The following is a 226899-nucleotide window of genomic DNA, read 5'->3' on the forward strand; positions in this document are numbered from 1 at the left end:
GTCGGCGCCGCGATCGCCGCGATCCTGTTCCGCGTGCTCAGCGCCGGCGACAAGAAGGCCGCTGCCTGAGTCGTCCCTCCCGGATCGCCCCGCGCTCGCTCGAGCGCGGGGCGATCTGCTTTGCGGCGTCGGGCCTGAACGCCGCTCAGCGCGCGCGGAGGCCGTCGAAGATCACCCGGGTGACGTCGTCGACCAGCTCCTCGGGGGTCAGCGACGTGTGCGAGGGGCGGTACCACTCGATGATCGAGTTGATCATGCCGAACATGAGCCTCGTCGTCACCGAGGGGCGGATGTCGCGGCGCAGGGCCCCCTCCTGCTGCGCCTGCCCGACCAGGTGCGCGACGCGCTGGTCGAAGATGCGGCGGCGCTCCAGGGCGGCGCGCTCGATCTCGCTGTTGCCATGCACGCGCAGCAGCAGCGTGACCTGCGGCAGCTTGCCGGTGAGCACGCGCACGGCGCCCGCGATCACGGTCACCAGTCGCGTGGCGGCCGTGCCCTCGTCGGCCAGCGCTCCGTCGAGCACCGATTCCAGTGCGCCGAGCGCATCGTCGAGGGCGATCTCGAGGATCTGCTCCTTCGATGCGAAGTGGTGGTACAGCGCCGCCTTGCTGAGGCCGAGCTCCGAAGCGAGGGACGAGACGCTCGTGCCGTCGTAGCCCTGTTCGTTGAAGAGCCGCACCGCGATCTCGAGCACCTGCGCGCGGTCGTATCCGGGGCGTCCGCGGCGCGCGCGGGGCGTCGGCTCGTCGACGGGGGCCTCCTCGGGGGCCTCGGCGACGCTTGCCGCCTCGCCGGCGGGCGCGGATCCGGTGCTCATCCGCATCATTCTCCCTCATCCGACTTCCGGGCGGACTTGCCCGGCTGGGATCCGTCTGTCATCCTTTTACTGAACGATCGGTCGGGAAACAGTTTCGCGTCCCGGATCGACGCACCCCGTCGACGAAGACCCCGGGAGGACGAGCATGTCGGAGGCCTACCTCATCGGCGGTGCGCGCACGCCGGTCGGACGATACGGCGGTGCCCTCGCCGCCGTCCGCCCCGACGATCTGGCCGCGCTCGTCATCCGGGAGGCCGCGCAGCGCGCGGGCGTTCCCGACGACGCCTTCGACGAGGTGATCCTCGGATCCGCGAACCAGGCGGGGGAGGACAACCGCAACGTCGCCCGCATGGCGGTGCTGCTCGCCGGCTTCCCCGATGCGCTGCCCGCACTGACCGTCAATCGGCTCTGCGCCTCGGGTATGTCCGCCGTCGCGCTCGCCGCGCAGGCGATCCGTGCGGGCGATGCCGACGTGATGATCGCGGGCGGCGTCGAGTCGATGACGCGCGCCCCCTGGGTGCAGGCGAAGCCCGAGCGCGCATGGGCGAAACCGGGCGAGGCGTTCGACACGTCGATCGGCTGGCGGTTCACGAATCCGCGCCTCGCCGCCCGAGACAAGGCCACGTTCTCGATGCCGGAGACCGCCGAGGAGGTCGCGCGCCTCGACGGCATCACGCGCGAGGACGCCGACGCGTTCGCCCTGCGCAGCCACGAGCGGGCCATCGCCGCGATCGACGCGGGCCGTCTCGCCCCCGAGATCGTGGCCGTGCCGACCCCGCGCGGCGGGCTCGTCGACACCGACGAGGGCCCGCGCCGCGACACCACGCTCGAGGTCCTCGCGGGGTTGCGCCCCGTGGTCACGGGCGGCGGTGTCGTCACCGCGGGCAACGCCTCCTCCCTCAACGACGGCGCCTCGGCAATCGTCGTCGCCGGATCCGCCGCGGTCGAACGGCACGGGCTGACGCCCCGGGCGCGCATCGTCGCCTCCGCCTCGGCCGCGCTCGCGCCTGAGATCATGGGGCTGGGGCCGGTGCCTGCGACGGAGAAGGCGCTCGCGAAGGCGGGGCTCACCGTGGCAGACATCGGCGCGGTCGAGCTGAACGAGGCGTTCGCGACGCAGTCGCTCGCCTCGATGCGACGGCTCGGGCTCGACCCCGACATGGTGAACGCGGACGGGGGCGCCATCGCGCTCGGCCATCCCCTGGGCTCGAGCGGCAGCCGGATCCTGATCACCCTGCTCGGCCGGATGGAGCGCGAGGGCGCCCGCTACGGCCTGGCGACCATGTGCGTCGGCGTCGGTCAGGGCACCGCGATGATCGTGGAGCGGGTGTGATGGCCGACGCATCCACGGCCCGGCGCCTGCGGATCGAGCGCGGGGAGGACAGGGTCACCGCGACCCTGGACCGGCCTGAGACCCGCAACGCGATCGACCAGGCCATGATCGACGAGCTGCACGCGCTGTGCGCCGAGCTTGAGGAGGATCCGCGGATCCTGATCCTGATCGGATCCGGCGGGATCTTCGCCTCCGGCGCGGACATCGCCCAGCTGCGCGACCGCCGGGCGCAGGACGCGAGGGCGGGCATCAACACGACGGCGTTCCGGCGCATCCGCCGGTTGCCCATGCCCGTGATCGCGGCCGTCGACGGGTTCGCCCTCGGCGGCGGGGCCGAGCTCGCCTACGCCGCCGACATCCGCATCGGCACACCTGATACGCGCATCGGCAACCCGGAGACCGGGCTCGGCATCATCGCCGCGGCCGGGGCGACCTGGCGCCTCCCGCAGATCGTCGGGGAGGCGCGGGCGGCCGAACTCCTGCTGACCGGACGCCGGCTGAGCGCGACGGAGGCGCTCGCCTGGGGCCTGCTGTCCTCGCTGCACGAGCCGGACGACCTGCTCGCCGCGGCGCACGCGATCGCCGATCGCATCGCCGCGAACGATCCGCTCGCCACCCGGCACACCAAGACGGCCCTCCTCGCCCCGCCCGACCGGCATCCCGAGATCGAACTCGAGCTGCAGGCGGAGCTGTTCGAGAGCACCGAGAAGCACCGGCGGATGACCGCCTTCCTGGAACGGAGGAGCCGTCGATGAGCGCATCCCGGTCGTCGAGCGAACCGCAGACGAGACGAGACGCGGCGTCCGCGGCGCCGGAACGCGTCGGCGTGCTCGGCGGCGGACGCATGGGGGCGGGCATCGCGCACGCGTTCCTCCTCGCCGGATCCCAGGTCGTCGTGGTCGAGCGGGACGAGGTCGCGGCCGCGGCGGCGGGGGAGCGGATCCGTACGAGCCTGCTGCGCTCGGTCGAGCGCGGCAGCACCGCCCGTACGATTGCGGCGCTTGAGGGCGCGCTCGAGACGAGCACCGATGCCGAAGTGTTCGCGGACGCCGGGCTGGTCGTCGAGGCCGTGCCGGAGGACCGGGTGCTCAAGGCCGAGAGCCTGCGCCGGATCGAGGCGGTGGTCGCCAGGGGCACCGCGATCGCCTCGAACACGTCCTCGATCTCGATCGATGACCTCGGCGCGGAGCTCGCGCACCCCGAGCGCTTCCTCGGCCTGCACTTCTTCAACCCGGTGCCCGCCTCGGCGCTCGTCGAGGTGGTCGTGGGCGCCTCCACCAACCAGGAGCTCGTCGACGACGCCCGCGGCTGGGTCGCGGCCCTCGGGAAGACGGCGGTCGTGGTCGCCGACGCGCCGGGCTTCGCGTCGAGCCGGCTCGGCGTCGCGATCGCCCTCGAGGCGATCCGGATGCTGGAGGAGGGCGTCGCGACCGCCGCCGACATCGACGCGGCGATGGAGCTCGGCTACCGGCATCCGACCGGTCCGCTGCGCACGACCGACATCGTCGGGCTCGACGTGCGCCTCGGGATCGCCGAGGAGCTGGAGGCCGAACTCGGCGCGCGGTTCGCGCCGCCGCAGCTGCTACGCGACCTGGTCGCGGACGGACACCTGGGCCGCAAGACCGGCCGCGGATTCTACGAATGGAGCGAAGGATGATGACCGAGCTGCTGCCCAGCTACCTGCAGGGAGCCTGGTGGACCTCCCCCTCCGAGGGCGGGACCGTCGTGCGCGACGCGTCGACGGGCGAGGAGATCGTCCGGGTCGACTCCGCGGGCATCGACCTCGCCGGCGCCGTCGGGTATGCCCGCACGGTCGGCCAGCAGAGCCTCGGCGCGCTCACCTTCCACCAGCGGGCGATGCTGCTCAAGCAGATGGCCGTGGTGCTCACGGCGCACAAGGAGGAGCTGTACGAGCTCTCCAAGCGCAGCGGATCCACGGTCCGCGACTCCTACGCCGACGTCGACGGCGGCATCGGCGTCCTGTTCACGTACTCGTCCAAGGGCCGTCGTGAACTGCCGAACGCGAAGGTCCTCCTGGACGGACCGGTCGAGCCGCTCTCGAAGGACGGATCCTTCCTCGGTCGGCACGTCTATACGCGCCTGCCGGGCGTCGCCGTGCAGATCAACGCCTTCAACTTCCCGATGTGGGGTGCGCTGGAGAAGTTCGCCCCGGCATTCCTCGCCGGCGTGCCCTCGATCGTGAAGCCCGCGACTCCGACGGGCTACATCGCGGAGGCATGGGTGCGCATCCTGGTCGACTCGGGTCTGCTGCCGGACGGATCCCTGCAGCTGGTCAGCGGATCGCTCCCCGGGATCTTCGACCTGCTCCGCCTCGGCGACCTCGTCGCGTTCACCGGCAGCGCCTCGACTGCCGCGGGACTGCGCGCGCAGACCGCCGACGGTGTTCGCTTCACGAGCGAGACCGACTCGATCAACGCCTCCGTGCTCGGCCCCGACGCGACGCCGGACACTCCGGAGTTCGAGGCCTACGTGAAGCAGCTCATGATCGAGCTCACCACGAAGGCGGGGCAGAAGTGCACGGCGATCCGTCGCGCGATCGTCCCCACGGCGCTCGTGGACCCGCTCGTCGACGCGCTTCGGGCGAAGATCGCCGAGCGCGTCGTGATCGGCGATCCGCATGCGGCGTCCGTCACGATGGGACCGCTCGTCTCGATCGCGCAGCGCGACGAGGTGCTGCGCCAGGTCGCGGCGCTCCGCGAGGCCGGGGGCGAACTGCTCCTGGGATCCGTCGACGCGCCGGAGGTCGTCCGCGCCGACGGCACGACGGGTCCCGCGCCGGAAGGCGCCTTCGTCGCGCCGATGCTCGTCGGCTTCGCGGACACGACCTCGCCCGCCGTGCACGAGATCGAGGCGTTCGGCCCGGTCTCGAGCGTGCTCGGGTATTCGACTGTGGCGGAGGCCGCGGAACTCGTCGGGCTCGGCGGGGGATCCCTGGTGACGAGCGTCGCCACGAAGGATATCGAGGTCGCGACCGAGCTGCTCACGCGCATCGCCGCCTACAACGGCCGCGTGCTGTTCCTGAACCGCGACGACGCGAAGACGTCGACCGGCCACGGTTCCCCGGTGCCGCACCTCGTGCACGGAGGTCCCGGTCGTGCGGGCGGCGGCGAAGAGCTCGGCGGGATCCGCGCGGTCATGCACTTCATGCAGCGCACCGCGATCCAGGGCACTCCGGAGATCCTCACCGCGATCACGGGCGTCTGGCATACCGGCGCCGGCACCGACCGCGCGGTGCACCCGTTCCGCAAGTCGCTCGCGGAACTGCGCCTGGGGGACCAGGTGGAGTCCGGTCTGCGCGAGCTGTCGCTCAAGGACATCGAGGCCTTCGCGTACTCCACGGGCGACACCTTCTACGCGCACATGGACGAGGAGGCCGCCGAGGCGAACCCGTTCTTCGGCGGGAGGGTCGCGCACGGCTACCTGCTGGTGTCGTGGGCGGCCGGGCTGTTCGTCTCGCCGGAGCCGGGGCCGGTGCTCGCCAACTACGGGCTGGAGAATCTGCGGTTCGTCACTCCGGTGAAGCCCGGCGACGCGATCCGCGTGACCCTCACGGCCAAGCAGATCATCCCGCGCGAGACCGATGAGTACGGCGAGGTGCGCTGGGACGCGGTGATCCACAACCAGCGCGACGAGATCGTGGCGACCTACGACGTGCTGACGCTCGTGGAGAAGGAACTCGCCCCGGCCTGAGTGCCGCGGCGTTCCGAACTCAGTCGATCTCGCACTCCTTCGCCGACATGAGGGCGAAACGGCATCGGATCGACTGAGTTCGGAACACCCGCCACCCTCAGCGCAGGTCGTACAGGCGCTTGTACTTGCCCTCGCTCCGGGGGAGGGATCCCGGTTCCTCGACCTGCACGTCCACCGACGTCCCGATCGACGTCTTGATCCGCAGCTTCAGCACCTCGGCCGCGGCGAGGGCGCTCGCCGCGGCGATGTCGGGGTGCCGCTCGATCCGTACCTTGAGCGCGTCGAGGTGGCCCTGCCGGGTGAGCTCCAGGACGAAGTGCGGGGTGAGCGTCTCGATGCCGAGCGCGATCTCCTCGATCTGCGTCGGGAACAGGTTCACGCCGCGCAAGATGATCATGTCGTCGTCGCGGCCGGTGATCTTCTCCATCCGCCGCATCGCCGGATAGGCGGATCCGGGCAGCAGCCGGGTGAGATCCCTGGTGCGGTAGCGGACCACGGGGAACGCCTGCTTCGTGAGCGAGGTGAACACGAGCTCGCCCGGCTCGCCGTCAGGAACGGGCTCTCCCGTGGAGGGGTCGATGATCTCGGGCAGGAAGTGGTCCTCCCAGATGTGCGGGCCGTCCTTCGTGGCCACGGCCTCCATCGCGACACCGGGTCCCATGACCTCGCTGAGCCCGTAGATGTCGACGGCGTCGATGTTCAGCCGCTGCTCGATCTGATGACGCATCTCGTTCGTCCACGGCTCGGCGCCGAGGATCCCGACCTTGAGCGAGGTGGAGCGGGGGTCGATCCCGGCCTGCTCGAGCGCGTCGGCGATCGTCAGGAGGTACGTCGGGGTGCACATGATCGCGTCGGGCTGGAAGTCGTGGATCAGCTGGACCTGCTTGGCCGTCTGCCCGCCCGACATCGGGATCACGGTCGCACCGAGACGTTCGATGCCCGCATGCGCGCCCAGGCCGCCGGTGAACAGGCCGTAGCCGTAGGCGTTGTGCACCTTCCAGCCCGGCTGCACCCCGGCGGCGCGCAGCGAGCGCGCGATCAGGTCGGCCCAGTTGTCGAGGTCGGTCTGGGTGTAGCCCACCACGGTCGGGCGACCGGTCGTGCCCGAGGACGCGTGGATGCGGCGGACATCCGCCATCGGCACCGCGAACATGCCGAACGGGTAGTACTCGCGCAGGTCGTCCTTGGTCGTGAACGGCAGGCGCGCGACGTCGGCGAGGGTGCGGATGTCGTCGGGGTGGATCCCCGCCCGCTGGAATGCGAGGCGGTAGAACGGCACGTTCTCGTACGCGTGATGCGCCGACCACTGCAGGCGCTCGAGCTGCAGGGCGCGCAGCTCCTCCGGGGCCAGGGCGGTGGCCGTGTCGTCATGCGCGGCGCCGACGGCGGTGTCGGTCATGAGTTCTCCTCGGGGAAGGGGCGATTCGTGGTGATCGAGCGGCCCCGGAACTCGGCGACGATGTCTCCGGTCTCGTCCGTCACCGTCACGTCGTAGAGGCCGGTGCGGCCGTTGCGCGCGCGGCGCGCCCCCGCAGCCGTGAGCACCTGCCCCGCACGCGTCGACTTCAGGAAGGTGATGTCGGCGCCCGCGGCGACCGTGACCTTCTCGTCCTCGTTGCAGACGATCGCGAAGGTCGTGTCGGCGAGGGCGAAGACCAGCCCGCCGTGCGTGATGTCGAAGCCGTTCAGCATGTCCTCGCGCACGGTCATCGAGACCACGGCGCGGCCGGGCTCGTCCACCTCCACGCGCATGCCGAGGGCGGATGCGGCACGGTCGCGGCGCATCATCGGACGCAGGTCGGCGACGGGGTCGGTCATCTGTTCTCCTTCGAACGGGGCGGCGCGGATCCGGTGCGGTGCCGGTTCGGGAAGGTCCTCCTTCTGCGAACGATACGAGTGTGCCATAATTACTGTACGAACGGTAGGTAATTCACTCAGGAGTCGACGATGACTGTTTCCCCCGTGGCCTTGACCGAGGATCTGGACGCCCAGACGGTGTTCGACGAACTCGTCGAGAACGAGCAGCGCATCGAGCCGCGCGACTGGATGCCGGAGGCGTACCGCAAGACGCTCATCCGGCAGATCTCCCAGCACGCCCACTCCGAGATCATCGGCATGCAGCCGGAGGGCAACTGGATCACCCGCGCTCCGAGCCTCAAGCGCAAGGCGATCCTGATGGCGAAGGTGCAGGACGAGGCGGGGCACGGGCTCTACCTCTACTCCGCCGCGCAGACGCTCGGCATCACGCGCGACGAGATGATGCAGCAGCTCATCGACGGCAAGGCCAAGTACTCCTCGATCTTCAACTACCCGACGCCGACCTGGGCGGATATGGGCGCGATCGGGTGGCTCGTCGACGGCGCCGCGATCTGCAACCAGGTGCCGCTGTGCCGCGCCTCGTACGGTCCGTACGGACGCGCGATGGTGCGCATCTGCAAGGAGGAGTCGTTCCACCAGCGCCAGGGCTTCGAGATCCTGCTGACCCTCATGCAGGGCTCCGAGGAGCAGCGCGCGATGGCGCAGGACGCCGTGAACCGCTGGTACTGGCCCGCGCTCGCGATGTTCGGCCCGCCGGATGACCAGTCGCCGAACTCTGCGCAGTCGATGCAGTGGAAGATCAAGCGCTTCTCCAACGACGACCTGCGCCAGCGTTTCGTCGCCATGCTCGTGCCGCAGGCCGAGATCCTCGGCGTGACGCTGCCGGATCCGGAACTCCGCTTCGACGAGGAGACCGGGCAGTACACGATGGGCGAGATCGACTGGGACGACTTCTTCGAGGTCGTCCGCGGCAACGGCCCGTGCAACGCCGAGCGGCTGCAGCGCCGTCGCGACGCGCACGCCGAGGGCGCCTGGGTGCGGGAGGCCGCCGCGGAGTACGCCCGCAAGCAGGCGGCTCGCGCCCTGAACGGAGAGGCGGCGGCGTGATGACCACCCCCGGAGCGTCGCCCGAGGAGAGCTGGCCCATGTTCGAGGTGTTCGTGCGCGCGAACCGCGGCCTGAGCCACGTGCACGTCGGATCCCTGCACGCCCCCGACGCCGACATGGCGCTGCGCAACGCGCGCGACCTGTACACCAGGCGCAACGAGGGCACGTCGGTGTGGGTCGTGCCCGCCGACGCGATCACCACGAGCGACCCGGACGACAAGGGCGCGTTCTTCGAGAGCCCCGCGGGCAAGAACTACCGCCACGCCGTGTACTACACGGCCTCCGAGGGGGTGCCGCACCTGTGAGCGCCCTTCGACAGGCTCAGGGACCGGATCACGACGGCTTCGACCCGCACGGCGATGTCTCCGTCGACGAACTCGCGCTCGCCGCGGAGCTCGCGGGCTCCGGCGAGCGCGCGGCCTCCGCCGACATCGCCGAGTACGCCCTCTGGCTCGGCGACGACGCCCTGATCCTCTCCCAACAGCTCGGTGCCTGGATCACTTACGCCCCCGAGCTCGAGGAGGACGTCGCCCTCGGCAACATCGCCCTCGACCTGCTCGGGCATGCGCGCTCGTTCCTGCGCTACGCCGGATCCTGGGACGGACGCAGCGAGGACGACCTCGCGTACTTCCGCGACGAGGCCGAGTTCCGCAGCTCCTGGCTCGTAGAGCAGCCCAACGGCGACTTCGCGCAGACGATCGCGCGCCAGCTCCTCGTCAGCACGTACATGCTCGAGCTGTACTCGGCGCTCCGGGGCAGCACCGACGTGACCTTCGCCGCGATCGCGGAGAAGGCCGTCAAGGAGGTCGACTACCACCGCGACCACGCCGTGCAGTGGGTGCTGCGTCTCGCCGGAGGCACCGAGGAGTCGCGCGCCAGGATCATCCGCGCCTTCGCGGACGTCTGGCCGTACGCCGCCGAGCTGTTCCGCGACGACGACCTGATCGACCGCCTCGGCGACGCCGCAGTGCGCCCCTCCTCGCTGCGGGCGGGATTCGATGCCGTGGTCGCTGCCGTGTTCGCCGAGGCGGAGCTGGACGTCCCCGCCGGATCCGCCTCCGCCGGCGGCGGACGGCACGGATCCCACGCCACCGGACTCGGTCACCTGCTGTCCGAGATGCAGGTGCTCGCCCGTCGTCACCCGGGAGCGACATGGTGACCGGGCTGCGCGAGCGCGCCTGGGCGGCGGCGGCCGCGGTCAAGGATCCGGAGGTCCCGGTGCTGACGATCGAGGACCTCGGGGTGCTGCGCGACGTCGCCGTCGACGGCGACCGGATCCGCGTCGACATCACCCCGACCTACAGCGGATGCCCCGCGATGGACACGATCCGCGACGACGTCGAGCTCGCGCTCACCCGGGCCGGCTTCGGCGACGTCGAGGTGCGTCTCGTGCTCGCGCCCGCCTGGACCACGGACTGGATGAGCGAGGAGGGCAAGCGCAAGCTCACCGAGTACGGCATCGCCCCGCCCAGCGGCCACGCGGCCCTGCGACGGGCCCAGGGACCGGTGCGCGTCTCGCTCGGCGTGCGCTGCCCGCGCTGCGGGTCCCTGGACACCCGCGAGCTCTCCCGCTTCGGCTCCACGTCGTGCAAGGCGCTCTACGAGTGCCGCGCGTGCCTCGAGCCCTTCGACCACTTCAAGGCGATCTGATGACGCTCTGGCACCTGGGCGCCGCCGCGCACACCGCCGCCCCCGAGGAGGCCGCCACCGAGCGCGTCGCCGGGGCGCTCCTCAACAGCGTGGTCGGCGGCCCTTCGTCCGGCTCGGGGACCGCGGGGTCGCCGCGCCGGCGCACCCGCTTCCACACCCTCGCCGTGCAGGAGGTGCGCCCGCTCACCGACGAGGCGATCGAGGTCACCTTCGCGGTGCCGGAGGACCTCTCGGGGGAGTTCGACTATCTCGCCGGGCAGCACGTGGCCCTCCGCGCCGAGCTCGACGGCCACGAGGTCCGACGCTCCTACTCCCTCTGCCGGCCGCCGGCGCGAGACGCTTCGACGGGCTCGGGGACCATCAGCGTCGCGATCAAGCGCGACCGCGGGGGCCGTTTCTCCACCTGGGCGCAGAGCGAGCTGCACGCGGGCGACCGCATCGACGTGATGAGTCCGCAGGGCACCTTCACCTCGGCGCTCGCCGCCCTCGACGAGGCGCACGTCGTCGGCATCGCCGCGGGGTCGGGCATCACGCCGCTCATGGCGCTCGCTGCGACGGTGCTCGCGCGCTCCGACACCAGCCGCTTCACCCTCGTCTACACGAACCGCCGGGCGACCGACGTGATGTTCCTGGACGACCTCGCCGACCTCAAGGACCGCTATCCGGCGCGCTTCGCGGTGCACCACGTGCTCACCCGCGAGCAGCGCTCGGCTCCGCTGCTGTCGGGCCGCATCGACGAGGAGCGCCTGCGCGGCATCCTCGACGCGCTCGTGCTGCCGGCGACCGTCGACGAGTGGTTCCTGTGCGGGCCGTTCGATCTCGTCCAGCTCTGCCGCGACACCCTCGCCGACATCGGCGTCGAGTCCGCGCACCTGCGCTACGAGCTGTTCACCACCGGCGAACCGGGGCAGGAGCGCCCGGAGGCCGGGCGCCCGATCGAGGTGCGCGAGGACGAGCCCGTGCGCACGATCGAGTTCACCCTCGACGGCCAGTCCGGATCCGTGGACACCCCGGTGTCGGCGAACGAGTCGATCCTGAACGCCGCGCTCCGCGTGCGTCCCGACGTGCCGTTCGCGTGCGCGGGCGGCGTGTGCGGCACGTGCCGGGCGCGCCTCGTCGACGGATCCGTCACGATGACCGAGAACTACGCGCTCGAGCAGGACGAGCTCGACCGCGGCTACGTGCTCACCTGCCAGTCGCACCCCACGACGGAGCGCGTCGTCGTCGACTACGACGTCTGAACGCCGCCGTCCGGAGCGAACCCTCGACAAGCTCAGCACCAAGGAGGAATCATGATCGGCCTCGCGATCGACGGCGCCGTCGCGCACATCACGCTGAACAACCCCGACAAGCTCAACGCCCTCGACGAACAGGCCGTGCGCGACCTCGGAGACGCCTACGCCGAGGCGGAGCGCGCCGGGGTGCGCTCCCTCGTGCTGACGGGCGAGGGCAGGGCGTTCTGCGCAGGGCGCGACATCTCCGGCGTCGACCCGCGCGACGACGACGTGATGGGCTACCTCGACGGGATCGTCACGCCCGTGCTGCAGCGCATGTCGTCGTTCCCGGCGCCGACCTTCGCCGCCGCGCAGGGCGCCTGCCTCGGGGTGGGCCTCGGCCTGCTCATCGCGACGGACGTCGTCTACGTCGCCGACACCGCGAAGATCGGATCCCCGTTCGCCGCCCTCGGCGCGACGCTCGACTCGGGCGGGCACGCGCTGTTCGTGGAGCGGCTCGGCGCCCACCGCGCGCTCGACCTCATCTACTCCGGCCGCCTCATGAGCGGATCCGAGGCGGTCACGGCGGGGCTGTTCTCGCAGGCGATGCTCCCCGAGATGGTGCACGAGGCCACGCTCGAGGCCGCCGCGCGTGCGGCGCGGGGCTCGACCGCGGCATTCGTCGCGAGCAAGCGCCTCGTCGCCGCCCTCCGCGACGAGCGGCTGGGGCTCTGGGACTCGATGCGTCAGGAGAACACGGCCCAGGCGGCGCTCTGCGACACGGACGACTACCGCGAGGGCTTCGCCGCGTTCCAGGAGAAGCGCCCGCCGCTCTTCGAGGGGCACTGAGCCGGCCCGACTACGCTGGACGGTGCTGCTCCGCCAGGAACGGCGGACGGGAGCGAGCGTGGTCGAGGGGGCCGTCGAGCGGATGCGGGGGACGCGCGCCTACGCGTCCTTCATCGGGATCGGGCTCGCCGCGGGCCTCCTCTCCGGCCTTTTCGGCGTCGGCGGCGGCACGGTCATCGTCCCGCTGCTCGTGCTGCTGCTCGCGTTCGACCAGCGTCTGGGCGCGGGCACGTCGCTCGCCGCGATCGTGCCGACCGCGCTCGTGGGCGTCGTCTCGTACGCCGTCCACGACTCGGTGGCGTGGATCCCGGCGCTGATCCTCGCGGTCGGATCCGTCGTCGGCGCGCAGATCGGCACCCGCCTGCTGCCGCGGATCTCTCAGACCGCGCTGCGCTGGTGCTTCGTCGGCTTCCTCGTGATCGTGATCGTGAGCCTGTTCCTGGTCATCCCCTCGCGAGGCGCGGTGCTCGAACTGACCTGGGTGACCGGCCCGCTGCTGCTCGTGCTGGGCCTGTTCACGGGCGTGCTCGCGGGCCTGATCGGGGTCGGCGGCGGGATCGTGGTCGTCCCTGCGCTCATGCTGGCGTTCGGCACGAGCGACCTCGTCGCGAAGGGCACCTCGCTGCTCATGATGATCCCGACCGCGATCTCCGGCACGATCGGCAACCTGCGCAATCACAACGTGGATCTGGTCGCCGCGGCCTTCATCGGCCTCTCCGCCTGCACGACCACGGCGCTCGGCGCCTGGCTCGCGACCCTCATCGACCCGTTCGTGGGCAACGTCCTGTTCGCGGTGTACCTGGCCTTCATCGCGGTGCAGATGGCGATGAAGGCGATCCGCGGGCGGAGTGCCCGCACCGCCTGAGCGACCGCTCGGCGGGGGATCGGCGCCGCTCGATAGGATCGAGGGGTGCCCGTGAATCCTGAACTGGTCGGCCGGGAGTTCCCGCCGACGGCCCCGTACCTCGTCGGCCGCGAGAAGGTGCGCGAGTTCGCGCGCGCCGTGTTCGCCGACGCCCCGCAGCACACCGACGTCGCGGCGGCCCAGGCGCTCGGCTTCGCCGACGTCGTTGCCCCGCCCACCTTCGCGATGGTGATCCAGGACCTCACGCTGCAGCAGCTGCTGGGGCTGGAGGACTCCGGGATCGTGCTGTCCCGCACGATCCACGCCGAGCAGCGCTTCTCCTACACGCGCCCGATCGTGGCCGGCGACGAGCTCACCGCGCAGCTGACCGTGACCGGGATCCGCGCGATGGGCCCTGCCGTGATGATCACGAGCGATGCCGAGATCCGCGACGCCGCCGGCGCGCACGTCGTGACCGCCACGTCGGTGCTGCTCGTGAGCGACGCCCCGGCCGAGAACGAGGAGGCTGCCGCGTGAACGTCGGAGACATCATCGCCGAGCGCACCGTGCACCTCACGCGCGAGTCGCTCGTGCGCTACGCCGGCGCGTCCGGCGATTTCAACCCGATCCACTACCGCGACGACGTCGCCGCCGAGGTCGGCCTTCCCGGCGTGCTCGCGCACGGCATGCTCACGATGGGCGTCGCCTCGTCGGTCGCGGTCGCAGCCCTTCCCGGCACGGCGCGGATCCTCGACTACGGCGTGCGCTTCGCGCGGCCGATCGTGGTCGACCCGCAGGCCGGCGCCGACGTCGCGATCACCGCCAAGGTGGGCGCGATGGACGAGACCGCGGTGCGGATCGACCTGACCGTCCGGTTCGCGGAGACCACGGTGCTCGTCAAGGCCCAGCTGCGCGTTGCGGCGGACTCGCTCTGACATGGCGGAGATCGATCCGATCCGCCTCGCCGCGCTGACCACGCTGCAGACCGGCGCCGCGCCCGCGCGCATGATCGATGTCTCGACCGAGGACGAGCTCGTCTCCGCCCTCCGCGCGGTATGGGCGACCCGTGACGAATGGTTCGTGCTGGGCGGAGGATCGAACCTCTTCGCGGGCGACGCGCCCTTCGACGGCACGGTGATCCGCATCCGGACGAACGGCATCGAGGAGCTCCCGTCCCCGCATCCCGGCCGGGTCCGGCTGCGCGCGCAGGCCGGACACGACTGGGACGCGCTCGTCGCGTACGCGGTCGAGCGCGGCTATGCGGGCATCGAGGCGATGTCGGGGATCCCCGGCACGGTCGGCGCCGCCCCCGTGCAGAACATCGGCGCCTACGGGCAGGAGATCCAGGAGACCCTCGTCGAGGTCGAGCTGCTCGACGAGCACTCGGGCGAGGTCGTCGTCACGCCGGCGTCCGAGCTCGGTCTCGGCTTCCGCACGTCGGTGCTCAAGCACCACTACGGCTCGGTCGCAGAGCGCCGTGCCGTGATCCTCTCCGTCACGCTGGACCTGGCTGTCACCGGCGACGCGGGACGGGTGGTGCGCGGAGAGCAGCTGCGCCGCGCCCTGCAGCTCACGAGCGACGACCCGGTGCCCCTGGCCTGGGTGCGGGAGCGGATCCTGGCCACCCGCGCCGCGAAGGGCATGCTCTTCGATCCGGCCGATCCGGACACGCACGGCGCTGGATCCTTCTTCCAGAACGCGATCGTCTCCGAGGCCGTGGCGCGCACGCTGCCGCCGGAGTGCCCGCGCTGGCCGGTGACGCCCGACCTCGACACGGTCACGGTGATCCCGCTCGACTCCTACTACGGCCTGTCGCCGAGGCCCGAGGCGCCCCCGAGCGATGTGAAGGTGAGCGCCGCCTGGCTGATCGAGCACGCCGGCATCGGCAAGGGCTTCTCGCTGCCGCGTTCGCGCGCCGGCGTCTCCACGAAGCACGCTCTCGCGCTCACGAACCGCGGTGGTGCGACGGCGGGGGAGATCGCCGAACTCGCCCGGTTCATCCAGAGCAGGGTGCATTCCGAGTTCGGCCTGCTGCTGCAGCCGGAGCCCGTGCTCATCGACGTCGAGCTCTAGGCGCAGCGACGCGGAACGCCGACCACGCCGTAGGCTCGAAGGGTGCTCGCGACCCTCACCGGATTCGCCGTCGTCGGCCTTGCGATCTTCGTCGGCTACGTGATCGGTCGCATCGATCTGCTCGGCACGCATGCGCGCGAGGTCCTGAGCCGTCTGACGTTCTTCGTGCTGTCGCCGTTCCTGCTGTTCTCGGTGCTCGCCAAGGCAGACGCGCATGTGCTGTTCTCCGCCCTGCTGCCGGTGTCCGCGATCGCGGCGGTGGTCGTGATCGCCGTGTATGCACTCGTCGCCAGGATCGTCTGGAGGCGCAGCGTGGGCGAGACCATGATCGGCGCGCTCTCGGCGGGGCAGGTGAACTCGAACAACATCGGCATCCCGCTGTCGCTCTACCTGCTCGGCAGCGCCGCGTATCCGGCACCGGTGATCCTCATGCAGCTCCTGGTGTTCACGCCGATCTCGCTGACCATCCTGGACACCGTGACCGCCGGCCGCACGTCGGTGTGGCGCACGGTGCTGCGCACCGCGACCAACCCGATCATCCTGGCATCAGCGCTCGGCACGCTGGTCTCGGTGCTGGGCATCGAGCTGCCCCCGATCGTCATCGAGCCGGTCACCCTGATCGCGAACGCCTGTGTCCCTGTGCTGCTGATCAGCTACGGCATCTCGTTGCACGGGCAGCGCGTGCTCGGCGCGGCGGGGCACCGCAGGGACGTGCTGCTGGCGAGCGCGCTGAAGCTGCTCGTCATGCCGGCGATCGCATGGCTGCTGGCGCAGTTCGTGTTCGGGCTGTCCGCGCATGCCGTGCTGATCGTGGTTGTGCTGGCGGCGCTGCCGACTGCGCAGAACGTGTTCAACTACTCCCAGCGCTACGGCGTCGGGGAGGCGGTGTCGCGCGACACGGTGTTCCTCACGACGATCGGGTGCGTGCCGGTGCTCCTCGGAGCCGTCCTGCTGCTCGGCTGAGGTCGGAGCCGGGGCGTACGCTCGCAACATGACCGGACTCGTGCCCTACATCCTGTTCCCGGGCACCGCCGTCGATGCGCTGGCGTTCTACCAGGCGATCTTCGGCGGCGAGGTGGTGATGCACACCTATGCCGAGTTCGGGCGGGCGGACGGCCCTGGCGATGCGATCGCGCACGGCGAGCTCGTCCGCGGTCCTGTTCAGCTCGCGGCGGCCGATGCCGCGGCGGACGAGGACGCCGTGCACATGAACGGCCTGTTCTTCTCGCTCCTCGGGACGGCGGATCCGGAGACTCTGACGCGCTGGTTCGCGCAGCTCGGCGACGGCGGCCGCGTGATCGACTCGCTGCAGGAGCGGCCGTGGGGCGCGCACGACGGCACGCTCGCCGACCGTTTCGGCGTGCACTGGCTCATCGGTTACGAGGACTGACGCGCGGCGGTCACAGCACTTCGACGACGACGCTCGAGGCGACGAGCAGCAGCAGACCCGTGATCCGCAGCGGGGTGAGCGGGCGGCGGGGGAGCCCGAACGCGCCGCGCGCGTCGATCACGGCGGACGCCAGCTGTTGCCCGGTGACGGTGAGCACGACCGTGGTCGACGCGCCGATCTCCGGGATGAGCAGGAAGGTCCCCGTCACGTACAGCACGGCGGCGAACCCGCCGAGCCAGGCCCACCAGGGCGCGGTCCGAAGTTCGCGCAGCCGGGGAAGCGGAGTCGTCCCGCGCGCCCGGCGGATCGCGAGGACGACCGTGATGGCGAGGGCGGCGACGACGAAGCTCGTGGTGGCGACCGCGAGCGGATCGCCGAGGCGCGTGCGGAGCTGCGCGTTGATCGCGCCCTGGAACGGGAGCACGGCCCCCGCTGCAAGGCCCAGGGCGACCCATCCGGGACCGATCCGGCGCGCGATCGGTGCGCCCGGCGCCGGGACCGGCGGGAGCGCGGGTGCCGCTCCGGTGGTCGCCCCCACGGCGGGCAGCGCCGGGACCGGTGCCTGAGCGCGCACGATGATCGCGATCCCGATCAGGGCGAGCGCGGATCCCGCGACCAGGCCGATCGTGAGAGGCCGGTGCGGCACGCCCAGCAGGCCGAAGCCGTCGATCACCGTGGAGCCGAGGATCTGGCCCGCGACGAACAGCCCGGCGGCGGTGAGCGCCCCCACCCGGGGCAGGAGCAGGATGCCGCTCGTGATGTACATGGGCGATGCGAGGCCGCCGAGCAGCATCCACCCCGGCACGTCGGTGAGGCGCTGCAGCGCCCCCAGTGAGGAGGTCGCCGCCGCCGTGCCGACGAGCAGGGCGACCGCGACCCAGAGCTGGAGCGTCGCGCCTCCGTAGGGGTTGCCCGCGGCCTTGGCGAGTCTCGGGTTCACCGAGGCCTGCACGGCGAGCAGGATGCCGATCACGGCGGCGGCCGCGAGCATGATCTCCTTCATTGCTTCTCCTCTCATATCCGGACAGCATGTCCGGTTAACGTGACGGATGCAACCGGTCGCGTCGTCCGTTTATTGCCGATCCGTCGAACCGCGGGGGATAATCGCCGTGGACGAGGAGGCGCATGCCGGAAGAGGGAAGCGGCCCGCCGCTGCTCGCGCCGGCGGCGCGGGGCGAGCGGGCCGATGCCGCGCGCAACCGTGAGAAGGTGCTCGCCGCCGCCGCGACTCTGCTGGCCGCCGCGGAGCCGTCCCAAGTCTCGATGGGGCAGATCGCACGGGCGGCCGGCGTGGGGCGGGCGACGCTGTACCGCCGCTATCCGGACGTGCACTCGATCGCGGTCGCCCTCCTGGACGAGCACGAGCGCGACCTGCAGCGGCGCATGATGGAGGGTCCGCCGCCGCTCGGCCCCGGCGCCTCGCCGGGGGAGCGGCTGACGGCGTTCTTCGCCGCGATGGTCGATCTGCTCGAGCGCTTCGGGCCCCTGCTCCTGGCCGCGGAGAGCGGCGCGGGTCGCTTCGAGACAGGGGCGTACGGATTCTGGCGCACTCATGTCTCCGCGCTGCTCGCGCAGTCCGGGGTGGCGGACGCCTCGGCGCGGGCGGACCTGCTCCTCGCCGCCGTGGATCCGGAGCTGCATCGGTTCCAGCGCCGGTCGATGAGCGCGGAGCAGCGCGTCCGGCAGCTGAGCTGGCTTGCGCGCTCCGTGCTCGACGAGGGGTGACCGCAGCGCCGGGGTGCGCGGGGATGCGTCGACGCCCCCTCTGGGCACCGACGCCCCCTCTGAATCGCGTTGCTCAGGAGGGGTGTGGGCAACCCGAGGGGGCCTCGGCGTGGAAGAGCGGGCGCTCGCGATGCCTCGTTCGGGTCAGGCGAGCGCTGCTCTGATCTCCGCACGGGAGAAGCTCGCGGTGGGCAGTGCGCTCGTGCGGCGGGCCAGCACGCGCTGGGCGGGATCCAGCACGAAGGTGCCGCTGTGCTGCAGCGTCAGGAAGCGTCCGAGGCCCACGGCGCTGTGCGCATCGGTGGATGCGACCGTCTGCAGCGTCGTGATGCGCTGCACGGCGCGTGCGTCGGCGGGTGCGCCGGGCACCACGATGACGACGTGCGCGTCTCCGAGCTCCCCGGCCTCCGCCATCCGCTGCAGGGCGCGTAGGTGCGCACGGCAGATGGGGCAGCGGCTCGTGCGCATGAAGAAGACCACGGCGGCGCGGTCGGCCGGAAGGATCGTGCGGAGCGAGACGACGGCGCCGTCGGACGTGGCCACTGACATCTCGGGGAACGGGGTGCCGACGGCGGGCGCAAAGAGGGCATCGGGAGTGGGCATGGGTCCTCGGATCTGGGATGATGACGGATAGGTAATGGGGTTGCGTTAATGGTCAACCGGGTTGCCTATCTTTGTCAAGGGGGTTGCGTATGTACGGCGAGACACTGCGGGAGTTCGCCGCGGCTGCCCAGGATGACCTCGGGCAGCTCATCGCCGCCGCCTCCGCACGGCTCATGAAGGACGCGTTCGAGCGCTTGTCCGCGCTCGGATATCCCGAGGTCCATCCCGCGCACATCGCCGTCTTCACGGGTCTCGATCCGGAGGGGACCCGCGTCTCGGTACTCGCCGAGCGCGCGGGGATCAGTCGTCAGGCGATGAGCGTCCTGGTCCGCGGCCTCGAGCAGTCCGGGTATCTCTCGACGCAGGCGGATCCCTCGGATCAGCGCGCGACCCTGGTGCGTCTCGACGCGCGGGGCGCGGCGTTCTGCGACGCGGCGATCGCGATCGCCCGGGAACTCGACGGCGAGATCGCGAAACGCCTCGCACCGGGGCGGATGCAGCTGCTCAAGGAGACCCTGCGCTCCCTCGGAGAGTGAGCGTCCGCCGCCGCGAATGCGCCGACGCCCCCTCTGGGCGCCGGGACCCCCTCTGAATTGCGGAATTCAGGAGGGGCGCGGATCGCCAGAGGGGGCGTCGACGTGGAGAGCGGTGCGCGTCAGGACGCGAACAGGCGCTGCAGACGCTGCACGCCCTCGAGCAGCTGGTCGTCGCCGAGTGCGTACGACATACGGATGTAGCCGGAGGGGCCGAACGCCTCGCCGGGGACCACGGCCACCTCGGCCTGGTCGAGGATCAGATCGGCGAGCTCGAGCGAGGTCGTCGGGGTCACGCCGCCCCAGGTGCGGCCGAGCAGACCCTGCACGTCGGGGTAGACGTAGAACGCGCCGGTCGGGTTCGGCACCACGAGGCCGTCGATCTTGGACAGCTCGGAGACGATCAGCTTGCGGCGGCGGTCGAACGCCTCGCGGAACTGCTCGGCCTCGGTCTGCGGGCCGTTGAGGGCGGCGATCGCGGCGCGTTGCGCGACGTTGTTCACGTTGCTGGTGAGGTGCGACTGCAGGTTGCCCGCGATCTTGATCGCGTCGGCGGGGCCGACCATCCAGCCCACCCGCCAGCCGGTCATCGCATAGGTCTTCGCGACGCCGTTGACCAGGATCGTCTGACCGGCGACCTCGGGGAGCGCCTCGACCACGGAGGTCGCCTTCACCCCCTCGTACGTGAGGTTCTGGTAGATCTCGTCGGAGATGATCCAGATCCCGTGCTCGAGCGCCCACGCGGCGATCGCGGCGGTCTCCTCGGGGGAGTAGACGGATCCGGTCGGGTTGGACGGCGAGACGAACACGAGCACCGTGGTGCGCTCGGTGCGCGCGGCCTCGAGCTGGTCGACCGTGACCTTGTACTCCTGGTCGGCGCCCGCGAAGACCTCCACCGGGACGCCGTCAGCGAGACGGATCGCCTCGGGGTACGTGGTCCAGTACGGCGCCGGCAGGAGCACCTCGTCGCCCGGGTTCACCACGGCCTGGAACGCCTGGTAGACCGACTGCTTGCCGCCGTTCGTGACGATGACCTGGCTCGGCGAGACCTCGAGGCCGGAGTCGCGCAGCGTCTTCGCGGCGATCGCCTCGCGCAGCTCGGGCAGGCCCGCCGCAGGCGTGTAGCGGTAGTTCGCCGGGTTCGCGAGCGCCTCGGCGGCCGCGTCCACGATGAACTGCGGCGTGGCGAAGTCGGGCTCGCCCGCGGCGTAGGAGACGACGGGCTTGCCCTCGGCCTTGAGGGCTTTGGCCTTGGCATCCACCTTCAGCGTGGCGGACTCGGCGATGGCGGAGAGTTTGCGGGAGAGAGGCGCGCGTTCGGTCACGCCACCAGCGTACTCGCGCGCCTGGCGTGCGAAATGGCCGTGACGTACAAAGCGCAGGCGCCGTTCTCCGTCATGGCGAACAGGTCCGGACGCGGGGATCCGGCACCAGATCGTGCCGGGAGCGGCGGGATCCGGCGCCTCCTCAGGTCAGGAACGACGGCGGAACGGCGCAGTAGTCGGCGAGGCGGCGCGTCGGCGCCTCCGGATCCGTCACGTCGACCAGCGTGGTCGCGGCGGTGTGCGGAACCTCGTCGCCGTCGATGAGCCACACGGAGAAGTGCCATAGTCCGCGGGTGCGCTCGGCGAGCAGGGCGGTCGAGCCGGACACGATCTCGACGGCGTCCCCGCCCGCGGCGCGGAACGGCGTCACGATCTCGGCACGCAGGCGCGCCTCGTCGCGATCGCCCGCCGCGGCGACGGAGACCGCGACGCCCCGGGCGCGCAGGGCGGCGGCGAGGCCGCCCGCGAACGCGGCCGACCGGTCTGCCGAGGGGCTGGCGACTGCGAGCAGTCGCGCCCCGCGCGGGTAGTCGCGCAGGAACTCGTCGACGAGGTCTTCGAGGAGCACGCGCGCTGCGGTCGGGGCGGTCATGCCTTCAGCGTAGGCGGACGCGTGGGAGGGCCGGTGCGATCCCGTCGGATGCGGCGCGGCCCTGGCCGGCTTGGGCCCCTGGCCGGCTTGGGCCCCTGGCCGGCCTCGCGCCGGGCCGGCGCTCAGGTGACGGCGTCGCGCTCCTGGAACTCGGGTGCACGCCACAGCTCCTCGTCGAGCACGCGGCGCAGGGTCTCCACGGCGTCCCAGACGTCGGCGTGGCCGAGGTACATCGGGGTGATCCCGAATCGCAGCACCTCGGGCTCGCGGTAGTCGCCGATCACGCCGTTCGCGATGAGCGCCTTCATCACGGCGTAGCCCTCGGGGTGGCGGAACGACACGTGGCTGCCGCGCTGCGCATCCTCGCGCGGCGTGATCAGGGTGAGCGGATGGCTCGAGAGTCGCGTCTCGACGAGGCGGATGAACAGCGTCGTCAGCGCGAGCGACTTGCGGCGCAGCGCCTCCTGGTCGACCTCGAGGTGCATGTCGAGGCCGACCTCCATGGTCGCCATCGACAGGATCGGCTGGGTGCCCACGAGGAAGCGCCGCCCGCCGGGCGCGGGAGCGTACGCGTCGGTCATCGCGAACGGGCGGTCGTGCCCCCACCAGCCGGTCAGCGGCGTCTCGACCCGGTCGAGATGGCGTTCGGCGACCCAGAAGAAGGCAGGGGACCCCGGGCCGCCGTTGAGGTACTTGTACGTGCAGCCGACGGCGAAGTCGGCGCCGGCGTCGGCCACGGCCACGGGCACCGCGCCGACCGAGTGGCAGAGGTCCCAGACCGCCAGGGCGCCCGCGACGTGGATCCGCCCCGTCGCCTCTGCCATGTCCCAGAGGTGGCCGGTGCGGTAGTTCACCTGGGTGAGCAGCACGACGGCGACGTCCTCGCCGAGGGCCGCGTCGAGGTCCTCCGGAGCGTCGATCAGTCGCAGCGAATAGCCGCGATCGAGCAGCGCGATCAGACCCTCGACGATGTAGAGGTCGGTGGGGAAGTTCTCCCGCTCCGAGACGATGACCCGGCGCTCGGGGGCATCCTGCTGCTGGAGCCGGATCGCGGCCGAGACGGCCTTGAAGACGTTCACCGAGGTGGTGTCCGTGGCGACGCACTCGCCCGCGCCGCCGCCGATGAGCCGGCCGATCTTCTCACCGATCCGGAGGGGCAGGGCGAACCAGTGGTTCTTGTTCCAGCTGCCGATGAGGTCGGCGCCCCACTCCCGGCTCACCACGTCGGCCGCCCGGGCGACGGCGTCACGGGGGAGCGCGCCGAGCGAGTTGCCGTCGAGGTAGACGATGCCCTCCGGGAGGGCGAAGCGCTCGCGGAGTCCGGCGAGCGGATCGTTCCGATCGGCCTCTTCGCACTGCTCGCGGGTGATCGGGGCGGCGGCGTCCGTCATCGTGGAGTCCTCCTGGGTCGTGGATCCGGCTCGGCCGGGGATACGGAGATCAGGATCCATGATGACGAATCGTCGGAAGAACGCCTAGGATTCCGACAAATATCCGAAATTGACGATGTATCACGGTGGATCACCGGATCGATGACGCTCCAGGAGGCACAATGGCGGACGGAATCCGGCTCACCCCGACGGATCGGCGGATCCTGGACGAGCTGACCATCGACGGCCGCCTGTCGAACAAGGAGCTCGCCGCGCGGGTCGGCCTTCCCCGCTCGACCTGCCATGGGCGGGTGCGCGCACTCGAGGAGGCCGGCGTGATCCGCGGCTATCACGCGGAGCTCGACCCCGTCGCGGCCGGTGCAGGGGTCGAGGCGCTCATCATGGTCGCCGTCAAGGAGGACGCCCGCGACCAGGTGCCCGCCATCACGGCTCGGCTGCGCACGATCCCCGGCGTGCAACGGGTCTACCTGATCGGCGGCGTGCACGATCTCGTCATCCACGTCGCATGCGCGAGCGTTCCGGGGCTTCGGGACTTCCTGCGCACGCACCTCGGATCCGTCCCCGCACTCGGGCAGACCCAGACCCAGATCATCTTCGAGCAGCATCCGGGGGCGGCGGTCATCCCCGCCTGAGCGCGGATGCGGCGCACGCCGGGTCAGCGTTCGACGAGCACGCCGTCCTCGTCCGCGTAGAGCACGGCGCCGGGGCAGAACTCCACGTCGCCGAAGCGCAGCATCACATCGACCTGGCCCGTCCCGGCCTTGGCGCTCTTACGCGGATTGGTGCCGAGGGCCTTGACGCCGAGAGGGAGGCGGCCGATCGCCGCACTGTCGCGGATCGCACCGTGGACGACGACGCCGGCCCAGCCGTTCGCGACCGCGCTCGCCGCGATCAGGTCGCCCATGAGCGCGGTGCCGAGGGATCCGGATCCGTCGATCACGAGCACTGCTCCGTCGCCGGGAGTGGCGAGGAGGTCCTTCACGAGCTGATTGTCCTGGAAGCAGCGCACCGTGCGGATCGGGCCCTCGAAGGCGAGGCGCCCGCCGAAGTCGCGGAGCTGCAGGGCGAGCGACTGCAAGGCGTCGCCGTGCTCGTCGTAGAGGTCTGCGGTGGAGGTCATGCGGTGGATCCTTTCCTGCTTCTGCGGGGCCTTCGAGAGAGGACGGAGCGCCCTTCGTCTCGTCGCTGCGCTCCTCGCTCAGGGACCGGGTGGGCTCGTCGCTGCGCTCCTCGCTCAGGGACCGGGTGGGCTCGTCGCTGCGCTCCTCGCTCAGGGACCGGGTGGGCCGGTCCCTGAGCGAGCGCAGCGAGACGAAGGGCGCTCGACGACCCCGTCGGGGTGTCAGCTGAACTGGTTCATCGTGTTGTGCTGACCGCCGGCCTTGAGGGCCGCGTCGCCGGCGAAGTACTCCTTGTGGTTGTCGCCGAGGTCGGATCCGGCCATGTTCTGGTGCTTGACCGTGGCGATCCCGCCACGGATCTCGCGGCGCTGCACGCCCTTGACGTACGCGAGCATGCCCTCGTCGCCGAAGTAGCCCTTCGCGAGGTCATCCGTCGACAGCGCGGCGGTGTGGTAGGTCGGCAGCGTGATGAGGTGGTGGAAGATCCCGGCGCGGGCGGATCCGTCGCGCTGGAAGGTGCGGATCTTCTCGTCGGCGAGACGCGCCAGCTCGGTGTCGTCGTACTCGACGCTCATGAGCGCGCTGCGGTCGTAGCCGGAGACGTCCTCGCCCTGCTCCGCCAGGAGGTCGTACACCTGCTGACGGAAGTTCAGCGTCCAGTTGAACGACGGGCTGTTGTTGTAGACCAGCTTCGCGTTCGGGATCTCGGCGCGGATCGCGTCGACCATGCCGGCGATCTGCTCGACGTGCGGCTTCTCGGTCTCGATCCACAGCAGGTCGGCGCCGTTGCGCAGCGACGTGATGCAGTCCAGCACGACGCGCTCCTCGCCGGTCCCCGGACGGAACTGGTAGAGGTTGCTCGCGAGACGACGGGGCCGCAGCAGCCGGCCGTCGCGCTTGATGATCACGTCGCCGTTGCCGAGCTCGGCCTCGGAGATCTCCTCGACGTCGAGGAACGCGTTGTACTGGTCGCCCAGATCGCCCGGCTCGTGGGTGACGGCGAGCTTCTGGGTGAGCCCTGCGCCCAGCGAGTCGGTGCGGGCGACGATGATCCCGTTGTCGATCCCGAGTTCGAGGAAGGCGTAGCGGACTGCGTTGAGCTTCGCGATGAAGTCCTCGTGCGGCACGGTGACCTTGCCGTCCTGGTGGCCGCACTGCTTCTCGTCCGAGACCTGGTTCTCGATCTGGATCGCGCATGCGCCCGCCTCGATCATCTTCTTGGCGAGGAGGTAGGTCGCCTCCGGGTTGCCGAAGCCGGCGTCGATGTCGGCGATGATCGGGACGACGTGGGTCTCGTAGTCGTCGATCTGGGACTGGATGAACTCGGCCGCGGTCTCGTCGCCGGCCGCGCGCGCCGCGTCGAGCTGGGTGAAGAGCAGGTCGAGCTCGCGGGCATCGGCCTGGCGCAGGAACGTGTAGAGCTCCTCGATCAGCGCGGGCACTGCCGTCTTCTCATGCATCGACTGGTCGGGGAGCGGCCCGAACTCGGAGCGGAGGGCGGCGACCATCCAGCCGGAGAGGTAGAGGTAGCGCTTGTTCGTCGTCTTCAGGTGCTTCTTGATCGAGATGAGCTTCTGCTGCCCGATGAAGCCGTGCCAGACGCCGAGCGACTGGGTGTAGAGCGACGAGTCGGCGTCGTACTCCTCCATGTCGCGGCGCATGATGTCGGCCGTGTACTGCGCGATCTCGAGGCCGGTGCGGAAGCGGTTCTGCGCCCGCATGCGGGCGGCGGACTCGGGGTCGATGGCGTTCCATCCGGATCCGGCCGCCGCCTTGAGGGCCTGGATGGCGTCGATGTCGTCCTGGTAGCGGGTCATGGTCATGTCCTTCGTTCGTGGGCGAATGGTCGGGGCGTCGAGGGTCAGGCGGTCTCGACGAGGAAGCGGGAGTAAGCGGGCAGCGTCAGGAACGCCGGGAACTCGGGCTGCAGTGCCACCTCGCGGAACACCGCGGCGGCGTCCTCGAAGCGGTCGTTCTCGTTCCGGAGCGTCTCGGCGAGCACCTCGGCGATCAGGCCCTCGACGTACTCGGCCGTGATGAGGGTGCCGTCCTGGGTGGACTGTCCCTGGTGGATCCACTGCCACACCTGCGAGCGGCTGATCTCGGCGGTCGCCGCATCCTCCATGAGGTTGTCGATCGCCACGGCGCCGATCCCGCGCAGCCAGGCCTCGAGGTAGCGGATCGCCACCGAGACGTTGTCGCGCACGCCGTCGGCCGTGATCGGGCGCCCGATGTGCACGTCCAGCAGATCCTCGGCGCGCACCTGCACGTCGTCCCGCTGCCGGTCGAGCTGGTGGGGGCGCTCGCCGAGCACGGCGTCGAACTCGGCCTGCGCGGTCGGGATCAGGTCGGGGTGCGCCACCCAGGTGCCGTCGAAGCCGTCGCCGGCCTCGCGCTTCTTGTCCGCCGCGACCTTCTCGACGGCCCGGGCGGTCACCTCGGGGTCGCGGCGGTTCGGGATGAAGGCGCTCATGCCGCCGATCGCGAAGGCGCCGCGCTTGTGGCAGGTCTTCACGAGCAGCTCGGTGTAGGCCCGCATGAACGGCACCGTCATCGTGACCTCGCTGCGGTCGGGGAGCACGAAGCGCGCGCCGCGACCGCGGTAGTTCTTGATGATCGAGAAGATGTAGTCCCAGCGCCCGGCGTTCAGGCCCGCGCAGTGCTCGCGCAGCTCGAACAGGATCTCCTCCATCTCGAACGCGGCGGGCAGCGTCTCGATCAGCACGGTCGCGCGGATCGTGCCGCGGGGGATCCCGAAGTACTCCTCGCTGAACGTGAACACGTCGTTCCAGAGCTTCGCCTCCTCGCTCGACTCGAGCTTGGCGATGTAGAAGTACGGCCCGCGGCCGGCCTCGATGAGGGCCTGCGCGTTGTGGAAGAAGTAGAGGCCGAAGTCCACCAGCGAGCCCGAGGCGTCCATGCGGCGACCGGTGCGGTCGGTGAACTCGAGGTGCTTCTCCACGAGGTGCCACCCGCGGGGGCGCATCACGATCGTGGGGGTCTGCTCGGCGGTGACGCGGTACTCCTTGCCGTCCTCGCTCGTGTGGGTCAGGCGTCCGCGGATCGCGTCGCGCAGCGACAGCTGCCCGCCGATCACGTTGCGCCAGGTCGGGCTCGTCGCATCCTCCTGGTCGGCCAGCCAGACCTTGGCGCCGGAGTTCAGCGCGTTGATGGTCATCTTCGGGTCCGTCGGTCCGGTGATCTCCACGCGGCGGTCCTCGAGGCCGGGGCCCGCACCGGCGACGCGCCAGTCGGCGTCCTCGCGGATGTGGCGGGTGTCGTCGCGGAAGCGCGGGTCGTGCCCGTTGCCGATCTCGAAGCGACGGCGCATGCGGTCGGCGAGACGGTCATGACGGCGTCCGCCGAAGCGGTGGTGCAGCTCGGTGAGGAAGGCCACGGCGGCGGGTGTGAGGATCTCGCCGAAGCGTTCGTGCATCGGGCCGGTGATGCGGATCGCGGGGCCCTCGGTGCCGGAGACGGCGGTGCCGACGGTCCGGATCGGGGCGGTCGGCGACGCGGTGGGAATGGTCATGATCTGTCTCCTCCGTGAGTGGATCCGGTCCGGCTTCTGCACCGGGGTGGCTTGAGACCACTCTGAGTGAAGATCCGGAGTCGGTCGGACCAAATCAGTGGAGAAGTTTGCTCAGATTTCTGTTTTCGTGACAGAATCGGCGCCATGGTCACCGCAGACACGGCAGAAGAGGTCGACGCGCTCACGATCGGGCGGCGCATCCGGCAGCTCCGCACGGTGGCGGGGCTGACGCTCGAGCAGCTCGCGACGGCGATCGAGCGGGCGCCGAGCCAGGTGTCCATGATCGAGACCGGCAAGCGCGAGCCGAAGCTCACCCAGCTGCAGCTGATCGCCCGCGCGCTGGACACGACGATTGACCAGATCCTCGCCGAGCAGCCCCTCGACGAGCGTGCCGCGATGGAGATCGCGGTCGAGCGCGCGATGAAGGGGCAGACGTTCCAAGCGCTCGGGATCGCTCCGTTCCGGATCTCGAAGACCGTGCCCGACGAGGCGCTGCGGGCGCTGCTCGCCCTGCACGGCGAGATCGACAAGCTCCGCGACGAGCGCGCGGCGACTCCCGAGGAGGCCCGCCGTGCGAACGTGGAGCTGCGCCACCTCATGCGCCGTCAGGACAACCACTTCGCCGACCTGGAGAAGAAGGCGGCGGAGATCCTCGCCGCCGTGCACCACCCTGGTGGCCCGCTGACGCAGCGCAGCGCGAGCGATATCGCCGCCCACCTCGGTTTCACGCTGCACTACGCGCCCGACCTGCCGCAGTCCACGCGCAGCGTCGCCGACCTCGCGCACGGGCGGCTGTACCTCTCCAGCCGCGTGCCGGGCAAGGGCGACGCCCGTACGGCCGTGCTACAGGCGCTCTCGAGCCGCATCCTCGGGCATTCCGAGCCGCGCAGCTACGCCGAGTTCCTCCGGCAGAGAGTCGAGACCAACTACCTCACGGGTGCACTGCTCATGCCGGAGGAGCACCTCGTGCCCGTGCTGAAGGATGCGAAGGAGCGCCGCGCGATCTCGATCGAGGACCTCCGCGACGCCTATTCCGTGTCCTACGAGACCGCGGCGCACCGGTTCACGAACCTCGCCACCCGGCACCTGGACATCCCGGTGCACTTCCTCAAGGTGCACGAATCGGGCACCATCACGAAGGCGTACGAGAACGACGACGTGAACTTCCCGACCGACCGGCTCGGATCCATCGAGGGGCAGATGTGCTGCCGCAAGTGGACCAGTCGGGTCGTGTTCGAGGAGGAGGACCGGTTCAACCCGTACTACCAGTACACCGACACCGGCAACGGGACGTACTGGTGCACCGCGCGCGTGGAGCCGTCGAGCGAGGGCCTGCACTCGGTGAGCGTGGGTGTGCGCTTCGACGACACGAAGTGGTTCATCGGGCGGGACACCCCGAACCGCGGCGTCTCGAAGCACTCGGTCGAGGTGTGCTGCCGGCGCGCTCCGGCCGATCTCGAGAAGCGCTGGCGCGAGCAGTCCTGGCCGAACGTGCGCACCCCGCGCACCCTGCTCGCGACGCTGCCGACCGGAGCGTTCCCCGGCGTCGACACGACGGACGTGTACGAGTTCCTCGAGGCTCACGCCCCCGCCTGAGCCCGCCCCACTACCGCGTCGTCCCCACCAGCGGAGCCCATGGGGTGCGCTGACGGGGACGACTCGGAGATTGGAGGGTCTTACTTCCGCGTCGTCCCCACCAGCGGAGCCCATGGGGTGCGCTGACAGGGACGACTCGGAGGTGGAGGGTGTTGCTAGGCGCGGCGGGCGCGGGTGCGGGCGCGGGCCAGCAGAAGGCCTGCGGCGATCAGAGCGAGCGCGACGAGGGCCGCGGCGCCGACCGTGCCACCGGTGAGCGCCAGGCCGCCGCCGCCGCTGCCGTCGCTCGGCGGTAGCGCCACGGCCGGGGCGGTCGGGCTCGGCGACGCCGTCGGCGTGGTGGGCGCCCCCTCGGCGACCGTGAAGGTGGCGGTCAGGGCCTTGCCGGTCTGCTCGCCGGTCAGGGCGACGGTGTACTCGCCCGGCTCGGTCGGGGCGGTCAGCGCCAGCGCGACGCCGCCGTCGATGACGTCGGTGCGCCCGATCGCGTCGGCCGCGGCGCGCGCCGCCGCAGTCGCCGCCGAGACCGAGCCGTTGACCTGCCGGTCGCCGTTCAGCCCCGAGGCCGTGAGGGTGAGCGTGCCGCCGGGGGCGACCTTCTCGGGCACGGTGAGGGTGGCGCCGGCCGACAGCGCGGGCAGGCCGCGGTTCAGCTGCAGGGCGCCCGCGATGGTGAAGAAGTTGTCGGTCTGGTCCGTGAGGCCCACGACGTTCGCGGCCCCGGGGCCGTAGCCGGCGATGCGCACCTGGCTTCCGGTGTGCTGCTGCGAGCCGCCGGCCCCCGCGGTGCCGTAGGACACCTTCATGGTGGAGCCCTCGGTGGTCTTCAGCGCGATCGAGAGCGAGGTTGGCGGGGTGCTGTCCACGATCTGCGAGGTGTGCGCGTGGTCGGCGGTGACGATCACGAGGGTGTCGCCGTCGGCCTTGGCGAAGTCGAGCGCGACCTGAACGGCCTCGTCGAGGTCGATGGTTTCACCGATCTGTCCGCACGCGTTGGCGGCGTGGTCCTGCTTGTCGATGGATGCGCCCTCGACCTGCAGGAAGAAGCCCTTGTCGCCCTTGAGCAGGTCGATCGACTTCTGGGTGAGTGCCGCGAGCGAGAGCGACGAGTCCAGGCGGTCGGCGCTCTCCGTGCACGAGACGGGCGCCGCGTCGGCGCCGCCGACGGTGGCGGTGGTCTCTGCGAAACGCGTCGGGAAGTTCCCCGGCGTGAAAGCGCCCAGCACCGGACCCGCCTGGTCCGCGCCGCTGATCGCGGCGAGGTCGGCGGCGGTGCGGGCGACCTGGTAGCCGCGGGTCGCGGCCTGCTGGAACAGCGTGGCCCCAGGCCATGCGCCGGCCTTGGCCGTCTGCTCGAAAGACTCGGACCCGCCGCCGAGCGTGACGTCGGCGCGGGTGTCCAGGATCTGCTCGCTGATCGAGCCCCTGCCGCCGTTCTCGAGCAGGTCTGCCCCGCACTGTTTGACCGAATCGGGGCCGTAGCACTTGCGGCCGGCGACGTGCGCGGCCTGCACGGCCGGGGTCGCATCCTGCAGCTCCGCGGTGGAGACGTTGCCGGTCTTGCGCCCGTTCGCCTTGGCCAGCTCGAGCAGCGTGTCGTGGCCCTGGCCTGCGATGTCGACGGAGATCGCGCCGTCGTAGGTCTTGGTGCCGGTCGCCCAGGCGGATCCGGTCGCGGCCGAATCCGGCACGTAGTCGGCCGAGCCGTCCTTGTTCAGCGAGTACGTCGTGTACGAGCCGGTCAGGGGCAGCGCGTCGATGCCGGGGAGGCGTCCGCCCGCGCCGTACTGGTAGTCGCGGGCGACCGTGATCTCGGAGTCGCCCATGCCGTCTCCGATGAGCAGGATCACGTTCTTCGCGGGACCGTCGACGATCGCGTCGCGCAGGGCCGCGGTCTGGTCGCCGTCGTTGCGGGTGGCGCCGCCGGGGGCGGACGGGTCAGACGGTGCGGCCGCATACGCGGCGGGTGCGGCCAGTGCGGCGCCGGCGACGAGGGCGAGCGCGATCGCGGAGCGCGCGAACGTGTTTCTGGCGTTCATGGGTGTCTTCCTCTGGGGGGACTGGGGAGGCCCGGCGCCTCACGTGCATGCACGCCGGGCCCGGGCACGTCCAGCCCACCAGCGGCAGGGGTACGGCGGGTGACGCCCCGGTGACGAATCGATGAATCCGCTGAATGACGGCTATGGCGAGGCTGGATCCGGTCTGGATCCGGATCGGATCCGGCGGCATCGTCCCCGCCAGCGGAGCCCATGGGGTGCGGTGGCGGGGACGACCCGAAATGTGGGTACTGTCCATCTCCGCGTCGTCCCCCTCAGCGGAGCCCATAGGGTGCGCTGAGGGGGACGACGCGGAAGTGGAGGGGTCAGGCGGCGTTCCAGCGCAGGCGCGATGCGGCCTCGTCGAGGTCGCGGCGGACCGTCTCGGCCTGCGTCACGGGGAGGAGTGCGACCAGGAGCGGCGACGTGCCGGGCGCCGGCGCCACCGCGTAGGCGAGAGCGCGGGATCCGTCGTGCTCGTGACTCAGCACGGCCCGGGTGGCTCTGCCCTCGGCGAGCGAGTACCAGGAAAACTCCCCGCCAGAGGCGAGCAGCACGGCGGCGGCCTCCGTGGCGCGGTCGAGCAGGGTGCGGGATCCCTCCCGCGGGGCGAAGTGTGCAGGGTCGAGGCCCAGCCCCGCCGCGAGGTCCGCATCGAGCCAGCGCTCGCGGTTCCGGTCGGCGGCGGCCGCGGGCGCCAGCAGCGATCCGTAGGTCTGCAGCAGTCCGGCGTTGCCGATCGGCCAGGTCGCCTCAAGCCCCGCCCGCTCGTGCAGCGCCTCGAAGAGCGCCTGCGGGAGAAGCGCTTCGCCGGTGCGCGCGTCGATCGCGGTGGCGAGGCCCCAGCGACCGAAGAGCCCGGCCGCGCGATCCGCATCGATCGCCGTCACGAGTCCGTCGATCGCCTCGAGGGCCGCGGCTCCCGCGCCGGGGGTGGAGGCCGCGGTGGCGGCCGCCCGGTCCGGATCCTCGATGCCTCCCATGCGCCCACACTACGCCGGTGGACCGACCGCGGGCAGGGTGTCCGGAGCCGCCGGGGGAGTGTTCAGCCGCGCGCCGTGAGCGCCCCCACGAGCGTGCTCAGGCCGAACTCGAACGCCTCGTCCACGTCGCCGCCGAGCTGGAACGCGCCCGCCTGCTCCATGGTGCAGAAGCCGTGCGCCCATGCCGTCAGGGTGCGGGCGGCGGGGAGCGGATCGCCCGGCGTCGTGGCCTGCACGGCGCTCAGCAGGGTGCGCGTGAGCGCGATCATGCCCTCGGACTGCGGCTCCGCGCCCAGTGCGGCGCCCGAGAACAACAGTGAGGACGCGCGGGGGGAGCGGGCGCTGAACGCCCGGAACGCGCGCGCGATCGCCGTGAGCGCGGCAGCAGCATCGGCCGTGGATCCGGCCAGGGCGGCGACGTCCTCGTCGAGCTCGCGCGCGGCGTCGTCGGCGATGAGCCGCAGCAGGTCGTGCCGGTGGTCGACGTGCTTGTACAGGCTGGGCGGGCGCACCCCGACGGCGGCGGCGACGGCGCTGATCGTGACGGCGTCGATGCCCTCGCCCTCGGCGATGGTGCGTGCGGCGGCGGTGAGCGCCGTGCGGGTGACGCGTTGCGGTGCGGGCATCGGGACCTCCTCTGCGCCGGCCGCGCGGGCGGTCGTCGCATCTCGATCATATGGCTATTGACAGTAGCCATCATAGCTATATAGCGTAGCCATCATGAACGCAGAGCTCATCCGGATCGGCGACGACATCGTCGCCATGCACGCCGTCGTCACCGACGAGGGCATCACGCTCATCGACGCGGGCCTGCCGGGCGACCGGCGGATCCTGCAGCAGGCGCTCGCCGCCGCGGGCCGACGCCCCGAGGACATCCGCGGCATCGTGCTCACCCACGGCGACAGCGATCACATCGGCATCGCCGAGTGGCTGCGCACCGAGTACGACGTGCCGACCTTCGTGCACGAGGCGGATGCGGGCCGCGCGCAGGGGGAGAAGACGCCTGGTGCGTCGGGCGGCGCGATGCGGCTCGGCCCGGCGCTGCAGTTCTTCGCCGCGGCACTGCGTCGCGGCGGGCTGCGCACGAAGCACCTCGGCGCGGTGCGCACGATGCGGGACGGGGATGTGCTGGATCTGCCGGGGGCGCCCGAGATCATCGGCCTCCCCGGGCACTCGCCCGGATCCGTCGCCATCCGCGTCCCCGCGGTCGATGCGATCTTCGTCGGCGACGCGCTCACCACCCGGCATGTGCTGAACGGTTCCACCGACGTGCAGCTCGGCCCGTTCAGCGACGCCCCCGAGCAGACGCCGGAGAGCCTCGAGCGTCTGCGCGACCTGCCGGAGGGCTCGATCGTGGTCGGGCACGGCCCGATCTTCCACGGCACCGCGGCCGAGATGATCGCCGCGCGCAAGCGCTGACCGTGCTCGTTCAGGTCGCAGTTCTCCCGTTCGGGTCGCGATTTCGGCTGCTGTGATGCCGTTTTAGGAGCAGTTTCTGCGACCTGAGCGGGAGCGGGCGCCCTCGGCAGGGTGGGCGGTGGGTGCCCGGGGTCAGTCGGCCCCGGGTCAGTCGGCCCCGGGGTCAGTCGCCGGCGGTCCGCAGGGCCGCCCAGAGCTCCGCGCGCGCCGGGAAGGATCCGAGGTCCGCGCCGAGGATCGACGACGCCTGCGCGATACGGGTGCGCAGCGTGTGCCGGTGCACACCGAGCGCGGCGGCGGCGGGCTCCAGGCGAGTGTCGTGCTCCAGCCACATCCGCAGCGACCGCTCCAGCTCCGCGCCTTCCCGTGCATCGTGCTGGCGGAGGGGGGCCAGCAGGGACTCGGCGATCAGCCGCGCCTCGTCCGTCGCGAAAGCGGCGAGCACGCTCGACTCCGCGCTGTCCGCGTAGCGCGTGACGGCCTCGCCCGCGCGGCGCAGTGCGGTGAGGGCCTGCGCGTGCGCCCGGGAGAAGCCGCTGTACTCCTCGGGCGCCGAGACGCCGATCCGCACTTCGGCGCGGGCGGCGACCTCGTCCAGGATCCCGGCGTCGGCGACGCTCAGACACATCACGAGCCCGTCCTCCGACTCCGCGAGGAACACGGCCAGTGCGGCGTCGCCGTGCTGCCGCTCCCACCATTCGACGACCGCGCCCCGGCGCGGCCCCGCGGCGACGGCGACCACCACGGGCGCCGGAGGCAGGGCGCCGAGGACCCGCCGGGCCAGGGTCGGGTCATCGGCGAGCAGCGAGGCGAGCAGCTGACTGTGCAGTCGTCGCCGACTGCGGGCCAGCTGTTCGCTCTGCTCGAGCGAGAGCCCTGCCATCGCGATGACAGAGGTCACCACGGCGCGGGTCTCCGGATCCAGAGCGCCGCTCGCGATCGCGACGACCCCGCGCAGGTGCCCCGCGCGCCCCACGGTCAGCAGCGTGTGCGCGGCGTCGCCGTCCTGCACGACGCGGTTGGCGGAGCCGCCGCGGGCGAGCAGATCCGCCGCTGCGGCGGCGACGACCGGGGAGGCCCCGCCTGACGGGTGTTCGTGCACGAGCTGGCCCGAGGCGTCGTACATGCCCACCCGGCAGCCGAGCCGGCGGGACAGCTCGGTGAGAGTCGACTCCAGACCGTGCGGGCGGAGCGCGGCGACCGACAGGGCGCGCTGGGTCTCCAGCGCCCAGGTGCGCCTGGCGTAGGCCTGCGCCGCGATCGCCTCTGAATGCGCCCGCGCGACGGCGATGAACGGAGTGCCGTAGGGCACCTCGAACAGCGGCAGCCCGGTCTGCGCGCAGGCGGCGGCGAGGTCGGCGGGGATCCCGCTGCGGTGCACCTCGGTGCCGAAGCCCAGCCCGACCACGCCTCTGCCGACGAGGCGCTGCACGTAGGCGCGGGTGCCCGCGGGGTCGTCGTCGGCGAACTGCGTGCCCGTCGTGAGCAGGGCGAGATCCTCGGCGAGGAAGGGCGTGGGATCCGTGAGGTCGGAGTTGTGCACCCAGCGCAGCGGGAGGTCCAGGGATCCGTCGGGAAGCGCCGCCTCGGATCCGACCAGCCGCAGATGCAGATCGCGGCGGCCGAGCAGGGTGCGCAGCGTGGGCTGCTGGTCCATGGGCGAGGCTCCTTCGCAGCCGATCGGGGTGTGGCCGGATCGGCGAAATCGTGATCCAGATTGTACGCCACGGCGAATGCTCTCGGGCGGGGACCTCCGTAGTCTCGACGCCATGAGCACCATCGACGCGCAGGCAGACACGCTTCCCCTCGGCGGCCCCTCCCTCCCCCAGGAGCGCCGCCTCGTCACCGAGCTCCCCGGCCCGCGCTCGGCCGAGATCCTCGCCCGCAAGGCTTCGGCCGTTCCCGCCGGCGTGGGGCACACCGTGCCCGTCGCCGCGGTCGCCGCGGGCGGCGGCGTCGTCGTCGACGCCGACGGCAACTCGCTCATCGACCTGGGATCCGGCATCGCCGTGACCACGGTCGGCAGCGCGCACCCGAAGGTCGCCGCGGCCATCGCCGCGCAGGCCGCGCAGTTCACGCACACCTGCTTCATGATCTCCCCGTACGAGTCGTACGTGGAGGTGGCCGAGGCTCTCAACCGCCTCACCCCCGGCGACTTCGCCAAGAAGAGCGCCCTGTTCAACTCGGGTGCGGAGGCGGTCGAGAATGCGATCAAGATCGCCCGCAAGCACACCGGCCGTCAGGCCGTCGTGGCCTTCGACCACGGCTACCACGGCCGCACCAACCTGACCATGGCGCTCACCGCCAAGGCCATGCCCTACAAGAGCGGCTTCGGCCCGTTCGCCCCCGAGGTGTACCGCGCGCAGGCCTCCTACCCGTTCCGCGACGGCCTGTCCGGCGCCGAGGCTGCCGCCCGCACGATCCTCCAGCTGGAGAAGCAGATCGGCGCCGACAACCTGGCCGCCGTCATCATCGAGCCCATCCAGGGCGAGGGCGGCTTCATCGTCCCCGCCGACGGCTACCTGCCCGCGATCGTGGAGTGGTGCCGCGCGAACGGCGTCGTCTTCATCGCCGACGAGGTGCAGACCGGCTTCGGCCGCACCGGCGCGATGTTCGCGAGCGAGATCTTCGGCATCGAGCCCGACCTCATCACCACGGCCAAGGGCATCGCCGGCGGCATGCCGCTGGCCGCCGTCACCGGTCGTGCCGAGATCATGGACGCGTCGCACTCGGGCGGCCTCGGCGGCACCTATGGCGGCAACCCGGTGGCTTGCGCCGCCGCGCTCGCTGCGATCGACGCCTACGAGACCGAGGGCCTGCTGGAGCGGGCCACGGAGATCGGCGCGCTGCTCAAGGACCGCCTCGCCGCGATCCAGGCCGCCGACCCGCGCGTGGGCGACATCCGCGGCCACGGCGCCATGATCGCCGCCGAGTTCGTGGATCCCGCCACCGGCGCCCCGGACGCGGCGCTCACCGGCGCGGTCGCGAAGGCCGCGATCGCCCAGGGCGTCATCGTCCTCACCTGCGGCACGTTCGGCAACGTGATCCGCTTCCTCCCGCCGCTGACGATCGGCGACGACCTCCTCAACGAGGGTCTCGACGTCATCGCCGCCGCCCTCGCGGCCCACTGAGACGTCCGGGCGCGATCGGGATCGGGGGATGCTGGATCGCGCCCGGCAACTTTTCTGAACACGCAAGACAACAAGACGCAGCACCGCCTGCACCGCGCACCACCGCGCATCCGATGAAGGAGTCGAAATTGGCCGATATCACCCGTGACGTGCTTATCGTAGGAGCGGGCGCCGCAGGCACCACCGCCGCGAACGAACTGCGCAAGGCGGGTTTGTCGGTCGTGGTGCTCGAGGCCCGCGACCGTGTCGGCGGGCGGCTGTGGACCGACGTCATCGACGGCGCCATGCTCGAGATCGGCGGCCAGTGGGTCTCGCCCGACCAGGACGCGCTGATCGAGACGATCGACGAGCTGGGGCTCGAGACCTACAGCCGCTACCGCGAGGGCGACAGCGTCTACGTCGGCCCCGACGGCGCACTGCACCGCTTCACGGGTGAGATGTTCCCGGTCTCCGCAGAGACCGAGAAGGTCATCGCCGAGATCACCGAACGCCTCGACGCCATGGTCGCCGAGATCGACCCGGACCGCCCGTACGCGCACCCGAAGGCCGCCGAGTGGGACTCCATCACCTGGGACGCCTGGCTGCGCGAACAGAGCGATGACGACGAGGCCGTGCGCAACCTCGCGTTCGCGACCGGATCCGCGATGCTCACCAAGCCGACGCACGCGTTCTCGCTGCTCCAGTCGCTGCTGATGGCGGCGTCCGCGGGCTCGTACTCGAACCTCGTCGACGCCGACTTCATCCTCGACAAGCGCGTCGTGGGCGGCCTGCAGCAGGTTCCGCTGCTGCTCGCGGAGCGCCTCGGCGACGACGTGCTGCTCAACCAGCCCGTCCGCACGCTCGAGTGGGGCGAGAACGGTGTCACTGCGACCACCGACGCCCTCACGGTCCGCGCCCGCTACGCGATCCTCGCCCACGCGCCGGTGCTCTACGACCGGATCTCGTTCGTGCCGTCGCTGCCGCGCCGCCAGCACCAGATGCACCAGCACCTCTCGATGGGCTTCGTGATCAAGGTGCACGCCGTCTACGACCGCCCGTTCTGGCGCGAGCAGGGCCTGTCCGGCACCGCGTTCAGCCCCTACGAGCTCTCGCACGAGGCGTACGACAACACCAACCACGGCGACGAGCGCGGTACCCTGGTCGGCTTCGTGAGCGACCAGAACGCCGACGACGTGTTCGAGCTGAGCGCCGAGGAGCGCAAGGAGCGCATCCTCGAGTCCCTCTCGCACTACTACGGTCCCGAGGCGAAGAACCCCGTCGTGTACTACGAGAGCGACTGGGGCACCGAGGAGTGGACCCGCGGCGCGTACGCCGCGAGCTTCGACATGGGCGGCCTGCACCGCTATGGCAAGGACCTCCGCGCCTCGGTGGGCCCGATCCACTTCGCGTGCTCCGACCTGGCCGGCGCCGGCTACCAGCACGTCGACGGTGCGATCCGCATGGGCCGCCTCGCCGCGTCCCAGATCCTCGACGCGGACCGCTCCGCCGTCGCCGACGAGTTGCGCGAGCCCGCCCTGGATGGCGCATGACGCGAGCCATCGTCGTCGGCTTCCGCCCGACGAACTCCGGATCCGACGCCCTCGCGCTGGGCGTGCGGCTCGCGCGCAGCGCCGGAGCGCACCTGCACGTCGTGACGGTGCTGCCCCGTGAGGGTGCGCTGTCGGCCGCGGTGCCCCCGGAGCGCTCCTACGAGACGCACATCCAGAAGCAGGCGCGCGCGTGGCTGCGCGACGCCGCAGGGCGCATTCCGGCCGGCGTCTCGCACTCCGGCCACGTGCGCCTGGGGGAGTCCTTCGCCGAGGGCCTCGTCGAGGCCGCGGAGGAGTTCGGGGCGGGGCTGATCGTGGTCGGCGCCGCCAACGGCGGGCTGTTCGGCTACCACCGGATCGGGAGCGTCGCGAGCGAGCTGCTGCACTCCTCGCCGGTGCCCGTGGCGCTCGCCCCCGCAGGGCTCGCCCGCGGGATCGACGCCGACACCGACGTATCCAGGGTGACGGCGGCGATCGGAACCAGGCCCGGCGCCGACGTGCTGCTGGACGCGGCCGTGCGGCTCGCCGCCATGACCGACAGCGGACTCCGGCTCATCTCGCTCGTGCCGTTCGACGTTCCGGCGGGCCTCGGCACCGGCGCCATGCGCCTGGTCGACGACGCGCTCGGCGAGGACGTGCTCGCCCGCGCCTCCGCCGCGCTCCCCGAGGGCGTCGACGCCGAGCTCGAGCACGCGCCGGGCGCGACAGTCGAAGAGGCCGTGGCGCGCCTGGCATGGAAGCCCGGCGAGATGCTCGTCGTGGGATCCAGCAGGCTCGCGCAGCCGCGCCGGCTCTTCCTGGGCTCGACCGCGGCGAAGATGCTGCACGTGCTGCCCGTGCCCATGATCGTCGTGCCGCGCACGAGTCATGACCCGCTGGCCGACACACCCGAGACCGCGAAGGGAGCCGACGCATGACCGCCACCGACGAGCGGACCGCCGCGCGGGCCGACGCGCCCTCCGACTCGGTGACCGGCGGCATCTCCCGCAAGGGTCTGAGCGTCGGCACGGTCGGCCTCCTCGGCGCGATCGTGATGGGCATCTCCTGCATCGCCCCCGCCTACACCTTCACGGCGGGCGTCGGCCCGACCGCCTCCGCCGTGGGCACCCAGGTGCCCGCCGTGCTGCTGGTCGGCTTCATCCCGATGCTGCTCGTGGCGTTCGGGTACCGCGAGCTGAATCGCGAGATGCCCGACTCCGGGACGTCCTTCACGTGGGCGACGCGCGCCTTCGGCCCCTGGATCGGCTGGATGGCCGGCTGGGGTCTCATCGCGGCGACCATCCTGGTGCTGTCGAACCTCGCCGGCATCGCAGTCGACTTCCTCTTCCTGCTGATCTCGCAGATCGCGCAGAACCCTTCGGTCGCGGATCTGGCCTCCAAGCCGTTCATCAACGTGGGCGTGTGCTTGCTGTTCATGCTCGGCGCGACCTGGATCTCGTACCGCGACATGCAGACCTCGCAGAAGCTGCAATACGTGCTGGTCGGCTTCCAGCTCGCCGTGCTGCTGGTGTTCGCGGTGGTCGCGATCGTGCGCGGCGCGACCGGTGACGCCTTCGACCCGACGCGCTTCGACATCCAGTGGTTCGATCCGTTCGCGATCTCCTCGATCGGCGCGCTCGTGACCGGCCTCTCGCTGTCGATCTTCATGTTCTGGGGCTGGGACGTCACGCTCACCATGAACGAGGAGACGAAGGATCCCGAGCGCACCCCGGGTCGTGCCGCGACCACGACGGTGATCACGATCATCTCGGTCTACCTGCTGCTGACGATCGGCATGATCATGTTCGCGGGCGTCGGGACCGGCGCCCTGGGCCTCGGCAACGAGGGCATCCAGGAGAACGTGTTCTTCGCGCTGTCGGGCCCGATCATGGGGCCGTTCGCGTTCCTCGTGTCGCTCGCCGTGCTGACCTCCTCGGCATCGTCGCTGCAGTCCACGTTCGTCAGCCCGGCCCGCACGCTGCTCGCGATGGGGCACTACGGGGCGCTGCCGCCGAAATTCGCCACGGTGAGCCCGCGGTTCTTCACCCCGGGCTACGCGACCGTGGTCGCCGCGATCGTGGCGAGCGCGTTCTACGCGATCATGCGCCTGGTGAGCGACACCGTGCTCTGGGACACAATCGCCGCCCTCGGGATCATGATCTGCTTCTACTACGGGATCACGGCGTTCGCCTGCGTGTGGTACTTCCGCAAGCAGTGGTTCGACTCGGCGCGGAACGTGTTCTTCACGTTCCTGTTCCCCCTCATCGGGGGGATCATCCTCCTCGGCATCTTCGTGCTGTCCCTCGTGGAGAGCTGGACGCCGGGGGCGACCGGAAGCGGATCGCAGATCGGAGGCGTCGGGCTGGTGTTCATCCTGGGCGTCTCGGTCATCCTGCTGGGCGTCGTGGTGATGATCGTCCAGTACGTCCGATCGCCGGGCTTCTTCCGCGGGGAGACGCTCACCATGGCCGCACCGGAGAGCCTGCGCCGCCGCTGAGGCGCTGCGCGGATCCGCAACAGATATCGAGAAAGAAGGAGCACTCATGACCGATCAGGAGAAGACGCTGCTGGACAGCGTCCCCACCGGGCTCTACATCGCGGGCGAGTGGGTCGCCGCGGAGGGCGATAAGACCTTCGACGTGCGCGACCCCGCCACCAACGACGTCGTGCGCACGATCGCCGACGCCTCGCCGGCCGACGGCATGCGGGCGCTCGACGCGGCCGTCGCCGCACAGGACTCCTGGGCTGCGACCCCGCCGCGCACCCGCAGCGACATCCTCCGTCGCGCGTTCGACCTCGTGCAGGCGCACAAGGAGGACCTCGCGCTGCTGATGACCATCGAGATGGGCAAGCCGCTGGCCGAAGCCCGTGGCGAGGTCGGCTACGGCGGCGAGTTCCTGCGCTGGTTCAGCGAGGAGGCGGTGCGCATCTCCGGCCGCTACGGCCTGAACCCCGAGGGCACCGGCCGCATGGTCGTCTCGCAGCGTCCGGTGGGTCCGTCGTTCTTCGTGACCCCGTGGAACTTCCCGTTCGCGATGGCGACCCGCAAGATCGCGCCCGCGCTCGCGGCCGGCTGCACCGTCGTCATCAAGCCCCCGGCACTGACCCCGCTCACCACGATGTACTTCGTGAAGCTGCTCGAGGAGGCAGGGCTCCCCGCCGGCGTCGTGAACGTCGTGCAGACCTCGCGTTCCTCCGCGCTGTCGGCTCCGATCATCGCCGACCCGCGGCTGCGCAAGCTGTCCTTCACCGGCTCGACCGAGGTCGGCCGCAAGCTCATCGCCCAGGCGGCGGAGGGCGTGCTGCGCGTGTCGATGGAGCTCGGCGGCAACGCCCCGTTCGTGGTCTTCGAGGACGCGGATCTGGACAAGGCCGTGGAGGGCGCCCTCGCGGCGAAGTTCCGCAACATCGGCCAGGCGTGCACCGCGGCCAACCGGTTCATCGTGCACCAGGACGTCGCGGACGAGTTCGCCCGCCGCATCACCGAGCGCGTGGACGCGATGAAGATCGGCCGCGGCACCGAGGACGGCGTCTCGATCGGCCCGCTGATCGACCACGACGCGGTCGCCAAGGCGCAGGAGCTCGTCGGCGACGCCGTCGAGCGCGGGGCGACGCTGCTGTCCGGCGGCAAGGCGCTCGAGGGCGTCGGATCCTTCTACGAGCCGACCGTGCTCGCGAACGTACAGGCCGGCAGCGAGATCCTCCGCGAGGAGATCTTCGGCCCGGTGCTCGCGATCGCGACCTTCGCCGACGAGGCCGAGGCGGTGCGCCTCGCGAACGACACCGAGTACGGCCTGGTGTCCTACGTGTTCACGCAGGACCTCGCCCGCGGCCACCGGATGATCGACGCGCTCGAGACCGGCATGATGGGTCTGAACGTGGGCGTCGTCTCCAACGCGGCCGCTCCCTTCGGCGGCGTCAAGCAATCCGGCGTCGGCCGCGAGGGCGGCTTCGAGGGCATCCACGAGTACCTGTCCACCAAGTACACGCTGATCCCGGTCGACTGAGACACCAGGACGGGACGCGGTGATCCTGCGGATGCCGCGTTCCGTCCCCTCCTGCCACCACGATCTGACCAACCGAAAGGAACCGGAATGACCGACTACGCCGTCGTCAACCCGGCCACGGGCGAGACCCTGGCCACCTACGAGACCTTCACCGACGCGCAGATCGAGGACGCCGTCGCGCGCGCCCACGCCGCGGCCGCGGTGTGGGCGGCCACGCCCGTCGCCGAGCGCGCCGCGGTCGTGCGGAAGATCGCCGAGGGGCACCGCGCCCGTCGCGACGAGTTCGCCGCGATCATGGTCCGCGAGATGGGCAAGCCCCTCGCCGCCGCCGTCGGCGAGGTGGACTTCGCCGCCGACATCATCGAGTTCTACGCCGACAACGCGGAGAAGATCACCGCGGACCAGCCGCTGGACATCCTCGGCGAGGGCACCGCGGTCATCCGCAAGGCGCCTCTGGGCGTGCTGTTCGGCATCATGCCGTGGAACTTCCCGGCCTACCAGGTCGCCCGGTTCGCCGGCCCGAACCTGGCGATCGGCAACACGATCATCCTCAAGCACGCCCCGCAGTGCCCCGAGTCGGCGGCGCTCCTCGAGGAGATCTACCGCGACGCGGGCCTGCCCGACGGCGCCTACGTGAACGTGTACGCCACGAACGAGCAGTCCGCGACGATCGTCGCCGACCCGCGCGTGCAGGGTGTCTCGGTGACCGGATCCGAGCGCGCCGGTGCGGCCGTCGCCGAGGTGGCAGGCCGCAACCTGAAGAAGGTCGCGCTCGAGCTCGGCGGATCCGACCCGTTCATCCTGCTGTCCACCGACGACCTGGACGCCACGGTGCAGGCCGCGGTCGACGCGCGCCTGGACAACAACGGACAGGCCTGCAACGGCGCCAAGCGCTTCATCGTCGTCGACGGCCTCTACGACGCGTTCGTGGAGAAGGCCGTCGCCGCGATGTCCGCTGTGACGCCGGCCGACCCGACGCAGGAGGACACCGTGCTCGGCCCGCTGGTCTCGGAGGCCGCCGCGATCAACCTGCAGAAGCAGGTCGACGACGCCGTGGCGCAGGGCGCGACCCTGCTCACCGGGGGCACCCGCGACGGCGCGTTCTACGCGCCGACGCTGCTCGCCGACGTCACGCCTGCGATGGACGTGTACCGCGAGGAGCTGTTCGGTCCGGCGGCCGTGGTCTACCGCGTCGCCGACGAGGCTGCGGCGGTCGCGCTCGCGAACGACACCTCGTTCGGGCTCGGCTCCTACGTGTTCACCACGGATGAGGCGCAGGCCGAGCGCGTGGCGAACAGCATCGAAGCCGGCATGGTCTATGTCAACGTCGTGCTCGCCGACAGCCCAGAGCTGCCCTTCGGCGGCGTGAAGCGCAGCGGTACCTCGCGGGAGCTGGGGCTGCTCGCCGCTGACGAATTCGTGAACAAGAAGCTCATCCGCGTGGCCTGATCCCGGGTATGGGATCTCCTCCCGCCACCCCTGCTCGATCGAGGGACGTGCCGGAGGGAAGGGGCGGGCGTCGCATATCCAGCGGCGCCCGCCCCTTCGCCGTTCCCGGTCTGCGACGGGTTCGGGCTTCGCCGTCTGCCGCCCGCCGCGGCGGATCCGGGCTCAGCCGGCCTCGTCTACCAGCCCTGGGAGCACCGCGTCCATGATCCCGGCGGCGATGCGGTCGGCGTCGGGCACCGCGTCGAGGCCCTCGAAAGCGGCGAGGAAGCCCTGATGGAACGCCGCTCCGACGAGCACGCGCGCGGCGGAGGCGGTGTCGGCGTCCGCACGGATCCGCCCGGCGTCCTGCTCCGCGACGAGGCGGGCGCGGACGCCGTCGATCACGGTCGCGGGACCGCCGCCGTACGAGGCGACGCCGTCGCGGTGCTCGGCCAGCAGCGTCGGAGAGCCGAAGATCGAGGCCGCGATCGGGAACGTGCGGGTGAAGAACGCCATGAGGTCGGAGACCAGCGCGGCGAGTCCGGCGGGGAGACTCTCACCGTCGGCGTCCCCCTCGAAGCGGGCGCGGGGGCTGCGCTCCCGCAGCACGCTGAGGAACAGCTGCTGCTTGTCGGCGAAGTGCTTGTACAGCATCGCCTCGGATAGGCCCGCCTGGGCGGCGATGAGCTTCGTCGTGGTGTTCGCGAGTCCCCGTTCGCGCATCACGAGGAGCGCGGCATCGAGGATCCGCTCGCGGGATGAGGGGGCGGGAGGTGATGCGGCCATGATCCGAGTATAGTGAGTGAGTAATCACTCACCACTGGGGAAGAGAAGGAGAAACGGATGCGCATCGCCATCGTGGGAGCAGCGGGTCGATCGGGCGGGGCTGCGGTCGCGCACGCCCTCGCCGCCGGTCACGAGGTCGTCTCGGTCGTGCGCAGGCCCGAGTCGGCGCCGGAGGGGACGATCGTCGCCACCGCCGACGCGCGGGACGTCGCCGCTCTCACCGCCGCTCTGCGCGGCGCCGATGCGGTGATCTCCACGATCGGGCACGTCCGCGCGGACGACGATGTCGTGCTGCTCCAGGAGGGCATGGCGGCGCTCCTCGCCGCGATGGACGCCGCCGGGGTGTCCCGCGTGATCGCCGTCTCCGCGGCGGGGGCGTACGTGGCGCACGACGATCCGCTGTCCCGGTTCGTCGCGAAGCCCATCCTCGAGCGCGTGTTGACCGCGAACAACACCGACACCAGGGCCATGGATGCGGCCCTCGCCGCCAGCACGGCGGAGTGGACGAGTCTGCGCCCTTCCCGCCTCATCCCCGGCACGGGCGCCGCCGACTACCGGGTGGGCGTCGACCGCACCGTGCGCTGGCACTACAGCACCCGCTTCGACACGGTGGGGCGCGCCGCGGTGGAGGCCCTGTCGCGCCCGGAGTGGATCCGGCACGCCGTCTACATCACGGAGTAGCGAGCGGCCCCACCCCCGGCCTGCGGGCGTAGCCTCGGAGTGTCCTGTTTGCTTTCACGAGAGGCCGCCATGACCACCGTCGCCGAGAACATCGTCAGCACCCTCCGCGCGAACGGGGTGAAGCGCGTGTACGGGATCCCCGGGGACTCCCTGAACGGCTTCACCGACGCCCTGCGCAAGGACGGCGCGCTCCGCTGGGTGCACGTGCGCCATGAGGAGACCGCCGCCTTCGCCGCGGCCGCGGAGGCCGCGCTGACGGGGGAGCTCGCGGTCGTCGCCGGATCCTGCGGGCCGGGCAACCTGCACCTCATCAACGGCCTCTACGACGCCAACCGCTCGCGGGTGCCCGTGCTGGCGATCGCCGCGCACATCCCGACCAGCGAGATCGGCACGCAGTACTTCCAGGAGACCCATCCGCAGGAGCTGTTCCGCGAGTGCAGCGTCTACGTCGAGTACGTGTCGGATCCGGTGCAGATGCCGCGGCTGCTGCAGATCGCGATGCGTCAGGCGATCGAGAAGCGCGGCGTGGCCGTGCTCGTCATCCCCGGCGACATCGCGCTCGCGCAGACCGAGGACGATCGCGTGACCGTGATCGAGCGCAGCAGGCCCGTGGTGGTGCCCAGCGGCGCCGAGCTGGAGCGCGCGGCGACCCTGCTGAACGCCGCATCGAAAGTGACGATCCTGGCCGGCGCCGGTGCGGAGGGGGCGCATGACGAGATCGTGGCTCTCGCGGACCGTCTCGCCGCGCCCGTCGTGCATGCCCTGCGCGGCAAGGAGTTCGTGGAGTACGACAACCCCTTCGACGTGGGCATGACCGGCCTTCTCGGCTTCGCCTCGGGCTACCGGGCGATGGACGGCGCCGACGCCCTGCTGATCCTCGGATCCGACTTCCCCTATCCGCAGTTCTACCCGGCGACCGCGACGACGATCCAGGTCGACATCCGCGGAGAGAACCTCGGCCGGCGCCATCCTCTGGACCTGGGCCTCGTCGGCGATGTCGGCGCGACCGCGGCGGCGCTGCTGCCGCGGCTCAAGGCCGACCGTCGGCGTGCGCACCTCGACGATGCCACGGCGCACTACCGCAAGACGAGGGCCAAGCTCGACGAGCTCGCGGTGCCCTCCCGCGGCAAGGCACCGATCCACCCGCAGTACCTGGCCCGGCTGCTCGACGAGGCCGCAGCGGACGACGCGGTCTTCACCGCCGATGTGGGCTCGCCCACGGTCTGGGCCGCCCGCTACCTGCACATGAACGGCAGGCGCCGGCTCATCGGATCCTTCAACCACGGATCCATGGCGAACGCCCTGCTGCACGGCATCGGCGCGCAGGCGACCGAGCCGGACCGTCAGGTCGTGGCGCTCGCGGGCGACGGCGGGCTCACGATGATGCTCGGCGAGCTCATCTCGCTCACGCAGAACCGGCTGCCGGTCAAGACGATCGTGGTGAACAACTCCTCGCTCAACTTCGTGGAGCTGGAGATGAAGGCCGCGGGCTTCGTGAACTACGGCACCGATCTGCACAACCCCGACTTCGCCGCCGTCGCGGAGGCCATGGGCATCTTCGGGCGCCGCGTGGAGCGCAGCGAAGATCTTCCCGGCGCGCTCGCCGAGGTGCTCGCGCATGACGGGCCGGCGCTCCTGGACGTCGTGACCGAGCGGCAGGAGCTGTCGATGCCGCCGGCCGTGAACGCCGAGCAGGTCAAGGGCTTCGCGCTGTATGCGATCCGCACCGTGCTCTCCGGGCGGGGTGACGAACTCCTCGACCTGGCGAAGGCCAACTGGCGCCAGTTGTTCTGAGGGGCGGATCCGATCCCGTGGGCCTTCGTCCGGGATCGGATCCGATCCGCCTCAGTCCTCGACGAGCCGGCGCACCTCGGCGGCTTCCGCGTCGCGGCCGAGGCCCTGCAGCACGTCGCCGAGTTCGAGGGCGGCGATCTGGCGCAGCGGCGGGATGGCCGCCGCCTGGTCGAGCACCGCGCGGTAGGCGGCGACGGCGTCGGCCGAGCGCCCTCCGCCGTTCAGGGCGCGGGCGGCGAGCAGCGCGGATCCGCCCGCGGACTGCGCGTCGCCGACGGCGGCGAAGGCGTCAGAGGCCGTGAGCGCCGCGGCCACGCCCTCGTCCACCCGCTCGGCGGTCAGCAGCGCCCGTGCGCGGGAGTCGGTGACGTCGGCGAGGACCCAGTCCGCGTCGTTCGCCCGCGCGACGGCCTCGACCTCGTCGAAAAGCGCGAAGGCACGAGGATCCTGCTGCGCACCGTACGACTGGCCGAGGTTGTGCAGCACCTCGACCACGGCCGCCGGAGCGTCCTCGGCCGTGCGGACGATCGCCGCGGCCTCCTCGAGGGTCTCGATCGCCTGGTCCCGCTCGTCGTACTGGGCGAGGATCTGGGCGCGGTTCATCAGCGCGAGCGCCTGATCGGCGGGGTTCCCGGCCTCGCCGAACAGCTCGGCCGCATAGCCGAACGCGCCGTACGCCTGCCCGCCCTCGCCGGCTGCACGGAGAGAGCGCGCGAGCATGATCGCGGTCATCGCCCTGCTGCCCGCGGGGACCTCGTCGGCCTCCTCGAGCTGCAGCACCTCGCCGAAGAGCTCCGCCGCCTCCTCCACGGCTCCGGAGTTCAGCATGCTGCGCGCCACCCGGTACTTCGCCCCGGCGACGTCGCCGCCGTGCTGCTCCAGCAGTCGCGCGCCAACGCGGTAGCGCGCGAGCGCCTGCTCCGGCTCCTCCGCGTCCTCCCAGAGGGCGCCGGCGAGCATCTGCGCGCCCGCGAGGCGGGACATGCTGCCGAGCTCCGCCAGGATGCGGCCGGCCTCGTCGGCGTCGGCCGCCCCCTCGGTGAACGCGCCGCGCCCGCCGTGGACGCGGGCGCGCATCTCGAGCATCCGCGCGCGCACGCCACGGGTGATCGCGGGGTCCGCCAGCAGCGCATCGATCCGCGCGTGCGCCTCGTCGACCCGCTCGGCGCGCAGCAGCGCCATCGCCGCGGCGATCTCGGCGCCGTGCCCGAGGCGCGCGTCCCCCGCCTCGGCGAACAGGGCCGCCGCCTGCTCGGAGAACTCGAGCGCCGCGGCCGGGTCCTCGTCGCCGAGCTCAAACGCCAGGGTGAGCGCGATGTCGCCCCGCGCCGCCGGAGGCAGGGCCGCGGGGTCGGAGGGATCCGCGGATGCCGCGAAGAGCTCGGCGAGGGCGGCGTTGTCGGCCTCGGTCGCGGTGCCGAACAGGGCCAGCCCGAACCGCTCCTCGACGTCGGCCTGCGCGTCGAGGCCGGCGGCGCGCAGAGACCGGATCCGGTCGGGCAGGAGCTCGGTCGCCTCGTCGATGCGCTCCAGGTTCACCAGTGCAGCGAGCCGCTGACCCGTGAGCACCGCGTGGCGCTCGTCGTCGACCCGGTCGATCACGTGCGCCAGCGCGTCCAGCGTGTCCGCGGCCGCGCCGTATCCGGCGAGGTCGAGCACGCGACGGTACCAGCCCTCGTCATCGGTCGGGGTCGCATCCGCCACGGGCGCCGCGAACACGTCGCTGCGGATCGGAACGTCGTAGCGCTCTCCGGCGGTCTTCCGCGCGAACTGCAGCCGCCGCGCGTGATTGTCGGTGCCGTCGCGCTCGTCGAACCGCACGCCGATCCGCTCCGCTGCGGACCACGCGACCGCCGCGAGCTCGGCGGCGGACCACGCGGCGCCGTCCGTGCCGCCATGCACGCCGAAGAAGCGCTCCAGGTCGGGCGAGTCGGCCCCGCGCACGGGTGTCGTGCCGTGACCCGCGGCCGCGACCGCGTCGAGGGCGGTCCCGATCGCGGTGAGCATGCGGAAATGGCCCTGCGCGTTCAGAGCATCGTGGGCGAGCCAGGGGAGGTGCCGCTCGATGAGGGTGAGGGCGCGCGCCTCGTTGCCGGTCAGCGCGCAGAACCGGATGCTGTTCGCGATCGCGGTGAGCAGATCCGGGTTGTCCTTCGCGAGCCGGTAGCTGCGCAGATGCGCCGCACGGGCCTGCTCGCCGCGGCCGAGGCGCAGGTACGGCAGCAGCGACACCGAGAGGGCGTGCTCGGGCTCCTCGCCGCAGGAGAAGCCGCCCTCGAGCATCTCCTCGACGAGGCGGATCGCGTCCTCGTCGCGGTCCGTGTCGGCGAAGAACCCGGCGACCTGGCTCCTGCCGCAGGCGTCGCAGTGGCTGTGCGAGTCGCGCGGCGTCGCCTCCAGCTGCACGCGCAGTCGCTCCGCGTCGTCCATCCGCCCGGCTGCGTGCGCATCCTCGAAGCGCGCCATCAGCACGCCACTCATGCCGAGTCCCGCGGTGCGGTAGTGCGCCTCCATGTCGTCCAGTACCGCAGTGATCTGCTCCGGCGAGAACGCGGGCGAGCTGCGCAGCGAGGACGCCATCCACTTGAACTGCCACATCAGGTCGGCCGCCCCGTTGTCGATGTCGGCGGGGAACCGGGCCGGATCCGCGTCGTGGTGCGCGAGGCACCAGGCGAACGAGCTCAGCATCAGGTCGGTCAGCCCGCCCATGTTCGCCGAGGCGGTCTGCCGCATCCTGGCCTGGTATTCGAGCTGCTCGTCGCCGATCTCCTGCGCGAGTGCGACCGCCTCGGCGACGAGGGCCTGCTCCTGGGGGCCCCAGGGCGTGCGGTCGATCTCTTCGAGGAGCCGGTCCAGCTGCGTCTTCTGTCCTGCCATGAGTTCCTCCGGATGTGCGGACCCGCCGTGGGCGGGTGAAGTGCGGTCCCGCGGGTGGCGGGGAGGGGCGCCCGCCGTCAGGACGGGGTGAGGAGATCGGGGTCTTCGGCCAGCGGCGGCAGCTCGAGGCCGGTCACCCCGGCCGAGAGTGCGACGAGGTCGGACAGTGCGCCGGTCATGAGCGCCCGGTCGGCGTCGCCGAGCGGACGGTGCCCGGCGAGCAGTGCCTGGATGTAGAGCAGCTGCACGGTGCGCGCGAACACCGCGTCGTCGGCGACCGCGGCCAGCGAGCGCACCACGCGGTTGCCCCAGTTCAGGCACAGCCGGGCCGCGAGGTCGTCGTCCCGGTCCGCGCCCACCGCGCCGTCGATGCGATCCAGCACGCCGCCCCAGAGCGCGCCCGTGATGCCCTTGGTCCTGGTGCGATCGATGCGGCGCAGCACGGTGGGATCCGCGACGTACAGCGACGGCAGCTCCGGCTGGTCGATCGTGCGCACCACGACGGCGCAGCCGACCTCGGCCAGCACCCGGGCGGCACGATCCTCCAGCGCGATCGCCGCGGCCCTGTCGTCGAGCGGCGGAGGATCCAGCCGGTCCAGCTCGCCCACGACATCGACCCGCTCGACCGTCACGGCCGGATACAGCTCCGGGAGGCGGCGGATCAGATCCGCGTCGTACAGGTAGCCGCCGTTCACCAGGATCTGCTCGGCGCGGCTGATGCCGGCGACCTGGCGGAACTCGTCGACGGTCTCGGCGTAGCGGATCCGCTCATAGCGCTCGACGAGATCCCCGACGCTCATCGTCCCGTGCGTGGTCTCGACGGTCAGCCAGCGCGTGATGAAGCGGGCGAGCTCGTCGTCGTGCCGGATGAGGGACTTCAGTCCCACCTCGTGCACCGCGACGAACTGGGCGAGCCGGTGCGGCGCGCTCAGCCCCAGCTCGAGCACCCAGCGCCGGAGGGCGGCGCCGAGCTGTTGCCGCACGAGTGCGAGCGCCTCGTCGTCGACAAGCGACTCCCTGCTCGCGGTGGGGTTGAGGCCGGTCGAGTCGATCACCGCGCGCACGAAGAACGCCCACTCCGGCAACACGTCGTCGGCGCGCTCGGAGAGCAGCATGCGGCCGAGATACATCCGCGTCGCCTGGCGGGCTCCCGGCGGGGGAGCGAAGGGCAGCACGTAGGCGACGCCGCGCGTGCCGGTCGCGGGCTCGGCGAGCTCGATGACGTCGAGCGGCGCGGATCCGATCAGCTCTCGGCCGTACGCGGCCGTCGCGGCCGGATCCTGCCGCGCGTCGAGGAACGGTGCGTCATGGGTGATCTGCACGTCACCGCCGGGCAGCTCCAGCAGCACGGTCGTGGGCAGGAACTCGGCGAAGGTCGTGGCGAGCTCGCGCACGGCGTCCGCGCGGAGGAGGTCTCCGGCGTCGAAGCGCGGCACGAGGTGCACGCTCGTGCCGATGGGCAGGTCGTCGTCGAGTTCGCGCACCCGGAAGGTGCCGTCCGCGGATCCGACCCACTCGACTCCGCGCCCGCCGCGGGCGCTGCGGGAGCGGATCACGATCTCGTCGGCCACCATGAAACAGCTGAGCAGGCCGATGCCGAACTGGCCGAGATAGTCGCTGCGGGGGAGGTCGAAGATGTCGCGCTTGGAGCTGCGCCCGACCGTGGCGAGCAGCTCGGCGACCTCGTCCGCGGTGAGGCCCACGCCGTCATCGCTCAGCACGAATGCGCCGCCCTCGGCGGGGAGCGGGCGGATCCGGATGGTGCCGCCGAGCCCGTCGACCTCCCGCCGCGCGGCGATGGCGTCGCGGGCGTTCTGCAGCAGCTCGCGCAGGTACACGCGGGGCCCGGAGTAGATGTGCCGGCTGAGCAGGTCGACGACGCCGCGCAGGTCCACCTGGAACTGCTGTGATTCCGCGCGTGCCGGATCCTCCGCCGCCATCGATTCTCCCTCCGCGGCCGCAACGTCCATGAGGGATGCGCGGCCGTACGGCGAGCCTAACAACCATGCGCCTGAGGCCGCCGTGCGGTGAAGGCGCGGAGGCCCCGGGAACCGACGTGCCGCGCCCGGGATGCGGCCCCGGTTCGGAGGGCCGGTGCGGATGCCGTACACTGGACGAGCAGTTGTTGTCTGCATTCTTTCGCCGTGCCCCGGGTCTCCCGGAACGCGGAGAGGATGCGGGCAGAGATCTCCGGATCTCTAGGGCGGTAGCTCAATTGGCAGAGCAGCGGTCTCCAAAACCGCAGGTTGCAGGTTCGATTCCTGTCCGCCCTGCGCGTCGGCGCGCAGCCGGCACACGAAAGGTACTCGAGGATGGTTCAGGACGCATCGGGCGCTGTGGTTCCCACGGCGAACGGCGGCGCGGGCCGCGATAAGAAGCTCGGCTTCTTCGGTCGCATCGCGCTGTTCTTCCGTCAGGTGATCGCCGAGCTCCGCAAGGTGGTCACCCCCACGCGCAAGGAGCTCGTCAAGTACACGCTGGTCGTGCTGGGCTTCGTGATCGTGATGATGGCGCTCGTGTACGGACTCGACATGGCCTTCTCGTGGCTGACGACGCAAGTCTTCGGGGTTCCCGGGAAAACCGCGTGATCCCGCGGCCCGGTGGCATCTGACCCCGGGCCGAACCTGAAGGAGAGTAGAACCAGTGTCCGAACGCGAACGATACCTCGGGGACGACGTCGACTGGGCGACCGCCGCCGAGCAGTCCAGCGAGGACGACGAGGCCCAGGAGGGCGACGTCCTCGCCTTCGAGGAGCGCGCCGTCACGCCCGCCGAGCAGGTCGCCCTGCACATCGAGGGCGATGAGGACGACGACGTGGACGAAGAAGACATCGACATCGAGGAAGACCCGGAGGCAGACGCGATCGTGAACGACGCCCTCAACCTGGACGAGGCAGCCGAGTCCGAGGCTGCTGCAGAGGTTCTCAACGACTCCGTGGCCGAGGAAGCCGCTGATCGTGAGGCCGCGGCCGCCGACGAGGTGGCCCCCTACGACGGTCCCGACGTGAACGGCGACGAGGACCCGTCCGACGACGAGGCCGCGGAGGAGGACCCGTACGAGGCCTTCCGCCTGGACCTGCGCATGCTCCCCGGCAAGTGGTACGTCATCCACTCCTACGCCGGCTTCGAGCGCAAGGTGAAGGCCAACATCGAGCAGCGCAAGTCGACGCTCGAGGTCGAGGACGACATCTACCAGATCGAGGTCCCGATGGAGGACGTCGTCGAGATCAAGAACGGTCAGCGCAAGATGGTCACGCGCGTCCGTATTCCCGGCTACGTGCTCGTGCGCATGGAGCTCAACGAGGACACGTGGTCCGTCGTGCGGCACACGCCCGGCGTCACCGGCTTCGTCGGCAACGCGCACAACCCGACCCCGCTCCGCTTCGAAGAGGCCTTCACCATGCTGAAGTCCCTCGTCGAGGTCAAGGACGTCCCGACCGCCAAGGCCGTCACGGCCAAGGGCGGCCTCGCCGTGGCCCGCCCGCTCGCGGCCGAGGTCGACTTCGAGATCGGCGAGACCATCACGATCAAGGAGGGCTCGTTCGCGGGTCTTCCCGGTTCGATCTCCGAGATCAAGCCGGAGAGCGGCAAGCTCACCGTGCTCGTCTCGCTGTTCGAGCGAGAGACCCCGGTCGAGCTGTCGTTCGACCAGGTCACCAAGATGATCTGACGCTTCCCCGGAAGCGCACTGCGGAACGGCCGTCCCTTCGGGGCGGCCGTTCTCGTGTTCGTCCTGGCGTGCCCGCGCACCTTGCAGGTGTCCCGGCTCGGAGGCGTTCCTGTGCGCGGACGCGCCCGGGATCCGGTAGACTTCTATGGTTTGTGCGCGGTCCCCGAGCTTGTCGAGGGTCGGCGCGCGAACGCCACCGCTTTCCGGAGATGCCGGATCTGCGGGAGAGAACTCGGCCCCTGAGCTCGTCGAAGGGTCCGATCCGCTCGAGAAAGGAACAACTATGGCACCGAAGAAGAAGGTGACCGGCCTGATCAAGCTTCAGATCAACGCCGGTGCAGCCAACCCGGCGCCGCCGATCGGCCCCGCGCTCGGTCAGCATGGCGTCAACATCATGGAGTTCTGCAAGGCGTACAACGCCGCGACCGAGTCGCAGCGTGGCAACGTCATCCCCGTGGAGATCACCGTCTACGAGGACCGCAGCTTCACGTTCATCCTGAAGACCCCGCCGGCCGCCGAGCTGATCAAGAAGGCAGCGGGCGTGCAGAAGGGCTCCGCTACTCCGCACACCGTCAAGGTCGCGAAGATCAGTGCCGAGCAGGTCCGTCAGATCGCCGAGCAGAAGCAGGCCGACCTGAACGCGAACGACATCGACGCCGCGTCCAAGATCATCGCCGGAACCGCCCGTTCCATGGGCATCACGGTCGAGGGCTGAGGGAGATAACAATGGCTAAGTCCAAGGCTTACAACGCCGCTGTCGCGAAGATCGAGGCGGATCGTTTCTACACCCCGACCGAGGCTGTCGCCCTCGCGAAGGAGACCGGCTCCGCGAAGTTCGACTCCACGGTCGAGGTCGCGCTGAAGCTCTCGGTCGACCCCCGCAAGGCCGACCAGATGGTGCGCGGCACCGTCATCCTCCCGCACGGCACCGGCAAGACCGCCCGCGTCATCGTGTTCGCGACGGGTCCGGCCGCTGAGGCCGCGATCGCCGCGGGTGCGGACGAGGTCGGCGGCGCCGAGCTCATCGAGAAGGTCGCCGGCGGCTGGACCGCGTTCGACGCGGCCGTCTCCACCCCGGAGCTCATGGGCCAGGTCGGCCGTCTCGGCAAGGTGCTGGGCCCGCGTGGTCTGATGCCGAACCCGAAGACCGGCACCGTCACTCCGAACCCGGCCAAGGCCGTCGAGGAGATCAAGGGCGGAAAGATCGAGTTCCGCGTCGACAAGCACGCCAACGTGCACTTCGTCGTGGGCAAGGCCTCGTTCTCGGCCGAGCAGCTCGACGAGAACATGAAGACCGCGCTCGAGGAGATCGTTCGCCTCAAGCCGTCCAGCTCCAAGGGCCGCTACATCCAGAAGGGTGCGGTGTCGACCACGTTCGGCCCCGGCATCCCGCTGGACGTCAACGCCATCTGAGCCCTTCGACAGGCTCAGGAGACGCTCTTCGGAAGACCCTCGCCCTTCGGGCGGGGGTCTTCTGCGCGTGCGGGGCTCGATGCCAGGATGAGCTCATGGGCGCGGTGGACGAGTATCTGGCGGGCGTCGAGGATCCGGAGGACCGGCGCGCGCTCTCGCGCGTGTACGCGGTCGCGCTCGAGCTCGCACCCGATGCGGTGCAGGGGACCGGCTACCGCATGCCCGCCCTCAAGCACCACGGCAAGGTGCTCATCTCGGCCATCCGGACGGCGAAGCACCTCGGGGTCTATCCGTTCAGCGCTGCCGCGGTGGCCGCGGTCGCCGGACGCGTGAACGGTCTCGACGGCGCGGGGGCCAGCACCGGGGCGATCCGCTTCGCGCCCGGATCCGAGATCCCCGACGATCTGATCCGGGATCTCGTCGCGTTCCGGATCGCGGAGATCGACGGGCGCTGACCTGCTTCCTCGATCCGCGCGTCCGTCCCTCAGCGCACGACCGGCGTCACGCCTCGGGGGCGTCGCGTCGTGGCGTCACGGGTTCCGCGACCTCAGCCGAAGAAGACCGGCAGCACCAGGCTGATCCCCATCACGACCAGCAGCGCGGCGATCACGGTGTCAAGGATCCGCCAGGCGCGCGGCGTGCGCAGCCAGCGGCCGAGGTGGCGTGCGCCGAACCCGAGGGCGAAGAACCAGGTGACGCTCGCGATCATGGCGCCGGCGGCGAACAGCCAGCGGCCGTCGCCGTGCGTGGCCGCGACCCCGCCGATGAGCAGCACCGTGTCGAGATACACGTTCGGGTTCAGCCAGGTGAAGGCGAGCGTCGCCAGGATCACGGGCGCGAGAGGAGCGGTCCGGGTCAGCGTCGCGGCGCCGCCGGCTCCGCCGCCCGTCGAGCTCTCGGCCGCGGCGCCCGGATCGGCGAGCAGTGCCTCGCCGCCGGCCTTCCACGCGCGGCGGGCCGCCAGGATGCCGTAGACGACGAGTGAGATCGCGCCCGCCCAGCGCGCCACCACGATGAGCCAGGGCAGCGTCTTCACGAGGTAGCCGAGTCCCGCGGTGCCTGCGAGTACGAGCGCGGCATCGGAGGCGGCGCAGATCAGGACGACGGGCAGTACGTGCTCGCGGCGCAGTCCCTGGCGCAGCACGTACACGTTCTGCGCACCGACGGCGATGATGAGCGAGAACATGAGGCCGAGGCCGGAGAGGAGGATGAGCACGGATCGAGAATAGGGCCGGAGTTCAATTCAGTTCCAGCGAAGATTCCTTACGCCAGATTAGAATCGCTCATGTGCAGGTGGATCCGGAATCCGCGCGGACCGTGGCCGCGGTGCTCGACGAGGGGAGCTTCGACGCGGCCGCCCGCCGGCTGATGCTGACTCCGTCCGCGGTGAGCCAGCGGATCAAGACCCTGGAGCAGCAGCTCGGCCGGATCCTGCTGGTGCGCAGCAAGCCCGCGAGAGCGACCGAGGCGGGGGAGGCCGTCGCCCGGTTCGGCCGCCAGATCGCCCTCCTGGAACGCGATGCGATCGCCGGGTTCGGCCTGTCCGCGGAGGGCGAGGGCGCGCGCATCAGGATCCCTCTCGCGGTCAACGCGGACTCGATGGCGACCTGGTTCCTGGCGCCGCTGGCCCGCCTCTCCGAGCAGTTCGACGTCGAATTCGACCTGCATCGCGACGATCAGAACTTCACCGCGCGGCTGCTCGAGTCCGGCACCGTGATGGCGGCGGTGACGAGCGAGTCGGAGCCGGTCGGCGGGTGCAGGGTCGAGGCGCTCGGCGCGCTGCACTACGTGGCCGCGGCGTCTCCGGGCTTCGCGCAGCGCTGGTTCTCCGACGGGGTGACGCCCCAGGCGCTGGCGCGGGCGCCGTTCGTGGACTTCGACCGTCGGGATCTGCTGCAGCAGGACTGGCTGCGCGAGCGCGGCGTGGATCCCTGGCCCGTGCCGCGGCATCACGTGCCCGCCTCGGCCGACTTCTCGGTCGCCGTGGAGCTGGGCCTGGGGTGGGCGCTGCTCCCGGTCCCGCATGCGCAGGAGGGCCTCGCCGACGGGCGCCTCGTGCGGCTCGATGACGCGGACTTCTCCTCGCCGCTGTTCTGGCAGCAGTGGAATCTGCGCTCCGAGCTGCTGGACGCGATCGCGGCGGAGATCCGCGCCGAAGCCGAGCGCGTGCTGCGCTGACGGCGAGCTGCCCACGGGGTCGCGCTCCCGCGAGAAACCAGATCCGGCATGAGACCTATCTGCCGAGGTGCAGTCTCATGCTGAAAGCGGTTTCTCGCGACCGGGGAGACCAGAGCGTTCGCGCTGGCGCCGCGTCCGTGCCGCGCTCTAGGGTCAAGTCATGGCATCCGAGCGCATCACGCTGACCGTCCCCGGCCCCGACGGCGACCGTTCGCTGGACATCTCCAGCCCGAACCGCGCGGTCTGGCCGGAGGCGGAGGGCGGCCCGATCACCAAGGCCGAGCTCGCCGAATACGTGCAGACCGTGTCGACGCCGTTCCTCACCTCGACGGGCGACAGGCCCGTCTCGCTCGAGCGCTACCGTGACGGGATCGACGGCGAGAGCTTCTTCTCGAAGAACCCGCCCAAGGGGACCCCCGGCTTCGTGCAGAGCGTGATGTGCACGTACAACAGCGGCCGCACGCATCCGCAGATCGTGCTCACCGAGACGGCGGCGATCGTCTGGGCCGTGCAGATGAACACGGTCGTGTTCCATCCCTGGGCCTCGCTCGCCTCGGACACCGACAACCCGGTGGAGCTGCGCATCGACCTCGATCCGCAGCCCGGCACGGGCATCGCCGAAGCAGTCCCCGCGGCGCACGAGCTGCGCGCCGTGCTCCGCGAGGCGGGGCTCGAGGCGTTCATCAAGACCAGTGGCAACCGTGGGCTGCACGTGTTCTGCCCGATCGTGCCGGAGTGGGAGTTCCTGACCGTGCGGCATGCCGTGATCGCAGCGGGACGCGAGCTGGAGCGGCGGATGCCCGACCGCGTCACCACGGCGTGGTGGAAGGAGGAGCGCGGCGAGCGCATCTTCGTCGACTTCAACCAGGCCAACCGCGACCGCACGATGGCAGGCGCCTACAGCCCGCGCGCGTTGCCCGCCGCGACCGTGTCGACCCCGATCTCGTGGGACGAGCTGGACGACGTGGATCCGAAGCGCTTCACCGTCCGCACCGTGCCGCAGCGCCTGGCCGACCTCGGTGATCCGTGGGCGCGCATGCAGGAGGACCCAGGGCGCATCGACACGCTGCTGAGCTGGTGGGACCGAGACGTGGAGAACGGGCTCGGCGAGATGCCGTTCCCGCCCGAGTTCCCGAAGATGCCCGGCGAGCCCCCGCGCGTGCAGCCCTCGAAGAAGGTCGCCGCGAACTGGGACGAGAACGGCGAGCCCATCCCCGGTCGCTGAGCCGGCGGGCGCGAGCCCGCCTCGCGCTTCGGCGTGGCTCAGTCGATGACGTCGGCGAGGTCGTAGCCGTCGACCGTCTCCAGCTGCTCGTACGTGCAGGAGTGGGGGTCCCGGTCGTCGCGCCAGCGCTCGAACTGCACGGTGTGCCGGAAGCGCCAGCCCTCGAGCTGGTCGTAGCGCACCTCGAGCGCGCGCTCCGGGCGCAGCCGCACGAACGAGGTGCCCCTGGCCGCACTGAACCGCGAGCGCTCGCCGTCGCCTGTGACGGCGGCGCCCGACTCGTCCCGCTCCACGAGCGGCGCGAGATCCTCGACGAGCTGCTGGCGCATCGCATCGCTCCATGCCGCGACGCCGCCCACCTGGCGCAGCACGCCGTCCTCCCCGTACAGGCCGACGAGGAGGGATCCCACCCCGGATCCGCTCTTGTGGACGCGGTAGCCGAGCGCGACGACGTCGGCGGTGCGGGCGTGCTTGACCTTGAACAGGGTGCGCTTGTTGGGCGCGTACGGCTGGTCCAATGGCTTGGCGACGATGCCGTCGAGGCCCGCGCCCTCGAACTCGGCGAGCCAGCGCCGTGCGGTGTCCTGATCCGTCGTCGTGCGGGTGAGGTGCAGAGGGTGCGGGACATCGGCGAGCAGCCCCTCGAGCCGCGCGCGGCGCTCGCCGAAGGGCAGAGGCTGCAGGTCGTCCTCGCCCGCCGCGAGCAGGTCGAACGCGATGAACATGGCCGGGGTCTCGACGGAGAGCCGCTGCACCCGGGAGGCGGCGGGGTGGATGCGCTGGCTCAGCGCCTCCCAGTCCAGCCGCTGCGAGCCCTCGGGACCCGTGGCGACGACGATCTCGCCGTCGAGCAGGCACGGACCGGGCAGCAGCCGGGGGATCGCCTCGACGAGCTCGGGGAAGTACCGGGTGAGCGGTTTGGCTCCGCGGGAGCCGATCTCGACGGTCTCGCCGTCCCAGGACACGAGTCCGCGGAAGCCGTCCCACTTCGGCTCGTACAGCAGGCCGTCGGGGAACTTCGCCGGATCCGGCACGGTCGTGGCGGCCTTCGCGAGCATCGGTGCGGGGATCTCGTAGCGCATGGACCCCATCCTGCCGTCCCGATCAGGATCCGAACAGGTCCGCGAGGCCGACACGCTCTCCGGCGTCGGCCAGTGCGGTGCGCGCCGCGTGCCAGCCGGCCATGAAGTTCACTCCGGGGCCGGGTGGCGTCGCCGCCGAGGCGAGGTAGACGCCGGGCATCGGGGTGCGCCACGGCGCGGCGGAGAGCACCGGCCGCACCACGGCCTGGCGCATCGTGAACGCGCCGCCGAAGATGTCGCCGCCGATCTCGGCCGGATTGAGATGCGCGCGCTGGCGCGGAGTGACCGCATGGCTTGCGAGGATGCGGTCGCGGAATCCCGGGGCGTATCGCTCGATCTGCCGGATGACGAGCTCGGTCGCGTCGACGTCGGAGTTCGCAGGGGCGTGGATGTAGGTCCACAGCGCCTGCTTCCCCGCGGGCGCCCGGCTGCCGTCGAGCACGGACGGCTGCGCCACGAGCACGTACGGGCGCTCCGACACCCGCCCCTGGGCGACGGCGTTCTCGCTCGCCCACACCTCGGCGCGCGTGCCGCCCACGTGCACGGTCGGCGCGAGGGCGACGTCGGGATTCGTCCAGGGCACCGGCCCGTCCAGCGCGAAATCCACCTTCGCGGCCGCCGCGCCGTAGCGGTATGCGCGGATCGCCTGCGCGTAGTGCGGGGGCACGTCGCGCAGCGTGAGAGCGAGCCGTGGGGAGGTGTTGAGCAGCAGCAGGTCGCCGCGACGCGGATCCCCCCAGTCCAGCGCGGAGAGGTCGACCACGCGTGTGCCGGTGCGGATCGTGCCGCCGTGCGCGCGCAGGTCCTCGGCGAGCACGTCCGCGATCCGCTGGGCGCCACCGCGGGGGTACGCCCAGCCGCCCGCGTGCGCCTGAGCCATGAGCAGCAGGCCCGCAGCGGCCCCGCTCAGCGCGGGCAGGGCGGTGTTCGCGTGAGCGACCACGCCCGCCACGAGCCCGGCGGCCTCCGGCGTGCGGAAGGTGCGCTTCGCCATCGCGGAGCCCTGCTCGAGCGCGCGCAGTCCGTAGCGCACCGCGGTGACCGGGGTGCGGGGGATCCGCAGGAGGGATCCGCCGGTGAAGTCCAGCAGGCCGTCGATGTGCGAGCTCAGCGGCCGCAGCAGCGCGCGCCAGGCGCGGGCGTCGGGACCGAGCGCATCGGCCGTGCGCTCGAGGTCGTGCCAGGCGATCCCGGCCCGCCCGCCGTCGAGCGGATGCGCATATGCCGTTTCGGGAATGATCCAGTCGATCCGGTCGCGGCCGAAGGCGCGGAGGAAGGGGGAGGAGTAGGCGGCGGGGTGCACGGCCGAGCACACGTCGTGCACGAATCCGGGGAGCGTGACCGCGGCGCTGCGCACTCCGCCGCCGATCGTGTCACCCGCTTCGAGTACCTCGACGGCGTAGCCGGCACGCGCGAGCGAGACGGCAGCGGCGAGCCCGTTCGGCCCGCTTCCGATGACGGTGGCACGGGGCATGCCGTCAGTCTTTCACGCACGCAGGACGCGCCGAGCAGAACGTGGGATCCTTGAAGCAATATGAACGAAGTTCAGGGTCCCACCCCCACCGGAAGCTCCCGTCCCTACAAGTCGCTCGCCGAGGCACTGCGCGGCCAGCGCATCGATCCGGTCAACCACGACTTCATCCGTGCGATCGTCGAGGCCGTCGACATCAGCACCTTCATCGACCGCGGCCGCTACATCGAGGCGGTCCGCCGCGGCGAGGGCGCGGCCCTGCACATCGGGCGCACCTACACCAACGGCTTCGCCGAGGACGAGCAGGTCCTCGTGGCCGGGCGCGCACTGCCGCTCGCGCCGAGCGAGGGCAGGGCGCCGTACTTCTACGTCACCCACCCCAGCGAGCTGCTCGCAGTACCGGCCGGCGCCCCGCGTCCCGCGCGCACCGTCGGCACCCGCGCTCCCGCGAAGGCGAAGCCCGAGCCGCGTGTCCCGAAAGCGACTCCCGTCGCGGACCGCGACTACGGCATCTGCGACGTGTGCTTCATGGTGAAGACGCCATCGGGAGGCTGCGGCTGCGACTGAGTCGCCGCGCGGGCCGTCCGTCTGGGACGAACGGCCCGCCCCTCAGACGAAGGCGCTCATCCCGGTGATGTCGCGGCCGATCAGCAGCGCCTGCACGCTCTCCGTGCCCTCGTAGGTGTGGATCGCCTCGATGTCGGCCATGTGCTGCATGACGCCGTTCTCGAGCAGGATCCCGTTGCCGCCGAGCAGATCGCGGGCGATCTGGGCGACCCTCCGGGCGGCGCGGGTGTTGTGGAACTTCGCGAGCGACGCCTGCGTCGGGCGGAGCGTGCCGGCCTCGTCCATGTCGGCCATGCGGCGGCAGTACAGCTGCATCGCGGTGAGCTCCTCGAGCATGTGCGCGAGCCGTTCCTGGACCATCTGGAACTTCGCGAGCGGCTTGCCGAACTGCACGCGCGTCTCGGCGTACGCGAGGGCCGCCTCGTAGCAGGCGGTCGCGTGCCCGAGAGCCGACCAGGCGACACCGGAACGCGTGGCGTACAGCACGGTCGAGGCGTCCTTGAAGCTGCGCGTGCCCGGCAGCACCGCGTCGAGCGGCACCCGCACGTCGTCGAGGCGGATGTGCGCCTGGTGTATTCCGCGCAGCGACACCTTCCCGGTGATGACGGAGCCCTGGTAGCCGGGGCGCTCCTGCTCGACCAGGAAGCAGCGCACGGTGCCGTGCTCGGCGGCGCCCTCGTCGTCGACGCGCGCCCAGACGAAGGTGATGCCGCCAGAGGCGCCGTTGCCGATCCACTTCTTCGCCCCGCGCAGCACCCACTCCTCGCCGTCGCGCCGCGCCACGGTCTCGAGCGAGACGGAGTCGGATCCGTGATCCGGTTCGGTGAGCGCGAAGGATCCGAGCACCGAGCCGTCGGCGAGCGGGACGAGCCAGCGGTCCTGCTGCTCCGTGCTGCCGAACAGCGCGAGCGTGCGCAGGGCGAGCCCGCCCTGCACGGCGAGGACGGTGCCGAGGGAGCCGTCTCCGCGCGAGATCTCCATGTTCACGAGGCCCGCCGCGAGCGGGCTCATCCGGGTGAGAGCGGGGTGGACGATGCCGTCCACGACGAGGTCCATCTCGCCCATGCGGTGCGCGACCGCGAGCGGGTACTCCGCGCGGTCCCACGCATCCCGCATCTGCGGGCCGACCTCATCGACGTAGGCCTGCGCCCGCTCCCAGTGCGCGCGGTCGGCGGCGGGGATGTCGGAGAAGACCTCGTAGTAGTCGGTGCCGCCGCGTCCTGTCACGTCGTAGGAGGTGACGGCTTCGCCGGGGAAGAGGGCGTCGTTGCTCATGGGGTCTCCATCCGGGGAGTGAGACTCAGTCTCAAGATTCATGAGACAGCGTACCGCCAATCGCCCGAATCCCGCACACGACGGAGGGCACGACGAAGGGCACGCCGACGACACCCGGCGCCGCGGGGGACGGGCGGACGGGCTGCGGGGTCAGTCCAGTTCGTCGCGGAGGCGGCGGGTGATCTCCGCCATGGGCATCGAGCGCGGGAACACCGCGACGACGACCGCGTCCTCGCCCGGATCCGCCACGGTGTCGGGATGCACGCCGTAGCGGCGCAGCACGTCGTCGAGGGCGCGGCGCAGGGCGGCCGCCGACGTCCGGGATCCGCGCAGCAGCCGGCGCAGCACGTGGTTGTGCACGGCCGTCACGAGCGCGGCGAAACCGACCGCGTCGAGCGGATCCAGGTCCGGCATCGAGCGGCGCAGGTACTCGTCGAACAGGCGCTCGTAGCGGAACACGGTCACGATCTCGCGGTCGCGCAGCGTCGGCACCTCGCGCACCACCTGGTAGCGCAGCCGCGCCATCTCCGGGTCGGCGGCGAAGGAGCGGAACACCATCAGCGATCCGTCGCACACGGCCGTCCACGGGTTCGCGTGCGGGCGCCCGAGGTAGCGGCGCAGCCCGTCGAGGAGCTCCTCATGATCTGCGAAGACGACATCGTCCTTGCCGCCGAACTGGCGGAAGAACGTGGAGCGCGAGATGCCTGCGGCCTTGGCGATCTGCTCGACCGAGGTCGAGTCGAAGCCCTGGGCGGAGAACAGCTCGAGCGCAGCGCGCACCACGGCGGTGCGAGCGGGGGACACGTCGGCGTGCTCGGTCATAGGAGGAGCCTAGTTGTCCGGATCCTGCGCGGGGGTCTGGAGTCATCCGACGTCTCGGGGGCCAGACGGGCGGCGGTACGCGCGGTCAGGAAGCGTGATTCCGCGGTAGTAGGCTGGCCTATCGGGTCGACTCACATCGACACCCGACAGAATTCCTGTCGCGTCCCATTCGTCGCAACCAGCGAAGGACTGCACGTGGACCTCTACGAGTACCAGGCACGAGACCTTTTCGAGAAGTACGGAGTGCCGGTCCTCGCCGGCATCGTCGCTGACACCCCCGAGGAGGTGAAGGCAGCGGCGGAGAAGCTCGGCGGAGTGGTCGTCGTCAAGGCGCAGGTCAAGACCGGCGGCCGCGGCAAGGCCGGCGGCGTGAAGGTCGCCAAGAACCCCGACGAGGCATACGAGGCGGCCAAGGCGATCCTCGGCCTCGACATCAAGGGCCACGTCGTCAAGCGCGTCATGGTCGCCGCAGGCGCCCGCATCGCCCGCGAATTCTACTTCTCCGTGCTCCTGGACCGCTCCAACCGCTCCTACCTGAGCCTCGCCTCGGTCGAGGGCGGCATGGAGATCGAGCAGCTCGCCGTCGAGAAGCCCGAGGCTCTCGCCCGCGTCGAGGTCAACCCGCTCGAGGGGATCACCCCCGAGAAGGCGCTCGAGATCGCCAAGGCCGGCAACTTCGAGCCGGGTCTGGCCGAGAAGGTCGCCGACGTCTTCGTGAAGCTGTACGAGGTGTACAAGGGCGAGGACGCGACCCTGGTCGAGGTCAACCCGCTCGTGCAGACCGAGGAGGGCGACATCATCGCCCTGGACGGCAAGGTCACGCTCGACGACAACGCCTCCGAGGTGCGCCACCCCGAGCACGAGGAGCTCGCCGACAAGGCGACCGAGAACCCGCTCGAGGCCAAGGCCAAGGAGTCGGGCCTGAACTACGTCAAGCTCGACGGCCAGGTCGGCATCATCGGCAACGGCGCGGGTCTGGTCATGTCGACCCTCGACGTCGTCGCCTACGCGGGCGAGAACCACGGCGGCGTGAAGCCGGCGAACTTCCTCGACATCGGCGGCGGCGCGAACGCGCAGGTCATGGCCTCGGGCCTCGACGTGATCCTCGGCGACGAGCAGGTCAAGAGCGTCTTCGTCAACGTCTTCGGCGGCATCACCAGCTGCGTGGCCGTCGCGGAGGGCATCGTCAAGGCCCTCGAGATCCTCGGCGACACGGCCACCAAGCCGCTGGTCGTGCGCCTCGACGGCAACCAGGTCGAGGAGGGCCGCGCGATCCTCCAGGCCGCCGCCCACCCGCTCGTCACGCTCGCCGCCACCATGGACGAGGGCGCCGACAAGGCCGCCGAGCTGGCGAACGCCTGACCCTCTGACGAGACAAGGACAAGGAACATGTCGATCTACCTCAACAAGGACTCCAAGGTCATCGTCCAGGGCATCACCGGCGGCGAGGGCACCAAGCACACCGCCCTCATGCTGAAGGCGGGCACGAACGTCGTCGGCGGCGTGAACGCGCGCAAGGCCGGCACCACGGTCTCGCACATCGACAAGGACGGCAACGCCGTCGAGTTGCCGGTGTTCGGATCCGTCGCCGAGGCCATCGAGAAGACCGGCGCCGACGTCTCGGTCGCCTTCGTGCCGCCGGCGTTCACGAAGGACGCCATGGTCGAGGCCATCGACAGCGAGATCCCGCTGCTCGTGGTCATCACCGAGGGCGTGCCGGTCGGCGACTCCGCCGAGGCGTGGGCGTACGCGGTCGAGAAGGGCGGGAAGACCCGCATCATCGGCCCGAACTGCCCCGGCATCATCACCCCGGGCGAGGCGCTCGCGGGCATCACCCCGGCGAACATCACCGGCAAGGGCCCGATCGGCCTCGTCTCGAAGTCGGGCACCCTGACCTACCAGATGATGTTCGAGCTGCGCGATCTGGGCTTCTCCACTGCCATCGGCATCGGCGGCGACCCGGTCATCGGCACGACGCACATCGACGCGCTCGCCGCGTTCGAGGCCGACCCCGAGACCAGGGCGATCGTCATGATCGGCGAGATCGGCGGCGACGCCGAGGAGCGTGCGGCGGAGTTCATCAAGGCCAACGTCACCAAGCCGGTCGTCGGCTACGTCGCGGGCTTCACGGCCCCCGAGGGCAAGACCATGGGTCACGCGGGCGCCATCGTCTCCGGCTCCGCGGGCACCGCGCAGGCGAAGAAGGAGGCACTCGAGGCCGCCGGCGTCAAGGTCGGCAAGACGCCGTCCGAGACCGCCGCCCTGCTCCGCGAGGTCTACGCCGCCCTCTAAGGCACCGCATCACCCGAGTCGTCCCCATCAGTGCACCCCAGAGCGTGCGCTGATGGGGACGACTCCGTTATGAGGGGTCCCTGAACGCCCTGCGGTGCGCGCCGGGGGTCGTGCCGTAGCGCGCGCGGAAGTGGTGGCGCAGGGTCACGGCGCTGCCGAAGCCCGTGCGGTGGGCGACGGCGTCGACGGGCAGGCCGGACGTCTCGAGCAGGCGGCGCGCCTCGTCCAGGCGCCGCTGCAGCAGCCAGTCCCCGGGACTCGTGCCGGTGCGGTCGCGGAAGCGCCGGGTGAACGTGCGGCGGGAGAGGTGCACGGCACCGGCCCAGTCATCGATCGGCGTGGACTCGGAGAGCCTTCCCAGAGCCCAGGCGATCGCCTGGTCGATCTCGTCGCCGTTCCGGTCGGCGGCGAGCGGACGGGAGAGGAACTGCGCCTGCGAGCCCTCGCGATGCGGGGCCATCACGAGCGAGCGCGCGAGGTCGGCGGCGACCGCGCTGCCCAGCTCGGTGCGGACGATGTGCAGGCAGCAGTCCAGGGCCGCGGCCACTCCCGCCGACGTGACCACGTCGCCGAGATCCGTCCACAGCGCCTCGCAGCGCACCGTGACCTCGGGATGCCGCGCGGCGAGCTGCGGCCCTGCGGACCAGTGCGTGGAGACCTCCCTGCCGTCGGCGATGCCGCTCGCGACCACGACGAAGGCGCCGAGGCACAGGCCCAGGATCCGGGCGCCGCGGGCGTGCGCCGAGCGTACGGCGTCGAGGAGCGCGGCGCTGGGCGCGACCTCGGGATCCCAGCTGGGGATCACGACCAGGTCCGCGGTCGCGAGGGCGTCGAGCCCTTCGGCCACGATGAGGTCCAGGCCGGCGGCGGTGCGCACCGGCCCCGGAACCTCCGCGACCGTGACGGTGCGGTAGGTGGCCTCGACCGAGCGCACTCCGACGCCGCCGAAGACCATGAGCGGCACGGACAGGTGGAAGGGGCTGATGCCGGGGAAGGCGAGGACGGCGGCGGTGCGCATGGCCCGATCTTATCGAAAGGTGTCACTGGGGCCACTCTCGCGAGGAGAACGATCACGCCACGATGGATCCATGACCGAGAACTCCGTGACCCTGACCCTCATCGGCGGACCGACCGCGATCATCGAGTACGCGGGCCTGCGCCTGCTGACGGATCCGACGTTCGACGCGCCGCGCACGTACGAAGGCGGCATCGCGCTGCACAAGCTGACCGGACCCGCACTTGGCGCGGACCGGGTGGGCGCGATCGATGTCGTGCTGCTGTCGCACGACCAGCACCCCGACAACCTCGACGAGGCGGGACGGGCCTTCCTGCCCCGCGCCGGCGCCGTGCTGTCGACGCCCGAGGCGGCCGGACGGGTCGAAGGGGTGACCGGACTCGCCCCGTGGCAGACGCATCGCCTCGGCGATGTCGAGGTGACCGCGGTGCCCGCACTGCACGGGCCCGAGGGCGCGGAGGAGCTCTCCGGCACCGTGACCGGCTTCGTGCTGAGCGCGCCGGCGGAGCCCGTGCTCTACGTCTCGGGGGACAACGCCTCGGTCGAGGTCGTCACCGCCATCGCGGAGCGGATCGGGCGGATCGACGTCGCGGTGCTGTTCGCCGGAGCGGCCAACGTCGGGCGCTTCGGCGACGCCGATCTCACGCTCAACGCACGCACCGCCGTCGCGGCTGCGCGCGAGCTCGGCGACGCGGTGATCGTGCCCGTGCACGCGGAGGGCTGGCACCACTTCTCCGAGACCCGCGAGCGCCTCGTCCGCGAGTTCGGCTACGCGGGCCTCGCGGACCGGCTGCGCGTGCCGGAGGCCGGGGTGCCGCTCGCGCTCTGACGGCGTGAGCGCGTGAGCGCACGAGCGCGCGACGGCGCACGGGCACCCGCACGTCGGTGCCCCCTCTGAGCATCGAAGCCCCCTCCCAGGAGTGTTCCCGGGAGGGGGCCTCGACGCGGTGAGGGGGCCTCGACGGATCCTGGCGGATCAGGCGCCGAGCAGCGCCTCGAGGGGGCCGCGGGCGAAGAACAGCACGAACCCGGCGCCGACCACCCAGAGCAGCGGGTGGATCGTCCTGGCCCGGCCGGTGAGCGCGTTCACGACGATCCAGCTGACGAAGCCGGCGCCGATGCCGTTGGCGATCGAGTAGGTCATCGGCATGACGGTGACCGTGAGGAAGACCGGCAGGAGGACGCGGAAGTCGCTGAGATCGATGTTCTTGATCTGCGAGAGCATCATCGCGCCGACGAGCACGAGCGCCGCGGCGGCCACGGCGCTCGGCACGAGGGCGGTGAGCGGGGTGAAGAACATCGCGAGCAGGAAGAGCGCTCCTGTGATCGTCGTCGCGAGACCCGTGCGCGCTCCTTCGCCGATGCCGGCGCCCGACTCCACGAACACGGTCGCGGAGGAGGACGACGTGCCGCCGCCGACGATCGCGCCGACGCCCTCGACGACGAGCGCCGACTTGATGCGAGGGAAGTCGCCCTTCTCATCGGCGAGGTCGGCCTCCTTCGCGAGGCCGGTCATCGTGCCCATCGCGTCGAAGAAGTTCGAGAACAGCAGGGTGAAGATGAACATCACCAGGGTCACGCCGCCGACCTTCGCGAGGTCGAAGCCGAAGTCGACCCGGCCGATCAGGCTCAGGTCGGGGAGGCTCACGATGCTGCCGGTGAAGCCGAAGTTCTGACCGAACGGCCAGATCAGGTTGAGGATCGCGGCGAGCACGGTGCCGCCCACGAGGGCGATGAGGATCGCACCCTTGAGACGCAGGGCGATGAGAACACCGCCGATCAGCAGGGTGATCACGAACAGCAGGGTCGGGATCGAGGCGACGGATCCGCCGATGCCGAGATCGACCGGAGGGGAGGGTTGCTTCGTCGACGTCACGAAGCCGGCGTTCACGAATCCGATGAAGGCGATGAACAGGCCGATGCCGACCGTGATGGCGAGCTTGAGCTGCACGGGGACCGCGTCGAAGATGAGCTTGCGCAGGCCGGTCGCGGCGAGCAGGACGATGATGACGCCGTTGATCATGACGAGCGCCATCGCCTCGGCCCAGGTGACCGAGCCGACCACGGTGAAGGCGAGGAACGCGTTGATGCCGAGGCCGGCGGCGAACGCGAACGGCAGCCGGGTGATCAGTCCGAACAGGATCGTCATGACGCCGGCGGTCAGTGCCGTGGCCGCGGCGACGGCACCGCCCGGCAGCGTGTGCCCTGCGACGTCCGGGGTGGACAGGATGATCGGGTTGAGGATCACGATGTACGCCATCGTCACGAACGTGACGATGCCGCCGCGGACCTCGGTGCCGAGGGTGGATCCGCGCTTGCTGATCTCGAAGAAGCGATCGACCGCGTTCTTGGGCTGGGCGGTGACGGGGTCGGACACGGGCGGGGGGACTGTTGTCATGGGGGACCTCCGCGGAAAACCGTATCGCCTGGACGGCTCCTCCGTGCGGTCGGCGCCACGGTCCGCGCGCCCGCAGGGGAGCGGGAGGCGGAGCACGTAGGCTCGAAACCGTCATGCAACGCCTCCTCATCGTGCTCCTGGCCGCGGTCGATGCGATCGTCGCGGCGGCCATCGGCCTCGCCGTGCTGCTCGCTCCCCTCGCCGTGATCTGGGCGGTCGCGTTCGGCACGAACGCGGACTGGGGCGCCCTCTGGCCGAGCGCCGCGACGCTCTGGCAGTTCGGCCACGGCGTCCCGCTCTCCGTCGCCCTTCCGGATGCGCTGGTGCGGTCGATCGGCCTGGATCCGTCCGCGGCGTCCTTCGCCCTCTCGGTGCCTCCGTTGCTCTTCCTCGGCTTCACCGCGATCTTCGCGGCGCGTTCGGGGCGCAGGGCCGCGCTTGCCGGATCCTGGATCGTGGGCGTCCTGAGCGGAACGGCGACCTTCGCGGTGATCTCCGCGCTCGCGGCGCTGACCGGCGGCCTCGGGGCGCTGAAGGCGCCGCTGTGGCTCGCGATCCTGTTCCCGCCGCTGGTGTTCCTGTGCGGTGCTCTCGCCGGGGCCATCGCGACGGCATGGAGCGAGGGCGACGGCGGCGTCGTCGACCGGGTGCAGGACGCGCTGGATCGCTGGCCGGACTGGGCCCACGTGCCCGGCGACGTGGTGCGAGGAGCCGCGGCTGCCGTGGCCGGCGTCCTCGGGGCCGCGGGGCTCGCGGTCGCGATCGCCGGGATCGTCCGCGGCGGCCAGAGCGTGGCGCTGTTCGAATCGCTCCGCGCCGACGGCCTCGGCGTGGTCGTGATCGGCCTCGGCCAGCTCGCGTACCTGCCGACGCTCGTGGCGTGGGCCGTGGCGTGGATCGCGGGCCCCGGCTTCGCGATCGGCGCGGGCACCGCCGTCTCTCCCGCGGGCACCGTGCTGGGCGTCGTGCCGGGGGTGCCGCTGCTGGGTCTCGTGCCGGACAGCTCTTCGCCGTGGGCGCTCGTCGTCGTGCTGCTGCCGATCGCCGCGGGTGCGTTCGCGGGGTGGGTGATCCGCTCGCGGCAGGTATCGGCGGGAGCGGAGACCGGGATCGGACCCCGTGCGGCGACCGCGGTCGGAATCGCCGCCCTCGCGGGCGGATTCGGCGCCCTGCTCGCGGCGCTGTCGCACGGATCCCTCGGGCCGGGACGGCTCGCGCTCGCAGGGCCCGATCCGGGTCCAGTCGCGCTCGCGCTCGGACTCGAGGTGCTCGTCGGCGCCGCGATCCTGCTGCTCGCACCGCGCCGCCACGGCGACGTCGACGCCGCCTGGATCGACGACGACCGGGACCGCGCGGCGGATCGTCTCACGTGATCGGCGGCCAGGGGCTCCCGGCTAGACTGTCTGGGTGCTGACGGTCGCCGTACTCATCTCGGGCACCGGCTCGAATCTTCGTGCCCTCCTCGACGCGGCCGCCGACCCCGGATTCCCGGCGCGCGTCATCGTGATCGGGGCCGATCGCGAAGCCGACGGCCTCGCGCACGCCGAGGCCTTCGGGATCCCCTCCTTCGTCGTCCCGTGGGAGGCCTTCGACAGCCGCGAGGCGTGGGGCGCCGAGCTCGACGCGCAGCTGAAGGTCTGGCGGCCGGACCTCATCGTGCTGAGCGGGCTCATGCGACTGCTGCCGCGCGATGTGGTGGCGGCCTGGGCTCCGAACATCATCAACACGCACCCGGCCTTCCTGCCCGAGTTCCCCGGAGCGCACGGCGTGCGCGACGCGCTCGCGGCCGGTGTGAGCGAGACCGGGGCCAGCGTGATCGTGGTCGACGACGGCGTCGACAGCGGACCGATCCTCGCGCAGGAGCGCGTGCCGGTGCAGCTGGGGGACACCGAGTCCTCCCTGCACGAGCGCATCAAGCCGGTCGAGCGCCGCCTGCTGATCGACGTCGTCCGCCGCATCGCCGACGGATCCCTCGCGCTCGACTCCCGCCCCCACGATCTCGGATCCCCCTCGGCCGCAGGCCGCTGACGAGAACTGACGCCTACCCGGAAGGAAACCCGATGGCCGGTCCCGCCCACGACCCGTCCCTCTACCGCCCCCGTGACGCCGTGCGCATCCGCCGAGCACTGGTGTCCGTCAGCGACAAGACCGGCCTCGTGCCGCTCGCGCAGTCGCTCGCCGACAACGGCGTCGAGATCGTGTCGACCGGATCCACGGCCCAGGCCATCCGGGATGCGGGCCTCGCGGTCACCGATGTCGCGGCCGTCACGGGTGTCCCCGAGATGCTGGACGGGCGCGTGAAGACCCTGCACCCGGCGATCCACGGCGGCCTGCTGGCCGACCTGCGCCTCGAGGACCACGAGCGCCAGCTCGCCGAGCGGGGGATCAGCCCGTTCGAGCTCGTCGTGGTGAACCTCTACCCGTTCGTGCAGACGGTGGCCTCCGGCGCGGTCGGCGACGACGTGGTCGAGCAGATCGACATCGGCGGCCCCGCCATGGTGCGCGCCGCCGCGAAGAACCACGCCAACGTGGCGATCGTCGTGTCGCCCGAGTCGTATCCGTCGCTCGTCCGCGCGCTCGACGAGGGCGGCACCACGCTCGCCCAGCGCCGTGAGCTCGCGGCACGCGCCTTCGCGCACACCGCGGCCTACGACACGGCCGTGGCGCAGTGGTTCTCGGACGGCACGCTGTCGAGCGAGAGCGAGCTGCCCGAGCACCTCACGATCAACGCGGAGCGCCTCGCCACGCTGCGCTACGGCGAGAACTCGCACCAGCGCGCCGCGATCTACACGCGCGCGGGCGGGCACGGCATCGCCCAGGCCACGCAGCTGCAGGGCAAGGAGATGTCGTACAACAACTACGTCGACGCCGATGCGGCCCTCCGCGCGGCGTACGACATGGTGCACCCGGCGGTCGCGATCATCAAGCACGCCAACCCGTGCGGCATCGCGACGACGGCGCCCAACGCCCTGGACCCGATCGCGAGCGCGCACCTGCGCGCGCACGAGTGCGACCCGGTCTCGGCCTATGGCGGCGTGATCGCGGCGAACGGCACCGTGACGCTGAAGATGGCGGAGAACCTCAAGGACATCTTCACCGAGGTCATCGTCGCCCCGGCCTTCGAGCCGGCGGCGCTCGAGGTGTTCAAGGCGAAGAAGAACCTGCGCCTGCTGCAGCTGCCCGACGACTGGCAGCAGGAGCAGATGGACGTGCGCCTCGTCTCCGGCGGCCTGTTGCTGCAGGACGCGGACCGGTTCCCGGATGACATCGTCTCGGTCGCCAAGAACTGGGAGCTCGTCTCGGGCGAGCGCCCGGACGATCTCGAGATGGAGAACCTCATCTTCGCGTGGAAGGCGTGCCGCGCCGTGAAGTCGAACGCGATCGTGCTGTCCAAGGGCAACGCCACGGTCGGCGTCGGTATGGGCCAGGTCAACCGCGTCGACTCGTGCCGCCTCGCGGTCGAGCGCGCCGGCGACCGCGCGGCCGGATCCGTCGCCGCCTCGGATGCGTTCTTCCCGTTCGCCGACGGCGCCCAGGTGCTCATCGACGCGGGCGTCACCGCGATCGTGCAGCCGGGCGGATCCGTCCGGGACGAGGAGGTTGTGGACGCCGCCCGCAAGGCCGGCGTGACGATGTTCTTCACGGGCGAGCGCCACTTCTTCCACTGAGCAGGCCGCCCCGGCCCCGGCCCTGGCCCCGGCTTCGGCTTCGGCGGGGCGGGGCGGGTGCCCCAGGTCGAACTCTGCGGGACGATTGCACGTCGGCAGGTCGGATCCACGGATCCTGTCCTGCAGACGCGCAATCGTCCTTTTTCTTGCGACGAGTGATCGTGGAAGAGGGCGGACTGTCGTGTCCGATTTCCGCGAGCCTGCGAGATTCGGACGTGTCAGAGTGGAGGCATGAGCTTCCCCGGAATGACCTTCGACGAGCGGTACCGTGCGATCGACGCGCGCGACACCCGCTTCGACGGACAGTTCGTCACGGCCGTGCGCTCGACCGGGATCTACTGCCGTCCGAGCTGCCCGGCCCGGACGCCCAAGCCCGAGAACGTCACGTTCTTCCCGACCAGCGCCGCCGCGCATGAGGCCGGCTACCGCGCCTGCAAGCGCTGCCTGCCGGAGGCCGCGCCCGGTTCGCCGGAGTGGAACCTGCGCGGTGACGTCGCCGCCCGCGCGATGCGCCTCATCGCGGACGGCGTCGTCGAGCGCGAGGGGGTTCCTGGGCTCGCCGCACGGCTCGGCTACTCCTCACGCCACCTCACCCGGCTGCTCGCCGGGGAGCTCGGCGCCGGGCCGCTCGCCCTCGCCCGTGCTCACCGCGCGCACACCGCCCGGATGCTGCTGGTCGGCACCGACCTGCCGATCGCCGACGTCGCGTTCTCGGCGGGGTTCGCGAGCGTCCGCCAGTTCAACGACACCGTGCGCGAGGTGTTCGGCCTGGCGCCGGGGGAGCTGCGCGCCCGGCGCCACGGCCGCGATGCGCTGGCCGCCGCGACCGCGGTGCCCGGCGAGATCGACCTGCTGCTGCCATACCGCACGCCGTTCGACGCGGAGGGCCTGTTCGCGTGGATGCGCGCGCGGGCGCTTCCCGGGGTCGAGGAGGTGGGTGCGCGCCGCTTCTCGCGGCACCTGCGCCTCGACGGCGGACCGGGCTGGTTCGAGCTGAGCCTCGACGACGCCGATCGCCTGCACCTGCGCGCCCGCCTGGCGCAGCTCGGCGACCTCGCGCCTCTCGTCGCCCGCGCCCGGCGGCTGTTCGACCTCGACGCGGATCCGCTGGCGGTCGACGCCGCGCTGTCCGAGCATGAGCCGCTCGCGCCGCTGGTCGCCCGTGTCCCCGGCATCAGAGTGCCGGGAGCCGCGGATCCGCACGAGATGCTCATCCGCGCGATGATCGGGCAGCAGATCACGGTCGCCGCGGCACGGACCGCATTGACGCTGCTCGCCCAGGAGCTCGGGGAGCGCGTCGGATCCGCCGACGACGGACCGGGGGAGGGGATCCTCTTCCCGACCATGGCTGCGATCGCCGAACGCGGGCACGAGGTGCTGCGGGGTCCTGCGGCCCGGATCAGAGCCGTCACCGGCGCCGCGGCCGCCCTCGCGGACGGCTCTCTGCGGCTGACGCTCGGCGACGACGGCCAGGCGCAGCGCGCCGCGCTGCTCGCGATGCCGGGGATCGGGCCGTGGACGGCCGACTACGTGCGGATGCGCGTGCTCGGCGACCCCGACGTCTTCCTGCCCGGCGATGTCGCGGCCCGAGCAGGCGCCGGCGGCGCGGGGCTCCCCTCCGAGGCCGGACCCCTGGACGCCTGGGCCGCCCGCACGGCGCCCTGGCGCAGCTACCTCACCGCGCACCTCTGGCGCGCGGTCCCGGTGAAGGCCGCGAAGACCCCGAAGGCCACCAAGACCGCTCAGACCCCCAAGACCATCTCGATCACGGAAGGCTCGAAATGACCGCCATCATCCAGACCATCGACACCCCCGACGGCCCGTTCACGATCCTCGCGGACGACCAGGATCGCGTGCTCGCATCCGGATGGACCGCCGACCATGAGGCGATTCTGTTCCGCCTCGCCGAGAAGAACCGCCCGGCCGAGGTCGTCGAGGGCGCGACCAGCGCGGCGGATGCCGTCGCCGCCTACTACGCGGGCGACCTCGCGGCGATCGACGCGGTCGAGGTGCATCAGTTCGGCACCGACATGCAGAGTGCTGGATGGCAGGCGCTGCGACGGATCACCCCGGGCGAGCCGCTCACGTACACCGAGTTCGCCGTCGCCCTCGGCAAGCCGGGTGCCGTGCGTCCCGCGGCCTCGATCTGCGCGCGCAACGCGCCGGCCCTGTTCGTGCCCTGCCACCGGGTGCTGCGCACCGACGGCACCCTCGGCGGCTTCGCCTGGGGCGAGGACGTCAAGCGCCGTCTGCTCGACCGAGAGGCCGCGCACGCGATCGCCGCGTGACCGGACCGGATCCGGACCTGGATCCGGACCGTCCGTCCGTCGTCCACGCCCCCTCCTGCTGTCCGCGCCCCCTCGCACGAGCGCACACAGGAGGGGGCGCGGGTGCGCTGAGGGGGCCTCGACGTGCCGGCGATGAGTCGCGCCGGTCCCGTGGATCCGTGCCGGCGGACCCCGGATCCGGCGGATCGGGAATGGCGCGGGGACGGCGCGCGCTGAGTCCAGCACCGGAGAATCACCCGGGCGCGGAGGCCTCGGCCGGTGTCACGCGGATCGTGAGATCGGTTTCGGGAAAACGCTTGCGTTCAGGCGGTTCATAAACATAGGCTGGACGGCTGTCGCGTCAACCGACCCGGCGGCCGTCGAACCGAGGAGGACACCATGCCCACGATCAACACTGCGTCGTCGATCAGCGCTGTCGCCGGTTCGCCCCTCGTTCCGGCCGAGGACTGACCGCTCCGGTCCTCCTCGGCCCACACCGGCCGCTCATCGCACGGATGCATCGCATCCGCTCCTTTTCGTCCCCTGCCATCCCCTGATGCGATACGTCACTGCTGAGAATCATGCCTAAAGAACCCTCATCGTCCACCGTCCCTCTCTCCACACCCCGTGCGCTCGCGCGGCTGGCCCCCTTCGTGAAGCCGGTCGCCGGTCGTCTCATCGGCGGCGGGCTCTCCGCCCTTGCTGCAGCCGTGATCGCGCTGTGCGTGCCGCTGCTGCTCCAGGTCGTGCTCGAAGGCCCCATCGCCACCGGCGAGATCGGCGCGATCATCTGGGGCGCCGTCGCCGTGACCGTGCTCGCACTCGGCGAGGCCCTCATGGTCTGGTTGCGCCGGCAGTTCGTGCTCAACCCCGCCACGCAGGTGGAGTACCGGATGCGCACGCAGCTGTACTCGAGCCTGCAGCGCTTGCCGGTCGCCTTCCACGACCGCTGGCAGTCGGGCCAGCTGCTCAGCCGCATGATGCAGGACATCGGCCTTATCCGCCGGTGGCTCGCGTTCGGCCTCGTGCTGCTGGTCGTCAACCTGCTCACGATCGTGATCGGCGCCGCACTGCTGTTCCGCTGGCACTGGCTGCTCGGCACGATCTTCCTCATCACTGCGGTGCCGCTGTGGATCTCGGGCTTCCTGTTCGAGAAGCGCTACGGCGTGCTCACCCGCCGCAGCCAGGATCAGGCCGGCGACCTCGCCACGAGCGTCGAGGAGAGCGTGCACGGCATCCGGGTGCTCAAGGCGTTCGGACGCGGCAAGCACGCGCTCGTGAAGTTCGCGCGCCAGGCCGAGTCCTTGCGCGAGACCGAGCTGAGCAAGGCCCGCTCCGTCGGCTGGATCTGGTTCTGGCTCGTGCTCATGCCCGAGATCGCGTTCGCGCTCAACCTGGTCGCCGGAATCTGGCTGATCGCGCAGGGCGCACTGAGCGCGCCAGAGCTGTTCGCCTACTTCGCGATGGCGACCGTGCTGCGCTGGCCGATCGAATCGATCGGCTTCCTGTTCTCGTTCATGCTCGACGCGCGCACGGCCACCGACCGCGTATTCGAGATCTACGACGAGCAGAACACGATCACGGATCCGGAGAGCCCGGTCAGCATCGCGGAGCCCCGCGGCGAGCTCGCGTTCGAGGGCGCCCGCTTCCGCTATCAGGACGCCCGCCCGCACGAGCGCGACCTGCTCGACGGCATCGACCTCGTGCTGCGCCCGGGAGAGACCATGGCGCTGGTCGGCATCACCGGATCCGGTAAGACCACCCTCACGACCCTGCCGACGCGTCTGTACGACGTGACCGGCGGACGGGTGACGCTCGACGGCGTCGACGTACGCGACCTGACCCTGGCCGAGCTGCGCACGCACATCGCGATGGCGTTCGAGGACGCGACGCTGTTCTCGGCCACCGTGCGCGAGAACGTGCTGCTCGGCCGGGCGGATCTGGACGTCCACAGCGCCGAGGCGGAGCAGGTGCTCCGCGAGGCGCTCGACGTCGCCCAGGCAGGTTTCGTCGACACGCTCCCGGAGGGCGTCGAGACGATGATCGGCGAAGAAGGGCTGAGCCTGTCCGGCGGACAGCGTCAGAGGCTCGCGCTCGCGCGCGCCGTGGCGGCCAAGCCCAAGGTGCTCGTGCTGGACGACCCGCTGTCGGCGCTCGACGTCGACACCGAGGCGCTCGTCGAGGAGGCGCTGCGCCACGTGCTCGCCGAGACCACGGCGCTCATCGTCGCGCACCGCCCGTCGACCGTGGCCCTCGCCGACCGTGTGGCGCTGCTGCAGAACGGGAAGGTGACGGCCGTGGGTGCGCACTCGGAGCTGCTGCGCACGAGCGCGCACTACCGGCACGTGATCTCGAGCCTCGAGGCCGAGGAAGCCGCGCGCACCGGGGCGATCCCGGTGGTCGCCGGCGCCGCCGCCCCCGGGGCGGTTCGCGGAACACCGCCGTCACCCGACGGCGCGCCGAACGATACCCACGCCGAGAACGAGGAGGTGCAGGCATGAGCGTCATCGGAACCCAGGACGAGGACCGCTCCGACCTCACGCACGAGGAGAGCAAGGCGATCCGACGCCGCTCGCTGCGGCTGTTCGGATCCCTGATCGCGCCGCTCAAGGTGCAGATCACGCTCACCGCCCTGGTGCTGGTGATCTCCACGGCCGCGCAGGTCGCGGGCCCGGCGCTCGTCGCCTACGGCCTGAACACGGCGCTGCCGGCCGTGCTGAAGCACGCGGACTGGATGCCGACGATCATGGTCGGGATCGTGTTCCTCGTCGTCGGCGCGGTCGGATCCGCGCTGATCGGCTGGTATGCCGTGCTCACCGCCCGCATCACGCAGGCGGTGCTGCTCGACCTGCGCAAGCGCATGTTCCTGCACACCCAGCGGCTGAGCCTCGAGTTCCACGAGAGCTACACTTCGGGCCGGATCATCTCGCGCCAGACCAGCGACCTGGACTCCATCCGGGAGCTTCTCGACGGCGGTCTGAACCAGCTCGTGTCCGGGTTGCTCTACGGCCTCTTCACGTTCATCGCGCTCGTGCTCGTGGACTGGGAGTCCGGCGTCGTCCTGGTGCTCGCCGGCATCCCGCTGGTCTACCTGATGCGCTGGTTCTACCAGCGCTCGCAGCTCGTGTACCGCGAGTCGAGGGTCATCAGCGCGAAGGTCATCGTGCAGTTCGTCGAGACCATGACCGGCATCCGCGCCGTGAAGGCGTTCCGCAAGGAGCCCCGCAACGACGTGTCGTTCCAGGAGGTCGCCGGCGACTACCGCGACGTGAACCGCCGCTCGATGCTGCTGTTCGGCACGTTCGAGCCCGGGCTCATGGCGGTCGCCGCTCTCACCCTCGGCGTGGTCGTGGTGTGGGGCGGCGTCCGCATGGCGAGCGGTGACATCCAGGTCGGCATCCTGCTGGCCGCGGTCCTGTACGTGCGCAACTTCTTCGCGCCCATGCAGGAGATCGCGATGTTCCTGAACTCCTTCCAGTCCGCCACGGCGGCGCTGGAGAAGGTGTCGGGCGTGCTCGATGAGGTTCCGACGGTTCCGGATCCGATCAAGGCGGTCGACCTCTGGGAGTCGAAGGGGCACGTTCGCTTCGACGACGTCGAGTTCGGATACGCCCAGGATCGGGTGATCCTGCCCGACTTCTCCCTGGACATCCCCGCGGGACAGACCATCGCGCTGGTCGGCACGACCGGCGCGGGCAAGTCGACCCTGGCGAAGCTCGTGTCGCGCTTCTACGACCCGACCGCCGGTGCGGTGACGCTCGACGGCGTGGATCTGCGCGATCTGCACCCGAAGGACCTGCGCCGCGCGATCGTCATGGTCACGCAGGAGGCGTACCTGTTCAGCGGCACGGTGGCCGACAACATCGCGCTCGGAAAGCCCGACGCGACGATGGAGGAGATCCGGGCTGCTGCGCGCGCTGTGGGCGCCGATGCGTTCATCGACTCGCTGCCGGACGGCTACGACACCGACGTGAACAAGCGCGGCGGCCGCGTCTCGGCGGGGCAGCGACAGCTGATCTCGTTCGCGCGCGCCTTCCTCGCCGACCCCGCGGTGCTGATCCTCGACGAGGCGACCGCTTCGCTGGACATCCCGTCGGAGCGGCTGATCCAGGATGCGCTGCAGACCCTGCTCGCCGATCGCACGGCGATCATCATCGCGCACCGTCTGTCGACCGTGGCGATCGCCGACCGGGTGCTCGTCATGGAGCACGGCCGCATCATCGAGGACGACGCCCCCGACGTGCTCATCGCCGGCACGGGCAAGTTCGCCCAGCTGCACGCCGCCTGGCAGCAGACGCTGGTGTAGGGACTCGAGAGCCGCAGCTCTGCAGGACGTCTGCATCTCTGCAGGACGGATCCGGACGGATTCTCCTGCAGAGGTGCAGACGTCCTTTCGTCGTGCGGACGGGACCGCTCCACGCGAGGACGGGCTCATGCGTGCACCGGAGCGAGGTGGGCGCCGCGGCTGATGGCGGCGATGAGGATCCGCTCGACGCTCTGCCAGTCGTAGACGATCTGCGCGGAGGAGAAGCGGAGCACGGTATAGCCGCGCAGGCGGAGCTCGGCGTCGTGGGCGATGTCGCGCGTGCGATCCGCCGATGTCGAGTGGTGCGCCCATCCGTCGACCTGGACGATGAGGTGCGTGCCGATCAGGAAGTCCACGTCGTGGCCGGCGAGGCGCACCTGGAACCGCAGTCGCACGCCCCAGCCGCTCAGCCGAACGTGGAAGATCGTCTCGAGCGAGGATCCGGTGTCTCCGCGCGTGTGCGCGGCGACCCTGCGGGCCGCGGTGCTCCGCCACGTCACCTGCCGGAGCGATTCGAGCGCGATGGCCTCGGTGCGGATCGCCGACTCCCAGATCGCGGTCGCCTGATCGAGGGGGAAGCACTGGGCGGCGTGGGCGAGCGCGTCTTCGACGGATGCCTCCAAGGACCGTGGCCGGTCGGGGCCCAGCGGCTTGGCCCAGTGCGCCTGCACGCCGTGGTCCCGGACCGACCCATGCCGGGGCAGGTGCAGATGCAGCGCCCCGTCGTCGTCGGGCGGTACCCACCACTCTCGTCGTCGGGCCAGAGACACGCAGGTGAGTGCGCCGCCGGCCGCCGCCGCACGAACCAGCTCGGGCGGGGCCGAGCGCAGCGCGATCCACTTGGCTCTGATGCGCTGCACGGTGCCGTCGCGGATGGCGGCGCGTACGCGGGTGGGGGAGAAGCCGGCCGCCGCGGCATCGTCGCGATGTCCGATGCCGCTGCGAAGGGAGAGCCAGGTGTGCAGGTCCATGCCGACAGCCTGGGTCGTGGCGGGAACGCGTGGGAGGTGATTCGCGGAATCAGGGTGGAAGAGGTGTCGGGCCCCGTCTGTGCAGGACGATGTGCGTCCACGCGTTTTGCAGGAGGGTCGCAACTCTGCAGGATGGATCCGGAGGATCTGTCCTGTGGAAGTGCAAATGCCCTGTGGAAATGTGATCGGTAGGCTCGAGGCGTGGATCCCTTCTGGGCGGTCGTCGCGGAACTCTGGTGGATCGTGCCGGTCATCGTCGGCGCGGGAGCCGTGATCGTGCTGGGCGCTCGCCGCGGTGCCGCATCCGGAGGCCGTCGGCTCGGTTACGACGCCGCGCGTCTCGATCTGCAGGCCGCTCAGCGGGCGGCCACCGAAGCGCGTCTCGCGGTGCGCGTCGCCCGGGCGGAGCTCGCCGGCCGCGTCGCGGGGCGAGCGGCAGGGTCCGCGCATCCGGTCGAGGTGTCCGATGCCCGGCGCGCGCTGCGCGACGCTGAGGCCGGCGCGAAGGCGGCGTCCGCGGCGGTGCGCGCCCGGCGCGCGCAGGTGGAGGCCGCACGAGCCGACCTGGCCCTGAACGCGGATCCGCACCGACGCCCGCTGCCGCGCGCGATCGCGGCCCACGACGCCGTGGTGGCGCGCTGGATGGCCTACGAGACGGATCCCGCGAAGCTCATCGCGTACCCGACCATCGGCGATGCCGGCGATCCGTCGACGGCCGCATTCCTGCTCGCGCTGGATGAGGCCAGACAGGCCCGCCCCGACCCCGCCCGCCGGATCGGGCCCGCCGAGTTCGGCGCCTATCGCGACGCGGTGACCCGGCTGGAGCGCGCCTTCGACACCGCCGAGCACGACGCCCGCGCGCGCGCCGAGGGCCGGGATCCCGAGCGCGAGCGCGCATCGCGCGCGACGGGCTGGCAGGACACCGCCCAGCAGGTGATCTCGATGTCCGCCGACGCCCTGGACCGCGCGGCCGATGCGGCGGCGTCAGCGATCGCCGCGTGGAATGCGCGCGAGCGCGGTCCGAAGCCGCGCAAGAAGCGCGACTGAGCGCACGCACGCGGCGCAGTCTGCAGGATGTCTTCACTTCTGCAGGGCGCATCGGGCGGATCCGTCCTGCGGAGTTGCACACATCCTGCGGACGTGACCGCGGCACGCGGCGAACCGCTGCGGACGTGACGGCGGCACGCGGCGAACCCCTGCAGACGTGACGGCACGCGGCGAACCGCAGGGCGGCGAGTCCGGCGGCGGCTGCTCCGCGGGAGGAGGAGACGACGGGGCTTCGATGGGGGAGGGGATTCGAAACCCCGCCGCCGATCACAGCGTACGCGTGTCGCGGGCGCCCCGGTGCTCAGCGGTGGGGCGCGCCGGTGCTCAGAAGCGGATCTCCGCGATGACCTCGGCGTACTCGGTCTCTCCGACGGGCGTGAAGCCGACGCGCTGGAAGAACGCCTCCGGACCCCCGGCGCCCGCCTCGTAGATCACGTTCAGGTGCCCGAAGCCGCGCACCCGTGCCTCGGAGATCAGGCTCTCCACGGCGAACCGGCCGACGCCGCGTCCCTGGTCGTCCGCGTCGACGTTGATGCGCCACAGCACGGAGCGGAAGTGCTCCTCGGGGGCATCGGGATCGAAGTTGGCGCTGACGAAGCCGACGACCTCCTCGCCGTCCAGCACGACCCGCTGCCAGCTGGTCTGCGGATTCATGACGGTCGCGGCGATCCCGTAGGAGACGGGCGCGAGGTACTGCTCCTGCCCGGGCTTCAGGGAGAGATTGTTGACGGCGACGATCGTCGCCGCGGACAGTTCGACCAGTCGCAGTTCCGTCATGGTCCCCAGGCTAACCCCTGGACGGCGCTCGTGGCGGAGCAGGGCGAAACGTGGGGAGAAGTTCACCTTCCGCGGTGCGGAGCGAACGGTCCGCGAGCGGATCCCGCGCGAGCGCAGCAGGACGAAGGGCGCTCGGGAATCCACGAAGGGCAGGTATCTTGGTATCGAGATAAATCTGCGCGATACCGCGTGCGCATCCACGCGTGGTCGCTGTCTGAAACCCTTCCTGCGTGAAACGGAGACCCCGGTGACCGACGACGCCATCATCTACACCTACACGGACGAGGCGCCGGCGCTCGCCACGGCCTCTCTGCTGCCGATCGTCCAGGCCTACGCCCACCAGGCGGGCGTCGACATCGAGACCCGCGACATCTCGCTCGCCGGCCGGATCCTCGCCGCCTTCCCCGAGCGCCTGAGCGCCGGCCAGGCCGTGGGCGACGCGCTCGCCGAGCTCGGGGGTCTGGCGACCACGCCCGAGGCCAACATCATCAAGCTGCCGAACATCTCGGCGTCCATCCCGCAGCTCAAGGCGGCCGTCGCCGAGCTGCAGCAGAAGGGCTTCGACGTCCCGGACTACCCGGACGACGCGGCCACGGTCGAGGAGAAGGACGTCCGCGCCCGCTACGACCGCATCAAGGGATCCGCGGTGAACCCGGTGCTGCGCGAGGGCAACAGCGACCGGCGTGCGCCGCTCGCGGTGAAGAACTACGCGAAGAAGCACCCGCACCGCAACAAGGCGTTCGGCGAGGGCTCGCAGACCCACGTCGCCACCCTGGGCCACGACGACTTCAAGGCGAACGAGAAGAGCTGGGTCTCGCCGGGCGATGACGTGCTGACGATCCAGCACGTCTCCGCGGACGGCCAGGTGACGGTCCTCAAGGAGAACCTCAAGGTGCTCCCCGGGGAGATCATCGACGCGACCTTCCTGAACGCCGCCGCGCTCGACGCCTTCCTCGCCGAGACCCTCGCCGAGGCGAAGGCCGAGGACGTGCTGTACTCCGTGCACCTCAAGGCCACGATGATGAAGGTCTCCGACCCGATCATCTTCGGCCACGTCGTGCGCGCCTACTTCGCGGATGTGTTCGCCCAGTACGGCGACAAGCTCGCCGAGGCCGGCCTCACCGCGAACGACGGACTCGGATCCATCCTCGCCGGACTCGCAGACCTGGAGGGCGGCGAGGAGATCGCCGAGGCCTTCTTCCGCGCCATGGAGAACGGCCCGCGTCTCAGCTACGTGAACTCGGACAAGGGCATCACGAACCTGCACGTGCCGAGCGACGTGATCGTCGACGCGTCGATGCCCGCGCTGATCCGCAACGGCGGCAAGCTGTGGGGCAAGGACGGGGGCGAGGACGACACGCTCGCGGTCATCCCCGACTCCTCCTACGCCGGCGTCTACCAGGCCACGATCGAGGACGTGATCGCGAACGGCCCGCTGGATCCCGCCACGATCGGCACCGTGCCGAACGTGGGCCTGATGGCCCAGGCGGCCGAGGAGTACGGCAGCCACGACAAGACGTTCGAGATCGCCGCGGACGGCCGCGTGCAGGTCGTGAACGCGGCCGGCGAGGTGGTCCTCGAGCATGAGGTGCACGCGGGCGACATCTGGCGCGCGACGCAGACCAAGGACGTCCCGGTCCGTGACTGGGTGAAGCTCGCCGTGAGCCGCGCCCGCGCGAGCGGCGCCCCGGCCGTCTTCTGGCTCGACCCGGCGCGCTCGCACGACGCCGCGCTGATCGCCAAGGTGACCGAGTACCTGAAGGACTACGACACCGACGGCCTCACGATCGAGATCCTCACCCCCGAGGATGCGACCCGCTACTCGCTCGCGCGCATGCGCAAGGGCGAGGACACCATCTCGGTCACCGGCAACGTGCTGCGCGACTACCTCACCGACCTCTTCCCGATCCTCGAGGTCGGCACCAGCGCGAAGATGCTCAGCATCGTCCCGCTGCTCGCCGGCGGTGGCCTGTTCGAGACGGGCGCGGGTGGATCCGCCCCGAAGCACGTGCAGCAGCTCGTCGAGGAGAACTACCTGCGCTGGGACTCGCTGGGCGAGTTCTTCGCGCTGGCCGCGTCGTTCGAGCACTTCGCCGACCGCACCGGCAACGCCAAGGCCGCGATCCTGGCGAAGACGCTCGACGCCGCGACCGGCACGTTCCTCGAGAACGACCGCTCGCCGGGGCGGGCCCTGGGCACGATCGACAACCGCGGCAGCCACTTCTACCTGGCCCTGTACTGGGCGCAGGAGCTGGCCGCGCAGACCGAGGACGCCGCGCTCGCCGCCGCGTTCGCCCCGGTCGCCGCCGCGCTCGCCGCGGACGAGGAGCGCATCGTCTCCGAGCTCACCGCGGTGCAGGGCAAGCCCGCCGAGATCGGCGGCTACTACCGCCCGGACGGGGCTCTCGTGGCCAAGATCATGCGTCCGTCCGCCACGCTGAACGCGGTCATCGACGGCCTGAACTGACGAGATCGACGAGGGGGCGGACGCCGCGGCGTCCGCCCCCTCGTCGTTCCTCCCGCCGCGCGCAGAGCGCACGCGGGACACGCGAAGGGGCCCGCCGCACGATGCGACGGGCCCCTTCGGCGGCAGGATTCGGATCAGTAGTGGACGTTGATCTCAGTGCCCTGCGGCGCCCAGTCGAACAGCCACTCGGCGCGCCATTCCGGCATGCCGACGCAGCCGTGGCTCATCGGGGTGCCCCAGTTGTCGTGCCAGTACACGCCGTGCAGCGCCTCGTCGCCGTTGAAGTACATGACCCACTTCACGTCGGGCTGGTAGTAGAACGGCGCCTTGGTCAGGTCGGTGTTGCCCATGTTCTGGCTGTCGAGCTTCCAGTTCACGGCGAAGGATCCGGTGTGGGTCGCGAAGTCGCCGCGTCCCGAGGAGATCAGCCAGGAATCGACGACGTTGCCGTTCTCGGTGACCGTCAGCGTCTCGGTGCTGAGGTTCACGTCGATCTTGCGCAGCAGCGAGGTCGAGTTGAACGGGGTGTCTTTGACGGGCAGGGCGAAGGTGCCGTTGCCCTTGGAGATCTGCGAGGCGAACGCCGCCGCCGTGCCCGACGTGTCGCCGAGCTGGCGGCCGGCGACACCGGGCGTGATGTCGTCGAGCGCCTCGCCCGAGGAGTTCACGACGGTCGTGGCGTTGACCGGTGCGCGGTCGACCTTCGCCGCGAGCGTGTCGATGCTCTTCTGGATGGCCGCCTGGTCTGCGGTGATCGTGAGCTTGCCGTTGTCCGGCGTGACGGTGATCCAGCCGGCGGCGGTCGCCGCGTCGACGGGGACCGTGCGCTCGGTGCCGACGTAGAAGCCGATCGTGGAGAGCATGGTGTTGAGCTGGGCGACCGTGTCGGCCGCGGTCTTGTCGCTGATCGCGGGGGCGATCGGTGCGGCCTTCGCTTCGAAGGCGAGGGAGCTCTGCCCCTTCTCGGACGCCGCGGTGATCGCCGCGGTGAGGGCCTTGAGGTCGATGCCGGATCCGTCCTTCGCGGGCGCCGCCGCGTAGCCGGTGCCGTGGAACGCGACCGTGGCGTCGGTGGCGTCCCGGTAGACCGTGGGGACCTCCGCGCGGAGCGCATGCTCGGCGGCGCGGTCGTCGAGGGTGATGGCGCCGGTGATCGGCGCCGACATCCAGCTGGTGACGTTCCACATGGGATGGTCGGCGAAGGCCTTGTCGGCCAGCTTCGTCGCGTCGATGTGCGCGCCCAGATCGGATCCGGTGACGTGCTTGCCGCCGCCCTCGCCCGTCAGCGTCACCTGCATGGCGTTGAGGTGGTTGCTCACGGCCTCCGCGGCAGCGCCGGGGGTCATGCCGCCGACCTGCACACCGGCGATCGCGGTGCCGGGCGCGATGAGGATCGTCGATGCCGCGCCGAGCCCCAGCGCGAGCACGCCGAGGCCGATGCCGACCCATCGTCCGATGTGGCGCTTCTTGCGCGGAGCGTCCTCGGAGGGCGCCCACTCCGCGTGGCGGTCGCCTGCGCCGTCTCCGGTCGCGGCCTCCGTGGTCGCGTCCGTGCCGTCGACGATCGAGTTCTCCTCTGTCGGAGCCCCCGCTGCCGCTACCAGATCCGTCACGTGCACACCCCCCTTGCCCTTGAGCGTTGTCAGTCTTTCAAGGATACGGGATGCCATATCACAAAACGGCAACGGAAGCACATGGGCGGGCGGGGGCTCCGGATCGGTGGGCGGGGAGGACGCTGTCGGGCGCCGCGCGCGGGAAACACGCGAAGCGGAGGCCGGGATCCGGTAACGTTTGGGTAAACCCGGATCTCGCCGCGCGCGACCGGGCTTGATTTTCACTCTGTTCGTAAGGTGTACTAACAAACATGGTCCCACGGATGAGCGGCATCGCCCGATGAATGCGGAGAGCGGCGATTCGAGCCCGCATCGCTTCGGGTCGGCGCGAAAGCTGCGCACGAGCACCAAGGTGCTCCCCGAGCATGCGCGCGGACACAACCGCGCCCTGGTGCTGCAGATGCTGTATCACTCGGGTGCGATGAGCCGTGCCGACCTCTCCCGCGAGACCGGGCTCACCCGCGTGACGATCTCGGACCTCGTCAGCGAGTTCATCCATGACGGCATCGTCATCGAGAAGGGCATCCGCGAGACCACCGGTCCCGGCAAGCCGCCCATCCTCATCGACATCGATCGCGAGGGCCATCGCATCGTGGGCCTTGACCTGTCCGGCCCCGGCGTCTTCGAGGGTGCGCTCATCAGCCTGGACGGCGTGGTGCTCGAGCGCCGCGAGGTGCCGCGCCCGACCGGCGGCACGGCCGCCTACGAGGCGGCGTGCTCCCTCGCGGAGGAGCTCGTCGGGCTCTCCACCGCGCCCGTGCTCGGCATCGGCGTCGGCGCCCCCGGGATCGTCCGCCCCGACGGGATGGTGCTGAACTCGCCCAACCTGGACTGGGTCGACTTCCCCCTGGAGCGCCTGCTCAGCGCCGCACTCGATCTCCCCGTGCTGGTGCGCAACGACGCGAACGCCGCGGTGCTCGCGGAGTACACGTTCGGCCAGGCGCGCCCCGACATGCTGCTGATCAAGATCGGCCGCGGCGTGGGCGCGGGACTCATCTCCGACAGCCAGCCGCTCGTGGGCAGCCGCTTCGCGGCCGGCGAGATCGGCCACGTCGTCGTCGGCACCGACGGCGGTCCGCGCTGCGCGTGCGGCAAGGACGGATGTCTCGAGGCCTGGCTGAGCGCGTCGCGGCTGCGCGCGCGCATCGCCGAGGATCCTGCGTCCGAGGAGCAGGTCCTGCGCGAGGCCGGAACCCGGCTCGGCGTCGCCATCGCACCGATCGTCGCCGCGCTGGACCTCTCCGAGATCGTGCTGTCCGGTCCCGCCGACCTGCTCGCGGGAACGCTCATCGATGCGGCGATCCGCACGCTCACCGAGCGCACTCTGGAGGGCGTGTTCGACGACGTCGCCATCCGTCTGACGGCCCAGGACGACATCGTGCTGCGCGGGGCCGCGGTCATGGTCCTATCCGGCCAGCTGGGCGTTTCGTGAGCGGGATCCGTGTCGGCCTGGATGTCGGCGGCACCAAGATCGACGCGCTCGCCCTCACCGCGGACGGGGCGATCCTCGCCCGCACGCGCATCCCCACGGGGTGGGGCGATCACGCGGTCGTGACCGCCGTGCACGACGCGGTCGAGGCGCTCGCCGTCGAGGGCGGATTCCCCGTCGCGGACGTGGTATCCGTCGGCATCGGCATCCCCGGCCTGATCGATGCCGACGCCGGGCGGGTGCTGCACGCGGTGAACCTCGGGGTGACCGAGCTCGACCTCGCCGACGCCGTGCGCGTGCGGCTGCCCGTGCCCGTCTCCGTGGAGAACGACGTGAAGGCCGCGGCCCTCGGCGCGGGATCCCTGCGGGGCGACGCGCATTCGATGGCCTATCTCAACCTGGGCACGGGGGTCGCGGCAGGGATCGTGATCGACGGCGCGCTCTGGCGCGGCGCCCACGGCACGGCCGGCGAGGTCGGGCATCTCTCGGTCGACCCCCGCGGGCGGGTGTGCGGCTGCGGACAGCGCGGCTGCATCGAGACCTTCTGCGGCGGAGGCGCCGTCGGCAAGGCTTGGGGGCGCGGCGGCGAACTGCCGCTCCGCGACATCTTCGACCTGGCGGAGCGCGGCGACGCCTTCGCCCTCGAACTACGCGAGGGCGTGGCCTTCGGGGCGGCCTCCGCCGTGCGCAGCCTGGTGCTGAGCGCCGACGTCGAGACCGTCGTGATCGGCGGCGGGGTCACGGCCCTCGGCGACCGCCTCCTCGACGACATCGTCCGCCGGCTGCGCCAGGAGGGCGCGGAGTCGCCGTTCATCGGCTCGTTGCATCTGGATGAGAGGATCGAACTGCTGCCGGCAGGATCCCCGGCGGCCGCGCTCGGCGCCGCCCTGGTGGGAGCCGCGCGGCTGCCCGCCGAGCTCGTCTGAGCGCCGCGTCGAACCCGTACCTCCGAAACCACGCCACCGACACCCACGAGGAGCACCCATGGCCGAAGTCGTCATCGTCGAGAACTCCGCCGCCGCCGGCGAACTGGTCGCCGCAGAGATCGCCCGGCTCATCGGCCGGCGCTCCGACGCGGTCCTCGGACTCGCGACCGGATCCACCCCGCTGCCGGTCTACTCGGCACTGCGGACCCAGCTCGACGGCGTCGACGTGACGCACGTGCGCGGCTTCGCGCTGGACGAGTACGTCGGCATCGATCCCTCGCACCCGGAGAGCTACCGCTCCGTGATCACGCGCGAGGTCGTCGAGCCCCTGGGGCTGACGCCCGCCCTCGTGCACGTGCCGGACGGATCCGAGGACGGCATCGAGCACGCGGGTGCGGAGTACGACGCGAAGATCCGCGCGGCAGGAGGGGTGGACCTGCAGCTGCTCGGCATCGGCACCGACGGCCACATCGGCTTCAACGAGCCGGGCAGCTCCTTCGCATCGCGCACCAGGGTGAAGACGCTCACGGAGCAGACCCGCGAGGACAACGCGCGCTTCTTCGACGCGCTCGACCAGGTGCCACGGCACTGCATCACCCAGGGCCTCGGCACGATCCTGGAGGCGCGCCACCTCGTCCTGCTCGCCTACGGCGAGAGCAAGGCGCAGGCCATCGCGGACGCCGTGGAGGGCCCGCTCGCGGCCATCACGCCGGCCTCGGCGATCCAGCTGCACCCGCACGCCACCGTCGTCGTGGACGAGGCGGCCGCGTCGAAGCTCAGGCTCGCGGACTACTACCGCTACACCTTCGCCAACAAGCCGGCCTGGCAGGGGATCTGACCGCCCTTCGTCTCGCCTTCGGTTCGTTCGGGGACCGCATCATGGATCGGTCCCCGAGCGCAGCGAGACGAAGAGCGCTCAGCGGGTGAGCCCCGGCCACGCCAGCGGGAGCAGGTGCTCCTCGCTGAGCGGGGCGAGCGGCAGCGACTCCGCGTCGGCGGGGGTGATCCAGCGGAGCTCGGCGAGCTCGGCCTGCACCTGCACGTCCGCTGGCTCTGCTGTCGTGGCGAAAGCGGTCGCGACCACGCGGTGGCCCGGCTCGTTCGCGGCCGCGGAGACGAAGACGCCGAGCGGGCGCAGGGCGTCCTCGTCGATCCGCAGGCCGAGCTCCTCGTGCAGCTCGCGCGCGAGGGTCTGCGCAGCGGTCTCGCCGGCTTCGGGCTTGCCGCCGGGCTGCATGAACCGCTCCGTGCCCTGTTTGCGTACTACCAGCACGCGTCCCGCGGCATCGGTGATGATGGCGGCCGAGACGTGGATGTCAGGCATGGGGCTCCTCTGCGTGGGCGGGTGCTGCGGTGTCGGGCTCGGTGATGCGGGCGGCGAAGACCCTGTCCGGTGCGAGTGTTCCCGCCGGATCGAACACCCGCACGATGTCGCGCTGCAACCGCCACTGGTCCTCGCCCAGCTCTTCGGCGAGCCAGCGGCTCTTCAGCGTCCCGATGCCGTGCTCGCCCGTGAGCGTGCCGCCCAGGCGCATCGCTGCGCGGAACAGCTCGTCGGCCGCCTGCCAGATGCGCGGAGGGATCTCGGGCGTCTGCACGATGAAGTTCGGATGCAGGTTGCCGTCACCGGCGTGCGCGACCGTGGGGATCTCGATCCGGTATTCCCGCTCGATGCGCGCGATCTCGTCGAACATCGCCGGCAGCGCGCTGCGCGGCACCGAGACGTCCTCGATGAGCGTGGTGCCCAGTGCGGCCATCGCGGCGTGCATCGATCGGCGGATCCGCAGGAGCTCCTCGCCGCGGGCGGGGTCGTCGGTCACGGTCACCGTGCCGCCGGCCTCGCGCAGCACGGACGCGATCTGCGCGGCCTCGACCGCCGCCGAGCGCCCGTCGGTCTGGATCGTCAGCTGGGCCACGCCCGCGGCCGGCGGATCCAGATCGAGCAGCGCGTGCACCGCAGCGAGGCAGCGGGCGTCCATGAGCTCCATGATCGCGGGCTCCGCGCCCGAGGCCGTGACGGCCGCGGATCCGCGCGCCGCATCGTGCACCGTCGGGAAGGTGGCGACGATCGTGCACGGCGCGCCGGGCACGACTCGGCGGAGCTTCAGTGTGGCGCCGACGATCACGCCGAGCCGGCCTTCGGATCCGATCACGAGCGACGTGAGATCGAGGCCGGTCACGCCCTTCACGCTGCGGTGCCCCAGATGTAGCAGGCGGCCGTCGGCGAGCACGAGGTCGATCGCCAGGACGGCATCGCGCACGACGCCGTACTTCGCGCAGAGCAGCCCTCCGGCGCCCGTGGCGATGTTGCCGCCGATCGTCGAGATGTCGCGACTGGCGGGGTCCGGCGGCCACCAGAGCCCGTGTTCGGCGAGGACCGCATCGAGTTCGGCGTTCAGGATGCCGGGCTCCACCACCGCGAGGAGGTCGTCGGGGCGGATCTCGAGCACCCGCCGCATCCGCAGTGTGGACAGCACGATCTCTCCGGCGCCCGCGATCGCGGCGCCGGCGAGTCCGGTGCCCGCGCCGCGCACCACGACGGGCGTGCCGGTCTCCTGCGCGATGCGCAAGGTCGCCTGCACATCGGAGACGGATTCGGCGTGCACGACGGCGAGGGGCACGCTCGGGGAGGCGTGACCCGACCGGTCGGCGCGCGCCGCCTCGAGGGCGGCGTCCGTGGTGTCGGCGCGGTCGCCCAGCGCGATGCGGAGCCGATCCAGCACGGCGGCGGTCATCGCGACCTCAGGACAGGGAGCGGCGGCCGGCCATGAGCCCGGTCGCGATCGCGACGACGGCGAACCCGAGTCCGATCCAGGTCTGCCCCATGGTCCACCAGGCGACGGTGACCGCCGCGTAGAGGAGCAGTTCGACGGCGGCGCGCACGAACGGGTGCACGACGAGCACGGGCCGCGGCGAGAGGAACAGGGCCCACAGCAGCAGCGTGACGACAGGAGCGCCGATCGCAGCGACGAGGTTCCAGGGGAGCGTCCACGCGGCCAGCCCCCACAGCACGAGCGATGCGAGCGCGGCGACCAGGACGATCACCCGGACGATGTCGAGCGCGGTGGCGCGGGGGAGCACACCCTGTTGCAGGGGGAGCGACGGGGTCGCTCCGGGATTCTGGGCGGGGGTGTCGGCGGACATGCCGACAATTCTACGCGCCAGGAGCGGGGTCGACGGCGGGCTCCGCGGGGGCGGACGGCTCCGTGGTCGTGGAGGTGCTCGTCGGAGCAGCGGCCTCGGGGGCGGCAGGCTCGGTCGGTGCCGGAGCAGGCTCGGCCGGGGCCGGGGCCGGCTCGATGGGCGCCGGGGCGGGCTCGGTGGGCGCCGGCTCGGTCGCCGGAGCGCCGGTCTCCAGGGTCTCGGTCGGCGTCGCTGCGGGAACGGATCCCGAGGTCTCGGCGGGAGGCGGCGTGGTCGCCACCGGATCGGTGACAGGCTCCCCGGGGATCGGCTCCGGCGGGTTGAGCCAGCACTGAGGCCAGGTCACCGGCGCGAACCTGCCGAGATCGAACACGGCGGATCCGCCCGTCTTGTCTCCGAGGACGTAGGTGAACGTGACCTTCGTCCCGCCATTGACCTGGTCATAGGTCGGGAAGAGCACGACGAGACCCTTGCCGGCTGCGTCGAGCGTCGTGTCGCGGGTCGAAGCCGTGTCGAGCGAGGGCCGCACGGTCGCGCCGGGAACGCCCGTGATCGCGATCGACACCTGCACCCGCTTCTCGAGCACCGGAAGGAACGGCCCGCAGGTGAGCGTGGCGGTGTCGATGACCGGAGCGGTGGCCGGCGGAGTCGACGGGTCGGTTCCCGGATCCGTCCCGGGGTCGGTGCCGGGATCCGTCCCGGGGTTCGTGCCGGGATCGGTTCCAGGGCCGGTACCCGGCTGGCCCGGCTCCACGGGGGTGACGGGAGCGGGTTCGCTCGCGGGCTCGTTCTTCGGGAGCTCCACCGGAACGCTCACGATCGGCTTCGGCTTCTCCGGCAACGGTGCGGGGTCGGGAGCGGGGGCGGGCGCCGGTGCGGTGATCGGCACGTTCGTGGGAGGAGAGACCTGCGCGACGATGCCGGACTCGCTCTGATCCGAGGCGGAGGGGGCGGAGGTGGATGCGGGGTTCGCCGTGAACCCCGGCACCACGGCCGCTGCGACGATCGCGCCGGCGATCACCAGGGCCACCGAGCCTGCGCCGACGAGGGCGCCGAAGCCGGCGACGGCTCCTCCGGCCGACCCTCCGGAGCCGGCGGATCCGGCAGCGCCTGCGGTGCTGCCGTGCGCCGCGGCTCCGGCCGCGCTCGCGGCGCCGTGACCGGCGGCTCCGGCCGCGCCGACACCGGCCGAGCCGGCGACGACGGCGCCCTGCACGACGCTCGAGGGCATCGCGGCGAGGGCGACGATCGGAGCGGACCCGCTCTGCAGCATCGCGAGGTAGGCGCCGGAACCGCCGATGCCGAGCACGAGGGGCAGCAGCACGAAGGCGAGACGGTGCGAGACCTCCTTGGCCTCGGCCGCAACGATCAGGCAGCGCGCGCACTCGCCGAGGTGGTTCTCCAGCTTGGTGCGGTCCCGCACTCCGAGGTTGCCGCGCGAGTAGGCGCCGAGGCGCTCGATGGCCCATTCGCAGACCGATCCGGCCTCGGCGGTGCTCAGGTGCGCCTGGATCCACGCCTCGCGCAGGCCCTCGCGCGCCCGGAAGGCGAGCTGGGCCGTGGCGCCGGCGGTCATGCCCAGCAGCGGCGCGATCTCGCCCGGCTTCATCTGCTCGATCTCGGAGTACCAGAGCACCTCCTGCCAGCGCGAGGGGAGGCTGCGGAAGGCCTGTGCGGACAGACTGCGGTCGAGCGCGTCGTTCGCGGCCTGGTCGGTCGAGGCGGGGTCGGCGACCGTGTCGAGCTCGTCGATCGGGGCCTCACGGCGTGCGCGTCCCCAGCCGGCCGCGGTGTTGCGGATGCTGGTGAACAGGTAGGCGCGGAAGGAGCCGGTCGGGCCGCCGCCCTTCTGGATCGCCTGGTAGATCCGTGCGAACGCCTCCTGGACGAGATCGTCCGCGTCGAACACGTTCGTCATCGACCGCGCCACGGTGATGCCCGATGCATAGTGCCGACGCCACAGCTCGGCGTAGGCGCCGGCGTCGCCGGACCGGGCGCGCAGCACGAGGTCGGCGTCGCTCCGCGCCGATTCGGGCGCGGTATTGCTCGGTGAAATGGTGTGGTCGGTCATCTCTCGGTTCTCAGGTCGGAAGCGTGCTCATCAGAAGAGACGCAGACCCCTGGTTTTCATCACGCGGATTCTTCATTCTTCACCCTTGAGGAGGAACGCGCCAGGGCAGGAACGAAATCGTCGGTGGTCGTCACGGGGTCGCGCGCCTCGGACTCGGTCCCGAGGCGCGTGAGACAGCGTCTCAAAACTTTTCTGAAGAAATCTTGCGAACTCGCGTAATGGAACCTGAACCCCGCCATCTCTCCTGTCAGAGACAGTCTGCGTGGGCCACCGGGGGGCGGCGAGCACAGGCTCCGGCGGATGGGGATCCGCCGGCGGGGTCGGCCCGGCACCTCGGGGGAGGAGTTCCGGGCCGACCCGCTCTGACAAGGGGGAAGACCTCTGATCGGGTACGGAGGTCTCTGGGGAGATCGCGGGAGGGGACCGCCGCTGGGGAGCGGCGGCCCCGCCCGGATCGAGGGTGCAGGTCAGCGCCGCAGCGGCGCGCCCGTCCATACGGCCGCGACGTCGAGGTCCGCGGTCAGCAGCACCGCATCCGCGAGACGGCCCGGTGCGAGCTCGCCCAGCTCGTCGGCCACGCCGATCGCCCGCGCGGGGGTGCCCGTGAGGGCGAGCACGGCGTCGGCGAGCGGGACGCCGGCCTCGACCGCACGACGCAGCGCCACGTCCTGCGTGAGCGTGGAACCGGCGATCGATCCGCTGTCCACCCTGGCCACGCCGTCGAGGACCGTCACGTGCAGGGAGCCGAGCATGTAGTCGCCGTCCGCGGATCCTGCTGCCGCCATCGCATCGGTGACCAGCGCGACCCGCCCTGGCGCCTCATCGAACACGAGCTTGATGACCTGCGGGTGCAGGTGGATGTTGTCGGCGATGGCCTCGAGCGTCACGCGCTCGTCGTGCGCGGCGGTGAGCACCGGACCGGGATTGCGGTGGTGCACCGGGCGCATCGCGTTGAACGCGTGCGTGAGGATCGTCGCGCCCGCGTCGAACGCGGCGCGCATCGTGTCGTCGTCCGCGTCGGTGTGTCCCACCGCAGCCGCGGAGCCCGCGGCGACGATGAGGCGGATCGCCTCCAGTCCTCCGTCGAGTTCGGGGGCGACGGTGACCTGGCGCACGGTGCCGCGTCCCGCGTCGAGCAGGCGCTGCACGTCGGCGGCGGCCGGAGCGCGCAGCAGCTCGGGGTCGTGCGCGCCCATGTGGCCCGGGTCGAGGAAGGGCCCCTCCAGGTGCGAGCCGAGCAGATCCTGATCGGTCCGCATGAGGTCGGCGACCATGCCCACGCGTTCGGCGAGCTCGTCGAGGGTCGCGGTGATCAGTGAGACGACGGCGCGCGTGGTGCCGTGCGCGCGGTGCATGGCGCGGGCCGTGCGGATCGCGTCGACGCCGTCGTCGAAGGCCGCGCCGGCGCCGCCGTGGCTGTGGATGTCGACGAAGCCGGGGGTCAGGATCGCGCCGTCGCCCGCCGCCTCGCGCGCATCCACGACCGCGTCGGCGGGCGCCCAGCCGGACCCCGTGCCGCGCGCCGCGACGGATCCGTCCTCGAACCGCACCCAGCCGTCCTCGATCACGGAGCCGCCGGAGACGATGCGGGCGGAATGGATGACGAGCGACCCCTGCGCGGAGCTCTCGGTGCGGACGGTCATGCGGTCTCCTCGGTGCTCGGGGCGGATGCGGGGTGGTTCTCGGGCTGGGGGACGCGCTCGTCGTCCTGCTCCGGGTCGTCGTCCAGCGCGGCGCGGTCGACGGCGATGCCGGAGGCCTCCCAGGCGGGGACCAGCTGCGCGACCCTGGTGCGGAACGAGCGCCAGGAGCGCTCTGGTCCATTCTGCGCCGACCAGCCGATCTCCGCCTGAGCGGCGATGCGCGGGAACGCGAGTCCGTCGGCTTCGGCGAGCGTGGTGACGGACTCGGTCCACAGCGGCGCCTCGATGCCGAGGATCGACGCGGCGGGAACCCCGTCGATCACCGCCGCGGGATCCCAGTCGTACGACTGGCGCAGCGGCACGATGCCCGCCCAGGCGAGCCCCCGCGGGTGATCGGCGCGCGGCTTCATATCGAGATAGGCGCGGTCGGAGGGCGACAGGATGAGCGCGCCGCCGCGCTCCACGAAGCGGCGGGCGTGCGCCGCGTGGTCGCCCTGCGGCACGGCGGATCCCCAGTACTGCCCGATCATGCCCGGCACGAGGCCGTCGACGGCGCCCGCCTCGTGCCAGGCGACCGGCGTCTTCCCTGTCGCCGCGGCCAGGCGGCCCGCCCGCTCGAAGAAGAGCGCGAAGTCGGCGGCGGACGTGCCGAGGCACTCGTCGCCCCCGATGTGGAGGTAGGGGCCCGGCATCAGCTCTGCGACCTCGGCGAGCACGTCGCGGATGAGGTCGTAGGTGCGCTCCTCGTGGATCTTCACCGAGGAGTGCCCCACGCCCCAGGCCGCATAGTGCACGCCGTGCACGGGCAGCGGCTGGTTCAGCGCGGCCGCCTCGGTGACGTTCGCCTCGGTGATCGCCGGGAGCTCGACGAGGTCGGGGTAGCCGAGGCCGATCGCGTGGGTGTGCCCCGGCAGGTCGATCTCGGGCACGACCGTCAGGTGCCGTGCGGCGGCGTAGGCGACGATCCGGCGGACGTCGTCCTTCGTGTAGAAGCCCCCTGGGCCTCCGGTCGCGTCGCCGCCGGATCCGGCGCCGGTGAGCTGCGGCCATGCGTCGATGCGGATGCGCCAGCCCTGGTCGTCCGTGAGGTGCAGGTGCAGGTGGTTGTACTTGAGCGAGACGGCGCGGTCGATCCAGCGCTCGACGTCGGCGACGCCGAAGAAGTGGCGGGCGACGTCGAGCATGACGCCCCGGTAGCGGAAGCGCGGGGCGTCCTCGATCCGGACCTCGGGGACCGACCAGCCCGCCTCGTCCACATGCTCTGCGGATCCCTCGCTCGGGCGTTCGCCGCGTCGCAGCAGCTGCAGCAGCGTGCGGGTGCCGTAGAAGAGTCCCGCGGCGTCGTGCCCGGTGATGCGGATCCGCCCGCCGCCGGCGTCCAGTGTGTAGCCCTCGTCGGATCCTCGCGTCGCGTCGATCCCGAGCGCGACATCCGTCGCCCCCGTGTCGCTCAGCGCATCGGGGCCGAGCAGCGCCTCCCACTCCCCGCGCAGCAGCGCGACCGCGTCGGGATCGCCGCTGAGCCGGACGGAGGCGAGCGGGACGGACCCTTCGCCGAGCTGAACGGAGGAGGGGAACGGGATGAGCGACGGTGCATCATGCAGGACCATGAACAAAACGTACCGTGCCCGGGCGGGAGCGCGCAGGCACACTCGCGTCATCCCCCTCCGGATCCCCATCCTGATCCGGTAGGCTCGTCCATGTCGCGACTGGCGTCTGGGTGGGTCACCACCGGGGAGCGACCGTCATGGATTCGACCGCGCGCCTGGGCCGATGAGCACCCTTCTCTTCGCAACCGTCAAAGGAGCACGCCATGACCGACCGTTTCTTCAACGCGCCTCTCTCCGAGGTGGATCCCGAGATCGCCCAGGTCCTCGACCGTGAGCTGAAGCGCCAGCAGACGTTCCTCGAGATGATCGCCTCGGAGAACTTCGTCCCCGTCTCGGTCCTGCAGTCGCAGGGTTCCGTGCTGACCAACAAGTACGCAGAGGGCTACCCCGGGCGCCGGTACTACGGCGGCTGCGAGGAGGTCGACGTCGCCGAGGAGCTCGCGATCGCCCGCGCCAAGGAGCTGTTCGGCGCCGAGTTCGCGAACGTCCAGCCGCACTCCGGCGCGACGGCGAACGCCGCCGTGCTGCACGCGATCGCCCGCCCAGGCGACACCCTGCTCGGCCTGTCCCTCGACCAGGGCGGCCACCTCACGCACGGCATGAAGATCAACTTCTCCGGGCGGCTCTACGACATCGTCGCGTACGGCGTGAACCCGGAGACCTCGACCATCGACATGGACGAGGTGCGCCGCCTCGCCCTCGAGCACAAGCCCAAGGTCATCATCGCCGGCTGGTCCGCCTACCCGCGCACGCTCGACTTCGCCGCGTTCCGCGAGATCGCCGACGAGGTGGGCGCGCTGCTCTGGGTCGACATGGCCCACTTCGCCGGACTCGTCGCCGCGGGCCTGCACCCGAACCCGGTGCCGCACGCGCACGTCGTCTCCTCGACCGTGCACAAGACCATCGGCGGCCCCCGCTCCGGCTTCATCCTCACGAACGACCCCGAGATCGCGAAGAAGATCAACTCCGCCGTCTTCCCCGGCCAGCAGGGCGGTCCGCTCATGCACGTGATCGCCGCCAAGGCGACAGCGTTCAAGATCGCCGGCACCCCGGAGTTCAAGGAGCGCCAGGAGCGCGTGCTGCGCGGCGCGGCCCTCATCGCCGACCGCCTCTCGCAGCAGGACGTGAAGGACGCGGGCATCGCCGTCCGCTCCGGCGGCACCGATGTGCACCTCGTGCTCGTCGACCTGCGCGATGCCGAGATCGACGGCAAGCAGGCCGAGGACCTCCTGCACGACATCCACATCACGGTGAACCGCAACGCCGTCCCGAACGACCCGCGTCCGCCGATGGTCACCTCGGGTCTGCGCATCGGCACCCCGGCGCTCGCGACCCGCGGCTTCGGCGACGCCGAGTTCACCGAGGTCGCCGACGTGATCGCCCTCGCGCTGCAGCCCGGCGCCGACGTCGAGGCGCTGCGCTCCCGCGTGGACGCGCTCGCGGCCGCCTTCCCGCTCTACCCGGACCTGCAGCAGTAACCCCACGGATCGATTCCTGACCGCGAGACTGCATCTCCGCGACGAGACTGCGGCCGAGAGCTGCAGTCTCGTCGCCCAGTTGCAGTCTCGCGGTCGAAAGAACTGCGGAGGCTTTGAAGGAGTTTGACAATGACCGCGAAGATCCTGGATGGAAAGGCCGCTGCGGCCGAGATCAAGGCCGAGCTCACCGAGCGGGTCGCCGCGCTGAGGGAGAAGGGCATCGTCCCCGGCATCGCCACGGTGCTGGTCGGGGCGGACCCGGCGTCGCAGCTGTACGTGGGGATGAAGCACCGGCAGTCCGAGGAGATCGGGATGAACTCGATCCAGCGGGAACTGCCCGCCGACGCCACGCAGGCCGAGGTCGAGGCCGTCATCGACGAGCTCAACGCGGATCCGGCGTGCCACGGCTACATCGTGCAGCTGCCGCTGCCGAAGCACCTCGACACCGACGCGATCCTCGAGCGGATCGACCCCGCGAAGGACGCCGACGGCCTGCACCCGACCAACCTCGGCCGACTCGTGCTGAACGTGAACGCGCCGATCCGCACGCCGCTGCCCTGCACGCCGCGCGGCGTGATCGAGCTGCTGCTGCGCAACGACTACGACCTCAAGGGGAAGCACGTCGTGGTCGTCGGCCGCGGCGTCACGATCGGACGCCCGATGGGACTGCTGCTCACGCGCCGTGACATCAACGCCACCGTCACCCAGGTGCACACGGGTACGCCCGACATGTCGCCGTATCTGCGCGAGGCCGACGTCATCGTCGCCGGCGCAGGGGTCAAGCACCTCATCACCGCGGCGGACGTCAAGCCCGGCGCGGCGGTGCTCGACGTGGGCGTGACGCGCGAGACGGATCCCGAGACCGGAAAGAACAAGGTCTACGGGGATGTGGATCCCGCGGTCGCCGAGGTCGCCGGCTGGATCTCGCCGAATCCCGGCGGCGTGGGCCCGATGACGGTCGCGCTGCTCATGACGAACGTGGTCGAGGCCGCGGAGCGCGTCGCGGTCTGAGCCGAAGACGGGGAAAGGGCGGATCCGATTGGTCGGATCCGCCCTTTCCGCGTATGGGGATCGGGAAGCTCAGCCGAGCTCGTCGAGCATGCGGCGCTGCTCCGGAGTGAGCCCGTCCTTGAGCTCCTCACGCCCCGCGGCGGTCGCCGGCGACGACGTGGCGGGCGGAGCGGACGAGGCCGGGGCGGCGGATCCGCGTCGGGATCCCGAGATCTTCGCCCCCGCGGCGTCGTACAGTTCGCCGGCCTTGCGGGACAGCGCGTCGTCGATCTGGTCGTAGACGACCCAGCCGATCAGCAGGATCACCGGCGGGAGGATCCAGCCCCAGAGGTTTCCGGCGCGCACGCCGCTCAGCCAGACCGTGAGCAGCCAGATGAGGAACTCGACCACGAACACGGCGAGGTACTGCACGACCTTGGTGCCGCCGGCCGACAGGGAGGTCGCGGTCCTCTTCAGCAGCGGCTTGAGGAAGAGCGTCGCCAGGGTCAGGATCACGGATGCCCACAGCGCGTGCAGCCCGACCCTCGCCGGCGTCAGCCAGCCGATCACGAGCAGCACGACGACGTTGAAGACGTAGAGAGAAGCGAACCGCACGATCAGATTCCTCATGCGTCCAGACTGTCATGCGGCGGGGCGAGCGGGAAGGCGGGCGTGTCGCGCGTCGTCATTCGGTCGCGCGTCGTGATGCGGGAGTGCGTATGGTCAGCGGCCGGGGTGCACCGCGGCGATCGCGTCGAGCACCGCGGCGTACACGGCGTCGGCGTCGATCCAGGGCGGGGCGACGCGCGCGAGCTCGAGGCTGACCGCGCCGTGCACCTGCGCCCAGACGGCCAGCGTGCTGCGCAGGTCGACGCTCTCGTCGACCCTGCCCGCGCCGGTGAGGGTGCGGGCGAGGGGGAGGAGCGCATCCAGCTCCGGATCGGACTCCGGATCGCCGCCCCCGTCGGCGGCGCCGCCGGCGATGCCGTGCGGCGCCCCGGCGATCGCCCCGCTGAACATGAGGCGGTAGCGGTCGGGATGCTGCAGCGCCCACGCGCGATACGCCTCGCCGAGGGCGCGCAGGCCCCGGGGTTCCGCCTCGCGCTGCGCCAGGGCGAACGAGGCGAACGAGTCCGCGACCACGGCGGTGATCAGATCCGCCTTGCTGCCGAACAGCGAGTAGACGGCCGACGTCGAGGTCTCGGCTCCCCCTGCCACCTCGCGCACGGAGAAGCGCTCAGGACCGTCCCGGTCGATCATCGCGGAAGCGACCTCGATCAGTCGGGAGCGCAGGTTCGCGTCGTGTGTGATGGGTCTTGCCATGGAAGGAATCCTATCGTAACGTCGTTCCATAACATTGTTCTATAACAACGTTCGAGAGGAACGGCGATGACTGAGAAGGTCTTCCCCGGTCGGTACACGGCGGCCGTGGACCGCAGCGACATCACGGTGTTCGTCATCGGGATGCGGGCGAACAAGTGGTGGCAGCTGGGTCGCGTGCAGCGCGTGGCGCGGCAGATGCCGAAGATGCTGCGGCATCTCGCGCGGCATCCGGAGGCGGGCATGCTCGGCTGCGAGAGCTGGCTGGGGCGCACGACGATCCTGCTCTCGTACTGGGAGAGCCCGGAGCATCTGCAGCGCTTCGCCGCCGACCGCGACGCCCCGCACCTGCAGCCGTGGCGCGACTTCATGCGCACGCTGCTCGGATCCGGCAGCGTCGGCGTCTGGCACGAGACCTACCAGGTGTCGGCCGGGGAGATGGAGGCGATCTACGCCGACATGCCGCTGTTCGGACTCGCCGCCGCCACGGCGCACGAGCCGGTCGGCGCCGGCCGGAACACCGCCCGCCAACGGCTCGGTCGCTGAGAGGGGCGCGGATCCGCCGCAGAGGAGACCCCGCGGGCTCAGGGCGTGCCGGGCAGGCCGAGCACGCGCATCGCGAACCAGAGCAGGCCGAACAGGAGCACCACGGCGGTTGCGGCGACGCCGAGGGCCGTCGCGGTCCGGGGCATGCGTCGGCGCAGCAGCAGGAGCGGCGGGAGGACCACCAGGATGACGGCCAGCTGCACCGCCTCGATCCCCAGGTTGAAGACGAGGAGCGACCACAGCAGCGTCCACGACCACGGTTCCTCGATCTTCAGCGCGGTCGCGAAGCCGAGCCCGTGGATGAGCCCGAAGCCGAACACGATCCCGAGGCGCAGCAGGGAGGCCCACCGGGTGGGCGGGGGCGCCGGCTCTCCGCGGCGTCGCGCCGCGCCTCGGAGGCGCTCCTCCCAGAGATGCCAGCCCGCGACGGCCGCGATCGACAGCGCGATCGCGGGCTCCACCGCGTTCGCCCCGATGTGCACGAGACCCAGGGTGGCGAGCAGAAGGGTGATCGAGTGCGCGACCGTGAAGCACGTCGCCGCGAAGACCACGTCGCGCAGGCGCCGTGAGCTGATGATGAGCGCGAGGAGGAAGAGGATGTGATCGATCCCGGTCAGCAGGTGCTCGGCGCCGAGGAGGAAGAACTCGGCGAAGCGCTCCGTCCAGGGCTGCGCGGTCGAGAACCGCGGATGCGCGGCGTCGAGGGCGGCACTGCCCCGGTGGCCGTCGAGGGCGTAGGTCACGATCGTCTTCGTGTCGGTGACCATTCCCTCGGAGTCGGGGAACAGGGCGCTGCGCACGACGAAGGCGCCGCCGTGACCGGCGGCGCACGCATAGCGCACCGCGAAGCGCGCGTAGTCCGTCGCGTCCCTGGCGTGGAATGCGGCGGGGTCATCGGGGTGCGGCACGCATTCCGCGCCGCCGTCGACCGCGACGCGGAAGCGCGCCGTCGTGTAGGCGAGGATGGCCGCGGCGTGGTCGGCGAGCACCTGGTCCTCGGCGCCCTGCCGAGGGTGCCCGATGGCGTCGGCGAAGAGCGCGGGGTCGTCCTGCGCCGTGGCGGCGGACGCGCTGAGCAGCTGGTACTGCAGATCGAACTCGACGCGGACGTCGGTCGGGCTCGCCGCGGTCAGGTCCGCATACGCGACGGTGGTCACATGCGCCGCAGCCGGGCCGGCGGAGAGCAGGAGCGCGGCGGCGACGAGTGCGAGGACGACCGCGACGCGCGGGGCCGAGCGCATCGACGGGCGCTTCGGGGCGTCCGGGTCAGGCCTGCGGGGGCTGCCCGAGCTGCGACTCGACGCCGGCGATGCGGGCGTACTCGTCGAAGCGGAACGTAGCGCTGCCGCTCGCGTCGCTGACGATCGCCGCCGAGTAGGCTTCGTCGGCCCACTGCATGGTCCAGCCCGCGAGCCGGGCCAGGTCCCACACCGAGGAGCGCGCGTCGGAGAGCGTCAGCTCCGAGAGGATCCGCGGCAGCGCGATGACGGCGTCGGCGACCGTGAGCGGAGGAAGCGGAGCGTCGAGCAGGAACACGGCCCGCGTGCCGCTGCCGACCGGCGCGGAGTAGTACGGCGAGCGTCCGGTGATCTCCTCGGCGATCGCGCCGATCTGGTGCGCGGCGCCGGTGATCCAGCCATCCAGGTCCGCGTCGGTCTCGGCCGGGAACGGCAGCTCCGCGTTCGAGAGCTCGTCGATCGAGTACGTCGTGCCGTAGTCGCGCAGGCTCGCGATCGACGGGTCGGATCCGCCCTGGGGGTGCGCCCAGGCCCACATCAGCGAGCGGGGTCCCGGGGCGATCGTGGCGACGAGCGACGTGCGCGCGACGAGCCGACGGCTCGGATCCGTCTCGGACGTGAAGGTGAGGGTGCCCGCCGCGAGATCGACGTCCCAGCGGTGCTCGCCCAGGGCGGCGGTCGCAGTGACCAGCTGGTCCTGGCGGAGGGCGGCGAACAGCGCCGCGCGGTCGGCGAGGGGCGCGAGGGCGGGGAAGGTCATGCCCTCATCCTGCCGCGGACGCCTATGAATGCGCCAGTCAGGCGCCGCCCGAGACGGGCTCGCGCTCGGCGACCGGGACCCTCGCCCGTCCCATGCGCCAGATGCTCGGGACCAGCATCGTGCCCAGGGCGATCACGGCGTAGACGATCGCCGAGCCCACCATGAGCGCCGTCACGTCCGCGCGTGCGATCAGCCAGCCGAACGCGAGCGTGCCGATCGGCATCGCGATGAAGCTCCCCAGCATGTCGTAGCTGGACACCCTGGACAGCTTCTCCTCGGGGATCTGCTCCATCATCGTGACGTTCCATCCGGTGCTGAACACCTCGACGCCCGCTCCCGCGATGAAGGCCGCCGCCACCAGGAGCAGCACCGAGGGGTGCACGCCCAGGAGCGTGAGCGGGATCGCCAATGCGCTCATCCCCAGCATGCCGAGCCGCAGCGGACGCCGCAGCGGCAGCCAGAGCAGCAGCAGCGTCATCACCAGCACGCCGGCGCCCTCCGCGCTGACGACCCATCCCCACCCGACGATGCCGAGGAGCGGGTCGTTCTTGGCGATGTACGGACCCGCGACGCCCCAGGCTCCGACGTGGATCGCGTTGAGGACCATGAACGCGAGCACGACGATCCAGAGCCACGGGCGGGACCAGAACTCGCGCCAGCCGTCGTGAAGGTCGTGGAAGAGCCCTGCGCGCTGTCCGCGGACCGGCGGCGGCAGACGCACGAGCGCCAGGAAGACGATCGCGAGCGCCCAGCCGGCCGCCTGGATCACCATGACCCAGGCGGGGCCGGCGAGGGCGACGATGCCTCCCGCGACGACCGGGCCCGCGATCGTCGTGGCGGACCGGGCGAAGGACAGCAGCGCGTTCGCCTGCTGCAGATGGCCGGGTGCGGTCAGCTGCGGGATGAGGCCCTGCATCGCGGGCATCACGAACGCGGCCGAGGCTCCGTTCAGTGCGGCGAGTCCGGCGAGCAGCGGCACGGTGGCGGTGTGCGTGAAGAGCAGGGCGGCCGTGGTGCCGATCGAGAGGATGTCCACGACGTAGCTGGTCTGGATCACGAGCGCGCGCGGCAGCCGGTCCGCGACGACGCCGCCGAGCAGCAGGAAGACGATGTTCGCCACGGTGAACGCGGTGAGCACGATCGAGAGCGCGCCGGCGTCGTTGTCGATGCTCAGCACCGCGAACGCGAGAGCGATCGAGGACATCGAGCCCGTGACGAGCGTGAGGGTGCGCGCGAGGAAGAACCAGCGGAACCCGCGGTCCTGCAGCGCGGCGAGGGCCTTCTTCATCCGCCCCATCCTGGCAGGTCCGGTCGGTCCGGCCGTTCTCCCTCCGGGTTCGAAGCGCGCGAGCGGCCCTGGAATCCGCTCGGATACGGCCATCTGCGCACTTTGTTTCCGTTGCGCCGCTCAACGGGCCCGGCGGGGGCGGCGCCGCGGCGGAGGAGAAGGACGGGGGTCAGTAGCTGGCGGCGGGGCCCGAGCCCGGGGCCGGGAGGAAGCGGGTCGCGAGGGCCTCGGAGGCGCGGGCGAGCAGGGCGACGTCGGCGCCCACGGCGACGAAGGAGGCGCCCGCGGCGATGTACCCGTCGGCCGCGACCGGGTCGAACGCGTTCACGCCGACCGGCGTCCCCTCGGCGGCCACCGCGGTGAACACGTGCTCGACCGCGGCGACGACATCCGGGTGCGTCTGCTGTCCGAGCAGCCCCATCGACGCGGCCAGGTCGGAGGGGCCGACGAACACCGCGTCGACGCCGTCGACGGCGGCGATCTCGGCCGCCGCCGCCACGCCCGCCGCGGTCTCGATCTGCACGGTCAGGGACACGTGCTGCGCGGCCTCGACGAGGTAGCCCTCGACGCGGTTCCAGCGGGCGCTGCGGGCCAGGGCGGATCCGACGCCGCGGACGCCCGCGGGCGGGTACCGGGTCGCCGCCACCGCGGCGCGCGCCTCGTCGGCCGACGAGACCATCGGCACGATGAGGTTCTGCGCGCCGAGGTCGAGCACCTGCTTGATGGTCACGGGGTCGTTCCAGGGCACGCGCACGAGGGGAGTGATCGGGTAGGCGGCGACGGCCTGCAGCTGCACCTGGAGCGAATCCAGCGTGTTGGCGGAGTGCTCGCCGTCGATGAGCAGCCAGTCCAGACCGCTCCCGGCCGCGATCTCGGTCACGAGCGAGCTGCCCGTGCACGACCACATCCCGATCAGAGCGCGGTCGGCGCCGGCCAGGTGCTCGCGGAAGGTCGGATTCAGACGAAGCGGCATTCGATCGTTCCCATCGGTCCGTAGTCGCACAGCACCTCGTCGCCGCGCGCCACCCACATCGGGCGCGTGAACGATCCTGCCAGGATGATCTCGCCCGCCTCGAGACGCGCGCCGTGCTGATGGAACTTGTTCGCGAGCCAGGCGACGCCGGTGGCCGGGTGACCCAGCACGCCGGCGGCGACCCCGGTCTCCTCGATCTCGCCGTTGCGACTCAGCACGCCGGGCACCCAGCGCAGGTCGATCTCCTCGGGGCGCTTGTGCACGGTGCCGAGCACCATGGCGCCGTACGCGGCGTTGTCGCTGATCGTGTCGACGATCGTGCGGCCCTCGAGCTCGATGTGCGAGTTGAGCACCTCGAGCGCCGGCACGGCGTAGTCGATCGCGGCGAGGGCGTCCTCGAGCGTGCAGTCGGGGCCGGAGAGCGGCTCCTTCAGCACGAACGCGAGTTCGACCTCGATGCGCACGTTCGAGAAGTGATCGACCGGGATCTCGGATCCGGAGGGGTACACGGTGTCGTCGAACATCACGCCGTAGTCGGGCTCCGTGATGCCGGTGGCCTGCTGCATGGCCTTCGAGGTGAGGCCGATCTTGCGCCCCACGAGCCTGCGCCCTGCGGCCACCTGCGCGTCGCGCCAGACGCCCTGGATCGCGTACGAGTCCTCGACGGTCGCCGCGGGGTGGCGCGCCGTGATGCGCGGGATCACGCCGTGCGTGCGGTCGGCCTCGGCGAGCTCTGCGGCGAGCGCGGCGATGGTGGATTCGGGGAGCATCAGATCCTCTTTCCGTCTCGTTCTTCTTCGTTGTACACGCTCGGCCGTACACCTGCGGGCGAGGTGAGGCGGAGGGCGCAGGGGCTTCCTGTCAGAACGCATCGGGGTGAGGGGTCCCCGTTGAGCGTCCTGACAGGAAACCCCGGAGTCCGGAGCCGGACTCCGGCTCCGGACTAGAGCTGGTGGCCGAGCTTGTACTCGCCCTGCTTCCACTCCGGCATGGCCTCCTCGTCGGCGGGCCGGGTGTAGCTGAACCCGTCGGCGCCGATCGTGACGGCCATCTCGCTGGAGTCGGTGCGGGCCACGACCGGCTGCGGGTTGCCGTCCAGGTCGAGCACGAGCGAGGCGTCGGTATACCAGGACGGCACGACGGGGTTGCCCCACCAGTCGCGGCGCTGGTTGTCGTGCACGTCCCACGTGATCACCGGGTTGTCGGGGTCGCCCGTGTAGTAGTCCTGGGTGTAGACCTCGACGCGGTGGCCGTCGGGGTCGCGCAGGTACAGGTAGAACGCGTTGCTCACGCCGTGGCGGCCGGGGCCGCGCTCGATCGCGTCGGAGCGGCGGAGGGCGCCGAGCTTGTCGCAGATCGCGAGGATGTTGTGCTTCTCGTGCGTCGCGAAGCACACGTGGTGCATGCGCGGGCCGTCGCCGCCCGTCATGGCGGTGTCGTGCACGGTGGGCTTGCGGCGCATCCACGCGGCGTAGACCGTGCCCTCGTCGTCCTGGATGTCCTCCGTGACGCGGAAGCCGAGGTCCTGCATGTACTTCACGGCGCGCGGCACGTCGGGCGTGACCTGGTTGAAGTGGTCCAGGCGCACGAGCTCGCCGGGGATGTGCAGGTCGTAGCGCCAGCTCATCCGCTCGACGTGGTCGGTCTGGTAGAAGAACTCGTACGGGAAGCCGAGCGGATCCACGACGCGTACCGAGTCGCCGATGCCCTTCACGAAGCCGTCCGGGTTGCGGCGCACGTCGCAGCCGAGCTCGGTGTAGAACGCGACGGCGAGGTCGAGATCCTCCGGCGTCCGCACGCGGTACGAGAACGCGGCGACCGCCGCGACCGGGCCCTTGCGCAGCACGAGGTTGTGGTGGATGAACTCCTCGGTCGAGCGGAGGTAGATCGCCTTGTCGTCCTCCTCGGTGACGTACAGGCCGAGCACGTCGACGTAGAACACCCGCGACGCGGCGAGGTCGGTGACGACGAGCTCCATGTACGCGCAGCGGAGCACGTCCGGCGGCGGGGAGGAGGGGGTGGCGACCGGGTTGTCGGTCGTGATGGGCGCCTCCTGGCTGGTGAAGAAGCCCGAGGAGGTGAGCGTCATGTCTGCACGATTGGTCATGTCAGCGTCCTTGCGTGATGAGTTTCGGGATCCGGTCAGCGGGGATCCGGGTCGTCGAGATCCTGCTCGGTCGGCGGTACCTGCTTGCCGAACACCGGGTTGTGCGGGGCGCCGAGCGTGATGTGCACGCTCTGCTGGTCGGTGTAGAAGTCGATCGAGCGGTAACCGCCCTCGTGACCGAGTCCGGAGGCCTTCACGCCGCCGAAGGGGGTGCGGAGGTCGCGCACGTTGTTCGAGTTGAGCCACACCATGCCGGCCTCGACGGCGCCCGCGAAGTTGTGCGCGCGCTTGAGGTCGTTGGTCCAGATGTAGGCGGCGAGGCCGTAGCGCGTGTTGTTCGCGAGGGCGAGCGCCTCTTCGTCCGTGTCGAAGGGGGTGATCGCGACGACCGGGCCGAAGATCTCCTCCTGGAAGATCCGGGCGTCCGGGGCGACGTCGGCGAACACGGTCGGAGCGACGTAGTTGCCCGTCGGGAAGCCCTCGGGGCGCCCGCCGCCGGCGACCAGGCGACCCTCGCCCTTGCCGATCTCGACGTAGCTCATGACCTTGTCGTAGTGCTCCGGGTGCACCAGGGCGCCGACCTCGGTCGTGGGGTCGTGCGGCAGGCCGACCTTGACGCGCTTCGCCTGCGCGGCGTAGCGCTCGACGAACTCGTCGTAGACGTCGCGCTGCACGATGATGCGGGATCCGGCCGTGCACCGCTCGCCGTTCAGCGAGAACACGCCGAAGATGCAGGCGTCGATCGCGGTGTCGAGGTCGGCGTCGGCGAACACCACGGCGGGGCTCTTGCCGCCGAGCTCCATGGACAGGCCCTTCAGGAACGGCGCGGCGTTGCCGAAGATGATCTGGCCGGTGCGGCTCTCGCCGGTGAACGAGATGAGCGGCACGTCGGGGTGCTTGACGAGCGCGTCGCCCGCGTCCTCGCCGAGGCCGTTGACGAGGTTGAAGACGCCCTTCGGGAGGCCTGCCTCCTCGAAGATGCCCGCCCACAGGGAGGCAGACAGCGGGGTGAACTCCGCGGGCTTCAGCACGACCGTGTTGCCGGTGGCGAGCGCCGGGCCGAGCTTCCACGACTCGAGCATAAACGGGGTGTTCCACGGCGTGATGAGCCCCGCGACGCCGATCGGCTTGCGGTTGACGTAGTTCATCTGCTTGCCGGGGACCTTGAACGCGTCGTCGGCCTGCGCGACGATCAGATCGGCGAAGAAGCGGAAGTTCTCGGCGGCGCGGCGGGCCTGGCCCAGCGCCTGCGTGATCGGGAGGCCCGAGTCGTAGGACTCCAGCTCGGCGAGGCGCGCATCCCGGGACTCGACGATGTCGGCGATCCTGTGCAGCACGCGCGACCGCTCGCGGGGGACCATGCGCGGCCAGGGGCCCTCGTCGAAGGCGCGCTTGGCGGCGGCGACGGCGCGCTCGATGTCGGCCTTCTTGCCGGCGGCGGCGAGCACGTAGGTCTCGTTCGTGACGGGGTTGAGCACCTCGAAGGTGTCGCCGTCGAGGGAGTCGACGAACTCGCCGTCGATGTAGTGCTGGATCTTCTCCGGCAGATCTGCCGGGGCGTAGGCGTCGGTCATCATCGTCCTTCCGGGTGGTTCGGGTGGCTTCGGTGGTGCGGTCAGAGGATCTCGGGGTGCAGCGCCGCAAGGAACGCGTCGCGCGTGCGCCAGCGGTGATTGCGGGCGGCGAGCTCGATCTCGAGCGGATCCGCTCCGGTGCGGATCAGCTCCACGATCTGGATGTGCTCCTCGACGGAGTGCTCGGCGCGTCCCGGCACGAAGGCGAACGTCGACTCGCGGATGCCGCTCAGGCGGGCCCAGCCGCGCTGCACGAGGTCGAGGATGTGCGGGTTCGGGCACGGCTCGTAGAGGACCGAGTGGAACTGACGGTTCAGCTCGGTGAACCGGTGCGCGTCGAAGTTCTCGAGCAGGCGGGTCATGCGGTCGTTGACCTCGAGCGCACGGTCCAGCGCGGCCGCGTCCAGGAGTGGGGCGGACAGCGATGTCGCCGCGCCCTCGACCAGGCCCAGCGTCTGCATCGTGTGCGCGTACTCGCTCTCGTCGACGAGCGTGACCCGGGCGCCGACGTTGCGCTCGAACGTGACGAGCCCCTCGGCCTCGAGCCGGCGGATCGCCTCGCGCACCGGGACCACGCTCATGCCGAGCTCGTCCGCGATCGTGCCGAGCACGAGGCGGAAGCCGGGGCCGTAGGCGTGGGAGGCGATGCGCGCGCGGATCCAGGCGTACGCCTGCTCCGACTTGCTGCCGGTGAGGACCTCGGACATCAGTCGTCCTTCGTCTCGCTGCGCTCGCTCAGGAACCGGTCGGCCTGCACGGCGTCGTACTTCGCACGCCAGGCGGCGTTCATCGGGAAGAGCCCGTCGACGGCGTGACCGGCCTCGACCTGCTCGGCGATCCAGGCGTCCTCGTCCTCCTGGGCGAGGGTGGCGTCGACGACCTCCTCGACGAGGGCGGGCGGGATCACGATCACGCCGTCGCTGTCGCCGACGATGATGTCGCCCGGCTGCACCGTTGCCCCGCCGCAGGCGATCGTCACGTCGACGTCCCACGGGACGTGCTTGCGGCCGAGCACGGAGGGGTGCGCGCCCTGCGAGAACACGGGCAGGCCGATCTCCGCGACCGCCGCGAAGTCGCGCACGCCGCCGTCGGTGACCACGCCGGCGGCGCGGCGGGCCTTGGCGCGCAGCGCGAGGATGTCGCCGAGCGTTCCGGTGGTGGCATCGCCGCGGGCCTCGATCACGATGATCTCGCCCTCGTCCACGGCGTCGAAGCAGCGCTTCTGCGCGTTGTAGCCGCCGCCGTGGCTCTTGAAGAGGTCCTCACGGGCGGGGACGAAGCGCAGGGTCTTCGCCGTGCCGACGATCTTGGCGCCGGGCAGATTGGCCGAGACGCCGTCGATGAAGCACGCGTGCAGCCCGCGCTTGCGCAGCTGGGCGCTGAGGCCGGCGGTCGGAGCGGCGATGAGCTTGGCGCGGAGCTGGGCGTCGAGCCCGGAAGCCGCGGGCCTCGCGGCGGGCACCTCGGCCGGCGCCTCATCGGGGAGGCCGGCCTCTTCGCGCGAACCCCAGGCCTCGGCGCGCTGCAGGTCGTCCACAGCGGGAAGGGATCCGAGGGCGCCGTCGAAGGGGACGGTGCCCTGCGTGACGGTCGTGCGCAGTCCGCCGGAGGTGAGCGTCTTGGAGGAGTGCGGGGCATCGACCTCGACCACGACCACGTCTCCTGGGACGATCACGCTGGATCCGGCCGGGGTTCCGGTGAGGATGACGTCGCCGGGCTCGAGCGTGAAGTGCTGGGAGAGGTCGGCGATCAGCTGCGGGAGCGGGAACAGCAGGCCGCTGGTCTCGTCGTCCTGGCGCAGGTCGCCGTTCACCCAGGCGCGCACGCGCAGCTCGGCGGGGTCGACCTCGGACGCGGGGATGAGGTCGGGGCCGATCGGGGTGTAGCCGTCGCCGCCCTTGGAGCGGACGTTCGAGCCCTTGTCGTTCGCACGCAGGTCGTACAGGCCGAGGTCGTTCGACGCGGTCACCCAGGCGACGTGCGCCCAGGCGTCCTCGACGCTCACCCGGTGGGCGGGGGTGCCGATGATGAGCGCGATCTCGCCCTCGAAGGCGAGCAGCTCGGTGCCGGCGGGACGTTCCACGACGCCGTCGGTGCCGGCCACGGAGGAGGACGGCTTGAAGAAGTAGGAGGGGGAGGCGGGAGTGCGTCCGCGCTGGTCGGCACGTGAGCGGTAGTTGAGGTGGATCGCGATGATCTTGCCGGGCCGGTCGATCGGTGCGGACATGGGCGCCTCCTCGCGCGGTGGGGTGCCAGGGAGGGTGCTCCTTGGCTTCGTATTCGAAATCGTATATCATCGGGTCGAGCCCGGCAAGCATGGGTTCCGGATCCGTCCGCAGGATCCTGAACCTCCGCGACGGGCACGACGACGATGTCGGCCAAGACGACGACGTCCCATGCAAAAGGAGACAGCATGTCCGCAGAATCCTCCCCGGGCTTCACGCCCACAGGAACCATCGCCTCAGCGGCGGACCGGCGGCGGGTGGTCTTCGCCACCGTCATCGGCACCACGGTCGAGTGGTACGACTTCTTCATCTACTCTTCGGCGACTGCGCTCGTGTTCGGTCATCTGTTCTTCTCGCCGTTCGGCAAGGGCTCTGAGCAGATCGTCGCCTTCCTCACGATCGGCATCAGCTTCCTGTTCCGCCCGTTCGGCGCCTTCCTCGCGGGACACTTTGGCGACAAGATCGGCCGGCGGGCCGTGCTCATGATCACCCTGATCCTGATGGGCGCCTCGACCGCGCTCATCGGTCTGCTGCCGACCGCGCAGGCGATCGGCATGGCTGCCCCTATCTTGCTCATCCTGCTGAGGGTGCTGCAGGGCATCTCCGCCGGCGGCGAATGGGGAGGGGCGGTGCTTTTGGCCGTCGAACACGCCCCACGGAAAAAGCGCGGTCTGTTCGGTGCCGCACCGCAGATCGGCGTGCCGCTCGGCCTGCTGCTCGCCAACGGCGTCATGGCTGTGATGACCGCGATCGCCCCGGGAGAGGCCTTCCTCGCCTGGGGTTGGCGCGTGCCGTTCCTGCTCTCGGTCGTGCTCATTCTCGTCGGCTACTACGTCCGCCGCCGCGTCGAAGAGAGTCCGGTCTTCACCGAGATCGCGGAGCGACGCGAGCAGACGAGGGTGCCGATCGTGCAGCTGTTCCGCAAGCACGCACTGCTCGTCCTCATCGCGGCCCTTGTCTTCGCCGGCAACAACGCGGTTGGATACATGACGACCGGTGGCTACATCCAGAACTACGCTACCGACCCGGAGGGGCCGCTCAAGCTCGAGAAGGGGCCGGTGCTCTGGGCCGTCGCGGGATCTGCGGTCACTTGGCTGCTGTTTGCCGCCTTCGGCGGGTGGATCTCGGACCGGATCGGTCGTCGCGCCACCTACATCGCGGGGTGGATCATGCAGCTGATCGGCGTGTTCACGCTGTTCCCGCTCGTCAACCAGGGCAGCATCGGGGCCCTGTTCGCCGGACTCGTGATCCTCACCGTCGGCCTCGGGCTCACCTACGGCCCGCAGGCGGCGCTCTACACCGAGCTGTTCCCGGCATCGATCCGCTTCTCCGGCGTCTCGATCTCGTACGCGATCGGCGCGATCCTCGGCGGTGCCTTCGCGCCCACGATCGCGCAATGGCTCGTGCAGGCCACCGGATCCACCATGGCCGTCACGTGGTATCTCGCGGGCATGACCGTGATCGGCCTCCTCGCGACGCTCCTGCTGCGCGACCGCAGCGGCATCCCGCTTGGGCCGGAGGCTGAGGCCGAGCAGGCTGTCAGTCCGATCCGAGGGCTTTCGCGGGCCTGAGGTCGGTTCTCGCGGGGCCGCTCCGCGCCCGCAACTCCGAAGGTTCCTTGCAGCTCTGCAGGACGATGCGTGTTCGATCGTCCTGCAGAGCTGTGTTCGTCCTGTGGGCTGAGGCTGGTGGTCCGGCTCAGGCCCCGAGCGCGTCGCGGATCGTCGTCGCCGAGCGCTCCAGGCGTGCGGCGATCTCCGCGTCGGTGCGGTCCGTGGCGACGTGCAAGACGGCGATCGCGGCCGGGCGCTGTCCGCGCAGGGCGAGCGGCACCGCCACGGATTGCACGGTGGGGATCACCTCGTCATGGCTCGTGGCGTATCCCGTGGTGCGCACGCCGGCGGCCTCCGCATGCAGCACCGCACCGGCGCCCGCGGGCCACTCCGGCTCGGTGAGCTGGGCGAGGATCGCCTTGCCCGGGGCGCCCACCGTCACCGAGTGCCGCGCGCCGGGGTGCTGGGCGACGCTGGCCACGGCGTGGCGCGGCTCCACGCTCACGAGCGTGATGCATTCCTCGCCGTCGAGCACCGCGAGGAAGCAGGTCATGCCGAGCTCGTTCGCGACGGCGGTGAGCTCGGGGAGCGCTTCGGCCTGCAGGTCGTTCGCGACGCCCGCGGCGAGCGCGGCCATGCGCGCGCCCAGCGCCACGAGGCCCGAGGCGTCCCGCGAGACGAGCCTGTGATCCTCGAGCGTCCGCAGCAGCCGGTAGGCGATCGAGCGGTGCACGCCGAGTGCTGCGGCGATCTCGTCGATCGAGAGCGGTCCGCGCGCATCGGCGAGGACCTCGAGGATCCGGATGCCGCGACTGAGGGTCTGCGAAGCGGGGGCGTCGGCCACGAATACTCCTCGCGTCTTGATCGCTCGCACGACCTCGGATAAGCTGTGTTCAATAGTAGAACGTCATGTTCGAATATAGAACACGATTTGGTGAGAATCAAGAGTTTTCTCGCGAAGCGCACGATCCGCGCACCAGCCCGAACCGAGCCCGACGGCGCCGTCAGGAAGGAATCGACGACGATGCAGTTCCACCACCACGGATACGTGTCCCACGACCCCCGCGTGCTCCCCGCCGCGGGCACGGGCATCGACCGTCCCGCGGACCTCCCCGACACGATGGACGTCCTGATCGTCGGATCCGGCCCCGCCGGCATGCTCCTCGCCGCGCAGATGTCGCAGTACCCGGATGTCACGACGCGGTTGATCGAGAAGCGCGACGGACGCCTCGTGCTCGGCCAGGCGGACGGCATCCAGCCGCGCAGCGTCGAGACGTTCCAGGCGTTCGGCTTCGCCGAGCGGATCATCGCCGAGGCCTACAACATCGGCTGGATGAACTTCTGGGGCCCGGATCCGGAGAACCGGCAGAACATCGTCCGTACCGCGCGCACGGCCGACTACGCCTATGACATCTGCGAGTTCCCGCACCTCATCGTCAACCAGGCGCGCGTGCTCGACTACTTCGCCGAGGCGGCGGCCGACGGCCCGGGCCGGATCCTGCCGGACTACGGCGTGGAGTTCCTCGGCCTCACCGTGCACGAGGAGGGCGAGCATCCCGTCGAGGTGCGGGTGCGCTACTCCGCGGGGGAGCGCGCGGGCGAGGAGCGCACCATTCGCGCGAAGTACGTCGCCGGCTGCGACGGCGCCCGCAGCGGCGTGCGCGAGGCCATCGGCCGCACGCACGTCGGCGCCATGGCGGCGCACGCCTGGGGTGTCATGGACGTCCTGGTCAACACGGACTTCCCGGACTGGCGCACCAAGTGCGCGATCAACGCCGAGGCTGGCAACATCCTGCACATCCCGCGCGAGGGCGGCTACCTCAGCCGCATGTACATCGACCTCGGCGAAGTCGCGGCGGATGACAACCACGCCGTGCGCGCGACGCCGATCGAGTCGATCATCGCGAAGGCGAACGAGATCCTGCACCCCTACGCGATCGACGTGAAGCAGGTCGCCTGGCACAGCGTGTACGAGGTCGGCCACCGCATCACCGACGGCTTCGACGACGTGGATCCCGGATCCGCCGCGGCGCCGCGGGTCTTCCTCACCGGCGACGCCTGCCACACGCACAGCGCCAAGGCGGGGCAGGGCATGAACGTGTCGATGCAGGACGGCTTCAACCTCGGCTGGAAGCTGGGCTCGGTGCTCACCGGGCGCGCCCCCGCCGCGCTGCTGTCGACCTACGGCGCCGAGCGGCAGCCGGTCGCCCAGCAGCTCATCGACTTCGACCGCGAGTGGTCCTCGCTCATGGCGCGCAAGCCGGAGGATATCTCGGATCCGCAGGAGCTGGCGAAGTACTACCTGGCCACGGCCGAGTTCCCCTCGGGTTTCATGACCCGGTACACCTCCTCGATGATCACCGGATCCGACGCGCATCAGGCGCTCGCCGCGGGCTTCCCGCTCGGCAAGCGCTTCAAGAGCGCCGAGGTCGTGCGCGTGTCGGACGGCAACGTCATCCACCTCGGCCACCATGCCAAGGCCGATGGCCGCTGGCGCGTGTATGCGTTCGGCGACGCCTCCGGTGCGGGCCTCGACGCCTGGGCCGCCGCCGCGGCGCCCGTGTTCGCCCGCTTCACCCCGGCTGACGGCGACGTGGACGCGGTGTTCGACGTGAAGGCGGTCTCTCAGCGGTCCTACGAGGATCTCGACGTCACGACCGCGCCCGCGCTGTTCCAGCCGAAGACCGGCCCGCTCGGTCTCACCGACTGGGAGAAGCTGTACGCCGCGGCGCCCTCGCACTGGTCGGCGACGGACATCTTCGCCGAGCGCGAGCTGTCCCGCGACGGCGTCGTGGTGGTGGTCCGCCCGGACCAGTACGTCGCCGCGATCCTGCCGCTCGACGGCGTCGACGAGCTCGCGTCGTTCCTGGAGGGCGCCTTCCTGGAGGTGTGATCAGCGGGCCGGCTGTGCCCGCTCCGGGAGGGCGGTGCCCACCATGTCCCACTATGTGCGGGTGATGTCCCACTTTCGGCTGTGAATCAGGCCGAATCACAGCCGAAAGTGGGACACGGGCGGAAACTCGGTGATGCGATTCAGCCCACGATCCTGGTCGCCCCTCCGGTCACGACGATGCCGCCGGACCCGGGGATCGTGACGGTCAGCAGGCTCGGGCGGCCGACGTGCGCGCCCTGGTGGATCCGCACGACGCGGCCCTCGGGGACGCGGTCGATCGCGCGCAGGTAGGCGCCGGTCGCGGCGGCGGCGGATCCGGTCGCAGGGTCCTCGGTGATCCGCGCGACCGGGAAGATGTTGCGGGCCAGGAACTCGCGGTCCGACAGCGCGTGCAGCACGGTGATCGTGCCGGTCCAGCCCTGAGCGAGCATGAGCTCCGCCACGGGCTCCGGCGCGAACCGGAACTGGTGGAAGATCTCCGGATCCGCCAGCACCAGCACGGGGTGCCAGTTGCCCGCGAACGCCTCCCGCGGCGGGAAGGCCGCATCGAGGTCTTCGGTGCGCAGCGAGAGCAGCTCGAGGGTCTCGTCGAGGACCTGCGGATCCAGCGCGCGCACGGTCGGCTCGACGCTGGTGAACGAGACCTCGACCCCGTCCGCCACGGACGTCGCCGTGATCGCGACCTCGCCGACGGAGGTGTCGAAGACCATCGCCCCTGGCCCCTCGCGCTCGGCGAGGACGACGGCGGTGGCGACCGTCGCGTGCCCGCAGAACGGGACCTCCGCGGCGGGCGACCAGTACCGGATCCGGTGCCGCCGGACGCCGTCGACGGTCGCGGAGGAGAGCAGGAACGCAGTCTCCGGGTATCCCACGTCGGCGGCGATCCGCAGCATCTCGGCGTCGGTCAGCGCGGCGGCGCCGAGGACGATGCCCGCCGGGTTGCCGCCCTCGGGGGCATCGGCGAAGGCGGCGTAGCGGAGGATCTCGGGGCTGGCGCTCATGAGATCGAGCCTAGGACCGCGCCGGGGATCCGGGGGTCGTCCGGACCGCCCGCGGGCTCAGGAGTTCACGCGGATGATCTCCTCCTGGTACGGAGCGATCACGTCGCCCGAGATCCGCAGGTCGAGCACGAGGAAGGGGCGGGAGGACGGATCCTCTGCGGTCCAGGAGGCGAGGCGGTCGAGGTCGGCGAGCGTGCGCACGGCGACCCCCTCCGCGCCCACGGCCGCGGCGAAGGCGGAGAAGTCGACCTGGGGGATGAGCATGGGCTCGCGTGCCAGGCCCTTGAGGCCGTAAAGGTTCACCTCGGCGCCGTAGGCCGCATCGTTCCAGATCACGGCCATGCCCCGGCCGCCGGCGGCGCGGACGGCCGACTCGAGGTCGGCGATCGCCATGAGGCCGCCGCCGTCGCCGGAGGTGAGCACCACGGTCGCCTCCGGGCGGGCGCGCGTGGCGCCGACGACGCTCGGCCAGCCCTGGCCGATCGCCTGGAACGCGGTGCCGATCATCATCATCCGGTCGGGCGACGCGACCGGCCAGTACATGTTCGCCCAGCCGATGAAGTGCCCGCCGTCCGAGACCACGACGCGGTCCTGGGGGAGGAGCTCGGCGATGCGGAGCGCCGCGGAGCGCGGGTCGAGACGGCCGTCGGGCGCGGTCTCGTCACCGGAGTCGTAGACGCGGGCGGCGGCGACGTCGACGCTCTCGCGCCAGCCGGATCCCCCGACGCCCTGCAGCCGCGACACGAGCTCCTCGGCCGCGAGCCTGGCGTCGGCGCGCACGAAGCCGCCGACGTGCGCATGCGTGGCCGCGGGCGCCACGTCGATCTGGAAGACCTGCGTGTCCGGGGCGAACAGCGCGCCGAACCGCATCGTGAACTGGTTGAGCGAGGCGCCGAAGACCACCGCGACGTCGGCCTCGCGGATGAACTCCATCGCGCCCTCGGCGCCGAAGCCGCCGGTCACGCCGACGTCGAAGCGCTGGTCGGGGAACACCCCGCGGCCGAGCGCGGAGGACGCGGTGAGCGCACCGGTCGCGTCGGCCAGCGCGCCGAGGGCCTCACCCGCGCCGGCGAGCCAGGCGCCGCGTCCGGCGAGCAGGAACGGGCGTTTCGCGGAGCGCAGGGCCTCGGCCACGCGGTCGAGCATCCCCTCCGCGAACTCGCCCTTCGGGGCGAGCGGCGCCGGCACGCGCGGGGCAGGGGCGGCGGGCACCTCGCCCGCTTCGAGAGCGGCGACGTCGTAGGGGATCGCCAGGACGACCGGCACCCGGTAGGTGAGGGCGTGCTCGATCGCGATGACCGTGGTGGCGGCCGCGTCGGCCCGGCCCACCGTGTACGTGCGGGCGCCGACGCCCGAGGCGAGGGCGATCTGATCGACGTCCCAGGGGCGCGGACCGCTCGTGGGCTCGTCGCCGACGACCAGCACGAGCGGGATGTGCGCCTGCACCGATTCCGCGAGGCCGGTGAGGGTGTTGGTGAAGCCGGCGCCGTAGGTGCTGGTGGCGGCGGCGATCCGGCCCGAGGCACGGAAGTGCGCGTCGGCGGCGACCACGGCGCCCTGCTCGTGCCGGACGGCGGTGAACGAGGCGTCGGTCTGCTTCTCGATCGCGTCGAGGAAGTAGGCGTTGCCATTGCCCATCACGCCGAAGACGGCGTCGATGTGCTGGGCGAGGGTGAGAGCGACGTGCGCGGAGACGGTGGGCATGCGGAACGGCCTTTCGAGACGACAACGGAACGAGGATCCGTATGTGTCTCGCCGGAGCGCGTCGTCGCGCTGCGGGCTTCGTGCCCCTTTTTCGAGCACCGGCGCGCTGCGCCGGACCTCGGAAGTCTACTCCGTCCTCCCGCGAAACATGCCGTCTTCCCGCCGACTCGGAACGGAAACACGGAGCCGGGATCATACGGCCATGCAGTCACTCTTCCGCGGCTATGCGACCCGAACGGGCGATCTCCCCCCGTCCTCCGCCTGGGACGAGATGTTCCCCGCGGACGCCATCCCCGGCGGGACCGAGGTGCGTCGCCCCTACCGCGAGATGTACCCCGCGCTGGCGGGGATGGACGACGCCGAGCTCCGAGCGCGGACCGAGGCGCTGGCGAGCTCCTACCTCGCGCAGGGGGTCACCTTCGACTTCGCGGGCGAGGAGCGGCCGTTCCCGCTCGATGTCGTGCCGCGGGTCATCGCCGCCGACGACTGGTCGTACGTCGAGCGCGGCGTCGCGCAGCGGGTGCGAGCGCTCGAGGCCTTCCTCACCGACGTCTACGGCTCGTGCAGCGCGGTGGCGGACGGCATCATCCCCGCGTCCCTGATCTCATCCTCGACGCACTACCACCGGCAGGCCTCCGGCATCGTCGGGGCGAACGGGGTGAGGATCCACGTCGCCGGCATTGATGTGATCCGCGATGGTCAGGGTGCCTGGCGCGTACTGGAGGACAACGTGCGCGTGCCGAGCGGGGTGAGCTACGTGCTCGCGAATCGCCGGGTGATGGCGCAGACCCTGCCCGAACTGTTCACGAGTCTGCGCGTACGTCCCGTGGTGGACTACCCGGCCCGCCTGCTGCAGGCCCTGCGGGCCGCGGCGCCGCAGGGGGTGGACGACCCGACCGTGGTCGTGCTCACCCCCGGGGTGCACAACTCCGCGTACTACGAGCACACCCTGCTCGCGCGCATGATGGGTGTCGAGCTCGTCGAGGGCCGAGACCTGTTCTGCGCCGGAGGGCGCGTGTGGATGCACACCACCGCCGGCCCGACCCGTGTCGACGTCATCTACCGCCGGGTCGACGACGAGTTCCTCGATCCGCAGCACTTCCGCCCCGATTCAGTGCTGGGGGCGCCGGGGCTGATGCTCGCCGCGCGTCTGGGCACCGTGACGATCGCGAACGCGGTCGGCAACGGCGTCGCCGATGACAAGCTCGTCTACACCTACGTTCCGGAGCTCATCCGCTACTACCTCGACGAAGATCCGATCCTGCCGAATGTGGATACCTGGCGGCTCTCCGAACCCGACGCCCTCGCCGAGGTGCTCGATCGACTGGACGAGCTGGTCGTCAAACCGGTCGACGGGTCGGGCGGCAAGGGGATCGTGATCGGGCCGGACGCGTCGCGCGAGACCCTGGACCTTCTGCGCCGGCGTCTCCTCGAGGACCCGCGCGGTTGGATCGCGCAGCCCGTCGTGCAGCTGTCCACGATCCCGACGCTGGTCGAAGACGGTTTCCGTCCCCGCCATGCGGATCTGCGCCCGTTCGCGGTGAACGACGGCACCGACATCTGGGTGCTGCCCGGAGGGCTCACCAGGGTCGCGCTGCCCGAGGGGCAGCTGGTGGTGAACTCGAGCCAGGGCGGCGGGTCCAAGGACACCTGGGTGCTGGACCCCTCCCCGCTGATGACCGGAGCGGTCCCCGCGGTCGGCGCCACGGGCGTCGCCGATGCCGCCTCCGATGAGGTGTCGCTGGCGACCAGCGCGATCCCCGTGGTCTCGTCGTCGTCGCTGCGTGCGGACCCGCACACGCCGTTCCTCTCCTCGCCGCAGGACGAGGATCTCGTGGCCCGGCAGCAGCAGCAACAGCAACAGCAACAGCAGCAGGCATCCTCTTCGCCCGAGGCGGAGGGGGCGAGGACGTGCTGAGCCGGATCGCCGAAGCGCTGTTCTGGATCGGCCGCTACGTGGAGCGCGGCGATGGCACCGCGCGGATCCTCGACGTGCATCTGCAGTTGCTGCTGGAGGACCCCTGGGTCGATGAGGACACCGCCTGTCGAGCCCTGCTGTCGGTCATGGGCACGGCGGTCGATGCCGGCACCGCCCTGAGCCGCGAGGACGTGATGAACCTGCTCGCCCTGGATCCGGATCATGCGGCGTCGATCGCGCATTCGATCGGGGCGGCGCGGGAGAACGCGCGGCGGGCCCGCGAGATCATCTCCACGGATCTGTGGGAGACGCTGAACGAGACGAACGCGCGCGTTCCGCGCCGGATCGCCACCGACAAGACCCACCAGTACTTCCGCTGGGTGCGGGACCGCGCGGCGCTCGCGTTCGGTGTCGTCGACTCCTCCACCAGCCGTGACGTGGCCTGGCAGTTCTTCTCCCTCGGCCGGGCGATCGAGCGCGCGGACATGACGGCGCGACTGCTCGCGACCCGCTCGCTCACGGAGGCCGGCGGACCGAGTTGGACGACGCTGCTGCGCAGTTGCGGCGCCTACGAGGCTCATCTGCGCAGCCACCCCGCGGTGCCGACGGCCACCTCGGCGGTCGAGTTCCTGCTGGTGGACCGGCTGTTCCCGCGCTCGGTGCTGGCGAGCATCCTGCACGCGGAGGAGTGCCTGCGCGGCATCGAGCCGAGCGGAGCGTTCCGTGCGCCCGGACGCGCGAGCCAGGTGCTCGGACGGATGCGGTCCGAACTCGAATTCCGACCGATCGGCGACACCGTGCACCGGCTGGCGGAGAGCATGGAAGAGGTGCAGGTGGGCGTCTCGTTGGCGAGCGATGCGATCCGGGAGCAGTACTTCCCCTCGATCGCGATGCCGGTGTGGATCGGAGAGGCGCTGTGAGCCGTCTGCGCATCTCGCACCGTACGGGCTTCCGGTATCCGGAACCGGCGACCGCGTCGTACAACGAGGCGCGGATGCTGCCGCACTCCCAGGAAGGCCAGTTCGTGCTGCAGGCCGCGCTCGCGATCACCCCGGCCGCAACGCAGCACTCCTACTCCGATCACTGGGGCACCAGGGTGTCGACGTTCGAGGTGCTCTCACCGCACCGGGTGCTGGAGGTGACCGCGACGAGCATGGTCGACGTACGGCCGGTCGCGGCGGCCGGCGAGGTCATCACGTGGCAGGAGCTGGCCACGCGGATCCCGCGATCGCTCGCGCTGGCCGAACTGATCGCGCAGACCCCTGCAACCGATCCGGACGAGGAGATGCGGGCCCTCGCTGACCGGATCCGCGCGGACAGGCTCGACGTCGACGAGACCGCGCGCGCGATCTGCCGCGCCGTCGGCGAGGCGATGGAGTACCGAAGCGGAGTCACCGGCGTGCACTCCGTGGCGCGCGACGCCTGGCCCACCCGCTCCGGCGTGTGCCAGGACATCGCGCACATCGCGCTCGGGGTGTTGCGGGCCGCGGGGATTCCGGCGCGCTATGTCTCGGGGTATCTGCACCCCGACCCGACCGCGGTGATCGGAGACGCGGTCGTCGGCGAATCCCACGCGTGGGTGGAGTGGTTCTCCGGGCGGTGGCGCGGCTACGATCCCACGAATCTCGTGGAGATCGGCGAATCGCACGTCCGGGTCGGCCACGGACGGGAGTACGCGGATGTGGCTCCTCTGCGTGGCGTGTACGCGGGCGCGGGCGGCTCGGAGCTGTTCGTCTCGGTGGAGCTGACCCGGCTCGAGTGAGCCGCGCAGCCCGAGTCTCGCGGGTGCCGCGGGGTGTGCCGTGGCACCGGCCTGTGCTCCGCCGCTCACCCCCGCAGCAGTGCGCGGAGGGTCTGGATCGTGTCCGCGTCGGCCGCGGTCTTGTCGGGACGGTAGTGCTTGACACGGGCGAAGCGCAGCGCGATGCCGCCGGGGTAGCGCGGAGAGTGCTGCACCCCGTCGATCGCGATCTCGACGACGACCTCGGGGCGGAGGAACACGGCGGCCCCCGTGCGTCGCGTCTCGTACTCGGGGAAGGTCTCCGTCTGCCAGCGCAGCAGCTCGTCCGTGAGGCCCTTGAAGGTCTTGCCGACCATGACGAACTCTCCCGGTTCACCGAACTCGCCCTCCGGATCCCTGGCTCCGAGGTGCAGATTCGAGAGCCAGCCGCGGCGACGGCCGGATCCCCACTCCGCGGCGAGAACGACGAGGTCGAACGTGAGCACGGGTTTGACCTTCACCCAGGACTTGCCGCGACGGCCGGCGGCGTAGGCGGATCCGATCGCCTTGACCACCACGCCCTCGTGCCCCGCGGCCAGCGCCTCGCGGGACAGGCGCTCGGCGGACTCGGGGTCGCCTGTGACGATCCCGGGCATGCGCCAGGCGCCGGCCACCCGCTCGAGCTCCGCGAGGCGCACCGCGAGCGGCTCGTCGAGGAGGTCGCGGCCGTCGACGTGCAGCAGATCGAAGAACCACGGCCGCAGCACGAGCTCACGTGCGGCGTCGGCGCCGAACCGCGACATGGTCTGCGAGAACGGACGGGGCCCGCCGTCCTCGTCGAGCGACAGCGTCTCGCCGTCGAGGATGAGGTCGCGCGCGGGCAGCGCGCGCACGGTCTCGACGATCTCGGGGAGCCGGTGCGTCACGTCGGCGAGGCTGCGCGTGAAGATGCGGACGTCGTCGCCGTGGCGGTGCACCTGGATGCGCGCGCCGTCGAGCTTGTACTCCACCGAGGCCTCGCCGGTGATCTCCAGCGCCGCGCTCGGAGTCGCGGCGCTCGCGGCGAGCATCGGCAGCACCGGGCGGCCCACGGCGAGCCCTACGGCGTCCAGGTCCTCCGCGGTGCCGGTGAGGGCGATGAGTGCGGTCGCGCCGAGGTCGCCGGAGAGCATCGCCGCCCGACGGACGGTGGCAGCAGAGCGGTCCGAGGCGCGGGCGATCGCGTCGAGCAGCACGCCCGCGAGCGCGCCCGTGCGCAGTTCCCCGAGCATCGCCCGCGCGAGGAAGTCCCATTCCTCCGCCGTGGCGCGGGCGGCCAGCCCTGCGAGGAGGGCGGAGCGCGCGGCGGCGGATCCGGATCCCGCCACTGCGGCGAGGTCGTCGAGTGCACGGTCGACGTCGGCGACGGTCAGGGACGGCTCCTCGGCGGGCCTTGCCTCGACCGCGGTGATCCCGCGCCAGCCGACACCGAGCCTGCCCTGCCGCGGCGAGGCCAGGAGCAAGCCGACGAGCGGCGCGAGCTCGTCGGGCTCGGCCCTCTGGAGCAACCGCGCCAGCACCTCGATCTTGGCCAGGCGCGACGAGGTGGCGGCGGCCTCTCCGGTCGCGATGACGAGCGCGCTGAGCCTCATGACGGCATTGTCGCACCGGGTTCCGACATCGCGATGTCCGCGGAACAGGGCAGGGTGGAAGCATGACGTCGAACACAGCCACCGCCGGGATCAGGGATCGGGCGCTCGAAGCCCTGCGCGCGCTCGTGGGCCGCCCCGATGCGGTGTTCCACGACGGGCAGTTCGAGGCGATCGAGGCGCTGGTGGCCGACCGCCGCAGGGCGCTCGTCGTGCAGCGGACCGGATGGGGCAAGTCCGCCGTGTACTTCGTCGCGACCCTGCTCCTGCGTCAGGCCGGCGCAGGACCGACCGTGCTGGTGTCGCCGCTGCTGGCTCTCATGCGCGACCAGATCGGCGCTGCGGAACGCGCGGGTGTGCGTGCGGTCGCGATCAACTCGACCAACGCGCACGAATGGGCCGATGTGCTCGAGCAGCTCGACCGCGATGAGGTCGACGTGCTGCTGGTCTCGCCGGAGCGGCTCAACAACCCCTCGTTCCGCGAGCAGCAGCTGCCGGCCCTCGTGCGCCGGATCGGCATGCTCGTGGTCGACGAGGCGCACTGCATCAGCGACTGGGGGCACGACTTCCGTCCCGACTACCGGCGGCTGCGCGACCTGATCGCGCAGATGCCGTCCGACGTGCCGGTGCTCGCGACCACCGCGACCGCGAACAGCCGGGTGGTGGCCGATGTCGCCGAGCAGCTGGGCACGAGCGGCGTGCACACGGACGGCGAACCGACCGGATCCGGATCCGAGGTGCTCACGATCCGCGGGCCGCTCGCGAGGTCGTCGCTGCGGCTGGGGGTCCTGCGCCTGCCGGATGCGACGAGCAGGCTCGCCTGGCTGCTCAGCCACCTCGACGACCTTCCGGGATCCGGCATCATCTACACGCTGACGGTGGCCGCCGCGGTCGACACGGCACGGCTGCTGCGCGAACGCGGGCACGAGGTCCGCGCATACACGGGCCAGACGGATCCGGATGAGCGCGCCGAATCCGAGAGCATGCTGAAGCGCAACGAGGTCAAGGCGCTGGTCGCGACGAGCGCACTCGGGATGGGCTTCGACAAGCCGGATCTGGGCTTCGTCCTGCACCTGGGCGCCCCGTCGTCGCCGGTCGCGTACTACCAGCAGGTCGGTCGCGCGGGGCGCGCGAGCGAGAGCGCCGACGTGCTGCTGCTGCCAGGTGCGGAGGACCGCGACATCTGGCACTATTTCGCGACCGCGTCGATGCCGGACCGGGAGCGCGCCGAGCGCGTGATCGCGGCGCTCGGCGACCAGCCGGTCTCGACGCCGGCGCTCGAGGCGATCGTCGACATCCGGCGCACGCCGCTCGAGCTGCTGCTGAAGGTACTCGACGTGGACGGCGCGGTGCGGCGGGTGCAGGGCGGGTGGATCGCGACGGGGGAACCGTGGACCTACGACGCCGAGCGCTATGGGCGGATCGCCGCGGAGCGCCTCGCCGAGCAGCAGCACATGGTGGAGTACGAGCAGACCCGCGGGTGCCGTATGGAGTTCCTGCAGCGCACGCTCGATGACGCCACCGCGGTGCCCTGCGGACGGTGCGACAACTGTGCGGGCGTCTGGTTCCCGACGGAGGTCGGATCCGCTGCGGCGGCCGCCGCCACGACGTCGCTCGACCGGGTGGGGGTGCCGATCGAGCCGCGTCGCGCCTGGCCGACCGGGGCGGACCGCCTCGGTGTGCCGGTGAAGGGGCGCATCGATGCGGCCGAGCAGGCCGGCGAGGGGCGCGCGCTCGCGCGGCTCACCGACCTGGGCTGGGGCGGCACGATGCGGGAGCTGTTCGCGCCCGGCGCCGCCGATGGACCGGTGTCCCCGTCGGTGCTCGCCGCCTGCGTGCGCGTGCTGGCCGGATGGGGGTGGGCGGAGCGCCCCGCCGCGGTCGTCGCGATGCCGTCGCGATCGAGGCCCCAGCTCGTCGCATCGCTGGCGCAAGGGCTCGCGAGCATCGGCCGGCTGCCGTATCTCGGCGAGCTCGGCCTCGCCGAGGGCGGGCCGACCGGCGGCCCAGGCGGCAACAGCGTCTTCCGTCTCGCAGGGGTCTGGGATCGCCTCAGCGCGGACGGCATCGATGTCCCCGCGGGCCCCGTGCTCCTCGTGGACGACCTGGCCGACAGCCGGTGGACGCTCACCGTCGCCGCCCGCCTCCTTCGCCGGGCGGGCGCGACCGACGTCCTGCCGTTCGTGCTCGCACTGCGGGGCTGAAGTCCTCGCCGACGGGCTCTCGCCCGGTCCCGTGCAGAGGCGGATCCGCCGGCCCCACCCGAGAGGCGCGACTCAGCGCACCCGGCCGAAGGCGCGGGCGGGGTGCTCCAGGAGCTCCATGACGCGGCGCAGGAACGAGGCGGCATAGCCGCCGTCGCAGACGCGATGGTCGAAGACCAGCGAGAGCTGCGCGATGCGCCGGGCCACGATCGCGCCGTCCACGACCCAGGGGCGCTCGATCATCCGGCCGATGCCGAGGATCGCGACGTCGGGGTGGTTGATGATCGCGGCGGATCCGTCCACGCCCAGCCCGCCGTAGTTGTTGAGCGTGAAGGTGGATCCGCGCAGCCGCTCCGGTGGCATGGATCCGGCACGGGCGGTCGCCGCGAGCTCGCGCAGCGCCGCGTCGAGCTCGTCGACGCTGAGCTCGTGCGCCCGCGGGATCACCGGCACCATGAGGCCGCGCTCGGTGTCGGCCGCGACGCCGAGGTTCACGCCGTCGAACGAGAGGATCTCGCCCGCGTCGTCGCTGAGCCGCGAGGCCAGCAGCGGGTGCTCCGCGAGCGCGATCAGCACGAACCGCGCCACGAGGGCCGTGACGGAGGGGGCCCTGCCGCCTTCCGGTGCCATGGCGGCGCGGAGGTTCCAGAGCTCGGTGACGTCGACGTCCACCCAGACCGTGGCCTCGGGGATCTCGGAGCGGCTGCGGGTGAGCTTCGCGCTCACCGCTTTGCGCAGCGGCGACATGCGTGCGCGGGAAGTGACGGCGAGACCGTCGACTGTTCCCCCGACGCTCTCGGCGGTCCTGGGCGCTGAAGCGGGAGCACCGCCCGGGGAGGTGAGCGTGTGCAGCGACATCCCGTCCACCGCCTGGTCCACGGCCGCGCGCAGCACGTCGGCACGGGTGACGGCGCCGTCGGATCCGGTGGGGCTGATCCGACGCACGTCGACACCGAGATCCCGCGCGAGCCGGCGGACGAGCGGGGAGCGCACCGCGACCGGGCCGTCCTTCGTCTCGCTGCGCTCGCTCAGGAACCGGTCCGGGGACGGGGACGTCGGTGCGGGAGGCTCCTCGGGTGCGGCGTTTCGTCTCGGTCGCGGCGGCGCCGCGTCCTCGCTCAACGGCCCCAGGGGGCGGCCGGCCGTGCGGCGTGCGCGGCGGCGGCCCGATCCGGCGCGTTCGGTCGTGCCGTAGCCGATCAGCACGTTGCCGGATCCGGATCCCGCCCGCTCCTCGGCGCGATAGGCCTCCTTCTCGACGTCGCCGCCCGTCGCTGCTTCGGCGGCGGGAGCGGCCGGATCCGCCGGAGCCGCGACAGCATCGGGATCCGCGACCTCGAGCACCGGGGCGCCGACGTCGATCGTGTCGCCGGGCTCGCCGTGCAGCGCGAGGACCACGCCGGCATACGGCGAGGGCAGCTCGACCACGCTCTTCGCGGTCTCGACCTCGGCGATGGGCTGGTCGGTGCGGATCGTGTCGCCGACCTGCACCAGCCACTGCACGAGACCGGCCTCGGTGAGGCCCTCGCCGAGATCCGGCAGGCGGAAGACCCTGGTCGTCGCGGTGGTCATGCTTCTTCTCCGTGCTCGTCGAGCCAGTGCAGCGTGTCGATCGCGTCGAGCACGCGGTCGGCGTCGGGCAGGTACCAGTGCTCGAACTTCGGCGGGGCGAACGGGGTGTCGAAGCCGGTGACCTTGCGCACGGGCGCCTCCAGGAACTCGAAGCAGCGCTCGAACACCCTGGACTGGATCTCGCTGGCCACGCTCGCGTAGCCCGGCGCCTCGGCGACGACCACGGCGCGGCCGGTCGATCGCACCGCGGCGGTGATCGTGGCGTCGTCGATCGGGGTGAGCGTCCGCACGTCGACGACCTGTACGCTGCGCCCTTCGGCGGCCGCGATCCCCGCGGCCTCGAGGCACGTCGCCACCGAGGACCCGTAGGAGATGAGCGTCACGTCGGTGCCTTCGCGGGCGATGCGGGCGGATCCGATCGAGCCGGTGATCGACGTGTCGACCTCGCCCTTCGTCCAGTACAGCTTCTTCGGCTCGAGGAAGATCACCGGATCCGGCGACGTGATCGCGGCGCGCAGCAGCGAGTACGCGTCCTGCGGGCTGGACGGGCACACCACGGTCAGACCCGGTGTGTGCGCATAGTAGGCCTCGGAGGAGTCGCAGTGGTGCTCGACGCCGCCGATGCCGCCGCCCGTGGGGATGCGGATCACCATCGGCATGGGCAGGGCGCCGCGGGTGCGGTTGCCGAGCTTGGCGACGTGGCTGACGACCTGCTCGAAGGCGGGCAGCGCGAACGCGTCGAACTGCATCTCGATCACGGGACGCATGCCGTTCATCGCCATACCGACCGCGGTGCCGACGATGCCGGACTCCGCGAGCGGCGTGTCGAAGCAGCGGTCCTCGCCGTAGCGCGCGGTGAGGCCGTCGGTGATGCGGAAGACCCCGCCGAGGGCTCCGACGTCCTCGCCGAAGACGATGACGTCGGGATCGGCCTCGATGGCGTCGGCGAGGGCGCGGTTGAGCGCCGCCGCCATCGTCATGGTCTGCACGGTCGACGCGGTCCGGTCCTCGGGGTGCGCGGCGTCCACGCGGACGCCCTCGTGGGCGATGGTCATCGGATGCCTCCTTCGGGGGCGGATGCTTCGGGAGCGGATCCGGAGCGCTCCAGCTCGTCGCGCAGCTGGAGCCACTGCTCCTGCAGCTGCGGCGACCGGGTGCTGCGCACGAACCGGAACAGGTCTTCCGGATCGAGGTCGGTGTCGGTGTTCAGGGCGTCGCGGAGCGCGGCGGCGATGGTCTCGGCGCCCTCCGCGAGCTCCTGCTCGCGCGCCGCGTCGAGCAGACCCCGCGCGGTGAGATGCGCGCGCAGGCGCGCCAGAGGATCCTTCTCCGCCCAGGCCTGCACCTCGGCGCGCTCGCGGTAGCGGGTGTCGTCATCGGCGTTCGTGTGCGCCTGCATCCGATAGGTGTGCGCCTCGACGAGGGTCGGGCCCCCTCCCGCCCGCGCGCGGTCCACGGCCTCGCCGAGCACCGCGAGGAGCGCCGCCACGTCGTTGCCGTCCACGCGCTGGCCGGGCATGCCGTAGCCGATCGCCTTGTGCGCGAGCGAGGGGGCGGCAGTCTGCCGCGAGAGCGGCACCGAGATCGCGAACTCGTTGTTCTGCACGAAGAACACGACCGGCACGTGGAACACGGCGGCGAAGTTCAGCGCCTCATGGAAGTCGCCCTCGCTCGTGGATCCGTCGCCGCACATCGCGAGCACGACCGTGTCCTCGCCGCGGTGCTTCGCGGCCTGGGCGAAGCCGACCGCGTGCAGCAGCTGCGTCGCGAGGGGCGTGGTCTGCGGCGCCACGTGGTGCTCGTGCGGGTCGTAGCCGGAGTGCCAGTCGCCCTTCAGCAGCACCATGGCGTCGGCGGGGGAGACGCCCCGGGCGATCACCGAGACCGAGTCGCGGTACGTCGGGAACAGCCAGTCCTGCGCGCCGAGCACGAGCGACGCCGCGATCTGGCAGGCCTCCTGGCCGTGCGAGGAAGGGTAGACGGCGAGGCGCCCCTGCCGGACCAGGGCGTTCGCCTGATCGTTGATCCGGCGCCCCTCGACGAGTCCGCGGTAGGCGCGTCCGAGGAGCTCGTCCGCGGGCATCGGATAGGCGTCGTCGAGGCGCGAGGAGCCGGTCTCATCGATGAGCCGCACCGGCTCGTCGCGGGGGAGCAGATCGCGCGGATCCGCACCGTCGCGCGGGTGGCTCGTGGCAGGCATCGTGTGCTGCATCGGGTCCGCCTTCCTTGCCGAACGTGATGCCTCCAGTGTGCGTCCGTGAATGCAGTCGTCCAACAGGATCCGGGCGAATCTGGACGATTGCAGAGAAAGCGCGCCAGAATGGTGCAGAGTGTCAGCGAATCAGGAGAGGGAAGGCGCACGTATGGCGGAGCTGGATGACATCGACCTGGCGATCCTCGGTGAACTGCGCCGCGACGCGCGCGTGTCCATGACGGCGATCGCCGAGACCGTGCACATCTCGCGGGCGGGTGCGCACGCGCGCATCAAGAGGCTGACCGACGCCGGGGTCATCACCGGATACACCGTGCGCACGGATCCGGTGCTGCTCGGCCACCACGCATCGGCCTACGTCATGCTCGCGCTCGAGCAGCCGGCCTGGCAGGAGGTGCAGGAGCAGCTGCAGCGGATCCCCGAGGTCGAGCACATGGCCCTCGTCGGCGGGGACTTCGATGTGATCCTGCTGGTGAGGGCCAGCGATGCGCGCGACCTCCGCCGGATCGTGCTCGAGGACATCCAGGCCATCTCCGCGGTCCGTTCGACCCGCACCACGCTGATCTTCGAGGACTTCGGCCGGAACTGACAAGGATCCTGCGGGGATCCGCGTACCCGGCAGGGGGATCCGCACGGCAGAATGGATCCATGACGGATGCGGTGATCGAGCGCGAAGTGCTCACCTGGGATGGTTTCGGCGAGGCGATGCGGGATCTGGCCCGCGACATCCTCGATTCGGGCTTCGAGACCGAGGTGGTCGTCGCGATCGCCCGGGGCGGGCTGCTGCCGGCCGGCGCCATCGCGTACGGGCTCGGGGCGAAGAACTGCGGCGCGATCAACGTCGAGTTCTACACGGGCATCGGCACGGTGCTGGACGCCCCGGAGGTGATCCCGCCGGCGCTCGACATGGACTACCTGAACGGTCGTCGCGTGCTGCTCGTCGACGACGTGGCCGACTCCGGGCGCACCCTCGCGCTCGCCGTGGAGCTGCTGCGCGAGAAGGGCGCCGACGTGCGCTCGGTCACGATCTATACCAAGCCCACCACGATCATCCAGCCCGACTACGCCTGGAAGGACACCGATCGCTGGATCGACTTCCCGTGGTCGGCCAAGGGCACGGTCCGCGAAGAGGACCTGGGCCTTCCCCCCACCGCCTGACCGCGAGACTGCAACTCCGCGACGAGAATGCGCTTCGCGCCCGCTGTCTCGTCGCCCAGATGCAGTCTCGCGGAGGGTGCCGCGGGGGCGGCTGCGCGGCGGGGAGGGGTCAGTCGTCGGGGGGAGCGATGCGCGGGGGCCAGGCCGAGACGCCGAGCTCGCGCGAGATGTTGCGCGCGGTGTCGCGGAGCGCGTGCAGCGCGGCGTCGGGCGCGGGGCCGTCGGCCGTGGGGTACACCACGGCGACCGCCGCCACGATGTCGCCGCGGGCATCCGCGACGGGGGCGGCCAGGGACGACTCGCCGAGCACCGCCTCGTCGACCTCCGCCGCGTAGCCGTGCTCGGCGATCGCAGGCAGGGCCGCGGCGAGCACCGCGGGATCCGTGACGGTGTCGCCCGTGAGGCTCGCGAGCGGATCCGCGAACACCGCGCGCTGGAAGCCGAGGTCGTGCGCGAGCAGCACCTTGCCCATGGCCGAGGCGTGCGCCGGCAGCGCCGCCCCGGTCTCCAGCATCTGCGGGCTGTCGTCGGGCCGCAGCGTGTGGTGGATCACCAGCACCTCGGCGAAATGCGGGGCGCCGAGCCGCACGGCCATCCCGGTGCGCCGCGCGAGCTCCTGCGTCCAGCGCATCGAGCGCGCCCGCACGTCGAGGGAGTCGAGGTAGACGCTGCTGAGCTTCAGCAGCGTGGGGCCGAGCATGTACCGCTGTCCGCCGCGCTCCTTCGCGACGAGGCCGTGCTCGCGCAGGGACGACACGATCCCGTGCACGGTCGACGGCGGCAGCTGCAGCGCCGTCGCCAGGTCCGTGATGCCGAGATGGCGGGATCCCTGCAGCAGTTCGAGCACCTTCGCGGCGCGATCGATCGCCTGGATCATCGGTGCTGCTCCCTCCTCGACGGCGGTGGCGACGGCGGTGCGGATCCGGCCGCCCGATGCCTTGACAATCCGACGACCTCATCGCATATTCGACATTAACGAAAAGTACTCCGATTCTGGAGTGCTGTCGCCCCCGGGCGCAAGAGGCCCCGTCCTCCGCGTCGTGGCATGCCCCGGAAGGCGGATCCGTCGGGATCCCGCGGCCGCGGAGTGCTGGTCGGACGACAACGGTGCTGGTGGAACTGCAACAAGGAGGTCGCAGGATGAAGAAGCTCATCAATGCCCCGGAGGACGTGCTCGCAGAGTCGCTGCGCGGGCTCGCGCTCGCGCATCCGGAGCTCGACGTCGACATGGCGAACCGGGTGATCCTGCGCCGGGAGCGGAAGGCGGAGGGCAAGGTCGCGCTGCTGAGCGGCGGCGGATCCGGTCACGAGCCGTTGCACGGCGGGTTCGTCGGGACGGGCATGCTCGACGCGGCGTGCGCCGGCGAGGTCTTCACCTCTCCGACGCCGGACCAGATGCAGGCCGCGACGAAGGCGATCGACCGCGGCGCGGGCGTGCTGCACATCGTGAAGAACTACACCGGCGACGTGATGAACTTCGAGATGGGCGCCGAGCTCGCCGCGATGGACGGCATCGAGGTGCGCTCGGTCGTGGTGGACGACGACGTCGCCGTGCAGGACTCGCTCTACACGGCGGGCCGCCGCGGCGTCGGCCTCACGGTGCTGCTCGAGAAGATCGTGGGCGCCGCCGCCGAGGAGGGGCAGGACCTCGCCGCCGTCGCCGACCTCGCGGAGCGCGTGAACGGCCAGGGACGGTCCATGGGCATGGCGCTGACCAGCTGCACCGTGCCGGCGGCGGGCAAGCCCACGTTCGACCTGCCCGAGGACCAGATGGAGATCGGCATCGGCATCCACGGAGAACCCGGCCGGCACCGCGTTCCGCTCTCGCCCGCCAAGGACATCGCGGCGCAGCTCGTCGAGCCGATCCTCGCCGACATGGACTTCACCGGATCCCCGGCGATCGTGATGGTCAACGGCATGGGGGCGTCGCCGCTCATCGAGCTGTACCTGATGTACGGGGAGGTCGCGGCGCTCCTGGAGAAGGCCGGCGTGACGATCGCCCGCAACCTCGTCGGCAACTACATCACGTCGCTGGACATGGCCGGCTGTTCGGTCACCGTGCTCAAGGCCGACGACGAGCTGATCCGGCTGTGGGACGCGCCCGTCGTGACCCCGGGCCTGCGCTGGGGCGCCTGACCCCCGCTGACACCGCTCCGTCGCAGAAGCTGCCGGAATCCGGATCCGAGAACGGCACCTTTCGCGACGGGAGCATCAGGAACCGACCGAAGGAGAACACCTGCATGTCGAACACCATCCCGCTCGCCGTCCTCGTCGACTGGCTGCACCGCTTCCGCGACGCCGTCGTGACCCAGCGCGACTGGCTCACGGAGCTCGACTCCGCGATCGGCGACGCCGACCACGGCGCGAACATGGCGCGCGGCATGACCGCGGCCGTCGAGAAGGCCGAGCAGACCGCTCCGCAGACGGCGGACGAGCTGTTCAAGACCGTGGGCATGACGCTCGTCTCGACGGTGGGCGGGGCGAGCGGTCCCCTGTACGGCACGTTCTTCCTGCGGATCGGGGCGACGCTCGGCGCCGTGACCGACGTCGAGCCGTCCGCGCTCGCCGCCGGACTGCGGGCGGGACTGGAGGGCGTCGTCGCGCGCGGCAAGGCCGAGGCGGGCGACAAGACCCTGTTCGACGCGATCGCCCCGGCGCTCGACGCGCTGGATGCGGCGCTCTCCGACGGGAAGCCCCCGGCCGAGGCGACCGCGGCCGCCGCGACGGCCGCGGCAGCGGGCCGCGACGCCACGATCGACCTCGTCGCGCGCAAGGGCAGGGCCAGCTACCTCGGGGAGCGGAGCGCGGGGCACATGGATCCGGGATCCGCGTCGGCGACGTTGCTGTTCGAGACGCTCGCCGCGGCCGTGGCAGGCTGACGCGACGATGAGCGCCGTCGGGATCGTCGCCGTCTCGCACAGCCTGCGTCTGGCGGAAGCCGCGCAGGAGCTCGCCGCGCAGATGGTGCCGGGCGGGACCGTGCCGATCGCGGTCGCCGCGGGGGCCGGGACGGATGCGGACGGCGCGCCCATCCTCGGCACCGACGCGACGAAGGTGGCGGCGGCGATCGACGAGCTCGCCGAGGTCTGCGACGGGGTGCTCGTGCTCATGGATCTCGGATCCGCGGTCATGAGCGCCGAGTTCGCGCTCGAGCTGCGCGCCAGCGCGGTTCCGGTGCGGCTCGCCTCCGCACCTTTCGTGGAGGGCCTGCTCGCGGCGACCGTGACCGCCGCGCAGGGCGGGTCGCTGGACGACGTCGCGGCGGAGGCGAACGGCGCGCTGATCGCGAAGTCGGCGCAGCTGGAAGACGAGCCGCAGGCTCCGGCCGGGTCGGGGGGCCCTGAGCTCGATGCGAGCGCGCCGGCGTCTGCGGTCTCGCGGCCGGGGGAGGAATCGCGCACGGTGGTCGTGCGCAACCCCGCGGGTGTGCACGCGCGCCCTGCCGCGCTGATCGCGCAGGCCGCGGCGGGAGCCGAGCTGCGACTGCGGCGGCTGCCGGACGGGGATCCGGTCCCGGCATCGAGCATGATGCGACTGCTCGCCTTCGGGGCCCGTCCCGGAGACGAGGTGCAGTTGGCGGGGGATCCCGCCGCGGTGGAGCGCGTGGCCGCGCTGTTCGAGGACGGCTTCGGCGAGATGGACGGGACGCCGCCGGCGCCGGGAACCGCCCCTTCGGGGTCGTTGAGCGAGGACGCGCGGGCGGGAGCGTCGAGTGGAACGGCCCTGTCGGGGTCGTTGAGCGAGGACGCGCGGAGCGCGCCCGAGACGAAACGCGGTGCCCTCGCGGGCGACGACGTTTCGTCTCGCTCCGCTCGCGCAACGCCCCCGGCGTCTCCCGGATCGACGCTGCGCGGGCTCGGCGTGAGCCCGGGGCGCGCGATCGCGCCCGTCGCGCAGCTCGGCGCAGCGATCGCCGAGCCCCCCGCCGATCGGGTGCCGGACGCCGCACGCGATACCGAGGCGGAGCGGATCGCGCCCGCCGCGGCCGAGGTCGTGGCCGCGCTTCGTGCGACCGCGGCCGCATCGGACGGCGAGGCCGCGCAGATCCTCGAGGCGACCGCGTTGCTGGCCGCCGACCCGGACTTCGCTGCGGGCGCCGCCGCACGGGTGCGCGCGGACGGCGCGTCCGCCGCGCGTGCGGTGTGGGACGAGGCCGGGGATCAGGAACAGGTGCTGCGCGGCCTGGGCGGGCGCTTGGCGGAGCGCGCGGCCGATGTGCGGAGCGTACGCGATCGCATCGTGGCGCGGCTGACCGGGCAGGAGGTTCCCGGGATCCCCGACCGGACCGATCCGTTCGTGCTCGTCGCGCGGGATCTCGCCCCCGCCGAGACCGCGACGCTGGGCCGCAGCGCGTGCGTGGGGCTCGTGACCGAGGAGGGGGGACCGACCTCGCACACGGCGATCCTGGCGCGCGCGCTGGGCATCCCGGCGGTCGTGGGCGCGGCGGGCGCAGAGGGCATCGCGGCCGGGACCACCGTGCTCGTCGACGGCGAGGCCGGGACCGTGCGTCTGGACCCGCCCGCCGGGGAGACCGTCGCCGCGGCGGATCAGATCCCCGAATTCGACGGCGCCGGCGTGCTCGCGGACGGCACGGCGATCCCGCTGCTCGCCAACGTCGGCGGTGCGGCCGACGCGGTCGCCGCGGCCGAGGTCCGCGCGCAGGGCGTCGGCCTGTTCCGCACCGAGTTCTGCTTCCTCGACCGGGCCGAGGAGCCGACGGTCGCCGAGCAGGTCGCCGCCTATCGCGGGGTACTCGCGCCGTTCGCGGGGCGCAAGGTCGTCGTGCGCACGCTCGATGCCGGAAGCGACAAGCCGCTTCCGTTCGCGACCGCGGCGGACGAGGAGAATCCGGCGCTCGGCGTGCGCGGCCTGCGCGTCGCCCTGGCGCATCCGGCCCTCCTCGCGCACCAGCTCGAGGCGATCGCGGCGGCGGGCGCGGCGGAGGGCGCGTACCCCGAGGTGATGGCGCCGATGGTCGCGACGGTCGACGAGGCCCGCGACTTCGCCGCGGCCTGCCATGCGGCGGGGATCGCACGGGCGGGCATCATGATCGAGACGCCGGCTGCCGCGCTGATGGCTCCGGAGCTGTTCGCCGTGGTCGACTTCGTGAGCCTCGGCACCAACGACCTCACGCAGTACACGATGGCCGCCGACCGTCTGTCGGCGCCGCTGGGCGCGCTCAACGGCCCGTGGCAACCGGCGGTGCTGCGCCTGATCGCGGTTGTGGGGGAGGCGGGGCGCGCCGCGGGCAAGGCGGTGGGCGTGTGCGGCGAGGCGGGCGGCGACCCGGCCCTCGCGCCCGTGCTGGTCGGGCTGGGCGTCACGAGCCTGTCGATGACGGCGCGTTCCCTCGCCCGGGTGTCCGCGCGCCTGCGCACGCTGACGGCGGAGGACTGCCGACGTGCGGCCGCCGCGGCGCTCGGATCCGCGACCGCCGTCGAGGCGCAGGCCGCCGTGGCCGCGGTGCTGGGTGAGACCTCCGACGGGACTCGGATCCGCGAGACACCGGATTCAGCATGAGACCGACCCGCAGAAGGTGGGTCTCATGCTGAAGGTGGTTTTCCCCACCTGCCGGGCGCGGCGCGCAGTGGGTGACGCCCGCCGCGCGCGCCGTCAGTCGACCGTGAGCACGAACCCGTCGCCGTCCGCGGTCACCGTCACGTGCGTGAGGTCGGCGACGACGGCGTCGGGGGAGTGCGCAGCGGATCCCGCACCGACGCCGATCACGCGCATCCCCGCGGCGCGGGCGGCCTGGATCCCCGCACCGGAGTCCTCGAAGACGATGCAGTCCGCCGGATCCACGCCGAGTCGGGCGGCGCCGAGCAGGAAGCCCTCCGGATCCGGCTTGGAGGCGCTCACGTGCTCTGCAGTGACAGGGCCGGTCGGCACGCCGAGCTCCGCGGCGCCCATGCGGGCCCGCATCAGCCGGTCGTCCGCCGAGGTGACGATCGCGTGCGGGAAGGGGGCGAGCGCCTGCAGGAACGCGGCGGCTCCCGGCACCTCCACGACGCCGTCCACATCGCCGCTCTCGCGCTCGAGCATGACGCGGTTCTCGGCGAGGTTCTCCTCGTGCGGGCGGTCCGGGAGCATGATCGCCATGCTCTGATGGCCCTGGCGGCCGTGCACCACGCTCAGGACGAACTCCGGCTCGAGCCCGTGGGGCGCGGCCCACGCCAGCCACAGCCGCTCCACGACGGCGGTCGAGTCGACGAGCGTGCCGTCCATGTCGAGCAGGGCGGCGCGGGCGTGGAAGGTCTGGGTCATGTTCTCAGGGTAGTGGCGGGCTCGGCCACGCATCCCCCGGGCGCCTGCCCCGCGCCGCCGTAGGCTGGACGGGACGCGGGACGAGACGAGAGAGGGCGGCGCGATGAGAGCCGAATGGGAGCGACTGATCCGGCGTCTGCGGGACGCGCGCGCCTCGGCGACGCGGCACCAGATGCGCGAGACCGATGCGCTGCTCGCCGGGGCGGTGGCCTTCCTGCTGGGCTTCCTCGTCTCGCTCCTGATCTTCTGGCATCGCACCCCGTCGATCACCGGGGCGTGGTCGGTCGGGGCGGTCGCCGCGATCGGCGGCGCCGCCGTCGCCGTACTGAGCTTCACCGCGGGCCGCATCGGTCTGCGCGCCGAGGCGGCCGAGGCGCCGGAGAAGCAGGATCCGAACGTCGCGAACGACGGCTTCGCGATCCCGGGCCAGCGCCTGCGCTGGTACGAGCTGACCGCGATCGCCCTCGCTCACGGAGCGGTCGCGCTACTCGCCCTGTCCGGCCTCGGCGCCCTGCTCGAGGCGGGCTTCCGGGACGCGCCGGTCTTCGCCTTCCCCGGGGCCGTGCTCGTGGGCGTCGCGCTCGCCCTCACCGGGTACGTCTGCTACCTGAGCGCGATCGCGCTGAGCCCCATGTCGGTCTCGCTGATCCTGTCGATCTTCCTCGTGATCGGGGCGCTCACGGCGATGCTCGAGGCGAGCGATCCGCACTGGTGGCGCGACAACCTCTCGGCGCTCGGCATGTCGAGCAACGCCTCGTCGCCCGCGTTCAACGGCACCCTCATCGTCGCGGGCGTGATGGTCACCACGATCGCCCGCTATGCGACCGCCGCCCTTCCCGTGCCGGAGCCGAGGGATGAGCGGGGGCGCACGATCGTGCGCGTCGCGCTGGTCCTGATCGGGCTGCTCCTCGCGTGCGTCGGGGTCTTCCCGGTGGACCGCTTCTTCCTCGTGCACAACACGGTCGCGACGGGCATGGCGGTGTGCTTCGCCGCGGTCGTGATCGGACTGCCCTGGCTCCTGCGCCGGATCTCGCGGGTGTTCGTGGTGCTGGGCTGGGTGTATGTGCTCGTGATCGCGCTGCTCGGAGTGTTCTTCGCGACCGGCTACTACAACCTCACCGCGGTCGAGCTCATCGCCGCCGTGCTGATCTTCAGCTGGATCATCGTGTTCCTGCGCACCGCGGGCGCCGACCACGGACCGTGGGACGCCGCGCGGCCCGGACGGGCGGAGGCCGTGGCGCGAGGCTGAGCCGCCCCGCCGCAGGGCTCAGGAGGATCCCTTCGCGCAACGACATGTCCGGCGCGCTCGGCGACAAGTCGGCGTCGTCGCGCCGGACGACAATGGGGAGCGACGACCGTCGTCCGCACACTCGAAGGAGAGACCGATGACCGACACGTCCGCTGCGTCCGCGCTGCTCGACCGCGTCCAGGCGCCCGAGGGCTCCGGCCGCGACATCCCCGATGCCGCCACGCGTGAGACCATCGGCCGCGCTCCGGTGCAGACCGTCGCCGACCTGGACGACGCGATCGCCAGAGCCAAGGCCGCGCAGCCCGCCTGGGAGGCGCTCGGCCATGCGAAGCGGAGCGAGCTGCTGCTCGCGGCGGCCGACGCCCTCGACGCGAACGCGGAGGAGCTCGCGCAGCTGCTCTCCCGCGAGCAGGGCAAGCCGCTGAACGGCCCGAACGCCCGGTTCGAGCTGGGCGCGTGCTCGGCCTGGCTGCGCACGAACGCGGCCACGGTGCTGGAGCCCGAGGTTCTCGTCGACGATGAGAACCTGCACGCCGAGCTCGTCTACAAGCCCGCCGGGGTCGTCGGCGCGATCGGCCCGTGGAACTGGCCGCTCATGATCACCATCTGGCAGATCGGGCCGTCGCTGCGGATGGGGAACACCGTGGTCGCCAAGCCCAGCGAGTACACGCCGCTGAGCGTGCTCGCGATGCTGTCTGTCATGAACGAGGTGCTGCCGGCCGACGTGCTGATCGGCATCTCCGGCGACCGGGAGGTGGGCGCGCGGATCGCGTCGCACCCCGACATCGACAAGATCATGTTCACCGGATCCACGGCCACCGGCCGCAAGATCATCGAGAGCTCGGCCGGCAACCTCGCCCGGCTCACGCTCGAGCTCGGCGGCAACGACGCCGGCATCGTGCTGCCGGGCACGGATCCGTCCGCGATCGCCGAGGACCTGTTCTGGGGCGCGTTCATCAACACCGGCCAGACCTGCGCGGCCATGAAGCGCCTCTACGTGCACGACTCGCTCTACGACCAGGTCGTCGACGCGCTCGCCGGCATCGCGGCGTCCGTGCCGATCGGCAACGGACTGGACGAGAACAACGTGCTGGGCCCGCTGCAGAACAAGCAGCAGTTCGACATCGTCTCGCGTCTGGTCGAGGACGCCAGGGCACGCGGCGCCCGCATCGTGACGGGCGGCGAGGCGGCCCCCGAGCTCGGTGAGCTGTTCTACCGGCCGACGATCGTCGCCGACATCGACAACGACGCCGCGCTCGTCCAGGAGGAGCAGTTCGGGCCGGCGCTGCCGGTCATCCGCTACTCCGACGTGGACGAGGCGTTCGCCCTGGCCAACGCGGTCGACGTGGGCCTCGGCGCCTCGGTGTGGTCGAGCGACCCTGAAGCGGCGCGCGAGGCGGCGACCCGCATGCAGTCCGGCACGGTGTGGATCAACTCGCACGGCGGGCTGCACCCCATGGTGCCTTTCGGCGGGGTGAAGAGCTCGGGCTACGGGCTCGAGTTCGGCGTCGCGGGCCTCAAGTCCGTCGCCGTGCCGCAGGTCGTGTCCGGCCCCGGCCGGAAGGCCTGAGTCATGGCCCGCTCTGCGATCGTCGTCGGAGCCGGAACCTCGGGGAGCATCGTCACCCGGCGTCTCGTGGATGCCGGCTACGACGTGACGCTCATCGAGGCCGGCGGCTACGACACCAACCCCGCGATCCACGATCCCTCCCGCGCGGGCGAGCTCTGGCACGCCGCCGAGGACTGGGACTACTTCACGGTGCCGCAGGAGCACGCGGCAGGACGCCGGCTGCACCTGCCGCGCGGCAAGGTCACCGGAGGATCCCACGCGCTGAACGCCATGATCTGGGTGCGCTGCGCGGCCGCCGACTTCGACGGCTGGGAGAGCGCCGGCGCGACCGGCTGGGGCTGGTCCGAGGTCCTCCCCGTCTACGAGGCGATCGAGAACGACCTGCTGCCCGTGACCGACGACTACCCGCTCGTGCCGATCCAGCAGTCGATCATCGACGCCGCAGTCCAGGAGGGGCTGGCGCACAACCCCGACTACAACGGAGGGACCCTCGACGGCGTCTCGCAGGAGCAGGTCACGATGCGGGACGGCCGCCGCGTCAACACCTGGATGGCGTACGTGCGTCCGGTCGAGGACGCCCCGAACCTGCGGATCGTCACGGACGCCGAGGTGCACTCCGTGATCGTCGAGGACGACGCGGCCGTGGGCGTGCGCCTGAGTGATGGATCGGAGCTCCGTGCCGACGAGGTGATCCTCGCCGCGGGCGCCCTCGGCAGCCCTGCGATCCTGCTGCGCACCGGCATCGGCCCGCGCCAGGATCTCGAGGCCCTCGGGATCGACGTGGTCCGCGACGCCCCCGCGGTCGGCGCGAACCTGCACGACCACCTGCTTTCCCCGGTGATCTTCACGACGACGAAGCCGGTGGGCGCGCCGGATCCCGGCGTCTCCGTCACGCAGACGCACCTGTTCTGGCGCTCGCGCGACGACCTCGCAGAGCCCGACACGCAGCCCATCCACTTCTCCGTGCCGATGTGGGGCGAGCTCGAGCCTCGTCCCGGCGCGCACGGGCCCGGCGACGGCTTCTCGCTCATGGCGGGGCTCGTCACGCCGCACAGCCGCGGTGCGCTGCGCCTGTCCGGTCCCGCGGTCGAGGATCCGCTCCTCATCGATCTCGCCGCCCTCGAGGACGACCGCGACGTCGCCGCGCTCGCGGCATCCGTGCGCCAGGCGCGCCGGATCGGCGCCCGGTCGGCGCTCGCCGGCGAGTGGGGTGCGACCGAGGCCTACCCCGGACCCGAGGTGCCGGACGCCCACGTCGAGGACTGGGTGCGCCGCACCGCGATCACGTATCACCACCAGGTCGGCACCTGCCGGATGGGATCGGATCCGGACGCCGTCGTGGATCCGCGTCTGCGCGTGAACGGCATCGCGGGGCTCCGGGTGATCGACGCCTCCGTCATGCCGACGATCACCACGGGCAACACGAACGCCCCCGCCGCCGTGATCGGTGAGCGCGGTGCGCTGTTCGTGATCGAAGACGCGGGCTAGCGTGATCCGTCGGCGCCCCCTCTGAACGTCGGCGCCCCCTCGCAGGAACGTTCCTGCGAGGGGGCACGGATGCGGCGAGGGGGCCTCGACGACAGGTGCGGGGCGGGGTCAGTCGTCCAGCAGCGCCGCGGCGAACATCGGGCGGGCGGCGTCGGCGCTCGGCGGATGGAAGAGGCCGGCGGTCGCGTCGCGGTAGAGCCTGCTGAGCTCGTGGCCGTTGTCGAAGCCGCCTCCGCTCGTGCACATGAGCGCGGCCTCCGCGGCGCGGCGTGCGGCGGTCGAGGCGTTCAGGCGAGCGCTCACGAGGAGCAGCGGCCAGCGCGCGCCGTGATCGAGCAGCTCGTCGAAGTCGCGGCAGTAGGCCTCGAGCTGCGCCGGCACCGCGAGGTAGTCGAGGTGCGCGTCGGCGAGCCTGGTGCGCGACTCCGGCACCTCGGCGTAGGTCGCTCCGGCCTTCGCGGAACGGCGCTTCTTCAGACCCGCAGCTCCCAGGTCGAGCGCACGGCGGGCGACGCCGGCGTAGACGGATCCGATGAGCAGCTGGAAGTTGCTCGTGATCGCGAACGTGAGGAGATCAGGAACACGGCCCACGGCGATGCGGCGGTTCACCCGCTCCGGCGCCATGCGCACGTCCTTCAGGATCGTCGCGCGGCTCTGCGATGCCCGCATGCCCATCACGTCCCACTGGTCGGAGACGGCGATGCCCTCCGTGCCGCGCTCGAGGAAGCCGTAGACGAGCACCGGGTTCTCCGGATCCGTGTCGTCGCGGCCGTGCGTGATGAGACGCGTCCAGACGGGGGAGAGCGACGTGAAGATCTTGACCCCGCTGAGGAGGAACCCGCCGTCGGCCTGTGGGGCGGCGGCCGTCTTCGAGTCCTGCATGACCCAGTCGTTGGAGGGCTCGCTGATCCCGAAGGCGAAGATCTCTCCGGCCATCGCCTCGGCGAACACCCCGTCGAGGGAGTGGTCGCCGCGGTCGGCGAGGGCCTTCGCGACGCCCGTGCACATGAGGTGCATGTTGACCGCGAGGGCGGTCGCCGGGGCCGCGGTCGCAAGGCGCTGCTGCAGGTGCGAGACCTCGTCGAGGCTCAGCCCAGGACCGCCGTGCGCCTCGGGCACGAACAGCAGCAGGTACCCGCGCTCGGTGAGCTCGGCGAGATCCTCGTCGAAGAACCGGTTCTCCCGGTCGTACACGCCCGCGCGCTCCCGGAACCGCTCCAGCAGCTCCTCCGGCAGATAGCGCTCGGCGAGCTCCGCGTGGCGGGTGAGACGGTCGGTCATCGTGCCTCCTGGGGGTGAGTGTGCGGATCCGGCCCGGATCCGGGGCGTTTCACGGCCGCTCCAGCACGAGGGCTCCGTTGTGGCCGCCGAAGCCGAAGGACGGCGAGAGGATCCGGCGCATCGGGCCGGCGTCTCGTGCGGTGCCGCGCACGATGTCCCAGTCCGCGAACTCCGGATCGTCGAGGTTGACGGTGGGCGGGATCAGGCCCGTCTGCAGGGTGCGGATCGCGACGACGGCCTCGATCGCCCCGGAGGCGCCGAGGAGGTGGCCCGTGCTCGACTTCGTCGCGGTGAGCGGGATCGAACGGGCACGATCGCCGAACACGGCCTCGAGGGCCACGAGCTCAGCGGCGTCCCCGGCCGGTGTGCCGGTGCCGTGCGCGTTGACGTGGTCTATGCCGTCGGCGGCATACGCATCCAGGCCTGCGTCGGCCAGCGCCGCCGCGACGGCCTGGGCGGCGCCGCGACCCTGCGGATGCGGAGCCGTGGGGTGGTGTGCATCGCTCGACTCGCCGAATCCGGCGAGCACGGCGAGCGGCTCCGCGCCGCGATCGCGCGCGACGTCCTCGGCTTCGAGCAGCAGGGCCGCAGCGCCCTGGGACATCACGAAGCCGCGGCGCCCGCGGTCGAACGGCCGGCTGGCGGCGGCCGGATCCGCCTCGTATCCGCTCGCGAGCGCCCGCAGGTTCGCGTTCGCTGCGAGGTTGACCGCGTTGAGGCAGTCCTCCATGCCGACCATGAGCACGGCGTCTGCGTAGCCGTGCCGGATGCGGCGCAGCCCCTCGCCGAGCCCGATCGCGCTCGATGCGCACGTCGCGGTCACGCCGTGCGCGGTGCCGCGGACGCCGTACCGCTCGCTGAGCAGCGCCGCCGCCGCATCCGGGGCGCCGTGCACGACGACGCTCAGCGGCACGGCGCGCGGACCGCGGGCGTCGAGGGCGCGGGTGGCCGCCTGCATCGCGTCGACCGGGCCGGATCCGGTCGCGGCGAGGATGGCCGTGCGCGTCGGATCCCAGGGAAGCCCCGCCCCTGCGCGCAGCGCGGCGGGATCGATGCCGGCGTCGGCGAGGGCCTGGTCCGCGGCGGCGATCGCCCAGAGCTGCAGGGGGCTGAGGCGACGGCTCAGCGGCGGATCCACGATCCCGGTGGCGTCGAATCCGCGGATCCTGCCGCCGATCCGTACGGCCAGGCCCTGGAACCCCGGTTCGTCGAGGGCTGTGATCGCACTGCGGCCGGAGACGACCGCATCCCACAGCGAGGGGACGTCGAGACCGCTCGGCGTGATCGCGCCGAGGCCCGTGACCACGACGCGCCGCTCCCCGCCCGCCCGCGCCGTGCGCGCGCCGGTCATAGCCGCACCGCCTCGCCGGACTCGACCATGGCGGCCGCGGCAGGGCGACGGATCTTCCCGCCCGCCGTCCGCGGCAGGCGCGGCACGCGGTACCAGCGCCGCGGCACGAACTGCGGAGCGAGCCGGTCGCGCGCCCATGCCTGCAGATCGGCCTTGGGGAGCGGTGCGCGGGGGCCGTCCTCGACCAGGAGCGCCACCACGGCGCCGAGCCGCGCGTCGGGCAGGGCGACCGCACAGACGGCGCCGAGTCCCGGTATCGCTTCGAACGCGCGATCCACCTCGGGCAGCGAGACCTTGTGCCCGCCGGTCGCGACGATGTCGCCGGCACGCCCGGCCAGGTGCAGCCGCCCCTGCACCCTGCGGCCCATGTCGTGCACGGTGGCCCAGCCGTCCGGCCCCCGCAGCACGGCGTCGGTGGTCGCCGCGAGGTAGCCGTCGGAGCAGGCCGCGGCGCGGATCCACAGAGTGCCGAGCTCGCCCTCGGGCACGGCGTTCCCCTCGTCGTCGCGGATCTCGGCCTCGATGCCGTCGTACACGTCGAGAAGCGTGCCGTCGCCCCCGCGGCTGTCCCCGATGAAGCCGATCTCGGCGGCGCCGTAGTAGCTGATCAGGCGCACGTGCGGCAGCGCCGCGGCGAGCCCGTCGCGCAGGACCGGGGGCAGGTTCGCGCCGCCGGTGACCACGAGTTCGAGCCCGGCGAACGCGGAAGGATCCCGGCGTGCGGCATCGACGAGCACCTGCACCACGGCCGGGACCGCGACGATGCGGGCGATCCGCTCCGCCGCGACGCGGCGGGCGAGCTGCGCGGCGTCGAACGCGTCCGCGAGGTGCGCCCCGCCTCCGGTCGCGAGGCACTCGATGAGCGCGTACAGCGTGAGGCTGTACGACAGCGGGCCCGGGGCGAGGGTCTCGACGCCCGGCAGCGGCTCGAGGTGCCCACTCGAGACGGCGACGTTCTCGCGGTACTGCCGCCGGGTCTTCAGGAACGCCTTCGGGTCGCTCGTGGTGCCGGAGGAGAAGAGCAGCAGGAACGCCTCGTCGCCGTCGCGCACGGTCGGCGGATCCGCAGGGATCGCCGCCCGCTCGCGATCCCGGAACTCGGTGAGCGGGAGCACGGTCCCGGTCCATCCGGCCTCGTCCAGGGCTGCCGCGAGCGCGGCGTCGTCGCTGATCACGAGCCCGATCCCTGCGGCGGTGATGACGTGCACCCGGTGCGCGAGGGGCCAGTGCGGGTCGATCGTGGCGGACACCGCGCGGTACCCGGCGAGGCCTGCGACGATCCGTGCGGCGTGGAAGGCGCTCGCCACGCTGACCGCGGTGATCGGGATCCCGCCGGTCTCAGGGGCGGGAGAGGGGGGAGCGGCCTGCGCGCGATGCGCCGCGTCCACCACGGCGAACGCGCGGCGCGAGTCCTCGACGAGCCCGGCGTAGTCGAGAGCGCCGTCGGCGCCCACGATCGCCTGCTGCGCGGGGACCTGCGCGGCGGTGGAGAGCACGGTCCTGGTGATCGGCATTCCCCGCCCTTCCCATGACGCGTACGCGCCGGGCGAGGCCGGCTTCGCGGATCCAGTCTATGACCGGACGGCGGTGCACGGCCTGCGGTCGGTCAGTCCGCCGGCGTCCCGTCCTTGACCTCTCTTGCCGTGCAAGCTAGCTTGTGAGGCATGACACCGGACGTCGGCGCGCAGATGCGCAAGGGCGTGGTCGAGTACTGCGTGCTGGGCCTGCTCGCGCGCGGCCCGATGTACGGCTGGGAACTGTCCGAGCGGCTGATCGCGGAGGGCCTCATCGCCAGCATCGGCACGCTGTATCCACTGCTCTCACGGCTGCGGCAGAGCGGCTGGGTGCGGACGTTCGAGCGCCCGTCAGGGGCGGGTCCGGTGCGGCGCTATTACGAACTCACGGAGCGCGGCGTGCAGCAGCTCGCGCAATTCAGGGCGTCCTGGGCGCCGTTCGCGCGGAGCGTGGCGGATCTGACCGCCGACGTCCCACCGCCGGCGCGGGTGACCGGAGAGAGGGAAGCATGACCGAGACCGAGGCGCAGAACCTGCGCGACGACTACCTGAACCGGCTCGACGCGGCCATCGCCGAGCTGCCGTGGCGCGTCGCGAACGACCTGCGCAGCGGCATCGCGGAGGAGCTCGACGGGCTCGACGCCGTGGCGGTGCGGGAGCGGACCGCGCAGCTCGGGGATCCGGCGCGGATCGCCGCGGCCGCGAAGGAGGAGACCGCATCAGCGCCGCCCCCGCCGGTGGTCGTCGTGGCTCCCGCGCCGCTTCCGGCGTTCGGGGCCAAGCCGGCGATGGTCGACACGAAGTGGTTCGCGATCGTGGGTGCGCTCGTGCTCGGCTTCGGCACTTTCGTGTTCCCGATCGGCGGGTGGGTCATCGGAGTGGCACTGGTCACCTCGAGCCGGTTCTGGCGGCGGTGGGAGAAGGCGGTGGCGATCCTGCTGCCGTTCGTCGCGTGGGTGCTGATGTTCTTCCTGAGCGGGTTGCTGCGCGGGCTCTCGGTCTGGTCGTCCTCCGATCCCAGGAATCCGGTGGTCCCCACCGCCTATGACCTGGCGAACGTGGCGGTCGTCCTGATGATCCTCATCCCGGCGGGCACGCTGTGGCTGCTCTGGCGCCTGCGCGGCCGCGACGTGCCGCTGCGCTGAGTCGCCCCCGCCGCCGCAGCCTCAGCCCGCCGCGTACACCTCGCGCCCCGCGAACCAGGTCGACAGCACGCGCGCGTCGATGATGGCGTCGGCCGGGCCGCCGATCGCGTCGCGGTCCAGGACCACGAAGTCCGCCGACTTGCCGACCTCCAGGGATCCGGTCTCCGACGCGAGGCCCATCGCGGCCGCGGCGTTGCGGGTGAACACCTGCAGCGCCTCTTCGGCCGTGATCGCCTGCTCGGGCCAGAGCGTCCCTGGCATGCGGCGCAGCGGATCCGCCCTGGTCACGAGGCCCTGGATGCCCTCGAGCGGGTTCGGGGACTCGCTCACCGGCCAGTCGGATCCGCCGGCGACGAGCGCACCGGCGTCGATGAGGGCGCGGTTCGGCTGGGAGTGCTCTGCGCGCTCGCCGAGCACCTCGGCGAGCATCTGCGGGATGACGCCGGGGAACCAGATGAACGGCGAGATGTCGGCGACGACGTCGAGCGCGGCGAGGCGGGGGATGTCCTCCTCGGCGAGGAACTGCCCGTGCGCGATCTGGATGGGCGTCCTGAAACCCTCGGCGCGCAGGCGCTCCGCGACGTCGAGCACGAGACGGGCCGACCCGTCGCCGGTGCAGTGCACCTTGGCGCCGAGACCGCGTTCGGCGACCTGCCGCAGCCAGTCATAGAGCTCGTCGAAGGTCATGATGGTCTCGCCGTGGAAGTGCGCGCCGTGCGCGGCGTCGGCGAGGTACGGCTCCAGGAACGAGGCGGTGCGTGCGGGCGGCACCCCGTCGAGGAAGATCTTCACGAAGTCGGGGCGGTGATGCGTGGTGCGGAACTCCTCGCCGCGCGCGATGAGCGGCGATCCGATGGGGTCGAATCCGAAGATCTCGTCGTTGATGAGCAGCGACGACACGACCCAGGCGTCGAGCTCGCCGGCCGTGTCGAGGTCCCTGAGGGCGCCGAGGATGTCGGTGGAGACGCCCGCATCCTGGAAGGACGTGATGCCGTAGGTGTTCGCGAGACGCACGCCGTGCGCCGACGCCGCCCTGTGCTGCGCGGAGGTCAGTCCGCCCGAGCGGTCGTAGGCCTCCTGCACGGGGATCCCTGCGGCCTCGAGAAGGACGCCGGTGGGGGAGCCGTCCTCCTCGTCCAGGATCGTGACGCCGCCTTCGGGAACCGCGCCCGGCCCGATGCCGGCGAGTTCGAGGGCGCGCGAGTTCGCCCAGCGGTTGTGCCGGGAGTCCTCGACGAGCATCACGGGGCGTCCGCCGGCGGCATCGTCCAGGAGGCGACGGGAAGCCGTGTTCGCGAGCATCGGCAGCATCGTGCTCGCGACCGGGCCGCCGATGATCCACGCGTCCTCGGGCAGCGTCGCCGCCTTCTCCCGCACCCGGTCGAGGATCCCGTCCAGGGTGAGCGAGGACGGCAGCGCGAGCTCGAACAGATCCGTGCGTCCTGCCATCGCGTGGTGGTTGTGCACGTCTGCGAAGCCGGGGTAGACCGCGGCCCCGCCGAGCTCGAGAACCCGCGTGCGGCGTCCGCGCAGCGCCTCGACCTCGGCGCGCGTGCCGATCGCGGCGATGCGGCCGTCGCGGACGGCGAACGCCTCCGCGGCCGGGCTGGCGGGATCCACGGTGCGGATGACGTCGGCGACGACGATGAGCTCGGCGGGGGCGGTCGTCATGTCAGGCCCCGGTTCCCGCGCCCGCGGCGCCTTGGCCGGAGAAGTACGCGGGCTCGAGCTCCGGCGCGTGTTGCGTCACCGAGATCAGGCGACCCCAGGCGCCGAACGTGAAGTGCGTGGGCACCTCGCCGGTCTCGTCCAGGCCGAACAGCACGCCGTGCGAGCGGATCTTCGTGACGTCGCGGTGGTCGGCGATCGTGACCGAGGCGCAGGGGATGACCTTCTCGCGCCAGGCGAACACGTAGATGCCGGGGCGGATCTCCCACACGCTGTTCTCGTCGGTGTCGGCGAGCCCGCGCTCGGGGCCGGCCAGGCACTGCCAGCTGTACCAGCGCTCGGACAGGTACACGTGCTCGTACGCGTGCTCCGTGCTGTAGACCCACTCCACGCGGCGGCCGATCAGCGCGGTCGTGGGGTGCGGCTCGTCACCGGAGGGCACGGTGCCGTCGATGGTCGCGGTGCCGAAGTGGTGCTGCACGCGCGTGCGGCCCTTCTCGCCCGGGGGGAGGATCTCGCTGATGATCGACAGGACGCGCCCCGCGCGCAGGTCGACGACGAGGGAGACGGCCTCGTTCGGCAGGTAGCTGTGGTGGAACTGCACGAAGAACAGATCCTCGTCGACCTCGAACGCCTCATAGGCGTCGGTGTCGCTGGCCGGTGCGGTGGGGTCGCCCTCGCCGGGGGAGTAGGTCCAGGTGACCTCGTCGTCGGCGAAGCGGTGCGCGATGCGGGTGCCGTTGGGCGCGGTGAGGTCGATCTGACGGCCGGACAGGGCCGTGGTGTGCGGCGCCTTGTTCGCGTCGAAGCCGGGGGCGAGGCCGTCCAGCGGAAGCCAGGTCGACGTGTCGGCGGGGTTCATGGTGGTCATGATGCTCCTTGGTGGGTGGTTCGGGGAGGGGATGCGGACGGTCAGCGCGCGCTGAACTGCTCCAGGTCGGCGGCGAGGCCGTCGTACACGGCGGGCTTCGAGCGCTTCAGGTACTGCGCGTAGAAGATCCCGCCGATCACCGCGAGCACGAGCAGCAGCGGCAGCAGGTTGATCCAGAGCTCCTCGGATCCGGCCACGATGTTGAAGTTGAACATCGCCAGGATCGCGATCGCCGCGATGCCGAGGAAGCCGATGCCGGGGGCGATGAACGTGCTCCACCACCGGCCGTCGTTGCGGCGGCGGAAGTAGACGACGATGGACAGCGCGGCGAGCCCCTGCAGGATCAGCACGCTGAGCGTGCCGAAGCCGAGCATCGCGGGCACGATCTGGGTGATCGGGTTGGCGCCGGCGAGGAAGAAGATCATCGCGACGACCGCGGCGAACCCGGCCTGCACGATACCGGCGATCTGCGGGGCGCCGCCGGCCCGGGTGCGGGCGAAGGCGTGCGGCAGGATCCGGGCACGGCCGAGGGCGTACAGGTAGCGTGTCGCGGAGTTGTGGAAGGCCAGCATCGCGGCGAAGAGGCTCACGAGCAGCAGGATCTCCATGACCGTGGTGAGCGGGCCGCCGAGATAGGTCTGCGCGATCGAGAAGATGAGGTCGCCGTCGGCGAGGTGGTCGACCGCGGTCTGCTGCGCCTTCGCGACGCCGATCGCGCTCACGACGGCCCAGGTGGTGACGCCGAGGATGACGCCGATCGCGGTGATGGCGGTGTACGTGGCGCGCGGGATGGTGCGCAGCGGCTGCTTGGCCTCCTCGCTGAACAGGGCGGTCGCCTCGAAGCCGAGGAAGCCGGTCGCCGCGAGCAGCAGGCCGATCGGAAGGGATCCGGAGAACACGGCCTCGGGGCTGAACGCCTCGAAGCTGTAGCCCGTGCGGACGAGCACCGAGATGTCGAAGACGACCAGCATGCTCACCTCGAGCACGAGGCAGACGCCGAGCACCTTGGAGGAGAAGTCCACGCCGACGCGCGCGAGCACGAAACACACCGCGATCGAGAGCAGACCCCACACCAGCCAGTGGATGTCGAGGCCGGTGAGCTGGGCGATGATCGCCTGCATGAAGAAGCCGCTGGTGCCGATCGTGCCGACGACGAAGAAGTTGTAGCCGAGCGTCGCGATGAGGCCCGCGATGAGCCCGCCGGTGCGGCCGAGGCCCTTGACGACGAAGGCGTAGAAGCCGCCGGCGTTGACGAGCTGCTTCGACATCTGCGCGTAGCCGACGGCGAACAGCAGCAGGATCACCGCCACCAGGAAGAACGACACCGGGGCGCCGCCGCCGTTGCCGAACGCGATCACGAGCGAGGCGACCACGACGATTCCGGTGAGGGGCGCGACGGCGGCCAGCACGAGGAAGACGATCCCGGCGACGCCGAGGGCTCCCTGTCGCAGCGCGGTGTGGGTCTGTTGGTCGGGTGTAGCGGTCACGTCGGCTCCTTCGCTCGGTGACGGCGCGTTCTTCCGGCCAGGGCGGGCCTGGCAGCGCGGACGTCGTGCTGCCGGGAAGACGGGCGTTGTCGGACTCTGCCGAGTCTGCCCCTCCGCGGTACCAGGGGCTTGCCCATGAGTGAAGGACGATGGTGTCAGCGTGCACACCCGTCGCGGACCCTCTCGATCCCGCAACGTCCGCGGAGCAGGATGGCGGGACGGAGCCGGTCGGCCTGGCAGGCTCCGCACTCGGAGGGAGCGGCGATGGAGCTGCAGCTGCAGGGCAGAACCGCCCTGGTCACCGGCGCGGCGGGAGGGATCGGCCGCGCCGTCGCGCAGGCGCTCGCGGCCGAGGGCGTGCGCGTCGCGCTGCTGGATCGCTCCGCCACGGGGCTCGCGGAGACCGCCGCGTCCTGCCCCGGATCCGTCCCGGTGGTCGCCGACGTCACGGACGAGGCCGCGGTCGGCGCGGCGGTGGCCGATGCCGTGATGGCGCTCGGCGGGCTGCACACGGTCGTGTGCTGCGCGGGGATCTCGGGCCCGGTCGGATCCGGGATCGGTGAGACCTCCCTCGCCGACTGGCAGGCCGTCTTCGCCGTGAACGTGACAGGGGCGTTCCTCGTGCTGCGGGCCGCGCTGCCGGCGCTGCGCGCGGCGCCGGCGGCCTCGGTCGTGCTGGTCGCGAGCGACTCCGCGTTCGTGGCGTCTCCCGGCATGGCGCCGTACTGCGCGTCCAAGGCCGCGCTCGTGCAGTTCGGGCGCGCGCTCAGCGTGGACCTCGCGGGCGACGACGTGCGCGTCACGACCGTGTCGCCCTCGATCGTGGACACCGCGATGAGCCGGGGCGACCTCGGCGACGCGGCGTTCGCGGCCCCGTCCTTCCCGGTGCAGACCGCCGAGGAGATCGCGGCGCACGTCGTCTACCTCGCCTCGCCACGCGCCCGCGCCGTGAACGGATCCGGGATCCTCAGCGACTTCGGCTACGGCGCCCGCTCGGGCTTCCCGGCCTGAGCGTCCTTCCCCGACCTCCCCTCTTCGACTTCCCCGCCTCTGACCTTCCCCGCTTCGACTTCCCCGCTTCGACTTCCCCGCTTCGACTTCCCCGCCTTCCACGACAGGAGACCCCCATGACCACCAATGGATCCACCGGACGCGTCGTCGTCATCACCGGCGGCGGCACCGGCATCGGCGCCGCGATCGCCGCCCGGTACGCCGCAGAGGGCGCGCACGTCGTCGTCGTCGGACGCCGTGAGGCGCCGCTGCGCGAGGTCGAGCGCGCGGTCGGCGCGCATCCCGTGATCGCCGACGCCGCCTCGACCGAGGACGCGAAGCGCGCGGTCGCCGAAGTGCTCTCGACGTTCGGGCGCATCGACGTGCTCGTCGCCAACGCGGGCGGGCACGGCTTCGCCCCGGTGGGCGAGACCGACGACGCCGGCTGGGAGAGCGCGATCCGCGCGAACCTCACCACGGCGTTCGTGATGGCGCGCGAGGCGCTGCCCGCGCTCATCGAGGCGAAGGGGCAGATCGTCGTGATCTCCTCGCTCGCCGGACTCTTCGCGGGCCCCTCGGTCGCCGGGTACACGGTCGGCAAGCACGCGCTCATCGGCCTCACCCGCACGCTCGCGCGCGACTACGGCAAGCACGGCGTGCGCGTGAACGCGGTGTGCCCGGGCTGGGTGCAGACGCCGATGGCGGACGAGGAGATGGACGAGTTCGCCGAGCACGCCGGTCTCGCGTCCCGTGAGGAGGCGTACGCCACGGTCACCGCGGACGTGCCGCTGCACCGCCCGGCGCAGCCCGCCGAGATCGCCGCCGTGGTGCGCTTCCTGGGATCCGGAGAGTCGTCGTACATGACCGGATCCGTGCTGGTCGTCGACGGCGGAGCGCACATCGTCGACCTGCCCACGACCGCGTTCGAGCACGCCGGGATGTAGGCACCGGCGACGGCCCCATTCCACGGTCAGCGCTCCGACCCCCTGCGCGCATCGCGGGCCTGGGCATCCGCGACCGCGCCGCTCGGCATCGTTCCGTGTCGCTTGAACCGGCCTCGTTTTGCTCTGGGTCGCGTTGCGTTGCTTCGCTTCGCTCCCCGTCGCGTCGCTCCACGCCGCTCCACCTCCGAGTCGTCCCTGTCAGCGCACCCTATGGCGTGCGCTGACAGGGACGACTCGGAAATGGGGGCGGGCGCTCCTTGCCGAGTTCACGGCTTCCGGCCGAGCGCATGGCATCGCCGCGTCACTACCCCGTGCGCTCGTCACCACCCCGTGCGCTCGTCAATACCCCGTGCGCTCGCAGCACCCGGCGCAGGTGACCGGTCAATAGCCGGTGCACTCGGCGACGACCCGGTGCACTCGACTCGACAAGACACAGTGCCTTCGGCAGCGCCCTGCGCTCTGGGCACCCCTGCGCTCTGGACACCCCCCTTGTGCTCTTGGACACGCCCGGTGCTCTTGGACGGGTCGGTGCACTTTGCGACGGCGATAAGCGGCGCGCACTCGCCCCCCACGAGTCCGGCCCCCACGGAGCGCTCCCCAAAACCCGAGTCGTCCCTGTCAGCGCACCCTATGGCGTGCGCTGACAGGGACGACTCGGAAGTGGGAGGGAACGGGGAGGGGGCTAGCCGCCGAGGTAGGCGCGGTGGAGGAGCTGCGGATCCGCATGCAGATCCTCCGCGGTGCCCTGGAACGACACCCGCCCGCCCGCGACGACCACGGCCTCGCGGGCGATGCCGAGGGCGAGCTGGGTGAACTGCTCCACGAGCAGCACCCCCACGCCCGACTCTGCGATCGACTGCACGATCGGCACGAGCCGCATGAACACGACGGGCGCGAGACCGAGCGACATCTCGTCGATGAGCAGGATCTTGGGCTTCGCGGCGAACGCGCGCGCGAGCACCACCATCTGCTGCTCGCCGCCGGACAGCAGGGCGGTGGCGGAGTCGATGCGCTTCTCCAGCTCCGGGAACGGCGCGAGCGCCGCCTCGAGCTCGGCGGGCGTGCGCGCGGTGAGCGAGAGGTTCTCGCGCACCGTGAGCGACGGGAACACGGCCCTGCCCTGCTCGATGTGCACGATGCCCTTGCGGGCGCGCGACACCCGGGAGAGCCGGTCGATGCGCTCCCCGTCGAGCGAGAGCGTGCCGGCGGAATGGCCGACGACGCCCGAGATCGACTCGATGAGACTGGTCTTGCCCGCGCCGTTGGGGCCGACCAGGGCGAGCACCTCGCCGCCGCGCACGGTGAGCGACACGTCGGAGATCACCGGCCCCGCGCCGCGGCTGACGGTGACGCCGTCCAGCACCAGTTCGCTCATGACAGCAGCTCCGTCTCTCCCATGTAGGCCTTGACGACGTCGGGGTTCGCGAGCACCTCGTCCTGCGGGCCGGTGGCGAGCACCTGCCCGAAGTTCAGCACGGTGAGCATCGGGCACACCGAGCGGACCAGATCCAGGTCGTGCTCGATGATGATGAGCGCCACGCCGTAGCGCTGCGGCAGCTCGCGGAGCCGCGCGGCGAGGGCCAGGTGCTCGTCGTGCGAGAGCCCGGCGGCGGGCTCGTCGAGGATCAGCAGGCGCGGCCCCGCCAGCACGGCGGCAGCCACCTCGACCAGGCGCCGGGTGCCGACGTCGACGCTCGACAGCCGCGCTCGCGCGGGCGGGCAGCCGAAGAACGCGAGCGTCTCCTCGATGTCCGCCGCCGACAGCCGGCGCCGGGCGACGAAGCGCACGTACCCGCCCACCGTGAGCAGCGGTGGCACCCTGTCCTGCTGGAACGTGCGGCGCAGGCCCAGCCGGGCGCGGCGCGTGGGGGAGAGGTCCGCGAGGTCGCGGCCGCCCAGCAGCACCCGGCCGCCGTGCTTAGGCAGGAAGCCGCTGATCGCGTCGACGAAGGTCGACTTGCCCGCGCCGTTCGGTCCGATGAGGCCCATGATCGACGCCTCCGGCACGGAGAACGACACGTCGTCGAGCGCCTTCAGTGCGCCGAACTCGACGGTCAGGTGCTCCACGGTCAGCACCGGCTCGCCGGTCAGGAGGGCCGGATCCATCGTGGCCGTGGTGATCGTGCGCACCTCCTCGGCGTCGACCGAGGCGTCGGGCGGAAGCGCGGTGAGGGCGGCGTTCGCGGTCCGGCGGTCCTGCCGTTTCCAGAGGAGGTTGCGGATCCCCTGGCCGAGGCTCGTGCCGCTCGTGAGCGCCTGCACGCCCAGGACGCCGAAGATCACGAACCCCCAGTCCTGCGGGATGTGCCAGCGCTTGAGCAGCTCGGGCACGAGCACCCAGAGGATGCCGCCGAACACCGCCATGTCGATGAGGTGCGCGCCGCTCATGATCGCCAGCACGTACAGCGCGAGCGACTGCAGGGGCGTGAAGCTCGCCGCGAACGGCAGCTGCACCTGGCCGGCCAGCAGGCCCCCGGCCGCGCCGCCGAGCGCCGCCGAGACCGCGAAGGCGGTGAGCTTGGCGACCTGCACGCTCTGGCCCGCCGCGGCCGTGCCGCGCTCCGAGAACGCGACGGCCTTCCAGCTCGCGCCCCAGCGGCTGCGCTGCAGGAAGAACACGATCAGCGCGCACACGACGAGCACGATGATCGAGAGGAAGAAGAACTTCTTGTCGTTCGAGAACATCACGGGGCGGTCGATCGAGATGGCGTCCGCGGATCCCGGGAACTGGATCTGCACGAGCGTGACGTCCGCCGCGGCGGCGAAGCCCAGGGTGACCACGGCGAGGTTCACGCCGCGCAGGCGCAGGGCGGGCAGACCCACGAGAATTCCGGCGACGCCGGCGACGAGTGCGCCGAGCACGAGCCACACGATGAAGCCGCCTGGCGCGTGCCAGATGTTCATGAGCGCCACGATCCAGGCGCCGATCGCTGCGAAGGTGAGCTGGCACAGGGCGATCATGCCGGCGGATCCGGTCACGACGCCGAGGCCCATGATCGCGATCGCGGCGATGACCGCGCTGATCGCGAGGTAGACGAAGTAGCCGGGCAGGGCGTTCGAGAGCAGGAAGCCGACGAGGATCGCGAGGGCTCCGACGGCGAACGGCCAGACGGTGCGGACGACGGGCTTCTGCAGGAACGGGACGGACGGACGGGCGGGGGCGAGAGGCTCAGCGTGCGGCATCCCACACCTCCTTGCGCTGGGTCCACAGCAGCAGGACCACGATGAACAGGAACGGGAGGAAATTGCGGACGAGGGAGATCTCGTTGATCTGCGCGACGAGTCCGCCCAGCACACCCAGCACGAGGCCGCCGACGACCGTGAGGCCGAGGCGCTTGAAGCCGCCGAGCAGCGCGGCTGCGGCGGCGGGGATGATGAGCATCGACAGGCTGGTCGCGTCGTTGGACTGCGAGGGTGCGACGATCACGATCGCGATCGCGCTGATCACGCCGGTCACGAACCAGACCGCGATCGAGAGCGGACGGGAGCGGATGCCGAGCAGCTCGGCCGTGGTCGGTCGCTCCGAGAGCGCGCGCAGCTGAGTGCCGATCCGGGTGCGGGTGAGCAGGACGTGCACCCCGACCGCGACGACGACGGCCATGCTCACGGTCCACACCGTGACCTGGCTGATCACCACGCCGCCGACCGAGAAGGCGGGCCCGGCGATGATCGGCGTGAACGGCTGCGGCTTGTTGCCGAACAGGATGAACGAGAGCGAGATCAGCAGGAGCAGCGGCCCGACCGTCATGGCGGAGCGCGTGGTCGTGGACGCCTCGGACAGCCAGGTCGCGGCGATCCAGCCGATCGCGGCGGCCAGCACGCCGCCGATCAGGACGCCGAGAACGGATCCGATCCACACCGGCATGCCCGCCTTGGTGACGAGCCACACGGCGCAGAAACCGCCGAACATGCCGGTCGCCGCCTGGGCGAAGTTGACGACCCGGACCAGCCGGGCCATGAGGGTGAGGCAGACCCCGAGAACGGCGTACAGACCGCCGGCCGCGAGTCCCGCCAGGGCTCCTTCGAGCATGGTGCTTCTTCCTTCCCGTTCGTTCCGGTCGTCGAGCGCCCTTCGTCTCGCTCCGCTCGCTCAGGGACCGATGTGAACCGGTCCCTGAGCGAGGAGCGCAGCGACGAGACGAAGGGCGCTCAATATCCGGAAGGAGCGATCACTTGGTGGGAATGCGGAACCAGTCGTCCGAGACCTTCTCCCACTTGTGGGTGCCGCTCTTGAGCTCGATCGGCCAGCCGGCGGTGTTGTGCACGCCGAAGGTGAACGGCGTGCCGATCATCTTGTTGTCGATCGGCTTCATGTTCTTCAGCGCCTCGGTGACGGTCTCGCGGGTGATGTCGCCCTTCATCTCCTTCAGCACGGTGAGGAAGTGCGTCGCCGCGAGGTAGCCCCCCTGGCTGAACGAGGTCAGCGGGATGTTGTTCTTCGTCATCAGGTCCCGCCAGTCCTTGTTCACGTCGTTCTCCTCGGTGAACGGGTAGAACTCGGCCGGGACGTAGATGCCGGCGCCGGCGTTGTCGACCGCCTTGGCGAAGTTCTCGCTGTAGACGCTCGTCAGGTACAGCCAGGTGACGTCGTCCCAGCCCTGCGCGTTGGCGGCCTTGACCTGGCCGATCGCGTCCGGCTCGACCGGGTTGATCGCCAGGGCCTTGCAGCCGGCCTGCTTGGCCTTGACGATGTAGGGCGTGTAGTCGCTCGCCCCGTACGGCACGGTGTCGTCGACGTAGAGGGGCTTCTTGCCGGTGATCTTGGTCCAGCTGTCGATCGCGGCCTGGTAGGTGGGACGGGTGGATCCGGCGATCTCGAGCAGCACGCAGATGTTGTCGAGCTTGAGCTGCTCCGAGCCGTACAGCAGGGTCAGCGTCATGTCGTTGTACGGGCCGACGTTGGCCGGCGAGATGTTCTTGCTGTCGAAGCAGCCCGTGTCGACGCCGATGCCCGGGATCGAGAGGATCCCCTCCTGCTCGTAGTACTTCTTGTTCAGATCGCACTCGATGAGGCTCGCGGATCCGACCATCGCGACGGCGTTGTCGGATCCGACGATCTCCCGGGCGTTCGCGGTCGCGGTGGCGGGATCGCCCTTGTCGTCGAGCGCCTTGTAGTCGATGGTGCGGCCGTTCAGGCCGCCGTCGGCGTTGAACTTGTCGAAGACGGCCTTGGCGGCCTGAGACGCCTCGGGGAAGGTCGCGGGCCCTGAGATGGTGTTGACGGATCCGACGACGATCGGGTCGGAGGAGCCGGATCCTGAGCCGCCGTCGCCGGAACAGCCGGCCAGGGCCAGCATTCCCGCGGCGAGCAGCGCTGCTGCGGCGGTGATGCGCTTGTTCATGTGATTCCTGTCTTCTCGGGTGCGGGACGGACCCCGCGGTGTGGTGCTGGTCGGTGCTGTGGTGCGATGTGTGCCGTGGTGTGCGGTGGTACGTGGTGCGGCGGTCAGTCGCGGATCGCGCGGGAGACCATCTCGGTGTCGGTGAACTGCTCGAAGGCGACGACGCGGCCGTCCTCGAGCCGCCACACGTGCGCGACGCGGGCGGCGAAGAACCGCCCGGTGCGCTTGTAAGTGCCGGAGTAGGTGCCGATGCCGATCACGGTGTCGCCGCCGTCGACGACCTCGTCCACGGCGAGCGTGTAGTCGTCCCAGTCGTCCTGGAGGCGGGAGAACACGTTCTCCGCCACGGCGTCCGGGCCGACGTACGTTCCGGCGTACGGGAAGCCCGCCGCCTCGGTCCAGCGCACGTCGTCGCGGAGCGGCGCGAGCATGCCGTCGACGTCGCCGCGGTCGCTGGCGTCGTAGTGGGCTCGGATGATGTCGGCATTGGTCATAGCAGGGTGCTCCTCAGCGGTTACAGGGTCGACGGATGCCGCGGGACGCCGTGCGGGAGGTCTTCACGGCGATCCGCGCAGGTCAGACGGGCTGGGCGTCGGGGTAGGAGACCGAGCCGAGCGGATAGATGTGGCCGCCGCCGCGGGAGTGCTCCGAGGCGCCCTCGCCGTTGAGCCCCAGGAAGATCCCGGTCGTCATCAGCTGGTAGCCGAGGTCGTGCAGCCAGACGCTCGCGACCGCGATCCGGAACTCGCGGAAGCAGAACAGGTAGAGGCCGTCCGCGAACTTCCACACCGTGGAGAGGTCCATGTCCCCGTGCCCGCGCTGCACGCCCTCGAGGCACTGCCAGGCGTAGCGCTGGCTGGAGACGTAGACGTGCTCGTACAGGTGATGCGGGCTGTACCGGTAGACGTTGCGCTTGCCGATGAGGTCGCGGCTGGGCCCCGGGGTCTCGCCGGTGGGCTCGCCCGCGCCGGTCGTCGCGGCCCAGAACTCCTGGCCGACCTGCGGAGTACCCTCGACGGCCTCGGCGGCGATGCGCGAGCGGACCACGGTGGCGCGGTGGGTTGACGTGGAGTACACGACGGTGAGGGCCTCGCGCTCGCGCGAGGCGAGCGGCAGGTTCACGAAGACGACGTCGTTGCGCACCGCGACCGCGTCATAGGGGTCGGTGCCGGAGGCGCCGAGACCCGACCAGGTCACCTGCCCGCTTCCCGCGCCCGTCGCAGCGCCGAAGTCCAGGGCGAGCTTCTGCCCGTCGTCGAGCGCGAGGGTCAGGGACGTCCCGCCCAGGTCGATGTTCGGCAGGCGATAGGTGTCGATCCCCGCCGCGAACTCGTCGTAGGTGCGCCATTCGTCCAGGCCCTCCTCGGACACGGAGAGCGGATCGGCAATCGTCACATCATCGGACACTCTGGGACTCCTTCGACCCTGACCCCGCCGGACTGCGGGGCGTGGAACCATGCTGTTCCCGTGCCTCACCGGCCTCAACGATCCGGATCCGATCCCGCGCCGAGAGTCAACCGGCGTGCCCCCAGGGGCAAGACGCGGGGTACGCCCCGGCCGGCGCCCTTCGCCTCACACTGTCGCCACGGGGGAATCGCCTCACACGTCGCCACCGGGAAGGAGAGGAGTTCGATACACACCCGTCACCAGGCGCACGATCGACGGAAACACGGGCCTGACAGCGTGAGCGCACACGCACTCACAGGAGGCCTGCGATGACCAGCACCGCAACGAACCCCACCACCTCGAGCACGCCCGCGACCCGGTCCGCCGCGCTGGACTTCCTGCCGGGGCGCTGGATCTCCGGATGGGATCCGGAGGATCCCGGCCAGTGGCGCGAGCGCGGCGCCGCGATCGCCCGCCGGAACCTGCGCTGGTCGATCTTCGCCGAGTTCCTGGGGTTCGTGGTCTGGCAGCTCTGGTCCATCGTCGTCGTGGCGCTGCCCGGCGCCGGCTTCTCCTTCACGGTGACGCAGACCTTCTGGCTGATCTCCATCCCCAGCCTCGTCGGGGCGACGCTGCGTTTTCCGTACACGTTCATGGTGCCGCGCTTCGGCGGACGGAACTGGACCGTCGTCTCGGCGTTGCTGCTGCTGATCCCGGCCGTCGGCCTCGCGCTGTGCGTCTCGAACCCGGCCACGCCGTTCCCCGTGATGCTCGCCGTCGCCGCGCTCGCCGGTCTCGGCGGCGGCAACTTCGCCAGCTCCATGGCCAACATCACCTCGTTCTATCCGCAGCGCGAGAAGGGCTGGGCGCTGGGCCTGAACGCTGCGGGTGGCAACCTCGGCGCCGCCGTCGCCCAGTTCGCCGTGCCGATCGTGATCACGCTCGGTGCGGGGGCGACGCTGGGCCTGCCTCTCGCGGGTCTGATCTGGATCCCGCTCATCCTGGTGGCGGCGATCGGAGCCTGGCTGCGGATGGACAACCTCACGAGCGCCACGGCCGACGTGAAGGCGTCGCTCGCCGCGCTGCGCTATCCCGAGCTGTGGCTGATGGCGCTGCTCTACATCGGCACCTTCGGATCCTTCATCGGCTTCTCGGGCGTCTTCCCGAAGCTCATCGCCGACCAGTTCCCGGCGTTCAGCGCCTTCCCGCTCGGCGGCGCCACGCTCTCCCTCGCCTTCGTCGGCGCCCTGGTCGGCTCCCTCGCACGCCCCCTCGGCGGTCGCCTGGCCGATCGTTTCGGCGGCAGCACGATCACGATCGCGGCGTTCGCGGTCATGGCGCTCGGCGCTCTCGGCGTCATCGTCACCCTGCCGCTCGGCGACTTCGGCTTCTTCCTCGGTTTCTTCCTGCTGCTGTTCGTGGCGAGCGGTGCCGGCAACGGCGCCACCTACCGGATGATCCCCACGCTGTTCGCGCTGCGCTCCGGCGCCGGCGACGGGCACACGTCCTCCGGCGATGTGCCGACGCAGCGCGCGGCAGCGGCTGCTCTGGGACTCGTCTCCGCGCTCGGCGCTTACGGCGGCTTCGTCATCCCGCAGGCGCTCGGACTCTCCAAGTCCGCCACCGGAGGCTACGCGGCGGGCCTCGGCTGGTTCGTCGGCACCTACGTGCTGCTGCTGGCCGTCACCGTCGCCGTGCATCTTCGCGGGCGGCGCCGCGGGGTGCGGATCTGATATGCCGACCGCGACCGCATCCCCGAGCGCGGCGCCGGACGCCGCGGCCACGCATTGCCCGTACTGCGCCCTGCAGTGCGCGATGACGCTGGTGCCGACGCCGCACGAGGCGGTGCCGGCGCGGGTCGAGCCCCGGATGTTCCCGACCAACCGCGGTGGCCTCTGCACCAAGGGCTGGACGTCCGCGGAGCTCCTCGCGACGCCGGATCGCCTGACCGCGCCCTTGATCCGTGAGGCGGGAGGGCTGCGACCCGCGACGTGGGACGAGGCGCTGGACCGTGTCTCCGAGCGGTTGCTCGCGATCCGGCGCGAGGACGGCCCCGACGCCGTCGCGGTCTTCGGCGGAGGCGGTCTCACCAACGAGAAGGCCTATCTGCTTGGCAAGTTCGCCCGGCTCGCGCTCGGCACCTCCCGCATCGATTACAACGGCCGATTCTGCATGTCGTCCGCGGCGGCAGCCGGCAATCGGGCCTTCGGGGTGGACAGGGGCCTGCCGTTCCCCGTCGAAGACCTCGATGACGCCGACACGATCCTCCTGCTGGGCTCGAACGTGGCGGCGACCATGCCGCCGTTCCTCTCGCACCTGGCGGGCGCGCGCGCGGCCGGCGGCCTCATCGTCGTGGATCCGCGCCACTCGCCGACCGCGCGACTGACCGAGGACGGTGCCGGCCGCCATCTGCAGCCTGTACCGGGCAGCGATCTCGTGGTGCTGCTGGGGCTCACCCACATCGTGCTGGCCGAGGGACTGGCCGATCTCGAGTTCCTCGCGGCACGCACCGTCGGCTTCGACGAGATACGCCGCAGCGTCGCCGCCTGGTGGCCGGAGCGGGTGCAGGCGAACACCGGGGTGCCGGTCGCAGAGCTGCGCGCGACGGCGCGGCGGCTCGCCGGATCCCGCGGGGCGTACATCCTCACCGGTCGCGGCGTCGAGCAGCATGTCGACGGCACCGACACCGTGACTGCGGCGATCAACCTGGCTCTCGTCCTCGGGCTGCCCGGCCGGCACGGATCCGGATACGGGACGCTGACAGGGCAGGGCAACGGTCAGGGCGGGCGCGAGCACGGCCAGAAATGCGATCAGCTACCCGGCTACCGCCGGATCGCCGATCCCGGGGACCGCGCCGCGGTCGCCGCGGTGTGGGGTGTGGATCCGGCGGCCCTTCCCGGTCCCGGCGTGCCCGCGGTGCAGCTGCTCGGCATGCTCGGCGTGCCGGGGGGTGTGCGCGCGCTGCTCGTGCACGGGGCGAACGTGGTGGTCTCCGGGCCCGATGTCGCACGGACGAGGGCGGGGCTGGCGTCCCTCGATCTGCTCGTCGTCTGCGACTTCGTGCTGAGCGAGACCGCCGCACTCGCCGACGTCGTGCTGCCGATCACGCAATGGGCGGAAGAGGAGGGCACGATGACGAACCTGGAAGGCCGTGTCATCCGCCGACGGCGGGCTCTGAATCCGCCCGCCGGTGTGCGCAGTGAGCTCGAGATCCTCGCCGACCTGGCCGCGCGGCTGGATGCGCCCTCGGTCTGGCAGACCGAGCCCGCCGTCGTCTTCGAGGAGCTCGCCCGCGCCTCCGCCGGGGGGATCGCGGACTATTCGGGGCTGAGCCACGAGCTCCTTGACGCCCAGCACGACGCGGGGATCGCCGCGCACTGGCCGTACCCCGCCGGGTCTCGCGGGACCCCGCGCCTGTTCCTGGAGCGGTTCGGTCACTCCGACGGGAGGGCCCGGCTGGTCGCGGTGCGTCCGCGGGAGCTCGGCGACGACGCAGGGCAGGAGTCCGCGCCGCCGTCCGATCCCGCCATCACGGGGCCTGCCGCGAGCCTGACGCTCATCACCGGACGCCTGCTCGAGCACTACCAGTCCGGTGCGCAGACCAGGCGGGTCCCCGAGTTGTCGGCCGCGCAGCCACGCGCCCGGGCCGAGCTGCACCCCGCGACCGCGGCGCGCCTCGGCATCGCCGACGGGGATCCGATCGTGCTGCGAAACGGGCGCGGCACGGTCCGAGCGGTCGCGCTGCTCGCCGACCGGATCCGCATGGACACCGTCTTCCTGCCGTTCCACTTCCCGGACGAGGAATGCGCGAATCTGCTCACCGCGGCGATCGTCGATCCCGTCTCGGGGATGCCGGAGTTCAAGCGCACGACCGTCTCCGTCACGCGGGGCCCGTCGTCCGAGGGCGAGGAAGCGGCATGACAGCGATCCCGCGGGTCGTGCTCATCGGCTACGGGCCGGTGGGCGCACGATTCGTGGAGGAGCTGCTGCCCGAGGTCGAGGCGGGGCGCGTCGACCTCGTCGTGCTGGGCGCCGAGGCCGAGGACGCCTACAACCGGGTGCTGCTCGCCGAGTACGCCGTCGGAGCCACCACGCGTGCGCGCCTCGAGGTCGCCGACACCGCGGCCGCACGGCGGGCGGGCGTGCGGATCCGCCTCGCCGAGGCAGCGGTCGCGATCGATCGTGTCGCGCAGCGGGTGTGCACCTCGCGCGGAGACGAGGTCGACTACGACCGTCTGGTGCTGGCCACGGGCGCGAGGGCGAACGCGCCCACGCTGGACGGCCTGCCCGACCTGCGCCGCCGGCGCGGCGCCCCGGCGGACAGCGCACCGCTCCCGTTGCCCGCCGGGGTGACCGCACTGCGCGACCTGGCCGACGCGGAGGCGGTCGCGCCCGTCGTCGCGGGCGGGGGGAGGATCATCGTGCTCGGTGCCGGCGTGCTCGGGATGGAGTTCGCGTTGCTCGCGGCGGAGCACGGGGCCGGGGTCACCGTCGTTCACCACGGCCCGGCGCCGATGGCGCGCAATCTCGACGAGGCCGGAGGGCGGATGCTCGCCCTCGCCGCACGGGCGGCCGGCCTCGAGATGGCGGCACACGCCCGTGCCGAGGCGCTCGACTTCCGCGACACCGATGCGGGGCGGGTCTTCGACGGCATCGTCTGCGCTGACGGCACCTATCTCCGCGGCGACCTGCTCGTGCTCTCCTGCGGCGTCGGGCCCCGCACCGAACTCGCGCTCGACGCCGGCCTGGCATGCGCGCGGGGCGTGCTCGTGGACGAGTCGCTGCGCGCCTGGAACGACCCGCACGTGTTCGCGATCGGGGACTGCGCGCAGATCGCCGATCCCGGCCTCGCGAGCGGTTCCGGGCACGTCCCCGGAGCGCCGATCGGGCTGATCGGCCCTGGTTGGCGGCAGGCGACCGCGGTCGCCGCCCGTCTGCGCGCCGAGGCCGCGGGGCATTCGGTGGGTCGCGACACAGCCGTGTCCGCTCACGAGCGTCCGACCGTCGTGATGCTCAAGGCGACCGGGATCGACGTCGTGTCCGGTGGTGATCACGGGGCTGAGCCCTGGGATCCGGACGCGGAGGTGAGCGTCTGGATCGACGCCGCCCGAAGGGCCTACCTGAAGACCGTGGTTCGCCGGGGGACGCTGGCGGGCTTCGTCGCGGTCGGGCTGCCGCGTGCGGGCGCCGAGCTCACGCTGCTGTACGAGCGCCGCTCGGCCCTGCCGGTCGAGCCTTCCGCGCTGCTGCGGCTCGACGCCGTCGACGCGGGCGTCGCTCCGATCGAGGACCCGCTCGGTCCCGATGCCACGGTGTGCTGGTGCAACGGCGTCACCGCGGGTCGCATCGCGGAGGCGGCGTCCGAGGGGGCCGGCACCGTCGACGAGATCGGGCGCCGCACCAGGGCCGGCACGGGGTGCGGCGGCTGCAAGGGTCGTATCGCCGCCCTGCTCGCCGCCGCCCCGGTGCCGTGATGGTGCGTGGTGCGCAGCGAGCGGCTCGCGGTGTGTGCGGCATTCTGGGAGCGGATCCAAGACGAGAGCGGGTCAGAGAGGGCGTATCCGGTCGGCCGTGCCTCAGACGTCCAAGCGGTAGCCGCGCTTGACGACGGTGGCGACCAGCCCGGGAACGCCCAGGGTCTGCCGCAGGCGGCTGAGCGAGACCTCCATCGTGTGCTCGTCGCCGTCGAGGGCGCCGGCGAGCGCGCGGCGCGAGACGACTGCGCCCTTGGCGGCGACGAGCACACGGAACAGCGTCACAGAGCCGGGCGTCAACCGCACGGGAGCGCCGTCGACCACGGCCGTGCTGCCGCGCAGCTCCACCGCGCCGTGGAGGGTCTGCACGCGCAGCGTCGCGCGATCCTCCAGATGCTCGCAGACGAGCCGGATGAGCGCACCCATGCGGAACCGATCGGGCTGCAGCACGGGGATCGCCTCGTCGCGCAGCGGCGCGGATGTCACCGGTCCCACGCTCGCGGCGACCACATCGCCACGAAACGCCTGGAGGACCTCATCGAGCCGTCCCCGAGCGCGCGCCGCAGCGAGCAGCCCGTCCACGGCCGGGGCGCTGGTGAAGGTCACCGCATCCAGCTGCCGTGCGGCGACGGCGTCGATCAGACGCGTGATCCGCTCATCGGCGTCCTCATCGGTGGACCAGGTGTAGGGGGAAACCGTGAGGACGCTCATGCCCGCATCCCGCAGGCGGCGCAGCTGCTGCTCGTCGGCGTGCCCGTGCTGCTGCACGGCGACCGTCGCACCCTCCGGGCACTCGTCGATGGTCTTGTCGACGAGCGAGGCCGTGGTCTCCTCGTCGCTCATGCCCGCGTCGTCGAGCCCCGTGGCGCGGACCGCTCCTCGCGCTTTGGGGCCGCGCACGAGGATCCGCGACACAGAGAGCGCGCGCTGGAGCGCTTCGCCGAGACCGGCGGCGTCGGCGACCTCGAACCAGCGTCGCATCCCGTAGCTCGTCGTGGCGAGGAGCACGTCCGGGCGGGCGGCGATCACCCGCCGGGTGTCGGCGATGATCGGCGCATCGTCCTCGGCGGGCTTCATCCGCACGGTGGGCGCGTGCAGCACGGTCGCACCGCGACGCTCGAAGGCATCGATCAGGTCCGCCGATCGCCGGTCGCTGGTCACGCCGATGCGGAACCCGGACAGCTGATCCGGGCCGAAGCCGGCTGCGCAGCCGGTCACGAAGGCGGAGTCGAGGGGCGCGGCATGCGCCTCCACCGACGTCATGCACCGCCCCCGGGACCGGCGACGGCGTCGGCGAGCAGGGCCTCCGCCTCCGCATCGCCCAGCCGGGCGCGACGCACGACCTCGCCGATCACGACGATGGCAGGGGAGCGGATGCCGGCGCGTTCCGCCGTCTCGCGGATCCGCGCGAGCTCCGCGAACGTCGTGCGCTGCCCGGTGGAGCAGCCGCGCTCGACGACGGCGACGGGTGTGTCCGGCGCCATGCCGCAGCGGAGCAGCCCCGCACTGATCGACGGGAGGTTCGAGACCCCCATCAGCACCACGATCGTGCCGCCGAGCCCGGCGAGATGCTCGAGCTCCTCCGGCTCCAGCGGCGCGTGTCCGGAGACCACCGTGAACAGCCGGGAGACCCCGCGGTGGGTGACCGGGATCCCGGCCGCTGCGGGGACCGCGATCGCACTCGTGACGCCGGGGATCACGCGAGCCGGCACGCCGGCGCGACGGCACGCCTCGACCTCCTCGCTGCCCCGACCGAACACGAACGGGTCGCCGCCCTTGAGTCGCACGACGTCCGCGCCCGCGCGCGCATGGGCCACGAGCAGCCGTTCGATGTCCTCCTGCGCGATCGGATGATGCCCCGGTCGCTTGCCGACGTCGATGAGCTCGGCGCGGGGCGCGAGTTCGGCGAGGGACTCATAAGGGGCGAGCCGGTCGTAGAGCACCACATCGGCGGATGCGAGCGCGCGCGCCGCGGCGATCGTGAGCAGCTCCGGATCGCCCGGCCCGCCGCCGACGAGGGTGACGGTCCCCACCCGCGCGGTCACGGCTGCTCCTCGGAGCGGACCGGGATCGCGGGGCCGGCCACCAGCACCGCACCGACGGCGCGTTCCTGGGCGGTCGCCGGGCGCAGCTGGCCGCGCTCCGCCACGCGGGCGATCGAGGGATCGGGCAGGGCCGGCGCGTTCACGAAGGACCGGAACCGGCGGAGGCGCTCGGGATCGCGCAGCGTCGCGGCCCATTCGTCCTCGTACGCGTCCACGTGCGCGGCCACCGCCGCCTCCAGCTCATCGGAGAGCCCGAGCGAGTCGTGTACGACCACATCGCGCACATGGTCGAGGCCGCCGTCGAGGTCCTCGATCCACCGTGCCGTGCGCTGCAGGCGGTCCGCCGTGCGGATGTAGTACATCAGGTAGCGGTCGATGTAGCGCACCAGCATGTCGTCGTCCAGATCGGACGCCAGCAGCTGCGCATGAGCGGGCTGGAAGCCGCCGTTGCCTCCGACGTAGAGATTCCATCCCTTGTCCGTCGCGATCACGCCCACGTCCTTGCCGCGGGCCTCGGCGCATTCGCGGGCGCACCCGGAGACCCCGAACTTGAGCTTGTGCGGGCTGCGCAGCCCGCGGTAGCGCAGCTCCAGGGCGATCGCCATCCCGACGGAGTCCTGCACTCCGTAGCGGCACCAGGTCGACCCCACGCAGCTCTTCACATTGCGCAGGGCCTTGCCGTACGCCTGCCCCGACTCGAAGCCCGCGTCCACCAGCTGCTCCCAGATCTCCGGGAGCTGATCCAGCCGGGCCCCGAACAGGTCGATCCGCTGCCCACCCGTGATCTTGGTGTAGAGCCCGAAGTCCTGCGCCACACGGGCGATCACGGCGAGCTTCTCGGGAGTGATCTCACCCCCGGGGATGCGCGGGACGACGGAGTAGGTGCCGTCCTTCTGCATGTTGGCGAGCGCGCGGTCGTTGGTGTCCTGCAGCGGCCCGCGGCCGGAGTCGAGCAGGTACTGACCATGCTGACTGGCGAGGATCGACCCCACGACGGGCTTGCAGATGTCGCAGCCGCGACCTCGGCCGAGGCGCGCGATCGTGTCCTCCCAGCTCGTGAGACCGAGCACTCGGACGGACTCGAACAACTCCTGTCGGGACTGGTCGAAGTGCTCGCAGAGCGCGCGCGACACGGTGGCGCCCGTGGCGGTGAGCTCGGCCTCCAGCAGCTTCTTCACCAGCGGTACGCAGGATCCGCACTGCGTCCCTGCGCGGGTGCACGTCTTCAACGCGCCGAGTTCGTGGCAGCCGTCGGAGACCGCCGAGCGCACGCTCCCCGCTGTGACGTTGTTGCACGAGCAGACATACGCCTCGTCGGGCAACGCGCCGCCGGACGGAGGCTCGGCGCCCGCTGCGGAGAGGTAGGCGGCGGGCTCGGCGTCCAGCGTCCGCCCGAGCAGCGGGCGCAGGCCCGCATAGGGTGCGGCGTCGCCGACGAAGACCCCGCCCAGCAGGGTCTTGGCATCATCGCTCACCACGAGCTTCTGGTACAGCCCGCGGGCGGGGTCCGCGTATACGATCTCCAGTGCGCCGGGCTCTCGGGCGAACGCGTCGCCGAAGCTCGCGACGTCCACCCCGGAGAGCTTGAGCTTGGTCGCGTCGTCCACGGTCGTGAAGGTCGCGTCCCCGCCGAGCAGCCGATCCGCGACGGTCTCCGCCATGGCGTTCGCAGGGGCGACCAGGCCGATCGTGCGGCCGTCGATCGCGGCGACCTCGCCGATGGCCCAGATCGACGGGTCGGAGGTGCGGCACGCGTCGTCGACGATCACGCCGCCGCGTGCCGCGGTGTCGATCCCGGCCGTCCTCGCGAGCTCGTCACGGGCACGGATCCCGATCGCGAACACGACGATGTCCGCCGGCACGCTCCGGCCATCGGTGCACCGCACGGCGGTCGGGCGCCCGTCGTCGTCCTGCAGGATGCGCTGCGGGCGAGTGCCCAGGTGCAGGTCGATGCCGCGCGCCGCGATGAGCCGACCCAGTGCCTGCCCCGCCCCCTCGTCGAGCTGGGCAGACATCAGCCAGCCGCCGGAGTGGATGATCACGGCCTCGGCACCGAGAGCGGCGACGCCGCCGGCCGCCTCCAGCCCCAGCAGCCCGCCGCCGGCGACGGCGACGCGCGGCGGGCGGCCGAGCTCGTGCTCGAGGGCGGCGACCTCGCCGATGAGCGCGTCGACGTCCGCGAGCGTCCGATAGACCCTGGCCGCGTCGGATCCGGGGATCTCCGGGACGGGGGCCGCGGATCCGGTCGCGAGGACGAGGTCGTCGTAGCCGAGTACGTCGCCGTTCGAGGTGGTGACGGTCCTGGCGGTGCGGTCGATCGATACCGCTGCCTCGCCGATCCGCAGCGTCACCGCGGGGTCGTCCCAGCACACGGGCTCGAGGGTGAGATCGGCGCCGCCGTCGGCGAGGCGCTTGCTCAGCTGCACGCGGTCATAGGGCAGGTGGGGCTCCTCGGCCAGGACCGTGATGCTGCGATCTCCGGCGCCGCGCGACACCAGGGCCTCGACGAGGCGGTGGGCGGCGGGACCGCCTCCGGCGATCAGGGTTCGTCGGGTCGTCATGCGTGCCCTCCTCCGTATGGGTGGCTCCGAGCGTAGGTCGACGCGGTTTCCCGACCGTTTCGCCGATGTAACCGGCGGATGTCGACGGTCGCACAGTCCCCGCGGGCCCGTGTGAGCGCTCTTTCACACGGCCGTCACACGCGGCGTCGACCGTCGAAACATGCGCCGCCTAGCGTCGGGCCATGACGATCACGCAGACTCTCCCTCGTCCCGCCCTGTCTCGTGCCGCCCTCGCTCGTCCGGCAGTGTCCGATGCCGTGCCCGAGAGCGCCGTGTGGGAGCGCGCCTGCCGGGTCGACGATCTGGAGCCCTCCTGGGGCGAGGCCGTACTGATCCGGATGCGGCAGATCGCGCTCTTCCTGCTCTCGCCGAAAGAGGTGTACGCGGTCGAGCACGAGGATCCGGCCCGCGGCGCGCCCGTCATGGCGCGCGGCATCGTCGGCTCGCGGGGCGATCGGCCCACGATCGCCTCCCCGCTGCACAAGGAGGTCTACGACCTCGGCACGGGGGAGTGCTTCACGGATCCGGCACTGCTCCTGCGCACGTTCCGCACGCGCATCGTGGGCGGCTTCATCGAGATCGAGTTCGACGACTGACCGCGCCCGCCGCCCCAGCCCGTAGATCCGCGAGACTCCAACTGGGCGACGAGACTGCAGTTTTCAGCCGCAGTCTCGTCGCGGAGATGGAGTCTCGCGGGTGTCAGTGCGTGGCGCGGTACTCGCTCGGGGAGACGCCGTAGGCGGTCTTGAACGCGCGGCTGAAGTGCGCGGCGTCGACGAAGCCCCAGCGCGCGGCGATCGCGGCGACGGGACGGTCGGCGAGGATCGGATCCAGCAGGTCGCGACGGCACTGCTCGAGCCGGCGGGCGCGGATCCAGGTCGACACGGTCGTGCCCTGCTCCTGGAACAGGCCGTGCAGGTGCCGCGTGGAGATGAAGTGGGCGGCCGCGATCGATGTGGGTCCGAGGTCGGTCGAGGCGAGGTTGCGGTCGATGTGGCCGCGGATGCGCTGCATGAGCGCGCGGTGCGGGTCGGCCGCCGCCTCGTCGAGGCCGAGCTCGCGGGTGAACACCGTGGAGACGAGGTCGAGCGCGCTGTGCGCGAGGCGTGCGCCGGTGGCGCCGGCGAGCTGGTCGAGGTTCGTGGCGAGCTGGCGCAGATACGGCACGACCATGCCGCCCAGCCCCTCCTGGCCCGAGATCCGCACGGCGGTGAGCTGTCCGATCATCTCCGGCGGCAGGCTCAGCAGGTGCTTCGGGAACATGACGACCATGGTGCGGAAGTCCTCGTCGAACACGAGCGAGTACGGGCGGTCGGTGTCGTAGACGGCGAGGTCGCCGGGGGTGAGCACGGCTTCGCGATCGTCCTGGATGAGCAGGCCCGTGCCGGCGAGCATCAGGCTCACCTTGAAGTACGACCGGTCGCCGCGGGCGATGAGCTCCGGCGTGCGCTCGACGACGTGGCGGGACGCGCGCAGGTCGGTGACGTGCACCTCGTCGACGGCCGCGCCCCGGATCAGACCGCGGAACGGCGCGGATCCCTCGCCGCTCACCTGGAGGGGCACGAACGAGTCGGACACAGCGGAGCGGAACTCGCTGATGTTGCGCGCGACGAGCGTCGAGACGGACTCTGCGGGAGCGACGGGAATGGCTGCCACGACTGATCACCTCGGGAAGATGCAGGGGTGGATCGACGACTTTGTATACGATCCGTTGAGGCACTCTACCACCGCGGGCCGGGCGGCGGGGGAGGATCCCTGCCGCCCGGCCCGCGGCCGGTGCACGTCCGGCGTGCGTCGCCGCGCTATTCGACGAGCTTGCCCGCGGTGTCGACCGCCCGGATCAGGGCGTCGATCTCGGCCGGGATCGGCGGGATCTCCTCGCGCACGACGCCGGTGGACGGGGACCAGACGAGGTTGACCTGGAGCGCAGGATCCATCGCGGGGTAGTCGCTGCGGTTGTGGCAGCCGCGGGTCTCGCGGCGCTCGAGGGCCGCGTCGACGGTCGCTCGCGCGGCGAGCGCGGAGGAGCGCAGGTCGAAGGCGTGCGCCAGGTCCTGGAACCCGGCGATGTCGGGGTGGATCCCGATCCTCGTCATCCGCTCCTCGATCGCGTCGAGCTCGGCGAGACCCGCGCGCAGGCCCTCCTCGTCGCGGACCACGCCCGCATGCGCGGTCATGGTGTCGCGGATCGCGCGCTGCAGGGCGCGCACGTTCTCCGGGCCGTCGGCGGCGAGCAGGTCGTCGATCTCGGCCCTGGCCCGGCGCACCGCGTCCGTGGAGCGGTGCTGCGCGTCGAGCCCGTAGGCGTGCGCGACCGCGGCGCGACCGGTGATCCGGCCGAACACGAGCAGTTCGATGAGCGAGTTGCCGCCCAGGCGGTTCGCGCCGTGCAGGCCGGACGAGGCCTCGCCGATCGCGTACAGCCCGTCCACGTCGGTGCGGTGGTCCTCCGGACGCACCCATACTCCGCCCATCGAGTAGTGCGCGGTCGGCGCGATCTCGATCGGATCCTTCGTGATGTCGAGCATCTGCAGCTCGAGCATCGTTTGATAGACGCGGGGAAGCCGGGTCATGATCGTCTCGCGGGGCAGGTGCGAGACGTCGAGCCAGACGCCGCCGTTCGGAGTCCCGCGCCCCTCCGCGATCTCGGTGTACGCCGCCAGTGCCACGCGGTCGCGGGTGGACAGCTCCATCCGCTCCGGGTCGTACTTCTGCATGAACCGCTCGCCGAGCGCGTTGCGCAGGATCCCGCCCTCTCCGCGTGCGGCCTCGGACACGAGTGTGCCCGCCTCGCTCTCCGGCTCGATGATGCCGGAGGGGTGGAACTGCACGAGCTCGGGATCGCGGATCCGCCCGCCGGCCTCGACGGCGAGGCGGAAGGAGTCTCCGGTGTTCTCGTCGCGGCGGGAGGATGTGCGCCGCCAGATGCGGTTGTGGCCGCCCGCCGCCAGGATCACCGCGTCGGCGTGGATGAGGTATCGCGTGCCGTCGACGAGGTCGAAGCCGTACGCGCCGAAGATCCGCGGGAGGGTGCCGCCGTCCGGGCCGGGGACGTCGTCGACCAGCAGGCGGGTGATGTAGACGGTGTCGAGGATCGGGATCTCGAGCTGCTTGGCGCGGTCGACGAGGGCGCGCTGGATCTCCAGGCCCGTGTAGTCGCCGGCGAACGCGGTGCGGCGGAACGTGTGCGCACCGAAGAAGCGCTGCGAGATGCGTCCGTCGTCCTCGCGGGCGAAACCCATGCCGTAGCGCTCCAGGTCGCGGATGCCCTCCTCCGCGCCACGCGTGACGATCTCGACCGTGCGCGGATCGGCGAGGAAGTAGCTCTCCTTGATGGTGTCGGCGGCGTGCTGCTGCCAGCTGTCCTGCGGATCCATCGTGCCGAGGGCGGCGTTGATGCCGCCGGCGGCGAGGGAGGTGTGCGCGTCGTGGCGCGGGCGCTTGCCGACGGCCAGCACGTCGACGCCCTGCTCTGCGACCTCGATGGCTGCGCGCAGGCCTGATCCGCCGGTGCCGATCACGAGCACGGTCGTGGAGACGAGGCGCTCGCGGGTGGTGTTCTCAGTCATGGGTTCCACGCTAGGAATCCACCGGTGATTACTCCAATGCATAATTCGGCTGGAGTGAATGCGTCTAGGCTATGGCCATGAACCTCGAGCAGCTCCGCGGATTCGTCGAGATCGCCCGGCTGGGCAACTTCACCCGTGCCGCCGAGGAGCTGCATCTCGCGCAGCCTTCCCTGAGCCGGCAGATCTCGACGCTGGAGAGGGAACTCGGATCCGAGCTGTTCCACCGTGCGCGCGGGCACATCTCGCTCACCGCGGCCGGCGAGGTGCTGCTGCCGTATGCGCGCCGGATGCTCGCGGATGCAGGTTCGGTGCGGCGGGAGATGGCCGAGATCGCGGGGCTGCGTCGCGGACGCGTGCGTCTCGGCGCCCCGCCGTCGCTGTGCGCGAGCATCGTGCCGGAGGTCGTCGGCGCGTTCCGCGCCGTGCATCCCGGGATCGAGCTGGAGATCACCGAGCGCGGCTCGCGGGGGCTCGTCGCAGCGCTCGCCGAAGGGGCGCTGGATCTCGCGCTGCTCGCGTCCTCGGATGCGGCGGCGGCCTCGCCCGTGAGCCTCAGCCGCACCCCGCTGCTGGAGGAGGACCTCGTGGTGATCTCCTCGGCCGCCCAGTCGCCCGTGAGCCACGGCCGGGCCATCGCGCTCGCGGCCGTGGCGGATCTGCCGCTCATCGCGTTCCCGCGCAGCTACGAGCTGCGCGCGGCGACGGACGCGGCCTTCGCCGCAGCGGGACTCGACGCGGAGGTCGTCGTGGAAGGTCCGGAGATGGACACCGTGCTGCGCTTCGTGGAGCGCGGGGTGGGCGTCGCCGTCGTCCCCGCCATGGTCGCGCTCGATCGCCCGGGGCTGCGCGCTGTGCCGCTGGCCTCGCCGAAGCTCACCCGCACCGTGAGCCTGGCGCACCGGGCCGACATGGCGCCGACCAGGGCCGCTGCCGCGCTCCGCGACACGATCATCGCCACCGCCGACGCCCTCGTCGACTCCGGCGACTTCGTCGCGAAGGCGGTGTGACCCCGCCCGCTTCCGGGCCCTCCCACTTCCGCGTCGTCCCCGCCAGCGGCGCCTCTGGCGTGCGCTGGCGGGGACGACTCGAAGGGGGGGAGGGCTCGCGGAGGGGTGTCAGCGACGGGCGCGCAGGGTGAGCGGCGCGGCGATCGCGCCCGCGGCGGCGACCGCGGCGGCCCCCGCGAACGCTGCCGAGAATCCGGCCGCGTCGCCGTTCGCGGCGCCGACGGAGCTCGACACCGCAGCCAGCACCGCGAGGCCCAGGGCCGACCCGACCTGGTAGCTCGTGTTGACGAGGCCCGAGGCGACACCCGACTCCGCAACAGGCGCGCTCGCGATCGCCGTGCTGAGCGAGGGCACGAAGGCGAACGCCATGCCGGCCGCCGCGACGAGAGAGGCCGGCAGTACGTCGACGAGGTACGAGCCGCCGGGGCGGGCGAAGGACAGCCACAGCGCACCCGCGGCGAGCAGCGCGAACCCGATGGTCACCATGGGCAGCGTCCCCCAGCGTGCGGCGAGGCGCGGGGCGACGACGGTCATCCCGATCACGATGAGCGCGGTCATCGGGATCAGCGCGGCGCCGGCGGCGAAGGCGGAGGCGCCCAGCACGTTCTGCAGGTGCAGATTCAGGAAGAACCACATCGGGATCCAGGCGCCGCCGAGCAGCAGCTGGGCGAGGTTGGCGCCGCCGAGCAGCGGAGTACGCAGCAGCCCGGGGCGCAGCAGCGGCTCGGCCGCGCGGAGCTGGCGGATCGCGAACGCGACCAGGAGGGCGACGCCCACGGCGAGCGGAGCGATCGTGGCGGCGTCGGCCCAGCCGGCTTCCGGCGCCCGGACGATCGAGAAGACGGTGAGGGCGAGGCCGGCCGTGCCGGTCACGGCGCCGATGACGTCGATGCGGCCGGTGCTGCGCGGCGAGGGTCCGAATGCGCGCGGGGTCAGCAGGAGGATCGCGAGCGCGATCGGCACCGTGACGTAGAAGACCCACGGCCAGCCGAGGTATTCCGTCAGCACGCCCCCGAGGAAGACGCCCGCGGTACCGCCGATGGGCGCCGCCGCCCCGTAGACCGCGAACGCGCGGGGGAGCTGCGGGGTGCCGCCGAAGGTCGTCATGAGCAGTGTGAGCGCCGCGGGCGCGATGAGCGCGGCGCCGGCGCCCTGCACGGCCCTCGCGGTGATCTCGATCGCGGGATTCGCCGCCAGTCCTGCGGCCACGGATCCGGCGAGGAGGAGCACCCATCCGGTCGAGAACATCCGGCGCGCGCCGAAGAGATCCGCGAGACGCCCGCCGAGCAGCAGCAGGCCGCCGAAGGCGATCACGTAGGCGTTGAAGATCCAGGAGAGCGCGTCGGGGGAGAAGTCGAGGTCGCGACGCATGTCCGGCAGCGCGACTCCGATGATCGACGTGTCCATGATCACGACGAACTGCGCCGCTGCGATGAGTGACAGGGCGAGGCCGCGTGGCGCGGTGCGTGCGCGGGCGACGGAGGGGGTGGTGGTGGACACGGGGCGACCTTTCGACGGGACGCCCGGTCGGGCGTCGTGAAAGGAGCCAACGGCAATACCCCCCCTGGGGTATTCCATCTTCGAGTCGTCCCCGTCAGCGGAGCCTCTGGCGTGCGCTGGCGGGGACGACTCGAAAGTGGGTCAGTGACCGCAGGTGCAGGTATCGCCGCCGCCGCAGCAGCCGGATCCTGCGGTGGATCCGGATCCGGATCCGGATCCGGTTACGGCGTGCGCCTGGGACGATTCCGGCACGTCCATGCCCGGGTTCTGGTCGAGGAAGCCGTAGGGGCGGAACGCGAAGCCCGCGGTGTCGACGGGCATGATCGGCCAGTCCTCCGGGCGCGGGAAGTGCGTGAGCCCGAACGTGTGCCAGAGCACGAGGTCGGCGCCGTCGGGGCCGTCCAGGGGCGCATCGCCCGCCGCGTATTCGGGCAGCCCTGCACCGCCCTGGTGCGCGTTCGGGTAGCGCCCGGCGGGCCACAGCTCGCCCTCGCGGTGCGCGGTGGCCCAGAGGTGCTTGGTCGCGAACGCCGCGCGCGCCGCGACGGAGGACGCCGGATCCGCCATGAGCAGCGCGGTCGGCTGCGGCACGAGCTGATACGCGGTCGCGCGGCCCACGGCGTTCGTGTGCGAGGCGCTCTGCACCTCCCAGACCCGGGCGACCGAGGTATCCGCCTCGCGCTGCGCGGCGGACTCGGATCCGAGTGCGGTCTCGGTCCAGCTGAACGCGTTGCCGAACGGGTTCTCCGGTCCCATCGGGACGCGCGCGGCGTCGACCTCGACGAGGCGGTTGTCGGATCCGTCGACCGCGACGTCGAGCCGTGCGCAGAACAGGTGCTGGTGCACGGGCGCGAACACGCCGGGGGCGAGCTCCGTGGCGTGGCGCTGCGGCACGCCCGGCTCGCCGGCGCCCACGAACACGATGCCCGTGGCCTTCGCGATGACCTCGATCGTGCCGTCCAGGCCGAAGTTCCAGTAGAACCCGTAGTCGTAGTTGCCGATCGTGGAGAAGTACGAGACGACGAAGCGGCGGGCGCGGCGCACGTCCGAGCGGCCCTCGAGGTTCGTGTGCTTCCAGAGGATCCCGGTGTCCTCCTCGTGCATGCAGATCACGTTCGGGATCCGCACCGGATGGCCCTGGTCGTCGGCGACGTAGCCGTCGAGATAGCGGATGACGCCCAGGCAGTCGCATCCCAGCTCGAGGTGGTTCGCGTTCTTGCCGAGCAGGTACTCGCCGGCGTCGAAGTAGCTGATCCAGAAGCGTCCCGGCGCGGTGTCGCCGTAGGGGACGACCATCTCGGGCACGCTCGCGCGGTGGAGCACGGGGCGCCCGTCGAACGTCACGTCGTGCAGCACGAGGCCCTCGCGCGCGTTGAAGCTCACCCGCATCGACCAGTTCTCCCACTCCACGAGGGATCCGGTCACGGAGAAGCTGGGGCCCTCGGGCTGGACGATCTCGATGGGCTTGAGGGAGGTGCGCGCCTCGCCCTGCACCTCGGGGTAGTAGTTGCCGTGGCCGGCGGGCACCGGGACGTCGCCGACGTCCTCGACGCGGATCACGCTGTTCGATGTGAGGTCGATGTGCACGATGAGGCCCTCGACCGGGTGCGCCCAGGGGGAGTCGAGCTCGTCGTAGCGGAGGAACGTGAGGGAGCGGATCACGCGTCGCCCCACCTCGTCGGCGCGGCCGGTGTAGCCAGGGGCGAGCGGCCCGCAGAAGGCGAGGTCGATGTGCTCGGCGAGTCCGCGGCGCTCCATCGCGGCGCGCCATTCGGGGGAGGCCTTGGCGATCGCCTCGGCGCGCTCGTACTCCTCGAACAGATACTGCGGCTGGCCGTAGGGCGGGGCGTCGGTCGGCACGCGCTCGGCGCGCAGCACCTCGCCACGGGTGATCGAGACCACGACCTCGGTGGCGACGCCTGTCGCGGTGTCGAGAAGGGTGGCGTCGATGCGGCGGTCGATCGGGGCACCCGGGGCCCAGGAAGCGAGCTCGGCCCGCGTCGGCTCGTCCGGGAGCAGCATCGGCACGCGCACGGTCTCACCGAGCAGGCCCGCCGAGGCGAGGATCGCCCGAGCGGCCGCGATCTCGGGCCCGGTGAGCGGATCCAGCGGATGCGGCGTCGGGATGGCGTCGAGCGTGATCGGCTGCGGGGTGTGGTGGGGCATCGTCGACCTTTGCGGTTTAGTTGAGCGAACGCTCAAGAAACGGGTTGGGTCGATGATATGCCGCACGGGGCGCGGGCGCAATGGGTGCTTTCGCGAGCGCTGTTCTGTGCGGGCCGACGCGGGCGGTCAGGCCCGCCAGGGGTCCAGGATCGCGGAGAAGACCCGCAGGTGCGCGGCGGGATCGGCGGGCTCGGCGACCTCGACGATCTGCTGCCCGTAGGTGATCGCGCGCAGGAGCGCCAGGATGTCGTCGAGGGGGGTGCCCGGGCGCAGCTCGCCGTCGGCGAGGGCCTCTTCGAGCGCCTCGGAGGTCTCCGTGCGCCAGAGCGGGATCGTCGGCGCCGATGCGTCCGCGGTGGGGGTGATCGAGGCGAGCCTGCCCCAGAAGCCCACCACGATGTGCGCCTCGGTGCGGGTCGTGGCGTCCACGGGAAGGACCTCGCTCATGATCGCCTCGAGTCGGGTGAGCCCGCGCAGGCCCTCGGTCGCGGCGCGGATCCGGTCCTCCGTGCGGCGGGTGACCTCGGCCGCCGCGGCGCGGATCACGTCGTCGAAGCCGTCGAAGTAGTGCCAGAGGGATCCGACGGCGACGCCCAGCTCGCGCGCTACGGCACGGGAGCTGACGCCGTCGTGACCGTCTCGCGCGGCGACGGCGAGGAGCGCGGCGGCGATGTCGCGCCGGCGCGCGTCGTGATCGACGACTCTGGGCATGCGTCCATCCTGGCGCAGACCCGGGTCGTTCGCCGCGGATCCGATGCCTCCCCGGGGTATTGTTTTTGAGCGAGTGATCAAGAACACTGTTCGCATGCTCCATGCGGCGGTGTTGCTGCTGATGGTCGGATCCGCGATCACGGCCGCTCTCTGCTGCCTCATCGCCGGCGGCGTCCTGCCGCGCGCGGTGCCGTGGCAGGCGCGGCAGAGCGCGGTCGTGATGGCGCTCGGGATGGTCGCCCTGTGCGCGGGCGACGGCGACGCCCGGATCCTGCTGCTGGTCGCGGTCGCCGGGATCGCCTCGGCGATGCTCGGCGTGGTGGGTACGCGCGGTCGCGCGCACGCCGACGCCTGCTTCCACCGGGCGCTCGGCTGCGTGGTCATGGCGGTGTGCGCCCTGGCCCTGCTCGGCGCACGCTCCGGAATGGCCGCGCCGGCGCCCGCCGGGTCGAGCCATGCGGGGCACGGCGCGCTCGTGCCGATGTCGCTCGCGGCGGCGGCCGGCGTCGTCGCACTGCTGGGACTGATGCTCGTCGCGCGCGTGCGGCACCGCGCCGATCCCGCGCGAGCGGACGCGGCCGGGGCCGCGGTGCTGCGCGGCGGGGCGCTGAGTGGACGGATCCTGCTCGAGGCGGAGGGCGTCGCGATGGTGGTCTCGCTGATCGTCATGGCCGCGATGGTGCTGCTGCCCTGAGCGCGCGGCGCGCGCCGAGCCGGCTTTTCCAGATCGTTCGGATCCCGTACATTTTGGTGCATGACCTTCTCCGGCACGGCCGCGATCGACCTCGGCAAGTCGCTGTGCCGCGCCCGCCTCGTGATCGACGGCGCGCCCGTGCGCCGCGAAGGCGGGGGAGCTCCCGGACTCGCGGCCCGCGACGGCGTCGCCCTCGCCCTGGACTCGATCGTGCCGCTGCTCGCCGACGCCCGCCCGGAGCGGATCGGGGTGGGGGCCGCCGGCGCGATGTACGCCACGGTCGAGGCCGCAGCCCTCGCCCGTGCGCTCGCGGACGCGACGCAGGCGCCCGCGGCCGTCACGTCCGACGTGGTCACGGCGCACGCCGGCGCCCTGGACGGCGCGGCCGGCGTGCTGCTCATCGCGGGGACCGGCGCCGTCGCGCTCGGCGTCGGCGCCAACGCGCACCGCAGCGTGGACGGCTGGGGGCCGGATCTCGGCGACCTCGGCAGCGGATCCTGGATCGGCCGCGAGGGCGTGCGCGCCGTGCTTCGCGCCAGGGACGGTCTCGGTCCCGCGACCGTGCTCACCGACGTGCTCGCGCTGCTCATCGGCGACGACGAATCGCCCATCACCTGGGTCGGCGGCGCTGCCGCGCCCGCGCGCCTGCTCGCGACCTTCGCGCCCGCCGTCCTCGACGGCGCCGACCAGGGCGACGCGGTCGCCGCCGCGATCCGCGACCGTGCGGCCGACCTCCTCGGCGACACGGCGCTCGCGGCATCCGGAGGTTCCTCCGTGGTCGCGCTGCACGGCGGCCTCACTTCGCACGACGGGTTCCGCGCCGCGGTCTCGTCCGCGCTCGAGACCAGGGGACTGGAAGCAGTGCCCGCCCGCGGCGATGCGCTGGACGGCGCCGCCATGATCGCCGAGGGCCGCGCCCCTCTCCACGAAAGGTTCGTGCACCGTGCCGAATGAGACCGCGTCGAGTGAGACCCCGACGGACGACGCCCGCCTGGCGGCACTGATCGGAGAGCTGTCGCACCTCTCGACCGAGCAGGCCGACACCTCGCGCGGCGACCTCGACCTGCTGCCGACGCTCGATCTGGTGCGGGCGATGAACGCCGAGGACCGTCGCGTCCCGGAGGCCATCGAGGCGCAGGCCGAGCGGATCGCCCAGGCCGTGGACGGCATCACGGAGCGGTTCCGCCGCGGCGGACGGCTGATCTACATCGGCGCGGGAACGGCCGGCCGGGTCGGAGTGCTGGACGCCTCCGAGTGCCCGCCGACGTTCGGCACGGATCCCGGGATGGTGGTCGGACTCATCGCCGGCGGCGAGGTCGCGATCCGGGACGCCGTGGAGAACGCGGAGGACGACGACCGCGCGGCCGCCCTGTCCCTGCACAGCCTCGGGCTGGACGAGAACGACACCGTGGTCGGGATCTCCGCGTCGGGGCGCACCCCCTACGTGCTCGGCGGACTCGCCTACGCGCGCGAGGTGGGTGCCTTAACCGTCGCGATCGCGGCCAACGCCGGATCCGCGATCGGCGCCGCCGCCGACGTGCCGATCGAGGTCGTCGTGGGTCCGGAGTTCGTGACCGGATCCACCCGGCTCAAGGCGGGCACGGCGCAGAAGCTCGTCGTGAACATGCTTTCGACGCTGTCGATGATCCGTCTCGGCAAGACCTACCGCGGGGTCATGGTCGACTTGCAGGCCACGAACGAGAAGCTGCGGGCCCGTTCGGTGCGCACGCTCATCCAGCTCAGCGGCGCGGCGCAGGACGACGCTGTGCGCGCGCTCACGGAGGCGGGCGGATCCGTCAAGCTCGCCCTGCTCATCCTCTTCTCCGGCGCCTCCGCGGAGATCGCCACCGCCGCGCTCGCCGAGGCGGACGGGATCCTCCGGGACGCGATCGCCGCCCTGGGCTGAGCGGACGGGGCGGTCTCTTCCGTGGGACCCCATCGGCGCGACAGCTGCCGGACGTCGTGGAACGGATCTCAGCGCGCGACACCAGATTCACAGTTCCTGCAGCAGGCTGGTCTGCTCGACTTGACGGAAGTACCCGCAGAAGGCCTGATCCTCCGGTGAATCCGAGCGTTGGGTGCTGTCCCGCCGTGTGAGTGAGCCTCCTCGGTGGGTTGGTGCTCGCTGCACACTCGTCCCTGTCGGTCCGTCACACCGCGGGCTGGGGTCCGAGTGTGACGGCTTGTGCCGTCCTGAAGAGCAGGGAGTTGGGCATGAGCGTTTCGCGCCGGCGGGTACTGAGAGCATCGGCGTGGTCGGTGCCCGTGGTGGCTGCTGCCATTGCCGTGCCGATGGTGGCAGCGAGCGGGGTGAAGCTGTCGCTCGCGGGCATTCCCTCGACGGTGGTGGTCGGCGTGCCGATCGTCACCGGCAGCGTGATGGCGGCGGGGAACAGCGGTTTCGCGGTGTCCGTGACGCTTCCCTCGGGTTTCGCGTGGACGGACGGAAGTCCCAGCGGTGCGCGCACGATCGGTTCGGGGGAAGGGACCTTCGCGGTGCCCCCCTTCCAGGCGACCACGGAAAGCAGCGGCGCGACACTCGTCGCGAAGACCGCAAGCGAGACCGCGTCCGCGCAGATCGTTGCGGTCGGGACGTACTCGATGGCTGCGCTCGGCGGGGTCGATGTGATCGACGCCGCAGGTTCTGAGTTCCGTGCGGATTTCACGATCGTCGTTCCCAAGGGAGTTCGCCCCACCGGCCTCTTCTGCAACTACACGCCGACGGCGTCGGTGGCGACGACGGCACTCACGAAGATGGGCAACGACGGCTCCGCGGCCGTGCAGACGTCCGTCGACCAGGCGTACGGGATCGTCGCCGTGCAATCGCTGGATGGTGGCTACGAGCGACTGTACGTGTCGGCTCGGGGTGACGCCGACATCCCCAACCTCGCCTCCGCGTCGTATGCGTGGCAGATCAGAGCGAGCTGGCCGGCGCATGCCGACACGACGCTGTCGCTGCCCGTACTGCAGCAGTACTTCGGTGATCCCGACGGTCGCCCTGCGGCGGTCAACGCGTGGGACTACACGACGACGTCGCTCCCCGGATACATCGGTCCCAACGCGCAGACGGGCTGGGGCAACGTCGTGACCGCGCAGTCCAGCGTGAATCCGAACGTGTTCCTCATCGACGCCTACGCGTCCGGTCGCACCCCCGAGACGGGGAACGACCTGACGACCACCGTCCTGTACCAGTTCGTCCACGAGGACGGCACGCCGGCGGCGATCACCGCGACGCCGCGATCTGTGACGATCCCGAACCACACCTCGGGGGTGAGCGGGGTCTACCTCGGAGTCGCAGATTCCGGGCTCGGCGCCGTGGTCTTCGACAGGCCCGGATACTGGAAGCTGCTGATCTGGCCGCAGTCCTCGAACTCGCGCCCCACGAGTACGGCGACCCCGGACGGCGTGGCCTGGGACCCCTCGACCGACCCCGGCGCGCAGGTCGGGTCCGTGTTCTGGAAGATCCCGACCGCAGCCTGATGGCAGGGCACGACCGCGGCCCCGACGGTGCGAGGGGGCGTGCTGCGGGGCCGCGGTCGGGCCGGCCGAATCGGATCATTGCCCCGGATGCGCGGGGCCGATCATGCGTGCAGGATGGGGAGCGAGAGACCGGGGGCAGGATGATCGGCAAGGACGGCGAGGAGGATCCGAGCGGCGCACCACGCCGGAGCCTGTGGAACGCGGGCGGGCCGGCCCACGTCAACCCGGATGCCCCTCCTGTCTTGCCGCCTCCCCGACTGGGCGTGCGCGCCCTGCACTACGCCGGAGCGCAAGGGCTCTCCCTCGCGCGGCTCTTGACTGCTGTCGACGTCGACGACCCCGCCGAGTTCGACATCCGCGTCACCTCCTTCGGGGATCCAGGATTCGAACTGCACCGGTTCACGACCTCCCCCATGCGCATCCGGCTGCCGCAGATGTTCACCCGGGCGGGCACCATCACTCTGGCCATGACCGAGAGCGGGCGCGGGAGCTACCGAGTGGACGGCGGCACCGCCCGCCCCCTCGGACGCTCGGCCGTCGTGCTCGACCCGACGCGTACGATGACCGCGATGATCGCCGCCCCGTCGACGTTCCTCATCGTCAACCTGCGGCGCGAGGAGCTGCTACTCGATCCGCGGGCGCAGCTCACCTCCTCCGAGGCGCCGCTGACGGCGCATCTCACGGCGACCCGCTCGTATCTCGCGTCGATCCTCGACGCGGCGCCGGTCGGGCTCGATGCCTCCTCCGCCGTCGTCCGCGGTGCAGTGGTGCATCTGCTCCGCGACCTCGTGCACTACGCCTACGCGAATCGGCCCATCGACGCCGTGTTGCCGGCGGTCCGCGCCGCGATCGTGAAAGGTGCCCCGGATCCCCGCTTCCACCCGGAGTCGGTGGCCGCCACGCTCGCGCTGTCGCTGCGAACGCTGCAGAGACGCATCTCGGCGGAAACGGGCACGACCCTGCGCGAGCTCATTCTGCGAGAGCGGGCGGGACTTGCCAAGAGGCTCCTGATGGACCGGGCACGTGCCGACATGGGGCTGTCCGAGATCGCAGAGGCGAGCGGGTTCGGATCGGCGATGACGCTCCGCCGGGCGATCAAGCAGTGCTACGACACCACGCCGGATCGGCTGCGGCGCACCTGAACATCGGCCTCACGCACCACGAGGCGGGGCCGCCGGCCGGACGGCGAACCAGGCGATCAGTGCGGCGGCCAGGGCTGCCGCGGCCATCGTGACGCCCATCGTCACGGCGGTCGCGCCGCCGACGCCGACGGCGAGGGGCGAAAGCAGCGGGCCCACCAGGAACGTCGACATGCCCAGGAGGGCGGACGCCGTGCCGGCGCGGGCGCCGTGGTGCGCGAGTGCGAGCGCCGACGAGTTCGGGCCGCCCAGCCCCGCGCACAGCATGAACCCGACGAGCGCGCCGGCGACGCCCCAGACCCCCGCGCCGAGCAGCGCGAGCGCGGCGAGTGCGGCGGTCGCGATCACCGTCGCCGTGACGCCCAGGAGGTAGACGCGCAGCGGGCCCGCGCGGCGCACGACCAGCCGGCTCGCCTGGCTGCCGGCGATGTGGGCGAGCGCACCGAGGGCGAAGGCGAGGCTGAACCCCTGCGGATCCAGCCCGAACTCGTCCTGCAGCACGAACGACGACAGCGACAGGTACGTGAAGAACGCCACGCCGCCGCCGGCTCCCGCGCACAGCACCGCGACGAAGAGGCGATCCCGCAGGACGGCACCGGCGTGGGCGCCCAGCGCGCGGACGCCGCCCGCGTGCCGGTCGGCCGGATCCAGCGTCTCCGGCAGGGCGAGGAGCACGACCAGCACCAGTGCGACGCCGATGCCCGCCAGCACACCGAAGATCCCGCGCCAGTCCATGATCCGCGCGAGCTGACCGCCGACGACAGGGGCGATCACGGGAGCGGCGCCGGAGACGAGGAACAGCAGCGACAGCATGCGGCTGAGCTCCGCACCTGAGAACTGGTCCCGGGCGACGGCGAGGCAGATCACGATGCCGGCGGACCCGGCGAGACCCTGCAGGAAGCGGGCGACCAGCAGCACCTCGATCCCGGGGGCGAGAGCGCACACCAGCGACAGCACCGCGAAGGCGGAGACGCCGGCGAGGAGCGGCCGACGCCGGCCGAAGCGGTCGCTGAGAGGTCCCGCGGCGAGCTGGCCGAGTCCGAGGCCCACCATGCACGCCGACATCGTGGTCTGCGCGAGCGCGTCGCTCGTGCCGAGCGCGGTCGCGAGCTGAGGCAGCTGCGGCAGGTACAGATCCATCGACAGCGGACCGAACGCCTCCAACAGCCCGAGCACGAGCATCGCGCGCAGCGTGCCCATGCGCGGGCGGGTGCGCACCCCGCTCATCCGCCGAGACGCAGCACGCGGCGCAGCCAGCTCTCGCGGGCCGCGTTCGCGGCCACGGACACCACGGCGTCGGGGGAGAAGCCGTGGAACCCGTGATAGCCGCCGCCCCAGACGTGCAGTTCGGCCTGGCCGCCGGTGGCCCAGATGCGGGATGCGAACTCGACGGCCTCGTCCCGGAACGTCTCCGCGGCACCCACTTCGATGTACGCCGGGGGAAGCCCGGAGAGGTCGGTCGCCCGCGCCGGCGCCGTATAGGGGGAGACGAGGTCGGTGAATCGGTCGGCGCCCGCGATAGCGGTCCAGGCGGTGTCGTTGTTGTTGCGATCCCATGCCCCGATTCCGTCGTACTGGCGGGCCGACACGGTCTCGTTGCGGTCGTCGAGCATGGGGCAGCCGAGCAGCTGGCCGGCCAGGCGCGGGCCGTTCCGGTCGCGCGCCAGCAGCGCCACGGCCGCGGAGAGACCGCCTCCGGCGCTTTGCCCCGAAGCGAGGATCCGTGCCCGGTCGATGCCGAGCTCGTCGGCATGCGCGGCCATCCAGAGGAGCGTGGCATAGCAGTCCTCCGCCTGCGCGGGGCCGGGGTGCTCCGGGGCGAGGCGGTACTCCACGGCCACCCCGACGACCCCGTGCCGCTCGGCGAGGTCGATAAGCTCCGGCGTGCCGAAGAAGCGCGTGCCGAGCACCATGCCGCCGCCGTGGATGGACAGCACGGCAGGAGCCGGATCCGCCGTGCGGAGGGCGGGGCGCACGATCGTGACCTCGACGTCCGGGGCGCCGGCGGCACCGGGGATGACCCGGTCCTCCCAGCTCACCGCCCTGCCTTCGGCCTGCGCCGCCATCGGGGGAATGATCGTCGCGAAGTGGGCGCGGTTCTGCAGGATCGTGTCGGCGCGCAGCGGGATGACCTCGACGAGATCGAGGAACGCGGCGAGGCCGTCGACGAGCTCGGGGTCATAGGGTACGGGGACCGGGGATCCGGCGGCGGTCTCGGTCGTCATCGGGCGTCCCAGATCCGGCGCAGCCAGCTTGCCCGCGCGGCGAGCGCCGCCCGGGAGATCTCGGCCTCCGGCATGTACATGTCGAAGCCGTGCGCTCCGCCGCCCCAGATGTGCAGTTCGGCCTGTCCGCCCGTGGCCCAGATCCGCAGCGCGTACTGGGTGTCCTCGTCGCGGAACATCTCCGCCTCGCCGACCTCGATGTACGCGGGGGCGAGGTCCGAGACATCGGCCGCGTGCGTCGGCGCGGCGTAGCCGGAGGCCTCGGGGCTGAACGCGAGCTCGTCGCCGAGCAGGCACGACCAGGCGAGCAGGTTCGCCTCGCGCTGCCAGGTGCCGATCCCGTCGTACTGCAGGCTCGACACGGTCGTGTTCGTGTTGTCGAGCATGGGGCACAGCAGCAGCTGCCCCGCGGGGACAGGGCCGCGCCGGTCGCGGGCGAGCAGGGCGACGCCGGCCGCGAGGCAGCCGCCCGCACTTCCGCCGCCGACGATGATCCTGTCGGGATCCACGCCGAGCTCGGCGGCGTGCGCGTGCAGCCAGAGCAGGGCGGCGTAGCAGTCCTCGAGTCCCGCGGGGGAGGGATGCTCCGGCGCGAGCCGGTACTCGACGTTGACCGCGACCACGCTGTGCTCGGCCACGATGTCGACCACGCGGCCGGTCTCCCAGCTGCGGTGCCCGACGATCTGCCCGCCGCCGTGGATGTTCAGGAAGGCGGGCAGGACGGCTCCGAGGGATCCGCGCGGTCGGAACACCGTCACCTCGATCCCTGGCGCGCCTGTGGGACCCGGGATCACACGGTCCTCCCACTCGATCGCGCGCCCGGCGATCACGGCGTCGTTGCCGGGGAACATCATGTCGGTGCCCTCGCGCGGGAGCGTCTCCCGGGTGAGGGCGGGCTGGGGGTTCTGCGCGATCGCGTCGAGGACGATCTGCACCTCGGGGTCGAACGGGACGGGTACGACGGTCGGGTGGCCTGCGGCGATGACGGTCATGCGGTGGTGCCTTTCTGGTGAGTTTCTGCGACCGAGCGGGCTTCAGGGGCCTTCGGGGTCCACGACGTCGCGGTCGGCCCAGAACGGCGCGACCAGCTCGCGGAGCTCGGGGGCGCCGATCCGGTCGACGAGCGCGGCCGCGTCGAGGTTCGCGCGCAGCTGCGCGATGCTCGACGCGCCGAAGAGGGTTGTGACGAGGGCGGGATGCGTGAGCGTGAACGCGATCCCGAGCTGTGCCGGCGTGACCTCGAGCGATTCCGCGAGCGCGGTGAACGCGGGCACGTCGTCGATGATGCGCTGCCGGATGTCACCCGGATCCCGACCGATCTGCCGATCGCCGTTCACCTTCCCGGCGAGCACGCCGCCCTCCAGGCAGTCCGAGGCCTGCAGCGTCAGGCCCTGCTGCCAGAGGCTCGCGAAGGGTGCGCCGTCGGGGATGGACCGGCGCGAGACGCTGTACTTCAGCTGCGCGATCTGCGGGCCGGGGACGCCCTCGGCGGCGGCGACGTCGATCAGGGTCTGGATCGAGGTCGCGGACCAGTTGTTCACGCCCCAGGCTCGGATGAGCCCGGCCTCGGCGAGGGCGGCGAGATCGAGCACGAGGTCGCGCAGCTCCAGGTCGTCCCGGCGCAGATCGCCGAGGATCACCAGATCCGCGTGCTCGACGCCGACGCGGAACAGCGCGTTCTCGAGCTGCGGGCGGAAGCCGTCTGCGCCGAACGCCTCGAGCCAGAGCTTCGACGACAGCAGCCACTCGTCCCGCCGCAGGCCCGCGGCGCGCACCATCGCGCTGAAGATGACGTCGGTGAACGCCGGGGGCATGCCGGGGCCGGTGTACACGCCGACGTCGAACAGGTTCACGCCCCGGTCGACGGCCTCGCGGAGCATGGCAGTGGCGTCGCCGAAGTCCATGCGGTCGTAGGTGTGCCAGGATCCGAGCGAGAACAGCGATGCGGGGATGCCGCTCGTGCCGATCTCACGCCGGGGGAGGACGGTGGTGGCTGCGCTCATGGTCGCTGTCTCCTTCACAGACGGGGATCGATGACGGCCTTGACCTCATCGAGCTGGTGCATGTGCGCGATCTTCTCCGAGGCCTGATCGAGTCCGACCGGCGCGCTGAACAGGTCATCCCACGGGAAGCGGTCGGCGAAGGCCTGGAAGAAGTCGATCGAGCGCGCGTAGTCGGCGATGTCGCCGTTGAGCGAGCCGACCATGGTCAGCTCCTTCCCCATGAGGGCGCTCACGGGGAAGGCGTCGCCGAGGGGGCCGGTGGATCCCACGATCACGACGGTGCCGCGCTGCGCGGCCATGCCGACGGCGTCCGGTCCCACGCTCGGCGCACCGGCGAAGTCGAACACGTGGTCCGCGCCGCGGCCGTCGGTGAGCTCCAGGACCTGCGCGGCTACGGGGCCGTCGCGGAAGTCGACCACCGCGTCCGCGCCGAAGCGCGCCGCGAGCTCCAGCCGGGCGGCGGGCGCTCCGACCGTGATCACGCGTCCTGCTCCCGAGATCTTCGCCACCGCGGTCGCGAAGATGCCGAGCGCGCCCGCGCCCTGCACGACCACCGTGGAGCCGGGCCGGAGGCGCCCGCCGCGCTCGAACGCGCGCAGCACGGTCTTCGCCGCGCAGCCGGCCATCGACGCCCAGGTGTCCTTGACCGCCTCCGGCAGCAGCAGCTTCGCCGCGCCCGGAGTGACATAGGCGAACTCGGACAGGCCCGCGGTCGCGTACGGCGGCACGTCGGAGCGCTGCAGGAAGCCGTAGCCGCGGCGGGAGCAGTGCACGGGCTCGCGCAGCACGACGCAGCCGTAGCACTCGCCGCAGGTCGACTCGGACCAGCCGATCCGGTCGCCGACGGTGAGCGGGCGGCCGAGGGCGTCGACGGTACCCTCGCCGAGGGCGACGATCTCGCCGACCATCTCGTGGCCGAGCACCATCGGAAGCATGCCGGGGAAGGTCATCCGTCCTTCCCAGATCTCGATGTCGGTGCCGCACAGGGTTGAGCACGAGATCCGCACGAGGGCGGCGCCTGGTGCGATCTCGGCGGGGAGCGGCAGCTCCTGGAGGGCGAGCGGAGCGCCGTGCTCGGTGAGCACGGCCGCGCGGGTGGAGGTGGGGAGGGTCATGCGGATCCTTCCGGGATCAGGGCGTTCATCTCGGGAGCAGGGGCGGTCAGACGAGAAGCTGGCCGCCGTCGACGGGGACGGAGACGCCGGTGATGTGGCTCGCGGCGGAACTGGCGAGGAAGACGACGAGCGGGGCGACCTGATCGACCTCGGCGATCGTGCCGAGCGGGATGCGCGCCTCCCAGGCGGCGCGCGCTCCGGGGTCGGTGGCGAAGCCGGCGGTGAGTGGGGTGAGGATCGGGCCGGGCGCGACGGCGTTCACGCGGATCCGGCGGCCGGCGAGCTCGATCGCGGCGGTGCGCGTCATCGCGTCGACGGCGGCCTTGGTCATTTCGTAGTGGCCCATGCCCGGCGTGGGCTGGCGCCCGCCGATCGACGAGGTGTTCACGATTGCGCCGCCGTCGGGCAGGCGCGGGGCGAACTCGCGGAGCATGAGGAACGTGCCGCGGATGTTCACGGCCACGGCGGCGTCGAAGACCTCGAGCGGAACCTGCTGCTGGGTGCCGCCGCCGAGCACGACGCCGGCGTTGTTGACGAGCACGTCGATGCTGCCGAGCGCGGCACCGGCGGCCGCGACCGCGTCGGGATCGGAGATGTCCAACGCGATCGCCGTGGCTCCGAGCTCGGCGGCCACCGAGGTCGCGGCCGCGGCGTTGACATCTCCGATGATCACCTCGTCTCCGGCGTCGCGGAAGGCGGCGGCGATGCCGCGGCCGAGCCCGGAGGCTCCTCCGGTGACGAGAATGCGGCGGGGGGAGATGGTCATCTCACGTCCTCTCTGACGGGGCATCTCCGTTATATTCTACACGCATAGAAAAACGCAACCCGGGTTCGCCGGGTTCGCGGACCGAGCCGAAGGAGCCTCATGACCGCGCTCACGCTGCCCCGCAAGACCCTCGGCGGGCTCGCCGTCCCGCCGCTCGCGCTGGGGTCCTGGAACACCTGGGACCGCATGGATCCCGACGACGCCGTGGCGATGATCCGCCGTGCCGTCGATCTCGACGCCGGGTTCTTCGACGTCGCGTACTACAACATGGGTCCGCACGCCGAGAACTCCCGGACCGACGTCCTGTTCGGTGAGGCGCTGCGGGCGAGCGGCGTCGCGCGGGGCGAGATCGTGCTGTGCGGCAAGCTCTGGCTGTGGGACTGGCCGAACCAGTCGTTCCGCGGGCAGCTGACGGAGAGTCTCGAGCGTGCCGGCCTGGATCGCTTCGACACGCTCGTGGTCGGCGACTACCAGGACGAGCCCGACGTCGCGCGCATCGTCGCCGACGTGAACGAGCTCATTGCCGAAGGGCTCGTGGGCGGCTGGGGCATCAACAACTGGCGGATCGGACAGACGCGGGCCGCCTTGGCTGCGGCGGCCGACATCGGTCTCGTCGGGCCGTCGTTCGCCCAGCTCAAGTACGGCATCGCCCGCCGGGCGATGGCCGAGGGCGCATCGTACGGTCCGCTCTTCGCAGACGGCTCGCTCGCCCTGCAGGCGTCCGACGTGTTCGAGGGCGGCATCCTCGCGACCGGACTCGCGCCGCGGCGGAAGATCGGCGCCGATGTCGGGGGCATCCGCGAGCGGATCCTCGCGCTGTATCCCGAGGTCGCCCGCATTGCCGACGGTTTCGGGGTGACGCCCGCTGCCCTCGGGATCGCGTTCTGCCTCACTCATCCGGCGGCGGTGAACGTGCTGTTCGGCGCCTCCCGGATCGCGCAGCTCGAGCAGAATCATGCAGCCCTCGCGCTCGTCGCGGAGCGCGGGGACGAAGTGCGCGAGGCGCTGGCCGGTCTACAGGTGGACGGGGAGATCAATGACGACGGGTCGTGGTGATCCGCGCTGCGGTGCGCTCATCGCCTGCCTGACCCGGCCTCCTCCGGGGTCGGTTTCAGGCGGTGGGGTGGATTCGTTTGGGTGGTGGGTCGGTGTCTCCCCATGCGTAGCGGAGGGGGAGTCTCGGGTGCAGGACGGATCGTTGTCCGTCGGGGTGGTGTAGGACGAAGTCGTGTTTGTGGTGGCGGGTGATGTGCCATCGTCCGTGGTGGAGTTGCATGTGGTGGAACCGGCAGAGCAGGATGCCGCGGTCGATGTTCGTGTGGCCGTCGTCTCGGGTCCATTCGTCGATGTGGTGGGCTTCGCAGTAGGACGCGGGCCGGTCGCACCCCGCCCACCGGCACCCACCGTCTCTGATGGCGAGCCCGACGCGTTGTTTCGGGGTGAACAGTCGTGATTCGCGTCCCACGTCGAGGGGGTTCCCACTCGCATCCACGGTGACGGGGAGGGTCCCGGTGTCGCAGATCCGTCGTTCCGCGACCGTGGCGGGCACCGTGTGCAGGCCGTCTTCGGTGACCGCGATCCGGGCGGGTGTGCCGTCGCCTGTGATCTGCTGGACGAGCCGGACCCCGGCTTGCCGGGTGCCGAACACCGCGGCAGGGTCCGCGAGCGCTCCGGCGCGGATGAGGTCGAGGAGCAGGTCGTAGGAGAGTTGGTCGTTGGTGCGTGGATCCGCGGCGAGGTCTGCGGCGGAGGCTTTCTCGGTGGGGTCGACGAATCGGGGTCCGCCGCGGCGGGGCCGCAACGCGGCGTTGAAGATCGTGTCGAGGTAGGCGCCGCCTTCGTCGTCGAACGCGATCGACGCCCGCCGGACACCGTCCGGGTCGAACCAGGTCCGGAACGCCCGCTTCTCGTACCGGGCGAGGAACCGGGCCTCGGCCCCGTCCGGGTCGAGCAGATCCCGCACCGTCCGGGCCGCAGCGGCCAGTTCTTCCACCGTCCGCCGCCCTGCCTCCTCGATCAGCTGCACGGCGGCCTCCGCCCACGCATCGCCGGTGGTGTGGTCGTACGCGGCACGGTCGGCGTCAGGGCAACCGTCTGGTGCGGTGGGCGGGTCGCCGAGTCCGCGACGGATCGCGTCGAACTGTGCCGACGTCACCGCCCCTGACCGCAGCCCTTCCCGCAGCACCTGCCTCCAGTCCCGCGTGGTGAGCGCATCCGGCGCTCCGGCCCCGGACGCCTCGGCATCAGCGCCGACATCCGCGCTTGCGCCTTCCGAGGGTGTCTCGCCGTCGCGACCGTCGTCGAGCAGTGCTTCCCCGACTCGCACCTGCCGGGCGGCTTCGCCCTTGCTCATCCCGCCCAGCTCCTGCACCAGCGACGCCGCGGACCGGTGCCCGCGCGCCTGCGCCAACCCCGTGTGTCCCGCGTCCCGTGTCGAGCGTCGTGCGATCACCCCGGCGCAGATCACCTGCACCTGCTCCACCAACCGCCCGACCTCGCCCGCCTCACGAAGCACCGCCACCGCCGCGTCATCCGCGAGCCCCTCCACAACCGCCTGCACCTCCGACGCGCCCGCACCCGCACCGATCCGCCCGGCCAGGGCCGGGATCAGCGCCGCGATCGCATCCAACGTCCTCATACCCCCATCCTCCCCGCCACCACCGACATTCGAACCCCAGATCAACCCAGATTTCCAAACGGTGCAGAACTCGTCAGAAGACCAAACTGTGGAGGACGATCGACGAGCCAGGAACCTCAGGCATGCGCGACAAGACAGGACTCACGCGCTCCACGGCAAGTCGGGAGGGCCCTGCGGTGGGCGTTGTGGGGCAGCAGGGCTTGCGCTCTTTTTCCACATCTGTAGACTAAACGCAACGACACATCGAAGTGACGTCGGTAAGGCTCCCCGGAGCGCGGCCGAAGGCTCTTCGAACCTTCTTCCCCCAACCCGCACCGAGAGAAGGAACCATGAAACGAGTGCCCCTCGCGATCGCCGCGGCCGTGGCCGTTGCCCTCGCCCTCACCAGCTGCTCCGGTGGCGCAGGCGCCACGCAGACGAGCGACGGCGCCGCCGCGAACGCCCCGGACGACCTCAGCGTCGGCAACTTCCTGGACGTCACGTCCTGGGATCCGTCCTTGGCTGACATCGGCTTCGACGGGCCGTACCTCTCCGCCGTCTACGACACCCTGGTCGCCCTTGACAAGGACGGCAAGCCCGTCCCGTCGTTCGCCACCAAGTGGACCGTGTCCGACGACGACAAGACCATCGACTTCGACCTCCGCACCGACGCGACGTTCTCGGATGGCGAGAAGGTCGATGCTGACGCCGTCGTGAAGAGTCTGGAGTACCTCAAGGCGGGCGCCCGCTCCGGCGAGGCGTACACGAACGTCTCCGCGATCACCGCGAAGGACGACCACACGGTCGAGGTCGCGCTCACCCAGCGCGACGACACGATCCTGTACCTGATGGGCCTCGGCCGCAGCTACATCATGTCGCCCACGGCGATCGCGGCCGGCACCCTCGGCAAGGATCCGATCGGATCCGGCCCGTATGTGCTGGACAGCACCAGGAGCGTCGCGGGCAGCGAGTACCACTTCACCAAGGTGAAGGATCACTGGGACGCCAAGACTTACGCGTTCTCGAACCTCGCGATCTTCCCTATCCAGGACGCCACCGCACGGCACAACGCGATGCTCAGCGGCCAGATCAACCTCGAGTACGGCGACGTCGCCAACCAGTCACAGGCCGACCAGCAGGGCTGGAACACCGCCGACCGGGTCTCCGGCTGGGCCGGCCTCGTGATCACGGACCACACCGGGGCGAAGAGCAAGCCGCTCGGCAGTGTCGAGGTGCGCCAGGCCCTGAACTACGCCTTCGACGGCGCCGCGGTCCTCAAGGCGGTCGGCAACGGCGCAGGCGTCACGACCAACCAGGTCTTCCCCGGCGGCGGCGACGTCAACGACCCGTCGCTGAACAAGACCTACGCGTACGACGTCGCCAAGGCGAAAGATCTGCTGGCCAAGGCCGGCTACGCCGACGGCTTCAGCATCTCGATGCCGATGTCGCCCGTGTTCGAGATGTGGAAGCCCTCGGCAGAGCAGGCCCTGACGGCGATCGGCGTGAAGGTCACCTGGGACAACATGCAGATGCCCGACTACCAGACGAACGCGCCGAACTACCCGATGTTCATCTCCTTCCTCGCCATGGACGGCAATGACGTCGCGACCGTGCAGCGCCAGGTCACGAGCAAGCAGTGGTTCAACCCGAACCCCGACTACGCGAGCAACACGGTCCTCGCGCCGCTCGTGACGAAGGTGCAGGAGTCCAAGGGCGCCGACCAGACCGCCGCGATCAAGGAGCTCAACAAGGCCCTGGTCGATCAGGCCTGGTGGTCCGTCTGGTACCAGGCGAAGAACACCTTCTACAGCGTCCAGGGCATCAAGGTCCAGCCGATCGTCGGCATGATGTTCCCCACGCTCCGCTACATCACCAAGGGCTGACGCCCTCCCTGACCGGTCGTCGAGCGAGGATGCCGAAAGCGCCCCCGTTCGACGACCGGTCCTCCACCGCCCGCACCCCCGAGAGGCCCCCATGCTCCTGTTCACCGCGAAGCGGCTGCTGTCCGGCATCGTGCTGCTCGTGGTCGTCTCCGTCGCGACCTTCTTCCTCGCGCATCTGGCGATCAAGGATCCGACCGCCGCGCTGCTCGGCACCACCGCGAGCCCCGCCCAGCAGGCGGCGCTGGCGACGAGGATCGGCATCGACCGTCCGCTGCTGGTCCAGTTCTGGGACTGGTTCTCGCACCTCGCCACGGGTGACTTCGGCACCTCCTGGCGCAACTTCCAGCCCGTCGGAGCCCAGCTCGCGATCAAGATCCCGGTCACGCTCTCGGTCGTGACCTTCGCGACCCTCCTCACCGCCGTCCTCGGCCTCACCTTCGGGATGATCGCCGGCCTGCGCCCTGGGACCTGGTTCGATCGCGCTCTCAAGGGCGTCTCGGTCGTGCTCTTCGCGCTGCCGGGCTTCTGGGTCAGCCTGGTGCTCGTCCTGTGGTTCGCCGTGCAGCTGAAGTGGTTCCCCGCGGTCGGCTACGTGCAGCCATCCCAGTCCGTCGACGGCTGGATCCGCTCGCTCACGCTTCCCGCGATCTCGCTCGCGCTCGGCGGCGTCGTGGCCGTGTCGGAGCAGCTGCGCAACGCCGTGATCGCGCAGAGCCGGCAGGACTGGGTGCGCACGCTCCGCAGCCGCGGCCTCTCCGCCACCCGGGTCAACCTGCACATCCTGCGCAACGCGTCGCCCGCGGCGCTCACCGTCATCGCGCTCATGTTCGTCGGGCTGCTCAGCGGCGCGATCGTGGTGGAGCAGATCTTCAGCCTCCCCGGTATCGGCATGCTGACCAACCAGTCCTCGCAGAACGGCGACATCCCGATGCTGCTCGGCATCACGGTGGTGTCGGTCGTCTTCGTCGTGATCATCAACCTCCTGCTCGATCTCGTGCTCGGCTGGATCAACCCGAAGGTGCGCGTCGCATGACCACCACCGACATCCGCGTCGCTTTCGACCGCGCGAAGCAGCGCCGCCGTTCTGGTCTGTTCCGCCGGTTCCTCCGCCACCCGGGCGGCTGGATCCCTCTCGCGGTCTTTGTCCTCATCGTGCTGGTGGGCGTGTTCGCGTCGCTGCTCGCGCCGATGGATCCGAACTTCGTCGACCTCGCGGCCGCGAAGGCCCCGCCTTCTGCCGCGCATCTGCTGGGAGCCGACTCGACCGGCCGTGACATCCTCAGCCGGCTCATCTTCGGCACTCGGATCACGATCTGGGGCGCGCTCATCACGATCGTCACCGCCGTCGTGATCGGCGTTCCGGCGGGTGTCGCCGCGGGCTACTTCCGCGGCCCGTTCGATCGCGTCGCGATGTGGGTGAGCGACGCGCTGCAGTCGATCCCCGGCATGATCATCCTGCTCGTGGTCGCCGCGGGCAGCCGCAACAACTTCGAGCTGCTCATGGTCACGGTCGGCGTGTTCATGGTCCCCGGCTACTTCCGCATCGCCCGGTCGCAGACGCTCACCGTGCGCGAGGAGCCCTACATCGACGCGGCCCGCGTGTCCGGCCTCTCCGATGCGCGGATCATCTCCCGGCACGTGGTGAAGGCCGTCTACCCGCCCGTCATCATCCAGACCGCGCTCACCGCGGGGATGGCGATGGGCATGCAGGCGGGCCTGCAGTTCCTCGGGATCGGCGACTCGAACGTGCCCAGCTGGGGCGCGATGATGCTCGAGGGCTTCCGCCTCATGCTCACGTATCCGCTCATGCTGCTGTGGCCCTCTGTCGCGCTCGGCCTCACGATCGCGGTGCTCGCGATCATGGGTTCGACGCTCGCCGAGCTCGCCCAGGTGCGCACTCCGCGGCTGCGTCGCCGGCGCGGTACCGCAGCCGACACGGCGACCGCGAGCGCCCCCGCGACCGGCACTGTGCGGCACACCGCGGAGGCATCTGCGCTGCGCGTCGAGAACCTGCGGGTGAGCCACGCGACCCCGAGCGGTGTCGTGGAGGTCGTGCACGGCGTGACGCTCGACGTCGCCGCGGGAGAAGTCGTCGGCATCGTCGGCGAATCCGGATCCGGCAAGTCGCAGACGGTCTTCTCGGTGCTCGACCTGCTGCCCTCGAGCGGCGCGAGCACCGCCGACGCCATCCGCATCGCGGGGCACGAGGTCGCACACGCCTCGCCGAAGCAACGCCAGGCGCTGCTCGGACGCGAGCTGGGCTACGTGCCGCAGGAGCCGATGAGCAACCTCGACCCGTCGTACACGATCGGCCACCAGCTCGTGGAGCCCCTGCGCCGCGTGCACGGCATGAGCGCGGCCGATGCGAAGGCCAGGGCCCGAGAGGTGCTGCTGCGCGTGGGGCTCTCGGATCCGGACCGCGTCATGCGCAGCTATCCGCATCAGGTCTCCGGCGGCATGGCCCAGCGCGTGCTCATCGCCGGTGCGATCTCCGGCCGTCCCTCCATCCTGGTGGCGGACGAGCCCACGACGGCGCTCGACGTCACCGTGCAGGCAGAAGTGCTCGAGCTGCTGCGCGAACTGCAGCAGGAGTACGGCATGGCGCTGCTCATCGTGACGCACAACTTCGGCGTCGTCGCCGACATCTGCGACCGCGTGATCGTCATGCGCGGCGGCGAGATCGTCGAACAGGGGGACGTGGATCCCCTGTTCGCGGAGCCTCAGCAGCCCTACACCCGCGAGCTCATCGCGGCCTCGCTCGACGAAGCTGCCGGGCGAGCGGAGCTCGACGCGGCGGGCGGCGCGACGCTCGGCGACGATGCCGCGGGCGCGACGAATGCGACGGAGGTGCGCGCATGACCGCGCTGCTCGAAGTACAGGATCTGGTCGTCGAGTACGGCCGCGGGCGCAAGGCGTTCCGGGCTCTGCGCGGCGTCTCGATCGACGTCGCGCCGGGGGAGTGCATGGGCCTGGTGGGCGAGTCCGGATCCGGCAAGTCCACGCTCGGCAAGGCGATCCTCGGCCTCGCGCCCGTGACCGGCGGCAGCATCCGCTTCGACGGGAAGGACATCACCGCGCTCGGCCGGTCCGGGCGCCGCGCGCTGGCCGACGACCTGCAGGTCGTGTTCCAGGATCCGTACGGATCCCTGAATCCGGCGATGACGATCGGCGACATCCTGTCCGAGCCGCTGCTCACGAGCGGGCTGGGCGATGCAGAGGCCCAGGCGCGCGTGCGCGAGATGCTCGACCGCGTGCGTCTTCCCGAGACCGCGATGGACCGCTACCCGAGCGAGTTCTCCGGCGGGCAGCGTCAGCGCATCGCCATCGCGCGGGCGCTCGTGCGCCGGCCGCGCCTGATCGTGTGCGACGAGCCGGTCAGTGCCCTCGACCTCACCACGCAGGCGACGATCCTCGACCTGTTCATCGAGCTGCAGCGCGACACGGGCGTCTCCTACCTCTTCGTCTCGCACGACCTGGGCGTCGTCCGCCGGGTGTGCCACCGCGTGGCCGTGATGTATCACGGCGAGATCGTCGAGACCGGCGCGGGGGAGCAGATCACCCGCGCACCTCGGCACCCGTACGCCGAGCGCCTGCGGCTGGCTTCGCCGGTCGCCGACCCCGTGAAGCAGAGGACGCGCCGTGCCGAATGGCTCGCGCTGCGCGAGGCCGCGGATGCCCCGGTACGGTAGCAGGCAGCGATTCCGCACGTCCGCGCCCGGGTGCGCGCCGTCGCCGGACGCCACGTCGGAAGGAACCCATGCCGAAGATCATCGATCACGATCAGCGTCGTCGGGAGATCGTCGAGGTCGCCAAGGGGATCATTCTCAAGGGCGGGTTCGAAGCGGCGACCATGCGCAGCATCGCCGCGGAGGCGGGCTTCGCGAACGGCGCCCTGAAGCACTACTTCCCGGGCAAGGAGAGCATCGTCGCGGCGACGTTCGAGACCGTCCTGCACGAACACGACGTCTGGCTGCAGAAGGCGATCTCCGCCGAGCTGACCCCCGACGAGATGCTCCGCCAGGTGCTGGTGGGCACGCTGCCGAGCGACAAGGAGGAGATCGCGAGCGGCCGGGTGCTCCTGGCGCTCTGGGAGTATGCGATGTCGAACGAGTCGCTCGCCGAGCTCTACCAGACCCATCTCGTGCGCTGGCGGGGCATGCTCGTCGATCGGATGGAGGCGGCCCGCGACGCGGGCTCGATCCGCGACCTCGACTACGGGGCCATGGCGAACGAGTTCATCTCCGTCGCCGTGGGCGCGACCGTGATCAACCTCATGTATCCGGGAGGCGACCGCATCCCCGACTACGAGGCCTACATCGACCAGTTCCTCGCGCGGCTGCGCTGACCGGATCGCGGGCGGCCTCCGTGCTTCATCGAGAGGAGGGCGCCCGATGACCGGCGCACCCGAGAACGCCCTGTCTGTCACCCGTGGCGAGGGGACCGGCCGGCCGGTCCTGTTCCTGCACGGTCTCGCCTCGCGTGCCCGCCTCGACTGGCCGGCCTCCGAGTGGGATCCGGTGCTCGGGGATCGTCCCGCGGTGCTCGTGGACCTGCCCGCGCACGGCGACAGCCCGGGGGCGGTCGTGCTCTCCACCTCGGCGGTCGTCGACCTGCTCGCAGGCGCCGTCGCCGCGGCCTGTGCGGGCGAGGAGATCGACGTCGTCGGCTATTCGCTGGGGGCGCGGCTGGCCTGGGCGCTCGCCGGCCATCCCGGGGTCGTGGTGCGGCGCGTCGTGCTCGGCGGGCTCAGCCCGATCGAGCCGTTCACGATGGTCGATCTGCCCGCCGCGCGCGCCGCGCTCGCCGGAGGGCCGGCCGCCGCGGATCCGCTCACGGGCATGATCCTGGGCATGGCGACGCTGCCGGGAAACCGTCCCGGGGAGCTGCTGGACCTGATCGAGGGGCTCGCGTCCGGGCCGTTCGACCCCGCGGTCGGTGCGCCGTCGCAGCCCGTGCTGCTGATCGGCGGGGTCGAGGATCCGATGGCGCAGGGCATCGACGTGCTCGCCGCCGCGCTGCAGGACTCGCGCGTCGTGCGCGTGCCCGGCGACCACCTGGCCGCGCTGCACGCGCCGGAGTTCCGCACCGCCGTCGTGGAGTTCCTCGCCGAGGGCTAGCACCCCTGTCCCGAGCTTGTCGGAGGGCACCTCCTGTCCGGTTCTTCCTACATTCGTAGACTTACCACTCACGAAAGGCAATACACATGACGACGACACCCGACGCCGCGCGCATCCTGGACATCGCGACGGGCTACATGGCCTCGAAGCAGCTGTTCGAAGCCAGTCGGATCGGCCTGTTCGCCGCGATCGCCGCGGGCGCCGACACGGTTCCCACGATCGCGGAGCGCACCGGCGTGAGCGAGCGCATCGCGCAGATCCTCGCCGACGCGATGGCGGGGAAGGGGCTGCTGACGCGTGCGGACGGACGCTATGCGCTCGAGCCGGACGCGGCCGCGTATCTCGCGGGGGAGTCCTCCGCCCTCGACCTGGCCCCGTTCCTCACGTTCCTCGGCGAGATCAGCTACCCGCACTGGCTGCAGTTCGGGCACACGGTCGATACGGCAGAGCCGGGGGACCTGCAGATGGATGACGCCCGCTGGGGCACCTTCATGGCCGGGGTCATGACCTACAACGCCCTGCACGCGCAGGAGTTCGGCCGTCTCGTCGACCTCTCCGCGGCGACGAACGCGCTGGACTTCGGCGGGCTGTCGGCGGGCTTCGCGCTGGAGGTGATGAAGCGCAACGCCGCTCTGCGCACCACGTTCCTGTATGCGCCCGGGTTCGAGGGCGGCGTGGCGGAGGCGATCGAGGAGGCGGGTGTGGCCGACCGCGCCGCGGTCGAGACCGGGGACACCGCGACCGCGCAGCCGCAGGGCGCCTACGATGCGGTGCTCGCGAACCACGTGATCCACCGCTTCTCGGCCGAGGAGAACGCGCAGATCTTCCGCAACCTCAGGGCCGCGGCGGTGCCCGGCGCCACCCTCACCGTGCTCGACTTCTTCCTCGACGACGACGCGCAGCAGCGCGGCATCGACGCGCTGCACGCGGGGGAGTACCTCGTGATCGACGGCACGGTCGTCTATCCCGAGGCGCAGGTGCGCGGCTGGCTGGCCGACGCGGGCTGGGAGGTGCGCGAGAAGATCGCTCTCCCCGCGAGCCCGCGGGTGCTCATCGCCACGGCGGTGTGAGAGCGGCGCGGCCTCGCCCGGCTCCTGTTCCGGGCGAGGCCGCGCGTCAGGATCCGGCTCTCGCGGACGGGGCCGGATCCAGGGCGGGCGACGAGCGGACGCGTCGCCCGCCTGTTTCGTGCGTGCGGGTGACGCGCTGAGTGCACGGGATGGCGTCGAGTGCACCGGTTCGTTGGGTACCGCATCGCGCCGAGTGCACGGAAAGCCGTCGAGTGCACGGCCTGTTCGCGTGAAGAACCCGTGCACTCGGCAGGATCCGGTGAGTTCGCGGGGTCTCGACCGAGCGCGAGGCAGGGTTCTGCCCGCTCACCCCCGCACGAACACCGTCCGGCCGTCGACGATCGTGCGCGCGATGCCGATGCCGGCGAAGGAGCGGCCGGGGCCGGCGGGATCCTCGTCCAGCACCGCGATGTCGGCGACCTTGCCGACCTCGAGCGAACCCTTCCAAGCCGCCGCGCCGTCCTGACGGGCCGGGTCGATGGTCACGCGCCGGAGCAGTTGCTCGCGGATGCCGGCGTCGTCGCGGCCCAGGAGAGCGAGCGAGGCGTCCAGCCCGATGCGCCAGTCCGGCGTCGCGATCGGAGCGTCGCTCGTGATCGTGGTGAGCACCCCGGAGGCGAGCATCTCGCTGAGCGGCCACGCGGCGGCGGTGCGCTCGGGGCCGAGCTGCACGCCCGCCCAGTGCCTGGTGTGCTCGGCGATGAGAGGCTGCACGGCGAAGCCCGCCCCGACAGCGCGCATCCGCTCGATCTGGGTGGGGCTCGCGAGGTCGGCGTGCACGACGTAGTGCGGTGCCGCGCCGGAGGACCCTGGATGCTCCTCGAGCACGCGCAGGAACTCCTCGATCGACCGGTCACCGGTCGCGTGCACCGCGATCTGCTCGCCGCGCTCGAGCGCGATCGCGATCATGCGCCGGTAGGCGTGCAAGGCACCGCCCGCGCTCTGCGGCAGCAGCTCGCCCATGGTGCCGTCGGGGTACGGCTCGCTCACCCACGAGGTCGTCATGGGAGGGATCCCGTCCGCGAAGATCTTCACACCGGTCACCGCGAGCCAGCGCGGATCCGTCGTAGGGACCGGGGTGCGGATGCCGCATGCGAAGTCCTCGAGCTTCGCGGATCCGTCCAGCGTGCCGAACAGGCGCAGCAGTGTCACCCGCGCCGTCTGCGCCTTCTCGCGGTGCAGCGCGAGGTAGGCGTCCATCATGGCGGTGCCGAAGCAGCCGGTCTCGCCGGCGTCCTCACCCGGCCCGATCCCCGGCTCGGTGTAGCTCGTGATGCCGAGTTCGGCGAGCAGGCGCCAGGCGTTCTGCAGGGCGGCACGGCGCTCCGCGGCGGTGTGCACGAGAGCGCCCGACGGCTGCGCGGACGGGGGTGTGGGGGAGAAGAACAGGTGCGGCCAGCGCGCGCCCAGCCAGGCCGCGTGCAGGTGCGCATCGTTCACGCCGGGGAGCACGGTGCGGCCGTCGAGGTCGATGGTCTCCGTCGCGTGCATCCGGAGCGCATCGGCGCCGAGGGCGACGATGCGACCGGAGCGGACGGCGAGGGCGTCGGTCGTCGCTCCCTCCGCGTCGAGGGTGCGGATCCGTCCGCCGCGTAGGAGGAGGTCGGCGTAGTCACCGGGTGGTTTCTGATTCATTATTCCACTAGTGTAGACGAATAGATCGGCGCTTCCGGGGATGCGGATTCCCCGGCATCGCGTGCCTCGATCCCCAGAGGCAGGCGCTCGCCTTGTGCGAGGCGCAAAGAAGGCCGATTCTTGCAACCCGGATCGGTCGGATGCGTCTGAGGGGGCCGCCTACCCTGGATAGGGGCGGATCCGCCCCACCCGATCCCGCGCCATCGATCCCCTGGCGCATGTGCTTGCAAGGACGCTGATGAACGACTTCGCCGCGCGCCGCGACGACTGGAAGGCCAGAGAAGAACTCGCCGAGCGGATGATCCCGCTGATCGGCGGGCTGAACCGCGATCGTGACGTGGTCACGTCCCTGCACGGGCATCGCCTGCTCGGCCTGTCCACCACCGAGATCCTCGAGGTGCATGAGCGCGTCGCCGGTCTCGGCCACGACGAGCTTCCGCTGGAGGACACCCTCGCCGTGCTCGAGGCGCTCCGCGAGCTCGCACCCTCCTCCGCCTCGCTCGACATCGGGCGTCTCGTGGAGCACGCGCAGGGCGGCGCCGCCGAGATGGTCGAACGGCTCCGTGCCGAGCTCGCCCCGGCGCTGGGCGAGACGGCCCCTGCCGAGCCCACCGACGTCGTGCTCTACGGCTTCGGCCGCATCGGGCGCCTGCTGGCCCGCATCCTCATCGCGCACACGGGCGGCGGCAGCGGCCTGCGGCTGCGTGCGATCGTGGTGCGCAAGGGCGCCGAGAACGACCTCGTCAAGCGCGCCTCCCTGCTGCTGCGCGACTCCGTGCACGGCCGCTTCGAGGGCTCCGTCGACGTCGACGAGGAGAACTCGCAGCTCATCGCCAACGGCACCCGGATCCAGGTCATCTACTCGGACGACCCCGGCACGATCGACTACGCCGCCTACGGCATCCGCGACGCGATCGTCGTCGACAACACCGGCCGCTGGCGCGATGAGGCGGGCCTCAGCCGCCACCTCGAGTCCACCGGCGTCGCCCGCGTGCTGCTCACCGCACCCGGCAAGGGCGACCTGAAGAACATCGTGCACGGGATCAACCACGGCACCATCGAGGACGCCGATCGGATCCTGTCCGCCGCATCCTGCACGACGAACGCGATTACCCCCGTGCTCAAGGCGGTCGACGAGGCCTACGGCATCGTCCGCGGCCACGTCGAGACGGTCCACTCCTTCACGAACGACCAGAACCTCATCGACAACTTCCACAAGGGCGACCGCCGCGGCCGCTCGGCGGTGCTGAACATGGTCATCACCGAGACCGGCGCCGCGAAGGCCGTCGCCAGGGCTCTGCCGGAGCTGGCCGGCAAGCTGACCGGATCCGCGATCCGCGTGCCCACGCCCGACGTGTCTCTCGCCGTGCTGCACCTGACTCTGGAGCGCCCAGCCGAGAAGGCCGAGATCAACGACTACCTGCGCCGTGTCTCGCTGCACTCCAAGCTGCGCCAGCAGATCGACTACGTGGAGTCGCCCGAGGTGGTCTCCACGGACTTCGTCGGCTCGCACAGGGCCGGGATCGTCGACGGCCTCGCGACCATCGCGAACGGCACCGACGTGATCCTGTACGTCTGGTACGACAACGAGTTCGGCTACTCGAGCCAGGTCATCCGCGTGCTCGAGGTCATGGCCGGCTCCCACCCGGTCGTCCTGCCGGTGCGCCGCGAGGTCACGCTGCAGGGCTGAGTTCTGGCCGCCGACGGCCGTCGGGCGGTGCGCTGTCGAGCGCTCGCCCTGGCGCCCTTCGCGTTTCCTGGGCCTCGTCTTGGAGCGGGTGTGGTGCAATCCTGAGGACAGGAGGCCCGCATGATCGACGCCCGGCCGCGGCTGCTCTATGTGGAGGACGACGCCGACATCGCCGAGATGACCCTCGAGGTGCTCGGCGAGACCTACGCCGTCGACCACGTGACCGACGGCGCGGTCGCGCTGCGCCGCGCGCTCGGCGAACGGTACGACGTGATGCTCGTGGATCGCCGGCTGCCCGGGCTGGACGGGGCGAGCCTGGTCGAAGCGATCCGCACCGCGCGGATCACGACGCCCGTGCTCATGCTGACCGCGCTCGGCGCGATCCCGGACCGGGTGGAGGGTCTGGATGCGGGCGCCAACGACTACCTCACGAAACCCTTCGACTTCGACGAGCTGCTCGCCCGGCTGCGCGCGCTGCGCCGGGGCTTCCAGGCCGAGGGCCGGCGCAGGGCGATCGGGGAGTGGACCTTCATCCCGGACTCCTGGGTGCTGCATGCGCCGACCGGGGCGAGGGTGTCCCTGACCGCGACCGAGGCGGCGTTCCTCGAGTTCCTGTCCGCGAGCCCCGAGCGCGTGTTCAGCCGTGAGGAGATCCTGCGCGGGGTGTTCTCCTCGGCGGACGGGGTCGGCACCGTCGACACCTACGTGCACTACATCCGGCGCAAGACCACTCCCGAGATGATCGACACCGTGCGCGGGCGCGGCTACCGTGCGGGGGATCCGGCATGAGCGGATCCGCGGACCGCGATCGGGTGCGGCGCATGGCGCGGCAGATCGGACTGTGGACCGGCGTCGCCTCGGCGGCCGTGATCGCCGCGGGCGTCGGCATCCTCATCGCCGTGATCCGGGCGACCTCGCGCCCGCAGGGCGGCGACAGGATCACGGCCGGCTCCAGGCCCGGTGGCTTCGTGCTGAACGACCCCGACCACATCGTGGTCGACGTGGACGGCGTGGTGCCCTGGGTCATCGTGCTGGGAGTGGTGGGCGTCGCGCTGCTCGGCCTCATCGCCTGGCTCACGGCGCGGCGCGCGGTCGCGCCGCTCGCGGTGGCGCTGCGGGCGCAGCGCGACTTCGTGGCCGACGCGAGCCATGAGCTGCGCACTCCGCTGACCGCCCTGTCCAGCCGCGTGCAGATCCTGCAGCGCCGCGTCGCCCGCGGAGAGGGCATCGACGATGCTCTCGAACGGCTGCGCGGCGACACGGCGGCCATGGACGACATCCTGACCGAGCTGCTGCTCGCGGCGCAGGCGGACCAGGGACCGGTCCTCGCCGCGGTGGCGGATGCCGCGGTCGCGGCGCAGGCCGCGGTCGAGCTGATCCGCCCGATCGCCGAGAATGCAGGGGTGGAGCTGCAGCCGGACGCCGGTCCCGGCCTCTCCGTCGCGGTGCCAGAGGTGACGCTGACTCGGCTGTGCACCGCCCTTCTCGACAACGCCGTGCAGCACGCACCCCGGGGTACGTCGGTCGCGATCGTGATCGGACCTGGCAGCGGAGCCTCCCGCGGTTCCGCAGAATTCAGGGTCGTCGATCAGGGCCCCGGCGTCCGCGCCGAGGACCGCGAGCGCATCTTCACGCGCTTCGCCCGCGGTCCCGAGACCGGGCGGCGGCGCGGCTTCGGACTCGGCCTCGCACTCGTGCGCGACGTGGCCACGCGGTACGGCGGATCGGTCGCCATCGAGAGCACGTCCGAGGCCGGCACCACGTTCCTGCTGCGCCTGCCCCTCGCGCCGCCCCGGGGTCGTTGAGCGAGGACGGCGCGGGGCGACGACCGAAACGCCTGCGGATGACCCGATTCGTCGCGCTCGCTCTCAGCGCAGGATGAACTCCGCCGCCTCGGCGACCTCCACGCCGTGCGCCCAGCGCCGGATCCGGCCATCCGGCGCGATCAGCATCCCCGAGCAGTCGGGCGCGGCGCGCAGCCAGGTGAGGTCGTCGAAGCCGGCGACCACGGCGATCGTCGCCCAGGCGTCCGCGTCGCTCAGGCGCTCGGCGATCACGGTCGCGGTCGGGGCGTCGACCACCGCGCGTCCCGTGCGCGGGTCGACGATGTGCGCGCCCCGCTCGGCCGGGCCCGAGGTCGCGGCGGCGCCGTCGCGCAGCGGCACCTGGGCCCGCAAGGCACCGGGGCGGAGCGGGTCCGCGATCCCGATGTTCCACGTCCAGTCCGCTCCCGGCGCGGTGAGCAGCTGCATGTCGCCACCCGTGGAGAGCCCGGCGGCGATCACGCCGTCCTCGACGAGCAGGGGTTCGAGGTGGCGGGCGGTCGCGCGTTCGACGGCCCAGCCCTTGACGTAGCCGGTGGGATCGAACCAGCCGTGCCGGTTCGCATCGAACCGCCGGTCGCTGGCCGACGCGAGTCGCGCGCACGCCTCGCGGACCTCGAGGATCCGCGGGTCCGCATCCTCGGGGTGCAGCGCGCCGTCGCGCAGCCGCGAGATCTGCGAGTCCGCGCGGAACGGGGAGAACAGCGCATCCAGCTCGTGCAGCTCGTCGAGCGCGGCACTCTGCGCGGCCGCGATCCGCGTGCCGACGGCAGGGGTGGTGGAGGCGGTCGCGGTGAGCACGTGCACGCTCGCCACCGTTCCCATGAGCACGGCGGTGCGGACGTGGCGGTGGGGCGCGGCCGTGGATCGCGCGGCGGATGCGGAGGCGGAGGGCACGGCGGCGCTCATGCCTTCGCCTGGTCGATCGCGCTCTGCAGCGACTGGGTGTACCCATCCGAGGTGAAGGTGGCGCCCGAGACCATGTCGATCTGCGCGGACTGGGCGCTCTTCGTCTCCGAGACCAGGATCGGGAGGGCCTGCGCGTTGATCTCCTCGTCACGACGCTCGGTGTTCGGATACTGCGGCACGGAGACGTCGGTGATCTGCCCGCCCGACACGGTGATCACGACCTGCACGGCGCCGTAGCGCGTGTCGACGGCCTGGCCCGTGAAGGATCCGTCCTTGAGGCCGGAGGAGGTCGTGGTCGAGTCGGTGGAACCCGAGGAGGTGCCGGATCCCGCTCCGGTGCCGGACGTCGAGGAGGACGGGCCCGTGGCGGAGGAGGTGCCGCCCGAACTCGACCCGGTCGAGGAGCCGGTCGCGCTCTTCGTCGTGCCGGCGGTCCCGGTGGCCCCCGTGGTCCCCGCGGCGCCGCTCGCGGCCGGCGTGACGACCTCGAGCGAGGTGCGGTAGCTGAACAGCAGGACCAGCCCTGTCACGGTGGCGAGGATGGCGTAGACGATCTTCTTCATGGTTCTCTCGCTCTCGGTTCCGGCACCCGCCGCTCAGACGGCGAAGGCCTCGCTGTGGATGCGTTCGACGGGGACACCCGCGGTGCGCAGATCCCGGCGGATGCTCTGCATCCAGGAGGTCGGCCCGCACAGGTAGACGTCGTACAGGGACAGGTCTCCGGCGATGCGCTGCAGCAGCTGAGCGCCGTCCCACTCGGCGTGGGTCGCGGGCACCCAGGTCGTGCCCGCATCGGCGCGGCGGCCGTGCAGCGTGTAGTGCACGAGCCCGCGCGACACCGCGAGCCGGTCGATCGCCGCGCGGCGCAGTCCGTGCACGGCGGAGTGGTCGCGCGTCACGAGGATCGCCTCGCCCGGCGCGTACGGCTCGGACTCGAGCAGCGCGACGAGCGGTGCGACGCCTGCTCCCGCGCCGAGCATGAGCAGGCGGGATCCGCTGCGGCGCTCGCCGGTCATGTGCCCGTACGGACCCTCGACCATGACCCTCGTCCCGGGTCGCAGTTCGGCCAGGCGGTCGGTGCCGTCCCCGACGCGGCGGGCCGAGATGACGAGCTCGTTCCCCGCCGGGTCTGCGGCGAGCGAGAACGGGTGCCCGCGCGTCCAACCAGGACCGTCCAGGAAGCGCCAGATGAAGAACTGCCCGGCCCTGGCGCCGAGGCGGTGGACCTGCCGGCCGGCGACGCGGACCGATACACCATCCTGTCCGTCGGGGGCGACCGCGACCACCCGCAGTCCGTAGCGAGCGCTGCGGATCAACGGCACGGCGGCGCGGAACCACAGCACGCAGGCGGCGGTGACGGCCCACAGCCCCCACCAGTAGAACGTCGCGCCGGCCGAGGCCGTGAAGTCCGCGCCGGTCCACAGCATGTGCGGGATCGCGAGGCCCACGCCGAGGTAGCCGTACAGGTGCAGGAGATGCCAGGACTCGTACCGCAACCGGCGGCGTGCACGGCGGATCGAGGTCACCACGACGAGGATCAGCAGGACGGTCCCCGCGGTCGCCAGGAGCATGCCAGGGTAGTCCCAGACGAAGTCCCACGCCTGCACGAGCACGTTCGTGTGCGCCGTGATCGCGTAGCCGATCGTGATGAGCGCGAGGTGCGCGAGGAGCAGCCAGAACGACCAGAAGCCCACGAGGCGGTGCAGTCGCGTGATGCCGTCGCGGCCGAAACCGCGCTCGAACACCGGCACCCTGGCCATGAGCAGCACCTGGTACAGCAGCAGATTCGCCGAGACCAGACCGGTCAGGCGACCGAGCGTCGTGACCGAGTCGCCGTCGAAGGCGAGCAAGGACTGGACCCCGGCGCCGCTCACCCAGAGCGCGAGCACGAACAGGCTCGTCGCCCAGATCAGCGTCACCGCGGCCAGGCGCCAGAGCGCCGGTCGCAGCCGGCGTCGCGGGGTCGCGACGAGGGGCCCTGTGGGAGCGAGGGGCGTGAGCGTTGCCATGGCACCATCGTCGGCGGCGGTCTGACAGAGAGGCCCAAGAATCGAGCCTCTTGAGGATCGTCATAGGGAACTCATCGAATCCGACAGGTTCGAACCGCGCCCCCTTACACGTCCGCAGCCCGGCGCGATGTCCGGAGCCCACGGCATGATGGACCCATGACGGCACTCCTGAGCGAACGGCTCCGCTCGCACCGGCTCACCGCCCCCGCTCGCACGCCCGTCGCCGCCGCCCGGCACATGCTCGCCGTGCAGGGTCAGGAGTTCGTCGCCGGACGCTGGGCGCTCGGCATCCGCTCGTCCGGTGCTCCGACGCTCGCCGGGGTCGATGCGGCGTTCGACCGCGGAGAGCTCGTGCGCACGCACACGATGCGCGGCACGCTGCACGTGATCCCCGCGGAGGACGTGCGCTGGGTGCTGTCGGTGACGGGCGATCGGCAGCTCCGGCAGGACGCGACGCGTCAGCGCCAGCTCGGCATCGACGACGCCCTCGTCGCGCGGGTCGAGTCGGCGTTCCGCGAGCGCCTCGCCGACGGAGGGCGCACGAGGGCCCAGCTCTTCGACGATCTCGCCGAGATCGGCGTCGATCCGGCCGGCCAGCGCGGGGTGCACCTCATCTACGCGCTCAACGTGCGAGGCATCCTCGTGCAGGGGCCGGTCGTGCACCGGGACGACGCGGTCTCGCGCGAGCAGCTGTTCCTGCTCGCCGAGGAGTGGCTCCCCGAGACCGCGCCGCCGGACGATCCGCTCGCCGAACTGTTCGTCCGGTACGTCGACGGCCACGGGCCCGTCACGGTCGACGACTTCGCCTGGTGGACGGGCCTTCCGATCACCGTGGCGCGCGACGCGGTCGAGCGGGGGCGGGCGAGGGTGACGGAGAAGGCGGAGGGCGTGTTCATCGGTGCGGTCCGCCCGCGCCGTGCGGCTGGAGCGGACGATGCGGCGACCCTCGCGCTGCCCATGTTCGACGAGTACTACATCTCCTACGCCGACCGCTCGGCGGTGGCCACGGCGGAGAGCATGGCGCTGATCGGCCCCGGCAAGAACGGCATGGTGCGCGCGAGCCTGCTCTCGGGGGGCCGCATCGCCGGCGCCTGGACGCACTCGGCCGCGGTCGGCAGGCACCGCGACGAGCCGATCCCCGAGCTCTTCCGAGGAGAGCCCACTCCGGATCCCGCTGCCGTGACCTCGGCCCTGCGCCGCTACGCCGACTTCGTGTCGGCGCACTGACGGTCGCTCGCCGCCGCGCGGAGGCCCGGGTCAGAACTCGGCGGAGAACGCGCCGTCGGACTTGAGCAGCTGACCGGACACCCAGCGTCCTTCAGAGGAGATCAGGAAGTCCACCAGGGCTGCGACGTCGGCCGGGCGACCGAGGCGCCCCTGCGGCGTCAGCCCGGCGAGGTGCTCGCGGATCCCCTCGTCCATCCAGCCGGTGTCGATCGGTCCCGGGTTCAGGACATTCGCGGAGATCCCTTGCGGCCCGAGCTCGCGAGCCGCGGAGATCACGATGCGGTCGAGCGCGCCCTTGGACGCCCCGTAGGGAAGATTCCCGGTCACGTGGTCGCTCGTGAGGGCGACGATCGCGCCGCCCTCGGGCCCGGCCTGCCGGGCGAACGCCGCGATCAGCAGAAGCGAGGCACGGGCGTTGATCGCCACGTGGCGATCGAAGCTCTCGGCGGTCGTGTCCAGGATCCCCGACTCGACGTCGTGGGCGTGGCTCAGCACGAGTGCCGAGATCGTTCCGTGCTGTTGCGCCACCGCGGCGACGAGGGCCTCTGGTCCGTCCGCGGTCGACAGATCCGCCGGAAAGTCCGCATCGCTCAGATCGCTCGTGACGACCGTCCAGCCGCTGTTCCGAAGGCGTGGCACGATCCCCGCCGCAATGCTGTCGGCGCGCGCAGCGCCGGTGACGAGAGCGAGGGGCATGCTGCCACGCTACTGGGCCGCGTGCCGGTCCAGGAAGGAGTACACCTCGTTGTCGTCGACGCCGGGGAACGCGCCGCGGGGGAGCGGCGAGAACATGTGCGTGTGCACCCGGGCGCTCGGCCAGGCCTTGCTGCTCCAGCGCTCGGCGATGCCGGCCGGAGGCCGGCGGCAGCAGGCCTCGTCGGGGCAGGTCGACTGCGCACGGTCGGTCGTCTCCCGGCCGCGCCACCAGCGGGCGTCGTCGAACGGCACGCCGACCGTGATGGAGAAGCCGCCGCCATCGGTGGATCCGGTCTGCGTCGAGCACCAGAAGGTGCCGGAGGGCGTGTCCGTGTACTGGTAGTGCTCGGTGGTGCGGTTGCGCTGGCTGAAGGCGGCGCGCGCGGAGAACTTGCGGCACACCGTGAGGCCCTCGACGGATCCCGTGACGTCCATCGGCAGGGGCAGGTCGTCGTTCTCGTACACGCGGGTGAGCGCGCCGGATTCGTCCACGCGCAGGAAGTGCAGTCGCATGTCGAGGTGCGTCGTCATGAGGTTGGTCATCCGCATGCCGGCGGCCTCGTGCGTCACGCCGAACGCGTCGCGGAAGTCCTCGACCGCGAGGTTGCGATCCTTCTTCGCCTGCTGCAGGAAGGCGACGCCCGCGGTCTCGGGGATGAGGCAGCACGCCGCGAAGTAGTTGATCTCGAGCCGCTGCTGCAGGAAGTCGGCGTAGTCGGTGGGCGGGGTGTGCCCGAGCAACCGGTGCGCCATCGCCTGCAGCGCCATCGAGCGCAGGCCGTGTCCGCCAGGGATCGACGCCGGCGGCAGGTAGATCCGGCCGTGCTCCAGGTCCGTGACCGAGCGCGTGGAGTGCGGCAGGTCGTCGACGTAGAGCAGCTCGAAGCCGAGCTGCTCGGCCATGATGCTCACGGTGCGGTGGGTGAGGGCGCCCGAGGAGTGCCCCGCCGCCTTGAGCTGCTTCTCCGCAAGCGCCTCGATGTCGGGCAGGTGGTTGTCGAGCGCGCGCATCTTGAGGCGCAGCTCGGTGTTGGCGCGTCGTGCCTCCTCCGGCGTGGCGATCGCCTCGCGCTCGCGGCGGTGCAGTTCCCGGTGCAGACCCAGGATCGACTCGATCGTCTCGTCCGGCATGCCCTTGTTCACGCGCACGGGCGCGATGCCGAGCTGGCGGAACACCGAGCTGGACTGCGCGCGGTCGAGCTCGATCTCCAGCGCCGCGCGCCGGTTCGGCGGCTCGCCGGAGATGAGGTCGCTCACCTCGGTGCCGGTGGCGTTCGCGATGGCCTGCAGCAGGGAGAGCTTCGGCTCGCGCTTGCCGTTCTCGATGAGGCTGAGCTGGGATCCTGCGACGCCGACGGCGGCGCCCAGCTCGTCCAGCGTCATGCCGCTGCGCGTGCGGTGGTGCCGGATGCGATGTCCGAGGGTCGTGAGCTCGAGTCCTGAAGCCATGCTTTTGATCCTAGCGAAAGAATTCAGGTTCTTGAAGCCGGGATCGACCCGAAGAGTGCCGATTACTCGCCCAGAATGGTCACAACGCCCCAGGATTTAAGGAGCAGGCCATGGCTATCGCCGAGACGTCCACCCCGCGGACCACCCACCTCGCACCCGTGCGCGAGTACGGTGCGGCTCCCGAGTACGACACGCCGGCCTTCGCCGCGCTCAGTGCCTGGGTCGAGGAGATCCGCGCCCTGACCCAGCCCGACCGCGTGCACTGGATCGATGGATCCGCCGCGGAGAACGACGCCCTGCTGCACGAGCTCGTCGACGAGGGCAAGCTCATCAAGCTCAACCCGGAGTGGCGCCCGGGCTCCTACCTGGCCCGTTCGCACCCCAGCGACGTCGCTCGCACCGAGGCGCGCACCTTCATCGCCTCCGAGAAGGAGATCGACGCCGGACCCACCAACAACTGGGCGGATCCGAGCGCGATGCACGCGAAGATGAACGAGATCTTCGAGGGCTCGATGCGCGGGCGCACCATGTACGTCGTGCCGTTCTCGATGGGCCCGGTCGGCGGTCCGATCTCCCAGATCGGCGTACAGGTCACCGACAGCGCCTACGCGGTCGCCTCGATCGGCATCATGACCCGCGTCGGCGCGGCCGTCGTCCGTGAGATCGCGAAGGGCGCTCCCTGGGTGCGCACCGTGCACTCCGTCGGGGCTCCGCTCGCCGACGGCGAGGCGGACACCACCTGGCCGTGCAACGACGAGAAGTGGATCGTGCACTTCCCGGACACGCTCGAGGTCTACTCCTTCGGCTCCGGCTACGGCGGCAACGCGATTCTCGCGAAGAAGTGCTTCGCGCTGCGGATCGCCTCGGTCCTCGCCCGTGACGAGGGCTGGATGGCCGAGCACATGCTGCTCATCCGCGTCGTCTCGCCCCAGGGCAAGGCCTACCACGTGGCTGCCGCGTTCCCGTCGGCCTGCGGCAAGACCAACCTCGCGATGCTGCGCCCCACGATCCCCGGCTGGAAGGTCGAGACGCTCGGCGACGACATCACCTGGATCCGCCCCGGGGCGGACGGACGCATGCGCGCGATCAACCCCGAGGCGGGATTCTTCGGCGTCGCGCCGGGCACCGGCGAGTCGACCAACGTCACCGCGGTCGAGACCCTCTGGGGCAACACGATCTTCACGAACGTGGCGCTGCGCCCCGACGGCGACGTGTGGTGGGAGGGCCTGACAGAGGAGGCCCCCGCGAACCTCATCGACTGGGAGGGCAACGCGTGGACCCCGGACTCCGGTCGTCCCGCCGCCCACCCGAACTCGCGCTTCACGGTCTCGGCGGCGCAGTGCCCGCAGATCGCGGAGGACTGGGAGGACCCCGAGGGCGTGCCCCTCGACGTGATCCTCTTCGGCGGCCGTCGTGCCACCAACGTCCCGCTCGTCGTCGAGGCGACGGACTGGAGCCACGGAGTGTTCCTCGGTGCGACCATCTCGTCCGAGCGCACGGCCGCGGCCGAGGGCACGGTCGGCGAGCTGCGTCGCGATCCGTTCGCGATGCTGCCGTTCTGCGGATACAACATGGGCGACTACTTCGCGCACTGGCTGAAGATGGGCCGCACCGTCCGGTTCGACAAGGCGCCGCGTATCTTCCAGGTGAACTGGTTCCGCCGCGGTTCCGACGGCCGGTTCCTGTGGCCGGGCTTCGGCGACAACGCCCGCGTGATCGACTGGATCATCCGTCGCATCGAGGGCGAGGTCGGTGCGGTCGACAGCCCGATCGGGCGCCTGCCCAAGATCGAGGACCTGAACCTCGAGGGCGCGGATGTGACCGACGAGGATCTCGCCGAGCTGTTCAGCGTGGACACCGCGTCGTGGTCCCGTGAGGCCGACTCGACCGAGGCGTTCTTCGCGACGTTCGGCGACCGCCTCCCGGCCGCCCTCACCACCGAGCTCGCCTCGCTGCGCTACCGCCTGGCGAGCGCATAGACGTGATCCGGGCGCTCGCAGGAGCACCCGGATCCACCAGGACCCGCGGCGGCGGGATGTCAGGGGCGAAAAGGCTGAGTGGTCCCCGGCATCCTGTCGCCGCGGCTTTGCGTGGGCGGCGACCTCCTGCTCCGGCGACCTAGGGTGGAACGCATGCTGCTTCCGCCCAAGGCCCGCCCCGGCGACTGCGTCGCCGTGCTCTCGCCGGCCTTCGCCGCCCCCGCGGTCTCGGCCGCGATCCACGAACAGGCGATGCGCCGGCTGGCCGAGATCACCGGACTCGTGCCCGTGGAGTACCCGACGACGCGCCGGCTCGGCGCGAGCCCCGAGGCGCGGGCGGCCGATCTGAACGCGGCATTCGCCGATCCGTCGATCCGGGCGATCCTCGCGACCATCGGCGGCGACGACCAGATCCTGGTCACCCCGCATCTGGACCTGGAGCTCGCACAGGCGGATCCGAAGCCGTTCCTCGGCTACAGCGACAACACGAACATCCTGAACTGGCTGTGGCGCCACGGCATCGCGGGCTTCTACGGCGGATCCACGCAGGTGCACCTGGGCGCTGGTCCGGCCGTCGATGACGTCCACGCGCGATCGCTCAGGGCGGCGCTGCTCGACGGCGGGCTGCTCGAGATCACCGAGCCGGGGGAGTCCGAGGACTTCGGGCGGCGCTGGGAGCATCCGGCCGCGCTTCACGAGTACGGGGACCGTGAGTCCACTGAGCCGTGGAGCTGGGCCGGGCCCGCGGAGACGGTCTCGGCGCCGACCTGGGGCGGCTGCATCGAGGTGCTCGCCCAGCTCGCGCTCGCCGACCGCTTCCCGCGTCCGGAGCAGCTCGACGGTGCGATCCTGCTGCTGGAGACCAGCGAGAGGTTGACGCCCGCCCAGGCCGTCGCCGAACAGCTGCGCGCCTATGGGGAGCGGGGACTCCTCGCTCGGGTGGCGGGGGTCGTCGTCGCCCGGCCTCCGGTGAGCACGCGCGAGTTCGTGCCTGCCGCACCGCAGCGCGCGGCGGCGCGGGCCGCGCAGCGGGACGCCGTGCTCGCGGCCTTCGCGCGCTACAACCCCGATGCGGTGGTCTGCATCGGGGTGCCGTTCGGGCATACCAGGCCGCAGTGGATCCTGCCGTACGGCGGCGTACTGACGCTCGACGGCGCCGCTCGGCGCGTTCTCGCGGACTTCTCCTCGCGGGGGCACGCGTCTTAGCGGGCGCACCCCGTGCGCGTGTCGGGGGCGAGGGGTAGCGTCGCGGCATGGACGTCATCGACTACCTGATGGACGGGGATCCTGCGATCCGCTGGCAGGTCCTGCGGGATCTGACGGACGCCGCTCCCGAGGAGGTCGCCGCCGAGCGCGCCCGCGTGGCCATGGAGGGGTGGGGAGCGAGGTTGCTCGCGCTGCAGGCGGAGGACGGGATGTGGGACGGCGGGGTGTACCGGCCGGGCTGGGTCGACGAGAGTCGCCCGATGTACGACGCGTGGACGGCGACGCACTTCAGCCTGCAGCAGCTCGTGGACTTCGGGGTCGATCCGGCGGACGAGCGCATGCGGCGCGCGGTCTCCCGCGTGCGCGACGGCGTGCGGTGGGATCAACCGGGATCCCCGCTCTACTTCGACGGCGAGACGGAGCCCTGTATCAACGGCGTCGTGCTGACGATCGCGGCATACGTCGGGGAACCGGGAGACGCGGTCGTCAGGACCCTGCTCGATACCCGGCTGGACGACGGCGGGTGGAACTGCTGGGCCGAGGACGGCGCGACGACGTCGTCGCTGCATTCGACGATCTGCGTGCTGGAGGGGCTGCTGGACTGGGAGCAGGCGACCGGCGGGACGGACGAGGTGCGCGCGGCGCGGATCGCGGCGGAGGAGTACCTGCTCGATCGCCGGCTGTTCCGGCGACGCAGCACGGGGGAGGTCATCGACCCGCGGTTCGCGATGCCGTCCTATCCGGTGCGCTGGTTCTACGATGTTCTGCGGGGACTGGACTATCTGCGACGAGCCAGGCCCGCGGGCGATCCGCGCTGCGCGGAGGCGATCGAGATGCTGCGCGCGAAGCAGAGCCCGGACGGAACATGGCTCCTGGAGAACACGCACGAGGGGCCGACGCCGTTCGAGATGGACGGCGAGCGGGAAGGGTTCCCCAGCCGCTGGGTCACGCTCCGCGCCCTGCGGGTGCTGCGCTGGGCGGATGCGGTCCGCGGCTGAGCACTTCGCGATCAGTGCCGCCCGAACCTCCGATGCGCGGCCTGGCGCGTGGTGCCCAGGGCGCTCGCGATCGCCTGCCAGGAGTAGCCGTTCGCGCGGGCGCGCCGCACCTGCACCTCCTCCGCGCGGGCGATGTCCCGCCGCGCGGCGACCAGTCGGTGCAGCTCCGCCAGGGGTTCGCCCTGCGGGTCCGTCGCCTGTGCCGTCTTCATCATGAAAAGCCTCCTCGCGTCAAAGCTTGTCGTGTCAATGCTTGTTGACGCGAGGAGGCTTGTCAATCGATGTTGACAGATGCGATTCAGCTCCCGGCGGACACCCCGAGATCGTCCTCGTAGGCGTGGTCCTTGGTCTCCGGGATGAGGATCAGTGCGATGAGGGTGAGCACGGCCATCGCCGACAGGTAGAGGCCGACGAGCCAGGAGGATCCGCCCGCCGACTGCCACAGCCACACCGCGATGAGCGGTGCCACCGCGGCGCCGAGGATCGAGGACACGTTGTATGCGACCGCGGATCCCGTATAGCGGACGTTGGTCGGGAACAGCTCGGGCAGCAGCGCGCCCATCGGGCCGAACGTGATGCCCATGAGCAGGAAGCCGAGGATCAGGAACGACTGCGTCAGCACGACCGCGAAGGGCTCGCCGGCATGCTGTCCGAGGAACAGCGGGAAGGTGAAGCCGAACAGGATGATGGCGATCGTGGTCCAGATGAGGAGCTTGCGTCGACCGATCCGATCCGCCCAGGGGCCTGAGGCGAGCGTGAAGACGCCGAAGAACACCACACCGATGATCTGCATGACGACGAAGTCGGTGTAGCCGAAGCCCTGGCCGGGATAGAACTGCGCGGCGAACGCGGCCGGGTCGAAGGCGGCGCCCTTGGCCTCTGCGGCCTTCTGCGCGGCGGCGGAGGCGATCTCGACCGACGACGGCTTGGTGCCGAACGAGAGCGTGAAGTTCGTCATCAGGTAGAACAGCACATACGTCGCGAGCATCACGAAGGTGCCGAGGATGAGGTGCTTCCCGTGGTGGCGGAACACGGTCGCCAGGGGCAGCTTGCGGATCGCGCCCTTGTCCTCGGCGCGCTTGAAGGTCTCCGATTCGACAAGCTTGAGGCGTACCCAGAGGCCGATGATCACCATCACGGCCGAGAACAGGAACGGCACGCGCCAGCCCCAGCTGAGGAACGCCTCGGACTTCAGCGTCGGATCGGACGCGTGCGGCAGCAGTGCGTTGATGGTGAGGAACAGGCCGTTCGCGATGATGAAGCCGAGCGGGGCGCCCAGCTGCGGGAAGGACCCGTACCAGGCGCGCTTGCCCTCCGGGGCGTTCTCGGTGGCGACGAGGGCAGCGCCCGACCACTCGCCGCCGAGCGCGAAGCCCTGCGCCAGTCGCAGGACCAGCAGCAGCAGCGCCGCCCACCAGTTGATCTGCTGGAAGGTCGGCAGCAGGCCGATCAGGAAGGTCGCGATGCCCATCGTGAGCAGGGAGGCGACGAGCGTGGCCTTGCGTCCGTAGCGGTCGCCGAAGTGCCCGAAGACCATGGCGCCGATCGGGCGCGCGATCATCGCGGCGCCGAAGACGCCGAACGAGGCGAGCAGCGCGGTCGTGTCGTTGCCGGTGGGGAAGAACAGGATCGGGAAGACGAGCACCGCCGCGGTCGCGTAGACGTAGAAGTCGTAGAACTCGATCGTCGTGCCGATGAGGCTGGCGAGGATCACCCGCGATCTGGGATTGGCGGGTGCGTTCACGGTGTCGGTGCTCATGCGGTCCTCCGGTCGGTGCATCGATCTGCGCTCGCCGGCCCTCAACCGTGCGACGGGCACCGGGGGAGTCTACGCCCGACGTTCAGCCGATCCACAGGTGGACACGCGGCTGTGGCGGAGTGTGACGCCACGGCCGCGCGTCCTTCAGCGCGACAGCCAGGCCTTGTACTCGATCACCGAACCGGGCTCGACGTTCAGCTTCATCGTGGATCCGCCCTGATAGATGGTGTCGGCGGCGATGATCTCGTGGGTGCCCGCGTCGAGCACGACGGTCGCGGTGAACTGCGGTCGCTTCGACGACGCGACTTTCAGCGCTATGCCTGCTCTGCCGAGGCGGTCCGTCACGGATCCCAGCACGCTCACGCCGCCCGCATCGCGGAGCAGCTGCAACGCCGCGGCCTGCTGCGCGGGGCTGAGTGCCCAGCTGTCGCGGATCGAGCTCACCACGCCCCAGATCCCGAGCGCGTCCGCGTTCCCGCTCAGTCCGACCCGATTCTCGATGTACGCGCGCAGTCCGGACGCGTCCGCCGGCGGCTCGACGAAGAAGAGGTTCGAGCTGTGATGCCCGGTGCCCGGCAGCGCCGTACCCTCCTTCGGGGCTTCGCCCACGGGCGGGACGATCGTCCCGTCCTTCGTCACCGAGTAGGGTGCGCCCGTGCGCGACTCGAGGTGGCCGGTGCCGTCCGAGTCCCACACCCATTCCTGCCACTCCGGCACGATCACCGGATCCGCCTTGCCGTCGTCGCGCAGCGCCCAGCGCACGACCAGGGCGTCGCGGGTCGCGGGGCGGGCGGGCGCTTCCTGCAGCGCGGCGATCGATTCGGCGAGAACGTCATCGGCCGTCTGCGCGATGGGCTGAGCGACGAGCGCCGGCGGGGTGGCTGCGTAGGCGGGCACTGCGGTGACCGGGCCGATCGCGAGGGCGATTGCGATGACGGCGGCGAGAGCCGGGGCCGCCCAGGCGGAGCGCAGCGCGATCCGGAGGGGGAGGGACGTGCGCGCGTGGCGGCGCAGTGCCGCAATTCGTCCGCCGATCTGCTGCGGAAGCGACGGCCGTACGCGGGACGGATCGGCGGCTTCATCCAGCATGCGGTGCAGGCGGGCCCAGTCGGCGGCGGTCGGCTCGATACCGGTCGGCGTCTGCGCGGGATCCGCCTCGCGGATCAGCGTTTCGAACAGCTCATCAGTCAATGGCATACGTCATCACCCCTTTCCCGGGTGCCGATGCGGATGGTCTCCTCGTGCCGTCCGGCGCGTCATCGCCGTCGGGCGGTGAGCCGGCGGGCTCCTGCAGCATCGACCGCAGTTCTGCCCGTGCGCGGCTCAACCGCTTCCAGGCTGCCGCGGTCCGGCAGCCCACGACCTCGGCGATCTCCTCGGCGCTCAGGCCGTCCCAGTAGTGCAGTTCGAGCACCTCGCGGTCGGCGGGGCGGAGCAGCGAGAGCGCGTGGCGCAGCTCGACGTGCGCGAGGTCGTCGGTCGGTCGGGTGGCCGACGCGAGGTCCCTCAGGCCTTCACGCTCGCGATCACGCTTGCGGTAGGCGTCGCCGACGAGATTGCGCGCGGTCTGCAGCAGCCAGGGGCGGCGGTACGGCTGCGCGGGATCGAATCGCCGCCAGGCGATCTCGAAGCAGTCCATGGTGAGCTCCCTCGCGTGCTCGCGGTCATCGACGCGGCGCTCGATGTACCGCAGCACGGCGGTGTGGTGTTCGGCGAAGAGCGCCTCGAAGGAGGCACGGCGTTCATCCATCGGGATTCCCGTCAGTGCAGCGGCGGGTTCTCGGCGACGATCTGCCGCGCCTGGGCGGTGAGCGCCTCGATGTCAGCCTTCATGGTCTTGAGCTGGTCCGCGTGGTTCTGCACCACCCTGACCTCGGCGTCCCATTGCGCGTCGTAGTACGCCTTCGTCCAGCCGCTGGAGTCGCGGCAGGTCGCGTCGGCGACGGCGAGCTCGATCTCCGCCGGTGTCGATCGACGGGGGCCTGCCGTATCGGGGTCGACCTCTGTGTCCCCATAGGTGCGTCCGTTCGTGGGAAACTTCGACGGCGGCGGTGCGTAGAACCCGAGCTCGATGCCGAGTTTCTGCGTCGGCATCTGTTCTCCCTCGTCGCCGACGGGCGCGGAGATCGAGACGTCGTAGCCGGCCGCGGAGATGCACTTCTTCCACGACGCCGAGGCCTTCTTCACTGCTGGCTCCTGCGGGACCCCTTTCGACTCCTCGTACCGCCACATGCTCATCGTGTTGTAGATGTCGGACAGCTTGTTGACGTCGAACGTCGTGCGGCTGGCGTCCAAGCAGGCGCGGAAGACCGGTTCGAACCCCGGTGAGGACTCCGCGATCCGGTTGAGCTTGGTGTTCGTCTGCAGCCCGTCCTCGAGCCAGATGCCGGGCATGTAGTTCGCGGTGTAGCCGAACTGCTTCGCGATCTCCACGGTCAGGGCAGGGAACGATGACTTGTTCTTCGGGAAGGTGAAGTAGCTTGCATCGTCGGTGGGCTCGACCGGGATCGGCCAGGAGAAACCCTCGCTACTGAGGCAGGTCTCCATGCGCCGGTTCTCTGCGTAAGTCGAAAGGTGCATCAGCACCTCAGGCGAGTACTCGTCCATCGGCATCACCCAGTGCGCGATGTCCTTGTCCGGCAGATCGGGCATTGTCGCGGATGCGGATGTCGCTTCCGAGGTGCGCATCGTTCCCGACGCGACCGCGGATGGCGTCGAGCAGCCGGCGAGCGGCACAGCCAGGATCGTGACGGCGAGGACGGCGGCCGTGCGGGTGCGCTTCATGCGGTGACCTCTCTTCCGGAGCCTGTCGCGACTCTCACCCTCAAAGGTTGCGCGTCGCGCCGGATCCTGACATCCGAATTCCGAGACGACACTCCGGACGCGAAACGCGGGATCCGAATGATCGGATCCCGCGTTTCATGAGAGTTCGTCGAACGGAGTGGCGCTCAGTGCCAGAAGTAGCCGAGGCCCGCGTTCAGCAGGGTGAGCGCGCCGACGCTCCAGAACATGCCGGCGGGCACCTTGTCGCCGCGCTTCTGGCGGGCCATGCCGATTCCGATCAGCGCTCCGATGATGACCAGCACCAGGAGCTTCACGGTGATCTTGATGTAGAAGCTCATGCCGGGCGTCCAGGTGATGCCCCACGGCGCGGCGAGGGCGAGGCCCGCGAGGCCGGCAATTGCGAGGCCGATGTTCATGAGCTGCGTGAACTCGCGCTTGCCTCCGAAGGCCTGGGCCAGCCAGGCGCCGAAGAGCGTGGCGAAGCCGAGCAGGTGGACGAACACGACGATGGCGCGGAGGGTCTCCATGGCCTCAGGCTATGCCCCGGACTGGAGGTCGCGCCAGGTAGGCGCGCCTCAGCCGTCGGGCGCGCCGTCAGAACGGTGCAGGGCGAATGTCGTATCCGGGTGGGGGGTCGGGGTCTTCGATGGTGAAGGTGACGGGTGTGGGTGGCTGGTCGGTGTAGGTGGCGCCGGTGGGGCTGGTCCATTCGAGGATGCCGGCGCTGTGTTGTGTCACTGTCCAGGCGGTTTGGTGTTTGAGGACGTGGTGGCGTCGGCAGAGTCCGCCGAGGTTTCCTTCTTCGGTGGGTCCGCCGTGGGCGGCGTCGATGGTGTGGTCGAGGTCTTGGGTGTGGGGTGGGAGTCCGCAGGTCGGGAACCGGCACCGGGAGTCTCTTGCGTGCAGGAGGCGGCGGAGGTCCGTGTTGGGGCGGTAGTGGTCGACGGCGAGGATCGCCCCGGTGATCGGGTGGGTGAGGACACGTTCCCAGGCGGTGACATCGCCGGCGAGGATCCGCGCGGTGTCCGTGTCGACCGGCTGCCCGCCCGCGAGTTCGGCGGGTTGTTCGGTGCGGACACGGAACGAGGAGGAGGTCCCGGATCCTGCCGGTCCCGCGGGCGCGGCGACGAGGGTGAGCACCGGGACGGTGACTTCGACCCGGGCCTGGATCGCGGACAGGAGCCCGGCGGTGGTGTCGTGCCCGGACGCGGTCCCGGTGAGCAGGGTGTCCGCGCAGAGGTCGGCGCGCAGCTGATCCATGGTCCTCTCGTCGCCGGGGGCGCCGAGACCGTCCGGATCCGGCGTGACCCCACCGGCCTCGTCCTTCTTGGCCTGCGCGTTCGCGACCGCGATCATCCGGGCCTGCTGGGTGAGCCGGTCGTAGATTCCGTCGATGATCGCGGCGGAGTGGATCACGCCGAGCGCCTTCTGTCCGTCGCCGAGGTCTTCCCGCCACACCCGCCGCTCCACTTGCGCGTCCCGGTGCCGGTCCGTGAGACTCCGCGGTGCCAGCCGCTCGGCGACCCGTTCGACGATCCGCTTCGCCCGATGCGGGGTCTCCCCCGCGCACGCCTCCACCGCAATCCCTTCGAACTCCGCCCGCACCATCTCGTCAAGGCGGGAGCCGGCGTCCTGGATCACCCGCACGTGCGCGGCGTTGATCCGCGCATCTGTGAACGCCCGCGTCGTCGCGGGGAATCGGGCCACGAGATCCGCAGCACGCGCCATCCGGGCCTGCACGACCCGGTCCGACATCCGCAGCACGCCGGCGATCTCCGCCGCGACCGACCGTGCGGCGAGCTCAGCCGCCGCACCCGGCGTCGATCCGGACCGTTCGGACGCCGCGATCGCCACGGCGACGTCTTGCGCCACAGCGAGCTGCGCCTCCCGCAGCGCGTGCAGCCGGATGATCGCAGCTTCCGTCGCTTCCAACCCGGTGACGAGCGCGGTCAGCACGACAGCCGGATCCGCGGGGTTCATCCCTGGATCCAGTACCGTGCCGCTCAGGTTTGCCATATGCCCAGTCAACACCGGACCACCGACATTCCCACCCCGAATTCACCAGATCAGCGCAATAAACCCCCTCAAACGGAGTCGTCCCTGTCAGCGCACGCCATAGCGTGCACTGACAGGGACGACTCGGAGATGGGAGGGCTCCCGGTGAGCCCGGTGGGCCCGGCGGAACCGGGTCAGCCGCGCAGGGCGCGGATCACCTGTGCGGTGCGCAGGGCGGCGTCGGCCGCCTCGGCGCCCTTGTCCTCCTTGGAGCCCTCGAGGCCCGCGCGGTCGAGACCCTGCTGCTCGTCATCCAGGGTCAGCACGCCGAAGCCGACGGGCTTGCCCGCGTCGAGGGAGACCCGCGTGAGGCCGTCCGTGGTGGCGGCCGAGACGTACTCGAAGTGCGGGGTGCCGCCGCGGATGATCACGCCGAGCGCGACCACTGCGTCCGCACCGCCGGCGAAGGCGGCCTGCGCGGCCACGGCGAGCTCGAACGAGCCGGGGACCCGCACCAGGCGGTGGTTCGCCCCGGTGTCCTCGAGCACGCGCTGTGCGCCCGCGATGAGGCCGTTCGTGATCGTCTCATGCCAGGTGCCGGCCACGATCACGACATTCAGGCCGCTCGCGTCGAATCCGCCGGTGGTGGGTGCTCCCGCGCCGCTCATGCGTCGTCTCTTCCGTTCTCCGCGCCGTTCGCCGCCAGGGCTGCGGCGAGCTCGGACTCGCCGATGATGTGGCCCATGCGGTCGCGCTTGGTCTCGAGGTACTGGTGGTTGTTGGGTCCGACGCCGACGATCAGCGGCACCTGCTCGATCACGTCGAGGCCGAGGTCGCGCAGCTGCGCCACCTTGTCGGTGTTGTTCGTGAGCAGGCGCACCCGCTTCACGCCGAGGTCGGTGAGGATCCCGGCGGCCGCCGCGTAGTCGCGGGCGTCGGCGGGGAGGCCGAGGGCGAGGTTGGCGTCGACGGTGTCGAGCCCCTCCTCCTGCAGCGCGTAGGCGCGCAGCTTGTTGATGAGGCCGATGCCGCGTCCCTCGTGGCCGCGCATGTAGATGACGATGCCGCCGTCCTGCTCGACCGCGTCGAGAGCCGCCTCGAGCTGCGGTCCGCACTCGCACTTGAGGGATCCGAACGCCTCGCCGGTCAGGCACTCGGAGTGCACCCGCACCAGCGCGGTCTCGGTCGGCTCGCCCGACACGACCGCGATGTGGTCCGTGCCGGTGATGCGGTCCTTGTAGGCGAGGAACCGGAACACGCCGTGCGTGGTGGGCACCGTGGCGTCCGCGCGAAGGCTCACCCGGCGTCGGGTGTTGTTCGCGACGCAGTCGGCCTCGTCCCGCGGGTCCGTCTCGTTGAGGTGGGCGATGAGCTGCTCGATCGTGATCACCGGGATCCGGTCGCGCTCGCCGAGCTCCATCAGGCCGGGCAGGCGCATCATGCTGCCGTCCTCGGCGACGACCTCGGCGATCGCGCCCACCGGGCGCAGGCCCGCCAGGCGCATGAGCTCGACGGCGGCCTCGGTGTGACCGCCGCGCTGACGCACCCCGCCGTCGACCGCGCGCAGGGGCAGCACGTGTCCCGGGCGGATGAGGTCGGTCGGAGCGGTCGCCGCATCCGCGAGCACGTTCAGCGTGCGGGCGCGGTCGGCCGCGCTGATGCCGGTGGTGACTCCGGAGGCCGCGTCGACGCTGATCGTGTACGCGGTGCTGCGGGCGTCCTCGTTGGCCTCGACCATCGGCGGCAGGTTCAGCGCGTCGGCGATGTCGGCGGGCATGGGCGCGCACAGGTACCCGGAGGTCCAGCGCACGGTCCACGCGATCCACTCGGGCGTGGCCAGCTCGGCCGAGAGGATGACGTCGCCCTCGTTCTCGCGGTTCTCGTCGTCCGCGACGAGCACGGGGCGACCGGCGCGGAGCGACTCCAGCGCCTCTTCGATGGTGGAAAGGCTCATCGCGAGCCTCCTTCCGGTGCGGCGGCGCGGTCGGCGCCTGCGTCTGCGGCGCGGAACGCGAGCAACCGCTCGACGTGCCGCGCGAGGATGTCGGTCTCGAGGTTCACGCGGTCGCCGACGGAGCGCGATCCGAGCGTGGTCGCGGAGAGGGTCTCCGGGATCAGCGACACCTCGAACCAGGCGCCCGGTGCGGTCGGCTCGCTCACGGCGCTCACCGTGAGCGACGTGCCGTCGACCGAGATGGATCCCTTGTCCACGACGAGCGGGGCGAGGTCGTGCGGCAGGGAGATGCGCAGCACGCTCCACTGCGCGCCGGGGCGCACCTCGAGCACCTCGCCGACCCCGTCGACGTGGCCCTGGACGATGTGGCCGCCGAGGCGCGCGCCGACCGGCATCGCCTTCTCGATGTTCACCCGCGTGCCGACGGTCGCGCCGCCGATCGCGGCGACGTCGAGCGTCTGCTTCATGACGTCGGTGTCGAACGTGTCGGGGGTGGAGCCGACGACGGTGAGGCACACGCCGCTCACGGCGATGGACTCGCCGTGCACCGCGTCGGACGCCGCCTTCGGGGCGCGCACGGTCAGCCGCCAGCCGTCGCCGGCGGGCGTGATCGCGGTGATCTCGCCGATCTCCTCGATGATTCCGGTGAACATCAGGCTGCTCCTTCGTTCCGGGAGGTGTTCAGGTCTGCGGGCGCCGGCGCAACACCGGTCGAAGCCGTGCCGCCGGGGTCCGCGGGGCGGGCGATCACCAGCAGGTCCGCGCCGAGCGGCAGCCACTCGTCCATGACGAGGCGCTGGGCGTCGCCGATCGAGAGCACGCCGATGTCGGTGAGGGCGAGCCTCGGTCCGCCGATCAGCACGGGCGCCAGATACGCCAGCACCTCGTCGACGAGACCCGCCGCGAGGAACGCGCTGGCGATGGTCGGTCCGCCTTCGACGAACACGCGCTGCACTCCGCGGTCGCGGAGGTCCGCGAGGACGGCGGCGAGGTCGTGCTGGGCGTAGAACAGCGGCTCGTGCGGATGACGGCGCACGGCGGCGTCGGCCGGGGTGTCCCTGGCGCCGATCACGACGGGCACCGGCTGGTGGGGGAGCAGCGCGTCTCCGTCACGGGCGGTGAGGGAGGGGTCGTCGGCCCGCACGGTTCCGGTGCCGACGACGATCGCGTCGGCGGCGGCCCGGCGACGGTGCACATCGGCGCGAGCGGCGGGACCGGTGATCCACTGACTGGATCCGTCCGCCGCGGCGGCGCGTCCGTCCAGGCTCTGCGCCCACTTCACGGTCACGTGCGGCCGGCCGAGCCGCTGCACGGTGAGCCAGTTGTCGATCAGGGCGTGCGCGGCCTCGGCCTGCTCACCGCCGACGACGTCGAGGCCCGCGGCGCGCATCCGCTCGGCGCCTCCGCCGGAGATCGCTCCCGGATCGTCCAGGGCATAGATCACACGGCGGACGCCCGCGTCGATGAGCGCCTGGGCGCACGGGCCCGTGCGTCCGGTGTGGTTGCACGGTTCGAGGGTGACCACGGCGGTCGCGCCGCGGAGCTGTTCCGGTGCGAGCTTCGAGAGCGCGTCCACCTCCGCGTGCGGGGTGCCGGCGCCGCGGTGCCAGCCCTCGGCGAGCAGCTCGCCGGCGGGGGACAGGATCACGGCGCCGACCTGCGGGTTGAGCCCGCGGGGGCCGCGGCGCGCGATCTCGAGCGCGTGCGTCATCGCCGCCCGCTCCACCGCTGTCGCCGTCATGTCGCCTTCCTCATCCTGGTCAAGGTCACCGGGGTCGGGCGCACGTCGAACGTGCGTGCTTCCTCCCATCC

197 protein-coding genes, 1 tRNA gene and 1 riboswitch (1 of these 199 cut by a window edge) are annotated in these 226899 nt (G+C 71.4%); of the genes, 100 read left to right on the top strand and 98 right to left on the bottom strand.

What is annotated here, in order from left to right; translation table 11 throughout:
* Positions 1-69: the end of an MIP/aquaporin family protein gene (locus ACFC1J_RS12605; RefSeq protein ID WP_375906362.1), read on the top strand. Its footprint begins 582 nt before the window's first position; the window shows 69 of its 651 coding nt (coding positions 583-651); the start codon falls outside the window, past its left edge; its stop codon occupies positions 67-69.
* Between the two features lie 76 nt (positions 70-145).
* On the opposite strand, the gene ACFC1J_RS12610 is transcribed toward ACFC1J_RS12605, so the two are convergent.
* Entirely contained in the window at positions 146-817 is a 672-nt protein-coding gene (locus ACFC1J_RS12610) for a TetR/AcrR family transcriptional regulator (RefSeq protein ID WP_375906365.1), read from the bottom strand.
* A 145-nt stretch (positions 818-962) separates the two neighbouring features.
* Here ACFC1J_RS12610 and ACFC1J_RS12615 point away from each other — a divergent pair, with 145 nt between their 5' ends.
* Genes ACFC1J_RS12615 through paaZ form a run of 4 tightly spaced genes read left to right on the top strand, consistent with a single transcriptional unit; the run spans position 963 to position 5861 of the window.
* On the top strand, positions 963-2150 hold the full coding sequence (locus ACFC1J_RS12615; protein ID WP_375906368.1) for a thiolase family protein: 1188 nt from the start codon (positions 963-965) through the stop codon (positions 2148-2150).
* A complete protein-coding gene (locus ACFC1J_RS12620; protein ID WP_375906370.1) occupies positions 2150-2905 on the top strand; it encodes an enoyl-CoA hydratase/isomerase family protein in 756 nt (251 codons plus the stop codon). Before ACFC1J_RS12615 ends, ACFC1J_RS12620 begins: the two co-directional genes overlap by 1 nt.
* On the top strand, positions 2902-3807 hold the full coding sequence (locus tag ACFC1J_RS12625; RefSeq protein ID WP_375906373.1) for a 3-hydroxyacyl-CoA dehydrogenase family protein: 906 nt from the start codon (positions 2902-2904) through the stop codon (positions 3805-3807). Before ACFC1J_RS12620 ends, ACFC1J_RS12625 begins: the two co-directional genes overlap by 4 nt.
* Entirely contained in the window at positions 3807-5861 is a 2055-nt protein-coding gene (gene paaZ / locus ACFC1J_RS12630; RefSeq protein WP_375907008.1) for a phenylacetic acid degradation bifunctional protein PaaZ, read from the top strand. Before ACFC1J_RS12625 ends, paaZ begins: the two co-directional genes overlap by 1 nt.
* Positions 5862-5958: 97 nt before the next feature.
* On the opposite strand, the gene paaK is transcribed toward paaZ, so the two are convergent.
* Both paaK and paaI read right to left on the bottom strand, forming a co-directional pair.
* On the bottom strand, positions 5959-7260 hold the full coding sequence (gene paaK, locus ACFC1J_RS12635) for a phenylacetate--CoA ligase PaaK (RefSeq protein WP_375906376.1): 1302 nt from the start codon (positions 7258-7260) through the stop codon (positions 5959-5961).
* A complete protein-coding gene (gene paaI / locus ACFC1J_RS12640; protein WP_375906379.1) occupies positions 7257-7679 on the bottom strand; it encodes a hydroxyphenylacetyl-CoA thioesterase PaaI in 423 nt (140 codons plus the stop codon). Before paaI ends, paaK begins: the two co-directional genes overlap by 4 nt.
* A 129-nt stretch (positions 7680-7808) precedes the next feature.
* On the opposite strand from paaI, the gene paaA reads away from it, so the two are divergent.
* The 12 genes from paaA (at position 7809) to ACFC1J_RS12700 (ending at position 16806) form a co-directional block, all read left to right on the top strand.
* On the top strand, positions 7809-8786 hold the full coding sequence (gene paaA / locus ACFC1J_RS12645) for a 1,2-phenylacetyl-CoA epoxidase subunit PaaA (protein ID WP_375906382.1): 978 nt from the start codon (positions 7809-7811) through the stop codon (positions 8784-8786).
* The gene (gene paaB, locus ACFC1J_RS12650) at positions 8786-9091 is read left to right on the top strand and encodes a 1,2-phenylacetyl-CoA epoxidase subunit PaaB (RefSeq protein WP_045272044.1); all 306 of its coding nucleotides are present in this window, start codon (positions 8786-8788) and stop codon (positions 9089-9091) included. Before paaA ends, paaB begins: the two co-directional genes overlap by 1 nt.
* Positions 9088-9945 (top strand): 1,2-phenylacetyl-CoA epoxidase subunit PaaC, encoded by an 858-nt coding sequence (paaC, locus tag ACFC1J_RS12655; RefSeq protein ID WP_375906386.1) that lies wholly within the window; start codon positions 9088-9090, stop codon positions 9943-9945. Before paaB ends, paaC begins: the two co-directional genes overlap by 4 nt.
* Positions 9939-10436, top strand: coding sequence for a 1,2-phenylacetyl-CoA epoxidase subunit PaaD (gene paaD / locus ACFC1J_RS12660; protein ID WP_375906389.1), 498 nt, complete (start codon positions 9939-9941; stop codon positions 10434-10436). The genes paaC and paaD overlap by 7 nt, the downstream gene beginning before the upstream one ends.
* Positions 10436-11677: a 1,2-phenylacetyl-CoA epoxidase subunit PaaE gene (gene paaE / locus ACFC1J_RS12665; RefSeq protein WP_375906392.1), complete on the top strand. Its 1242-nt coding sequence runs from the start codon at positions 10436-10438 to the stop codon at positions 11675-11677. Before paaD ends, paaE begins: the two co-directional genes overlap by 1 nt.
* Before the next feature lie 51 nt (positions 11678-11728).
* Entirely contained in the window at positions 11729-12499 is a 771-nt protein-coding gene (locus ACFC1J_RS12670; protein WP_375906395.1) for an enoyl-CoA hydratase/isomerase family protein, read from the top strand.
* An 82-nt stretch (positions 12500-12581) separates the two neighbouring features.
* Positions 12582-13364: a sulfite exporter TauE/SafE family protein gene (locus tag ACFC1J_RS12675; RefSeq protein WP_375907010.1), complete on the top strand. Its 783-nt coding sequence runs from the start codon at positions 12582-12584 to the stop codon at positions 13362-13364.
* 45 nt (positions 13365-13409) lie between these two features.
* Positions 13410-13880 (top strand): MaoC family dehydratase N-terminal domain-containing protein, encoded by a 471-nt coding sequence (locus ACFC1J_RS12680; RefSeq protein ID WP_375906397.1) that lies wholly within the window; start codon positions 13410-13412, stop codon positions 13878-13880.
* Complete coding sequence (locus ACFC1J_RS12685) at positions 13877-14278, top strand: MaoC/PaaZ C-terminal domain-containing protein (protein WP_375906400.1); 402 nt, start codon at positions 13877-13879, stop codon at positions 14276-14278. The genes ACFC1J_RS12680 and ACFC1J_RS12685 overlap by 4 nt, the downstream gene beginning before the upstream one ends.
* Position 14279: 1 nt before the next feature.
* Positions 14280-15416 carry a UDP-N-acetylmuramate dehydrogenase gene (locus ACFC1J_RS12690; RefSeq protein WP_375906403.1) on the top strand — a complete coding sequence of 379 codons (1137 nt, stop codon included), beginning with the start codon at positions 14280-14282 and terminating at the stop codon, positions 15414-15416.
* A gap of 42 nt (positions 15417-15458) precedes the next feature.
* Positions 15459-16379 carry an AEC family transporter gene (locus tag ACFC1J_RS12695; protein WP_375906406.1) on the top strand — a complete coding sequence of 307 codons (921 nt, stop codon included), beginning with the start codon at positions 15459-15461 and terminating at the stop codon, positions 16377-16379.
* Between the two features lie 28 nt (positions 16380-16407).
* A complete protein-coding gene (locus ACFC1J_RS12700) occupies positions 16408-16806 on the top strand; it encodes a VOC family protein (RefSeq protein ID WP_375906409.1) in 399 nt (132 codons plus the stop codon).
* Between the two features lie 10 nt (positions 16807-16816).
* On the opposite strand, the gene ACFC1J_RS12705 is transcribed toward ACFC1J_RS12700, so the two are convergent.
* Positions 16817-17809 carry a DMT family transporter gene (locus ACFC1J_RS12705; RefSeq protein ID WP_375906412.1) on the bottom strand — a complete coding sequence of 331 codons (993 nt, stop codon included), beginning with the start codon at positions 17807-17809 and terminating at the stop codon, positions 16817-16819.
* Between the two features lie 122 nt (positions 17810-17931).
* Between ACFC1J_RS12705 and ACFC1J_RS12710 the strand changes: the two genes are divergently transcribed.
* Positions 17932-18531: a TetR/AcrR family transcriptional regulator gene (locus tag ACFC1J_RS12710; protein ID WP_375906415.1), complete on the top strand. Its 600-nt coding sequence runs from the start codon at positions 17932-17934 to the stop codon at positions 18529-18531.
* Between the two features lie 144 nt (positions 18532-18675).
* On the opposite strand, the gene ACFC1J_RS12715 is transcribed toward ACFC1J_RS12710, so the two are convergent.
* A complete protein-coding gene (locus ACFC1J_RS12715) occupies positions 18676-19134 on the bottom strand; it encodes a redoxin domain-containing protein (RefSeq protein WP_375906417.1) in 459 nt (152 codons plus the stop codon).
* An 89-nt stretch (positions 19135-19223) separates the two neighbouring features.
* Here ACFC1J_RS12715 and ACFC1J_RS12720 point away from each other — a divergent pair, with 89 nt between their 5' ends.
* Positions 19224-19670, top strand: coding sequence for a MarR family winged helix-turn-helix transcriptional regulator (locus ACFC1J_RS12720; RefSeq protein WP_375906420.1), 447 nt, complete (start codon positions 19224-19226; stop codon positions 19668-19670).
* Between the two features lie 119 nt (positions 19671-19789).
* Here the strand turns inward: ACFC1J_RS12720 and ACFC1J_RS12725 are convergent, their stop codons facing one another.
* The 3 genes from ACFC1J_RS12725 to kynU all read right to left on the bottom strand — a co-directional run bounded on the left by ACFC1J_RS12725 (position 19790) and on the right by kynU (position 23035).
* A complete protein-coding gene (locus tag ACFC1J_RS12725) occupies positions 19790-20992 on the bottom strand; it encodes a pyridoxal phosphate-dependent aminotransferase (protein WP_045272033.1) in 1203 nt (400 codons plus the stop codon).
* Positions 20993-21134: 142 nt separating this feature from the next.
* Positions 21135-21584, bottom strand: coding sequence for a hypothetical protein (locus ACFC1J_RS12730; RefSeq protein ID WP_375906423.1), 450 nt, complete (start codon positions 21582-21584; stop codon positions 21135-21137).
* 122 nt (positions 21585-21706) lie between these two features.
* A complete protein-coding gene (gene kynU, locus ACFC1J_RS12735; RefSeq protein ID WP_375906425.1) occupies positions 21707-23035 on the bottom strand; it encodes a kynureninase in 1329 nt (442 codons plus the stop codon).
* A 101-nt stretch (positions 23036-23136) separates the two neighbouring features.
* Here kynU and ACFC1J_RS12740 point away from each other — a divergent pair, with 101 nt between their 5' ends.
* Positions 23137-23607, top strand: a complete 471-nt coding sequence (locus ACFC1J_RS12740; RefSeq protein WP_375906428.1) for an Lrp/AsnC family transcriptional regulator — start codon at positions 23137-23139, stop codon at positions 23605-23607.
* Positions 23608-23630: 23 nt separating this feature from the next.
* On the opposite strand, the gene rraA is transcribed toward ACFC1J_RS12740, so the two are convergent.
* The 3 genes from rraA to aceB all read right to left on the bottom strand — a co-directional run bounded on the left by rraA (position 23631) and on the right by aceB (position 27628).
* A complete protein-coding gene (gene rraA / locus ACFC1J_RS12745) occupies positions 23631-24095 on the bottom strand; it encodes a ribonuclease E activity regulator RraA (RefSeq protein ID WP_375906431.1) in 465 nt (154 codons plus the stop codon).
* Positions 24096-24317: 222 nt separating this feature from the next.
* Positions 24318-25913 (bottom strand): isocitrate lyase, encoded by a 1596-nt coding sequence (locus ACFC1J_RS12750; RefSeq protein ID WP_375906434.1) that lies wholly within the window; start codon positions 25911-25913, stop codon positions 24318-24320.
* A 44-nt stretch (positions 25914-25957) separates the two neighbouring features.
* Positions 25958-27628 (bottom strand): malate synthase A, encoded by a 1671-nt coding sequence (gene aceB, locus ACFC1J_RS12755; RefSeq protein WP_375906437.1) that lies wholly within the window; start codon positions 27626-27628, stop codon positions 25958-25960.
* 144 nt (positions 27629-27772) lie between these two features.
* On the opposite strand from aceB, the gene ACFC1J_RS12760 reads away from it, so the two are divergent.
* A complete protein-coding gene (locus ACFC1J_RS12760; protein ID WP_375906440.1) occupies positions 27773-29224 on the top strand; it encodes a helix-turn-helix domain-containing protein in 1452 nt (483 codons plus the stop codon).
* A gap of 155 nt (positions 29225-29379) precedes the next feature.
* Here ACFC1J_RS12760 and phoA read toward each other — a convergent pair whose 3' ends face one another.
* The 3 genes from phoA to ACFC1J_RS12775 all read right to left on the bottom strand — a co-directional run bounded on the left by phoA (position 29380) and on the right by ACFC1J_RS12775 (position 32869).
* Positions 29380-31263 (bottom strand): alkaline phosphatase, encoded by a 1884-nt coding sequence (gene phoA, locus ACFC1J_RS12765; protein WP_375906443.1) that lies wholly within the window; start codon positions 31261-31263, stop codon positions 29380-29382.
* Positions 31264-31586: 323 nt separating this feature from the next.
* Complete coding sequence (locus ACFC1J_RS12770; protein WP_375906445.1) at positions 31587-32243, bottom strand: amino acid deaminase; 657 nt, start codon at positions 32241-32243, stop codon at positions 31587-31589.
* A 62-nt stretch (positions 32244-32305) separates the two neighbouring features.
* Positions 32306-32869, bottom strand: coding sequence for a TetR/AcrR family transcriptional regulator (locus ACFC1J_RS12775; RefSeq protein ID WP_375906448.1), 564 nt, complete (start codon positions 32867-32869; stop codon positions 32306-32308).
* Between the two features lie 94 nt (positions 32870-32963).
* On the opposite strand from ACFC1J_RS12775, the gene ACFC1J_RS12780 reads away from it, so the two are divergent.
* Positions 32964-33662, top strand: a complete 699-nt coding sequence (locus ACFC1J_RS12780; RefSeq protein ID WP_375906451.1) for an MBL fold metallo-hydrolase — start codon at positions 32964-32966, stop codon at positions 33660-33662.
* 163 nt (positions 33663-33825) lie between these two features.
* Here ACFC1J_RS12780 and ACFC1J_RS12785 read toward each other — a convergent pair whose 3' ends face one another.
* On the bottom strand, positions 33826-35319 hold the full coding sequence (locus ACFC1J_RS12785; RefSeq protein ID WP_375906454.1) for a PucR family transcriptional regulator: 1494 nt from the start codon (positions 35317-35319) through the stop codon (positions 33826-33828).
* A 112-nt stretch (positions 35320-35431) separates the two neighbouring features.
* Here ACFC1J_RS12785 and gabT point away from each other — a divergent pair, with 112 nt between their 5' ends.
* The 6 genes from gabT to ACFC1J_RS12815 all read left to right on the top strand — a co-directional run bounded on the left by gabT (position 35432) and on the right by ACFC1J_RS12815 (position 43757).
* On the top strand, positions 35432-36793 hold the full coding sequence (gabT, locus tag ACFC1J_RS12790; RefSeq protein ID WP_375906457.1) for a 4-aminobutyrate--2-oxoglutarate transaminase: 1362 nt from the start codon (positions 35432-35434) through the stop codon (positions 36791-36793).
* A 128-nt stretch (positions 36794-36921) separates the two neighbouring features.
* Positions 36922-38322 (top strand): flavin monoamine oxidase family protein, encoded by a 1401-nt coding sequence (locus ACFC1J_RS12795; protein WP_375906459.1) that lies wholly within the window; start codon positions 36922-36924, stop codon positions 38320-38322.
* Positions 38319-39239: a universal stress protein gene (locus tag ACFC1J_RS12800; RefSeq protein ID WP_375906462.1), complete on the top strand. Its 921-nt coding sequence runs from the start codon at positions 38319-38321 to the stop codon at positions 39237-39239. Before ACFC1J_RS12795 ends, ACFC1J_RS12800 begins: the two co-directional genes overlap by 4 nt.
* Positions 39236-40798, top strand: coding sequence for an APC family permease (locus ACFC1J_RS12805; protein WP_375906465.1), 1563 nt, complete (start codon positions 39236-39238; stop codon positions 40796-40798). Before ACFC1J_RS12800 ends, ACFC1J_RS12805 begins: the two co-directional genes overlap by 4 nt.
* Positions 40799-40844: 46 nt before the next feature.
* The gene (locus ACFC1J_RS12810) at positions 40845-42308 is read left to right on the top strand and encodes an NAD-dependent succinate-semialdehyde dehydrogenase (protein ID WP_375906467.1); all 1464 of its coding nucleotides are present in this window, start codon (positions 40845-40847) and stop codon (positions 42306-42308) included.
* Between the two features lie 87 nt (positions 42309-42395).
* Positions 42396-43757: an aldehyde dehydrogenase family protein gene (locus tag ACFC1J_RS12815; protein ID WP_375906470.1), complete on the top strand. Its 1362-nt coding sequence runs from the start codon at positions 42396-42398 to the stop codon at positions 43755-43757.
* A 162-nt stretch (positions 43758-43919) separates the two neighbouring features.
* Here the strand turns inward: ACFC1J_RS12815 and ACFC1J_RS12820 are convergent, their stop codons facing one another.
* The gene (locus ACFC1J_RS12820; protein WP_375906473.1) at positions 43920-44522 is read right to left on the bottom strand and encodes a TetR/AcrR family transcriptional regulator; all 603 of its coding nucleotides are present in this window, start codon (positions 44520-44522) and stop codon (positions 43920-43922) included.
* 57 nt (positions 44523-44579) lie between these two features.
* Here ACFC1J_RS12820 and ACFC1J_RS12825 point away from each other — a divergent pair, with 57 nt between their 5' ends.
* Positions 44580-45203 carry an NAD(P)-dependent oxidoreductase gene (locus ACFC1J_RS12825; RefSeq protein ID WP_375906475.1) on the top strand — a complete coding sequence of 208 codons (624 nt, stop codon included), beginning with the start codon at positions 44580-44582 and terminating at the stop codon, positions 45201-45203.
* Positions 45204-45272: 69 nt separating this feature from the next.
* On the top strand, positions 45273-46997 hold the full coding sequence (gene poxB / locus ACFC1J_RS12830; RefSeq protein WP_375906478.1) for a ubiquinone-dependent pyruvate dehydrogenase: 1725 nt from the start codon (positions 45273-45275) through the stop codon (positions 46995-46997).
* Between the two features lie 51 nt (positions 46998-47048).
* On the opposite strand, the gene ACFC1J_RS12835 is transcribed toward poxB, so the two are convergent.
* Together ACFC1J_RS12835 and ACFC1J_RS12840 are read right to left on the bottom strand one after the other, a co-directional pair.
* Positions 47049-49874 carry a hypothetical protein gene (locus tag ACFC1J_RS12835; protein ID WP_375906481.1) on the bottom strand — a complete coding sequence of 942 codons (2826 nt, stop codon included), beginning with the start codon at positions 49872-49874 and terminating at the stop codon, positions 47049-47051.
* A gap of 77 nt (positions 49875-49951) precedes the next feature.
* Positions 49952-51844 (bottom strand): HSP90 family protein, encoded by a 1893-nt coding sequence (locus ACFC1J_RS12840; protein WP_375906484.1) that lies wholly within the window; start codon positions 51842-51844, stop codon positions 49952-49954.
* A gap of 230 nt (positions 51845-52074) precedes the next feature.
* On the opposite strand from ACFC1J_RS12840, the gene ACFC1J_RS12845 reads away from it, so the two are divergent.
* The 6 genes from ACFC1J_RS12845 (at position 52075) to ACFC1J_RS12870 (ending at position 55411) form a co-directional block, all read left to right on the top strand.
* A tRNA-Trp gene (locus ACFC1J_RS12845) sits at positions 52075-52147 on the top strand.
* Positions 52148-52186: 39 nt separating this feature from the next.
* The gene (gene secE / locus ACFC1J_RS12850; RefSeq protein ID WP_045272112.1) at positions 52187-52462 is read left to right on the top strand and encodes a preprotein translocase subunit SecE; all 276 of its coding nucleotides are present in this window, start codon (positions 52187-52189) and stop codon (positions 52460-52462) included.
* A gap of 55 nt (positions 52463-52517) precedes the next feature.
* Positions 52518-53543 carry a transcription termination/antitermination protein NusG gene (gene nusG, locus ACFC1J_RS12855; RefSeq protein WP_375906488.1) on the top strand — a complete coding sequence of 342 codons (1026 nt, stop codon included), beginning with the start codon at positions 52518-52520 and terminating at the stop codon, positions 53541-53543.
* Between the two features lie 283 nt (positions 53544-53826).
* The gene (gene rplK, locus ACFC1J_RS12860; protein WP_045272000.1) at positions 53827-54258 is read left to right on the top strand and encodes a 50S ribosomal protein L11; all 432 of its coding nucleotides are present in this window, start codon (positions 53827-53829) and stop codon (positions 54256-54258) included.
* Positions 54259-54269: 11 nt separating this feature from the next.
* A complete protein-coding gene (gene rplA / locus ACFC1J_RS12865; protein ID WP_375906491.1) occupies positions 54270-54956 on the top strand; it encodes a 50S ribosomal protein L1 in 687 nt (228 codons plus the stop codon).
* Between the two features lie 95 nt (positions 54957-55051).
* The gene (locus ACFC1J_RS12870) at positions 55052-55411 is read left to right on the top strand and encodes an iron chaperone (protein WP_375906494.1); all 360 of its coding nucleotides are present in this window, start codon (positions 55052-55054) and stop codon (positions 55409-55411) included.
* A gap of 92 nt (positions 55412-55503) precedes the next feature.
* Here ACFC1J_RS12870 and ACFC1J_RS12875 read toward each other — a convergent pair whose 3' ends face one another.
* Positions 55504-56172 (bottom strand): LysE/ArgO family amino acid transporter, encoded by a 669-nt coding sequence (locus tag ACFC1J_RS12875; protein WP_375906497.1) that lies wholly within the window; start codon positions 56170-56172, stop codon positions 55504-55506.
* Positions 56173-56243: 71 nt separating this feature from the next.
* On the opposite strand from ACFC1J_RS12875, the gene ACFC1J_RS12880 reads away from it, so the two are divergent.
* Positions 56244-57134 carry a LysR family transcriptional regulator ArgP gene (locus tag ACFC1J_RS12880; protein ID WP_375906500.1) on the top strand — a complete coding sequence of 297 codons (891 nt, stop codon included), beginning with the start codon at positions 56244-56246 and terminating at the stop codon, positions 57132-57134.
* 160 nt (positions 57135-57294) lie between these two features.
* Entirely contained in the window at positions 57295-58359 is a 1065-nt protein-coding gene (gene ligD / locus ACFC1J_RS12885; protein ID WP_375906503.1) for a non-homologous end-joining DNA ligase, read from the top strand.
* A gap of 38 nt (positions 58360-58397) precedes the next feature.
* Here the strand turns inward: ligD and ACFC1J_RS12890 are convergent, their stop codons facing one another.
* Positions 58398-59441 (bottom strand): ATP-dependent DNA ligase, encoded by a 1044-nt coding sequence (locus ACFC1J_RS12890; protein ID WP_375906506.1) that lies wholly within the window; start codon positions 59439-59441, stop codon positions 58398-58400.
* A gap of 22 nt (positions 59442-59463) precedes the next feature.
* On the bottom strand, positions 59464-60915 hold the full coding sequence (locus ACFC1J_RS12895) for a phytoene desaturase family protein (RefSeq protein ID WP_375906509.1): 1452 nt from the start codon (positions 60913-60915) through the stop codon (positions 59464-59466).
* 60 nt (positions 60916-60975) lie between these two features.
* On the opposite strand from ACFC1J_RS12895, the gene ACFC1J_RS12900 reads away from it, so the two are divergent.
* Positions 60976-61479: a hypothetical protein gene (locus ACFC1J_RS12900; RefSeq protein WP_375906512.1), complete on the top strand. Its 504-nt coding sequence runs from the start codon at positions 60976-60978 to the stop codon at positions 61477-61479.
* 42 nt (positions 61480-61521) lie between these two features.
* Here the strand turns inward: ACFC1J_RS12900 and ACFC1J_RS12905 are convergent, their stop codons facing one another.
* Both ACFC1J_RS12905 and ACFC1J_RS12910 read right to left on the bottom strand, forming a co-directional pair.
* On the bottom strand, positions 61522-62754 hold the full coding sequence (locus ACFC1J_RS12905; protein WP_375906514.1) for an acyl-CoA dehydrogenase family protein: 1233 nt from the start codon (positions 62752-62754) through the stop codon (positions 61522-61524).
* Between the two features lie 150 nt (positions 62755-62904).
* The gene (locus ACFC1J_RS12910; RefSeq protein WP_375906517.1) at positions 62905-63576 is read right to left on the bottom strand and encodes a TetR family transcriptional regulator; all 672 of its coding nucleotides are present in this window, start codon (positions 63574-63576) and stop codon (positions 62905-62907) included.
* A gap of 195 nt (positions 63577-63771) precedes the next feature.
* On the opposite strand from ACFC1J_RS12910, the gene sucC reads away from it, so the two are divergent.
* Both sucC and sucD read left to right on the top strand, forming a co-directional pair.
* Entirely contained in the window at positions 63772-64938 is a 1167-nt protein-coding gene (gene sucC, locus ACFC1J_RS12915) for an ADP-forming succinate--CoA ligase subunit beta (RefSeq protein ID WP_375906520.1), read from the top strand.
* A 27-nt stretch (positions 64939-64965) separates the two neighbouring features.
* Positions 64966-65868, top strand: a complete 903-nt coding sequence (gene sucD / locus ACFC1J_RS12920) for a succinate--CoA ligase subunit alpha (RefSeq protein ID WP_375906523.1) — start codon at positions 64966-64968, stop codon at positions 65866-65868.
* Positions 65869-65935: 67 nt separating this feature from the next.
* On the opposite strand, the gene ACFC1J_RS12925 is transcribed toward sucD, so the two are convergent.
* Positions 65936-66886 (bottom strand): GlxA family transcriptional regulator, encoded by a 951-nt coding sequence (locus ACFC1J_RS12925; RefSeq protein ID WP_375906526.1) that lies wholly within the window; start codon positions 66884-66886, stop codon positions 65936-65938.
* A gap of 70 nt (positions 66887-66956) precedes the next feature.
* On the opposite strand from ACFC1J_RS12925, the gene ACFC1J_RS12930 reads away from it, so the two are divergent.
* Positions 66957-67712: an MBL fold metallo-hydrolase gene (locus ACFC1J_RS12930; RefSeq protein ID WP_375906529.1), complete on the top strand. Its 756-nt coding sequence runs from the start codon at positions 66957-66959 to the stop codon at positions 67710-67712.
* Positions 67713-67859: 147 nt separating this feature from the next.
* Here ACFC1J_RS12930 and ACFC1J_RS12935 read toward each other — a convergent pair whose 3' ends face one another.
* Positions 67860-69281, bottom strand: a complete 1422-nt coding sequence (locus ACFC1J_RS12935; RefSeq protein ID WP_375906532.1) for an NCS2 family permease — start codon at positions 69279-69281, stop codon at positions 67860-67862.
* A 113-nt stretch (positions 69282-69394) separates the two neighbouring features.
* Between ACFC1J_RS12935 and ACFC1J_RS12940 the strand changes: the two genes are divergently transcribed.
* From ACFC1J_RS12940 to ACFC1J_RS12970, 7 genes are all read left to right on the top strand, one after another.
* Positions 69395-70654 carry a DUF6350 family protein gene (locus ACFC1J_RS12940; protein WP_375906535.1) on the top strand — a complete coding sequence of 420 codons (1260 nt, stop codon included), beginning with the start codon at positions 69395-69397 and terminating at the stop codon, positions 70652-70654.
* 34 nt (positions 70655-70688) lie between these two features.
* Positions 70689-71309, top strand: a complete 621-nt coding sequence (gene purN, locus ACFC1J_RS12945; protein WP_375906538.1) for a phosphoribosylglycinamide formyltransferase — start codon at positions 70689-70691, stop codon at positions 71307-71309.
* A 32-nt stretch (positions 71310-71341) separates the two neighbouring features.
* On the top strand, positions 71342-72949 hold the full coding sequence (gene purH / locus ACFC1J_RS12950) for a bifunctional phosphoribosylaminoimidazolecarboxamide formyltransferase/IMP cyclohydrolase (protein WP_375906541.1): 1608 nt from the start codon (positions 71342-71344) through the stop codon (positions 72947-72949).
* Positions 72950-73180: 231 nt separating this feature from the next.
* Entirely contained in the window at positions 73181-74734 is a 1554-nt protein-coding gene (locus ACFC1J_RS12955) for a DNA-3-methyladenine glycosylase 2 family protein (RefSeq protein WP_375906544.1), read from the top strand.
* Positions 74731-75237 (top strand): methylated-DNA--[protein]-cysteine S-methyltransferase, encoded by a 507-nt coding sequence (locus ACFC1J_RS12960; RefSeq protein ID WP_375906547.1) that lies wholly within the window; start codon positions 74731-74733, stop codon positions 75235-75237. Before ACFC1J_RS12955 ends, ACFC1J_RS12960 begins: the two co-directional genes overlap by 4 nt.
* Positions 75238-75797: 560 nt before the next feature.
* Positions 75798-77717: an ABC transporter ATP-binding protein gene (locus ACFC1J_RS12965; protein ID WP_375906550.1), complete on the top strand. Its 1920-nt coding sequence runs from the start codon at positions 75798-75800 to the stop codon at positions 77715-77717.
* Positions 77714-79522, top strand: a complete 1809-nt coding sequence (locus tag ACFC1J_RS12970) for an ABC transporter ATP-binding protein (protein ID WP_375906553.1) — start codon at positions 77714-77716, stop codon at positions 79520-79522. Before ACFC1J_RS12965 ends, ACFC1J_RS12970 begins: the two co-directional genes overlap by 4 nt.
* Positions 79523-79647: 125 nt before the next feature.
* Here ACFC1J_RS12970 and ACFC1J_RS12975 read toward each other — a convergent pair whose 3' ends face one another.
* Positions 79648-80493 (bottom strand): endonuclease domain-containing protein, encoded by an 846-nt coding sequence (locus ACFC1J_RS12975; protein ID WP_375906556.1) that lies wholly within the window; start codon positions 80491-80493, stop codon positions 79648-79650.
* 201 nt (positions 80494-80694) lie between these two features.
* On the opposite strand from ACFC1J_RS12975, the gene ACFC1J_RS12980 reads away from it, so the two are divergent.
* Positions 80695-81540, top strand: coding sequence for a hypothetical protein (locus tag ACFC1J_RS12980; protein WP_375906559.1), 846 nt, complete (start codon positions 80695-80697; stop codon positions 81538-81540).
* A 324-nt stretch (positions 81541-81864) separates the two neighbouring features.
* Here ACFC1J_RS12980 and ACFC1J_RS12985 read toward each other — a convergent pair whose 3' ends face one another.
* Positions 81865-82317 (bottom strand): GNAT family N-acetyltransferase, encoded by a 453-nt coding sequence (locus ACFC1J_RS12985; protein ID WP_375906562.1) that lies wholly within the window; start codon positions 82315-82317, stop codon positions 81865-81867.
* A gap of 247 nt (positions 82318-82564) precedes the next feature.
* Here ACFC1J_RS12985 and ACFC1J_RS12990 point away from each other — a divergent pair, with 247 nt between their 5' ends.
* Positions 82565-84784 (top strand): NADP-dependent isocitrate dehydrogenase, encoded by a 2220-nt coding sequence (locus tag ACFC1J_RS12990; protein ID WP_375906565.1) that lies wholly within the window; start codon positions 82565-82567, stop codon positions 84782-84784.
* A gap of 134 nt (positions 84785-84918) precedes the next feature.
* Here ACFC1J_RS12990 and ACFC1J_RS12995 read toward each other — a convergent pair whose 3' ends face one another.
* Positions 84919-86397, bottom strand: coding sequence for a L,D-transpeptidase family protein (locus ACFC1J_RS12995; RefSeq protein ID WP_375906568.1), 1479 nt, complete (start codon positions 86395-86397; stop codon positions 84919-84921).
* Between the two features lie 280 nt (positions 86398-86677).
* Here ACFC1J_RS12995 and ACFC1J_RS13000 point away from each other — a divergent pair, with 280 nt between their 5' ends.
* Genes ACFC1J_RS13000 through nagB form a run of 3 tightly spaced genes read left to right on the top strand, consistent with a single transcriptional unit; the run spans position 86678 to position 89590 of the window.
* Complete coding sequence (locus tag ACFC1J_RS13000; protein ID WP_375906571.1) at positions 86678-87829, top strand: ROK family protein; 1152 nt, start codon at positions 86678-86680, stop codon at positions 87827-87829.
* 5 nt (positions 87830-87834) lie between these two features.
* Complete coding sequence (locus ACFC1J_RS13005) at positions 87835-88752, top strand: ROK family protein (protein ID WP_375907013.1); 918 nt, start codon at positions 87835-87837, stop codon at positions 88750-88752.
* A gap of 58 nt (positions 88753-88810) precedes the next feature.
* A complete protein-coding gene (nagB, locus tag ACFC1J_RS13010) occupies positions 88811-89590 on the top strand; it encodes a glucosamine-6-phosphate deaminase (RefSeq protein ID WP_375906574.1) in 780 nt (259 codons plus the stop codon).
* 78 nt (positions 89591-89668) lie between these two features.
* Here nagB and ACFC1J_RS13015 read toward each other — a convergent pair whose 3' ends face one another.
* The 6 genes from ACFC1J_RS13015 to ACFC1J_RS13040 form a co-directional block, all read right to left on the bottom strand.
* Positions 89669-90076 carry an NUDIX domain-containing protein gene (locus ACFC1J_RS13015; protein WP_375906577.1) on the bottom strand — a complete coding sequence of 136 codons (408 nt, stop codon included), beginning with the start codon at positions 90074-90076 and terminating at the stop codon, positions 89669-89671.
* A complete protein-coding gene (locus ACFC1J_RS13020; protein WP_375906580.1) occupies positions 90069-91487 on the bottom strand; it encodes an FAD-binding oxidoreductase in 1419 nt (472 codons plus the stop codon). The genes ACFC1J_RS13015 and ACFC1J_RS13020 overlap by 8 nt, the downstream gene beginning before the upstream one ends.
* Before the next feature lie 7 nt (positions 91488-91494).
* Complete coding sequence (locus ACFC1J_RS13025; RefSeq protein ID WP_375906583.1) at positions 91495-91896, bottom strand: YrdB family protein; 402 nt, start codon at positions 91894-91896, stop codon at positions 91495-91497.
* A 10-nt stretch (positions 91897-91906) separates the two neighbouring features.
* Positions 91907-93967: a sigma-70 family RNA polymerase sigma factor gene (locus ACFC1J_RS13030; protein WP_375906585.1), complete on the bottom strand. Its 2061-nt coding sequence runs from the start codon at positions 93965-93967 to the stop codon at positions 91907-91909.
* 467 nt (positions 93968-94434) lie between these two features.
* Entirely contained in the window at positions 94435-95610 is a 1176-nt protein-coding gene (nagA, locus tag ACFC1J_RS13035; protein WP_375906588.1) for an N-acetylglucosamine-6-phosphate deacetylase, read from the bottom strand.
* Complete coding sequence (locus ACFC1J_RS13040) at positions 95607-97220, bottom strand: beta-N-acetylhexosaminidase (protein WP_375906591.1); 1614 nt, start codon at positions 97218-97220, stop codon at positions 95607-95609. The genes nagA and ACFC1J_RS13040 overlap by 4 nt, the downstream gene beginning before the upstream one ends.
* 85 nt (positions 97221-97305) lie before the next feature.
* Positions 97306-97388: riboswitch (ZMP/ZTP riboswitch) on the top strand.
* 35 nt (positions 97389-97423) lie between these two features.
* Between ACFC1J_RS13040 and glyA the strand changes: the two genes are divergently transcribed.
* Positions 97424-98698, top strand: coding sequence for a serine hydroxymethyltransferase (glyA, locus tag ACFC1J_RS13045; protein WP_375906594.1), 1275 nt, complete (start codon positions 97424-97426; stop codon positions 98696-98698).
* 129 nt (positions 98699-98827) lie between these two features.
* A complete protein-coding gene (locus ACFC1J_RS13050; protein ID WP_375906597.1) occupies positions 98828-99709 on the top strand; it encodes a bifunctional methylenetetrahydrofolate dehydrogenase/methenyltetrahydrofolate cyclohydrolase in 882 nt (293 codons plus the stop codon).
* Positions 99710-99778: 69 nt separating this feature from the next.
* Here the strand turns inward: ACFC1J_RS13050 and ACFC1J_RS13055 are convergent, their stop codons facing one another.
* Together ACFC1J_RS13055 and ACFC1J_RS13060 are read right to left on the bottom strand one after the other, a co-directional pair.
* Positions 99779-100318, bottom strand: coding sequence for a hypothetical protein (locus ACFC1J_RS13055; protein WP_375906600.1), 540 nt, complete (start codon positions 100316-100318; stop codon positions 99779-99781).
* 93 nt (positions 100319-100411) lie between these two features.
* A complete protein-coding gene (locus ACFC1J_RS13060; protein ID WP_375906602.1) occupies positions 100412-101011 on the bottom strand; it encodes a TetR/AcrR family transcriptional regulator in 600 nt (199 codons plus the stop codon).
* A 66-nt stretch (positions 101012-101077) separates the two neighbouring features.
* Here ACFC1J_RS13060 and ACFC1J_RS13065 point away from each other — a divergent pair, with 66 nt between their 5' ends.
* Complete coding sequence (locus ACFC1J_RS13065; protein WP_375906605.1) at positions 101078-101554, top strand: DUF4188 domain-containing protein; 477 nt, start codon at positions 101078-101080, stop codon at positions 101552-101554.
* Positions 101555-101592: 38 nt separating this feature from the next.
* Here the strand turns inward: ACFC1J_RS13065 and ACFC1J_RS13070 are convergent, their stop codons facing one another.
* From ACFC1J_RS13070 to ACFC1J_RS13110, 9 genes are all read right to left on the bottom strand, one after another.
* Positions 101593-102795 carry a HupE/UreJ family protein gene (locus ACFC1J_RS13070; protein WP_375906608.1) on the bottom strand — a complete coding sequence of 401 codons (1203 nt, stop codon included), beginning with the start codon at positions 102793-102795 and terminating at the stop codon, positions 101593-101595.
* A gap of 25 nt (positions 102796-102820) precedes the next feature.
* Positions 102821-103552: a DUF6882 domain-containing protein gene (locus tag ACFC1J_RS13075; protein WP_375906611.1), complete on the bottom strand. Its 732-nt coding sequence runs from the start codon at positions 103550-103552 to the stop codon at positions 102821-102823.
* A gap of 37 nt (positions 103553-103589) precedes the next feature.
* Positions 103590-104840, bottom strand: coding sequence for an MFS transporter (locus ACFC1J_RS13080; protein ID WP_375906614.1), 1251 nt, complete (start codon positions 104838-104840; stop codon positions 103590-103592).
* 169 nt (positions 104841-105009) lie between these two features.
* Positions 105010-105813 (bottom strand): HpcH/HpaI aldolase/citrate lyase family protein, encoded by an 804-nt coding sequence (locus tag ACFC1J_RS13085; RefSeq protein WP_375906617.1) that lies wholly within the window; start codon positions 105811-105813, stop codon positions 105010-105012.
* The gene (locus ACFC1J_RS13090) at positions 105798-106583 is read right to left on the bottom strand and encodes a 2-keto-4-pentenoate hydratase (RefSeq protein WP_375906620.1); all 786 of its coding nucleotides are present in this window, start codon (positions 106581-106583) and stop codon (positions 105798-105800) included. Before ACFC1J_RS13090 ends, ACFC1J_RS13085 begins: the two co-directional genes overlap by 16 nt.
* Before the next feature lie 173 nt (positions 106584-106756).
* Positions 106757-107920 carry a 3,4-dihydroxyphenylacetate 2,3-dioxygenase gene (gene hpaD, locus ACFC1J_RS13095; protein WP_375906623.1) on the bottom strand — a complete coding sequence of 388 codons (1164 nt, stop codon included), beginning with the start codon at positions 107918-107920 and terminating at the stop codon, positions 106757-106759.
* 35 nt (positions 107921-107955) lie between these two features.
* Positions 107956-109494, bottom strand: coding sequence for a 5-carboxymethyl-2-hydroxymuconate semialdehyde dehydrogenase (gene hpaE, locus ACFC1J_RS13100; protein WP_375906626.1), 1539 nt, complete (start codon positions 109492-109494; stop codon positions 107956-107958).
* Between the two features lie 41 nt (positions 109495-109535).
* Entirely contained in the window at positions 109536-110201 is a 666-nt protein-coding gene (locus tag ACFC1J_RS13105; RefSeq protein ID WP_375906629.1) for a GntR family transcriptional regulator, read from the bottom strand.
* Entirely contained in the window at positions 110201-111721 is a 1521-nt protein-coding gene (locus tag ACFC1J_RS13110) for a fumarylacetoacetate hydrolase family protein (RefSeq protein WP_375906632.1), read from the bottom strand. Before ACFC1J_RS13110 ends, ACFC1J_RS13105 begins: the two co-directional genes overlap by 1 nt.
* Positions 111722-111907: 186 nt before the next feature.
* On the opposite strand from ACFC1J_RS13110, the gene ACFC1J_RS13115 reads away from it, so the two are divergent.
* Entirely contained in the window at positions 111908-113290 is a 1383-nt protein-coding gene (locus ACFC1J_RS13115) for an MFS transporter (RefSeq protein WP_375906635.1), read from the top strand.
* A gap of 127 nt (positions 113291-113417) precedes the next feature.
* Here ACFC1J_RS13115 and ACFC1J_RS13120 read toward each other — a convergent pair whose 3' ends face one another.
* Entirely contained in the window at positions 113418-114116 is a 699-nt protein-coding gene (locus tag ACFC1J_RS13120) for an IclR family transcriptional regulator (RefSeq protein ID WP_375906638.1), read from the bottom strand.
* 180 nt (positions 114117-114296) lie between these two features.
* Here ACFC1J_RS13120 and ACFC1J_RS13125 point away from each other — a divergent pair, with 180 nt between their 5' ends.
* Positions 114297-116165 (top strand): FAD-dependent monooxygenase, encoded by a 1869-nt coding sequence (locus tag ACFC1J_RS13125; RefSeq protein WP_375906641.1) that lies wholly within the window; start codon positions 114297-114299, stop codon positions 116163-116165.
* A gap of 140 nt (positions 116166-116305) precedes the next feature.
* Here ACFC1J_RS13125 and ACFC1J_RS13130 read toward each other — a convergent pair whose 3' ends face one another.
* On the bottom strand, positions 116306-117166 hold the full coding sequence (locus ACFC1J_RS13130) for a PhzF family phenazine biosynthesis protein (protein WP_375906644.1): 861 nt from the start codon (positions 117164-117166) through the stop codon (positions 116306-116308).
* Positions 117167-117223: 57 nt separating this feature from the next.
* Positions 117224-118870 (bottom strand): thiamine pyrophosphate-binding protein, encoded by a 1647-nt coding sequence (locus tag ACFC1J_RS13135; RefSeq protein WP_375906647.1) that lies wholly within the window; start codon positions 118868-118870, stop codon positions 117224-117226.
* Between the two features lie 202 nt (positions 118871-119072).
* Between ACFC1J_RS13135 and ACFC1J_RS13140 the strand changes: the two genes are divergently transcribed.
* The 3 genes from ACFC1J_RS13140 to ACFC1J_RS13150 are packed head-to-tail and all read left to right on the top strand — an operon-like array spanning position 119073 to position 122550.
* Positions 119073-120788 (top strand): circularly permuted type 2 ATP-grasp protein, encoded by a 1716-nt coding sequence (locus ACFC1J_RS13140; protein WP_375906650.1) that lies wholly within the window; start codon positions 119073-119075, stop codon positions 120786-120788.
* Positions 120782-121708 carry an alpha-E domain-containing protein gene (locus ACFC1J_RS13145; RefSeq protein ID WP_375906653.1) on the top strand — a complete coding sequence of 309 codons (927 nt, stop codon included), beginning with the start codon at positions 120782-120784 and terminating at the stop codon, positions 121706-121708. The genes ACFC1J_RS13140 and ACFC1J_RS13145 overlap by 7 nt, the downstream gene beginning before the upstream one ends.
* On the top strand, positions 121705-122550 hold the full coding sequence (locus tag ACFC1J_RS13150) for a transglutaminase N-terminal domain-containing protein (RefSeq protein ID WP_375906656.1): 846 nt from the start codon (positions 121705-121707) through the stop codon (positions 122548-122550). Before ACFC1J_RS13145 ends, ACFC1J_RS13150 begins: the two co-directional genes overlap by 4 nt.
* Positions 122551-122615: 65 nt before the next feature.
* On the opposite strand, the gene ACFC1J_RS13155 is transcribed toward ACFC1J_RS13150, so the two are convergent.
* Positions 122616-124139 (bottom strand): ATP-dependent DNA ligase, encoded by a 1524-nt coding sequence (locus tag ACFC1J_RS13155; RefSeq protein ID WP_375906659.1) that lies wholly within the window; start codon positions 124137-124139, stop codon positions 122616-122618.
* A 62-nt stretch (positions 124140-124201) separates the two neighbouring features.
* On the opposite strand from ACFC1J_RS13155, the gene ACFC1J_RS13160 reads away from it, so the two are divergent.
* The gene (locus tag ACFC1J_RS13160; RefSeq protein ID WP_375906662.1) at positions 124202-126340 is read left to right on the top strand and encodes a DEAD/DEAH box helicase; all 2139 of its coding nucleotides are present in this window, start codon (positions 124202-124204) and stop codon (positions 126338-126340) included.
* 72 nt (positions 126341-126412) lie between these two features.
* On the opposite strand, the gene ACFC1J_RS13165 is transcribed toward ACFC1J_RS13160, so the two are convergent.
* From ACFC1J_RS13165 to ACFC1J_RS13175, 3 genes are read right to left on the bottom strand one after another with little or no spacing between them, the layout of a single operon-like run.
* A complete protein-coding gene (locus ACFC1J_RS13165; protein ID WP_375906665.1) occupies positions 126413-127912 on the bottom strand; it encodes a dihydrolipoamide acetyltransferase family protein in 1500 nt (499 codons plus the stop codon).
* Positions 127909-128967, bottom strand: coding sequence for an alpha-ketoacid dehydrogenase subunit beta (locus ACFC1J_RS13170; RefSeq protein ID WP_375906668.1), 1059 nt, complete (start codon positions 128965-128967; stop codon positions 127909-127911). The genes ACFC1J_RS13165 and ACFC1J_RS13170 overlap by 4 nt, the downstream gene beginning before the upstream one ends.
* Positions 128964-130124 (bottom strand): thiamine pyrophosphate-dependent enzyme, encoded by a 1161-nt coding sequence (locus ACFC1J_RS13175; RefSeq protein WP_375906671.1) that lies wholly within the window; start codon positions 130122-130124, stop codon positions 128964-128966. Before ACFC1J_RS13175 ends, ACFC1J_RS13170 begins: the two co-directional genes overlap by 4 nt.
* 151 nt (positions 130125-130275) lie before the next feature.
* Between ACFC1J_RS13175 and ACFC1J_RS13180 the strand changes: the two genes are divergently transcribed.
* Together ACFC1J_RS13180 and ACFC1J_RS13185 are read left to right on the top strand one after the other, a co-directional pair.
* Positions 130276-130713, top strand: coding sequence for an Lrp/AsnC family transcriptional regulator (locus ACFC1J_RS13180; RefSeq protein ID WP_292722849.1), 438 nt, complete (start codon positions 130276-130278; stop codon positions 130711-130713).
* 59 nt (positions 130714-130772) lie between these two features.
* Positions 130773-131282 carry a phosphoribosyltransferase gene (locus tag ACFC1J_RS13185; protein ID WP_292722846.1) on the top strand — a complete coding sequence of 170 codons (510 nt, stop codon included), beginning with the start codon at positions 130773-130775 and terminating at the stop codon, positions 131280-131282.
* A 109-nt stretch (positions 131283-131391) separates the two neighbouring features.
* Here the strand turns inward: ACFC1J_RS13185 and ACFC1J_RS13190 are convergent, their stop codons facing one another.
* Complete coding sequence (locus ACFC1J_RS13190; RefSeq protein WP_375906675.1) at positions 131392-132159, bottom strand: IclR family transcriptional regulator; 768 nt, start codon at positions 132157-132159, stop codon at positions 131392-131394.
* 263 nt (positions 132160-132422) lie between these two features.
* Between ACFC1J_RS13190 and dhaK the strand changes: the two genes are divergently transcribed.
* The 3 genes from dhaK (at position 132423) to ptsP (ending at position 136802) form a co-directional block, all read left to right on the top strand.
* Entirely contained in the window at positions 132423-133418 is a 996-nt protein-coding gene (gene dhaK / locus ACFC1J_RS13195) for a dihydroxyacetone kinase subunit DhaK (protein WP_375906679.1), read from the top strand.
* 104 nt (positions 133419-133522) lie between these two features.
* Complete coding sequence (gene dhaL / locus ACFC1J_RS13200; RefSeq protein ID WP_375906682.1) at positions 133523-134161, top strand: dihydroxyacetone kinase subunit DhaL; 639 nt, start codon at positions 133523-133525, stop codon at positions 134159-134161.
* 7 nt (positions 134162-134168) lie between these two features.
* Complete coding sequence (gene ptsP / locus ACFC1J_RS13205) at positions 134169-136802, top strand: phosphoenolpyruvate--protein phosphotransferase (protein WP_375906685.1); 2634 nt, start codon at positions 134169-134171, stop codon at positions 136800-136802.
* 93 nt (positions 136803-136895) lie between these two features.
* Here ptsP and ACFC1J_RS13210 read toward each other — a convergent pair whose 3' ends face one another.
* Positions 136896-137546 carry an HAD-IA family hydrolase gene (locus tag ACFC1J_RS13210; protein ID WP_375906687.1) on the bottom strand — a complete coding sequence of 217 codons (651 nt, stop codon included), beginning with the start codon at positions 137544-137546 and terminating at the stop codon, positions 136896-136898.
* Between the two features lie 103 nt (positions 137547-137649).
* Here ACFC1J_RS13210 and ACFC1J_RS13215 point away from each other — a divergent pair, with 103 nt between their 5' ends.
* The 3 genes from ACFC1J_RS13215 to ACFC1J_RS13225 all read left to right on the top strand — a co-directional run bounded on the left by ACFC1J_RS13215 (position 137650) and on the right by ACFC1J_RS13225 (position 141853).
* A complete protein-coding gene (locus ACFC1J_RS13215; RefSeq protein WP_375906690.1) occupies positions 137650-138795 on the top strand; it encodes a DUF998 domain-containing protein in 1146 nt (381 codons plus the stop codon).
* 136 nt (positions 138796-138931) lie between these two features.
* Positions 138932-140365, top strand: coding sequence for an aldehyde dehydrogenase family protein (locus tag ACFC1J_RS13220; protein ID WP_375906693.1), 1434 nt, complete (start codon positions 138932-138934; stop codon positions 140363-140365).
* A 3-nt stretch (positions 140366-140368) separates the two neighbouring features.
* Positions 140369-141853 carry a GMC family oxidoreductase gene (locus ACFC1J_RS13225; protein WP_375906696.1) on the top strand — a complete coding sequence of 495 codons (1485 nt, stop codon included), beginning with the start codon at positions 140369-140371 and terminating at the stop codon, positions 141851-141853.
* Between the two features lie 108 nt (positions 141854-141961).
* Here ACFC1J_RS13225 and ACFC1J_RS13230 read toward each other — a convergent pair whose 3' ends face one another.
* From ACFC1J_RS13230 to ACFC1J_RS13240, 3 genes are read right to left on the bottom strand one after another with little or no spacing between them, the layout of a single operon-like run.
* Positions 141962-143134: an acyl-CoA dehydrogenase family protein gene (locus tag ACFC1J_RS13230; RefSeq protein WP_375906699.1), complete on the bottom strand. Its 1173-nt coding sequence runs from the start codon at positions 143132-143134 to the stop codon at positions 141962-141964.
* Between the two features lie 49 nt (positions 143135-143183).
* Complete coding sequence (locus ACFC1J_RS13235) at positions 143184-144485, bottom strand: beta-ketoacyl-[acyl-carrier-protein] synthase family protein (protein WP_375906701.1); 1302 nt, start codon at positions 144483-144485, stop codon at positions 143184-143186.
* Positions 144482-145999: a fatty acid--CoA ligase family protein gene (locus tag ACFC1J_RS13240; protein WP_375906704.1), complete on the bottom strand. Its 1518-nt coding sequence runs from the start codon at positions 145997-145999 to the stop codon at positions 144482-144484. Before ACFC1J_RS13240 ends, ACFC1J_RS13235 begins: the two co-directional genes overlap by 4 nt.
* 150 nt (positions 146000-146149) lie before the next feature.
* Here ACFC1J_RS13240 and ACFC1J_RS13245 point away from each other — a divergent pair, with 150 nt between their 5' ends.
* Both ACFC1J_RS13245 and ACFC1J_RS13250 read left to right on the top strand, forming a co-directional pair.
* Entirely contained in the window at positions 146150-146512 is a 363-nt protein-coding gene (locus ACFC1J_RS13245) for a PadR family transcriptional regulator (protein ID WP_375906707.1), read from the top strand.
* On the top strand, positions 146509-147144 hold the full coding sequence (locus tag ACFC1J_RS13250; RefSeq protein WP_375906710.1) for a hypothetical protein: 636 nt from the start codon (positions 146509-146511) through the stop codon (positions 147142-147144). The genes ACFC1J_RS13245 and ACFC1J_RS13250 overlap by 4 nt, the downstream gene beginning before the upstream one ends.
* Positions 147145-147165: 21 nt before the next feature.
* Here ACFC1J_RS13250 and ACFC1J_RS13255 read toward each other — a convergent pair whose 3' ends face one another.
* From ACFC1J_RS13255 to ACFC1J_RS13265, 3 genes are read right to left on the bottom strand one after another with little or no spacing between them, the layout of a single operon-like run.
* Positions 147166-148815, bottom strand: a complete 1650-nt coding sequence (locus tag ACFC1J_RS13255) for an amidohydrolase (protein WP_375906713.1) — start codon at positions 148813-148815, stop codon at positions 147166-147168.
* Between the two features lies 1 nt (position 148816).
* Entirely contained in the window at positions 148817-149683 is an 867-nt protein-coding gene (locus ACFC1J_RS13260) for a MoaF C-terminal domain-containing protein (protein WP_375906715.1), read from the bottom strand.
* A 41-nt stretch (positions 149684-149724) separates the two neighbouring features.
* Positions 149725-151170 (bottom strand): APC family permease, encoded by a 1446-nt coding sequence (locus ACFC1J_RS13265; RefSeq protein ID WP_375906718.1) that lies wholly within the window; start codon positions 151168-151170, stop codon positions 149725-149727.
* A 264-nt stretch (positions 151171-151434) separates the two neighbouring features.
* On the opposite strand from ACFC1J_RS13265, the gene ACFC1J_RS13270 reads away from it, so the two are divergent.
* Both ACFC1J_RS13270 and ACFC1J_RS13275 read left to right on the top strand, forming a co-directional pair.
* Positions 151435-152181 carry an SDR family NAD(P)-dependent oxidoreductase gene (locus tag ACFC1J_RS13270; protein WP_375906721.1) on the top strand — a complete coding sequence of 249 codons (747 nt, stop codon included), beginning with the start codon at positions 151435-151437 and terminating at the stop codon, positions 152179-152181.
* Between the two features lie 116 nt (positions 152182-152297).
* Positions 152298-153104: an SDR family NAD(P)-dependent oxidoreductase gene (locus ACFC1J_RS13275; RefSeq protein ID WP_375906724.1), complete on the top strand. Its 807-nt coding sequence runs from the start codon at positions 152298-152300 to the stop codon at positions 153102-153104.
* A gap of 682 nt (positions 153105-153786) precedes the next feature.
* Here the strand turns inward: ACFC1J_RS13275 and ACFC1J_RS13280 are convergent.
* The 6 genes from ACFC1J_RS13280 to ACFC1J_RS13305 form a co-directional block, all read right to left on the bottom strand.
* Positions 153787-154479, bottom strand: a complete 693-nt coding sequence (locus ACFC1J_RS13280) for an ABC transporter ATP-binding protein (RefSeq protein WP_375906727.1) — start codon at positions 154477-154479, stop codon at positions 153787-153789.
* Positions 154476-156287, bottom strand: coding sequence for an ATP-binding cassette domain-containing protein (locus ACFC1J_RS13285; RefSeq protein ID WP_375906730.1), 1812 nt, complete (start codon positions 156285-156287; stop codon positions 154476-154478). The genes ACFC1J_RS13280 and ACFC1J_RS13285 overlap by 4 nt, the downstream gene beginning before the upstream one ends.
* Positions 156274-157134, bottom strand: coding sequence for a branched-chain amino acid ABC transporter permease (locus ACFC1J_RS13290; protein WP_375906733.1), 861 nt, complete (start codon positions 157132-157134; stop codon positions 156274-156276). Before ACFC1J_RS13290 ends, ACFC1J_RS13285 begins: the two co-directional genes overlap by 14 nt.
* Positions 157135-157273: 139 nt before the next feature.
* Positions 157274-158446, bottom strand: coding sequence for an ABC transporter substrate-binding protein (locus tag ACFC1J_RS13295; RefSeq protein ID WP_375906736.1), 1173 nt, complete (start codon positions 158444-158446; stop codon positions 157274-157276).
* 104 nt (positions 158447-158550) lie between these two features.
* The gene (locus ACFC1J_RS13300; protein WP_375906739.1) at positions 158551-158940 is read right to left on the bottom strand and encodes a nuclear transport factor 2 family protein; all 390 of its coding nucleotides are present in this window, start codon (positions 158938-158940) and stop codon (positions 158551-158553) included.
* Between the two features lie 82 nt (positions 158941-159022).
* The gene (locus ACFC1J_RS13305) at positions 159023-159853 is read right to left on the bottom strand and encodes a MoaF C-terminal domain-containing protein (protein WP_375906742.1); all 831 of its coding nucleotides are present in this window, start codon (positions 159851-159853) and stop codon (positions 159023-159025) included.
* Positions 159854-160161: 308 nt separating this feature from the next.
* Here ACFC1J_RS13305 and ACFC1J_RS13310 point away from each other — a divergent pair, with 308 nt between their 5' ends.
* The 3 genes from ACFC1J_RS13310 to ACFC1J_RS13320 are packed head-to-tail and all read left to right on the top strand — an operon-like array spanning position 160162 to position 165306.
* On the top strand, positions 160162-161565 hold the full coding sequence (locus tag ACFC1J_RS13310; RefSeq protein WP_375906745.1) for an MFS transporter: 1404 nt from the start codon (positions 160162-160164) through the stop codon (positions 161563-161565).
* 1 nt (position 161566) lies between these two features.
* Complete coding sequence (locus tag ACFC1J_RS13315) at positions 161567-163753, top strand: molybdopterin oxidoreductase family protein (RefSeq protein WP_375906748.1); 2187 nt, start codon at positions 161567-161569, stop codon at positions 163751-163753.
* Positions 163750-165306, top strand: a complete 1557-nt coding sequence (locus ACFC1J_RS13320) for an FAD-dependent oxidoreductase (protein ID WP_375906751.1) — start codon at positions 163750-163752, stop codon at positions 165304-165306. The genes ACFC1J_RS13315 and ACFC1J_RS13320 overlap by 4 nt, the downstream gene beginning before the upstream one ends.
* 102 nt (positions 165307-165408) lie before the next feature.
* Here the strand turns inward: ACFC1J_RS13320 and ACFC1J_RS13325 are convergent, their stop codons facing one another.
* The 3 genes from ACFC1J_RS13325 to nirB are packed head-to-tail and all read right to left on the bottom strand — an operon-like array spanning position 165409 to position 169912.
* On the bottom strand, positions 165409-166569 hold the full coding sequence (locus ACFC1J_RS13325; RefSeq protein WP_375906754.1) for a uroporphyrinogen-III synthase: 1161 nt from the start codon (positions 166567-166569) through the stop codon (positions 165409-165411).
* A complete protein-coding gene (cobA, locus tag ACFC1J_RS13330; protein ID WP_375906757.1) occupies positions 166566-167351 on the bottom strand; it encodes a uroporphyrinogen-III C-methyltransferase in 786 nt (261 codons plus the stop codon). The genes ACFC1J_RS13325 and cobA overlap by 4 nt, the downstream gene beginning before the upstream one ends.
* On the bottom strand, positions 167348-169912 hold the full coding sequence (gene nirB, locus ACFC1J_RS13335; protein ID WP_375906760.1) for a nitrite reductase large subunit NirB: 2565 nt from the start codon (positions 169910-169912) through the stop codon (positions 167348-167350). The genes cobA and nirB overlap by 4 nt, the downstream gene beginning before the upstream one ends.
* A 182-nt stretch (positions 169913-170094) precedes the next feature.
* On the opposite strand from nirB, the gene nirD reads away from it, so the two are divergent.
* A complete protein-coding gene (gene nirD / locus ACFC1J_RS13340; protein WP_375906762.1) occupies positions 170095-170508 on the top strand; it encodes a nitrite reductase small subunit NirD in 414 nt (137 codons plus the stop codon).
* 103 nt (positions 170509-170611) lie between these two features.
* On the opposite strand, the gene ACFC1J_RS13345 is transcribed toward nirD, so the two are convergent.
* Together ACFC1J_RS13345 and ACFC1J_RS13350 are read right to left on the bottom strand one after the other, a co-directional pair.
* Positions 170612-171568, bottom strand: a complete 957-nt coding sequence (locus tag ACFC1J_RS13345; protein ID WP_375906764.1) for a helix-turn-helix domain-containing protein — start codon at positions 171566-171568, stop codon at positions 170612-170614.
* A gap of 146 nt (positions 171569-171714) precedes the next feature.
* The gene (locus tag ACFC1J_RS13350) at positions 171715-173481 is read right to left on the bottom strand and encodes an FAD-binding protein (protein ID WP_375906767.1); all 1767 of its coding nucleotides are present in this window, start codon (positions 173479-173481) and stop codon (positions 171715-171717) included.
* A 77-nt stretch (positions 173482-173558) separates the two neighbouring features.
* Between ACFC1J_RS13350 and ACFC1J_RS13355 the strand changes: the two genes are divergently transcribed.
* Positions 173559-174488, top strand: coding sequence for a LysR family transcriptional regulator (locus tag ACFC1J_RS13355; protein ID WP_375906770.1), 930 nt, complete (start codon positions 173559-173561; stop codon positions 174486-174488).
* Positions 174489-174596: 108 nt separating this feature from the next.
* On the opposite strand, the gene ACFC1J_RS13360 is transcribed toward ACFC1J_RS13355, so the two are convergent.
* The 3 genes from ACFC1J_RS13360 to ACFC1J_RS13370 all read right to left on the bottom strand — a co-directional run bounded on the left by ACFC1J_RS13360 (position 174597) and on the right by ACFC1J_RS13370 (position 178865).
* Positions 174597-175988, bottom strand: a complete 1392-nt coding sequence (locus ACFC1J_RS13360; protein WP_375906773.1) for an MFS transporter — start codon at positions 175986-175988, stop codon at positions 174597-174599.
* 141 nt (positions 175989-176129) lie between these two features.
* A complete protein-coding gene (locus ACFC1J_RS13365; RefSeq protein ID WP_375906776.1) occupies positions 176130-178154 on the bottom strand; it encodes a primary-amine oxidase in 2025 nt (674 codons plus the stop codon).
* A 126-nt stretch (positions 178155-178280) separates the two neighbouring features.
* On the bottom strand, positions 178281-178865 hold the full coding sequence (locus ACFC1J_RS13370; RefSeq protein ID WP_375906779.1) for a TetR/AcrR family transcriptional regulator: 585 nt from the start codon (positions 178863-178865) through the stop codon (positions 178281-178283).
* Between the two features lie 94 nt (positions 178866-178959).
* Here ACFC1J_RS13370 and ACFC1J_RS13375 point away from each other — a divergent pair, with 94 nt between their 5' ends.
* The 5 genes from ACFC1J_RS13375 (at position 178960) to ACFC1J_RS13395 (ending at position 184181) form a co-directional block, all read left to right on the top strand.
* Positions 178960-179559, top strand: a complete 600-nt coding sequence (locus ACFC1J_RS13375) for a hypothetical protein (RefSeq protein WP_375906782.1) — start codon at positions 178960-178962, stop codon at positions 179557-179559.
* Positions 179560-179619: 60 nt separating this feature from the next.
* Entirely contained in the window at positions 179620-180513 is an 894-nt protein-coding gene (locus tag ACFC1J_RS13380; RefSeq protein ID WP_375906785.1) for an N-acetylglucosamine kinase, read from the top strand.
* Positions 180503-181465 carry an N-acetylmuramic acid 6-phosphate etherase gene (murQ, locus tag ACFC1J_RS13385; RefSeq protein ID WP_375906788.1) on the top strand — a complete coding sequence of 321 codons (963 nt, stop codon included), beginning with the start codon at positions 180503-180505 and terminating at the stop codon, positions 181463-181465. The genes ACFC1J_RS13380 and murQ overlap by 11 nt, the downstream gene beginning before the upstream one ends.
* Before the next feature lie 308 nt (positions 181466-181773).
* Positions 181774-183039, top strand: coding sequence for a hypothetical protein (locus ACFC1J_RS13390; RefSeq protein ID WP_375906791.1), 1266 nt, complete (start codon positions 181774-181776; stop codon positions 183037-183039).
* A gap of 242 nt (positions 183040-183281) precedes the next feature.
* Positions 183282-184181 carry a helix-turn-helix transcriptional regulator gene (locus ACFC1J_RS13395; RefSeq protein ID WP_375906794.1) on the top strand — a complete coding sequence of 300 codons (900 nt, stop codon included), beginning with the start codon at positions 183282-183284 and terminating at the stop codon, positions 184179-184181.
* Between the two features lie 9 nt (positions 184182-184190).
* Here the strand turns inward: ACFC1J_RS13395 and ACFC1J_RS13400 are convergent, their stop codons facing one another.
* Genes ACFC1J_RS13400 through ACFC1J_RS13425 form a run of 6 tightly spaced genes read right to left on the bottom strand, consistent with a single transcriptional unit; the run spans position 184191 to position 190287 of the window.
* Positions 184191-185405: a multidrug effflux MFS transporter gene (locus ACFC1J_RS13400; RefSeq protein ID WP_375906797.1), complete on the bottom strand. Its 1215-nt coding sequence runs from the start codon at positions 185403-185405 to the stop codon at positions 184191-184193.
* A complete protein-coding gene (locus ACFC1J_RS13405; RefSeq protein WP_375906800.1) occupies positions 185402-186403 on the bottom strand; it encodes an alpha/beta hydrolase in 1002 nt (333 codons plus the stop codon). Before ACFC1J_RS13405 ends, ACFC1J_RS13400 begins: the two co-directional genes overlap by 4 nt.
* Positions 186400-187395, bottom strand: coding sequence for an alpha/beta hydrolase (locus ACFC1J_RS13410; protein WP_375906803.1), 996 nt, complete (start codon positions 187393-187395; stop codon positions 186400-186402). Before ACFC1J_RS13410 ends, ACFC1J_RS13405 begins: the two co-directional genes overlap by 4 nt.
* A 42-nt stretch (positions 187396-187437) precedes the next feature.
* A complete protein-coding gene (locus ACFC1J_RS13415; protein ID WP_375906806.1) occupies positions 187438-188406 on the bottom strand; it encodes an aldo/keto reductase in 969 nt (322 codons plus the stop codon).
* 14 nt (positions 188407-188420) lie between these two features.
* Positions 188421-189521 (bottom strand): zinc-binding dehydrogenase, encoded by a 1101-nt coding sequence (locus tag ACFC1J_RS13420; protein ID WP_375906809.1) that lies wholly within the window; start codon positions 189519-189521, stop codon positions 188421-188423.
* Positions 189522-189567: 46 nt separating this feature from the next.
* On the bottom strand, positions 189568-190287 hold the full coding sequence (locus tag ACFC1J_RS13425) for an SDR family NAD(P)-dependent oxidoreductase (protein WP_375906812.1): 720 nt from the start codon (positions 190285-190287) through the stop codon (positions 189568-189570).
* A gap of 99 nt (positions 190288-190386) precedes the next feature.
* On the opposite strand from ACFC1J_RS13425, the gene ACFC1J_RS13430 reads away from it, so the two are divergent.
* Positions 190387-191343: an aldo/keto reductase gene (locus ACFC1J_RS13430; RefSeq protein ID WP_375906815.1), complete on the top strand. Its 957-nt coding sequence runs from the start codon at positions 190387-190389 to the stop codon at positions 191341-191343.
* A gap of 55 nt (positions 191344-191398) precedes the next feature.
* Here the strand turns inward: ACFC1J_RS13430 and ACFC1J_RS13435 are convergent, their stop codons facing one another.
* Positions 191399-192925, bottom strand: coding sequence for a DUF222 domain-containing protein (locus ACFC1J_RS13435; RefSeq protein ID WP_375906818.1), 1527 nt, complete (start codon positions 192923-192925; stop codon positions 191399-191401).
* Positions 192926-193254: 329 nt separating this feature from the next.
* Between ACFC1J_RS13435 and ACFC1J_RS13440 the strand changes: the two genes are divergently transcribed.
* The 7 genes from ACFC1J_RS13440 (at position 193255) to ACFC1J_RS13470 (ending at position 200974) form a co-directional block, all read left to right on the top strand.
* Positions 193255-194787 carry an ABC transporter substrate-binding protein gene (locus ACFC1J_RS13440; protein WP_375906821.1) on the top strand — a complete coding sequence of 511 codons (1533 nt, stop codon included), beginning with the start codon at positions 193255-193257 and terminating at the stop codon, positions 194785-194787.
* A 91-nt stretch (positions 194788-194878) separates the two neighbouring features.
* Positions 194879-195820 carry an ABC transporter permease gene (locus ACFC1J_RS13445; RefSeq protein WP_375906824.1) on the top strand — a complete coding sequence of 314 codons (942 nt, stop codon included), beginning with the start codon at positions 194879-194881 and terminating at the stop codon, positions 195818-195820.
* Positions 195817-197646: a dipeptide/oligopeptide/nickel ABC transporter permease/ATP-binding protein gene (locus ACFC1J_RS13450; RefSeq protein WP_375906827.1), complete on the top strand. Its 1830-nt coding sequence runs from the start codon at positions 195817-195819 to the stop codon at positions 197644-197646. The genes ACFC1J_RS13445 and ACFC1J_RS13450 overlap by 4 nt, the downstream gene beginning before the upstream one ends.
* Positions 197643-198476, top strand: a complete 834-nt coding sequence (locus tag ACFC1J_RS13455) for an ATP-binding cassette domain-containing protein (protein WP_375906830.1) — start codon at positions 197643-197645, stop codon at positions 198474-198476. Before ACFC1J_RS13450 ends, ACFC1J_RS13455 begins: the two co-directional genes overlap by 4 nt.
* A gap of 68 nt (positions 198477-198544) precedes the next feature.
* The gene (locus ACFC1J_RS13460) at positions 198545-199132 is read left to right on the top strand and encodes a TetR/AcrR family transcriptional regulator (RefSeq protein WP_375906833.1); all 588 of its coding nucleotides are present in this window, start codon (positions 198545-198547) and stop codon (positions 199130-199132) included.
* Positions 199133-199178: 46 nt separating this feature from the next.
* Positions 199179-199904 carry an alpha/beta fold hydrolase gene (locus tag ACFC1J_RS13465; protein ID WP_375906836.1) on the top strand — a complete coding sequence of 242 codons (726 nt, stop codon included), beginning with the start codon at positions 199179-199181 and terminating at the stop codon, positions 199902-199904.
* Between the two features lie 86 nt (positions 199905-199990).
* On the top strand, positions 199991-200974 hold the full coding sequence (locus ACFC1J_RS13470) for a methyltransferase dimerization domain-containing protein (RefSeq protein ID WP_375906839.1): 984 nt from the start codon (positions 199991-199993) through the stop codon (positions 200972-200974).
* Positions 200975-201280: 306 nt separating this feature from the next.
* Here the strand turns inward: ACFC1J_RS13470 and ACFC1J_RS13475 are convergent, their stop codons facing one another.
* Positions 201281-202609 (bottom strand): amidohydrolase, encoded by a 1329-nt coding sequence (locus ACFC1J_RS13475; RefSeq protein ID WP_375906842.1) that lies wholly within the window; start codon positions 202607-202609, stop codon positions 201281-201283.
* A gap of 238 nt (positions 202610-202847) precedes the next feature.
* Between ACFC1J_RS13475 and ACFC1J_RS13480 the strand changes: the two genes are divergently transcribed.
* From ACFC1J_RS13480 to ACFC1J_RS13490, 3 genes are all read left to right on the top strand, one after another.
* A complete protein-coding gene (locus ACFC1J_RS13480) occupies positions 202848-204299 on the top strand; it encodes a glyceraldehyde-3-phosphate dehydrogenase (RefSeq protein WP_375906845.1) in 1452 nt (483 codons plus the stop codon).
* Between the two features lie 120 nt (positions 204300-204419).
* The gene (locus tag ACFC1J_RS13485; RefSeq protein ID WP_375906848.1) at positions 204420-205088 is read left to right on the top strand and encodes a response regulator transcription factor; all 669 of its coding nucleotides are present in this window, start codon (positions 204420-204422) and stop codon (positions 205086-205088) included.
* On the top strand, positions 205085-206104 hold the full coding sequence (locus ACFC1J_RS13490) for a sensor histidine kinase (RefSeq protein WP_375906851.1): 1020 nt from the start codon (positions 205085-205087) through the stop codon (positions 206102-206104). Before ACFC1J_RS13485 ends, ACFC1J_RS13490 begins: the two co-directional genes overlap by 4 nt.
* Positions 206105-206167: 63 nt before the next feature.
* On the opposite strand, the gene ACFC1J_RS13495 is transcribed toward ACFC1J_RS13490, so the two are convergent.
* The 3 genes from ACFC1J_RS13495 to ACFC1J_RS13505 are packed head-to-tail and all read right to left on the bottom strand — an operon-like array spanning position 206168 to position 209040.
* Complete coding sequence (locus ACFC1J_RS13495) at positions 206168-207031, bottom strand: FAD:protein FMN transferase (RefSeq protein ID WP_375906854.1); 864 nt, start codon at positions 207029-207031, stop codon at positions 206168-206170.
* Positions 207028-207594, bottom strand: coding sequence for an FMN-binding protein (locus ACFC1J_RS13500; protein WP_375906857.1), 567 nt, complete (start codon positions 207592-207594; stop codon positions 207028-207030). The genes ACFC1J_RS13495 and ACFC1J_RS13500 overlap by 4 nt, the downstream gene beginning before the upstream one ends.
* Positions 207595-207627: 33 nt before the next feature.
* A complete protein-coding gene (locus ACFC1J_RS13505; RefSeq protein WP_375906860.1) occupies positions 207628-209040 on the bottom strand; it encodes a ferric reductase-like transmembrane domain-containing protein in 1413 nt (470 codons plus the stop codon).
* A gap of 156 nt (positions 209041-209196) precedes the next feature.
* On the opposite strand from ACFC1J_RS13505, the gene ACFC1J_RS13510 reads away from it, so the two are divergent.
* Positions 209197-210267 (top strand): winged helix DNA-binding domain-containing protein, encoded by a 1071-nt coding sequence (locus ACFC1J_RS13510; protein ID WP_375906863.1) that lies wholly within the window; start codon positions 209197-209199, stop codon positions 210265-210267.
* Positions 210268-210297: 30 nt separating this feature from the next.
* On the opposite strand, the gene ACFC1J_RS13515 is transcribed toward ACFC1J_RS13510, so the two are convergent.
* Positions 210298-210963, bottom strand: a complete 666-nt coding sequence (locus ACFC1J_RS13515; RefSeq protein WP_375906866.1) for an SDR family oxidoreductase — start codon at positions 210961-210963, stop codon at positions 210298-210300.
* 9 nt (positions 210964-210972) lie between these two features.
* Positions 210973-212412: a helix-turn-helix domain-containing protein gene (locus tag ACFC1J_RS13520; RefSeq protein WP_375906869.1), complete on the bottom strand. Its 1440-nt coding sequence runs from the start codon at positions 212410-212412 to the stop codon at positions 210973-210975.
* Positions 212413-212522: 110 nt separating this feature from the next.
* On the opposite strand from ACFC1J_RS13520, the gene ACFC1J_RS13525 reads away from it, so the two are divergent.
* The 3 genes from ACFC1J_RS13525 to ACFC1J_RS13535 all read left to right on the top strand — a co-directional run bounded on the left by ACFC1J_RS13525 (position 212523) and on the right by ACFC1J_RS13535 (position 216595).
* Positions 212523-214391: a phosphoenolpyruvate carboxykinase (GTP) gene (locus ACFC1J_RS13525; protein WP_375906871.1), complete on the top strand. Its 1869-nt coding sequence runs from the start codon at positions 212523-212525 to the stop codon at positions 214389-214391.
* A gap of 153 nt (positions 214392-214544) precedes the next feature.
* Positions 214545-215597, top strand: a complete 1053-nt coding sequence (locus ACFC1J_RS13530) for a S66 peptidase family protein (protein WP_375906874.1) — start codon at positions 214545-214547, stop codon at positions 215595-215597.
* A 47-nt stretch (positions 215598-215644) separates the two neighbouring features.
* Entirely contained in the window at positions 215645-216595 is a 951-nt protein-coding gene (locus ACFC1J_RS13535) for a hypothetical protein (protein WP_375906877.1), read from the top strand.
* Positions 216596-216606: 11 nt separating this feature from the next.
* Here ACFC1J_RS13535 and ACFC1J_RS13540 read toward each other — a convergent pair whose 3' ends face one another.
* The 11 genes from ACFC1J_RS13540 to ribD form a co-directional block, all read right to left on the bottom strand.
* Entirely contained in the window at positions 216607-216810 is a 204-nt protein-coding gene (locus tag ACFC1J_RS13540) for an AsnC family protein (protein WP_375906880.1), read from the bottom strand.
* Positions 216811-216893: 83 nt separating this feature from the next.
* Complete coding sequence (locus ACFC1J_RS13545; protein ID WP_375906883.1) at positions 216894-218354, bottom strand: MFS transporter; 1461 nt, start codon at positions 218352-218354, stop codon at positions 216894-216896.
* A 144-nt stretch (positions 218355-218498) separates the two neighbouring features.
* Positions 218499-219551 carry a hypothetical protein gene (locus tag ACFC1J_RS13550; RefSeq protein WP_375906886.1) on the bottom strand — a complete coding sequence of 351 codons (1053 nt, stop codon included), beginning with the start codon at positions 219549-219551 and terminating at the stop codon, positions 218499-218501.
* Complete coding sequence (locus ACFC1J_RS13555; protein WP_375906889.1) at positions 219538-220104, bottom strand: RNA polymerase sigma factor; 567 nt, start codon at positions 220102-220104, stop codon at positions 219538-219540. The genes ACFC1J_RS13550 and ACFC1J_RS13555 overlap by 14 nt, the downstream gene beginning before the upstream one ends.
* A gap of 11 nt (positions 220105-220115) precedes the next feature.
* A complete protein-coding gene (locus ACFC1J_RS13560) occupies positions 220116-221138 on the bottom strand; it encodes a hypothetical protein (RefSeq protein WP_375906892.1) in 1023 nt (340 codons plus the stop codon).
* Between the two features lie 164 nt (positions 221139-221302).
* Positions 221303-221665 carry a Fe-S protein gene (locus ACFC1J_RS13565; protein ID WP_375906894.1) on the bottom strand — a complete coding sequence of 121 codons (363 nt, stop codon included), beginning with the start codon at positions 221663-221665 and terminating at the stop codon, positions 221303-221305.
* A gap of 67 nt (positions 221666-221732) precedes the next feature.
* Positions 221733-223154, bottom strand: a complete 1422-nt coding sequence (locus tag ACFC1J_RS13570) for a DUF222 domain-containing protein (RefSeq protein ID WP_375906896.1) — start codon at positions 223152-223154, stop codon at positions 221733-221735.
* A 173-nt stretch (positions 223155-223327) separates the two neighbouring features.
* Positions 223328-223801: a 6,7-dimethyl-8-ribityllumazine synthase gene (ribH, locus tag ACFC1J_RS13575; RefSeq protein ID WP_375906898.1), complete on the bottom strand. Its 474-nt coding sequence runs from the start codon at positions 223799-223801 to the stop codon at positions 223328-223330.
* A complete protein-coding gene (gene ribA / locus ACFC1J_RS13580) occupies positions 223798-225087 on the bottom strand; it encodes a GTP cyclohydrolase II (RefSeq protein WP_375906900.1) in 1290 nt (429 codons plus the stop codon). Before ribA ends, ribH begins: the two co-directional genes overlap by 4 nt.
* Entirely contained in the window at positions 225084-225740 is a 657-nt protein-coding gene (locus tag ACFC1J_RS13585; RefSeq protein ID WP_375906902.1) for a riboflavin synthase, read from the bottom strand. Before ACFC1J_RS13585 ends, ribA begins: the two co-directional genes overlap by 4 nt.
* Entirely contained in the window at positions 225740-226828 is a 1089-nt protein-coding gene (gene ribD / locus ACFC1J_RS13590; protein ID WP_375906904.1) for a bifunctional diaminohydroxyphosphoribosylaminopyrimidine deaminase/5-amino-6-(5-phosphoribosylamino)uracil reductase RibD, read from the bottom strand. The genes ACFC1J_RS13585 and ribD overlap by 1 nt, the downstream gene beginning before the upstream one ends.
* Positions 226829-226899: the final 71 nt, after the last annotated feature.

Source organism: Microbacterium sp. NPDC056052 (genome assembly GCF_042266785.1).
In the GTDB taxonomy this organism is placed as follows: domain Bacteria; phylum Actinomycetota; class Actinomycetes; order Actinomycetales; family Microbacteriaceae; genus Microbacterium.

Coding starts and splice junctions, on each gene's coding strand:
- ACFC1J_RS12610 (WP_375906365.1), bottom strand. CDS start 817: ATGAGCACCGGATCCGCGCCCGCCGGCGAGGCGGCAAGCGTCGCCGAG.
- ACFC1J_RS12615 (WP_375906368.1), top strand. CDS start 963: ATGTCGGAGGCCTACCTCATCGGCGGTGCGCGCACGCCGGTCGGACGA.
- ACFC1J_RS12620 (WP_375906370.1), top strand. CDS start 2,150: ATGGCCGACGCATCCACGGCCCGGCGCCTGCGGATCGAGCGCGGGGAG.
- ACFC1J_RS12625 (WP_375906373.1), top strand. CDS start 2,902: ATGAGCGCATCCCGGTCGTCGAGCGAACCGCAGACGAGACGAGACGCG.
- paaZ (WP_375907008.1), top strand. CDS start 3,807: ATGACCGAGCTGCTGCCCAGCTACCTGCAGGGAGCCTGGTGGACCTCC.
- paaK (WP_375906376.1), bottom strand. CDS start 7,260: ATGACCGACACCGCCGTCGGCGCCGCGCATGACGACACGGCCACCGCC.
- paaI (WP_375906379.1), bottom strand. CDS start 7,679: ATGACCGACCCCGTCGCCGACCTGCGTCCGATGATGCGCCGCGACCGT.
- paaA (WP_375906382.1), top strand. CDS start 7,809: ATGACTGTTTCCCCCGTGGCCTTGACCGAGGATCTGGACGCCCAGACG.
- paaB (WP_045272044.1), top strand. CDS start 8,786: ATGACCACCCCCGGAGCGTCGCCCGAGGAGAGCTGGCCCATGTTCGAG.
- paaD (WP_375906389.1), top strand. CDS start 9,939: ATGGTGACCGGGCTGCGCGAGCGCGCCTGGGCGGCGGCGGCCGCGGTC.
- paaE (WP_375906392.1), top strand. CDS start 10,436: ATGACGCTCTGGCACCTGGGCGCCGCCGCGCACACCGCCGCCCCCGAG.
- ACFC1J_RS12670 (WP_375906395.1), top strand. CDS start 11,729: ATGATCGGCCTCGCGATCGACGGCGCCGTCGCGCACATCACGCTGAAC.
- ACFC1J_RS12675 (WP_375907010.1), top strand. CDS start 12,582: ATGCGGGGGACGCGCGCCTACGCGTCCTTCATCGGGATCGGGCTCGCC.
- ACFC1J_RS12690 (WP_375906403.1), top strand. CDS start 14,280: ATGGCGGAGATCGATCCGATCCGCCTCGCCGCGCTGACCACGCTGCAG.
- ACFC1J_RS12700 (WP_375906409.1), top strand. CDS start 16,408: ATGACCGGACTCGTGCCCTACATCCTGTTCCCGGGCACCGCCGTCGAT.
- ACFC1J_RS12705 (WP_375906412.1), bottom strand. CDS start 17,809: ATGAAGGAGATCATGCTCGCGGCCGCCGCCGTGATCGGCATCCTGCTC.
- ACFC1J_RS12710 (WP_375906415.1), top strand. CDS start 17,932: ATGCCGGAAGAGGGAAGCGGCCCGCCGCTGCTCGCGCCGGCGGCGCGG.
- ACFC1J_RS12715 (WP_375906417.1), bottom strand. CDS start 19,134: ATGCCCACTCCCGATGCCCTCTTTGCGCCCGCCGTCGGCACCCCGTTC.
- ACFC1J_RS12720 (WP_375906420.1), top strand. CDS start 19,224: ATGTACGGCGAGACACTGCGGGAGTTCGCCGCGGCTGCCCAGGATGAC.
- ACFC1J_RS12730 (WP_375906423.1), bottom strand. CDS start 21,584: ATGACCGCCCCGACCGCAGCGCGCGTGCTCCTCGAAGACCTCGTCGAC.
- kynU (WP_375906425.1), bottom strand. CDS start 23,035: ATGGATCCTGATCTCCGTATCCCCGGCCGAGCCGGATCCACGACCCAG.
- ACFC1J_RS12740 (WP_375906428.1), top strand. CDS start 23,137: ATGGCGGACGGAATCCGGCTCACCCCGACGGATCGGCGGATCCTGGAC.
- rraA (WP_375906431.1), bottom strand. CDS start 24,095: ATGACCTCCACCGCAGACCTCTACGACGAGCACGGCGACGCCTTGCAG.
- ACFC1J_RS12750 (WP_375906434.1), bottom strand. CDS start 25,913: ATGACCCGCTACCAGGACGACATCGACGCCATCCAGGCCCTCAAGGCG.
- aceB (WP_375906437.1), bottom strand. CDS start 27,628: ATGACCATTCCCACCGCGTCGCCGACCGCCCCGATCCGGACCGTCGGC.
- ACFC1J_RS12760 (WP_375906440.1), top strand. CDS start 27,773: ATGGTCACCGCAGACACGGCAGAAGAGGTCGACGCGCTCACGATCGGG.
- phoA (WP_375906443.1), bottom strand. CDS start 31,263: ATGAACGCCAGAAACACGTTCGCGCGCTCCGCGATCGCGCTCGCCCTC.
- ACFC1J_RS12770 (WP_375906445.1), bottom strand. CDS start 32,243: ATGGGAGGCATCGAGGATCCGGACCGGGCGGCCGCCACCGCGGCCTCC.
- ACFC1J_RS12775 (WP_375906448.1), bottom strand. CDS start 32,869: ATGCCCGCACCGCAACGCGTCACCCGCACGGCGCTCACCGCCGCCGCA.
- ACFC1J_RS12780 (WP_375906451.1), top strand. CDS start 32,964: ATGAACGCAGAGCTCATCCGGATCGGCGACGACATCGTCGCCATGCAC.
- ACFC1J_RS12785 (WP_375906454.1), bottom strand. CDS start 35,319: ATGGACCAGCAGCCCACGCTGCGCACCCTGCTCGGCCGCCGCGATCTG.
- gabT (WP_375906457.1), top strand. CDS start 35,432: ATGAGCACCATCGACGCGCAGGCAGACACGCTTCCCCTCGGCGGCCCC.
- ACFC1J_RS12800 (WP_375906462.1), top strand. CDS start 38,319: ATGACGCGAGCCATCGTCGTCGGCTTCCGCCCGACGAACTCCGGATCC.
- ACFC1J_RS12805 (WP_375906465.1), top strand. CDS start 39,236: ATGACCGCCACCGACGAGCGGACCGCCGCGCGGGCCGACGCGCCCTCC.
- ACFC1J_RS12810 (WP_375906467.1), top strand. CDS start 40,845: ATGACCGATCAGGAGAAGACGCTGCTGGACAGCGTCCCCACCGGGCTC.
- ACFC1J_RS12815 (WP_375906470.1), top strand. CDS start 42,396: ATGACCGACTACGCCGTCGTCAACCCGGCCACGGGCGAGACCCTGGCC.
- ACFC1J_RS12820 (WP_375906473.1), bottom strand. CDS start 44,522: ATGGCCGCATCACCTCCCGCCCCCTCATCCCGCGAGCGGATCCTCGAT.
- ACFC1J_RS12825 (WP_375906475.1), top strand. CDS start 44,580: ATGCGCATCGCCATCGTGGGAGCAGCGGGTCGATCGGGCGGGGCTGCG.
- poxB (WP_375906478.1), top strand. CDS start 45,273: ATGACCACCGTCGCCGAGAACATCGTCAGCACCCTCCGCGCGAACGGG.
- ACFC1J_RS12835 (WP_375906481.1), bottom strand. CDS start 49,874: ATGGCAGGACAGAAGACGCAGCTGGACCGGCTCCTCGAAGAGATCGAC.
- ACFC1J_RS12840 (WP_375906484.1), bottom strand. CDS start 51,844: ATGGACGTTGCGGCCGCGGAGGGAGAATCGATGGCGGCGGAGGATCCG.
- secE (WP_045272112.1), top strand. CDS start 52,187: ATGGTTCAGGACGCATCGGGCGCTGTGGTTCCCACGGCGAACGGCGGC.
- rplK (WP_045272000.1), top strand. CDS start 53,827: ATGGCACCGAAGAAGAAGGTGACCGGCCTGATCAAGCTTCAGATCAAC.
- rplA (WP_375906491.1), top strand. CDS start 54,270: ATGGCTAAGTCCAAGGCTTACAACGCCGCTGTCGCGAAGATCGAGGCG.
- ACFC1J_RS12870 (WP_375906494.1), top strand. CDS start 55,052: ATGGGCGCGGTGGACGAGTATCTGGCGGGCGTCGAGGATCCGGAGGAC.
- ligD (WP_375906503.1), top strand. CDS start 57,295: ATGGCATCCGAGCGCATCACGCTGACCGTCCCCGGCCCCGACGGCGAC.
- ACFC1J_RS12890 (WP_375906506.1), bottom strand. CDS start 59,441: ATGCGCTACGAGATCCCCGCACCGATGCTCGCGAAGGCCGCCACGACC.
- ACFC1J_RS12895 (WP_375906509.1), bottom strand. CDS start 60,915: ATGCCCCGTGCCACCGTCATCGGAAGCGGGCCGAACGGGCTCGCCGCT.
- ACFC1J_RS12900 (WP_375906512.1), top strand. CDS start 60,976: ATGAACGAAGTTCAGGGTCCCACCCCCACCGGAAGCTCCCGTCCCTAC.
- ACFC1J_RS12905 (WP_375906514.1), bottom strand. CDS start 62,754: ATGAGCAACGACGCCCTCTTCCCCGGCGAAGCCGTCACCTCCTACGAC.
- ACFC1J_RS12910 (WP_375906517.1), bottom strand. CDS start 63,576: ATGACCGAGCACGCCGACGTGTCCCCCGCTCGCACCGCCGTGGTGCGC.
- sucD (WP_375906523.1), top strand. CDS start 64,966: ATGTCGATCTACCTCAACAAGGACTCCAAGGTCATCGTCCAGGGCATC.
- ACFC1J_RS12925 (WP_375906526.1), bottom strand. CDS start 66,886: ATGCGCACCGCCGCCGTCCTCGCCTTCCCCGGCATCAGCCCCTTCCAC.
- ACFC1J_RS12930 (WP_375906529.1), top strand. CDS start 66,957: ATGACCGAGAACTCCGTGACCCTGACCCTCATCGGCGGACCGACCGCG.
- ACFC1J_RS12935 (WP_375906532.1), bottom strand. CDS start 69,281: ATGACAACAGTCCCCCCGCCCGTGTCCGACCCCGTCACCGCCCAGCCC.
- ACFC1J_RS12940 (WP_375906535.1), top strand. CDS start 69,395: ATGCAACGCCTCCTCATCGTGCTCCTGGCCGCGGTCGATGCGATCGTC.
- purH (WP_375906541.1), top strand. CDS start 71,342: ATGGCCGGTCCCGCCCACGACCCGTCCCTCTACCGCCCCCGTGACGCC.
- ACFC1J_RS12955 (WP_375906544.1), top strand. CDS start 73,181: ATGAGCTTCCCCGGAATGACCTTCGACGAGCGGTACCGTGCGATCGAC.
- ACFC1J_RS12960 (WP_375906547.1), top strand. CDS start 74,731: ATGACCGCCATCATCCAGACCATCGACACCCCCGACGGCCCGTTCACG.
- ACFC1J_RS12965 (WP_375906550.1), top strand. CDS start 75,798: ATGCCTAAAGAACCCTCATCGTCCACCGTCCCTCTCTCCACACCCCGT.
- ACFC1J_RS12970 (WP_375906553.1), top strand. CDS start 77,714: ATGAGCGTCATCGGAACCCAGGACGAGGACCGCTCCGACCTCACGCAC.
- ACFC1J_RS12975 (WP_375906556.1), bottom strand. CDS start 80,493: ATGGACCTGCACACCTGGCTCTCCCTTCGCAGCGGCATCGGACATCGC.
- ACFC1J_RS12985 (WP_375906562.1), bottom strand. CDS start 82,317: ATGACGGAACTGCGACTGGTCGAACTGTCCGCGGCGACGATCGTCGCC.
- ACFC1J_RS13000 (WP_375906571.1), top strand. CDS start 86,678: ATGAATGCGGAGAGCGGCGATTCGAGCCCGCATCGCTTCGGGTCGGCG.
- nagB (WP_375906574.1), top strand. CDS start 88,811: ATGGCCGAAGTCGTCATCGTCGAGAACTCCGCCGCCGCCGGCGAACTG.
- ACFC1J_RS13015 (WP_375906577.1), bottom strand. CDS start 90,076: ATGCCTGACATCCACGTCTCGGCCGCCATCATCACCGATGCCGCGGGA.
- ACFC1J_RS13020 (WP_375906580.1), bottom strand. CDS start 91,487: ATGACCGCCGCCGTGCTGGATCGGCTCCGCATCGCGCTGGGCGACCGC.
- ACFC1J_RS13025 (WP_375906583.1), bottom strand. CDS start 91,896: ATGTCCGCCGACACCCCCGCCCAGAATCCCGGAGCGACCCCGTCGCTC.
- ACFC1J_RS13030 (WP_375906585.1), bottom strand. CDS start 93,967: ATGACCGACCACACCATTTCACCGAGCAATACCGCGCCCGAATCGGCG.
- nagA (WP_375906588.1), bottom strand. CDS start 95,610: ATGACCGTCCGCACCGAGAGCTCCGCGCAGGGGTCGCTCGTCATCCAT.
- ACFC1J_RS13040 (WP_375906591.1), bottom strand. CDS start 97,220: ATGGTCCTGCATGATGCACCGTCGCTCATCCCGTTCCCCTCCTCCGTT.
- glyA (WP_375906594.1), top strand. CDS start 97,424: ATGACCGACCGTTTCTTCAACGCGCCTCTCTCCGAGGTGGATCCCGAG.
- ACFC1J_RS13050 (WP_375906597.1), top strand. CDS start 98,828: ATGACCGCGAAGATCCTGGATGGAAAGGCCGCTGCGGCCGAGATCAAG.
- ACFC1J_RS13055 (WP_375906600.1), bottom strand. CDS start 100,318: ATGAGGAATCTGATCGTGCGGTTCGCTTCTCTCTACGTCTTCAACGTC.
- ACFC1J_RS13060 (WP_375906602.1), bottom strand. CDS start 101,011: ATGGCAAGACCCATCACACACGACGCGAACCTGCGCTCCCGACTGATC.
- ACFC1J_RS13065 (WP_375906605.1), top strand. CDS start 101,078: ATGACTGAGAAGGTCTTCCCCGGTCGGTACACGGCGGCCGTGGACCGC.
- ACFC1J_RS13070 (WP_375906608.1), bottom strand. CDS start 102,795: ATGCGCTCGGCCCCGCGCGTCGCGGTCGTCCTCGCACTCGTCGCCGCC.
- ACFC1J_RS13075 (WP_375906611.1), bottom strand. CDS start 103,552: ATGACCTTCCCCGCCCTCGCGCCCCTCGCCGACCGCGCGGCGCTGTTC.
- ACFC1J_RS13080 (WP_375906614.1), bottom strand. CDS start 104,840: ATGAAGAAGGCCCTCGCCGCGCTGCAGGACCGCGGGTTCCGCTGGTTC.
- ACFC1J_RS13085 (WP_375906617.1), bottom strand. CDS start 105,813: ATGCCGCTTCGTCTGAATCCGACCTTCCGCGAGCACCTGGCCGGCGCC.
- ACFC1J_RS13090 (WP_375906620.1), bottom strand. CDS start 106,583: ATGCTCCCCGAATCCACCATCGCCGCGCTCGCCGCAGAGCTCGCCGAG.
- hpaD (WP_375906623.1), bottom strand. CDS start 107,920: ATGACCAATCGTGCAGACATGACGCTCACCTCCTCGGGCTTCTTCACC.
- hpaE (WP_375906626.1), bottom strand. CDS start 109,494: ATGACCGACGCCTACGCCCCGGCAGATCTGCCGGAGAAGATCCAGCAC.
- ACFC1J_RS13105 (WP_375906629.1), bottom strand. CDS start 110,201: ATGTCCGAGGTCCTCACCGGCAGCAAGTCGGAGCAGGCGTACGCCTGG.
- ACFC1J_RS13110 (WP_375906632.1), bottom strand. CDS start 111,721: ATGTCCGCACCGATCGACCGGCCCGGCAAGATCATCGCGATCCACCTC.
- ACFC1J_RS13115 (WP_375906635.1), top strand. CDS start 111,908: ATGTCCGCAGAATCCTCCCCGGGCTTCACGCCCACAGGAACCATCGCC.
- ACFC1J_RS13125 (WP_375906641.1), top strand. CDS start 114,297: ATGCAGTTCCACCACCACGGATACGTGTCCCACGACCCCCGCGTGCTC.
- ACFC1J_RS13130 (WP_375906644.1), bottom strand. CDS start 117,166: ATGAGCGCCAGCCCCGAGATCCTCCGCTACGCCGCCTTCGCCGATGCC.
- ACFC1J_RS13135 (WP_375906647.1), bottom strand. CDS start 118,870: ATGCCCACCGTCTCCGCGCACGTCGCTCTCACCCTCGCCCAGCACATC.
- ACFC1J_RS13140 (WP_375906650.1), top strand. CDS start 119,073: ATGCAGTCACTCTTCCGCGGCTATGCGACCCGAACGGGCGATCTCCCC.
- ACFC1J_RS13155 (WP_375906659.1), bottom strand. CDS start 124,139: ATGAGGCTCAGCGCGCTCGTCATCGCGACCGGAGAGGCCGCCGCCACC.
- ACFC1J_RS13160 (WP_375906662.1), top strand. CDS start 124,202: ATGACGTCGAACACAGCCACCGCCGGGATCAGGGATCGGGCGCTCGAA.
- ACFC1J_RS13165 (WP_375906665.1), bottom strand. CDS start 127,912: ATGACCACCGCGACGACCAGGGTCTTCCGCCTGCCGGATCTCGGCGAG.
- ACFC1J_RS13170 (WP_375906668.1), bottom strand. CDS start 128,967: ATGACCATCGCCCACGAGGGCGTCCGCGTGGACGCCGCGCACCCCGAG.
- ACFC1J_RS13175 (WP_375906671.1), bottom strand. CDS start 130,124: ATGCAGCACACGATGCCTGCCACGAGCCACCCGCGCGACGGTGCGGAT.
- ACFC1J_RS13180 (WP_292722849.1), top strand. CDS start 130,276: ATGGCGGAGCTGGATGACATCGACCTGGCGATCCTCGGTGAACTGCGC.
- ACFC1J_RS13185 (WP_292722846.1), top strand. CDS start 130,773: ATGACGGATGCGGTGATCGAGCGCGAAGTGCTCACCTGGGATGGTTTC.
- ACFC1J_RS13190 (WP_375906675.1), bottom strand. CDS start 132,159: ATGATCCAGGCGATCGATCGCGCCGCGAAGGTGCTCGAACTGCTGCAG.
- dhaK (WP_375906679.1), top strand. CDS start 132,423: ATGAAGAAGCTCATCAATGCCCCGGAGGACGTGCTCGCAGAGTCGCTG.
- dhaL (WP_375906682.1), top strand. CDS start 133,523: ATGTCGAACACCATCCCGCTCGCCGTCCTCGTCGACTGGCTGCACCGC.
- ptsP (WP_375906685.1), top strand. CDS start 134,169: ATGAGCGCCGTCGGGATCGTCGCCGTCTCGCACAGCCTGCGTCTGGCG.
- ACFC1J_RS13210 (WP_375906687.1), bottom strand. CDS start 137,546: ATGACCCAGACCTTCCACGCCCGCGCCGCCCTGCTCGACATGGACGGC.
- ACFC1J_RS13215 (WP_375906690.1), top strand. CDS start 137,650: ATGAGAGCCGAATGGGAGCGACTGATCCGGCGTCTGCGGGACGCGCGC.
- ACFC1J_RS13220 (WP_375906693.1), top strand. CDS start 138,932: ATGACCGACACGTCCGCTGCGTCCGCGCTGCTCGACCGCGTCCAGGCG.
- ACFC1J_RS13225 (WP_375906696.1), top strand. CDS start 140,369: ATGGCCCGCTCTGCGATCGTCGTCGGAGCCGGAACCTCGGGGAGCATC.
- ACFC1J_RS13230 (WP_375906699.1), bottom strand. CDS start 143,134: ATGACCGACCGTCTCACCCGCCACGCGGAGCTCGCCGAGCGCTATCTG.
- ACFC1J_RS13235 (WP_375906701.1), bottom strand. CDS start 144,485: ATGACCGGCGCGCGCACGGCGCGGGCGGGCGGGGAGCGGCGCGTCGTG.
- ACFC1J_RS13240 (WP_375906704.1), bottom strand. CDS start 145,999: ATGCCGATCACCAGGACCGTGCTCTCCACCGCCGCGCAGGTCCCCGCG.
- ACFC1J_RS13245 (WP_375906707.1), top strand. CDS start 146,150: ATGACACCGGACGTCGGCGCGCAGATGCGCAAGGGCGTGGTCGAGTAC.
- ACFC1J_RS13250 (WP_375906710.1), top strand. CDS start 146,509: ATGACCGAGACCGAGGCGCAGAACCTGCGCGACGACTACCTGAACCGG.
- ACFC1J_RS13255 (WP_375906713.1), bottom strand. CDS start 148,815: ATGACGACCGCCCCCGCCGAGCTCATCGTCGTCGCCGACGTCATCCGC.
- ACFC1J_RS13260 (WP_375906715.1), bottom strand. CDS start 149,683: ATGACCACCATGAACCCCGCCGACACGTCGACCTGGCTTCCGCTGGAC.
- ACFC1J_RS13270 (WP_375906721.1), top strand. CDS start 151,435: ATGGAGCTGCAGCTGCAGGGCAGAACCGCCCTGGTCACCGGCGCGGCG.
- ACFC1J_RS13275 (WP_375906724.1), top strand. CDS start 152,298: ATGACCACCAATGGATCCACCGGACGCGTCGTCGTCATCACCGGCGGC.
- ACFC1J_RS13280 (WP_375906727.1), bottom strand. CDS start 154,479: ATGAGCGAACTGGTGCTGGACGGCGTCACCGTCAGCCGCGGCGCGGGG.
- ACFC1J_RS13285 (WP_375906730.1), bottom strand. CDS start 156,287: ATGCCGCACGCTGAGCCTCTCGCCCCCGCCCGTCCGTCCGTCCCGTTC.
- ACFC1J_RS13290 (WP_375906733.1), bottom strand. CDS start 157,134: ATGCTCGAAGGAGCCCTGGCGGGACTCGCGGCCGGCGGTCTGTACGCC.
- ACFC1J_RS13295 (WP_375906736.1), bottom strand. CDS start 158,446: ATGAACAAGCGCATCACCGCCGCAGCAGCGCTGCTCGCCGCGGGAATG.
- ACFC1J_RS13300 (WP_375906739.1), bottom strand. CDS start 158,940: ATGACCAATGCCGACATCATCCGAGCCCACTACGACGCCAGCGACCGC.
- ACFC1J_RS13310 (WP_375906745.1), top strand. CDS start 160,162: ATGACCAGCACCGCAACGAACCCCACCACCTCGAGCACGCCCGCGACC.
- ACFC1J_RS13315 (WP_375906748.1), top strand. CDS start 161,567: ATGCCGACCGCGACCGCATCCCCGAGCGCGGCGCCGGACGCCGCGGCC.
- ACFC1J_RS13320 (WP_375906751.1), top strand. CDS start 163,750: ATGACAGCGATCCCGCGGGTCGTGCTCATCGGCTACGGGCCGGTGGGC.
- ACFC1J_RS13325 (WP_375906754.1), bottom strand. CDS start 166,569: ATGACGTCGGTGGAGGCGCATGCCGCGCCCCTCGACTCCGCCTTCGTG.
- nirB (WP_375906760.1), bottom strand. CDS start 169,912: ATGACGACCCGACGAACCCTGATCGCCGGAGGCGGTCCCGCCGCCCAC.
- nirD (WP_375906762.1), top strand. CDS start 170,095: ATGACGATCACGCAGACTCTCCCTCGTCCCGCCCTGTCTCGTGCCGCC.
- ACFC1J_RS13350 (WP_375906767.1), bottom strand. CDS start 173,481: ATGACTGAGAACACCACCCGCGAGCGCCTCGTCTCCACGACCGTGCTC.
- ACFC1J_RS13355 (WP_375906770.1), top strand. CDS start 173,559: ATGAACCTCGAGCAGCTCCGCGGATTCGTCGAGATCGCCCGGCTGGGC.
- ACFC1J_RS13365 (WP_375906776.1), bottom strand. CDS start 178,154: ATGCCCCACCACACCCCGCAGCCGATCACGCTCGACGCCATCCCGACG.
- ACFC1J_RS13370 (WP_375906779.1), bottom strand. CDS start 178,865: ATGCCCAGAGTCGTCGATCACGACGCGCGCCGGCGCGACATCGCCGCC.
- ACFC1J_RS13375 (WP_375906782.1), top strand. CDS start 178,960: ATGCTCCATGCGGCGGTGTTGCTGCTGATGGTCGGATCCGCGATCACG.
- ACFC1J_RS13380 (WP_375906785.1), top strand. CDS start 179,620: ATGACCTTCTCCGGCACGGCCGCGATCGACCTCGGCAAGTCGCTGTGC.
- ACFC1J_RS13390 (WP_375906791.1), top strand. CDS start 181,774: ATGAGCGTTTCGCGCCGGCGGGTACTGAGAGCATCGGCGTGGTCGGTG.
- ACFC1J_RS13400 (WP_375906797.1), bottom strand. CDS start 185,405: ATGAGCGGGGTGCGCACCCGCCCGCGCATGGGCACGCTGCGCGCGATG.
- ACFC1J_RS13405 (WP_375906800.1), bottom strand. CDS start 186,403: ATGACGACCGAGACCGCCGCCGGATCCCCGGTCCCCGTACCCTATGAC.
- ACFC1J_RS13410 (WP_375906803.1), bottom strand. CDS start 187,395: ATGACCGTCATCGCCGCAGGCCACCCGACCGTCGTACCCGTCCCGTTC.
- ACFC1J_RS13415 (WP_375906806.1), bottom strand. CDS start 188,406: ATGAGCGCAGCCACCACCGTCCTCCCCCGGCGTGAGATCGGCACGAGC.
- ACFC1J_RS13420 (WP_375906809.1), bottom strand. CDS start 189,521: ATGACCCTCCCCACCTCCACCCGCGCGGCCGTGCTCACCGAGCACGGC.
- ACFC1J_RS13425 (WP_375906812.1), bottom strand. CDS start 190,287: ATGACCATCTCCCCCCGCCGCATTCTCGTCACCGGAGGAGCCTCCGGG.
- ACFC1J_RS13430 (WP_375906815.1), top strand. CDS start 190,387: ATGACCGCGCTCACGCTGCCCCGCAAGACCCTCGGCGGGCTCGCCGTC.
- ACFC1J_RS13435 (WP_375906818.1), bottom strand. CDS start 192,925: ATGAGGACGTTGGATGCGATCGCGGCGCTGATCCCGGCCCTGGCCGGG.
- ACFC1J_RS13440 (WP_375906821.1), top strand. CDS start 193,255: ATGAAACGAGTGCCCCTCGCGATCGCCGCGGCCGTGGCCGTTGCCCTC.
- ACFC1J_RS13445 (WP_375906824.1), top strand. CDS start 194,879: ATGCTCCTGTTCACCGCGAAGCGGCTGCTGTCCGGCATCGTGCTGCTC.
- ACFC1J_RS13450 (WP_375906827.1), top strand. CDS start 195,817: ATGACCACCACCGACATCCGCGTCGCTTTCGACCGCGCGAAGCAGCGC.
- ACFC1J_RS13455 (WP_375906830.1), top strand. CDS start 197,643: ATGACCGCGCTGCTCGAAGTACAGGATCTGGTCGTCGAGTACGGCCGC.
- ACFC1J_RS13460 (WP_375906833.1), top strand. CDS start 198,545: ATGCCGAAGATCATCGATCACGATCAGCGTCGTCGGGAGATCGTCGAG.
- ACFC1J_RS13465 (WP_375906836.1), top strand. CDS start 199,179: ATGACCGGCGCACCCGAGAACGCCCTGTCTGTCACCCGTGGCGAGGGG.
- ACFC1J_RS13470 (WP_375906839.1), top strand. CDS start 199,991: ATGACGACGACACCCGACGCCGCGCGCATCCTGGACATCGCGACGGGC.
- ACFC1J_RS13475 (WP_375906842.1), bottom strand. CDS start 202,609: ATGAATCAGAAACCACCCGGTGACTACGCCGACCTCCTCCTACGCGGC.
- ACFC1J_RS13480 (WP_375906845.1), top strand. CDS start 202,848: ATGAACGACTTCGCCGCGCGCCGCGACGACTGGAAGGCCAGAGAAGAA.
- ACFC1J_RS13485 (WP_375906848.1), top strand. CDS start 204,420: ATGATCGACGCCCGGCCGCGGCTGCTCTATGTGGAGGACGACGCCGAC.
- ACFC1J_RS13490 (WP_375906851.1), top strand. CDS start 205,085: ATGAGCGGATCCGCGGACCGCGATCGGGTGCGGCGCATGGCGCGGCAG.
- ACFC1J_RS13495 (WP_375906854.1), bottom strand. CDS start 207,031: ATGAGCGCCGCCGTGCCCTCCGCCTCCGCATCCGCCGCGCGATCCACG.
- ACFC1J_RS13500 (WP_375906857.1), bottom strand. CDS start 207,594: ATGAAGAAGATCGTCTACGCCATCCTCGCCACCGTGACAGGGCTGGTC.
- ACFC1J_RS13505 (WP_375906860.1), bottom strand. CDS start 209,040: ATGGCAACGCTCACGCCCCTCGCTCCCACAGGGCCCCTCGTCGCGACC.
- ACFC1J_RS13510 (WP_375906863.1), top strand. CDS start 209,197: ATGACGGCACTCCTGAGCGAACGGCTCCGCTCGCACCGGCTCACCGCC.
- ACFC1J_RS13515 (WP_375906866.1), bottom strand. CDS start 210,963: ATGCCCCTCGCTCTCGTCACCGGCGCTGCGCGCGCCGACAGCATTGCG.
- ACFC1J_RS13520 (WP_375906869.1), bottom strand. CDS start 212,412: ATGGCTTCAGGACTCGAGCTCACGACCCTCGGACATCGCATCCGGCAC.
- ACFC1J_RS13525 (WP_375906871.1), top strand. CDS start 212,523: ATGGCTATCGCCGAGACGTCCACCCCGCGGACCACCCACCTCGCACCC.
- ACFC1J_RS13530 (WP_375906874.1), top strand. CDS start 214,545: ATGCTGCTTCCGCCCAAGGCCCGCCCCGGCGACTGCGTCGCCGTGCTC.
- ACFC1J_RS13535 (WP_375906877.1), top strand. CDS start 215,645: ATGGACGTCATCGACTACCTGATGGACGGGGATCCTGCGATCCGCTGG.
- ACFC1J_RS13540 (WP_375906880.1), bottom strand. CDS start 216,810: ATGATGAAGACGGCACAGGCGACGGACCCGCAGGGCGAACCCCTGGCG.
- ACFC1J_RS13545 (WP_375906883.1), bottom strand. CDS start 218,354: ATGAGCACCGACACCGTGAACGCACCCGCCAATCCCAGATCGCGGGTG.
- ACFC1J_RS13550 (WP_375906886.1), bottom strand. CDS start 219,551: ATGCCATTGACTGATGAGCTGTTCGAAACGCTGATCCGCGAGGCGGAT.
- ACFC1J_RS13555 (WP_375906889.1), bottom strand. CDS start 220,104: ATGGATGAACGCCGTGCCTCCTTCGAGGCGCTCTTCGCCGAACACCAC.
- ACFC1J_RS13560 (WP_375906892.1), bottom strand. CDS start 221,138: ATGAAGCGCACCCGCACGGCCGCCGTCCTCGCCGTCACGATCCTGGCT.
- ACFC1J_RS13565 (WP_375906894.1), bottom strand. CDS start 221,665: ATGGAGACCCTCCGCGCCATCGTCGTGTTCGTCCACCTGCTCGGCTTC.
- ACFC1J_RS13570 (WP_375906896.1), bottom strand. CDS start 223,154: ATGGCAAACCTGAGCGGCACGGTACTGGATCCAGGGATGAACCCCGCG.
- ribH (WP_375906898.1), bottom strand. CDS start 223,801: ATGAGCGGCGCGGGAGCACCCACCACCGGCGGATTCGACGCGAGCGGC.
- ribA (WP_375906900.1), bottom strand. CDS start 225,087: ATGAGCCTTTCCACCATCGAAGAGGCGCTGGAGTCGCTCCGCGCCGGT.
- ACFC1J_RS13585 (WP_375906902.1), bottom strand. CDS start 225,740: ATGTTCACCGGAATCATCGAGGAGATCGGCGAGATCACCGCGATCACG.
- ribD (WP_375906904.1), bottom strand. CDS start 226,828: ATGACGGCGACAGCGGTGGAGCGGGCGGCGATGACGCACGCGCTCGAG.